The following is a 230,686-nucleotide window of genomic DNA, read 5'->3' as shown; positions in this document are numbered from 1 at the left end:
CGATCTGTACCGCTATGACGGCAACGTGCTGGGCAAAGTTGATCGGAGTATCAACATCAATGCCAACGGAGCGCCCAATGCCGTTGTGTTCAACGGCGAGTTGCACCTGTTTTTTCCGTCCGCCTGATCTCAACTCTCGAAGAGGAATCGATCATGCCGGTCGACCAACAAATTCGTCGCGATATCCATCAGTTGAGACGTCCGATTGCTCAGGTGGATTTTCGGACACGCCTTGAATCGCTATTGCGGCGATTGTTCGAGGTACTTCAAACAGCGCCGGACGATGCCCCGGCTTCGGCTGCCTATATAAGCTATCACTTGTCCTCGGAATTCATGCGCAGCAGCAATCTGTCGGAGCAGGCTTTGATCGCCGAGGAAATCAGAGCGCTGCTGGCCAGTCTCTACAATGAACCGGCGTTGATCGCCATCCTGCAGGCCGCGCCCCGTGAGTACAGCCTGGGCATGGTGGTTCGTCTGTACAACATACATCACGCGTTGATCATGTCGGGGCTGCGGGCTGATAACGGGCCGGCGCTGCTTGATGCCTACGACGCCCTGCGCATGCTGCGTATCGCCGTTCAGGCCTGGGCGCCTTGGCGCGCCAGCGTCGAGCTGACCGGCAGCGTTGCCAGTTACCATCGGGTGCGCCTCCATGACCCAGGTGGCGGCGTGCAGGTTCAGATTGGCTGGCAGCGCCCCGTCGGTGCCCGTGTAGACCTTCGGGTGGTGACCCTGAACATGCAGGGAGTTGCGGCCGACAGTACCGACAAGTTCCGCACCATCGTGCAACCCATGGTTCGCCAGCATCATGTCGTTGTCTTGCAGGAGGCCGGTGTATGGCCGACTTCCGCGCGCCCCGTTGCCGATCACCGAATCGCGGACCAGTTCGGCGCACTGCATGATGTCCATGAGCGAGTCTGGGAGGTGGGCACCTCCAGTCGGCCAGAGCCTTTCAGGATGTATTACCTGGAGGTGGGGCGGCTGCGGGTGAGGCTGGGCATGGTACTGGCCGAAACCGTGACGGTACTGGGTATCACGGTCATTGCAGACGGTGTCGCCTCGCCATCCGGCGGTTATGCCCCAAGGCCGATACTGGGGTTGCGGATCCGTATCCCCGGGCTGCGCGAAGCGATAACCGTATATACCTTCCATGCAATCTCCAACGGTGGGAGCAACAGCCCTCGGATGCTGCGTGAAACGGTCTGGCACAGCGATACCGCCTTCGTGATGCTGGGGGACTTCAACCGGGACCCTCGCGAACCGGGCCCTTCTCATCCCAATAGCAGCAACTGGGTATCGCCTCCTGAAATCGCCGATCTGGTGCTGGCCGACGGTCCGACGCACCCAAGCAGCGGGCCGGTGAACATGCTCGACTACGCGTTTGCCTATGGCTTGGCTGCATTGCCGGCTGCCGGGCGCGTGCTGCTGCCGGTGGACTCGGACCACCGTCCGGTTTCCTACACCTTCGTCTTCAGCGGTTGATTGACGTCGCTTTCTGTCTGGGTGAGGCTTGGGCCTTTCCCAGGCAGGAACGGACCATGCTGATCGACGCCTCTCGGGCCACATTGCTGGTGGTCGACATCCAGGAAAAACTCATCGGCGCCATGAGCGACCCCGAGGGCACGCGTGCCCGGGCGCGCTGGTTGCTGGCGGCCAGCGCGGAGCTGGAATTGCCCACGGTGATTTCCGAGCAATACCCCAAGGGGCTGGGCCATACCCTGGCCGAACTCAAGGCCGCGTCACCTGCCGCCGAGGTGGTCGAAAAGCTGCATTTTTCCTGCGTCGCCGCTGAATGCCTGCCGGCCAGCCTGCTGGCGCGTGAACAGGTGATTGTCTGCGGCATGGAGACCCATGTCTGCGTGCTGCAGACGGTGCTGGGCCTGCTGGCGATAGGCAAGCAGGTATTCGTCGTAGAGGATGCCTGCGACAGTCGCACGCCCGCCAGCAAGGCGGCGGGGCTGGCGAGGATGCGCGATGCGGGGGCGCAGGTCGTCACCCGCGAGATGGTGTTGTTCGAACTGCTGGGCAGCGCCAGTCATCCGTTGTTCCGCCATATCAGCAAGACCTACCTGGTCGGTGAACAGCCCTGAACGGGCGTCTGCTGGCGACCGGGCTGCTGTGCCTGGGGCTGCTGCTGGGATGTGCCGGGCGCCGTGAGGAGGCGCCTGAAAGCAACCCGGCCAAGGTGCGCGCACAGCTTGTGCGCCTGCTGCCGGCCCAGGTCAAGGACCGCCAGGGTTGGGCCGAGGACATCCAGGTAGCCCTGCAGGCCCAGGGCATCGCCCCGAGCAAGGGCAACCTGTGCGCCGTGCTGGCGGTGACCGAACAGGAGTCGACGTTCAATGCCGACCCACAGGTGCCGAACCTGGGGCGCATCGCCCGCGAGGAGATCGATCGGCGCGCGGCGCGCCTGCACATTCCAGGCTTGCTGGTCGACAGCGCGTTGCGCACGCCCTCGAGCAACGGCCAGAGCTACCAGCAACGCCTGCTGGCGGTGCGCAGCGAGAAACAGCTCAGCGCCCTGTATGACGAAGTCATCGACCGTCTGCCACTGGGGCGCACCCTGCTGGATGGGTTGAACCCGGTGCACACCGGCGGGCCGATGCAGGTCAGCATCGATTTCGCCGAGCAGCATGCCAAGGGCTACCCCTATACCTACAAAGGCACTGTTCGTCAGGAGGTGTTCAGCCGTCGGGGCGGGATGTACTTCGGTATCACCCACCTGCTGGGGTATCCGACCCATTACGAGCGGGCGCTGTACCGCTTCGCCGATTTCAATGCCGGTTGGTACGCCAGCCGCAACGCAGCGTTCCAGGCGGCGTTGAGCCGGGCGACCGGTGTTTCACTAGCGCTGGATGGCGACCTGATTGCACCGGGGGCGATCATGCCGGGCAGCACCGAGCAGGCGGCCCGCAAACTGGGGGTGAAGCTGGGGCTGCGCAATCCGCAGATCCGCGCGCAGTTGGAGCGGGAAAACAATCTCGATTTCGAGGACACCAAACTGTATCGCCAGGTGTTCGCCCTGGCCGAGGCGAAAGCCGGCAAGGCGCTGCCAAGGGCGGTGCTGCTTGGCATTGAGCTGAAGAGCCCGAAGATCACTCGTAAGTTGACCACCGCGTGGTTTGCCGGGCGGGTGGATGAGCGCTACCAGCGCTGCATGCAGCGTTGAGGTGTTCGCGGTTTGGTAGCCTTGCAGTGTTGTTGAGATCGAGCGCCGCGCAGGCGGCGCTTGTCCTCATGGGCGCCGCAAGCCCTTTTCACTTCTCCCGCAACGTCCGCTCGATGACCTCCACGAATGCCCGCACCAGCGGGCTGCGTTCATGCCTGCGGGTCAGCACCAGCAGCGGCACCGTGGCGCCGGGCTCGTCCAGCGGCAGGTAGGTCACGCCACTGCGTACCAATGTGCGCGTGCACTGCGGCACCACCGCCACACCCCGGCCAGCGGCGACCAGGGCGATGATCGAGGTGATCTGCTTGCCGGTCGGCGCTGGCCGCGGCGTCAGCCCGTTGCGCCGGTACAGGGTCTGGATGATCTCGTTCAGCCCCGAACCATAATCGGTCGGAAACGCAATCAGCGGATAGGCGCTCAGCTCGGCCAGGGTCACCTGAGATTGGCGGGCGAGGGGGCTGTCGCTGGCGATCGCCGCCACCAGCGGCTCGTTGCCCAGGCAGATGGCCTGCACCTGTGTGTCATCGCCCGGCGGTTGCATGCGGCTCATGCCGATGTCCAGGCGGCCCTCGACGATCTGCGACCACTGGGTGCTCGAGGCGCCTTCCTCGACAGTCAGTTGCACATCCGGATAGGCCGAGCAGAACGCCTGGATGGTGTGGCTGAACACATCCGACAGGGCGATGGAGCTGGCATAGCCGACGGCCAGATGGCCCGCCGAGCCCGCCGCCAGCTTGCCGGTGATGGCGGCCGTCAGGTCGACCTGCTCCAGCACTGCCCGCGCATACGGCAGGAAATGCAGGCCTTCGGAGGTGAGGGTGACATTGCGGGTACTGCGGTCGAACAGGCGGAAACCCAGCTCCGCCTCCAGCGCCGAGATCTGCCGGGTCAGCGGCGGTTGGGCGATGTGCAGGCGCGAAGCGGCGCGGCCAAAGTGCAGCTCGTCGGCGACAGCCAGGAAATAGCGCAGGCGGCGGAGGTCGATCATCTTCGTCCTTGAGTATCAATCGGTCGGAATTCGGTATTGGATCCAAACGGTCCCCTATCTTATAAAACCTGCAAATTTTCACGAGTGCTGTCATGGGTTTTCCTGCGAAATTCCCTCGAATCGCGTTGTTTCTTGCAGGATGCGCCGCGTTTCTCAACCTCTATGCGACCCAAGGGCTGCTGGGTGAGTTGTCGGGCACCTTCCCGATCACGCTGCACCAGGCCAGCTGGAGCATCACCGCCACCATCCTCGCCGTGGCCATCACTGCGCCCTTCGTCGGTTGGCTGACCGCCCGCCGCGCACAACACCGGGTGATTGCCGGGGCCGCGCTGCTGCTCGCGTTGCCTGCCGTGCTGGCGGCCTGGGCGGGGAGTTTTGGCGAGTTCCTGCTCTGGCGCGGGGTACAGGGCCTGTTCATTCCCGTGGTGTTCGCCACCAGCGTTGCCTATATCGGTGTGCACTGGGAGGGGAGCGCGGTGACCGAGGTAACGAGTATCTATGTGGCAGGCACGGTGCTCGGTGGTTTCTGTGGGCGTTTCCTGACCGGGCTGGTCACCGAATTCTACGATTGGCGCATGGCCCTGAGCGTGTTGGGTGGCCTGAGCCTGGCCATCGGCGTGGCAATCGCCGTGCTGTTGCCGCGCGCTGCTCCCACGGCGGCGTATCAACAGCGAGCCCCGCGTGGCGAGCTGTTCGGCAAGCCGCTGCTGGGTGCCTATGCGGTCGGCTTCTGCGTGCTGTTCGCCCAGGTCGCGACCTTCACCTACGTTGGCCTGCACCTGGGCCAGGCACCGTTCAACCTGGGCACCGCGGCGCTCGGCTCGATCTATGCGGTGTTCCTGCTGGCCCTGGTGGTGGTGCCGGTGGCCGGACGGCTGACCAAGGCGCGGCCCCAAGGTGACCTGATACGGGTCGCGGGCTGCCTGGGTATCACCGGCTCGGCCCTGGCCCTGTCGCCCTCGCTGTGGCTGATCGTGATCGGCCTGGCACTCAGCTCGACCGGCGTGTTTCTGGCCCAGGCGGCCGCCAATGCCTTCATTACCGCCAATGCCAGGCAGCACAAGGCCGCCGCGGTGGGGCTGTACCTGGCCTGCTACTACCTGGGCGGCAGCTTTGGCGCCTTCGTCCCTGGCGCGCTGTGGGAGCAGTGGGGCTGGCCGGGCTGTATCGCATTGATCGTGATGTTCCAACTGATGCCGTTGCTGATTGCCCGGGGCAACTGGCGATCCGCGCCAGCCCCCGGTCGTTCCCACCGGCAATTGCAATGAGCCCTCTTTCTTTAGCGCTCGATTCATCATCCAACAAGGAAAACAGCGAGATGACCGTAAGTAACGTGCCGACGACCCACAGCCAGTTGCTGAGTGTGATTGAACCGGTGCTGCAGCAGATGGCGCCGGGCGTGCTGAAGCAGGCGTTGCTGGCCGAGTTCGGCAACCAGGAAGCGGCGCTGGTGGAGATCGAAGAGGCATTCCGCACCCTGACCGCTCGCCGCCATGGTGCCGCGCAGCTGCGTCGGTTCTTCGCCAGCTGGTCGAAGACCAACAACTCGGCGGCCAGCGTCTCGGGCCTGGCCAACCGCCTGACCCTGCTGGCCCGCTCGGAGCAGGGCAGCGCGGCGGCGCAGCAGATCTACCAGGTCTGCGGCAGCCTGCAGCGAATCACCGACGAAGACCTGGGTGCCCTGGGCAATACCCTGCACAGCGACCTGTTCTACAACATGGCCACGCCCATCTGCGGCGATGACCAGTGGTTGCTCAAGGAGAACTGCCTGCCATCGGCGCAGGCTTTCAAGGATTGGACCGACGCTCGCCGCCTGCGCGATCGCGACCTGCTGCAGGGCTTGCTGACCACCCTGGTGCACGAGGTGTACACCCACGGTGAGGTGGAGTTCATCCACCCGCTGTTCAAGCAGTGGTTCGAGCGCGACATGGGGGTGCCGGCGGACAGCGTGCGCAAGACCGTCGCCTGGGTCACCGTGCACACCGGCGGCACCGAGAGCAACCACTTCGCCCATGCGGTCGAGGCTGTCGAAGGCTTCGTCAAGGCCATGGGTATCGAGGTCGACCAGACCGCCGCCCAGGCGATCTTCGCCCAGTACCTGCAACGCAAGGCCGAGGTCATGCGCGATTGCGCGGCGAGCCTGGGCTGATACCGCTGTTGCCGCCTGTCATGCCCGCCCGGGCATGGCAGGGGCCTGTCCGACACTCGAGCGTGCAAGGAACAGCGCATGCAACTCATCGTTTTCTGCCCACCCAACGTCATCTTCCAGCACAGCGCCGCGAACTGGGCCAGCGCTATTGGCCCAGGTGGCATGCTGGTGAGCAGCGACACCCAGGCCGAGGAAATCGCTGCGCACCTGGGTGGCAAGGTCGAGTACCGGTTGTTCGAGCATTACCAGGACAACCCCCTGGTCGAGGTGGATGTCTGCGCACTGGTGTGGGAACTCGAAGCTCCGTTGTGCGTGGCCCTGGACGAGGCTGATGTGCTGCGCGTGGCGCGGATCAACGACCGCCTCGGTGTCAGCATGGGCGCCGAGGGGCGCGCCATGTTCTATCGCGACACGTTCTTCATGAAGCAGCGCGCCAGGAACTGCGGGCTGGCCGTCGCCGACATGGCGCCGCTGGCCAATGCCACCGAAGCGCTGCGCTTCAGCGAGCAGTTCGGTTTTCCGGTGGTGATCAAGCCACGCCATGGTCGCGGCTGGATCGGCGTCGAGGTGATTGAGGACATGGCCGGGCTGCGCCATTGGCTGTCGCAGCGAACCGCCAGCACCTTTCACAACCTGATGATCGAGAGCCATGTGCGTGGCGATCACTACCTGGTCGACGGCCTGTACATCGAGGGGCGCCCGATCCTGCTGTCACCGGCCCGGGTGATCGCTACCTCGCGGGACTGTCGCGCCGGCAAGCCGTGCAGCCTGTACATGCTCGATGCCGGCAACCCGGTGCGCGATGAGCTGCTGCGCTATGCGCGGGCGCTGGTCGAGGAGGTGCTGCCCTCCGAACCGACCCTGCTGTTCCAGTTGGAGGTGCGGGTGACCGAGGACGGTGAAATCGCCCTGTGCCAGATCGCGATGCACCAGGGCGATGCATTCACCCACCTCGAGCTGGAGCAGGCCTGGGGCCTGGACCTGCGCATGACGTACCTGCGTGCGCTGCGTGATGCGGCCTATCGCCCGCAAGCTGTGCCCACGCCACGGTTGCGGGTCGGTCATTTGAGCATTGCGTCGCGTGTGGGCCTGCTGCCAGAGGTGCCGGGCGAGTGCCCGCTGGAGGGTGTGCTGGCCTGGCGTGTTCCGGCTCGGCGGATGATCTGTTCAGGGGAGGACGAGGTGTTCAGTGCCACCGTCAGCGGGCCGGACGAGGGCATCCTGCGGGCCAGGCTGGAACAGGTCGGGCACTGGTTCGACCAGCACTGCGGGTCGATGAATCGGTGAAGCCCTGTTCGCCTGTAGGAGCGGCTTCAGCCGCGATGCAGGCAACGCGGTGCCTGGCCACCCGCTTCGCGGGTGATCGCGGCTGAAGCCGCTCCTACAGTGAATGGGCCGGTACAGTGACGATGAATCCACTATTGCAATGCCTGATACCCCTCCCCATTGCCGCCCTGGGCGCCTGGGCTGGCTACCTGAGCGGCCTGCCACTGGGCGCGCTGATCGGCGCGGTCTGCACCGTCACGCTGGCCGGCAAGCTGGGCCTGAACATGCGCATGCCGTTGCCGTTCGTGGCCACGGTGCAGTTGCTGCTCGGCCTCAGCGTCGGCTCGACGGTGACGGCATCAATGCTGGGCGAGCTGACCGATTTCAGCATCCTGGCCGGGTTGCTGGTGTGCATGGGCCTGCAGATCCTGGTGGGTTACAGCTGGTTGCGCCGTCGCGAGCGCTGGAGCCACCTTGAGAGCCTGCTGGGCGCCATGCCGGGGGCGATGGCCGCGGTCATGACGGTGTCTGGGGCGCAAGGGTCGTCCTCCGGGCGTATCGCCTTCGTGCATATCGTCAGGCTGCTTGCCCTGTTGCTGGTGGTCACGCTGATCGCTGGCGGGCAGGGGAGTGGGCCAGCAGCGAGCAACGGCAACCTGGACGACTACCTGCGGCTCTTTCCACCTGCGCTGATGGCCGTGATCGCCGGGTATCTGCTGGAGCGCCTGGATATACCCGCGCCCTACATGCTCACCGGCCTGATGTGCGCTGCAGCAGTGAACATCGGTTATCCCGGGGCAAGCCTGCAGGTGCCGGCCCCCGTGGCGACCACCGCGCTCATTCTGTTGGGAGGACTGATCGGCATCCGCCTGCGCGATATCACCTTGCGCGATGTGCTGCGTCATGTGCGCGCGGGTCTTGTGGTCACCACCCTGACGCTCTGCTGTACCGTGCTGGTGGCCCTGGCGGCCAGCGGGTTGACGGGCAGGCCGTTCCTCGCCCTGTTCATGTCCTGGGTGCCGGGCGGGGTGGAAGTGATGACGGCGGCGGCATTGCTGCTGAAACTCGATCCGGCGTTCGTGATGCTCAATCATGTGCTGCGGATGACGCTCATCCACGTGGCGCCGGCTGTACTGCCCAGACGATTGCTGCGTGAGCAGCCGAGCCGCTGACCATCAGCCGCGAATCGACGGATGTGCTCCGGCGGTCTGGCTGACGCGCTCCGCTTGATCGGCACGCAGGATGGCCAGTCGGCGTTGTTCGTATTCGGCTTGGGAAAGGCCCTGGCGTTGCAGGGCTTCCAATTGCAGCTGCCGGGTCTCCTCGGCGGTATAGGGGCGCAGTTCCGGGTGGTTGGCACAACCGCCGAGCATGGCCAGGCCGAGCACGAAGAGGGCAGTGGACAGACGACGGGAGAAGGCGTTCATCGGGCGGTTCCAGGTTCCGGGGATTCGCGGTGCCGAATCGATGGAACAAGGGTATGGGGCGCGCCCGACGAAGAGAAATTGCCAGGCTCGATAGTGACTATCGAGCCTGGCTATCCCGCGTGGCGAGGGAGGGTCAGAACCTGTAGTTCACGCTCGCTTCGAGGGTACGTGGCGCGCCAGGGGTGACCAGGTCCACCGAGCCGTGGGCCGAGGCGTAGTAGTCGCGGTCGAAGGTGTTCTTCAGGCGCAGGGCCATGTCCCAGTGCTGCTCGTTGTACAGCAGCGCGGCGTCGAAGGTGGTGTAGGCGGGCATCACCACGTTGTTGTCCAGCGCCGTGTAGCGGTCGTCGACATAGTTGGCGCCCGCGGCGACGCGCCAGTGCGGGGTGAGGGTGCGCACCAGCCACACGTTGGCGCTGTTGCGCGGTGTCAGGGTGGGCACCTGGCCTTCGTTGGCGACACCGTTGGTCTTGCTGTTGGACTTGGTGATCTCGGCGTCCAGGTAGGCGTAGCCGGCGTAGACCTGCCACTTGTCGCTCAACTGGCCGCTGAGGGTGGCCTCGAAACCGTCGGTGCGCTGCTCGCCCGCCAGGATGGTCAGGTTGGGGTTGCTCGGGTCGGCGGTCTTCATGTTGGTGCGCTCGAGGCGGAATACCGCCGCGGTCAGCGACAGGCGGCTGTCGAGCAGGTCCCACTTGGCCCCCACCTCGTAGTTGGTGGTCTCTTCCGGTTCCAGCCCGGCATTGGTCGGCGAGACCGCGAACACTTCACCCGAAGGCTGGTAGCTGCGGCTGACCGACACGTAGTAGGACTGGATCTGGTCGGGCTGGAACACCAGGCCGGCACGCGGGCTCCAGGTCTTGTCGGTGCGGTCGAGGTCGACGTTCTGCACCCGGGCGTCGTTGTATTCCTGGCCGAAGATGTCGTAGCGCACGCCCAGCAGCGCCTTCCACTGCGAGGTCAGCTCGATCAGGTCCTGCACGTAGAAGCCCGTGGTCTGCTGGTAGTTGCTGCCATCGGACGACAAGCTGGAGGCATGGTCTGGCACCGCCACCAGCGCATCGCGGAACACCGGCACACGGGCCACGTTGTTCTGGCTGTAGACACGCTGGTACTTGTCCTGGAAACCGACCTCCACGCCATACAGCAGGTTGTGCTGCATGCCGGCCAGCTGCGCCTGCTGCTTGAGCTCGGTCTGGTTGAACACGCCGGACTCGTCGCGGGCCACGTTGCCGCGGTTGAGCTTGACCAGTAGCTCGCCATTGGGGGCGGTGACGAAGCGGGTCGGGCTGCTGTCGGCCAGGGTGTTGTTGCGGTCCAGGTCGTAGCGGTAGTAGCGGCTGGTGTTGGTCAGGGTGAAATCGTCGTTGATCCGGTAGTCGAGGCTGGCGGTGAACGAGAACACCTCGCTGCGCGCATAGTCCTGGGAGGCATTGCCCGAGCCGAAGCGCTTGCCGCGGTCAACGTCCACCGGGCGGTTGCCCAGGGCCGGGATGCCGAAGTCGATCAGGCGCTTGTCGTACAGGTAGGTGGCGCCCAGGTTCAGTTCCAGGTCGTCGGAGAGCTTGAAGTAGGCCGATGGCGCGATGGCCTTGCGGTCGATGTAGCCGTCGTCGCGGAAGGTGTCGCTGTCCTCGTAGGCACCGGTGATGCGGTAGGCCTGGTTGCCCTGCGGGTCGGCCCAGCCGCTGTCGAACTGGGTGCGGCGTTTGCCCTCGGTGTCGAGGGTCATGCCCACTTCCTGCTTGGGCGCGAAGCCGGGTTTCTTGCTGATGCTATTGATCAGGCCACCGGAGGAGCCGCGACCATAAAGTACGGCGGCGGGGCCCTTGATCACCTCGACCCGCTCGATGTTGGACAGGTCGCGGAAGTACAGGGCGTCGTCGCGCACGCCGTCGATGTACATGTCGCCAATGGCGCTGAAGCCGCGGATGGTCACCTGGTCGCGCTGGCCGTCGCCGTTGGACAGGCCGACGCCGGGCACGTTCTTGAGCACGTCCTCCATGGACTGGGCGCCCTGGTCCTTGATCACGCTCTCGGGTACCACGTTGACGGTCTGCGGGATGTCGCGCAGCGGCGCGTCGATCTTCAGCGCGCTCTTGCTCTCGCTGGCCTTGTAGCTCTGCTGCTCGTAGGCGCTGGTCACCGAGGTCGCCGGCAGGGCGAGCGGGTCCTTGCTTTCAGCGTGCAGGGCAGGGGTGACCAACAGGCCCAGCATCGACAGGGACACCGGGGCGACGGACTTTCTTGCCATTGAATGCGACTCATTTGTTGTTGTGAGGTCGCAAATGGTAGTGATTCGCAAATGTAAAGCAAGTGTAAAGGTGAAATATTCAGAAAAATATTTTCATTATTATCAAGATATTCATTTGAGCGTATCAAGGTGCGGCGGCTGCAGCGCATCCTCGGCCGTCCGGCATGCCCTGCGATATCCATGGCCTTGCCAGCCGTGCCCACTCGCCGACAGGGTCGGCGCCTTGTCCGATGGCGGCCCCCTTGTTGGCCGCCATTGCCCTGAGCAGCGCATCCCCCCCGCCTTACCGTTACCCCCACCTACAACAAGAAATCGCCGTGCCCCGGCACGGTGGAACAGGGGAGCACCATGCCGTCATCCACGTCACTGCTGTCAGCCGCCGCGCTGACCACCTTCGCCTTGCTGCTCGGCGGCTGCCGGGACGAGCCGGAACCCGTCGTGCCGGCTGGCGCAATGACGCCCGCCGACCCGGCCCTGGCCACGCTCTACGCCAACACCTGCAAGACCTGCCACGCCAACCCGGCCTCCGGTGCGCCATTGGCGGGTGATGCGGCGGCCTGGTCACCCCGGCTCGCGCAGGGCGTGGACAGCCTGCTGGACCACAGCATCAACGGCTACAAGGGCATGCCGCCCATGGGCTTGTGCATGCAGTGTTCCGAGGCGCAGTTCCTGGCCCTGATCGGTTTCATGTCCGGCCAGTCCGTCCACTGAGCACAAGGGGTTCCCATGGCGATTCAACTTTCCCGACGCCGCTGGCTGCAACAGGCCACTGCGGCCTGCGCCTTCATGGCGCTTTCCGGTAACCCGGTGCTGGCGCAGATGCTGCGCGCGCCGCGCCTGATCCCATGGCGCAACTGGTCGGGCGGGCAGAGCTGCCTGCCCTTGGCGCGCTTGGCGCCGCAGAGCCTGGACGAACTGGCGCAGGTGCTGCGCGATGCCCCTGGCAAGGTGCGCCCGGTCGGCTCGGGGCACTCCTTCAGTGGCCTGGTGCCCACCGACGGCACGCTGGTTTCGCTCAGCTATTTCAATGGCTTGCTGGGGCATGACCCCGCCACCCTGCAGGCCGAGTTCGCCGCCGGCACGCCCATGTCGTCGATGGGCGCGGCGCTCAAGGCGGTCGGCCAGGCGCTGCCGAACATGGCCGATATCGACTACCAGACCCTGGCCGGCGCGCTCGCCACCTCGACCCATGGCACCGGCGTCGGGTTCGGCTCGTATGCTTCGCGGGTCACCGGCCTGCAACTGGTCACGGCGACCGGGGAAGTGCTCGACTGCGACAGCCAGCGGCATCCGGAAGTGTTCGACGCCGCGCGGGTGTCCCTGGGCGCCCTTGGCGTGGCGACCAAGGTGCGCCTGCAGAACCGTGAGGCCTTCCGCCTGCGCGAGCGTCAATGGATCGCCCGCACCGAGGAGTTGCTGGAGGACGTGCACATGCACACCCGCGAGAACCAGCACTGGGAAATGCTGGTGATCACCCATTCCGATTACGCGTTGGCCGTTGCCCTCAATGAAACCAGCGATCCGGCCACCCCCGCGCAGGATCCGGCCAAGGAGGGCGGCAACGAATTCGTCACCCTGATCGAGAAACTCGACAAGTACGGCAGCGACTTTCCCGCCGCGCGCCGGGCGCTGCTCAACAGCCTGCGCCACATCGCCAGCTTCGACGAGCGGGTCGGTGATTCCCATGAGATCTTCGCCAATGTGCGCACTGTGCGCTTCAACGAGATGGAGTACTCCGTGCCCGCCGAGCACGGCCCGGCCTGCCTGCGGGAAATCCTTGCGCTGATCCGCGAGCGCGACCTGCGCACCTGGTTCCCCATCGAGTACCGCTACGTGAAGGCCGACGACATCCCGCTGAGCATGTTCGAAGGGCGCGACAGCTGTTCGATCTCCGTGCACCAGCACTACAGCATGGACCACCACAACTTCTTCGCCGCCATCGAGCCGATCTTCTGGAAGTACGCCGGTCGGCCGCACTGGGGCAAGCTGCACACGCTCAATGCGCGCACCCTGCAACCGCTGTATCCGCGCTGGAAGGCCTTCACCGAGGTGCGCCAGGCGCTGGACCCGCAGGGCAAGTTCCTCAACGCGCACCTGGCCTCGATCCTGGGCGTGGCCTGAACACAAGGAGGTGTCATGAACAGACGCAAGTTTCTGGCGGGCGCGGCGGGGGCCGGCGTGTTGCTGGCGGGTGCCGGCGCCTGGCTGCGGCCGAGCGCCCAGGGAGCCCCGCACAACGACTACTTCGCCCGGCTCGAACGCGAACTGCGCGAGCACGGGCCCATGCGCCCGGTGATGCTGATCGACCTCGACCGGCTGGACCACAACATCGACGTGGTGACCCAGTCGGTGCACCGCGCCGGCAAGCACCTGCGCCTGGTGGAGAAGTCATTGCCGGCACCACAGATGCTCGAGTACATCGGCCAGCGCGCCGACACACGGCGGCTGATGGCGTTTCACCAACCCTTTCTCAATCACGATGCGGTGCGTTTTCCCGAGGCCGATATCCTGCTCGGCAAACCCTTGCCAGTGCGTTCGGCGCAACTGTTCTACGAACAGCACCGAGGGCCGTTCGATCCGGCCAGGCAGTTGCAGTGGTTGCTGGACACGCCTGAACGCCTGGGGCAATACCTGGCGCTGGCGCAAGGCTTGGGGACCCGGTTGCGGATCAACATCGAACTGGATGTCGGCCTGCACCGTGGGGGCGTGAAGGATCATGCCGGCCTTGAGCAGATGCTCGCGCTGATTGCCGCCAACCCCCGGCACCTGACCTTTGCCGGCTTCATGGGCTACGACCCCTTTGTCGGCATGGACCTGCCCGGGATCCTCGGCTCGCCGGACGAACTGTTCGCCAAGGTCATGGCGCTGTACGACGGTTTCGTCGATTACGCCCGCACGCGCTACCCCGCGCTGTGGCAGGCGGACCTGACCCTGAACACCGCTGGCAGCCCGAGTTACCGGATACACGAGCGCGAACGCACCAGCAGCGAGGTGTCGGTGGGCTCGGCGCTGCTCAAGCCGAGCCATTTCGACCTGCCGTCACTGGCGGATCATCAGCCCGCCGCCTACATCGCCACGCCGGTGCTCAAGCGCACGGGCGCGGTGGAAATCCCGGCGCTGGATGGCAAGTCGAAGCTACTGAGCGGGTGGGACCCGAACCTGCGCGAGACGTTCTTCATCTACGGCGGCAACTGGCTGGCCGAGCCGGTGTCGCCGGGCGGGTTGCGCTTCAACGGCGTGTTCGGGCGCAGTTCCAACCAGGAGATGGTCAATGGCTCATCGGCGGTGGGGCTGAAGGTCGACGACCAGGTGTTCCTGCGGCCGACCCAGTCCGAGGCGATACTGCTGCAGTTCGGTGACCTGCTGGCGGTACGCGGCGGGCGCATCGTCGAGCGCTGGCCGGTCTACACCTAGCGGATCGCCAGCAAGCCGGCTCCCGTGTGCAGGAGCCGGCTTGCCGGCGAACCGCGTCCTCACAGGCTGAAGGGCAGGTTCAGCTTGACCCACAGCATCTCGCCCTCCGGGCGGTTCTCCACGGCGAACTCCTTGGCCCAACGCGCCTCGATGCTGGCGTACTTGAGAAAGGTGTAATGCACGGCGGGGCCGATGGCGAACACCTGGCCGCGCACGCCATCGTCCACGTCCTCGCCCATGAAGCTCACGGTCCGGCCGAACTGCTTGTCGTCGGTGGTCTGCTTCAGGTAATAGCCGTTCACCCCCAGGCGCAGGTTGTCGGTCACCCGGTAGCTGGCCGAGTAGTCGAAGTGGAACAACTGCCCGGAGCGGTAGTCGGTATCGGGGTTCTCCTTGTTGAAGCTGTAGGTGGCCTTGACCGAGAGTTCCGTGCGCTCGCTGGGCAGCCAGGTCGCCGACACCAATGGCTTGTAGGTGTAGAAGTTGTTGCTGGTGTTGGCCATGCGCGCGGCGTCGTAGTCACCGGTGGGCAGGGTGATCTCCAGGGCCGTGGCGAGGGTGAGGTCCGGGCCCAGGTCCCAGAGGATGATCGGCGCGAGGGTGACGTCGCCCTGGCTCTCGCGGCGGCTGTGCTGGCCGAACATCGCCACCTGCTGGCGCATGTAGGGCTGCGCCACATAGCCGCCGAGGCGCCCGCCGAACACACGCAGCGTGCTGAGGTAGTCCAGCCGCGGGATGATCGCGTCGGAGGTGATCTTCACCTGGGGCACCTTGCCGCCGAGGGAGCTGATGTCCAGCTTCCGCGCCTGGTAGTGGTTGTAGTAGAGGTTGAAGGCGAACATATGGTCCGGCAGTTGGTCGACGCCCAGCGGCAGGACGAAGAAGCCGTCGGTGCCGGGGCCGATGTTGTCCACGCCGTTTTCGGTGGCGTGGGCCGGGAGTGCGAGCAGCGACGCCAGGGTGCAGGCGCAGGTGAGGCGGGTCGGGTTCATGGTTGGGCTCGTTCTTGTTGTTATGGGTGCGCGGCGGTGTGCCGCCCCATACAAATAAGCGCTCGCGAGCCGAGGGCGCAGGGCAATGCCGGACAGGCGAGGGGGCTTTGGCGGACATGCTGCAATATTTTGTTACTCTCATCCCGAGGGCCTTCGACGGCGCGATATGATGGCGGCACCACGCGCGCGGCCCGCAGAACAACAATCCAGACGCCGTGGCCCGGGAGCCGCCTGCCATGCCCAGTACCACCCTCGACCCGCAACTCGATCTCGCCCTGGCTTCACCCTTCATGCTGCAGACCTTGACCCAGGTCGCCAGTGACCGGGGTGTCAGCAGCGAGCGCCTGTGCCGCGGGCTTGGATTCACGCCGCAAGAGTTGCAGGATCCCGCCCAGCGCATCGCTTGCCGCCAGGCGGTGACGCTGATCCAGCGTGCGCTCGAAGCCTTGCCGGAGCAGGGGTTGGGCCTGTGGGTCGGCCATCGCAACGTGTTGGGTACCCTCGGCCTGCTCGGCCATGTGCTGTCGCTGTGCAAGACCCTGCGTGACGCCTTCGAGATCGGCGTGCGCTACCAGCACACCAGCGGTGGCATGGCGGTCTACAGCCTGGAGGAGGGCGCTACGGAGTCGGTCATCCAGGTCGAGTGCCGGTTGCCCGCCGCCGACATCCAGGTGTTCGCGGTGGAAGAGTTTCTCGCCAGCCTGATGGTCTATGGCCGTGCCTTGCTCGGTGGCGAGTTCCAGCCGCTGCGTTTCGAGTTCACCCATGGCGCACCGCGTTACCTGGAGACGTACACGCGCCTGCTGGGGCCCAATGTCGCCTTCGGTTGCCTGCACAACCGCATGGTGATCGCCAGCCACTGGCTGGAGCAGCCGCTGCCGGGGCACCAGCCCGTCGCCTTGCGCCAGGCGCTCAAGCTGCTGGAGCTCGAATGTGCCCCGGTGCAGGAGAAGGCGAGCCTGCTGCAGGCTGTGGAACGTGCCATTGCCCGCGACCTGCAGGCGGGGTGTCGCATCGACAAGGTCGCCAGCGACTTGAACATGAGCAGCCGCACCTTGCGCCGGCATCTGGTCGAGCACGGCATCACTTTCGACGCGTTGCAGGAACAAGCAAGGCAGGCCCGGGCCACCAGCTTGCTGGGCAACCCGCGGATGCCCATCGAGCGCGTCGCCGAGGTGTTGGGCTACAGCGACGTGCGCGGGTTTCGCCGGGCGTTCAAGCGCTGGACCGGGTTGAGCCCATCAGCGTGGCGGGATCACGCACAGGGGGGCATGTAGGAGCCGGCTTGCCGGCGAAGGGGGCACCGCGGTGCCTGGCACCGGCTCTGCCGGTGTTCGCCGGCAAGCCGGCTCCTACGAAAGCAACCTGCGTTCAGGAGACTGCCGAGAACACCGAGCCGGTCATGCGCTCGCTCAGCAGCTCCAGCGCCCGCAACCCGGCCAGCGAGTTGCCCGAGGCGTTCAGCGCTGGCGACCACACGCAGATGCTGTAGCGCCCCGGCACCACCGCGACGATGCCGCCGCCCACGCCGCTCTTGCCCGGCAGGCCCACGCGGTAGGCGAAGTTGCCGGCTTCGTCGTACAACCCGCTGGTGGCCATGATCGCGTTCACCTGCTGCGCCTGGCGTCGGCTCAGTACTTGCTCGCCACTGTGCGGACAGTGGCCACCGTTGGCCAGGAAGGCGAAGCCACGGGCCACGTCGGCGCAGCTCATTGACAGCGCGCAATGGTGGAAGTAGCTGCGCAGCACCGCGTCGACATCGTTGTGGAAGTTGCCGAAGGCCTGCATCAGGTAGGCCATGGCGGCATTGCGCGCCCGGTGCTGGTATTCGGACTCGGCCACCACCGCGTCGCTGACGATGCGCGGGTTGGCGGACAGGCGGCGGACGAAGTCGCGCATCGACAGGGTCGGGGTGGCGTAGCGCGACTGGTTGATGTCGCAGATCACCAGGGCGCCGGCATTGATGAACGGGTTGCGCGGGCGACCCTTCTCCACCTCCAGCTGCACCAGCGAGTTGAAGGCCTGCCCGGATGGTTCGTAGCCCAGCCGCGACCAGATGTCCTCGCCACTGTGGTTGATCGCCTGCACCAGGCTGAACACCTTGGAGATGCTCTGGATCGAGAACGGCGTGTGCGCGTCTCCGGCGCAGTGCAACTGGCCATCCAGGCTCTGCACGGCGATGCCCAACTGGTTGGGGGCCACCTGGGCGAGGGCGGGGATGTATTGCGCCACCTGGCCCTGGGCGAGCAGGGGGCGGACGTGGTCGAGGATCTCTTGCAGTAATGCGTGCATGGGGGCCTGGCGTGGGTGGAAGGCGGATCGCTTGCCAGTCGGACGAACGCCGCCGCGACCGCGACACAGGGTAGCCGAAAGGTGGTGGTGAAAGAATGAAGGATCGTGAACCAGAGACGACCTCTGTAGGAGCGGCTTCAGCCGCGATCACCCGCGCAGCGGGTGCCAGGTACTGCGCAGCCCGCATCGCGGCTGAAGCCGCTCCTACACGGCAGGGAGGTTGTGAGGTCAGCCGCTGACGGCGACCACCTTGCCCTTGGTGTTGGCGAACTTGCCGGTGGGCGCCAGCGACAAGGCCGCGCGGTCATGCCCGAGCAGCGTGCACAGCGCATCGATGATGGCCTGGTGGTCCTGGCGCTCCGGCAGGCCGGAAACCGCCACGCTGCCGATCACCCCCGCGCCTTTGACCGTGATCGGGAAACCCCCGCCGGCGCTTGCGTAGTCCACAGGCGACAGGTTGTAGCGTTGGGCGATATCCTTCTGGTCGATGGCCAGTTGGTGACCGATCCGGTAGGAACTGCACAGGAAGCGCTGCACCGTGTTGCACTTGCGCCGGATCCAGTCATGATTGTGCGGTGTCACCCCGGGCCTGGCGGCGAGGAACAACGGGCGCTCGAAGCGCCGGATGTCGATCACCACCAGCCAGCCTTCGGCCTCGGCCCGCCGTTGCAGGAGGGCGCCCAGTTGCCAGGCCACGTCTTCGTCGAAGTGCTTGAACTGAAGCACCTCTTCCTGGCGGACCAGCAGCGCCAGATCTTCGGCCAGTGCCATGTGAAGCTCCTTCCTGTCGGGGCTGATGAAGCCTCCATGCGAGGTGCGCCTGGGCGACCGTGCCTTGCGCTACTGCTGTCAAATGAAACCTTTTTCATGTTGTCAGAAGCGTAGCAGCATTCCGCCATGTCTTCGGGGCTGCCAGCGGAGCCAAGGCTTCAAGTCCATCCCATACCGGGGCGGCAGCCTTGTGCTAGAGCGGGCTCGGCGTTATTTCCCAGACAAATGGTATGAATCCCACCCCCGACCTTTCGTCGCCTGCCCTGCGCACAAACGATTGCGCATTCGCTGGCATGCGCGTGCGGCGCTTCACTTTATAAAACGGCCCAGGTGTTTTTCATCGATGAGCAAGGTCGACACGGCAATGAACGAGCAAGCGGCACCCCCAACCCAAGGCGTCACGGTGGAACTGTTGGCAACGGTCGACCTGGGGCCCGAGATCGAAGGCATGGCCGGGCGCCAGTTGCGCATGCGCAAGGTCACGCTCGCACCCGGCGCGGTGTTCGGGCCTTTGCACGACCATGTCGACCGCCCCGGCACCGTGTACATCCTGCGCGGCATCATCACCGACCACCGCAAAGGCGTCGCCACCGACTACGGGCCGGGCGTGGGTTGGCCTGAGGACCACGATACCCTGCACTGGCTGGAGAACCGCGGCACGGTGGAGGCGGTGGAAATCTCGGTGGATATCGTCAGGCTGGGCTGACGGTGCACTCAGCCCCTACAGGCTTGCACGAGAATACCGCCATGGAGGGTGCATGGCGGCATTTGGGGCTGAATCAATTCATATACGTTGGCATGCTCCAACCACCAAACTGGAAGCCGCGACAACGGTTGTAGCCAGCCCGGTAGGTCATCACGAAGCGCTTGCCGTCCCAACGCCAGAAGGTACGCAACATGCAATCCCCTTGCTCACGGAAGTTCTGCCAGGCGCCGATCTGGGCATGGTTTCGGTCGAACAGGTTGGCTGCGGGCGTGACCAGGCTGGACAAATAAGGGGGCTTGTCCTCGGTCACCCAGAAGCCTTTCACGGTGTTGAACGTGCTTGTCGCGCAGCGTGTGCTGACCAGCAGCCGATGGTCGTCGAGCCGCTGGATGTCGAGCGGTTGAGGATCGTCGCCGGATGTCAGATCCGGACAGGCAAGCGGGTCGTCAAGGGCCTTGTCGAGCGCTTTGCGCAGGGCGGGATCCAGCGCAAGATCCCGGTCGCCAGGACGGGTGTCCACCAGCGGTGGGCTCTCGATGATCGGGGGGCGAGGGCGAGGCCCGGGCACCAGGTCGTCATCTTCGTTACCTTTCCTGATCGCTGCACTGGGTGTCCCGAGGCGCTCCTGGAGCTCGTCCATCTTGATCAGCACGGCGGCGGCGCCTGCGTCGGACAAACTCCATGACTGGCCCTTGGCGTCGATGAACTGGATATGGGTGCTGCCGGCCAGCGCGGTGACCAGCCGATCGGCCTGATTGTCCTTGAGCGTGAAGCTTTTCGGTTCGCTCTGGTTCAACTCGCCGACGATGTTGCCGTCGATGAGCAACCTGACCGGCACGGTGGGCGGCTCGCCACCAAGGTCGGCGAACAGCAACCAGCCAATGAAGGGGGTGCGGGGGCCGGCTTCACGCTTCAGGGCCAGGCTGACACCATCGATGCCGTCGCCCGGCGAGTAGCCAATGGCGAAGCACTCGTCAGTTCTGTTGCACGCCAAGTCCCAGTCTTTGTGGCTGAACTCGACGCCTTGGTCGGGGACCTGGGCGTGGGCCAGGGTGCCCATGGCCATAAGTGCCACGAGCGGATAGTGAAGCTTCATCTACGTCCTTTGTAATCAGTCGCGGTGATCGCACAGCGGCAGCAGCAGTCGGCGGCGGTGGAACCGTACAACAGCAGAGTGCGCGGCTCAAGGAGGGCTGGCACGGGGTGAGGCAGGGGCTTTGGTGAGCAGTGAAAGGCCGAGGTCGGGCAGAGCGTTCGACATGGAAGCTCCCGTTCAGAGTGTGCCGATCCGGTCCAGCTCACGCTTGAGCTGGTCACGGTCGAGGCTGGCGAAGGGCAGGGCGAACAACGCCCGGCAACGCTGCTCGATGTGTGCCAGGGTGACGTCGAATGCATTGCTCATGGCCTGCTCGTCGCCCACCACCTCGGAAGGGTCCTCCAAACCCCAATGAGCTTTGAGCGCGGGGCCGAAGTACACCGGGCAAGGTTCGCCGGCTGCTTTGTCGCACACGGTGATGACAATGTCCGGTGGGTCTTGCTCGAATGCGTCATTGCCTTTGCTGTACAACCCGTCGATGGCGATGCCGGCCCGCTGCAATATGCTCAGGCTGCGCGGCAGCACCTGCCCCTTGGGGAAGCTGCCGGCGCTCACCGCTTCGAACCCGGGCGGGGCCAAGTGGTTGAACAGTGCTTCGGACAGGATGCTGCGACAGCTGTTGGCCGTGCACATGAACAGGACTCGCATGGGAACTCCTCGTCAGAGGCTCAGGCGCAGGGCCAGGGCCGAAAGGGTGAGCAACAGGACCGGCAGGGTCAGCAGCAGGCCGACCTTGAAGTAGTAACCCCAGGTGATGCGCATGCCCTTGCGCTCCAGCACATGCAGCCAGAGCAGGGTGGCGAGGCTGCCGATGGGGGTGATCTTGGGGCCGAGGTCGCAGCCGATGACGTTGGCGTAGATCATCGCCTCGCGCACCATGCCCTCGGCAGCGCTGGCCTGGATCGACAGGGCGCCGACCAGCACGCTGGGCATATTGTTCATCACCGATGACAACAGTGCCGCAATCAGGCCGGTACCCAGGGTGGCACTCCACAGGCCCTGTGCCGCCAGGCGATCAAGCAGTTGGGTGAGCAGGTCGGTGAGGCCGGCGTTCTTCAGGCCATAGACCACCAGGTACATCCCCAGCGAGAAGACCACCACCTGCCAGGGTGCTTCGCGCAGCACGCGCCGGGTGGAAATGCGATGGCCGCGGGCGGCGACCACGAACAGCATCGCCGCGCACACCGCCGCCACGGCGCTGACCGGGATGCCCAGCGGCTCCAGGGCGAACAGCCCGACCAGCAGTACCAGCAGGCTCCAGCCGCCGACCATGAAGGTGGCGCGATCATGGATCGCCGCCTCGGGGGCCTTCAGTGCATCGAGTGCGTAGTGCCGCGGCAGGTCACGGCGGAAGAACAGCCACAACACCACCAGGGTGGCGGCGACGCTGGCCAGGTTTACCGGCACCATCACCGAGGCGTACTCGGCGAAGCCCAGGCCGAAATAGTCCGCCGAAACGATGTTCACCAGGTTGGAGACCACCAGCGGCAGGCTGGCGGTGTCGGCGATGAAGCCGGCAGCCATGACGAAGGCCAGGGTGGCGGCGGGGGAGAAGCGCAGGGCCAGCAGCATCGACATGACGATGGGGGTGAGGATCAGCGCGGCGCCGTCGTTGGCGAACAGTGCCGACACCGCCGCGCCCAGCAGCACGCAGAAGGCGAACAGGCGGTGGCCGCTGCCATTGGCCCAGCGCGCCACATGCAGGGCCGCCCATTCGAAGAAGCCGGCTTCGTCCAGCAGCAAGCTGATGATGATCACTGCTATGAAGGTGGTCGTGGCGTTCCAGACGATGGCCCAAGCGGTCGGGATATCTTGCAGGGACACTGCGCCGACGGCCAGGGCGATCAGTGCGCCAAGGGCCGCGCTCCAACCCACGCCCAGGCCCTTTGGCTGCCAGATCACCAGCACCAGGGTGAAGACGAATACCGCGATTGCGATCAGCATGGAGGATCTTCCAGGTAGTCAGCAGCAACTGGCGGCGCGCACCGGGCGGCCGTCCATGTGCTGCAGGCGGGTGGCGTTGTCGTGCAGCCAGGCCTGGTTGGCCTGGAGGGTCAGTTGCAGCAGGTCGTGCACCCAGCCGGGGAGCTGCGGGTCGAGGCGGTAGTAGACCCACTGGCCCTGGCGGCGATCCTTGAGCAGGCCGCAGTTGCGCAGTTGAGCGAGGTGGCGGCTGACCTTGGGTTGGCTATCGTCGAGGGCGCACACCAGCTCGCACACGCACAGCTCGCCGAGCTGGGCGATGAGCAGGGTGGCGCGGGCGCGGGTTTCGTCGGCGAGGCACTTGAAGACGTCGGGGGGCGTGAGCATGGTGGTGATTCTTGATATGGAAATTCGAATATACGGATTTCCATATACTTTGAGCAAGAGGCTGCCGCGATGCATTGCTCTGGCACGACGCCTGTAGGAGCGGCTTCAGCCGCGATCATCCGCAACGCGGATGACATGCACCGCGCCGTCTGCATCGCGGCTGAAGCCGCTCCTACAAAGGGGGTGTCGCGGTGGGCAACCTGGCGAGAAAACTGTTGATCTGCCGTTTACCCCGCAGGTGCACGGTGGGCACCTGCGGGGCCGTTTTCAGGCGTACAGCTTCGATACCTTGACGGTAGCCATGGTCGAATTGCCAGACGAACTTGAGAAAACCCAGGAATGCCTTGTCGAGCTTCTCGCTGCAACCTGAGGGCAGGTCGGGGCGGGGACGGTTCATCAGGCTGCGCAGGATCACCCGGCACAGGCACGTCAGGCGCGGCGTGTCGAGCCAGATGACCAGGTCCGCGCGGGGCAGGCGCAGATCGAACGTGCGTCGGGCATAGTTGCCTTCGCAGACCCAGGCCTGTGGGGTGATGGCTTCGCGCACCCGGTCACGGAACCGCCCAGCGTCAGGTTCGACCCAGCCGGGCTCCCAGAACAAGGTGTCCAGATGCACCACCGGCAGGCCGAGCCGGTTGCCCAGATCACGGGCCAGGGTCGACTTGCCGCTGCCGGAATTGCCCAGAATCACGATCCGCTGCATCGAAGACGTCCTGTCGCGCAAGAAAAAGGACGGCGATTTTGCGGGATTTGCGAAGGCTGTCAACGGCCATCACCCTGCGGCTTTCACCGACGGTAGTAGCGATGGTCGTCCTCGTAGCGATGACGTAGCGCGCGATCGTGATGGCGTTCCCAGTAACGCTGGCGTTCGATTTCCCGGCGGTGCTGCTCGCGGCGCCATTGCTCACGGCGCCACTGCTCCCTGTGCCAATCATTGTGGCGGTCATAGCCTCGCCCATCGCGCCAGCCCCGGTCATCATGGGCCAGCACCGGACCGCTTTGCGTACCGGCGAGGTTGGCCGTGGTCTGCCAAGGGTTGCCGGTGGCATGGCCGGGCGCCGGAGCGGCCGCGACTTCAGGTGTGAAACCAGGGGCTGGAGTCTTCATTGGCGAGGCCGACGCCGAACCCGCCGCCGCGAGCGCGAACAAGCCAAGGAGCAGCATCCGTGGGGCATGTAGTTTCATGGAGAAGACAACCTCTGAATGGCAGTGGATCGTGGCCGCCTGGCGGCACCGCACGGCCATGCCGTGCGTACCCACATAGACCGGAAACGCGCAAAAAGTTCTGGCCCACCCTTAGATAAATAGTCTGCGAACTCAATGCGTTGCGCGTTGTCGCGACGACCGTGGCGCCAACCGTCGGACGGCTGCTGGCGTGCCGTGCCGGCGTGCACTAGCGTTCAGGCTTATAGCCCTCGGCCATCATCGCACCGGGCTGCCGGGCAGGGATGTCAGTCACGCATCGTCGCTGCGGGGTCAACGCCCATCATGCCGCACCCACTCCCAGACCCGACCCGGCGCCTGGCGTACCAGGCCAGTGCCCCGATCTTCCAGGCTTTCGTGCAACAGGCGCAGTGTTGGCCAGAGGCCACGGCGATCACGACCCAAGGCTTCGCCTGCAACTACCGGCAGCTCGAACGCATCAGCCATGGCATCGCCGCGCACCTGCTGGCGCTCGGGGGAACGGTGGCCGATCGGGTCGTGATCGTCTCCAGCCGTAGCGCGGGCCTGGTCTATGGGCTGCTTGGCGCCTCCCGCGCCGGGTTGACGTTCACCGTGGCCGACGCGGCTTATCCGTCTGGGCGCATCGAGCAGATCATCGACCTGCTCCGGCCAGCCTTCGTCCTGGTGTGCGGCAGCGCGCAAGTCGCTCTCGACCCACAAGGTCCGCACATCATCAGGGTGCCGGAAGCCCCGGACATGGCGTTGCGGCAGTTTGGCAATGCTGCGGTGAACCTGCCCGAGGTCGACCCGGCACGCCCGGCCTACATCACGTTCACCTCGGGCAGCACGGGCGAGCCGAAGGGCATCGTCACCGATCATGCGCCGTTGGTGCACTTCGTTCGCTGGCATGTCGAGCACCACGGCTTCACCCGCGACGAACGTTTTTCCATGGTGTCGGGGCTGGGGCACGACCCGGTGTACCGGGATGTGTTCACGCCGTTGTCGATCGGCGCGCGGATCGCCTGCCCGTCCCAGGCGACCCTCACCGACCCCCTGGCCCTGGCAACCTGGGTACACGGCGAAGGCATCACGGTCATGCACCTCACACCACCGCTGGGCAGGTTGATCGAAGCCGGCGCCACGCTCGCGGGCCTGACGCTGGAGCGCCTGCGCTACTTGTTCTGGGGCGGTGACGCGCTGAGCCCGGCGTTGTATCAGCAGATTCGCACCATCGCTCCCCAGGCCGCCAGCGTCAACTTCTATGGCACCACTGAAACACCACAGGCCATGGCGTTCCACTCGATCGAGGCCGCGCCGGCAGCAGGTCGCATCCCATTGGGCAAAGGTATCGACGACGCACAGTTGCTGGTGCTGAACGAGGCCGGGCAGTTGGCGGGCGAGGGTGAAGTGGGGGAGATCCTGATCCGCAGCCCCTACCTGTCGCTGGGCTACTGGGGGGACGTGGCGCTGACCGGCGAAAAGTTCGTGGTCAACCCGTTTACCGGTGACGCCAGGGATATCTGCTATCGCACCGGCGACCGGGGCACCTACCTGCCCGATGGCAGTGTCGACTTTCTGGGTCGCGCCGACAGCCAGGTGAAGATCCGCGGTCACCGTATCGAGCTGGCTGAGATCGAGAACGCCGTTGCGCGCCATCCGCAGATCCGCCAGTGCGTGGTGCTGGCCTTGAATGAGCATGGCGCGACAAAGCTGGTGGCCTGTTGCGTGACGCGCCAGGCGGTGTCGAGCGCCGAGCTGCGCGATGCGCTGGGCGGCCAGTTGCCGGACTACATGGTGCCGGCGCAGTGGTTGTTCCTGGAGTCGGTGCCGCTCACGCCCAATGGCAAGGTCGACCGGCGCGCGCTGGCCAAGCGCTTCGACACTGCGGGAGCAACACCCGCCCAACCATTGACACCCCTGGCACAGCAATTGAGCGAAGCCTGGGCACGCATACTCCAGGTCCCGAGCCTCGACAGCAATCTCACCTTCGTCGAGCTGGGCGGTGATTCGCTGACCTTTGTCCAGGCCTCGATGGCCTTGCAGAAGCTGATCGGCCAGTTGCCGGAGCGCTGGGAGATGATCCCGGTGCGGGAGCTGGCGACGCTGGCGGTTGCGCCTGGAGCTGCGCGCCGGGCAACGCGGGCCATGGAGGTACCGGTCCTGTTGCGCATGTTGGCGATCATCCTGATCGTCGCCGGGCATTTCGGGCTGTTCGGCGGTTGGATGGTGACCGGCGACACGGCGACGCTGTTCCTGATTTCCGGCCTTAGCCTGGCGCGGTTCCAGCTCCAGGCCATCGAGGAACGGGGTGATGCTCGCGCCTTGCTCCGGTCGGTGGCCGCCATCGCGGTGCCGACCGTGCTGTACACCGTGCTGATCCAATGCGTGTTTGACCGCCTGCACTGGCAGTCGCTGCTGCTGGTGTCCAACTGGTTCGCCCCTGAGCAGGTTGGGGTCTTCAACTATTGGTACATCGAAGTGCTGGTGCAGATGATCCTGCTCATCGGCCTGGTGCTATCGATCGGGCGGGTGCGCAGGGCGATCCTGGCCGACCCGTTCCGTAGCCTGGCGCTGGCGGCCTGTGCGTTGCTGGTGGCCGATGTGTTGATCACGCTGTTCGTCTACGACGCCAGCCCGTTGTACAACCGGGTGCCGCAGCACTACCTGGCGATCACCGTGTTGGGCATGGCGGTGCACTACGCCGATTCGGCGGCGCGCAAATGGGTGGCCAGTGCCCTGGCGGTGCTGGTGATCGGTGAACTCGATCTGTTCACCCTGGCCGGCTATGGGTGGGAGGCTACGATGATCAGGATGCCCATCGATATTGCCCTGCCGGCGGTGCTTGCGCTGATCTGGGTGCGTGCCGTGCCGGTGCCGGCGCTGTTGGCGCGGGTCGGGACCCTGATCGCCTCGTCGACCCTGTTCATCTACCTTACCCATTACCAGTTCAAGTCCGTTGCACAGCGTGTCCTGGACCAGCCGGTGTTCGCATTGCTGCTCTGCCTGGTGGGGGGCGTGGTGGTGGGGTACTGCTGGAACAGGGGCGTGCGCTGGGTGATGACGCGCTGGGGGAGGGGGCGCGGGAAGCGTCCGGTCGACACGGTGGAATCCGCGGTCTGAGGTGTGGGCGAATGCCTGTTCCACAGCTCGGTGGTTAACCTGACCCAAACCTTCTGGCAGACTCAGGGCCCCGTTCAGGAATGGATACCGCACGCCTCATGTCCCGTTTGTCCGATTACACCGATGCCGACATCCTCAAGATCATCACGGACGAAGAATACGTAAGAATCAGCGGCTCGCACCGCAACGGCGCTTCGGTGCACGAGCTCAAGCACAAGTGCGGCATGGTGAGCCTGAAGACCTCCAAGACGCTGCTCAGCGACAAACGCGGTTGCGGGTTCAGCCCCTGCCACCCACGAGGCGCGCTGAGCCTCCTGTTTCTGCGCTCGATCGCCAAGGCAAATGGCATCGATGACGTGCGTCATGAGCGCCAGGACGAGATGCCGCTGGACCGTCTGGTGATCTCGGCCAAGGACCCGTTGAGCTGGCACAAGGGCGACGAGGTCATGAGCCAAAGCTGGCAGACCGTCCGGGCAAGGGCTTTTTCAGCCAAGGGCGGTACGTTCTTCCAGGCGGACACCACCCGACGCCGCCCACCCGCCAAGACGCTTGAGCAAACCCAGCTTGCCCAGCTCTGTGCTGCCAGGGGGTTCGTCCCTCCGACACAAGTGCCGGCGCGACGCAGTGCCAAGGCAACTTATGTGCACATCGCATGTGGCGAGGATGTCCCCCTGCGCTTCAATGAGCTGTTGGATTGGCAAGACGACAAGTGCCGGCACTGCCACCCCCCGCAAGACACCTTGCTGGCCTCCTTCAGGACGTTCCTCGGCGATATGCAGATGGCGTTCCCCGGTTCGCTCAAGCTGATGCCTGGCAGGGAGCAGGTGGACCGTAACCAGAAGGTCGCGATCTGCTGCCAGCGGTGTGGCGGGCAGAACATGGCGAGGTCCTATGACCATGTGCGTTATCGGGGTTTCATCTACTGCGACAACGCCAGTTGCGACAACAGTTTTCCGACGCAAGACATCACGGACCAGGATGAGACGTACTACATCCGTCTGTTGCAGGACGCCGGCGTCGCCAGCCTCGCGCAGGCCCAGAGCCGCTTTCCGCGGGCGATGCATCATCTCAGGGCGGCGTCGATGCGCAAGGGCAACGAAAGCGCCAAGTACAAGTACCAGGCCGTCTGCCAGGCGCTGGCGTTCACCTCCAATGCGCGCCCGACGGAACACACCGAAGTTGAGCTCGCCGCCGCGTTCGAAGCGGCGATCAGCGCAGGGGCCGGCAACATCGGTCACATCAGGGCTGCCTTGCCTGCGAGCATCAATAATTTCATTACCCGCCGCATGGCGGCCGGGGACGCGGTTCATCATCGGGTGCTCGAGCGCATCGGCTTTTCGTTCAAGCGCGATCACGACATCCAGACGCTGGACGATGCCATCACCTTTATCCGCGACAAAGGCTGTGCCAGCTGGAGTGAGTTTGTGTCCCGTTTCCCTGGCGCGGCTGAAAGCACGATCAACGCTGGCCTCAAGGATGGCGTGATGGCCGAGTTCGGCTGGGAGGCGCTGATCAATCACTCACGGCTCGGCGATGAAGCGTTGCTGGAGCGAGTGGCCACGCTATGCCAGGACGACGCGATCCTCAGCCTGAGCCAGCTCGAGCGTGCCCATGGCAGCCTGGTCAGCAACATCCGCCTACGCAACCTCACCGACAAGGTGTGCGCACAGCAGGGGTTCGAGCAGGTGTCCAACTGGCAGGGGATGCGCTTCGGAGAATTGCTTACGTTCCTGCGAGATCGCGCCTTCACCTCTTCCAGCGACTGGCACGGGGCCTCCTCGGGGTCGTACAAATATGCCGTGGCACAGGACTGGCTCCAGGACCTCTCCACGCAGATGGGCTGGGGCAAGTACAAGTCGCTGAGCGGTTCGCGCTACGACTCGCTGCCTGAAACGGTCGTGGCCAATCTGCTGCACCTGTTCGACTACCGGTACCGCGCCCACCCGGCAATCCATCAGTTCCCCGGGTTTGGCGGAGGGCGGTCTGCCGGTGATTTCCGGTTGGAGAACCCTCTTCTTTGGGTGGAAGTGTGGGCGTATGGGGTGGATGAGACTGCCCCTGGCGGGAAGTTCGTGGACTACCCGCGCCGGCGCCGCTACAAAGAGGCCAAGTACCACGAGCACAACATGCCGCTGTGCAGCATCGAGGGCGGGCTTTTCTATCGCAACGGTTGCATCCCGGGTGCCCCGTATCCGCGTGGAATGAGCGGGTTCGTGCGGCATGTCTGTGATTGCCTGACCCGCCATGGTTACCCCATCACTTACAGTACCGAATTGGTTGACACGTTGAGGAAGTCCGTCTCCGGCCTGAGCGATTCACTTGCAATCGAACTTTAGCGAGGCACCAGGCCAAAGCTTGCTGGTCGAGGTATGATGCGCCCCCTGCTTCTGGAGCCGCCTCATGGCCAAAGACATCGACAACCCCTGCGTCTCGCTGTGCCAGCTCAACAGCGAGTTGTGCGTGAGCTGTGGCCGCACCCGGGACGAGATCCGCAAGTGGCGGGGCATGAAACGCCCGGAAAAAATGGCGACCGTGCAGCGGGCGGCCACGCGGATGAAGGCCATCGCCAAGAAGAACGCCAAGCGTCAAGCCTGACGCGTCAGAGGGCGCTGAAGGGAAAGCCCGAGGGGTCGAACCTGTCGTGGGTGTCCATGCGGATATCGCGCAGCTTCAGCGTTTGCAGGTGGGACGTGTACAGGCCCTGCGCGCTGTAGTTGGCCAGCAGCGAGCGACGGCGGGCGCCACTGGTGTTGAGGCTGGCCGCGTGCACCAGGTCGACGTCGAACACCAGGATGTCACCGGCCAGACCCGACACGTGCACGGCGCGGGACTCGTCGCCGAAGTCGAAGGGCGGCTCGCCCGGCAGCAGGCGATGGCTGCCCGGGACGATGCGGGTCGCGCCGTTGGCGGGGCCATAATCATCCAGGTAAACCAGGGCAGCCGCCATGTCGCCCGGGCGTTGCGCGCTCAGGTCGCGGTGCAGTTGCTGATGACCGCCGCCAACGAGGGGCTCGCGCCCCTCCACCTGGGCGAGGAAGAAACGCTCTGCGATCAGCTCGCCAGCCGCCGCCAGCACGCACGGTAGCCGGCACACCGCCTGGATCAGCGGGTCGCAGTCCAGCTGCGAATGACGCCAGTCCTGGCCACGTGGCACTGGCCAGTGCGCCGAGGGTTTCACCCCGGCATCGAACACGGCGCGCAAACCTTCCAGCCAGGCCGCCGGAATCGCGCCGCGAAGCAGGGCATAGCCGTCTCGGTGCAGCCGTTCGCGTTCGTTCATCGCGTTTCGCAATCCTTGTCATCCATGCGCCGGGCAATGGTAGTGACTGGGGCGTGCTTTTGCGAGTGAAACCAGGCAACACCAATCGCTTCTAGACTTGCGCTGATGACGGGCACTCATTGGGGGAGCGGCGAATGCGCAGACTGTGGCGAAAGTACCTCGACCTGCTGGAAGCGGACCTGAGCACCAAGGTCTTCGACAACTTCAAGAACCTGCTGGTGTGCGCCTTGCTGTTCGCGGCGGGCACCGAGGCCATTCATGGCGACCAGCAGATCCTGCTGGGGCTATGGGTCTCCAGCTTTAGCGGTTGGGGCTTGATCCTGGTCTCGGCGTTGTTGTTGCTGCTCAATGTCAGCGATACCCTGCACCGCTTGGCCAAGCTGCCGTACCACACCGTGCTGCAGGTGCTGCTGTGCCTGCTCTACCTGATCCTGGCCTCGCGGGTGGTGGAGATCGTCTGGAGCTTCCGCGCGGACTAGAAGAGCGCCCTGGGCATGAACACCAGCCTGATCGGCACGTCGTGCTTGTAGGTGGCCGCCGCAGGGCCGGCGTCGGCCGTGAAATCCGGGTGCCAGGCGCGCAGTTCATGGTCGGACAGCCATTCGAGTTGCAGTTGGTTCTCCGGTGCCGGCGTATCGAACTGCACCAGCGGGTTGACCGCCGACTGGCATTCGGCCGACTGGCCAGGCTCGAGCACCGAGACCTGGAGCTTTTCGCTCCAGGTGAGCGCGCCGTTCTGCGGGCACTTGCGCACTTCGACGTGGTAGCGCCCGTTTGGCGAGGGCAGGTCGGCGACGATCTGGTCGGGGCCACAGGCGGCCAGCAGGATGGAAGACAACAGCAGGGGCAGGGCGGTCTTGTTCATTGCGGCACTCCGTGCGCCTTGGCGCCCGACCGGCGGTATGCCGGGCAGGCATCGTCGTGATCGAAGGAAACCATAGACCAGGGAAGGTGGTCGTGGGGCGTATTGGCCCGGCCTTGCCGGGCATCGCCAGCAAGGCTGGCTCCTACAGGTGAATCACTGGCCGCTGTCGGATGGCAGTGTGTGGCCAACACTTCCCGGCAAAAATCCCGGATAATGCCCGCCATTCATTTGTTCCCGCCCGCTTTCTGGTACCCCCGCGCATGGAAATCAAGGTCAATTTTCTCGACAACCTCCGTCTCGAAGCCAAGTTCGACGACTTCACGGTGATCGCCGACCAGCCGATCCGCTACAAGGGCGATGGTTCGGCCCCGGGGCCGTTCGACTACTTCCTGGCGTCGTCGGCCCTGTGCGCGGCGTACTTCGTCAAGCTGTACTGCCAGACCCGCGACATCCCCACGGAAAACATCCGCCTGTCGCAGAACAACATCGTCGACCCCGAGAACCGCTACAACCAAATCTTCAAGATCCAGGTCGAGCTGCCCGAGGACATCTCCGAGAAGGACCGCCAGGGCATCCTGCGCTCCATCGACCGCTGCACCGTCAAGAAGGTGGTGCAGACCGGCCCCGAGTTCATCATCGAGGAGGTAGACAACCTCGACGCCGACGCCCAGGCGCTGCTGATGCCGGTGTCGGACAGCACCACCTACATCCCGGGCAAGGACCTGCCGCTGGAGCAGACCATCGCCAACATGTCGGCGATCCTGGCCGGGCTTGGGATGAAGATCGAGATCGCCTCGTGGCGCAACATCGTGCCCAACGTCTGGTCGCTGCACGTGCGCGACGCGCAGTCGCCGATGTGCTTTACCAACGGCAAGGGCGCTACCAAGGAAGCCGCGCTGGCCTCGGCGCTGGGCGAGTTCATCGAGCGGTTGAACTGCAATTTCTTCTACAACGACCAGTTCTGGGGCGAGGACATCGCCAACGCGCCGTTCGTGCACTACCCCAACGAGCAGTGGTTCAAGCCCGGGCCCAAGGATGCGCTGCCGGCCGAAATCCTCGACGAATACTGCCTGGAAGTCTTCAACCCGGACGGCGAGCTGCGCGGCTCGCACCTGTACGACACCAACTCGGGCAACAAGGAGCGCGGCATCTGCTCGCTGCCGTTCGTGCGCCAGTCCGACGGCGAGACGGTGTACTTCCCGTCCAACCTGATCGAGAACCTGTACCTGAGCAACGGTATGAGCGCCGGCAACACCCTGGCCGAGGCGCAGGTGCAGTGCCTGTCGGAAATCTTCGAGCGGGCGGTCAAGCGCGAAATCCTGGAAGGCGAGCTGTGCCTGCCGGATGTGCCTCAAGAGGTGCTGGCCAAGTACCCGGGTATCGTCGCCGGCATCCAGGGGCTGGAGGAGCAGGGCTTCCCGGTGCTGGTCAAGGATGCGTCGCTGGGCGGCGAGTTCCCGGTGATGTGCGTGACCTTGATGAACCCGCGCACCGGTGGCGTGTTCGCCTCGTTCGGCGCCCACCCAAGCTTCGAGGTGGCGCTGGAGCGCAGCCTCACCGAACTGTTGCAGGGGCGCAGCTTCGAAGGCCTGAACGACCTGCCGCAACCCACCTTCGAAAGCCACGCGCTGACCGAGCCGAACAACTTCGTCGAGCACTTCATCGACTCCAGCGGCGTGGTGTCGTGGCGCTTCTTCAGCGCCAAGGCCGACTTCGAGTTCGTCGAGTGGGACTTCAGCGGCCATGGCGAAGATTCCAACGTGCAGGAGGCGCAGACCCTGTTCGGCATCCTCGAGGGCCTGGGCAAGGAGGTGTACATGGCCGTGTACGACGACCTCGGCGCCACCGCCTGCCGCATCCTGGTGCCGGGCTATTCGGAGATCTATCCGGTCGAGGACCTGATCTGGGACAACACCAATCGGGCGCTGGGTTTCCGTTCCGACATCCTCAACCTGCACACCCTCGACAACCGTTCGCTGAAGCTGCTGCTCAAGCGCCTGGACAATGCCGAGGTGGACGACTACACCACCATCACCACGCTGATCGGCGTCGAGTTCGACGACAACACGGTGTGGGGCCAACTCACCATCCTCGAGCTGAAGTTGCTGATTCACCTGGTGCTGCAGCGTTTCGAGGAGGCCAAGGAACTGGTCGAGATGTTCCTGCAGTTCAACGACAACACCGTCGAGCGCGGGCTGTTCTACCAGGCGCTCAACGTGGTGCTGGAGGTGGTGCTGGACGATGAACTGGAGATGGCCGACTACGAAGCCAACTTCCGCCGCATGTTCGGCAACGAGCGGATGGACGCGGTGCTGGGGTCGGTGGACGGCAGCGTGCGTTTCCATGGGCTGACGCCGACCAGCATGAAGCTGGAAGGGCTGGACCGGCACCTGCGCCTGGTCGAGAGCTACAAGAAGCTGCATGCGGCGCGGGCGCGCGCGGCCGGGTTGGTTTGAGGTAGTTGGGGGTTTCAAGGCGTTTGGCGGTAGGGCGCGCAGCGCGTTTGAGATCGAGCGCCGCTCGTGCGGCGCATCGCGGATAAATCCGCTCCTACACCCGCCGGAAACCGTGTCCCGCCCAGGCATAACGGGCCCTGGTAGGAGCGGATTCATCCGCGATGCGCCGCGTAAGCGGCGCTCGATCCCCAGTGCACTGCAAAGCCGCCAAGCACCTGCTCGCCATCACGCGATCAAAACCATCCAAATGAGCGCGACACTGCGCCACGCTTGCCAGGCCGACCTCAAGGTCACATGCTGACGCCCACGTCACCGTGCGTAACACGGATCGTTTTCGATGTTTCGACCAAGGAGGTCAAGGTGAAACGAAAACTGCTGGCAGCGTCGGCGCTGCTGTGGATGTTCTCGCTGAATGCACAGGCGGACTGTGCCGTATTGGGGCCTTGGGAAGACCCGTGCTCGGGCGCGGTGCTCGGGCCAACGGTTTGCGTGTGCGAGCGTTGATCCCCGCTTTTCTGAAGACAAGGAGGTTATCAATGAAAAAAGTGATGCTGGCTGTGTTGTTGACGTGTGGTGTCTCGCTGACCGCCCAGGCATCCTGTCCGGTGTTCGGACCGTCCAAGGACCCTTGTGCGGGGCCGGTGTTCGGGCCGTCGACCTGTGTATGCCCTTGAGCTGATCGAGGGGTATGAAGAGGGCCGCTTTGCGGCCCTTTTTCGTTTCATTCGCGGGCATCGAAGGCATCGTGGTACTGCACCGTGCCTTGCGCCGGGGAACCTGCGAAGGCCAGCGCCTGGAAGTACTCGGCCGGTACGCCAGGCAGTGTCAGCCCTGGCTGGACGGCAAAGCCGAACCGGGCATAGTAGCCCGGGTCTCCCAATACGACGCATCCGGCGGCACCCATGTGTCGCAGCTGCGCCAGTGCAGCCTCCATCAATGCCGCGCCGATGCCTTTGCCCTGGCGAGCCGGCAGCACCGATATCGGCCCCAGCCCGTACCAGCCTCCCACGCCCGACGACAGGGTGACCGGGGAAATGGCGACATGACCGACCAGGATGTCGTCCTCGATCGCCACCCGCGAGACGGTGAGCTGATGCGCCCGGCGCAGGGCGTTGACGATGTGCTGTTCGGTATGGCTGGAGTGTTCTGCGTTGGCAAAGGCCGCCTCGGTCAGACGGGTGATGTTGTCGATGTCTTCAAGGTGTTCGTCGCGGAGCGTGATGTTCATATCCAATCGCTTCTGAGGGGTTTCACGGTAGTTTCTGCAGGATGAACAGGTGATAGCCGTATTCGCCGAGGTGGCGCGTGTGGATCTCCAGTTCGCGGGTGATGTCGGCCAATGCCTGGGAGGTGAAGGCCGCGCTGTCCAGCGTGGCCAGGCGTTCGCGCAGCGGGACGAGGTAGTTGTCCCAGGCCTGGCGGCCCATGGGGAAGTGCTGCAGTGTCCGGTACCCCTGCTTGGCAATGGTCTCCAGGCGTGTTTCCACGCTTTGCAGGTCAGGGTAGCTGGCCTGCCAGAATGCACCGGCCTCGTCGGACAGCACATCGGTCACTCGGACCAGGTCGTTGACCACCAACAGGCCCTGGGGTGCGAGAAACGCTTGCCAGTACTTCAGGGCCTGGGCGAAGCCCATGATGTAGGCGCAACCCTCGGCCCAGATCGTGTCGAACTGCCCATGCGCGAATGGTAGTTCGGTCATGCTGGCGCACACCCGGCGAACACGATGTTGCAGCCCTTTGGCCGTGAGCGTGTCGCCCAGGCGAGCGAGGCTGTATTCATCATTGTCCAGCGCGGTAACGGTGGCACGGCTGTGTTCTGCCAGCAGCGTGGTGGTGGCGCCACGACCGCAGCCGATCTCCAGCACCATGCGTGGCGCGAAGGGCAGGGCCTGCAAGGCTGCCAGGGTGTCTTCGGACGAGCCGGGGCCCAAGCGTTGAAGGCCTTCGAACAGGTGCTCGAAGTCGGCCATGTAGCGTTCGTGTTCGTTCATGTCTTTGGATAGCCATTTCAGGCGCAGCGCCTGTTTTTCGCTGAAGCCCTGCTTGCGCAGCCAGGCCAGATGGGCGCCCGGTGCCTGGTGTTCGAGGGCCTGGTGCCAGGGGCGCATGGACGAAAGGCCCAGCATCGCGGCCAGCAGGTCCCGCGATTGCTGGCGGGCGGCGATCTCTTCATCCAGCGTGCGCAGGCGGGCGAGCAGGGCGGGCCTGTCGATGCGTGCCTCAAGGCAGGCCTGGCATTCCTTCAGGGTCAGGCCGCCGGCCTGCAACTGCTGCAACAAGCGCAGTTGTTGCAGGTCTGCATCGCTATAGCGGCGATAGCCGTTGGCTTCGCGCCGTGAGGTGATGAGCCCGATCTTTTCGTAGTAGAGCAGTGTGGAACGGCTCAGGCCCACCAGAGCCGCCAGTTCGGAAATGCGATACATCAGCCTTCACCTCGTGCAGTGGGGAGTGACCTTAAACTATGAAGTTATAGACAGGTAAAGCGGGAAACGAGGGCGTTTGCCGGGAGCGGTATGGCGCCCATGAGATCGAGCGCCGCAGGGCGGCGCCCGATCGTGAGAGCACTGCAAGGCTATCGACTAGGCTGTGCTATCACTACAAGGTCGCACATGGAGGCTTGGGGGCTTGCGATGAATCGCCTGATCTACGCGTTACTGGTAGCGTTTACTCTGTTCCCCCTGATGGGACTCGGCAACGAACCGCAAGCAAACACCACCGACGGCGTACCCGGCGAACCTGCCGAATTGCGTATCGCCAACCGCGACATCTTCACCTTCCATGCCACCTTGCTGGGCGAGACGCCTGCCGCGCGAGCACAGCGTGCCACCCTGGTGATCGATGACGCCTTGCGCGGCACCGACGAGCTCACGGTCAGCGTCGACCCCATCCAGCACAGCCACCTGGTCCTGCTGGGCGGGCGGCGCGCGTTCATCGTATCGCCCCATGACCTCGAGGCCGGTGGCGATACCCGGGCGGCCGCCGAGCAGGCGGCAGCCGTCCTGCGCCAGGTGGTCCAGGAAACGGGCGAGGCGCGCAGCCTGCATTTCCTGCTCAAGGCACTGGGCTATTCGGCGCTGGCCACGGTGATCTACCTGGTACTGATCAAGGCCGCCAACCTGGCCCGGCGCAAGTTGCGCGGCAGCCTGCCGCAACTGATGCGCCAGCGCGCCTACCAGTTACGGGTCGGGCAGTTGCCTTTGTTCGACATGCAGTACGTGTACTGGCTGATCGACCGCATGCTGCGTCTGCTGTACTGGGGCGTGGTGTTGTTGCTGAGCTACCAGTGGTTGAGTTTCGTACTGTCGCAGTTCCCCTACACACGGCCATGGGGCGAAAGCCTCAACGTGCACCTGCTCGACCTGCTGCGCTACCTGCTCGACGGCATATTGCAAGCGATCCCCGGTATCGCCGTGGCCGTGCTGATCTTCTTCATCGCCCGTGGCATCAGTGGGTTCAGCCGTCGTCTGCTCGAGCGCATGGCGCGCCCTGGCACGCTCAACTGGCTGACCGAGGAGACCCTGCAACCGACCACGCGCCTGACCTCGCTGGCGATCTGGCTGTTCGCCCTGGTGATGGCCTACCCGTACCTGCCGGGCTCGGGGACCGATGCCTTCAAAGGCTTGTCGGTACTGCTTGGCCTGATGATCTCCCTGGGGGCCTCCAGCGTGGTCGGGCAGGCGGCGGCCGGGCTGATCCTCACCTACTCTCGCACACTGAAGGCCGGGGAGTACGTGCGCGTGGGCGACAACGAAGGCACGGTGACCGAGGTGGGCATGTTCAACACCACGATCCGCACCGGGCTTGGCGAGGTGCTGACCTTGCCCAACTCGATGATCACCGGCTCCGTGACGCGCAACTATTCGCGGGTGGTCCAGGGCCAGGGCTACATCGTCGACACCGTGGTCACCATCGGCTACGACACACCTTGGCGCCAGGTCGAGGCCATGCTGATCGAGGCCGCGGCGCGCACCGAGGGGATCGTCGCCACGCCCAAACCGCAGGTGTTCCAGACCGGGCTGTCGGATTTCTACCCCGAGTACCGCCTGGTGGCCCAGGCGATCCCCAGCGAGCCGCGGCCCCGGGCGGAGCTGCTGAGCCTGCTGCACGCCAATATTCAGGATGTGTTCAACGAACATGGCGTGCAGATCATGTCGCCGCACTACCTGGGCGACCCGGCGCAGGCGAAGTGGGTGCCACGGGACAAGTGGTTCTCGGCGCCTGCCCGGGATCCTGGCGAGGGCCGCGAGAAGAACTGACCCGTCGTGCACTCACACGCTGCGCGTCAACCCGCCATCGACCTTGATGTTCTGCCCGGTGATGTAGGCGGCGCCGTCGCTGGCCAGGAAGGCGATGGTGGCGGCGATCTCCTCGCTGGTGCCGTAGCGCTTGAGCGGCACGCTGTCGCGGCGTTGCTCGGTGGCCGGCAGGCTGTCGATCCAGCCGGGCAGGACGTTGTTGATGCGCACGTTGTCGCCGGCGAACTCGTCGGCGAATATCTTGGTGAACGCCGCCAGCCCCGAACGAAACACTGCGGAGGTGGGGAACAGGGCGCTGGGTTCGAAGGCCCAGGCGGTGGAAATGTTGATGATCACCCCGGCCTTCTGCCGTTGCATGATCGGCGTCACCAGGCGGGCCGGGCGGATGACGTTGAGCAGGTAGGTGTCCATGCCCTTGTGCCAGTCCTCGTCGCTGATCTCGAGGATCGGCGCGCGCGGGCCGTGGCCGGCGCTGTTGACCAGCACGTCGATGCGCCCCCACTTGGCCATGACGGTGTCGACCAGGTGCCGCAGGTCTTCCACCGACTGGTTGCTGCCGGTGACGCCCACGCCGCCCAGTTCATCGGCCAGGGCCTCGCCCTTGCCCGACGACGACAGGATCCCGACCTTGTAGCCGTCGGCGGCCAGGCGACGCGCCGCGGCCGCTCCCATGCCACTGCCACCGGCGGTGATGATCGCTACTTTTTCGACTGACATGCTGCCTCCAGGTAAATGCCTTGACTGAGGTTGTAACCCTAGCAGCATGACGTGGGGCGAGGGAGGCAGGCGGGCTTTGCCGAGCCAGTAGCTCAGCTATCGGCTACCTGTTCCAGCAACCAGGCCTTGACCCGCTGCAAGGTCGCCGGCTGTCGGGGCTTGCGTGGCCAAACCAGGTAGAACGCCTTGTCCAGGCGCAACTGTTGGGGGAAGACCTGCACCAGCCTGCCTGCGGTGAGGTCGGCCGCGACGAAGGCATGGCTGGCCAGGCAGATGCCCTGGCCGTTGACGGCAGCCTCGATGGCCAGGGCGGTCTGGTTGAAGCGCATGTGCCTGGCGCTGGCCGGGGCGTGCCCAGGGAAGAGGGTGGCGGTGAACTGGGGCCAGAAACCGTGGGCGTCATGCAGCCAGACGAAGCTTTGCAGGGCCTCGAAACTGTCTGGCAGGCCCTTGTCCGCAATCAACTGCGGGCTGGCCACTGCGACGATACGCTGCTCGAGCAGCAGCTCGGCGTTCAGCCCGGCGCCGAAGGGCAGCTGGCCCTGGCGCACGGCGAGGTCGACCCCGTCGGTGTGGAAGTGCGACAGCCGGTCGGTGGCGAGCAGGCGCAGGTCGATCTGCGGGTTGTCCTCGGCGAACGCCCCCAGCCGGGGGATCAGCCATTTCGACGCGAAGGTAGGGGTGACGCTGACCGTCAGATGCGTCGGCGCTGGCTTGAGCAGGCGGGTGGCCTCATCGATCATCGCCAGGGCATCGCGCACGCTGGCACTGTAGGCCAGGCCCGCGTCGGTCAGCCCCAGGCCGCGTGGCAGGCGCTCGAACAGGCGGATCTCGAGGCTGGCCTCCAGGCCGCGGATCTGCTGGGCCACTGCGGCCTGGGTCAGCCCCAGTTCCTCGGCGGCCAGGCGGAAGTTCAGGTGCCGGGCCACCACCTCGAACATGCGCAGGGCGTTGAGTGACGGCAGTGATGGGAAACCGGCGGGCATGGTGATGGCTGTTCCAGTGTTGGGGCGTGTGCCGAGGCTAGCCCCGATGCCCGGGGAAAGGAACCCATGCCAGTAGAAAAACCATCATCCAGGTCGCTTAGATGGCGTACTGGGCGATGCCATTGCCGAACGACCAGTTCTCCTTGCGCACTTCCACCAGATTGATGAACACATCCTCCGGGCGTACGCCTGCCTCTGCGTTCAACCCTTCGGCGATGGCCTGGAAGAGGGATTGCTTCTGCTCGACCGTACGCCCCTCACTGATGGTGAGCTGGATGAACACCTGGCCGTCGGTGCGCGCGATACCCAGGTATTCGCGGTCGTTCACCAGGCGGTCGTCGTCGTGCTCGGTGAGCACCTGGAAGTTGTCGTGCTCCGGCACATTGATCGTGCGTTTCATGGCCGCGAACACTACCTGCCCCAGCTTTTGCAGGTGCGTGCGGTCGGGGTGGCGGCGGATGTCGATGCGTACGAGAGGCATGTGCAGCTCCTTGTCAGAAGGCAGGTCGCCGGCAACAGCATAGAAGGTTACCGCTTGGTTGCTTTGCCACCCGGCACATGCAGGTACGACATCACGCTCTCGGTCAGCTCGGTCGCCAGTTTCACTGCTTCTTTATTACGCGCCATGACCCCGGCCACCAATCCTTCGATCAGCGCCAGCACGGCGATGTTGGAGCTGGTCAGCACCGGATGATCGGCGGGCGCATACAGCACATGGCGGGCGATCGGTGCCAGGGGCGAGGCCGGCGAGTCGGTGATCGCCAGCACGGTGGCTTTGCGCTCATGGGCGAAGCGCGACAATTGCAGGGTGTCCTGGGAATAGCGCGGCAGGGCGATGGCCAGCAGCACATCCTGTTCGGTGATCGCGGCCAGGCGGTAGGCGGCGTTCTCGTTGCCGCCTTCCATGCTGATGGCGCAGGCATCCTGGCAGAACGGCACCAGGGTCGACGCCGCCAGCCCGGCCAGGTACACACTGTTGCCGAAACCGAGCACATACACCTTGCGCGCGCCGACCAGGCTGCTGATGAACGCTTCGAAGGCCTCGGCCTGGTTGTTGCTGGCGGTGGTCGCCAGGTTGCTGGTGGCGCTCTGGATCTGCTCGTGCAGGCCAAAGTCGCCACCCGGGCGCTGGGCCAGTTCGTTGCGCAGCTTGTCCACCGGCGAGACCATCTGCTGCAGGGTCGTGACCAGTTCGCTCTTCATGCCGCTGTAGCCGCCGAGGTCGAGGGCCTTGGCCAGGCGATTGACCGCCGCCGGCGAGGTGGCGGTGGCCTGGGCCATTTCCTCGATGGTCAGGGTCGCGGCTTTCAGGGGATGGCGCAGGATGTAGTCGGCGACCTTGCGCAGCGAGGGCGGCAGTTCGGCCAGGCCCTGCGACAGCTTGCGCAGGACCGGCGAGGCATAGACGGTGGTGTTCTTCGAGTGGCTGGTCATCCGCGGCGAGGCTCCTGTAAGCGTGGCCGTAGTGTATCCCAAGGCACTTCCCGGCGCGGAGCCGGGAAGCGTGAGGGGTTACTTGAGGCTACCGGCGAGGAACTGGCGCAGGCGCTCGGATTGCGGCCGCGCCAGCACCTCGCGCGGGTCGCCGCATTCCTCGGCCAGGCCCTTGTGCAGGAACAGCAGCTGGTTGGACACCTCGCGGGCGAAGCCCATCTCATGGGTGACCACGACCATGGTCCGGCCTTCCTGGGCCAGGTCCTGCATGACCTTCAGCACTTCGCCCACCAGCTCCGGGTCGAGCGCCGAGGTGGGTTCGTCGAACAGCATCACCTCCGGCTCCATGGCCAGTGCGCGGGCGATCGCCACCCGTTGCTGCTCGCCGCCGGACATGTGCGCCGGGTAGGCGTCGCGCCGGTGGCTGACGCCGACCTTGTGCAGGTAGTGCTCGGCCTTTTCACGCGCCTCCTTGCGGGCCACGCCCAGCACCTGTACCGGGGCTTCCATGACGTTCTCCAGGGCGCTCATGTGCGACCACAGGTTGAAATGCTGGAAGACCATGCTCAGCCGCGAACGCAGCCGTTGCAGCTGGCGCGGGTCGGCGGCGCGCAGGCCGCCACGCGGGCAATTGCGCAGTTTGAGTTGCTCACCGTTGACCAGGATCTGCCCGGCGTTGGGCTGTTCGAGCAGGTTGATGCAGCGCAGGAAGGTGCTCTTGCCCGAGCCGCTGGAGCCGATGATGCTGATCACGTCGCCGGCGTTGGCCTGCAGGGAGACGCCGCGCAGCACCTGGTGGTCGCCGTAGCTTTTGTGCAGTTGCTGGATGTCCAGTTTGTTCATGAGTCGATTCCCCGTGGTGTCAGTCGCTGAGCAGGCGACCCTGGCGGATGGGTGTGCTGCCGGCGACCTTGGCCAGCCACAGGCCGGGTTGGGCGAAACGCAGGCGTTCGCGGGCATAGAGGATGCCGTCGGTGCTGGCGCGGACCACACTGTGGCGGTCGTTGAGCGGGTCGATCACTTCGAACAGCGGATCACCGACCCGCACCTTGGCTCCCAGCGGTTGCAGGAAGCTGACCACGCCTGGGTGCTCGGCGTAGGCGTACTGGGCGCCGGCGAACGGCGTGGCCGGGCAGTGGTGATCGGGCGCGGCGGGCCACGGGCCGTCGATCAGGCCCTGGTCGGCGAGGTAGCCGAGAATCTGCTCGGCGCTGGCCTGGCACTGTTCGCGGCCGGTGTCGGCCATGCCGCGCAGTTCGATGGTGGTGGCCACGCAGGCCAGGGGGATGTCGGCTTCGGGGAAGTACTCGCGCAGGCGCAGCCAGGGCGCCGCGCAGGCTTCATCGAACGCGTCGCCGCCGGCGCCTTCGGCCAGCAGCGCCGTCTCGGCGCCCAGGCGTGCGGCCAGTGAATGCAGCTGCGGCCAGTGCTGGGGCATGGCGTAGAGCAGCATCACCGACTCGAAATCGCAGTGCAGGTCCAGCACCAGGTCGGCGTCGCAGGCATGTTGCAGCAGCAGGCGGCGCAGGCCGTCAAGTTCGGATCTGGCCGGTGGCAGGTCGGCGAGCAGGTCAAGCATCGCTTGGCGAATGGTTGCCACGTTGATGTCGCCATCGCTGCCAAGCTGGCCCTTCAGGTGCGCCGCCAGCGCTTCGGTCAACGCCGGGAAGTCGCGGTTGAAGTTCTTGCCGCTGTCGAACTCGAAACGGCCCTGGTGGGTGGCCTGGAACATCTGGCCGATGCCGATCGGGTTGGCCAGCGGCACCAGTTCGATCACCCCGCTGAGCCGGCCCTGGGCCTCGAGCTCGAGCAACCGGCGCTTGAGCTCGACCGCCACGCGCATGCCCGGCAGCTCGTCGGCGTGCAGCGAGGCCTGGATGTAGGCCTTGCGCGGGCCACTGCCGAAGCGCAACACGCGCAGGCTGCGCTGGGTGCCGCAGGCGCTCCAGGGCAGGGTATGGTCAATGTGCTGCATGGGAAGCTCCTTAGTGCTTGCGCGGGGCCAGGTAGGCCAGCCAGCGGCGTTCGGCCAGCTTGAACAGGCGCACCAGCATGAAAGTCAGGACCAGGTAGATCAGCCCGGCGGTGATGAACGCCTCGAAGGGCAGGTAATAACGGGCGTTGAAGGTCTTCGCCGCCCCGGTGATGTCGACCAGGGTGACGATCGAAGCCAGGCTGGTGGTCTGCAGCATCATCAGTACCTCGTTGCTGTACTGCGGCAGCGCCCGGCGCAGGGCCGACGGCAGCAGGATGCGCCGGTACAGGGTCAGGCGCGACATGCCCATGGCGCGGGCGGCCTCCAGTTCGCCACGGGGCGTGGCCCTGAGGCTGCCGGCCAGCAACTCGGCGCTGTAGGCGCTGGTGTTGATGGCGAACGCCAGGCAGGTGCAGAAGGTGGCGCTGGACAGGTACGGCCACAGCGGGCTTTGCCGCACCGCCTCGAACTGCGCCAGGCCGTAGTAGATCAGGAACAGCTGCACCAGCATCGGCGTGCCGCGGATCACGTAGGTGTAGAGCCAGGCCGGAACGCGCAGCAGGCAGGAACGCGAGACGCGCATCAGTGCCAGCGGGATCGCCAGCGCCAGGCCGCAGGCCAGGGAAATCAGCAATACTTTCAGGGTCAGCGCGATGCCACCCAGGTACAGCGGCAGGTTCTGCCAGATCAGTGGATAGTCGAGCATCATCGAAGGCGTCCTCTCACAGCTCGGCGGCTTTGACACCGACCGAATAGCGCTTCTCCACGCCGCGCAACAGCACCAGCGAGACGCTGGTCAGCAGCAGGTACAAGCCGGCCACGGCGAGGAAGAAGGTGAAGGGTTGGTGGGTGGCGTCGGCGGCGTTCTTGGCCTTGAACATCATGTCCTGCAGGCCGATCACCGAAATCAGCGCGGTGGACTTGGTCAGCACCAGCCAGTTGTTGGTGAAGCCCGGCAGGGCCAGGCGCACCATCTGCGGCACGCTGATCCGCCAGAACACCTGCAGGCCGCTCATGCCATAGGCCGCGCCCGCTTCGGCCTGGCCGCGGGGGATGGCCAGGAAGGCGCCGCGAAAGGTCTCCGACAGGTACGCCCCGAAGATGAAGCCCATGTTGCAGACCCCGGCAATGAACGGGTTGATGTCGATGTACTGCTCGTAGCCCAGCGCCATCGCCAGCCGGTTGACCAGGTCCTGGCCGCCGTAGAACACCAGCAGGATCAGCACCAGGTCGGGAATGCCGCGCACCACCGTGGTGTAGACATCGCCCAGGGTCGCCAGCCATTTCAGCGGTGACAGGCGGCAGGCCGCGCCGATCAGGCCCAGGGTGATGGCCAGGGCCATCGCCAGCAGGGCCAGGCTGACGCTCAGCCACGCGCCGTCGAGAATGCTCGAGGCATAGCCGTGAAGCATGATGGAAGTCCTCGTGGGCCCGGGTTATTGGCCGTAGATGTCGAACGGGAAGTACTTGCCCTGCACCTGCTGGTAGGTGCCGTTGGCGCGGATCGCGGCGATGGCGGCGTTGAGCCGGGCCAGGTTGGCGCTGTCGCCCTTGCGCACGGCGATGCCGGCGCCGCGGCCGAAGTATTTCGGGTCGCTGATGTCCGGGCCGACCAGGGCGAAGCCTTGGCCCGCCGGGGTCTTGATGAAGCTTTCCTCGGTGTTGACGATGTCGGCGAGGGTGGCGTCCAGGCGGCCGGCTACCAGGTCCAGGAAGGCTTCGTTCTGCGAGGCGTAGCGCACCACTTCGACGCCGGCGGGTTCCAGTTGCTCGGTGGCGTAGCGGTCGTAGGTGGAGGCGCGTTGCACCCCGACCTTGCGGCCCTTGAGGTCGGCGACCGGGTCGTTGAGGGTGCTGCCGGCCTTCATCGCGAACTTGCCGGGGGTGTGGTAGTACTTGTCGGTGAAATCGACCGATTTCAGGCGGTCCTCGGTGATCGACATGGACGACAGCACGGCGTCGATCTTGCGCACCTTCAAGGACGGAATCATTCCGTCGAACTCCTGGATGACCCACTGGCATTTCACCTGCATCTGCGCGCACAGGGCGTTGCCGATGTCGTAGTCGAAGCCGGCCAGCTCACCTGCGGGGGTGCGGTAGGAGAACGGCGGGTAGGCGGCTTCGATGCCGATGCGCAGGCTGCCTTCGTCGGCATGGGTGAGTGCGCTGCAGGCACAAAGTGCCAATGCGCCGAGAAGTCCGGTCTTGTTCATATTCTTGACTCCGGTGGGTGGGGCGGTGCCTGCCATGGCCCGTTGCGGGTGATGGATCAGGTGAGTCAGAAAATGACATGAATAATTTCACAAATCAATATCGTGAAAATATTTGTGTCAACCAGGCGACTGGCGGCCATCCGGATTCGGTTCGCACACATGGGTCAGCGTTTTCCCGCTGGTCTTGCGGGAGGCCGCAGGCTTGGTATTTTGTCCGGGGGTATGGCATAAAGCGCCATATCGCCCATGCCTGAGGATTCTCCATGGCTACCCACAACGTGATCGTCCCCAACCCGCTCGAGCAGTCCATCGATGATCTTGTGAAAGCGGGTCGATACCAGAATTTCAGCGAGGTCGTGCGTGCCGGCCTGCGCATGCTGCTTGCCCATGAGGCTGCAGAGTCGGCCAGGCTTGAAGCGCTGCGCACAGCCACTTCCGCCGGGATCATGCAACTTGAATCCGGCGAGTATGACGAGGTCGATCCGGCGGACCTCGAGGCCTACCTCGACGACCTGGGCAGATTGGCGAGCGGAACAAAGTGACGAGGCCGGTGGTACGTGTCTCGTATCACGCCCGCAGCGATATCGTGGATATCCTGCGCTACACGGAAGTGAAGTTCGGTGCGGCTGCCAGGCTTCGTTATCAGAGTCTGCTGCAGGCAGCGTTTCACTCCCTGGCGTGTGAGCCTGGGCGCATGGGGAGTGCGGCGCGGGATGAGCTGTCGCCGGGGCTCAGGAGCCTGCACCTGTTCTTCTGCAGGCTGGAGGTCGCATCGCAGAGGGTTGCCAGGCCGCGGCATATCGTTTTCTACCGCGCCGTGGCGGGCGAAATCATCGAGATCGTCCGCATCCTTCACGACGCGATGGAGGTCTCCTCGCATCTGGAGCACCTCCATCAGTAGCTGCGGCACGAAAATGGCGGGTGTCAGCGCAAGCGCAGCACCCGATCCAGCGACCATCTCCCGCCACCCCGGGCAACCAGCAACAGGAGCAGGCCAGCCCAGGACAGATGGGTGGGCCAGGCATCGGGGTAGACGAAGATCTCGATCACCGTGGTCATCCCCAGCAGGGCCAGCGCCGACAGGCGGGTGAACAGGCCGAGCACCAGCAGCAGCGGGAACAGGTGCTCGGCATAGGTCGCCAGGTGGGCCGCCAGCCAGGGTGACACCAGCGGCAGGGCATAGTCGCTCTGGAACAGTTCGTAGGTGCCGGGGGTGATGGTGAGCAGCCCTTCGACCTTGGTGCGCCCGGACAGGAAGAAGATCGAGGCGATGCCCAGGCGAGCGACCAGGCACAGCAGGCTGTCGCTCAATAGCCGTTGCAGCCAGTCGGCAAGGCGGTTCCAGTGGTGGCGCAAGCCATGGGCTGACGTGCTGGCGTGGGTGATGTCCATGACGGCTTCCTCAAGCGAAGGTGAGTGGGCGAAAGACTCGGGCTTGCAACAACCGGCCGAGCAGGTCGTTGAAGTCCAGGTCGGGCTGGGCCTGTTCGGCGTGCAGCGACGCCTGTTCCAGTGACAGGCCGGCGGCGCAGGCATCGAGGAAGGCGCAGCCGCCGTGGTTGATGGTCTGGTGGCTCACGCCTTCGCGGTCAGCGCTGAACAGGGCGCCTTCGGCAACCCAGGGTTGGCTCTCGGGCCAGGTCAGATGCTCGCGGCTGTGTTGCCAGAGGCTGTAGGCCGGGTGCGAGCCGAACCACCGCCAGCGCACAGTGGCACGTGGTTGCAGGTGGCTACGGGCGAGGTCGCTCGCGGTCATGCCGGCCAGCTCGGCCAGTTGCAGGCACGGATCGTCAGGCGCGATGAAGGCTTCGGTCCAGGCAAAGTCCAGGCGTGCGACATCCGCCAGGTAAACCAGGCCATGATGGGCCAGATGGTCATCGAGAAAGGCCGGGAACGCCGCGCCATAGTGGATCAGGCGAGCGTCACACGGCGGTGACTGCTGGGCGTAGGCCGTGGCGGCGGCGTGCATCCATTCAGGCCCTACGAGTGTCTCGACACTGGGGAAGTTGGCGCGCAGCGCATCGACGCAGCCGGCCAGCACGGTGTTGCGGTACACCGCGAACGCCGCTTGCCCGGTGAGTGCCGCCAACTCCGGGGCAGGGCGCAGGTACAGGGCGTCGACGAACGCGGTCTGGAACTGGCCAAGGCTGAGGTTCATGGCAGGTCTCCGGTCAGTATCGCCTGGGCAATGGCGCGCTCGGCCAGCAAGTCGTCGAAGGTGGGGATGTTGCCGTCGCGTTCGATCAGGGTCGGCCGTGGGCCGATCCGCTGGATCAGTTGCCGGTACAACGTCCACACTGGCTCGGCGATGCGGGCGTCATGGGAGTCGATCAGCAGGGTGCCCTGGTCGTCATGGCTGTGGCCGGCCAGGTGCACTTCGGTGATGGCTTGGGCGGGAAAGCGCGCAAGGTAGTCCGGCGCGCTGAAGCCGAGGTTGTGGGCACTGACGTGGACGTTGTTGACGTCCAGCAGCAGGCCGCAGCCGGTGCGGCGAACCAGCTCGCCGAGAAAATCGATTTCATCCCAGTCATGGCCGTCCAGGTGCAGGTAGTGGCTGGGGTTCTCGATGGAAATGGCGCGCCCCAATGCCTCCTGGGTGCGCTGGATGTTCGCGCTGATGCGGGCCAGCGCTTCGTGGCTGCGAGGAAAGGGCAGCAGGTCGGGATGGTACTGGCCACGCCAGGTCGACCAGGCCAGGTGCTCCGACACCAGTGCCGGGCGTACCTGTTCGACCAGCAGACGCAGGCGGCGCAGGTGCTCGGCATCCGGTTCGGTGTCCGCCGCCAGTGACAGCGCGACACCGTGCAGCGACAGCGGATGACGCTCGGCCATCCGCTGCAGCCAGGCAAGGCGTGGGCCGCCGACCATGTAGTTCTCCGGGTGGACTTCGAACCACAGCCCGTCGGCGCGGCAGGCCCAGGCCTGGGCATAGTGCTCGGCCTTGAGCCCGAGCCCGGCGCCCATCGTCGTGATCCCGTTCATGGTCGGCGGCCTCTGTTCAGGACTTGATCGGGGTGAGCGAGCCCATCCCGTTGGGGGTCTGGATCGACGTGCAGGTGCCGGTGGGGACGTTCTTCCAGTGCATGCCGTCGTAGTCTTTCTTGGCGCTGCCGGCGCAGGTGGTGCCGGCACCCGCCTTGCAATCGTTCTTGCCGGCCATGGCGACGCCGTAGCATTTCTCCATGGTGGCGCCGGTGCCGGCCGGCTTGGTGTCGTCGGCCATGACGGTGCCGGCCAGTGCGGCGAGGGCGAGGGCGGCAGAGGCGAGGGCGAGGGTTTTCATGGTGGTGTCTCCAGGGGAAGTGGCCGAGGCGGTTTACCGGCGGCTCATGGAGTAGTTCGTGGTGGGGGTGGATCGGGTTACAGGCTCAGGAAAATTTATTTTTTTGCCTTGAGATTGTCTGTGTCCATGAGATCGAGCGCCGCGCGCGGCGCATCGCGGATGAATCCGCTCCTACCTTGGCCGTGATTGTTCGCCTTGCGGTATTTCGGCTGGCGCTCCAGGTGCGGCATGTGCAACCGCTGTAGGAACGGATTCATCCGCGATACGCGCACCACCCCATGACCTGGGACGGGCACCTGGAAGCCTTCACCGTTCATCCGCCACTTGCGCCCGGCACGCTGGCAATGCTTGGATGAAAAGAAACCCACTGACGGTGTAACCCTGGCGGCCGATGCAACGAACTAACTCACAGGACGTGCTCAGCACTCGCGAATCGCAGTTGCAGGCCCTGTTGCTGCAAGGGCTGGCAGGTGACGCCGTCGCCTATCGCCAGTTCCTCTCGGCGTTGGCAGCCCATGTCCGCGGTTTTCTGCGGCGGCGCTTGCCGCAGCACCCGGCCGAGGTCGAGGACCTGCTGCAGGAGGTGCTGCTGGCGGTACACAATGCGCGCCACACCTACCAGGCGCAGCAGCCGCTCACCGCCTGGGTGCAGGCGATCGCCCGCTACAAGCTGGCCGACCACCTGCGCAGCCACGCCCGTCGCGAGGCGCGGCACGATGCGCTGGACGACGACAGCGAACTGTTCGCCCTCAGCGACGAAGAACCCGCCCAGGCCAGTCGCGACCTGGGCAAGCTGCTCGGGCAGTTGCCGGACCGCCAGCGCCTGCCCATCGTGCACGTCAAGCTGGAGGGCCTGTCGGTGGAGGAGACCGCGCGTATCACCGGGCTTTCCAGTTCGGCGGTGAAGGTGGGCATACACCGAGGCCTCAAGGCCCTGGGCAAGTTGATTCGAGGTAAAGGCCATGATGAAGACCGATGAACTGATCAGCCTGCTGGCCACCGCAGAGGGGCCGGTGGACCGCCACGCACTGGCGCGGCGCCTGGGGCTCGCGCTGCTCGCCGGCATGCTGGGCGCGCTGCTGCTGACCGTGGCGCTCTACGGGGTGCGCAGCGACCTGGCCGAGGTGGCGCGCACGCCGCTGTTCTGGGCCAAGGTGGCGTTGCCCACCAGCCTGGCGTTGCTGGGCCTGTGGCTGACCCAGCGACTGGCCCGGCCAGGTGTCAGGGGCGGCGCGCTGTGGGGACTGCTGGGCGTGCCGTTGCTGCTGGTGTGGCTGGGCGCGGCCATCAGCCTGTTCGGTGCTCCGCCGGAGGCGCGGGCCGACCTGATCTTTGGCCGCACCTGGCGTACCTGCGCATTGAACATCACCTTGCTCTCGACACCCGTCTTCATCGGCGTGTTCTGGGCCCTGCGCGGCTTGGCGCCAACCCGTTTGCGCCAGGCGGGTGCCGCCGGCGGGCTGCTTGCCGGTTCCACCGCGACACTGGTGTACTGCCTGCATTGCCCGGAGATGGGCGTGCCGTTCTGGGGGCTCTGGTACCTGCTGGGGATGCTGGTGCCCACAGTGCTTGGCGCAGCGTTGGGGCCGCGCCTGTTGCGCTGGTGATCCGGACGGTTCAGCCCACCCGGGCGCGGTGCCGCTTCTTGCGGTACATGTCGCCGTCCGCATGGCTGAGCAGGGTGTCGGCATCTGCCCCGTCCTCCGGGTAGAACGCCAGGCCGATACTGCAGGACGGCATCCGGACCTCACCGAACTCCGTGCCCAGCGGCTCGGCCATGGCCGAGGCAATCTGTTCCACTTTCTCGTGCACGGCGGCATCCGACGGGATATCCGTCAACAGCACGATGAACTCGTCCCCACCCATTCGCGCCACCGTGTCCGCCTCGCGCACACAGGCCTGCAACCGGTGGGCGATCGTGCAGAGCACGCGATCGCCCACCGCGTGTCCATGGCCATCATTTATGCCTTTGAAGTCATTGATATCCAGGAACAGCAGCGCCAACCTGCGCTGGTGGCGATGTGCTATGCGCAAGGCTGAGGTCAACCGGTCATTGAACAGCGAGCGGTTGGTCAGTTGGGTCAGCGGATCATGGTGGGCAAGGAAACGCAGTTCGTGTTCCGCCTGAGCAAGGGCGGTGATGTTGCGCGCGACCCCGATGCGCGCGCCCACCTCGTCGGACCAGAACGCCGCCCAGAGAATGTGCACCACGCCGCCATCCTTGCGCAGGTAACGGTTGCGGAAATCGAAGTGGGGCGTGCCGTTCATGACCTTGACGATCGAAGCGCGGGTGGCCTCCAGGTCGTCGGGGTGCATGTAGCGGGTGATCGGCGTGCCGGTCAGCTCATCGGCACGGTAACCAAGCAGCGCCTCGCAGGCATTGCTGACGAACACGATGGTGTCGTCCTGGTCGACCACGAACACGGTGTCCAGCATCAGGTGGATCAGCTTGGGGTAGAGCGCTTGCAAGTCAACGGGCATAGGGCGGGGCGTCCGTCACAAAGTGCTCGATCATGGCCCGATCGCGTGGGTGGCTTGAGCGCTCCTGCAGGCCAGCCCGGGATTCCGTTCGCCGCGCGGGGGACAGCATACACAGGGTGGTGCCCGGGCCACCACAGCGGCCCGGATAAAAATGCGCCACCGACAGCGGGCGCCAGGCCCGGCAACTTCCGCGCTACGGTAACGATACTTATAGGTTACTGCGCGCCCCGTTAACCTGTCAGGCACCGCTGGAAGTTGTGTGGATTTCGCGGTCGTCGGAACTTATCGAATATAAAAATTGCACCGGTGTTTATAAATAACGCTGTGTGGCGAGTGCAGTGCTGCCCAGGGATGTATCGAACCAAACCACTCGGCATACAGGCAACTTTTCCATGTAAGGACGCAAAGGAAATTCATGCCATGGCTGAAGTGCAGGGCAAACTAGAAGGTCAGGACCTTGTGGCAGCAGATGAAGTCAGGTCCGCGAAAGACGCGCTGCTGGCGAGCGCGACTTTCAGAAAGTCGCCACGCATGAGTCGGCTGCTGGATTACCTGGTGGAGCAGGCGCTCAAGGAATGCGCCCGGGACACCAGCGAGTATGCGATCGGTATCGGGGTGTTCGACCGCGACCCCCGGTACTACAGCCCGGGAGAGGATCCGGTGGTCCGTGTCCAGGTGGGTCGGCTGCGGGCCAAGCTCAAGCACTACTACGCCGTGGGGGACAACACCGCTTCGCTCGAGATCGTCGTGCCGCTGGGTTGCTACATGCCCGTGTTCCGGCGCCTGCGCCCGGTCACTTGCGGCTTTGAGCAAGGTAGTGCCTTTTCCATCTGCCCCTTCAGGTGCGTGGCGCAAGCCGCCGAGTGGGAGTGTTTCGCCCTGGGGTTGCATGAGGAGCTGACGCACCTGCTGTACAAGAACCTGGGCCGGCGGATCATCGTCGAGCCCGTTGGCACGGCACCGCAACCCATGGTGGGTGGGCATCGCCTGGAAGGCAGTGTGCACGTCGATGCGCAACGCGTGCGTACCAGCGTTCGCCTTATCGAAACGGCCACCGGTTGCGTGACCTGGTCGGAGCAGTTCAACGGTGAGGCCTATCTGGAAATCACTCATCAGGAAGCCTTGGCGTCCTCCATCTGCCAGGCGCTACAAGCATTTCTCGGTGCTTCGCAGCAGCAGCGGATGTGCTTGAGGTTGTAACTAAGACGGCGTTGTTAGTTACGGTAACGCTACTTATTTGATTGCCAGGAGATGCTTACGCTCCTCCCTGAGTCACAAGGAAAGCCAAGGATAGAAAGTTGCTCTTCAGTGACTCAGGTCGTTAGCCGGGAACATAAACGGCTGACATACATCAAAGCGTTAAGGAATGACAGGTGAAACCATGACCACGTTCTCCATGGATTTTGATTTTACTACGGCCGACCAGAAGGCGGTGCTCGGTGCGTTGCAAGCCCAGGGCTACAGCCTGATGGCCTACAAGGGCGCGGTAGGGCCAAACCAGCTTACCGCCGGTGTGCCCACCTGGTTCTCCGTGCCGTTCGGCTCGATGTTCGGGCTGGTCGACATCGAGTACAACCCTCAATACAAGATCTATGTCACCACCCAGGGCAATATCGCTGCCAATACCACGATCCAGATGCAGTCCATTTCCGCGGAGATGTCGCTGGGCAGCGCGCAGACCTTCAACCCCGACGGCAGCTTCGTGTCGGGCGGCGTGTCGGGGGTGCCTGCCGACAGCCTGGGGCTGTTCAACAACCGGCCGGCCGGAACGCCACCGTTGACCGTGGGCCTTGCGGGGCTGGTCACTACACCGAACGGTACCCAGTACCTGCCATTCTGCGCCTTCACCCTGAACCCACAAGGTTCGATCATGATGAAGCCACTGGACAACATCCTGATGGTGGCGGCGCAGCAGAGCCTGCAGTCGGGTAACGTGCAGGCCAGCGTGTCGGCGCCGGGCTGCACCTTCTCCTTCAATGCCAGCACCATCGAATACGACTTGCAGGTGCTGGCAAGTACCTTCGCGATCACCAACCTGCCCGGTACGCCAGCGGTACAGCCGGTAAGCTCTGGCTCGACGATCGGCACCATCGTCAACTCAGGCAGCTGAATGCGCATCGGTTGATGCCATGACACCCGTATCCGCCCTTGGTGGATACGGGTGTTTTCACTTGGGAGAAGCCAATGAATCGCTCCGGATTGAGGGGCTTGGCCTTCGCTTGGCTGCTGGCGGCGCTGCCCTGCAGCGCAGGGACGCAGCTGTTGAACCTCAATGTCGACCTTCAGGCCAGGCAGTTCCTGGTTGCCAACAACCAGTACATCGTCGTGGTGCTGCCCGACCCGGTTTCCGAGGGTGACAATGTCGTGGTGGCCTGCATTCTGCAGCCGATCGCCGACCAGACCACGCTGGTGTTCGACACCACCCTCACGGTCTATGTGTCCCCTGGCGCGGTGGCGTACCCGGGCACACTGACCCTGGGGCCCTGGTCCAAGGCGCAGGCGGGCAATACCTACAGCTTCGATGGCGTGCAGGTGAACGGCGATGGCAGTGGTTTGGCGGGGTACATCGGCATGTATTACGACGCGCCGCAAAATGCCCAGCCTGTCGTCACTGGCGTGGCGAGTTTCATCTACCAGAGCGGTGACCCGCCACCCGATAACCCCGTGCCCGTCAATTACGACAGCCTCAACCCTTTCCAGACGCGATACACCCAGGTACCCGCGCCGACGGTCTGGGTGTTCGTCGCCAGCAATGTCCCCGTTGGCAGCGTGTTGCCCTTGAGCGTGCTGCGGCCGGTGGCGCCCCAGACGATGAGCAGGTCGGCGCGGCCGTCGGCCAGCGCCACGCTGCAGATAGGTCGCTATACCGCGGTGACCCTGAGCGCCTCGAGCCCGCAAAGCGTCTATTTCAATGTGTCGCTCAATGCCTTCGTGCCAGGCAACTATCCCACGCAACCTTGAGTGGCCGAGGTTACGGTATCGATACTTACTTAGGTTTAGCGGGCCAATTACTGTCAGGGCGTGGGTAGCGGTACAGGCTGCACCGCCACCTGCATCCATCAATGAGACAGGGAAGGAAACCAACATGACCGATGTCTATAGCGCCTCGCTGAACGCAGTGGTTGCAACCGGTGGTGCCTACACGGGCGGCAACCAGAACTATGCGGTACCCAACTGCGTGAACGCGCCAGGACAGACCCTCGTGGTCGACGATCGCTACACCTTGAGAGACGGCAATCGCCCGCAGATTTCCGTCAAGTGCCTCACCTTGGGCGGTGGGGCGGGCGGCGCGGCCGCCACGTTCCAGGAAGTGTGACCCTGTGCAGGCGCCGCCCTCGCGGGCGGCGCCCGTACTCAGCGCGCGTAGATCCGTTTTCCGGCGAACCAGGTCTGCAGCACCTGGGTGTCGCGCAATGCTTCGGGCTCGACCGTCAGCACATCGCGGTCGAGCACGATCATGTCGGCCTGCTTGCCTGGCGCGAGCGAACCGACCTGCCGTTCCAGGCGCATGGCCCGGGCGGCATTGAGGGTGTAGGCCTGGAACATGGCCTGGCGGTCGAGGGCTTCATCGGCGTTGAGCACACCCTTCGGGCCTTTGCGGCTGATGGCCTGGTAGATCGCCTGCCAGGGATCGGGGGTACTGATCGGCCAGTCGCTGGCGCCGGCGATGGTCGCACCTTGCTTGAGCAGCGAACGGGCCGGAAAGGTGTGCAGGAAGGCCATGGCGTTCACATACGGCTTGACCAGGTCGAGGTTGGCCGCGTCGGCGCTGGCCCAGTACAGCTGCATCGAGGCGATCACGTCGAGCTGCCTGAAGCGCGGGTACTCCCTGGGGTTGACCATCTGCAGGTGGGTGATGGAGTGGGGGATGCCGCTGCTGCGGTCGCGGCGAGCCTGGGCCACGCCGTCGAGGGCCACGCGCACGGCGCGGTCGCCGATGGCATGCACATGCACCAGCCAGCCTCGGGCATCGGCGGCGCTGACCAGCGCGCCGAAGCGTGCAGGGTCAAGCAGCAGTTCACCGCGCTGCCCTGAGTTCTTGTAGGGCTCGAGCATGGCCGCGCTTTGTGCTGGCATCTCCGCGACGCCGTCGGCGAACACCTTGATGCCGGGCAGGGTGAGGTTACGCACATCGAGAAACTGTTGGCGCACCTTGTCCAGCTGGTCGAGGTCGGCCGGGCTGGCCTTGGAATCAGCCATCAGCAGGGCGGCGACATGGGCGGTCAGTTCGCCGCTTTCAGACAGCGCCTTGTACACCGGCAGCACGCCCAGGGAGTCGTTGTTCACGTCGGCGCCCGGCAGCTCGTTGGCCAGCGGGTCCATCCAGCCGGTGACGCCGAGTTGCTTGTAACGGTCCAGGGCCAGGCGCCCGGCGTTCATCAGGGTGTCGTGGGTGAGGGCTGGCAGCAGGTCGGTGACCGGGTACAGGCTGGCATCGACCAGAAAGCCGTTGGGGCTGCCGTCCGGGTGCCGGCCGATGGTGTTGCGGGCTTCGGCCGGCAGTGCGGCGAGGGTGCTGGCGTCGATCCCGGCGCGGGCGAGCATGGCCTGGTTGGCCCAGCCGGTGTGCATGTCGTTGGCGGCGAACAGAATGGGTTGGGTGGCCCACTCGCCGTGGTTGAAGCGTTGCTCCAGGGCGGCAATGTCGTCCCAGTAGGTGGGGGGCAGGCCGCCGACGCTGAGGAACTCGCCACGCCGGGCCTTGCCGTCGTCGCGCCACTGGCGCAGGCGCTGTTCCAGTTCGTCGAGGGGAACCTGCACGCCGGCCAGGTCGGCCAGCGCCAGTTGCAGGCCGCCCTTGATGGCGTGGGAATGGGAGTCGAGCAGGCCGGGCATCAGCACCTTGCCGCCGAGGTCGATGAGCTGGGTGCCCGTGGTCTTCAGGCGCAGCATGGCCGTGTCGCTGCCGACCGCGACGATTTTCTCGCCCTCCACCGCCACTGCCTGCTGCAGTGGCTGGCCGGGCTCGGCGGTGTAGACCTTGGCGTTGTGCAGGATCAGGTCCACCGCCGCCATACCGGGCAGGGCGGTGCAGGCCAGGCCGGCGCCGAGGGCTATCTTCAGGAGCTGCTTCATTGGCTGCCTCGTGCTGTGTGGTGATGAGGCGGCAGGCTAGCCCGGTGGGTGCAGGCATTAAACGAGCGAACAGGCAAAACTTTTTTCCCATCCGGGAAACAATCGTACGCTTACCTTGTGGTGCGGTCTTGAGATCGAGCGCCGCCCGCGCGGCGCATCGCGGATGAATCCGCTCCTACAGCTGTTGCAACGTGGCCATGACCGATAGGCCATGGTTTTTCGGCTGGCGCTGCCGCCGCCCCGCCTGCCTGTAGGAGCGGATTCATCCGCGATGCGCCGCACAGGCGGCGCTCGATCCCAAAGGCGCTGAAAGGCTGTCGCCGAACACCCTCAATGCCATGAATTGCCGTCAATCCAGTTCTCCATGGATACTGCCCCGCGCCCCACGCGTGCAGAACAGGAAACAACCATGGACAAAATGACGGCCCTGACCATTTTCGTCGCCGCCGCCGAACACGGCAGCTTCAGCCGCGCCGCCGAGCAACTGGGCAAGACCCCCTCGGCCATCACCAAGGCCGTCGCCCACCTGGAAAGCGAGCTCGGCGTGCGCCTGTTCGAGCGCACCACCCGGCGCATGGCCCTGACCGAGGCCGGCACGCTGTACCTCGAAGGCGCGCGCCAGGCGCTGATGCACCTGCAGCGGGTCACCGAGGAAGTGGAACAACTGCAACACGAACTGCGCGGCACCCTGCGCATCACCGCGCCACCGTCGTTCGGCCCGGCATTCCTCAACCAGGTGTGCTGCCGGTTCATGGACGAACACCCGCAGGTGCGCCTGGAGGTGAACCTCAACGACGCCAACGACGACCTGATCGACGGCGGCTACGACCTGTCGCTGCGCGACGGCCCCACCGACCAGCCCGAGCTGATCGCCCAGCCGCTGATCGAGAACCGCGTGATCCTCTGCGCCAGCCCCGACTACCTGGCCCGCCGGGGTAGCGCCATCACCCTGGACAACTACGCCCAGCACGACTGGCTGCTGCTGCGCCACCCGCTGCTCAACCGTAGCTTCTGGTGGATCGAGCACGAGGGCCAGACGCTACGGGTGCGCCAGCCCACGCCGAAGCTGGTGAGCGACAGCTTCGATTTCCTGCTGGCCTGCCTGCTCGATGGGCAGGGCCTGCAGTTCGTGCCCACCTGGAGCGCGGCGCCGTACCTGGCGCGTGGCGAGCTGGTGGAGGTGATGCCTGACTACTGGCGTTCCCTCAGTGCCTTCGGCCCCTGGGTACACGTGCTGTACCTGCCGCACCGGCGCAACACGCGCAAGGTGCAGGCCTTCATCGCGCTGCTGCACGCGCACTTGAAGACGCAGGGATTGCGCGGCTGAGTTTTTCCAGCCAGGCACAAAAGTTGTGCGGGGCGGGGCGATGATCAAGGAGGGGGCACGCCGCTAGGCTGGCGCAGTTCCCACAGGAGTTTCCCCGTCGTGAAGATCCACACGTTCGTCAGCGATATCCGTGACCCTTCGGCACGCGGCCGGCAGATCGGCGAAGCCTTCGCCGAGCAGATCCGCCACACCACCCGGCTGTACCTGGGCTTCTTCCCACGCGTCGGCGTAGCGCCGCAGGAAGCCCAGCGCATCGGCGAGAACAGCCTGGCCGCGCTGGAAGCCTGGAGCCCGGCGCTTGCTGCGGAAATCGCCGGCATGGCTACAGGTGCCGGATTGCCCCTGTGGCAGTTGGCGAGCCTGAACGCCCGCACCGAGGTGCTGGCGGCGCGCACCCGCCACAGCGAATGCTCGACCACTGTGCACGCGCCGCGCGGTCCGCGCGCACCGCAAACCCTGCAGACCTGGGACTGGCACGACAGCCTCTGCCCCCACGGCCTGATGCTGGCGCTGGACACCGAGCGTGGCCTGCGGGTCAAGCTGTTCTGCGAGTTCGGCATGCTGGCCAAGCTTGGGGTCAACAGTGCGGGCCTGGGCCTGCACTTCAACATCCTCCACCACGCCAGCGACAACGCTCACGGCGGCGTGCCGGTGCATGCCATTGCCCGGCGCCTGCTGGAAGAGGCCACCCGCGTCGACGAGGCCATCGAGCTGGCGCGTTCGGCGCGGGTCAGCGCGTCCACCGTGCTCACCGTGTTCTCCCGCGAGGACAACAGCCCCCGCGCCGTGAGCATCGAACTCAGCCCCGAGCGCACCGCGCTGGTGCTGCCGCGCGAGGATGGCTGGCTGCTGCACACCAACCATTTTCTCGACCCGCACCTGAGCGAAGGCGAGCAGGTCGCCGACCGTGCCGACACCGAAGGCCGCCTGGCCCACCTGCGCCAGGTGATCGGCCAGATGGACAGCGCCGACCTGCGTGCCCGGGCCGAAGCGATGTGCGGCGTGGCCGGCGATGCCGCACCCATCTGCTTCCACCCTGACCTGGCGTTGCCTGATACCGAACGCTGGGAAACGCTGCTCAGCGTCGGCATCGATACCGAACAGTGCGCGCTCGACTATGTGGCCGGCACGCCGCTGCAACTGGCCAAGGCCGGCTTCCAGCGCTTCTGAGACCTTCCGCCGCCGTGCCGACCGGTACGGCCCAGCACAATGAGAACAATAACAATGCATGCCCACCCTGCGTCTTCCCGCTCCGCCTTGCGGACCTTCTGTGTCTCCGGCCTTGGCACCGCGCTGGAGTTCTACGACTTCATCATCTACGGCACCGCCGCCGCGCTGGTCTTCCCCCAGGTGTTCTTCCCAGGGCTCGATCACCTGACCGCCACCTTGGTGGCGTTCAGTGCCTTCGGTGCCGGGTTCTTCGCCCGGCCCTTGGGTGGCCTGGTGTTCGGCCACTTCGGTGACCGCGTCGGCAGGCAGAAGGTACTGGTCACCACGCTGCTGTTGATGGGCTTGAGCACTTTCCTGATCGGCTGCCTGCCCAGCCATGCCAGCATCGGCGCGGCAGCCCCGGTGCTGCTGGTGCTGCTGCGCCTGGTCCAGGGCTTTGCCGCCGGCGGCGAGTGGGGCGGGGCGGCGCTGTTTGGCATCGAGTCGGCACCGCCGGGGCGGCGCGGGTTGTGGGGCAGCTTCACGAGCATGGGCATCGGTGTCGGCGGCATTCTCGGCGCGGCGGTGTTCGCCCTGGTCAGCGCCGCGGCAGATGGCAACCTGGTGGATTTCGCCTGGCGCATCCCGTTCTGGCTGGGCGGCACTCTGGTGCTGATCGGCCTGTATGCCCGGCTCAAGGCGCCAGCCGCCATACCCGCGCAGGCACCGGCCCGGGCGCCGCTGGCCGAGGCGTTGCGCCAGCGCCCACGGCAGTTGCTGCTGTGCACCGGGATCGCCTTTGGTTACTGCACCATCGCCTACATCGGCAGCACGTTCTTCCTCACCTACGCCACCCAGGCCGGCTTCGGCAGCACCGAGGCGCTGATGTTCGACCTGACCCTGTCGGTGGCCATCGTGCTGTCGGCGCCGCTGTTCGGGCACCTGTCCGACCGCCTGGGGCGGCGCACGGTGATGGTGTTCGGCGCCTTGGTGATGGCGCTGGGGCTGTTCGTGTTCTTCGCCCTGGTCGACTTGCACAGCTTTGCCATCGCGCTGTTCGCCTATGGCCTGACCGGCGCGCTGATGGGGGCGACCCAGGGGCCGATCCCGGCATTTCTCGGCGAGCAGTTCCCGCGCAGCATGCGCTACTCGGGGATCTCGGCCAGCTACCAGGTCGGCGCGGCGCTGGGGGGCGGCACGGCGTCGAGCATCGCCACGGCGATCCTGATCCTCACCGACCACAATCCCTGGGGGGTGGCCCTCTACGGCGCTGCGGCGCTGCTGCTTGTCGCCGTGTGCTCGCTGATGCTCAAGGAAACGGCGCGCTTGAGCATGGCGCAGATTGATGAGCCCTGGCCGGCCTGTGCGGACCGTGCCGTGGTGACCGGGCTGTAGCGCGGGATCAGAGGTTGGCCAGCACTTCGGCGGCGGTGGTCACCTGGCCGAAGTGGTGCTTCCACAGGTCGATGCCCAGTTGCCCGGAGCGGTCCAGCGAGGAGCCCGAGGTGAGGTCGGTCACCAGGGTCGGGTTGAGCCCGGCATCGAACAGGGCGAAACCGGCCGCCAGCACGCAGGTTTCGGTCTGCAGGCCGCACACCAGCACGCGGTCGACGTTCAGGCTCTTGATGTAGGCGAGGGTTTCGGCGGTTTGCCCGTAGCCGTGCTTGACGAACACCTTGTCGGCCTCGACCAGGGCTACGTCCTCGGCGGCCGGGTGCCAGCCGAGCTGGCGCTGGAACGGGGTGACCTGCTCGTCGTGCAATTCGATGGAGGCAACGGTGGGGATGGTCGCCGACAGCCGGCGAATGCCGTCCACCAGTCGCTCGGACGGGCTGAAGGTGGATTGCACGTCTACGATGAGCAGTACTTGCCGCATTGATATTTACCGATCCAGGTACGAAGGGCGCCGAGTATAGCGCCGAGCGCCTCGTGGGGGGCGTTCGTCCTGGGTCTGAACGTGGTGGATACGCCGCAGCGAAGGGGCGCTCATGCAACGGATCGTGATTCTGGGCAACGCGGGCAGCGGCAAGTCGACCTTGGCCAGGGCGATTGGCGCGCGGTTGGGGCTGCCGGTGGTGCACCTGGACCGGTTGTACTGGGAGCCTGGCTGGGAGGAGGCGGACGACGAGGTGTTTCGCGAGCGGGTGGTGCAGGCGCTCGCGGGTGGCAGTTGGGTGACCGATGGTAATTATTCGCGGCGTACCTTCGATTTGCGCCTGCCCCACGCCGACCTGGTGATCTGGCTGGACACGCCGCGGCTGACTTGCCTGAGGCGGGTTATTCAGCGTTCGTTGCTCAAGCCTCCGAGGCCTGACCTGCCGCAGGGGTGCAATGAGAAACCGAACAAGGATTTTCTCGAATTTCTCAAGTTCGTCTGGCATTTCGACCGGGTCAGTCGATTGGGGATCGAGGCGTTGCGCCTGGCCATCGGGGCGCAGGTGCCCGTGGTGCACCTGGGCAATGCGCGGGAGGTGGCAGCGTTTGTGGGCGGATTGTCTGGGGTGGTGTCTGGCGAGGGGGAGGCAGTGATCTCGAGATCGAGCGCCGCCCGCGCGGCGCATCGCGGATGAATCCGCTCCTACATTTGCTGCAACGTGCCGCACCTGCAAGGCCATGGTTGCCAGCCTTGGCGCATGGTTTGAGTCAGGCGGGGCGGCGGTAGCGCCAGCCGACAATCCGCGTCGGACAAACAAGGCGAACAACCATGGCCTATCGGTCATGGTCACGTTGCAACAGATGTAGGAGCGGATTCATCCGCGATGCGCCGCGCGGGCGGCGCTCGATTTCATGGGCGCCACCACACGCTCGTCAAACACCTCGAAAGCACTCACCCTCAAGCCGCCAACCGCCCGCTGGCGATGGCCTCCGACGCCGCCAGCATCGCCCGCAGCAACACCGCGCAACCCGCCGCCAGGTCCTGCGGCGTGGCGTTCTCGATCTCGTTGTGGCTGATCCCGCCTTCACACGGCACGAAGATCATCCCCGCCGGCCCCAGTTCGGCGAGGAAGATCGCGTCATGCCCGGCACCGCTGACGATGTCCATGTGCGGCAAACCCAGGCTGCGCGCCGAGTCGCGCACGGCATCGACGCAGCCACGGTCGAAGTACAGCGCTGGGAAGTCGGCGGTCGGGGTCAGCTCGAAACTCAGGCCGTGCTTGGCGCAGGTGGCGTCGATCACTGCGCGCACCTCGCTGATCATCGCGTTCAACTGCTCACCCTCGAGGTGACGGAAATCCAGGGTCATGCGCACTTCGCCGGGGATCACGTTGCGCGAGCCCGGGTAGGCCTGCAGGCAACCGACCGTGCCGCAGGCATGGGGTTGGTGGGCGAGGGCGGTGCGGTTGACCGCCTCGACCACGGCGGCGGCGCCGACCAGGGCGTCCTTGCGCAGGTGCATGGGGGTTGGGCCGGCGTGGGCCTCTACGCCGCGCAGGGTGAGGTCGAACCACTTCTGGCCGAGGGCCCCGAGCACCACGCCGATGGTCTTGCGCTGGTCCTCGAGGATCGGGCCTTGCTCGATATGCGCCTCGAAGTAGGCACCCACCGGGTGGCCGAGCACCGCGCGCGGGCCGGCGTAGCCGATGGCGTTCAGCGCCTCGCCGACGCTCACGCCCTGGGCGTCGCGCTTGGCCAGGGTCTCTTCGAGGGTGAATTTGCCGGCGAACACCCCTGAACCCATCATGCACGGGGCGAAGCGCGAGCCTTCTTCGTTGGTCCACACCACCACTTCCAGTGGCGCCTCGGTTTCCACGCCGAGGTCGTTGAGGGTGCGGAGCACTTCCAGGCCGGCCATGACCCCGAAGCAGCCGTCGAACTTGCCGCCGGTGGGCTGGGTGTCGATATGGCTGCCGGTCATCACCGGGGGCAGTTTGGCGTTGCGCCCGGGGCGGCGGGCGAAGATGTTGCCGACAGCGTCGATGCTGACGCTGCAGCCGGCGGCCTGGGTCCATTGCACGAACAGGTCGCGGGCCTGGCGGTCGAGGTCGGTCAGGGCCAGGCGGCAGACGCCGCCTTTCTGGGTGGCGCCGAGGCAGGCGAGGTCCATCAGCGATTGCCACAGGCGGGCGCTGTCGACGTGGTGCTCGGTGGATTGCAGGACTTCCGTGGCGAGGGTGGTCATGGGTGTCTCCTCAGGGCTTTGTTGTTCTTGGGGGCGGTTCGCCGGCAAGCCGGCTCCTACAGGGAAAGCACACGTGTAGGAGCCGGCTTGCCGGCGAACCCTGGCTCATGGCAACGGCTTGGCCAGGCGCGCCGGGCCGCGCAGCGCCAGGCCGCCCAGGGCGTAGTAGAGCCCGCCACCGAGCAAGGATCCGGTGAACCAGCCGTAGTCGTAGAACCAGCTGAAGCTACTGTTGCCGATGGCCATCACGGTCAGCGCCACCGGCACGGCGAAGGCGGCGAAGCCGGCCCAGTTCCACGCCGGGTACACGTCGTCGCGGTACAGCCCGGCCAGGTCCAGCTGCTGGCGGCGCACCAGGAAGTAGTCCACCACCATGATCCCGGCGATCGGCCCGAGCAGGCTGGAATAACCCAGCAGCCAGTTGGAGTAGACACTCTCCAGGCTCAGGTCGGAAACGATCCAGCCCAGCTTCTTGAGCAGTTCGTGGCCCATCAGCGCCAAACCGATGAACCCGGTCAGCCACACCGCCCGGCTGCGCCCGATCAACCGTGGGGCGATGTTCTGGAAGTCGTTGGTCGGCGAGACGATGTTCGCCGCGGTGTTGGTCGACAGGGTGGCGATGATGATCAGCGCCATGGCCAGGGCCACCCAGCCCGGGCTCTGGATATGGCCGATCAGGCTCACCGGGTCGGACACCGTCTGGCCCACCAGCGAGGCCGAGGCGGCGGTCATGATCACCCCCAGCGCGGCGAACAGGAACATGGTCAGCGGCAGGCCGAAGATCTGCCCGAGGATCTGGTCCTTCTGGCTTTTCGCGTAGCGGCTGAAGTCGGGGATGTTCAGCGACAGGGTGGCCCAGAACCCGACCATGGCCGTGAGCCCGGCGCAGAAGTAGCTGACCACGCTGGCCCCTTCAGGGCGTTTCGGTGGTTGCGCCAGCAACTCGGTCATCGACATGTGCGGCAGCGCCCAGAACAGCAGGCCGACCCCGACCGCCACCAGCAGCGGCGCCGACAGCGTTTCCAGCCACTTGATCGACTCCGCCCCGCGCAGCACCACCCACAGGTTCAGCGACCAGAACAGCATGAAGCCGATCACTTCGCCGGTGCCGCCCAGGGCCTTCCACTCGGGGAACAGCGAGCCGAGGAACAGGTGGATGGCCAGGCCGCCGAACAGGGTCTGGATACCGAACCAGCCGCACGCCACCACGGCGCGGATCAGGCACGGCACGTTGGAGCCGAAGATACCGAACGATGAACGCAGCAGCACTGGGAAGGGGATGCCGTACTTGGTGCCAGGGAAGGCGTTGAGCGTAAGCGGAATCAGCACGATCAGGTTGGCCAGCAGGATCGCCAGCAGCGCCTCGCCCACGCTCAGGCCGAAGTAGGCGGTGAGCACGCCGCCGAGAGTGTAGGTGGGCACGCAGATGGACATGCCCACCCACAGCGCGGTGATGTGCCACTTGTTCCAGGTGCGCTGGTGCACCTTGGTGGGGGCGATGTCGTGGTTGTAGCGGGGGCTGTCGAGGACGTCGTTGCCGGCGTCGAGCTCGTACAGGCCGTGCTGCTCGACCACTTGCGATCTGCTCTGTTGCATGGGGCTCTCCAGGTTCTTCTTGTCGTTGTTCGCTCATCGGGCTAAGGCGATGGCCGGAGTACACGCAAACATCCATTACCGCACCTGCGGCCCGGCCAGGCGGTTGTGGCCTGCGTCTTCAACAAACGTGCCGGGTCGGCCAGCGCCTTCCCGGCGGGCCGCCGCCGACCGGAGGTAACTCACTGAGTTGCAACAGCATTCAGCAGCACTGTGGGCGATCACTCGCCAGGCGGTGCGTTGGTGAGTCCACAGGCACCGTGATTCAACGCGGTGCAGCCTGGAATTTCGCTGGCGCGGCCTGCGCCTTCCCACCCGGTTTCAAGCAGCTGAATTTGCATAAAAAATCTTGACCAATTTGGCTTCCTGTCAAGTGCGTCAAAATGGTGAAGGGGTGTTCCGTTTTGGTGATTCCAATTAAATAAATATAAAAATCAGTAAGTTACTGGTTTGGAAATTTGGATATATTTTTTCTTGATGAATATTCGATCAGCAACTAGCCTCGATTCTTGTCAGGCCTGACAGGATTGATCCGAGCCCGCAGGCACTGGCCCAAAAAAATTCCAAGAACCGGCCAGAAGACCGGTCAGCCTGCGAGGAAAACGGCATGTCCCTGTTGATCCGTGGCGCCACCGTAGTCACCCACGAAGAGCATTACCCCGCCGATGTCCTGTGCGCCGATGGCCTGATCCGCGCCATCGGGCAAAACCTCGAAGCCCCCACCGACTGCGAGATCCTCGACGGCAGCGGCCAGTACCTGATGCCCGGCGGCATCGACCCGCACACCCACATGCAACTGCCGTTCATGGGCACCGTGGCCAGCGAGGACTTCTTCAGCGGCACCGCCGCAGGCCTGGCCGGGGGCACCACCTCGATCATCGACTTCGTCATCCCCAACCCGCAGCAATCGCTGCTCGACGCCTTCCACACCTGGCGCGGCTGGGCGCAGAAGAGCGCCAGCGACTACGGCTTTCACGTCGCCATCACCTGGTGGAGCGAGCAGGTCGCCGAAGAGATGGGCGAGCTGGTGGCCAAGCATGGGGTGAACAGCTTCAAGCACTTCATGGCTTACAAGAACGCGATCATGGCCGCCGACGACACCCTGGTCGCCAGTTTCGAGCGTTGCTTGCAACTGGGCGCGGTGCCCACCGTGCACGCCGAGAACGGCGAGCTGGTCTATCACCTGCAGCGCAAGCTGCTGGCCCAGGGGCTGACCGGGCCGGAGGCGCACCCGCTGTCGCGCCCCTCTCAGGTCGAAGGCGAGGCCGCCAGCCGCGCCATTCGCATCGCCGAGACGCTGGGCACGCCGCTGTACCTGGTGCATGTGTCCAGCCGCGAGGCGCTGGACGAGATCAGCTATGCCCGGGCCAAGGGCCAGCCGGTGTACGGCGAGGTGCTGCCCGGCCACTTGCTGCTCGACGACAGCGTGTACCGTGATCCGGACTGGGCCACCGCCGCCGGCTACGTGATGAGCCCGCCGTTCCGCCCGCGCGAGCACCAGGAGGCGCTGTGGCGCGGCTTGCAGTCGGGCAACCTGCACACCACCGCCACCGACCACTGCTGCTTCTGCGCCGAGCAGAAAGCCATGGGCCGCGATGACTTCAGCCGCATCCCCAACGGCACCGCCGGCATTGAGGACCGCATGGCAGTGCTGTGGGACGCCGGGGTGAACAGCGGGCGCCTGTCGATGCACGAGTTCGTCGCGCTGACCTCCACCAACACCGCGAAGATCTTCAACCTGTTCCCACGCAAGGGCGCCATCCGCGTCGGCGCCGACGCCGACCTGGTGCTGTGGGACCCGCAGGGCACGCGGACCATCTCGGCCCAGACCCACCACCAGCGGGTCGACTTCAACATCTTCGAAGGCCGCACCGTGCGCGGCATCCCCAGCCACACCATCAGCCAGGGCAAGGTGCTCTGGGCCGATGGCGACCTGCGCGCCGAGCCGGGGGCGGGGCGCTATGTGGAGCGGCCGGCGTATCCCTCGGTGTACGAGGTGCTGGAGCGCCGGGCCGAACACCAGCGGCCGACGCCGGTCCAGCGCTGAGGCCCTGGGGCTGCTTCGCAGCCCTTTCGCGGCACAAGGCCGCTCCTACAGCAGAACGCGGCCCCCTGTAGGAGCGGCCTTGTGCCGCGAAAGGGGCGCAAGGCGCCCCCAGAAAACAACGCAAGATGCTCCTGTTGACCGCCATTCCCTGAAGCAGCCAGGCGCATGACCACCGCCTGAGCCCATAAAAACAGAGAGGCTACCCACCGTGATCGACGCCCTGAACCATTTGCCGCGCCCCCGTGCCGGCGCCGACCAGCTGGCCGAGCGCTTCACCGACCTCGCGCCCCCGCTCACCGCCCGCCAGGCCGCCCTCGAAAGCGCGCGCTGCCTGTACTGCTATGACGCGCCCTGCGTCAACGCTTGCCCCAGCGACATCGACATCCCCTCGTTCATCCACCGCATCAGCGACGAGAACCTGCAAGGCGCCGCCGAGCGCATCCTCTCGGCCAACATCCTCGGCGGCAGTTGCGCCCGGGTGTGCCCGACCGAGATCCTCTGCCAGCAAGCCTGCGTGCGCAACAATGCCCAGGAGTGCGCGCCGGTGCTGATCGGCCAACTGCAACGCTACGCCTTGGACAACGCCCAGTTCAGCGAACACCCCTTCAAGCGCGCGCCCGCCACCGGCAAGCGCATCGCCGTGGTCGGCGCCGGGCCTGCGGGGCTGTCCTGCGCCCACCGCCTGGCCATGCATGGCCATGACGTGGTGGTGTTCGAGGCGCGGGAGAAGGCGGGTGGCCTCAACGAATACGGCATCGCCCGCTACAAGCTGGTGGACGACTACGCCCAGCGCGAAGTCGAGTTCCTGCTGGGCATCGGCGGCATCGAAATCCGCCATGGCCAGCGCCTGGGCGACAACCTCGCGCTGGGCGAGCTGCACAGTCAGTACGACGCCGTGTTCCTCGGCATTGGCCTGAACGCGGTGCGGCAACTGGGGTTGCCGGACGAGGAGGCCCCCGGCCTGCTGGCCGCCACCGAATACATCCGCGAACTGCGCCAGGCCGATGACCTGAGCCAGCTGCCATTGGCCGACCGCTGCCTGGTGATCGGCGCCGGCAACACCGCCATCGACATGGCCGTGCAGATGAGCCGCCTGGGCGCCCGCGACGTCAACCTGGTGTACCGACGTGGCGAGGTCGACATGGGCGCCACCGGCCACGAGCAGGAGATTGCCAAGCACAACCAGGTGCGCCTGCACACCTGGGCGCGCCCCGATGCCGTGCTGCTCGATGACCAGGGCCGCGTGCGCGGCATGCGTTTTGTGCGCACGCAACGGGTCGATGGCCGCCTGAAGGATACGGACGAGGCTTTCGAGTTGGCCGCCGACGCGATCTTCAAGGCCATCGGCCAACGCTTCGACGACGCAAGCCTCGGCGACCCGCTGGCCGCGCAACTGGCCCGCGACGGCGAGCGCATTCGCGTCGATGAACAGATGCGCACCAGCCTGCCGGGCATCTACGCCGGTGGCGACTGCACCGCCCTGGGCCAGGACCTCACCGTCCAGGCCGTGCAACATGGCAAGCTGGCCGCCGAAGCCATCCATGCCCAACTCATGCTCAATGTGGAGGCTGCGTAAATGGCCGACCTGTCTATCGTGTTTGCCGGCATCAAGGCGCCCAACCCGTTCTGGCTGGCCTCCGCGCCGCCCACCGACAAGGCCTACAACGTGGTCCGCGCCTTCGAGGCCGGGTGGGGCGGGGTGGTCTGGAAAACCCTGGGCGAGGACCCGGCGGCAGTCAACGTGTCGTCGCGCTACTCAGCGCACTACGGCGCCAACCGCCAGGTGCAGGGCATCAACAACATCGAGCTGATCACCGACCGTTCACTGGAGATCAACCTGCGCGAGATCACCCAGGTGAAGAAGGACTGGCCCGACCGTGCGCTGATCGTGTCGCTGATGGTGCCGTGCGTGGAGGAATCCTGGAAGTTCATCCTGCCGCTGGTGGAGGCCACCGGCGCCGACGGCATCGAGCTCAACTTCGGTTGCCCCCACGGCATGCCCGAGCGCGGCATGGGCGCCGCGGTCGGCCAGGTGCCGGAGTATGTGGAGATGGTCACCCGCTGGTGCAAGGCCCACTGTTCGCTGCCGGTGATCGTCAAGCTCACCCCCAACATCACCGATATCCGCCAGTCGGCGCGCGCCGCCCATCGCGGCGGGGCCGACGCGGTGTCGCTGATCAACACCATCAACTCGATCACCAGCGTCGACCTGGACCGCATGGTCGCCCACCCCATCGTCGGCGACCAGAGCACCCACGGCGGCTACTGCGGGTCGGCGGTCAAACCCATCGCCCTGAACATGGTCGCCGAGATCGCCCGCGACCCCGAGACCCGTGGCCTGCCCATCTGCGGCATTGGCGGCATCGGCACCTGGCGCGACGCGGCGGAGTTCATCGCCCTGGGCAGTGGCGCGGTGCAGGTGTGCACGGCGGCGATGCTGCATGGCTTCCGTATCGTCGACGACATGAAGGACGGCCTGGCGCGCTGGATGGACCAGCACGGGCACGCCAACCTCGACGCCTTCCGTGGCCAGGCCGTGGGCCACACCACCGACTGGAAGTACCTGGACATGAACTACAAGTCGGTGGCGCAGATCGACCAGGCCGCGTGCATCGGTTGCGGGCGTTGCCATATCGCCTGCGAGGACACCTCGCACCAGGCTATCGCCAGTACCCTCAAGGATGACGGCACTCATGTCTACAGCGTGATCGAGGAGGAATGCGTGGGCTGCAACCTGTGCCAGATCACCTGCCCGGTGGAAAGCTGCATCGAGATGGTCGCGCAGGACACCGGCAAGCCGTACCTGAACTGGACCCAGGATCCGCGCAATCCCTATCGTGAGGCGGGTTGAGCAGGAGGGGATCGGTACCTGGCAATTCTGTCAGTAGACGCTCCACGGGAATGCAATCAGTCTGCTTGCGTGGGGCGTCGAAGGGGCTCCGGAGGACTCTCCAATGGAAGTGGCTCCGGTGTCACAGGCAGTGCGCTCCTTTGGTTACAGCCACAAGCGAGGAGCGTCATGATGGGCAACGATCTAGAGGCAAGCTTCCAGGAAGCCAAGCGCAAGATGAACCAACTTCGCACGAGCCCACCGTTAGAAACTCGGGTGATGCTCTGGAAGCTTTATAAACAGGCAACTTATGGTGACTACAGTGATGCCAAGGTGGGTGATCATGAGTTCGCAGGTCGCAATAGCAATGAGGAGGAAATCAAGAGGGGGGGCTGGGGGGATCTGAAAGGAACGCCTAAGGATGCTGCGATGAGGTTGTACCTTCACCTGGCCGACACGATTCGAGATTGACCTGCATGGCGATGTCGTGGACGCGTGGTGCCTGGCACCGGCCTTGCCGGTGTTCGCCGGCAAAGCCGGCTCCTACAGGAGGCGCCAGGTCAGTGTGGTATTGCTGTTTCGTGCAGGCAGTGCCAGGTCACGGCTTGATCGCTGCACTCGATGATCGCCAATGACCAGCGGGCCTGCTCCACCCCCAGCAAACGATGGGTCTCCTTGTAGCGCACGGCCACATTGTTCCCCGCCTGCCAGACCACCCGCACATCGCCGACGACGATCTCAAGCCCCGGCCGGGCACCGGCCACGCGGTGGAACAACTGCTCCACCTGCTGGCGATCAAACACGCTGCCCGCCGTGCCGACCATGCTGAAGTCATCGGCAAACACTGCCATCAACGCTTCAAGCGTTGCCTGGGTCTCGGCAGCCGGGCGGGTGAAGACTTCCTGGATCAGCACGTGGACGTGATGGACGCTGTGTGCTGCACGGGCAAGGGTGTTATCGGACATCTTGGATAGGCTCCTGGGGTAATGTGCGTAGTCGTGTGAGGGGCAGCAGCCCGAGCAGTGCAGCCAGGGCGAAGGTCAGGTGGTAGGCACTTGCAGGCGGCAGCAGGTTGAAGGTCATCAGCAACAGCGCCGCGCCGAGGCTGAACACCATCTGCCGGTTGAGATTCCACAGCACGCTCGCCTGGTGGGTCCGCTCGCCAGTGAAATCGATCAGTGCGGTGGCCTGCGCGGTGTTGGCGCCAAGGCCGCCGCCGATGCCCATCAGGCCATAGGCAGCGATCAGCAGGGGGGTATCGGTGGTGCTGTCGACCAAGACGAGCAGGGCGACACCCAGGCTGTGCAGGAGCATCCCGAGCAGCAACAAGCGCCGCGCCCCGACCTGGTTGTAGACACGACCGACCAGCAGCATGGCGGCGAGGGCGCCAACGGCGTAGACGATCATGAACATCCCGGTGGCCCGGGCACTCAGGCCCAACACTTCCTGCAAATAGAAGATGTTCAGCAGGTTCACCCCGGTGAACACGCCTGGGATCGCGTGGTAGACCAGCATCGATACCTGCAACCGTGCGTTGGCCAGCAGCTTCAGTTCGACGATGCCGTGCCGCGAGCGCTGGTAGTGGCGCTGGTACAACAACGCACACGACAATCCCGCCGCCAGGCATGCCAGCGCCACCCAGGCCGGATGACCGGCACCGTACAGCGACAGGCCCAGCAGCAGGCAGGCGAGGGCGCCGCTGACCAGCAGTAGCCCGTTGAAGTCGGGGCGTGGTACCGCTGTGCCGGGCGCCTGGCGAATCCACCACCAGGCCAGCCCGGCCGTCAGCAGCGCGAGGGGGATGTTCGCCTGGAATACCCAGGGCCAGTTGCCGCCATCGACGATCAGCCCACCCAAGGTGGGCGACAGCGCCGGTGCGATCAGCGCCACCGCCATCACCAGCGTCGAAACGCGGGCGCGCTGCGGGCCCTGGAACAGGTTGAAGGTCAGTGCCTGGCCCACCGGGATCAGCAGGCCGCCCGCCAAGCCCTGGGCGAAGCGCCAGGCAACCAACGCCGAGAACGAATCGGCCTGGCCACAGCCCCAGGCGGCCACGGCGAACGCCAGCATCGACAGCGCCAACAAGCGCCGCGCACCCCAGCGGCTCGCCAGCCAGGTGCTGACCGGCATCACCAGCGTCAGCCCGAGGATGTAGGCGTTGCCCACCCAGGCACTGTTGGCGCTGGCGATGGCGAATTCGGCCGTGATCCGTGGCAGGGCCACGGCCGGCATGAAGATATTGATGCAGTCGATGAAGAACCCCATCAGGAAAACAGTCGCCACGCGGTATCGGTAGGTCATCGCCACTCCTTGTTCGGCGCGCAGCCTAGGTGGCATGGACGCTCTCCGTCGATGTCGCTACCCTTGAAACTCTGTTTGATGGAACTGAACAATGCCGCGCACGGCCCTTCACACCCAGCTCAACCGGGTGCAGACATTCCTCGCCGTGGTTGATGCCGGCTCGTTCACCAAGGCCGCCGACACCCTGGGCATCAGCAAGGCCATGGTCAGCCAGCACATCAAGGCATTGGAACAAGCGCTGGCGGTGACCCTGCTGCTGCGCAGCACCCGCGCCATCGCCCTGACCGAGTCCGGCCAGGCGTTCTACGACGACTTCAAGGTGATCGTCAGCGATGTCGAAAGCGCCTTCGACAACGTCATGCAGCGGCACAACGGCGTGGCGGGGCGCCTGCGCATCAGCACCACCGCCGAATATGGCGAGCGCTTCATCCTGCCGCTGCTGCCGGCGTTCGCCGCGCGTTACCCGGCGCTGTCGCTCAGCTATGAAACCGACTCCTCCCTCAGCGACCTGATCGCAGAACGGCTCGACCTGGTGGTGCGCCTCGGCACGCTGCCGGACTCGAACCTGCGCAGCCGCACGCTGGGTGACTACGCCATCGTGCTGGTCGCCTCGCCGGACTTTCTCGCCCGGCACACGCTCAGCCAACCCGATGACCTGGCGGGCGTGCCCTGGATCGCCAACAGCAACCTGCACACCCCGACGCGCTGGACGCTGCAGTCGGTCGACGGCGAAAACGTGAGTGTGGGGGGCGTTGCGGCCTACCAGTCCAACGCCGCGCAGGGCGTCCGGGCAATGGCCCTGGCCTCCCTGGGTGTCGCCGTGCTGCCGGCCTGGTTGATCGAGCAGGACCTGGCCACTGGCAGCTTGCAGCGGGTGCTGCCCGACTACAGCCTGCCGAAGCAGCCGATCAGCGTGGTGTACCCGAATGGCAGCCACTTGCCACAGCGCACGCGGGTGTTCATCGATTTTCTCTGCGAGCACCTGGGTTGCTGAGCGGGCGGTTCAGGGCTCCAGCCCGATCCCGCGCAGGATGACACCGGTCACCGTCTGCACCGCGCTTTCGAACGCCGCATCCGACAGCGCTTCGCCGCCGTTGAGCAACGTCACCTGGTAGCCGAAGTCGGCATAGTGCTGGGTCGAGGCCCAGATCATGTAGAGCAACGCCGAAGGTTCGATCGGCAGGATGCGCTGGTCTTCAACCCAGGCACGGATCTTCGATTCCTTTAGCTTGGCCCAGGGCACCAGCGATTCATCCAGGCTTGCTCCCAGCAGCGGCGCACCGTGCAGCATTTCTTCGGCCCAGATCTTCGAGCCCAGCGGCCGCGAGCGCGAGTGGCCCATCTTGGCGCGGATGTAGCTGGTCAGCACCACGCGCGGGTCGTCGAAGCGCTCGAAGCACAGCGCGTCCTGCTTCCACACGTCCAGCAGGTCCTGCAGCACCGCGCGGTACAGCTCGTCCTTGGTGCTGAAGTAGTAATGCAGGTTGGAGCGCGGCAGTTGCGCCAGCTCCGCGATATCGCCCATGGACGTGCCGCCATAGCCTTTTTCGGCGAACACCTGCTCGGCGGCAAGCAGGATCTTCTCGATGTTGCGGCGGCGGATCTCGATCTTGTGGTTGGCCATGGGCAGTCCGAAGCGGCAGGGACCGCCCAAGGCTATCAGCTTTGCAGGTGGATACCGAGCCCTTGCTTGCCGGGGGCGAGGTCTTCGCGCAGGGTCAGCGCCGGGATCAGGTAGTCGCCGCCGTTCTGCCGGCGGAACGGGATCGGGGCGTCGTGCCACAAGCCGTCCAGGCGCTGCTCCAGTGCCGTGCACGCGGCGGCGAAGGCGGTGGCGTCGACGCGGCCGGCGCGGTGGATGACGAAGGGTGGCAGCACCTCGAAGCCGGGGTAGAACAAGATGCCGTGCTGGATGGGGAAGAGGATGTCGTCCAGCGGGCCGTTGATGCCCCTTGGCGCATAGTGCGAGGCCCAGCCGCCGGTGGTGACCATCAGCATGGCGCGCTTGCCGGCGAAGCTGCCCTCGCCGTAGCGGTCGCCCCAGTGCTGGTCGGAGTGCTCGCCCACGCCATAGGCGAACCCATAGGCGTACACCCGCTCGACCCAGCCCTTGAGGATCGCCGGCAGGCCGAACCACCACAGTGGGAACTGCAGGATCAGCACGTCGGCCCAACGCAGCTTTTCCTGCTCGAGGGTGATATCGGCGCTCTGCGTACCGTTGGCGAAGGCCTGGCGCGAATGCTCCGAAGGCTGGAACGCCTCGCCCGCTGGCAAGGCGGTGTTGTCGGCGGCGTCGAGCACGGCCTTGAAACCCATGGCGTGCAGGTCGGAGACTTGGACACTGTGGCCCTGGCGTTGCAGGTAGCGCACCGCATGGTCCTTGAGGGCGCCGTTGAGGGAGCGGGGTTCGGGGTGGGCGTGGACAATCAGCACATTCATGGTGAGGCTCCGTTGAAGGGGGATGGCCGCATCATGGGCTGCATCGAGGTATAGTTGAAATGAATGTCTGATATGCCAGGTATTGCCATGCACAATGATCTGCGGCGCCTTGATCTCAACCTGTTGGTCACCCTCGACGCCTTGCTCACCGAACACAATGTGACCCGTGCTGCCGAGCGCCTGCACCTGGCGCAGCCGACGGTGAGCGTGCAGCTGGCGCGCCTGCGCGAGCTGCTTGACGACCCGTTGCTGCTGCCCGGCCCACGCGGCATGCGGCCCACGGCCCGTGCCGAAGCCCTGCGCGCGCCGCTGCGCCAGGCGCTGGAGGCGCTGCACCAGGCCATCGCGCCAGCCACACCGTTCGACCCGGCCCAGGCCCGCCAGACCTGGCGCGTGGCCGCTACCGACTACAGCGCCTCGACCTTGCTGCAACCGGCCTTGGCCACCTTGCGCAGCGAGGCGCCGGGCACGCGCCTGGCGGTGCTCGACCTGGTGCCCGGCACCTTGTTGCGCCAGGCCGAGCAGGGCGAGATCGACCTGGCCTTTCATATCGCCGAGCAGGCACCGGCCGGGTTGCGCAAGCGTTCGTTGTTCCGTGAACGCTATGTGTTGGCCGGGCGTGTCGATCACCCGCGTTTGAAGCGCCGGCCAAGCGTGGCGCAGTTCTGCGCGCTGGAACAGGTGATCGTTTCGCCCGATGGTGGTGGGTTTGCCGGGCCGACCGATGCGGCGCTGGCCGAGCAGGGGCTGGCGCGCAAGGTGGTGCTGTCGGTGCCGCATTTCATGCTGCTGGCTTCGATACTGGCGGGCAGCGACCTGGTGGCGATGGTGCCTGAGCGCCTGGTGGCCGGTGATGCCCGGCTCAAGGTGGTCGAGGCGCCGCTGGCGGTCGCGGGGTTCGAGATGCTGATGCTGTGGCCGGAGCGGGTGCATCGTGATCCGGGGCACCGTTGGTTGCGTGAGCTGATTGGGCGGTGTGGCCAGGTGTTCGCGGGGGAGTTGTAGCGCCTTTGAGATCGAGCGCCGCTGGCGCGGCGCATCGCGGATGAATCCGCTCCTACAGGCGGACACCGCCTCTGTTACTGGAGTAAATCGCCCGAAACAGATGTAGGAGCGGCCTTGCGGCGCTCGATCTGATAGACGCTGCAACTCTTCCGGCGAACCTGCTAACGTTCACCATCCCCCAGCCGAGGCCACCCCGCCATGCCCTTCGCCGACAACCTGGTCGCCTTCACCCTGGCTGCGACCCTGCTCACCATCACCCCGGGCCTGGACACCGCGCTGATCCTGCGCACCGCCGCCGTGGAAAATCGCCGGCAAGCCCTGCGCGCAGCGCTCGGTATCAATGCCGGCTGCCTGCTGTGGGGCGCGGCGGTGGCCTTCGGGCTGGGGGCATTGATCGCGGTATCGACGCTGGCCTATGACGTACTCAAGTACTGCGGCGCCGCCTACCTGGCGTACCTGGGCCTGAACATGCTGCTGCGCCCGCGCCAGTCGGTGGCCAGCGCCGATGCCCAGGGCAAGCCGGGCGCCAACGGGTTCGTCAAGGGCCTGCTGGGCAACCTGCTCAACCCCAAGGTGGGGATCTTCTACGTGTCGTTCCTGCCGCAGTTCATTCCCCAGGGGCAGGCGCTGGTGCCGTGGACCTTTGGCCTGGTCGGCATCCATGTGCTGCTCGGGTTGCTCTGGGCGGTGGCGCTGATCGCCGCGACCCAGCCGTTGGCCGCAGCGCTGCGCCAGGGGCGGGTGGTGAAGTGGATGGATCGGGTGACCGGGGTGGTGTTCGTGTTGTTTGCCGTGCGCCTGGCCTTCAGTCGGCGGTAGGGCGGTTCGCCGGCAAGCCGGCTCCTACCTGGATCGAGGTAGGAGCCGGCTTGCCGGCGAATGGGCCGGTGCAATCAGCCCTGCACCAACGCCTGGATCACCTGTTCGACACTGGCCTTGAGCCCCGCCACGGTATCTTCCGGATCGCTCTCGACCACCACCAGCTTCACTCCGGCCGCCTGGATCGCCTCGGCCACCTTGGCGTCCGGCTGGCGGTGGTGCAGCACCAGCGCCACATCCTGGGCCTTGAGGTTGTCACTCAACGCCTTGAGCGCCGCATCATCCCAGCGGTCGTCCGCCGGCAACGGCTGCTCGACCACGTCGAGGTTCAACCCGCTGGCCAGGTAGCCCAGCCGCTCGGACAGGCTGACCACGCTGAGGTTGTCCACCTCGGCCAGGCGCGCCTGGCTGCTGGCGGTCAGTTCCAGCATCTGCCGCTTGAGGCCGGCCAGGTTGGCCTGGATCTTCGCCTTGTCGGCGGGCGCCAGGCGCTCCAGGTCGTTGGCCACCACGTCGGCCATGCGCCCGAGGTTGGTCGGGTTGAGCCAGGGGTAGGCGCCGAACGCCTCCTCGCCCTTGACCGCGATACCGGGCAGCGCGCCGTCCACCGGCCGCGCCGCGTCGATCTCGACGATGCGGATATTGCTGCGCCGGGCCATCGGGTAGAGCGGGTCGTCGCGCCAGATCGAGCGCACGCCGATCACCGCGTCGGCCTGTTGCGCGGCCTTGTGCAGGCTGGCGCCGCCACGGCCGCTGAAGTACGACGGCTGGCGGCTGGCAGGCAGGCTGGCCGGCGCGGCGCGTTCGAGTTTCACTGCGGTGCCATCGAGCAGGCTGAGTGCCAGGCTGTGGGTCACCGGCAGGGTGGTCAGCACCTGGGTGGCGCTGGACAGGGTGGGCAGGCCGGCCAGAAGCGCGGCCAGGGTCAGGTGCTTGAGGGTCATGCCGGGTTTCCTTGCAGGCGGGGGACGAGGGCACGGGCCAGGGCGGCGAGGGCGAAGCAGATCCCGGCCACCAGGATGATCGCCGCGCCCGAGGGCACCGGCAGGTCGAAGACCATCGGCAGCAGGATACCCAGCAGCGTGCTCAGGGTGGCGATAAGCACCGAGACGAAGAAGAACCCCTTCAGCGACTGGCTGACCAGCCGCGCCGCGGCGGCCGGGATCACCAGCAGGGCACCCACCAGGATCGCCCCGATCACCTTCACCGAGGCCACGGTCACCAGGGTCACCAGCACCACGAACAGGTAGTCCAGGGTCTTCACCGCCACCCCGCGCACTGCCGCCAACTGCGGGTTGAAACTGGCCAGCATGATGCGGTTGTACAGCGGCAGGGCCAGGGCCAGCACCAGCACCGCGACGATGCCCAGCACCAGCAGGTCGTGGCCGCTGACGGTGAGCACCGAGCCGAACAGCACGTTCTCGAGGATGTGCACATTGATCTTGCCGGCCAGCATCAGCAGCAGGCTCGCGCCCAGCGCCAGGGACACCGAGAGGAACACGCCGATCAGCGTATCCGGCGACAGCCCGGTGCGGTTGCGCAGGAAGTTGAGCAGGATGCCGAACAGCAGGCAGTAGCCGAACAGGCTGCCATACGGGCCGGTGTAGGGTTCACCCAGCAGGATGCCGATGGCCACGCCCGTGAGCGCGGCATGGCCCACCGCCTCGGAGAAGAAGGCGAAGCGCTTGACCACCACCAGGGTGCCCAGCCCGCCGAGCACCGGGCCGATCATCAGGCCGGCGAGCAGGGCGTTGACCACGAAGCCGTAGGCCAGCGCCTCCGGCAGGTAGCCTGCGCTGGCCCATGCCTGGACCGTTTCGCGGAAGGTGTCGAAACTCATCGGGCAAGGCCCTCGCTGCGCGGGTGGACGGAGAACAGCCCGAGTAGACGCTCGGGCGTCAGGGCCTGGGCCGGTGGGGCGTCGAACAGCACCTGGCGGTTCAGCCCGGTGACCCGGTCGGCCAGGCGCAGCACCGCTTCCAGGTCGTGCTCGATCCACAGCACGGTGGTGCCGGCCTGGCGCCAGGCGTGCAGCAGTTGCTCGAACACCTGGATGCCGGCCTCGTCGAGGGCCGACATCGGTTCATCGAGCACCAGCAACTGCGGCTCAGGGATCAGCCCCTGGGCCAGCAGCACCCGCTGGCGCTCGCCGCCGGACAGGGCGCCCATGCGCCGCTTGCGTTTGTCGAGCATGCCCACCCGCGCCAGCGCCGCGTCGATGGCCGGCCGTACGCGCCGGGACAGGCCGAGGAACGCCGGGCGCCGCTGGCACATGGCGGCCATGAAGTCATCGACGGTCATTGGCAGGCCACGGTCGAACTCCAGGGCCTGGGGCACGTAGCCGATCACCTCGCGTTCACCCGGCCAGTGCAGGGTCAGCTGGCCCTGGTGCGGCATCTGCCCGAGCAGGGTCTTGATCAACGAACTCTTGCCGCCGCCGTTGGGGCCGACGATGGCGTGCACGCTGCCGGACGCGACGCTGAAACGCACCTGGTCGAGGATGCGCGTGCGGCCGAGGGTGAGGTCGATGCCGGCGAAGTCGATGCGCGGCCCGCTGGCGGCCGTGAGGTGGGCGGCGGCGGTCACGCGCGGTTCTCCTGGATGGCCTGGACCACGGTGTCGAGGTTGCGCTTCATCTCCACCTCGTACTTCTCCTTGGTGTACTCGCCATAGGAGATATGCGTGAGCGGGTAGATGCGCACACCGGACTCACGGTGGATGGTGTCGACGTAGGCGGACGGGAAGTCCATCTCCGAGAAGATCACCTTCACGTCCAGCGCCTTGAGCTGGTCGATGGTCTTCTTCAACTGCGCCGGGCTGGGTTCGATGCCGTGGGCCGGTTCCACCACCGCAGTGACTTCCAGGCCGAAGTCACGCACCAGGTAGTCATAGGCGGCGTGGATGGTGGCGACGCGGAAGGTCGCGTCCGGCGCCTGGGTGACCTTGGCCAGGGCCTCTGCACGCAGGGCGCGCAGGCGCTTGGCGTAGGCGCGGGCGTTCTGGGTGTAGAACTTGGCGTTGTCCGGGTCGAGCTTGCCCAGTTCGCGGGCGATGTTGTTGACCTGGGCGATGGTGGCGCTGATCGACAGGAAGGTGTGCGGGTTGACCACCTTGCCGGCGCCGCGGGCGGCGATGCCGGTGGCGGCCAGCAGCGGCACGTTGGCGTTGGACTCGATGGTCTTGATGTCGGGCTTCTCGCTGGCGGCGATCATGCGGTCGGCGAAGTCGTCGTGGCCCACGCCGTTGAGCACGATCACGTCCAGGCTGCCGATGCGCTTGATGTCCTCGGCGCGCGGCTCGTAGGCGTGGGGGTTGAAGCCGGCCGGGATCAGCGGCACCACCTCGGCCTTGTCGCCGACGATATTGCTCACGTAGCTGTAGTACGGGTGCAGGGTGATACCGATGCGCAGGGGCTTGCCGTTGTCGGCAAGGGCCAGGGCCGGCAGGGCGCAAGCTAGCAGCGCCAGGGCGCGGAGGGCGGAGCGGAGCATGGGCGAGTCCTTCGGTTCAGTGACGGTGTTGGCGGGTGACCCCGGCGTCGTAGTGGGTGACGACCTGCTGCCAGCCAGCGGCGATCAGGGCGTCGCGGCCCAGGTCGTCGGGGGCCAGGGCACTGCTGTCGCGGCGCAGCCAGATATCGGGCTGGGCGCCTTCGGCCTGCGCCGGGATCAGCAGGAAACTGCCGGCCACCTGGGCGTCCTGGCTGCGGCCGAGGTAGGCGCCGCTGTCGAGCTTCGACCACTGGTGCTGGCCACGGCTCTGCTGGCTGGCGTCGGCGATGAAGGGCGGCAGGCCTTCTTCGGCCAGCGCCTCGACGGAGGGCGCGGTGCCGGCTTCCTCGCTCAACAGGCGGATCTCCTCGACGGCCACCCACAGGTCGGTGTGGATGCCCTGTTCGGCGGCGTTGAGGTCGCGCCGGGCATCGAGCTGGTGGGCGGCGATGGCCACTTCGTCCTCGCGTTCGCCGCGCAGGCTCACCACCGTGGCGGCGACGATCAGGATCAGCGCGGCGGCCAGCAGCACATACAGGGTTTCATGCCCGGCGCCGGCCGGGCGCACCACCTGGGCGCGGCTCATGGCGCACCGATGTCGGCGTGGTCGACTTCCACCACGTGGCCGGGGCCGGCGTCGAACAGCACATAGAACTCGCCGTCGGGGCGCTTGAAGGTCAGGGTGGAGTCGTCGCCCAGCTTGCTGGCCACCAGCACCTGCTCGTCGTAGCCGATCACGTCGAGGGTCACCCCGGGCGCGCCGCTGCCATCGGAGAAGCCGCCTTTGCAGGTGATCTGTTCGCCGGTTTCGGTGCATTCGCACATCGGGTTGTGCGCCAGGGCCGGCAGCGCGGTGCCCAGCAGCAGCGGCAGGGCGAGCCTGCGCATCAGGTGTTTCATGGTTTGCCTCCTTGTTTCTCGAGCCAGGCCGCGGTGGCCGGCGATGCCTTGGCCAAGGCCACCGAGCCCTGGTGCATGCTGCCGTCCCAGCCTTCGATGGTGATCCAGATCTGCGCGTCGGCCGGGGTGCGCGGCGGAATCGGCAGCGAGGTGCCCATGCGATACGGCGCGCCGAAGAACAGCGTGCCGGCGGCGCGCAGGCTGCGCGGCTTGCCGATACGCAGGTAGACGGCCTTGACCGGGCCGATGCAGGCCTTGCACAAGGCCGCGTTGAACACCTTGAAGTGGCCGGCCGGGCCATCGGCGCGCGGGGCCTCGTCGCGCAGCTCGGCCAGGTCCAGGCTGTAGGGGCCGACCTGGATGGCATCGACCTGGTTCGCGCCCAGGCCGCTGTCGCCGCGGATCAGCCTGGCGTCGGCGAAGTACTTGGGCATGAAACCCAGGGGGATGAGCAGCAGCAGGATGTTCAAGTGGAAGCGCCACTTCAGCCAGAAGCGCTTGAGTGGGCTGGGCGGTAGTGCCTGGGCCTGGTTCATGGCTTGACCTCCAATACGCTGGCCGCGCGCGCCTTGCGCGGGCGCTCCTCACGCTTGAGCGCCGCGGCGGTGGCCTGGGCGGTGCGCTTGGTCCAGATCAGCAGGCCGCTGAACACCATCAGCGACAGCAGCAAGCCGAAGAACGCCCAGATCAGCTTGATCGGCAGGCCGCCGAAGTCGCCGGTGTGCAGCGGGCGCATGGATTCGGTGACGAACTCCAGGGCCGAACGGTCGCCGAGCAGGAACTGGCTGTCGACGGCTCGGGTGTAGGGGTTGACCGCGGCGGTCTGGATCATCAGCGGGTACCAGCTGCGCCCACCGAGGCTGACATGGCTGTAGGCGGTGGCTGGCACCGAGATGAAGCTCACCTCGAGGCCTGGGATGTTGCCCTGGGCGATGCGCGTGGCCTCGTCCAGGTCGATGCGCGGGGCCGGCGAGCCGTCCGCGGTGAGCGGCACCTGCTCGCGGGCGATGACCGGCACCACGGGCTCGGTGGTAATGCTGATGTGGTTGTCCTTCAGCACCGCCTGGATCAGGAACCAGGTGCCGGTGATCGAGATGGTGGCGACGAACCAGATCGACCACACGCCCACCAGGCGGTGCAGGTCGCCCCAGAAGATGCGCGGGCCGTGGCTGCGCCGGGGCAGCTTGAAGAAGCCCTTCCAGAACTTCTTGTACACCACCAGCCCGGTCACCAGCGAGGCCAGCAGCGGCAGGCCCAGCAGCGAGACCAGGTACCAGCCCCAGCTGTAGCCGTTGGTGAAGGGCACCAGCCACCAGCCGTGCAGGGCGCGGGTGAAGGCCTCGAAGTTGAAGTTCGGGCTCTTGCCCTGGATGGCGCCGGTGTAGGGGTTGACGTACAGCGTCGGCGAGCTGCCGTCGGGGAAGGTTACCCCGGCGTTGAGGGCGAAGTGCGAGCCGTCGGGCTGGTTGAGAAAGCGCACGGCCATGTCCGGCTCGGCCTTGTGCAGGGCGTCGAGCACCTGCTGGAAGCTCAGGCGTTCGGCCGTGTCGTCGGGCTTGCTGGCGCGCACGTCGGGGTTGGCGAGCCAGACGATCTCCTGGCTGACCACCGCGAGCATGCCGGTGAAACAGACGATCAGGACGAAGAACCAGATCGGCAGGGCAAGCCAGCTGTGCACCAGGAACCACAGTTTGGACTTGGATTTTTTCGGTTGTCGGGCCATCGGTCGTTCTGCTGGGAATAGTGGGGTCGAGTCACGGCTCAACCTGGAGGGCTGCATTAGATAGGACGGATGAGAATGAGAAACCCGTCTGTTTAAATGAAAGAAAATGTTTCAAGGCGACCGGCGGGCCGCGCCGGCGCTGGTTAATTTTCCCTCCTTGCCATCCGTTTCCCATGCACGACCGAGCTGTCCCGCTCGTTGCCCCTCTTTACGGATGACCGCCGATGAATGCACAAGACGCCCGCAACCTTGCCCGCCGATTCCTTGAATTGCCGCCGCAAAAGCGCAGGATCTTCTTGCAGGCACTGGCCCGGGAGCAGGTCGATTTCGCCCAGTTCCCCCTTGTCGCCGACGTGCAGGCGCCCGAGCGCGGCCTGCCGTCCTATGCCCAGCAGCGCATGTGGTTCCTCTGGCAACTGGAGCCCGAGGGCGCGGCCTACAACTTGCCGGGCGCGGTGGCGCTGGACGGGCCGCTGGACCGCGCGGCCATGGAGCGGGCCCTGACGTGCCTGGGCGAGCGCCACCAGACACTGTCCAGCGCGTTCCATCTGGATGGCGAACGCGGGTTGCAGCAGGTGCCGGCGACACAACCCATGCAAGTGGTGTTCGAGGACTTGCGCGGGCTCAACGCTGAAGTCCGCGATGCCACCGTCCGCGAGCGCGCCCAGGCCCAGGCGCGCGAGCCGTTCGACCTGCAGCAGGGGCCGCTGTGGCGGGTGCGCCTGTTGCAACTGGAGGCGCAGCGCCATGTGCTGCTGCTGACCTTGCACCACATCGTCTCCGATGGCTGGTCGATGAACGTGCTGATCGACGAGTTCATCCGCTGCTACGACGCCTTTGCCCGTCGCCAGGCCATGCCGCTGGCGCCGCTGCCGTTGCAGTACGCCGACTACGCGCTGTGGCAGCGCGCCTGGCTCGAGGCCGGCGAGCAGGAGCGCCAGCTGGAATACTGGCAGGCGGCCCTGGGCGACGAGCACCCGGTGCTGGAGCTGCCCATCGACTTCCCGCGCCCGGCCACACCGAGCCATCGCGGCACGCGCCATGGCTTCGCCATCGACCCGGCACTGGCCGAGCAACTGCGCAGCTTCGCCCAGCAGCACCAGGCCAGCCTGTTCATGGTCCTGCTGGCGGCGTTCGACGCCTTGCTGCACCGCTACAGCGGCCAGGCCGACCTGCGCGTCGGCGTGCCCATCGCCAACCGCAACCGCGCCGAGGTCGAAGGGTTGATCGGCTTCTTCGTCAACACCCAGGTGCTGCGCTGCCAGCTGGACGCGGACACCACCGTCGCGCAGTTGATCGCCCAGGTGCGCGACACCGCCCTGGGCGCCCAGGCGCACCAGGAACTGCCGTTCGAACGCCTGGTCGAGGCGCTGAAGCTTGAGCGCAGCCTGGCGCACAACCCGCTGTTCCAGGTGATGTACAACCACCAGCCGCTGGTCACCGACCTGACGGCCCTGCAGACCGAGTCCGGCATTCGCTTCGGGGTGATCGAGTGGGAAGGGCGCACCACCCAGTTCGACCTGAGCCTGGACACCTGGGAGAAGGGCGGCCGGCTGCATGCGGCGTTGACCTACGCCGACGAACTGTTCGCCCCCGAGACCATTGCGCGCATGGCCGAGCACTGGCTCAACCTGCTGCGGGCGATGGTCGCCGACCCGAGCCAGGCCGTGTCGCGGCTGCCGATGCTGGGCGAGGCGGAACTTGCGCGTCAGTTGCACGCGTGGAACCCGGCAGGTGACGGCTACGACAGCCTGTCGCGCATCGACCAGTGCATCGCCCAGCAGGCCCAGGCACGGCCTGAGGCCCTGGCGCTGGTGCACGGTGAGCGCCGCTACAGCCATGCCGAGCTCGACCGTTGGGCCAACCGCCTGGCCCAGCGCCTGGTCGCCGCCGGCGTGGGGCCGGAGGTGCGGGTCGGGGTAGCGCTGCCGCGCACGCCGCAGCTGGTGGTGGCACTGCTGGCGGTGTTCAAGGCCGGTGGCGCCTATGTGCCGCTGGACCCGGATTACCCCGCCGAGCGAGTCGCCTACATGCTCGAGGACAGTGCCGCGCGCCTGGTACTCAGTGATGGCGAAGTCGCCGAGCGCCTGGGGTTGCAGGCCTGTTGCCAGGTGTTGCTGGTGGACGGCGACGAGCAGGCCCTTGAAGCCTGGCCGGCCGAGCCGCCGGTCAACCGCGCCTCGGCGCAGAACCTGGCCTATGTGATCTACACCTCCGGCTCCACCGGCCGCCCGAAAGGCGTGGCCATCGCCCACCGCAACGTCCTGGCCTTGCTGCACTGGTCGCGCCAGGTGTACCGCGACGAGGATATCCAGGGCGTGCTGGCGTCCACCTCGATCTGCTTCGACCTGTCGGTGTGGGAGCTGTTCGTCACCCTGGCGGCGGGTGGCTACATCGTCCTGGCGCGCAACGCCCTGGAACTCCCCGAGCTGCCGGCGCGCGACCTGGTGCGCCTGGTCAACACCGTGCCGTCGGCGATCGCCGCGCTGCTGCGTGGCGGGCAACTGCCCGTCAGCGTGCGCATCGTCAACCTGGCCGGCGAGCCGCTCAAGCAGCGCCTGGTCGATGAGCTTTACGCGCTGCCGGGGCTTGAGCATGTCTACGACCTGTATGGCCCCTCCGAGGACACCACCTATTCGACCTGGACCCGCCGCCAGGCCGGGGGGCGCGCCAGCATCGGCCGTCCGCTGCCGCACACTGCCGCCTACCTGCTGGACAGCCAGTTGCAACCGCTGCCCCAGGGTTGCGGCGCCGAGTTGTACCTGGCCGGCGCCGGCATCACCCGTGGCTACCTGGGGCGCCCGGCGCTGACCGCCGAGCGCTTCGTGCCCGACCCGTTCGCCGGCGACGGTGGCCGCCTGTACCGCACGGGCGACCTGGTGCGCTACCGCGAGGGCGGCGAGCTGGAGTACATCGGCCGCATCGACCACCAGGTCAAGGTGCGTGGTTTCCGTATCGAACTGGGCGAGATCGAGGCGCGCTTGCAGGCGCAGGCGAGTGTGCATGAGGTCGCGGTACTGGCCCCGGACGGGCCCAGTGGCCGTCAGTTGGTGGCCTACGTGGTGCCGGTCGACGCCCAACTGGCCGAGGATGCCGCCGCGCAGGACGCCCTGCGTGGCACGTTACGCGCAGCCCTGGGCGAGCACCTGCCCGACTACATGGTGCCGGCCGCGATGCTGTTCCTCGCGCGCCTGCCGCTGACCCCCAACGGCAAGCTCGACCGCAAGGCCCTGCCGGCGCCGGACGCGGTGCAGGCGCAGCGTGAGCACGTGCCACCCAGTGGCGCGCGCGAGCAGGCCCTGGCGCAGATCTGGCAGGCGCTGCTGGGGCTGGAGCAAGTGGGCGCGCTGGACAACTTCTTCGAGCTGGGCGGCGACTCGATCGTCTCCATGCAGGTGGTTAGCCGCGCCCGCGAGGCGGGCCTGGCGCTGACCCCCAAGGATATCTTCCAGTTCCAGACCATCCGTGGCCTGGCCCAGGTCGCCGGGCAGGCCCAGGTGCGGGTGGAGCAAGGGCCGGCCAGCGGCGAGGTGCCGTTGACGCCGATCCAGCACTGGTTCTTCGACCAGGCGATTCCGGCCCGTGGGCATTGGAACCAATCGTTGCTGCTCGACGCCCAGGCACCGTTGGACGCCGAGCTGCTGGCCAGGGCGCTGGAGCACTTGCTGGAATACCATGACAGCCTGCGCCTGCGCTTCGTCGAAGGCGCGCACGGCTGGCGCCAGCACTACGCCGAACAGGCCGGCGAGGTGCTCTGGCTGCGCCAGGCGCAGGACGACGTCGAAGCCCTGGCCCACTGCGAGGCGGCCCAGCGCAGCCTCGATCTCGCAGCCGGCCCGCTGTTGCGGGTGATGGTGCTGACCTTGCCCGAGGGCCGCCAACAGTTGCTGCTGGTGCTGCATCACCTGGTGGTCGACGGTGTGTCCTGGCGCGTACTGCTCGACGACTTGCAGCAGCTGTACCGCCAACTGCTGGCCGGCCAGCCGGCGCGCCTGCCGCTGCGCGGCAGCAGCTACCAGGCCTGGGCCCGCCAGTTGCACGAGGCACTGCCGCGTTTCAGCGAGCAACTGCCGTGGTGGCAGGCACAGTTGCAGGCCGCGCCAGTGGACGAGCTGCCCTGCGACAACCGCGCCGGTGCCCTGGAGAACCGCCACGAACAGAAGATCGAGAGCCGTTTCGACGCACAGCTCACCCGTGAACTGCTGCAGGTGGCCCCGGCAGCTTACCGGACCCAGGTCAACGACCTGCTGCTGACCGCCCTGGCCCGGGTGCTGTGCCGCTGGACGGCGGCACCCGGCGCGCTGATCGAGCTGGAGGGCCATGGCCGCGAGGACCTGTTCGACGGCCTCGACCTGTCGCGCAGCATCGGTTGGTTCACCAGCCTGCACCCCTTGCTGCTGGTACCGGGCGACGATCCGGGCGCGGCGATCGTCGCGGTCAAGGAGCAGCTGCGCGCGGTGCCGGACAAAGGCCTTGGCCACGGCCTGCTGCGTCACCTGGGCGATGCCGCGACGCGCCAGGCCCTGGCGGCGCTGCCGCAGCCCCGGGTCACCTTCAACTACCTGGGCCAGTTCGACCGCCAGTTCGACGCGCAGGCGCTGTTGCGGCCCGCCACCGCCAGTGGCGGCCAGGCCCAGGACCCACGGGCGCCGCTGGCCAACTGGCTGACGGTCGAAGGGCAGGTGTACGGCGGCGAGCTGGCCCTGCGCTGGGGCTTCAGCCGCGAGATGTTCGCGCCGGCACGTATCCAGGCCCTGGCCGACGATTTCAGTGCCGAACTGCGCGCCCTGGTGGCGCACTGCTGTGCCCAGGAGCCGGGCCAGGCCAGTGCCTCGGACTTCCCCCTGGCTGGCCTTGACAGCGCAGGCCTGGCCGGGCTGCCGCTGCCGGTCACCCGGCTGGAGGACCTCTACCCGCTGTCGCCGATGCAGCAGGGCATGCTGTTCCACGGGCTCTACGAATCCGCCGGTGGCGACTACATCAACCAGATGCGCGTGGACGTCGACGGCCTGCAACCGCAGCGCCTGCGCCAGGCCTGGCAACAGGCAGTGGACGCCCATGCCATCCTGCGCACCGGTTTCGCCTGGCAGGGCGAGCTGCCGCGCCCCTTGCAGATGGTGGTGCGCCAGGCCGAGCTGCCCTGGCGCGAGCTGGACTGGAGCGGCCACGACGACCTCGACCAGGCCCTGGCGCAGCTGGCCCGGGAAGACCGTGCCGCAGGCTTCGACCTGCATTGCCCGCCGCTGTTGCGCCTGACCCTGGTACGTACCGGCCCGGATCGGCACCACCTGATCCAGACCTGCCACCACCTGCTGCTCGACGGCTGGAGCAATTCGCGCCTGCTGGGCGAGGTGCTGCAGCGCTATGCCGGGCAAACGCCAGCGCCGGCCCAGGGGCGTTACCGCGACTACATCCAGTGGCTGCAAGGCCAGGACCTGGCGCTCAGCGAGGCGTTCTGGCGTGGCCAGCTGGCGCCGCTGGAAACCCCGACCCGGCTCGCCCATGCCTGGCCCGCGCCACAGGCCGAAGCCGGCCATGGTGACCACTACCAGCGCTTCACTCCAGCCTTCAGCGAGCGCCTGGGCACCTTCGCCCGGCAGCAGAAGGTCACGGTCAATACCCTGGTGCAGGCCGCCTGGCTGCTGCTGTTGCAGCGCTGCACCGGCCAGGACTGCGTGGCATTCGGCGCCACCGTGGCGGGGCGCCCGGCGCAGTTGCCGGGCATCGAGCAGCAGATCGGCCTGTTCATCAACACCCTGCCGGTAATCGCCCGGCCCGGCCTGGCCCAGCGCCTGGGCGACTGGCTGCAGCAGGTGCAGGGCATCAACCTGGCCCTGCGCGAGCACGAGCACACGCCGCTGTACGAGGTCCAGCGCTGGTCGGGGCAGGGCAGCGATGCGCTGTTCGACACCCTGCTGGTGTTCGAGAACTACCCACTGTCCGCCGCGCTGGCCGAGTCCGCCCAGGCCGGCGTGCGCTTCGGCAATGTCGGCAACCTCGAGCGCACCAACTACCCGCTGACCCTGGCGGTGACCCTGGGCGAACGCCTGGAAGTGCACTACAGCTACCTGCGTGCGGCCTTCACCGGCCAGTCCGTGGAAGCCCTGGCGGCCCAGCTCGAATGCCTGCTGGCGCAGTTCATCGAAGGTGACGCGCAGGTGCTGGCAGCGCTGGAAGCGGTGCCGAGCGCTGCGCGCCAGGCCTTGCTGGCGATGCCGCCGGCTATCACTGGCATGGAGCAATCGCCCTGGCTTCATCAGCTGATCGAAACCCAGGCCCAGCGCACGCCCGATGCTATTGCCCTGATCGCCGACGGGCAGTCGCTGAGCTACGCCTGGCTGAACGGTCGGGCCAACCAGCTGGCGCACCGGCTGGTGGCTGAAGGCGTCGGCCCCGATGTGCTGGTCGGTATCGCCCTGCCGCGTGGCGCCGAGCTGATCGTCGGCCTGCTGGCGATCCTCAAGGCCGGTGGCGCCTATGTGCCGCTGGACCCTGAATACCCCGCCGAGCGCCTGGGCTATATGCTCGACGACAGCGGCGTGGCCCTGGTGCTGGGCGACGCCCGTGGCGAGGCGCTGCTCGCCGGGCGTCACGCGCGGTTGCTGCGGGTCGACCAGTTGGCCTTCGCAGGCGATGACCAAGGCGCGCCGCAAGTGGCGCTCGACGGCCACAACCTGCTGTGCCTGCTGTACACCTCCGGTTCGACCGGGCGCCCCAAGGGCGTGGCGCTCGAACACGGTGCGCTGCTGCGCCACCTGCTGACCATGCAGCGCTTCTACCGCATCGACAGCGCCGACCGCTTCCTACACTTCGCCTCGCTGAACTTCGACTGGGGCACCGAGCAGTGGCTGTTGCCGCTGATCAGCGGCGCCCGCTGCATCCTGCGCGGCGAGGGGCTGTGGAGCACCGAGCAGGCCCTGGAAGTCATCGAGCGCGAGCAGGCCAGCCTGGTCTACTTCCCCACCCAGTACGCCTGCCAGATGGCCGCGCTGGCCGCAGGCCAGGGGCGGGCGTCGTCGGTGCGTTCGTTCAACGTGGCCGGCGAGGCCTTCCCGCGTGAAGGTTTCGAGCAAATCCAGGCGGTACTGCGGCCGCGCTACATCGTCAACGGCTACGGCCCCACCGAGACGGTGATCACGCCGTTCCTGTGGGAGGCCGAAGGCGGCACCCGCTTCACCTCGGCCTACGCGCCGATCGGCCGGCCGGTGGCCGGGCGCAGCGCCTACCTGCTGGCCGAAGGCCTGGCGCTGCAAGGGGATGGCCTGGTGGGCGAACTCTATATCGGCGGTTGCGCCCTGGCCCGTGGCTACCACGCCCGGCCTTCGATGACCGCCGAACGCTTCGTGCCCGACCCGTTCGCCAGCACGCCGGGCGCGCGCCTGTACCGCAGTGGCGACCTGGTGCGGCGCCTGGCCGACGGCCAGATGGAGTACATCGGCCGGGTCGATCACCAGGTCAAGATCCGTGGTTTCCGGGTCGAGACCGGCGAGATCGAGGCGCGCCTGCTGGCCCGGGACGAGGTCGCCGAGGCGGCGGTGGTCGCGGTGCCGGGGCCATCTGGCCAGCAACTGGTGGCCTACGTGGTGCCACGCCAGGGGCCGCTGGCCGAGCGCGAGGCCCAGGCCCAGCTGTGCGAAGGGCTGCGTGCGGCGTTGGCCGACGACCTGCCGGACTACATGCAGCCGGCCCACTGGCAGGTGCTGGCGGCGTTGCCGCTGACGCCCAACGGCAAGCTCGACCGCAAGGCCTTGCCGCAGCCCGACACCCGCCTGCTGCAACAGGCCCATGTGGCCCCGCGCAGCGAGCTGGAGTGCCTGCTGGCGCGCCTGTGGTGCGAGGTGCTGGAACTGCCGGAAGTTGGCTTGCAGGACAACTTCTTCGACCTCGGCGGCCACTCGTTGCTGGCCACCCAGGTGATCAGCCGGGTGCGCCACGCCCTGGGGCTCGACCTGCCGCTGCGGGTGCTGTTCGAGGCCCGCGACCTGGCGCAGTTCGCCGCCGCCGTCGAGCGCGCCGAGGCGCCGGGGCAGGGCGCGCCGGCCCCTGTGCTGCAAGCGCTCGACCCGCGCCAGCGCCAGCCGTTGTCGTTCGCCCAGCAGCGCCTGTGGTTCCTCTGGCAATTGGAACCGCACAGCTCGATGTACAACATTCCGCGAGCCTTGCAGCTCGATGGCGAGCTGGATGCCGAGGCCGTACGCCAGGCCTTCCAGGCCCTGCTGGCGCGTCATTCGGTGCTGCGCACCACTTACGTCCAGGAGGGCGGCGACAGCTGGCAGCAGGTGCAGCCGGACATGACGCTGCCGTTCGCCCTGCATGACCTGCGCGAACTGCCCGAGGCGCAGCGCGAAGCCGCCGTGGCCGAGGCCCTGGACCGCGAGGCCCGCGCGCCGTTCGACCTGGTCAACGGCCCGCTGCTGCGCGTGGCCCTGCTGCGTCAGGCCGACCGCCAGCACCTGCTGCTGGTGACCTTGCACCATATCGTCGCCGACCACTGGTCGTTCGGCATCCTGCTGCGCGAGTTCGTCGCCCTCTACGACGCCGCCGTTACCGCCACGCCAGCGCGCCTGCCGGCGCCGGGCCTGGCTTATCTCGACTTCGCCGTGTGGCAGCGGCAATGGCTGGAAGCCGGGCAGCTGCGCCGGCAGCTGGACTACTGGCAGCGCACCCTGGGCGACGACCATCGCCTCACGCGCCTGCCGGGCACGGCCCAGCCGGGCGTTGCCGGTGGCACCTGCCAGGTGCACGCCTTCGACTTCCCGGCGCCCCTGGCCGAGGCCCTGCGCGCCTGCGCCAAGGCCCGCGGCCTGACCCTGTACATGCTGTTGCTGGCGGGCTTCTCGCTGGTGCTGGCGCAGCGTTGCGACAGCCGCCGCCTGCGCCTGGGCACCGACGTGGCCAACCGCAACCACGCCGGGGTTGAAGAAATGGTCGGCTTCTTCGTTAACCAACTGGTACTGCAGCTCGAGCTGGACGAGCAGGCCAGTGGCGCGCAGTGGCTGGAACGCTGCCGCGACGTGGTGATCGGCGCGTCCGATCACCAGGACCTGCCCTTCGACCGTTTGGTCGAGGCCTTGCGTTTGCCGCGCCAGGCCGGGCGTTCGCCGTTGTTCGCGATCAAGTTCATCTACCAGGAAGGCAGCCTGCCGATGCAGGCGCCGCAAGGCCTGCAGGTGACCAGCCGGGAAGCCGGGCAGGGCGCCACGGAGCTGGACCTGATCGCCGAGTTCGTCAACGGCGCCGACCGCCTCACCGCGGCCTTCAAGTGCGACGCCAGCCTGTTCGCCGCCAGCGACATGGCCGACCTGTTCGCCCAGCTGCAAGGGGTGTTTGAGCGCTTGCTGGCCCAGCCCGAGGCGCCGCTGGCCGAGTTGCTGGCCCACGCCGCGCAGGTCCAGGCCACGGCCACCCAGGCGCGCACCGAGGCGCGCCAGGCGCAGCTCAAGGCCCAGCACCCGATGCGCCGGCGCGCACGCGGGGTCGAGCTGCAGTAGCCACAGTCATCGTCGGCGGCCTGCCTGGCCGCCGACTTCACCGAACGGGAGAGGGAAATGTCCAAGAGCGAGGCGCAAGCCATACCGATGCTGGCCAAGGGGCGGCGCAAGAGTCTGAGCGTGGACCAGGACAGCCTGGTGGAATTCTCGCCGATGTTCGAAGGCAGCAGCCTGCCGCTGCTGTGCACGCCGAGGGTGCCGGGCGTGGGCCTGGCGCAGTGGGCCGGGCAGAACCGCGAACTGATCGAGCGCAAGCTCGACCAGCACGCCACCATCCTGTTCCGGGGCTTCGCGGTGCAGGACATCAACGAGTTCAACCAGTGCGTCGACGCGATCTCCGGCGGTGCCCTGGAATACCTGTTCCGCGCCTCGCCACGGACCCAGATCACCCGTTCGCTGAATGTCTACAGCTCCACCGACTACCCGGCCGTCGAGCGGATCTTCCCGCACAACGAGCACTCCTACTCGCCGGTGTTCCCGCTGCACCTGTACTTCTACTGCGACCTGCCGTCGCCCACCGGTGGCGAGACGCCGTTCGGCGACACCCGGCTGATCCTGCCGCGCATCGACCCTGAAGTGCGCGAGGCGTTCGAGCGCAAGGGCGGGGTGCTCTACGTGCGCAACTACGGCGACGGCATGGGCCTGCCGTGGCAGACGGTGTTCCAGACCGAGGACCGCGCCGAGGTCGAGGCCTACTGCGCGAAGATCGGCATCACCCCGGAGTGGAAGCCCGGCAACCGCCTGCGCACCCGGCAGAAAGGCCCGGCCATGGTGCGCCACCCGCGCACCGGCGAAGTGGTGTGGTTCAACCATGCCACCTTCTTCAACGCCCTGACCCTGCCGGAAAGCATCCGCGACAGCCTGCGCGCCGAGTTCGCCGACGACGACCTGCCGCAGAACACCTTCTACGGCGACGGCAGCCCGATCCCCGAGGCGCACATTCGCCACCTGCAGCAGATCTACCGCGACGTCATGGTCGAGTTCCCCTGGCAGAAGGGCGACGTGGTGATCCTCGACAACATCCTCACCATCCACGCGCGCAACGGTTACACCGGGCCGCGAAAAATCCTCACCGCCATGGCCATTCCGTTGAAGAGCCATGAAGTGGCACTGGGCCAAGGAGTCCAAGCATGACCGCCAGCAACCCCGCAGAAATCTTCCAGGCCTCGGCGCAACAGGTGCTGGTGCTCCAGGCCGGGCAGGGCCAGCCACTGGCCGCCAGGCTGCTGATGGAAACCCCCGCCGGGCTCAACCTGCTGGCCCTGGAGCAGGCCCTGCGCACCCTGTGCGAGCGCCACGAGGTGCTGCGTACCCGCTATGTGCAGGTGCCCGGCCTGAAATTGCCGGCCCAGGAAATCCACCCGCAGGCCAGCCTGCAGGTGCTGGCGGTCGATAGCCTGGAACTGGCCCGCGATCGGGTGGCCCAGGGCCTGGCGCAATACCCGCTGGTCGCTGCGCTGTGCCCCGGTCAGCTGCTGCTTGGCGTGGCCCTGGCCAGTGCCGACGAACAGGCCCTGCGGCAACTGGCCGATGAGCTTGGGCAGCTGTTGCGCGGCGCCTCTCTGGAACCCTTCGATGCCTTGCAGTACGCCGACTATGCCGCCTGGCAGGGTGACCTCGCGCAGGAGGCCATCGGCCTGGAAGGCCGGGCCTTCTGGCGCAACCTGCTGAGCAATGCGGCGCACCCGTTGCCGCTGCCGTTCGAGCGTCGCCAGGCGAGCGCGCAGGTGCCGGTGGCCGAGCAGTCCGGCAATGGCGTGGCAGCCGCCCTGGACGCGCTGGTCGCGGCCGCGCAGGTCGAGCGCGAAGACGCCCTGGCCCTGCTGTGGGGCGCGTTCCTCGCCGAGCTGGGGCAGCAACCTGGGCTGGTGCTGGGGCTGGAGGTCGATGGCCGTAACGAACAGCTCGAACAGACCCTGGGGCATTTCGCCCGGCAACTGCCGCTGGTGCTGAATTTCGACAGCACCCGTGGCCTGGGCGAGCAATTGCCTGGCCTGGCTGGTCAACTGAGCCAGGCCCGCGCCTGGCTGGATTGCCTCGACGAGGCCGACCTTGGCGAGGCCGCCGTGCCGGCCTATGCCTGCGGTCTGCGCCACCCGGCGCCGGACAGCCGTGTGCAGCTGGAACTGGATTGCCCGCGCGCGCAGAAACTGCTGCTGCGGGTCGATGGGCAGCTGTTGCGCCTGTCCAGCCCGGCCGGCCGCTATGCCGTCGAGCAACTGGCGGCCTGGCTGGCGCAGTTCGACACCTTCGCCGGTGCATTGGCCAAGGACCTCGACCAACCCCTGGCGCGCCTGGCCACGGTCGACGCCGCCCAGCAAGCGCAACTGCTCGCGCGCTTCGACCGCACCGACGCGCTGGATGCCGTGCCGGGCCAGACCCTGCACGGCCTGTTCGAGCAGGCAGCGGCCGGGCAGCCGCAGCACATCGCCCTGCACGTGGGCGAGCAGACCCTCGACTACGTCACCCTCGACCAGCGCGCCAACGGCCTGGCCGCCGTGCTGCGCCAGCGCGGCGTCGGCGCCGACAGCGTGGTGGCGGTGTATGGCGAGCGTTCGGTGGAGATCGTCGTCACCCTGCTGGCGATCCTCAAGGCCGGCGGCGCCTACCTGCCGCTGGACCCCAGCTACCCGGCCGATCGCCTGTCGTTCATGCTCCATGACGCCAAGGCCCACAGCCTGATCACCCTGCGGCCGCTGGCCGAAGGCATCGAAGTGGCCGACGGCGTCGAGCGCCTGGCCCTGGAAGGCGGCCTGCCGCCAGTTCAGGCCGAGGCGCCGCAGGCACCCATCAGCGCCGACAACCTGGCCTACGTGATCTACACCTCCGGCTCCACCGGCAAGCCCAAGGGCGTGATGATCAGCCATGCCAACGCCTGCGCCTCGACCCGCGCCCGCGCGGCGTTCTACCAGGCGCCGCTGCGTCGCTTCCTGATGCTGTCGTCGTTCTCCTTTGACAGTTCCGTGGCCGGGATCTTCTGGACCCTGGGGCAGGGCGGCACGCTGTACCTGCCCGAAGAGCAGGCGCACAAGGACCCGGCGCGTCTTGCCGCACTGGTCGAAGGCGAGGCGATCAGCCACTTCCTGGCCCTGCCGTCGTTCTACGCGCAGATCCTCGAACACCTGCGCCAGCCTGAACTGGCCTGCGTGATCGTGGCCGGCGAGGCCTGCCCGGTGGACCTGCCGGCCGCCCATTACCTGCGCTTGCCGCAGACCTTGCTGGTCAACGAGTACGGGCCGTCGGAAAGCGCGGTGTGGTGCTCGGCCCATGCCGTGGAGCAGCAACCGCCCCACGAACGCATCTCGATCGGCGGCGCCATCGCCGGTGCGCGCCTGCGGGTGCTGGACCGCGATGGCGAGCTGGTCGGCTTTGGCCGTGAAGGCGAGCTGTTCGTCGGTGGTCCGGGCCTGGCCCGGGGCTACTTGCAACGTCCCAGCCTGACCGCCAGCCGCTTCGTGCCCGACCCGTTCGCCCGTACGCCGGGCGAGCGCCTGTACCGCACCGGCGACCGGGTCAGCCCGGGCACCGACGCGACCCTGGACTACCTCGGGCGCCTGGACTTCCAGCTCAAGCTGCGCGGTTTCCGCGTCGAACTGGGCGAGATCGAGGCGCGCCTGGCGCAGTTGCCGGATGTGCGCGAGGCGGCAGTCGTCGTGCGCGAGACCGGTGGCGGCGCCCAGCTGGCGGCGTTCGTGGTGCTGGCCGAAACCGCCGCGGGCGGCGTGGAAATCCAGCTGCTGGAGCGTCTGCGCGAACAGCTGCCGGAATACATGGTGCCGGCCTACCTGCGGGCGCTCGAGCGCTTGCCGCTGACCCCCAACGGCAAGCTCGACCGCAACGCGCTGGCCGCCGTTCAGGCCGAGAGCTGCGAATACCAGGCGCCGCGCAACGAACTGGAAGCGACCCTGGCGCAGATCTGGCAGGAGGCCCTGCAACTGGAGCGGGTCGGTGTGCACGACAACTTCTTCGCCCTGGGCGGCCACTCGCTGCTGGCCACGCGCATCCGCTCGCACGTGCAGGCCCAGTTGAACCTGGACCTGCCGCTGCGGGTGTTCTTCGAGGGCGAGACCGTGGCCTTGCTGGCCGAGCAGGTCGAGCGACACCGTGGTTCCGGCGCCAGCGATGCCAAGGCCGACGCCCTGGAAGCGCTGTTCGATGCGGTGGAGGACGTATGACCCAGCTGTCCGACCGCATGCAGGCCCTGGCCAGGCGCTTCGCCGCCCTGGCCCCGCAGGAGCAGAAAGCGCTGCAAGGGCGCATGCGTGAACAGGGGTTGTCGTTCGACTTGCTGCCGATTCCGGCGCGCGAGGACGACCAGCCGGTGCAGGCGTCGTTCGCCCAGCAACGCCTGTGGCTGCTGTGGCAACTCGACCCGCAGTCCAGCGCCTACAACCAGCCAGCGCTGCTGCGGGTGCGTGGTGACTTCGACCGCGAGCGCCTGGTGCGCAGCCTGCAAGCCCTGGTGGCGCGCCACGAAGCGTTGCGCACCAACTTCCGCCAGGACGAGCAGCGCGTGCTGCAGGTGATCCATGGCCCGCGCGAAATCACGGTGGAGGAGCAGGACCTGCGCCAGGCCGGTGCGCAACAGTTGCAGGACGCCGTTGCCGAGCGCTCGGCGCGGCCGTTCGACCTGGAGCACGACCTGTTGCTGCGCGCCAGCCTGTTGCGTACCGGCGAGGCGGAGTGGGTGCTGGTGTTCTGCACCCACCACATCGTCACCGATGCCTGGTCGATGCCGATCCTGGTCAACGAGGTACTGAGCCACTACCAGTCCCAGGCTGACGTCGCGCCGCTGGTCATCCAGTACGCCGACCACGCCCGCTGGCAGCGCCTGTGGCTGGAGGCCGGCGAAGCCGAGCGCCAGCTGGGCTACTGGCGCGAGCGGCTGGGCGCGGCGGACGACGAGCTGGAGCTGCCGTTCGATCATCCACGCCCCGCTCGCCGTGGGCAGCAGGGGGCGCGGGTGGCCGTGGCCTTGCCCGATGGCCTGGGCGCGTCGCTGCGCCGGGTCGCCGCCGAGCATGGTTGCACGCCGTTCATGGTGCTGCTGGCCAGCCTGCAGGTGCTGCTGTTCCGCTACAGCGGCAGCGAGGTGGTGCGGGTCGGCACGCCAGTGGCCAACCGCACCCGCGCCGAAGTCGAGGCGCTGATCGGCTTCTTCGTCAACACCCAGGTGCTGCAGGTCGAGCTGGACGGCCGCCAGCCCTTCAGTGCGGTGCTGGCCCAGGTGCGCCAGCGGGTGATGGAGGCCCAGGCCAACCAGGACCTGCCGTTCGAACACCTGGTCTATGCCTTGCAACCGCAACGCAGCCTCGATCGCACGCCGCTGTTCCAAGTGCTGTTCAATCACCAGGCAAGCCGTGGCGAGGCGGTGAGCTGGCAGTTGCCGGGCGTCGAACTGGCGCCGCTGGAAATGACCACCGAGTTCGCCCGTTTCGACCTGACCCTGAGCACCGAGGAGCAGGGTGAACAGCTCAAGGCATCGTGGCTGTACGCCTGCGACCTGTTCGAGGCCGCTACCGTCGAGCGCCTTGGCCAGCACTGGGCGCGGCTGCTGGAGCAGGCCCTGGCCGAACCCGGCCAGGCCATCGAGGCGCTGCGCCTGGAAGCGCCGACTGCGCCCGTTCGGGCCGAAGCGGCAACGGCAGCCAGCACCTGGCTGCACCAGCGTTTCGCGGCCCAGGCCGCGGCGCATCCCGAGCGCCTGGCACTGGTCGACGGCTCGCGCTCGCTGAGCTATGCCGCCCTCGACGCCCGTGCCAATCACCTGGCCGCGCGCCTGATCGAACGCGGCGTCACGCCCCGGTCGCTGGTGGCGTTGAGCGCCGAGCGCCGCCTGGAAACCCTGGTCGGCCTGCTCGCCGTACTCAAGGCCGGCGCCTGCTACGTGGCCCTCGACCCACAGTTCCCGCGCGAACGCCTGGGCCAGATGCTTGAAGACAGCGGCGCGCAAGTGGTCCTGACACCCGCCGACCAGCTCGAACGCTTCAGCGGTTTCGACGGTGTCGCCACCTGCCTGCTGGAAGACGCCCTGCAAGCCCCGGAACACGCCGAGGCCGCCCCGGCCATCGACGTGTTCGGCGACGACCTGGCCTATGTGATCTTCACCTCCGGTTCCACCGGGCGGCCCAAGGCCGTGGGCGTGGGCCATGGGGCCCTGGCCAACTACCTCGACGGTATCGAGCAACGGCTGCCGCTGGCCGAAGTGCGCAGCATGGCGCTGGTCTCGACCCTGGCCGCCGACCTCGGCCACACCGCGCTGTTCGGCGCCCTGGCGGCGGGCCGCACCCTGCACCTGGTGGACGCCGACACGGCGGTCGACGGGCAGGCGTTCGCCGCCTACATGAGCGAGCATGCCGTCGACGCGTTGAAGATCGTGCCCTCGCACCTGGGCGCACTGCTGGCCGGCGACAATGCCGGCGTGCTGCCGCGCCGCTGCCTGGTGCTCGGCGGCGAAGCCAGCCCGCCCGCCTTGCTGCAACGTATCCAGGCCATGGCGCCGCAGTGCCGCCTGGCCAACCATTACGGCCCGACCGAAACCACGGTCGGCGCCTTCACCTGTCAGCTTGACGATGTCAACGCCGTGCCGCCTCTGGGCGCACCGTTGCCCAACCTGCGTGCCCATGTGCTCGATGCCGCCTTGCAGGCGGCGCCGCTCGGTGGCCAGGGCGAGCTGTACATTGGTGGCGCCGGCCTGGCGCGGGGTTACCTGGGCCAGCCGGGACTGACCGCAGAGCGTTTCGTGCCCGACCCGTTCGGCGAGACCGGGCAACGCCTGTACCGCACCGGCGACCGCGTGCGCCAGTATGCCGACGGTGCCCTGCGCTACCAGGGCCGCGCCGACCAGCAACTGAAGATTCGCGGCTACCGGGTCGAGCCCGGCGAAATCGAACGCCAACTGCTCGCGCATCCCGCGGTGGGTGAGTGCGTGGTGGTCGGCCAGCCCGGTGCCAATGGCCTGCAACTGGTCGCCTATGTGGTGGCCAAGGGCACCGAGGCGGTGGCTGCCGATGTACTCAAGACGTTCCTGCGTGAACGCGTCTCGGCGCACCAAGTGCCGGCCCATGTGCTGGCGCTGGCGGCGCTGCCGCTGACCGCCAACGGCAAGCTCGACCGCCGCGCCTTGCCCTTGCCGCAGGCGAGCGGCGCCAAGGCGGCCGACCAGGCGCCGCGCGATACGCTGCAAGCGGGCCTGTTGGCGGTCTGGCGGCAGGTGCTGGGGCGCGATGACATTGGCGTCGACGACAACTTCTTCGAACTGGGCGGCGACTCGATCATCGCCATCCAGATGGTCAGCCGGGCGCGCAAGGCGGGCCTGAACCTGGCCGCCCGCGATGTGTTCGCCCACCAGAGCATCACCACCTTGGCGCTGGTCACGCGCGAACAGGCGCACCAGGTCATCGACCAGGGGCCGGTGCAGGGTGAGGTGCCGCTGACGCCGATCCAGCACGGTTTCTTCGAAGGGCGGATCCCCCAGCAGCACCACTGGAACCAGGCCGTGCTGTTGCAGCCCGAACGGCGGCTCGAAGCGCGGTTGCTGGAAGGCGCGTTGCAGCGCCTGGTTCGTCACCATGACGCCCTGCGCCTGCGGTTTGCCGCCGAGGGCGAGGGCTGGCGCCAGTGGCACGGCCCTCTCGACGAGCAACCGCTGCTATGGCAGCGCGACGTGGCGAACGACGAGCAGTTGCAGGCCTGTTGCGAACAGGCCCAGGCCAGTCTCGACCTTGCCGAAGGGCCGCTGTTGCGCGCCGTGCTGGCCACGTTGGCCGATGGCACTCAACGCCTGTTGCTGGTGATCCACCACCTGGTGGTCGACGGCGTCTCCTGGCGGATCCTGCTGGAGGACCTGCAGCAGGTCTACGCAGCGTTGGTCGAGGGCCGCGAACCCGCGTTGCCGGCCAAGACCAGCGCCTGGCGCGACTGGGCCACGCGCCTGGCCGGCCATGCCGCCAGCGAGGCCGTCGAGGGCGAGCTGGCGGGTTGGCTGGCGCGCCTGCAAGGCGCCGATGCCGCGCTGCCGTGCGACAACCCGGCGGGCTCGCTGGAGCAGCGCCACGCCCAGGTGGTCAATGGGCAACTGCCCCAGGAGCGGACTCGCGAATTGCTGCAGGGCGCCGGCAGCGCCTACCGCACCCAGATCAACGACCTGCTGCTGGCCGCGCTGGCCCAGGCCGTAAACCGTTGGAGCGGACGCCCCGATGTGCTGGTGCGCCTGGAAGGGCATGGTCGCGAGGACTTGTTCGAAGACATCGACTTGTCGCGCACCGTGGGCTGGTTCACCAGCCTCTATCCGGTGCGCCTGACGCCGCATATGGCGCCGGGTGACTGCATCAAGGCGGTCAAGGAGCAGTTGCGCGCCATTCCCGGCAATGGCCTGGGGTTCGGCCTGCTGCGCCATCTCGCGTCGGCTGAGAAACGCCAGGCGCTGGCGGCCCTGCCGGCGCCACGCATCACCTTCAACTACCTCGGCCAGCTCGACCAGGGCTTCGATGCCGACGCCTGGCTGCGCCCCTGCGCCGGCCCCAGCGGCGACACCCGCGCCGCCGCCGCGCCCCTGGGTAACTGGCTGACGCTCAACGCCCAGGTCTACCAGGGGTGCCTGGGACTGAGCTGGACCTTCAGCGGGCAGATGTTCGCCCGTGAACGGATCGAGCAACTCAACGACCTCTACCTCGAAGCCTTGCAGAGCCTGATCCAGCATTGCTGCGTCGACGGCGGCGAAGGTGTCACGCCTTCGGACTTCCCCCTGGCCGGCCTGTCCCAGGCGCAGCTCGATGCCTTGCCGGTGGCGCCTTCGGCCATTGCCGACGTGCTGCCCCTGACGCCGATGCAGCAGGGCATGCTGTTCCACAGCCTGTACCAGCCGGCCGGCAGCGCCTACCTCAACCAGATGCGCCTGCAGGTGCAGGGGCTGGATGTCGAGCGCTTCGTCCAGGCCTGGCAGGCCTGCGTCGACCGGCATGACGTGCTGCGCGCCAGCTTCCACTGGCAGCACGGGCTGGAGCAGCCGCTGCAGGTGGTGCACAAGCATCTGGTGATTCCCTGCGAGCGGCACGACTGGCGCGGCCGCGATGATCTGGCCAGTGCCCTGGACGCACTGGCGGCCAGCGACCTGGCGCGCGCCTTCGAACTCGACCAGGCGCCGTTGTTGCGTCTTGTCGTGGTGCGCACCGGCGAGGACGACTGGCACCTGATCCAGACCACCCACCATATCCTGCTGGACGGCTGGAGCAGCTCGCGCTTGCTGGGCGAAGTGCTGCAACGCTATGCCGGGCAGGACTGCGCCACGCCTGCCAGTGGCTACCGCCCGTACCTGGGGTGGCTGGCGAACCAGCCGGTGGACGCCAGCGAGACATTCTGGAAAACCCGCCTGGCCCAGTTGGCGGAGCCTACCCGGCTGGCCGACGCGCTGGCCGATGGCAGCGAACGAGAGGCCGCGCCGGGCAATTTCGCCGAGCGCGTCAGCCGCCTCGGCGTGGCCGACACCGCCCGCCTGAAAGCCTTCGCCAGGCAGCAGAAGGTCACCGCCAACACCGTATTGCAGGCCGCCTGGCTGCTGTTGCTGCGCCGCTACACCCAGCAGGACTGCGTGGCCTTCGGTGCCACCGTGTCGGGGCGCCCGGCGGAGCTGCCGGGCATCGAGGAGCAGTTGGGGTTGTTCATCAACACCTTGCCGGTGATCGCCCAACCCGCGGCGCAACTGACCGTGGGGCAGTGGGTGCGCCAGGTGCAGGACCTCAACCTGGCCATGCGCGACCACGAGCACACGCCGTTGTACGAGATCCAGCGCTGGGCCGGGCAGGGGGGTGGTGCCTTGTTCGATCACATCCTGATCTTCGAGAACTACCCGGTTTCGGCGGCGCTGGAGCAGGGCGCGCCGGCCGGCCTGCGTTTCAGCGATTCGAGCAAGCGCGAACGCACCAGCTATGCCTTGACCCTGTCGGCAGGTTTGGAAGAGGACTTGGTGCTGCAGTACAGCCATGCCTGCGACGTTTATGGCCATGCGGCCATCGAGCAACTGGACCGCCACCTGCAAGGCCTGTTGCGGGCGTTCTGCGAGGATGACCAACGCTGCCTGGGCAGCCTTGGCCTGCTGGCGGCGCACGAGCAGGCGCAGGTCGTCGAAGCGTGGAACGCCACGGCGGTGCCCTTCGCCGACGACCAGTGCCTGCACCAACTGATCGAGGCCAGCGCCGCGCGCACGCCAACGGCCCCCGCCCTGAGCGTGGCCGGCGAAACCCTTGACTACGCCACCCTCAACCGCCGCGCCAACCGCCTGGCCCGGCGCTTGCGTGCGATGGGCGTGGGCCCGGACGTGCTGGTGGGCATCGCCGTGGAGCGCGGCATGGAGCTGGTGGTGGGGCTGCTGGCAATTCTCAAGGCCGGCGGCGCCTACGTGCCGATGGACCCGGAATACCCGGCCGAGCGCCTGGCGCACATGGTCGAGGACAGCGGCGCGCAACTGGTGCTGACCCAGGCCCACCTGCGCGGCGCGCTGGCACTGCCGGCCGGTGTCGAGGCGCTGGAGCTGCAAGCCGGCGAGGACTGGCTGGCCGAGTTTGACGGCAGCAACCTGGACAACCTGGCCGCGCCGAGCAACCTGGCCTACGTGATCTACACCTCCGGTTCCACCGGCAAGCCCAAGGGCGTGGGCGTGCGCCACGACGGCGTGCTGAACTTCCTGGCCAGCATGCTCAAGCAGCCGGGCATCGCCGCGCACGATCGGGTGTTGTCGCTGACCTCGCTGTCGTTCGATATCGCCGGCCTGGAGCTGTACGGCAGCCTGCTGGCCGGCGCCTGCATCGTGCTGGTGGAGCGGGCCACGGCCCGCGACCCGCAAGCCCTGCTGGCGGCGATCGCGGCCGAGCGGGTCAGCGTGGTGCAAGCCACCCCATCGACCTGGCGGATGCTGCTGGACAGCCCGCAGGCGGCGAGCCTGGCCGGGTGCAAGGCGCTGTGCGGCGGCGAGGCGCTGGCGCCGGACCTGGCGGCACGGCTGATCGAGCGCTGCGGCCATGTGTGGAACCTGTACGGCCCGACCGAGACCACCATCTGGTCGGCGCTGCACTACCTGGACGCGGCCAGCCCGCAGGTGCTGCTGGGCCGGCCGCTGGACAACACGGCGCTGCTGGTGCTGGACGCCGACCTGCAACCGGTGCCGGTGGGCGTGGCCGGCGAACTGTACATCGGCGGCGCGGGCCTGGCGCGGGGCTATCACCAGCGCCCGGGGCTGACCGCCGAGCGCTTCCTGGCCAGCCCGTTCGCCGACGGCGAGCGCATCTACCGCACCGGCGACCTGGCGCGTTTCGACGGCCAGGGTCGCCTGGAATACATCGGCCGCGCCGACCACCAGGTGAAGATCCGTGGGTTCCGCATCGAGCTGGGCGAGATCGAGGCGCAGTTGCTGGCCCGGGCCGAAGTGCGCGAAGCGGCGGTGGTGGCCCGCGACAGCGGCCTGGGCACGCAGCTGGTGGGTTACCTGGTGCCGACGGACGCAGCGCTGGTGGAAGCGGGCGAGGCCCAGCAGGCGCTGCGCGAGACCCTGCGCGCGGCGCTGGGCGAGGCGCTGCCGGAATTCATGGTGCCGGCGCAGCTCATGCTGCTGGCGCGCATGCCGCTGACCCCCAACGGCAAGCTGGACCGCAAGGCGCTGCCGGCGCCGGACGCCAGCCTCGCCCAGGCGCGCTACCAGGCACCGCGCAGCGAGCTGGAATGCCAGCTGGCGCAGATCTGGGCCGAGGTACTGAAACTGGAGAAGGTCGGCCTGGCCGACAACTTCTTCGAACTGGGGGGCCATTCGCTGCTGGCCACCCAGGCCACCGCCAGGGCGCAGCAGGTGCTGCGCGCCAGCGTGCCGCTGGATGCCATGTTCAGGGCTAAATCGCTCGAGGACTACGCCGTCTGTATAGCACCACACCTCAATACAGACTTCGAAGAAAACCTGAGTGACATGCACGACTTCCTGACTGAACTGGAGCTGGAATGACAATGGCCGCACATGACAGCGCCGCACTGGTGCAACGTTTTATCAGGTTGCCCCTGGCCCAGCGCCAGGCCTTCCTGGAAAAGCTTGCGAGCAAGGGGATGAGCCTGGCGCAGCTGCCGATACCCGGTGGCTGCGTCGAAGGCGAGACGGCACCGATGTCCTACGCCCAGGAGCGCCAGTGGTTTCTCTGGCAGTTCGACCCGGCGGGCGCGGCCTACAACATTCCCCTGGTGCTGCGTCTGCGTGGCGAACTGCAACGGGAGGCACTGCAGCGTAGCCTGGCGGCGCTGGTCGAGCGCCAGGCCAGCCTGCGCACGGTGTTCACCGAGCAGGGCGAGGGTGAGCGTTTGCAGCGGGTGTGCCCGCCTTTCGTGCCTGAGCTGACGGAGCGCAGTGTCGAGCCTGCGCAGCTGCTGGCCATGATTGAAAGCGAGACGCAACAGCCTTTCGATCTGCGTAAAGGCCCATTGCTGCGTTGTGCCTTGTTCAAGGTCGACCACCAGGAGCGCGTGCTGGTGCTGACCTTGCACCACGCCATCGCCGATGGCTGGTCGCTGCAGGTGCTGCTCAAGGAACTGCTGGCCGGTTATGCGGCATTCAGCCAGGGGCGCGAGCCGGCCCTGGCGCCGCTGCCGATCCAGTACCGCGACTATGCGCTGTGGCAGCGTTGCTGGATGGAAGCCGGCGAGCAGGCGCGCCAGCTGGACTACTGGACGCGGCAGCTGGGCGGCGAGCAACCGTTGCTGGAATTGCCGCTGGATCGCCCGCGGCCGATGGTCCAGAGCCTGCGTGGCGCGCGCCTGCAGGTGGCCTTGCCCGCCACCCTGGCCGAAGGCTTGCGCCAGCTGGCGCAGCGCGAGCAGGCGACCTTGTTCATGGTGTTGCTGGCGTCCTTCCAGGTGTTGCTGCACCGCTACAGTGGCCAGTCCGACATCCGTGTCGGCGTGCCGGTGGCCAACCGCAACCGTGTCGAGACCGAAGGGCTGGTGGGCTTCTTCGTCAACACCCAGGTGCTCAAGGCCGAGATCGATCCGCAGGCCAGCTTCCAGGCGCTGTTGCTGCAGGTGCGCGGCACGGCGCTGGAGGCCCAGGCTCACCAGGACCTGCCATTCGAGCAACTGGTCCAGGCCTTGCAGCCGAGCCGCAGCCTGAGCCATTCGCCGCTGTTCCAGGTGATGTACAACCACCAGGGCGGCGCGGCCCAGGGCGATGAGGGGCCGGCGTTGCCGGGCCTGAGCATCGACGGGCTCGAGGCGCAGGGGCAGGCGGCCAAGTTCGACCTGACCCTGGATACCCATGAAGCGGGGCAGGCGCTGTCGGCGACCCTGACCTATGCCACCGACCTGTTCGATGCCACGACCATCGAGACCATGGCCGGGCATTGGCTGAACCTGTTGCAGGGGATCGTCGAGGCGCCCGCTCAGCGGGTTGGCCAGTTGCCGTTGCTGGCAGCGCACGAACAACAGCAGATGGTCGAGGCATGGAACGCCACGGCGGTGCCATTCGCCGACGACCAGTGCCTGCACCAACTGATCGAGGCCAGCGCCGCGCGCACGCCAACGGCCCCCGCCCTGAGCGTAGCCGGCGAAACCCTCGACTACGCCACCCTCAACCGCCGCGCCAACCGTCTGGCCCGGCGCTTGCGTGCGATGGGCGTGGGCCCGGACGTGCTGGTGGGCATCGCCGTGGAGCGCGGCGTGGCGCTGGTGGTGGGCCTGCTGGCGATCCTCAAGGCCGGCGGCGCCTACGTGCCGATGGACCCGGAATACCCGGCCGAGCGCCTGGCGCACATGGTCGAAGACAGCGGCGCGCAACTGGTGCTGACCCAGGCCCACCTGCGCGGCGCGCTGGCACTGCCGGCCGGTGTCGAGGCGCTGGAGCTGCAAGCCGGCGAGGACTGGCTGGCCGAGTTTGACGGCAGCAACCTGGACAACCTGGCCGCGCCGAGCAACCTGGCCTACGTGATCTACACCTCCGGTTCCACCGGCAAGCCCAAGGGCGTGGGCGTGCGCCACGACGGCGTGCTGAACTTCCTGGCCAGCATGCTCAAGCAGCCGGGCATCGCCGCGCACGATCGGGTGTTGTCGCTGACCTCGCTGTCGTTCGATATCGCCGGCCTGGAGCTGTACGGCAGCCTGCTGGCCGGCGCCTGCATCGTGCTGGTGGAGCGGGCCACGGCCCGCGACCCGCAAGCCCTGCTGGCGGCGATCGCGGCCGAGCGGGTCAGCGTGGTGCAAGCCACCCCATCGACCTGGCGGATGCTGCTGGACAGCCCACGGGCGGCGAGCCTGGCCGGGTGCAAGGCGCTGTGCGGCGGCGAGGCGCTGGCGCCGGACCTGGCGGCGCGGCTGATCGAGCGCTGCGGCCATGTGTGGAACCTGTACGGCCCGACCGAGACCACCATCTGGTCGGCATTGCACTACCTGGACGCGGGCAACACGCAGGTGCTGCTGGGCCGGCCGCTGGACAACACGGCGCTGCTGGTGCTGGACGCCGACCTGCAACCGGTGCCGGTGGGCGTGGCCGGCGAACTGTACATCGGCGGTGCGGGCCTGGCGCGCGGTTATCACCAGCGCCCGGGGCTGACCGCCGAGCGCTTCCTGGCCAGCCCGTTCGCCGACGGCGAGCGCATCTACCGCACTGGCGACCTGGCACGCTTCGATGGCCAGGGCCGCCTGGAATACATCGGTCGCGCCGACCACCAGGTGAAGATCCGCGGTTTCCGCATCGAGCTGGGCGAGATCGAGGCACAGTTGCTGGCCCGGGCCGAAGTGCGCGAAGCGGCGGTGGTGGCCCGCGACAGCGGCCTGGGCACGCAGCTGGTGGGTTACCTGGTGCCGACGGACGCAGCGCTGGTGGAAGCGGGCGAGGCCCAGCAGGCGCTGCGCGAGACCCTGCGCGCGGCGCTGGGCGAGGCGCTGCCGGAGTTCATGGTGCCGGCGCAGCTGATGCTGCTGGCGCGCATGCCGCTGACCCCCAACGGCAAGCTCGACCGCAAGGCGTTGCCGGCGCCGGACGCAAGCCTCGCCCAGGCGCGCTACCAGGCACCGCGCAGCGAGCTGGAATGCCAGCTGGCGCAGATCTGGGCCGAGGTGCTGAAACTGGAGAAGGTCGGCCTGGCCGACAACTTCTTCGAACTGGGCGGCCACTCGTTGCTGGCCACCCAGGTCATTTCCCGCGTGGCCCAGGGCCTGGCGATCGACGTGCCGCTGCGCACGCTGTTCGAGCACGCCACCCTGGGTGGGTTCGCCCAGGCGGTTGGCCGGGTGGCCAGCAAGCCCGTCGCGGCGATTACCCGCGTCGCCCGCGACCAGGACTTGCCACTGTCGTTTGCCCAGCAACGCCAGTGGCTGCTCTGGCAGTTCGCCCCGGACAGTACGGCTTACACCATTCCCGCCGTGCTGCGCCTGCGCGGTGTCCTGGACGTCGCGGCACTGGAGCGCAGCTTCGCCGCGCTGGTCGAGCGCCACGAGAGCCTGCGCACTACCTTCCGTCAGACGGCCGAAGGCCCGCTGCAAGTGATTCATGACGCTGTGTCCGTGGCGATGCCCGTGCGTACGCTGCAAGGCGCGACCGAGGCGCAGGTCGAGGCGCAGATCAAACAGTTGCTGCAACGCCCGTTCGACTTGGCAACGGGGCCGTTGCTGCGTGTCGAACTGCTGCGTCTGGCCGAACAGGAACATGTGCTGGTGATGACCCAGCACCATATCGTCTCCGATGGTTGGTCGATGCAACGCCTGGTGGAAGAACTGGTGGCGCTGTACGACGCCTTCAGCCAGGGCCAGGCGGCGCCGCTGCCGGCCCTGCCGATCCAGTACCTGGACTACGCCGTGTGGCAGCGCCAGTGGCTGGCCGAAGGCGAGCAGGCCCGCCAGCTGGCCTACTGGACCGCCCAACTGGGCGGCGAACAGCCGGTGCTGGAACTGCCCACCGACCGCCCACGCCCCGCAGCGCAGAGCTACCGGGGCGCGCGCCACGCGCTGCACCTGGCCCCCGCGCTGGCCGACGGCCTGCGCCAGCTGGCCCAGCGCGAGCAGGTGACCCTGTTCATGCTGCTGCTGGCTTCGTTCCAGGCGCTGCTGCACCGCTACAGCGGCCAGGCCGACATCCGCGTCGGCGTGCCGATCGCCAACCGCACGCGCCTGGAAACCGAGGGCGTGGTGGGCTTCTTCGTCAACACCCAGGTGCTCAAGGCCGAGGTCGATGGCCAGGCCAGCTTCCAGGCCCTGTTGCAGCAGGTGCGCAACGCCGCCCTGGAGGCCCAGGCGCACCAGGACCTGCCGTTCGAGCAACTGGTCGAGGCGTTGCAGCCGGAGCGCAGCCTGAGCCACAGCCCGCTGTTCCAGGTGATGTTCAACCACCAGCGGGTGGCGACGGCGATGGCCGCCCCGCACGGGTTACAGGTCGAGGCGCTGGGCTGGGACAGCCACAGCACGCAGTTCGACCTGAGCCTGAACACCTTCGAGGGCGAGCAGGGCCTTTCGGCGTCGCTGGTGTACGCCACCGACCTGTTCGACGCGGCGAGCATCGAGCGCCTGGGCGCGCACTGGCAGCAGCTGCTGCAAGGCCTGGTGGCGGATGTGCAGGCGCCGCTGGGGCAACTGGCGCTGCTGGCGCCGGCCGAGCGTGAGCAGGCGCTGCACGGCTGGAACGCCACCGGCCGTGATTACGACCTGGCCCTGAGCGTGCCGCAACGCTTCGAGGCGCAGGTGGCGGCGACCCCGCAGGCGCCGGCGCTGGCCTTCGCCGGCGAGCAACTGAGCTACGCCGAACTCAACGCGCGGGCCAACCGCCTGGCCCGCGAGCTGGTGGCCCAGGGGGCGACGGCCGATGCGCTGGTGGGGATCGCCGTGGAGCGCAGCGTGGAGATGGTGGTGGGCCTGCTGGCGATCCTCAAGGCCGGCGCGGCCTACGTGCCGCTGGACCCGGAGTACCCACGCGAACGCCTGGCGTACATGATCGAGGACAGCGGCATCGAACTGCTGCTGACCCAGGCGCACCTGCTGGCCGAGCTGCCGCTGGGCGAGGGCGTGCGCAGCCTGGTGCTGGACCCGCCGGACGCTTGGCTGGCCGACCACGGCGCCGACAACCTGGGCCTCGTACCGGCGCCGCAGCAACTGGCGTACGTGATCTACACCTCCGGCTCCACCGGCAAGCCCAAGGGCGCTGGCAACCGCCACGACGCGCTGGTCAACCGCCTGTGCTGGATGCAGGAGGCCTACGGGCTGACAGCGGCGGACAACGTGTTGCAGAAAACCCCGTTCAGCTTCGACGTGTCGGTGTGGGAGTTCTTCTGGCCGCTGATCACCGGCGCACGCCTGGTGCTGGCGGCGCCGGGGGCGCACCGCGACCCGGGGCAGCTGATCGCGCTGATCGAGGCCGAGCAGGTGAGCACGCTGCACTTCGTGCCGTCGATGCTGCAAGCGTTCCTGCAAGACCCGCACGTGACCCGCTGCACCTCGCTGCGGCGGATCGTCTGCAGTGGCGAGGCGCTGCCGGTGGACGCGCAGCAGCAGGTACTGGCGCGGTTGCCGTGGAGCGGGCTGTACAACCTGTACGGGCCGACCGAGGCGGCGATCGACGTGACCCACTGGACCTGCCGCGAGGAGGGGCGCGACAGCGTGCCGATCGGCGTACCGATCGCCAACCTGGCGACCTACATCCTCGACGCCGAACGGGCGCCGGTGCCGGTGGGCGTGGCAGGCGAGCTGTACCTGGGCGGCGTGGGCCTGGCGCGGGGTTACCACCGCCGCCCGGCGTTGACGGCGGAGCGTTTCGTCGCCAGCCCGTTCGGCGGCGGCGAGCGCCTGTACCGCACCGGTGACCTGGCGCGCTACCGCGCCGACGGGGTGATCGAATACGCCGGGCGCATCGACCACCAGGTGAAGATTCGCGGCCTGCGCATCGAACTGGGCGAGATCGAGGCACGCCTGCTGGAGCAGCCCGGCATCCGCGAAGCCGTGGTGCTGGCCATCGACACCCCGGCCGGCAAGCAGCTGGCCGGCTACCTGGTGCCCGAGGACGCCGCCGTGCTGCAAGCCCCGGCCCAGATGCAGGCGCAACTGGCCGAGCAGGTGCGTGGCCAGCTGCGCCAGGCGCTGCCGGCGTACATGGTGCCCGGGCCGCTCATGCTCCTGGCGCAACTGCCCTTGAGCCCCAATGGCAAGCTCGACCGCAAGGCCTTGCCAGCCCTCGAGGCCAGCAGCGCGCGGCCAGCGTTCAGCCCGCCCGTCACCGAGTTGCAGTGCCAGGTCGCGGCGATCTGGCAGGGCGTGCTGGGCTGCGCGCGGGTGGGCCTTGCCGACAGTTTCTTCGAGCTCGGCGGCCACTCGCTGGCCGTGGTCAATGTGGTCTCCCGCATCCAGCTGGAGCTGGGCCTGGCGCCCGGCCCGCAAGCGTTGTTCCAACACCCGACCCTGGAGGCCTTCGTGGCGCACCTGGAACAGTCGGGCAAGCAGGTCGACACGGTAAAACTGAACAAGCTGGAAGCCCTGCTTGATGAAATGGAGGAAGTCTGATGGACACGAGTGTTGCTTCGAGGATCGCCAAGCGCTTTATCACTCTGCCCCTGGACAAACGCAAGCTGTACCTGGAAAAGATGAGCGAGGAAGGGGTGTCGGTGGCCAACCTGCCGATCCCCAGGGTGCGTGACGCCTTCGGCCGCATCCCGCTGTCCTACGCCCAGGAGCGTCAGTGGTTCCTCTGGCAGCTGGAGCCGGACAGCGCCGCCTACAACATTCCCACCGCCCTGCGCCTGCGCGGCGAACTGGACGTGCAGGCCCTGCGCCGCAGCTTCGCGGCCCTGGTGGCGCGCCATGACGTGCTGCGCACGCGCTTCGTCGACCAAGGCGAGGGCCTGGCCCAGGTGATCGACCACGACACGGTGCTGGACGTGCCGCTGGACCTGCTGCCCGACGGGCTGGCGGGGGAGGCACGCGATACCTGGATCGAACATTACATCCACGAGCACGGCGCGGCGCTGTTCGACCTGGCCGCCGGCAACCTGCTGCGGGTGCGCCTGCTGCGCCTCGACGCGCAGGACCATGTGCTGGTGATGGTGCTGCATCACATCGTCTCCGACGGCTGGTCGAGCCGGGTGATGGTCGATGAGCTGGTGCAGGCCTACGGCGCCTACAGCCAGGGGCGTGAGCCACAAGCCACGGCCCTGGAGGTGCAGTACGCCGACTACGCGATCTGGCAGCGCCACTGGATGGAGGCCGGCGAGCGCGAACGGCAACTGCAATACTGGACCGCCCGCCTGGGCGATGAGCATCCGGTGCTGGAGCTGCCAGGCGACTGGCCGCGCCCGGCGCGGCGCAGCTACCAGGGCGGGCGGCTGCGCATCGACCTGCCGCAGCCGCTGGTCGAGGGCCTCAAGGCTTTGGCTCGCCAAGAAGGCGTGACCTTGTTCATGCTGTTGCTGGCCGCCTACCAGACCCTGTTGCACCGCTACAGTGGCCAGGCCGATATCCGCGTCGGCGTGCCGGTGGCCAACCGCAACCGCGTCGAGACCGAAGGGCTGATCGGCTTCTTCGTCAACACCCAGGTGCTCAAGGCCGAAGTCGATTCGCAGGCGAGTTTCCTCGCCTTGCTCGCGCAGGTGCGGGGGGCCGCGCTGGAAGCCCAGGCCCACCAGGACCTGCCGTTCGAGCAACTGGTCGAAGCCCTGCACCCGCAACGCAATGCCGGGCACAGCCCGCTGTTCCAGGTGGTCTACAACCACCAGAACACCGCCAAGGGCGATGGCCAGGCCGCCGCCAACCTTGGCGCGCTGGCCATCGAGGGTATCCAGACGCAGCGCCATACCGCGCAGTTCGACCTGACCCTGGACACCTACGAAACCGAGCAGGGCGTGTGGGCGACCCTGAGCTACGCCAGCGACCTGTTCAGCGAAGGCAGCGCCCAGCGCATCGCCGGGCATTGGCTCAACCTGCTCGCCGGGATCGTCGCCGAGCCGGGCCAGCGCATCGGCGAGCTGCCGCTGCTGGGCGCCGACGAGCGTCGCGCCAGCCTGGCGGCACTGAACCCGTCACCCCAGCACTTCCCACCCCGCGGCTGCGCCCATCACTTGATCGAGGCCCAGGCCGCGCGTGCGCCCGAGGCCATTGCCCTGACCTTCGAAGGCCGGCACCTGAGCTACGGCGCGCTCAACGAGCAGGCCAACCGCCTTGCCCACCAGTTGATCGGCGCGGGCGTCGGCCCGGATGCCCGGGTTGGCCTGGCCTGTCACCGTGGGCCGGACATGCTGGTCGGCCTGCTGGCCATCCTCAAGGCCGGTGGCGCCTACGTGCCGCTGGACCCGGCCTATCCGCGCGAGCGGCTGGCCTACATGATCGACGACAGCGGCATCCGCCTGCTGCTGGCCGACCCGGAGGCGGCCCGGCAGCTGGATGTCCCGGCAAATGTCAGCGTGCTGCCGCTGACCGTGCCCGGCGCCGACCTGCCGGCCCACAACCCCAAGGTTGCGCTGGGGCCGGACAACCTGGCCTATGTGATCTACACCTCCGGTTCCACCGGCAACCCCAAGGGCGTGCTGTTGCCCCACGGCAACATCCTGCGCCTGTTCGAGGCCACCGCCGAGTGGTTCGATTTCGGCGCCGACGATGTCTGGTCGTTGTTCCATTCCTATGCCTTCGACTTCTCGGTGTGGGAGATCTTCGGCGCCCTGATGCACGGCGGCCGCCTGCTGATCGTGCCCCAGGACGTGACCCGCAGCGCCGAGGACTTCCACGCGCTGCTGTGCGACGAAGGGGTGACGGTGCTCAACCAGACACCGTCGGCCTTCAAGCAACTGATGCAGGTGGCCTGCCAGGCGCCCGACTCGCGCCGGCATGCCCTGCGCTACGTGGTGTTCGGCGGCGAGGCCCTGGAGGTCAAGGGGCTGCGCCCGTGGTTCGAGCGTTTTGGCGACCAGCCGACCCGGCTGATCAACATGTACGGCATCACCGAGACCACCGTGCACGTGACCTACCGACCGTTGAGCCTGGCGGACCTGGACAATGGCGTCGGCAGCCCGATTGGCGTGCCGATCGCCGACCTGTCCTGGTACGTGCTCGATGGCCAGCTCAACCCGGTGGCCGCCGGCTGCGTGGGGGAGCTGTATGTCGGCGGCGCGGGCCTGGCTCGCGGCTACCACCGCCGTGGCGGCTTGAGCGCCGAACGCTTCCTGGCCGACCCGTTCGGCCCGGCCGGCGCGCGCCTGTACCGCACTGGTGACCTGGCGCGCCATACGGTCTCGGGTGAGATCGAATACATCGGCCGTATGGACCACCAGGTGAAGATCCGCGGGTTCCGCATCGAGCTGGGCGAGATCGAGGCCTGCCTGCTGGCCCAGCCCGGCGTGCGCCAGGCGGCGGTGCTGGCATTGCCGGGCATCGGTGGCGCGCAACTGGTGGCCTATGTGGTCATGGCCGAGGGCGGCGAGCCGCAGGCCCGCCGCGATGCGCTGCGCCAGGGGCTGCGCCAGGACCTGCCGGACTACATGGTCCCGGCACACTTCCTGCTGCTCGATGCCTTGCCGCTGACCACCAATGGCAAACTCGACCGCAAGGCCCTGCCAAGCCCGGATACCAGCCAACCCCAGGCGGCGTTCCGCGCCCCGGCCAGCGAGCTGGAACAACACGTGGCCGCGGTGTGGGAAAGCGTACTGGATGTCGCCCAGGTCGGCCTGGACGACGATTTCTTCGCCCTGGGCGGCCACTCGCTGCTGGCCACCCAGGTGATCTCGCGGGTACGCCAGGTGCTTGGCCGCCAGGTGGCGCTGCGCACGTTGTTCGAACACACCACCCTGGGCGCGTTCACCCAGGCCCTGGCGCCGCAGGACGACATGCGCCTGAGCGAGATCCCGCGCGTGCAGCGTGGCGCCAGCCAGCCGCTGTCGTTCGCCCAGGAGCGTCAGTGGTTCCTCTGGCAACTGGAACCGGGCAGCGCGGCCTACCACATCCCGATGGCCCTGCGCCTGCGTGGCACGCTGGACATCGCGGCGTTGGAGCGTAGTTTCGCGACCCTGGTCGAGCGCCATGAAAGCCTTCGCACCCGCTTCGTGACCGAGGATGGCCAGGTTCGCCAGGTGATCGATGTCGCATCGCTGCCGACCCTGCCGGTAGACCTGAGTTTGCAGGGCAACCCGGACGAGCAGGCCTTGCGCGCCGTGGTCGAGGAGGAAACCCGCCAGCTGTTCGACCTGGAGCAAGGGCCGTTGCTGCGCCTGCGTCTCCTGCGCCTGGCCGAGCAGGAACATGTGCTGGTGATGACCCAGCACCACATCGTCTCCGATGGCTGGTCGATGCAGCGTCTGGTGGAGGAGCTGGTGGCGCTGTACGACGCCTTCAGCCAGGGCCAGGCGGCGCAATTGCCTGAGTTGCCGATCCAGTACCTGGACTACGCCGTGTGGCAACGCCAGTGGCTGGCCGAGGGCGAGCAGGCCCGCCAGCTGGCCTACTGGACCGCCCAACTGGGCGGCGAACAGCCGGTGCTGGAACTGCCCACCGACCGCCCACGCCCCGCGGCGCAGAGCTACCGGGGCGCCCGCCACGCGCTGCACCTGGCCCCCGCGCTGGCCGACGGCCTGCGCCAGCTGGCCCAGCGCGAGCAGGTGACCCTGTTCATGCTGCTGCTGGCTTCGTTCCAGGCGCTGCTGCACCGCTACAGCGGCCAGGCCGACATCCGCGTCGGCGTGCCGATCGCCAACCGCACGCGCCTGGAAACCGAGGGCGTGGTGGGCTTCTTCGTCAACACCCAGGTGCTCAAGGCCGAGGTCGATGGCCAGGCCAGCTTCCAGGCCCTGTTGCAGCAGGTGCGCAACGCCGCCCTGGAGGCCCAGGCGCACCAGGACCTGCCGTTCGAGCAACTGGTCGAGGCGTTGCAGCCGGAGCGCAGCCTGAGCCACAGCCCGCTGTTCCAGGTGATGTTCAACCACCAGCGGGTGGCGACGGCGATGGCCGCCCCGCACGGGTTACAGGTCGAGGCGCTGGGCTGGGACAGCCACAGCACGCAGTTCGACCTGAGCCTGAACACCTTCGAGGGCGAGCAGGGCCTTTCGGCGTCGCTGGTGTACGCCACCGACCTGTTCGACGCGGCGAGCATCGAGCGCCTGGGCGCGCACTGGCAGCAGCTGCTGCAAGGCCTGGTGGCGGATGTGCAGGCGCCGCTGGGGCAACTGGCGCTGCTGGCGCCGGCCGAGCGTGAGCAGGCGCTGCACGGCTGGAACGCCACCGGCCGTGATTACGACCTGGCCCTGAGCGTGCCGCAACGCTTCGAGGCGCAGGTGGCGGCGACCCCGCAGGCCCCGGCGCTGGCCTTCGCCGGCCAGCAACTGAGCTACGCCGAACTCAACGCCCGGGCCAACCGCCTGGCCCGCGAACTGGTGGCCCAGGGCGTGACCGCCGATGCGCTGGTGGGCATCGCCGTGGAGCGCAGCGTGGAGATGGTGGTGGGCCTGCTGGCGATTCTCAAGGCCGGCGCGGCCTACGTGCCGCTGGACCCGGAGTACCCACGCGAACGCCTGGCGTACATGATCGAGGACAGCGGCATCGAACTGCTGCTGACCCAGGCGCACCTGCTGGCCGAGCTGCCGCTGGGCGAGGGCGTGCGCTGCCTGGTGCTGGACCAGCCAGGCGATTGGCTGGCCGACCACGGCGCCGACAACCTGGGCCTCGTACCGGCGCCGCAGCAACTGGCGTACGTGATCTACACCTCCGGCTCCACCGGCAAGCCCAAGGGCGCTGGCAACCGCCACGACGCGCTGGTCAACCGCCTGTGCTGGATGCAGGAGGCCTACGGGCTGACGGCGGCGGACAGCGTGTTGCAGAAAACCCCGTTCAGCTTCGACGTGTCGGTGTGGGAGTTCTTCTGGCCGCTGATCACCGGCGCGCGGCTGGTGCTGGCGGCGCCGGGGGCGCACCGCGACCCGGGGCAGCTGATCGCGCTGATCGAGGCCGAGCAGGTGAGCACGCTGCACTTCGTGCCGTCGATGCTGCAAGCGTTCCTGCAAGACCCGCACGTGACCCGCTGCACCTCGCTGCGGCGGATCGTCTGCAGTGGCGAGGCGCTGCCGGTGGACGCGCAGCAGCAGGTGCTGGCGCGGTTGCCGTGGAGCGGGCTGTACAACCTGTACGGGCCGACCGAGGCGGCGATCGACGTGACCCACTGGACCTGCCGCGAGGAGGGGCGCGACAGCGTGCCGATCGGTGTGCCGATCGCCAACCTGGCGACCTACATCCTCGACGCCGAACTGGCGCCGGTGCCGGTGGGCGTGGCAGGCGAGCTGTACCTGGGCGGCGTGGGCCTGGCGCGGGGTTACCACCGCCGCCCGGCGCTGACCGCCGAGCGTTTCGTCGCCAGCCCGTTCGGCGGTGAGCGGCTGTACCGCACCGGTGACCTGGCGCGCTACCGCGCCGACGGGGTGATCGAATACGCCGGGCGCATCGACCACCAGGTGAAGATCCGCGGCCTGCGCATCGAGCTGGGCGAGATCGAGGCACGCCTGCTGGAGCAAGGCCAACTGCGCGAGGCGGTGGTGATCGCCTGCGACGGACGCAACGGCAAGCAACTGGTGGCCTACGTGGTGCCGGCCGGCAGTGAAGTGCCAAGCGCCAGCCAACTGGGCGCGCACCTGCTCGAACAGTTGCCGGACTACATGGTCCCGGCGCAGTTCATCGTGCTCGAACGCATGCCGTTGAGCCCTAACGGCAAGCTTGACCGCAAGGCCTTGCCCGCGCCCGAGCCGGTGGCGCCGAGCACTGACTACGAGGCGCCCGCCACGGCCGCCGAACAGGTGCTGGCGACCATCTGGCAGGGCTTGCTGGGCCTGGAGCAGGTCGGCCGCCAGGACAACTTCTTTGGCCTGGGCGGCGATTCGATCGTCTCCATCCAGATGGTCGGGCGTGCGCGTCAGCAGGGCTTGAACCTGACCCCACGCGATGTTTTCAAGCATCAGACCATCGCTGCCCTGGCCGCGGTGGCCAGCACCCAGCAGGCGCTGTCGATCGACCAGGGCCCGGTGACCGGCGACAGTGCGCTGGTGCCAATCCAGGCTGAATTCTTCACCCTGGACATTGCCGAGCGCCAGCACTGGAACCAGTCGGTGCTGCTGGAACTGCGCGAGCCGCTGGTGCCTGAGCTGCTTGAGCGCGCCTTGCGTGCGCTGGTCATGCAACATGACGCCTTGCGCCTGCGCTTTGTCAGCGCAGGCGGGCAGATGCAAGCCAGCCATGTTCCGCTGGCAGCCCTTGAAGCGCATTGGCAGCAGGCGCCGCTGCTCTGGCAAGCGCCTGTGCAAACAGTGGAGCAGAACCGGGCGCTGGCCCTGCAAGCGCAACGCAGCCTGGACCTGCAGCATGGGCAGTTGCTGCGGGCCGTCCTGCTGCCGAACGGCGAAGGCGGGCAGCAGTTGCTGCTGGTGATCCACCACCTGGTGGTCGACGGCGTGTCGTGGCGCCTTCTGCTCGAAGACCTGCAGACCGCTTGCCGCCAGCTCCAGGGCGGCGCGTCGGTCAAGCTGCCGGCCAAGACCAGCGCCGTGCGCGACTGGGCCGCCTTCCTCGCATCCCATGCCGGCACCCTTGAACAGGCTGGCGAGGCGGATTACTGGTCGGCCCAGTTGCAGGACGCCCCGCGTGATCTGCCGTGCGAACGCCCGGCCGGCAGCCTGGCCAACCGCCATCGCGCCAGCGTCAATACCCACCTCGACGCCGAGCTGACCCGCAAGCTGCTGCAGCAGGCGCCGCAAGCCTACCGCACCCAGGTCAACGACCTGTTGCTGGCCGCCCTGGCGCGCACGCTGGTGAACTGGAGCGGCCAGCGCCATGCGCTGATCCAGCTCGAAGGCCATGGCCGCGAGGACCTGTCGCCGGCGGTGGACCTGAGCCGCACCGTGGGCTGGTTCTCCAGCCTCTATCCGTTGCGCCTGAGCCCGGACCCGCAGTGGGCCGCCACGATCAAGACCATCAAGGAGCAGCTGCGCGGCGTGCCGGACAAGGGCATCGGCTTCGGCATCCTGCGCCACCTGGGCAGCCCGGCGGCACGCGAGCGCCTGGCGGCACTGCCTGAGCCCCGAGTCACGTTCAACTACCTGGGGCAGTTCGACGGCAGCTTCGCGACGGCCGACGACGCCTTGTTCGTGCCCCGTGGCGAACGCCTGGCCGCCGACCAGGACGAAGCCGCGCCACTGAACAACTGGCTGTCGATCAATGGCCAGGTCTACGGCGGCGAGCTCAACCTGGCCTGGACCTTCAGCCAGGCGATGTTCGACAGGGCCACCGTGCAGGCCCTGGCCGACGACTACGCCCAGCAGCTGCGCGCGCTGATCGAGCACTGCCTGGTACCAGGGCAGCGTGGCGTCACCCCTTCGGACTTCCCCCTGGCGCAGGTCAGCCAGGCCCAGCTCGATCGCCTGCCCGTGGCGCTCGAGCAGGTCGAAGACCTCTACCCGTTGTCGCCGATGCAACAGGGCATGCTGTTCCACACCCAGGAAGCCGGTGGCGACGACCTGTACATCAACCAGACCAGCGTGGCCGTGGACGGCCTGGACGCGGAGGCGTTCGTGCGGGCCTGGGAGCAGGTGATCGGCCGCCACGAGATCCTGCGCACCGGTTTCTGGAGCGATGCCGCGCTGGGCGAGCCGCTGCAACTGGTCCATCGCCAGGCGCGCCTGGCGGTACAGCGCCTGGATTGGCGCCAGCGTACGGTCAGCGAGCAGGACCTGCAGGCGCTGGCCGCGGCGGATTGCGCCGAGGGCTTCGACCTGCTGGCCGCGCCGCTGATGCGCCTGACCCTGGTGCGCCTGGGCGAGGATCGCCACCAACTGATCTGGACCAGCCACCATATCCTCATGGACGGCTGGAGCAAGTCGCGCCTGCTTGGTGAGGTGTTCCAGGTTTACGGCGGCCAGGCCCCGGCGCCGCGCCGTGGCCATTATCGTGACTACATCGCCTGGTTGCAGGCCCAGCCGGCCGCTGCCCAGGAGGCGTTCTGGAAGGCGCGCCTGCAAGCTGTTGAGGGCATCACCAGCCTGGCCGCCAGCCTGCCGGCGCCGCCACCGGGGCTCAGTGGCCATGCCGCGCTGTACCTGAAATGGGACGCCAGCCGCACTGCGCGCCTGCGTGAGCAGGCCCGTGCCCTGCGCGTCACGCCCAACACCCTGGTGCAAGGTGCCTGGTCACTGCTGTTGCAACGCTTCACCGGCCAGCAGAGCGTGTGCTTCGGCGCCATCGTCGCCGGTCGTCCGGCGCAGCTGGACGGTGCCGACGAGATGCTCGGGCTGTTCATCAACACCTTGCCGATCATCCAGGCGCCGCGCCCGGAGCAGGTCGCCGCGCAGTGGCTGCAAGCCTTGCAGACCCACAACCTGGAGGCACGCGACCACGAGCACACCGCGCTGGCGGATATCCAGCGCTGGTCGGGGCAGGGCGCCCAGGGGTTGTTCGACAGCATCATCGTGTTCGAGAACTACCCGATCGACGAGCGCCTCAAGGAAACCGGCGACAGCACCCTGCAATTCGGTGCCGTGACCGGGCGTGACGTCACCAACTACGCCATGGACCTCGCGGTCCACCTGAACAACACCTTGAGCATCGAGTTCCTCTACCTGCGCAACCGCTTCAGTGAAGCGTCCTGCGCCCAGGTCATGGCGAGCTTCGAGGTGTTGCTGCAGGCGTTGATCGACACGCCGCAGGCCACGCTGGGCAGCCTGGCGACCCTCGACGCCGCGCAGCAACGCCAGCTGGCGCTGGACAACCGACTGACGGCGACGGCGGGCCAAGGTGAGTTGCTGGCTGAGCTGATCGCCCGCCATGTGGCCCAGCAACCGCAGGCGCCGGCGCTGGTCTGTGGCGACCGGCAGCTGAGCTACGCCGAACTCGAAGTGCGCGCCAATCGCCTGGCCCACCGGCTGATCGCCGAAGGGGTTGGCCCGGAGATGTTCGTGGGCGTCGCTCTGGAACGTTCGGTCGAGGTGATCGTGGCTTTCTACGCGGTGATGAAGACCGGCGCGGCCTATGTGCCGCTGGATGTCGACTACCCGCGCGAACGCTTCAACTGGATCGTCGAAGACTCGGCCATGAGCGTGCTGCTGAGCGAACAGCGGGTGCTCGAACGCCTGGGCCAGCCGGCTTCTGGCCGAGTGCTGGCGCTGGACGACCTGGACCTGTCCGGCGAACCTGAGCACTGCCCGGCGCCACGCGCCCAGGCCGACAACCTGGCCTACCTGATCTACACCTCGGGCTCCACCGGCAAGCCCAAGGGCGTGGCGGTGGCCCACGGGCCGATCCGCATGCACTGCCAGGCCATCGCCGAACGCTATGAGATGAGCGCGCGTACCCGCGAGCTGCTGTTCATGTCGTTCGCCTTCGACGGTGCCCAGGAACGCTGGCTGTCGACCCTGCTCTGCGGCGGCTGCCTGGTGATCCGTGACAACCGCCTGTGGACCCCGGAGGAAACCTGGCAGGCCCTGCACGCGCAGCGCATCAGCATTGCCTGCTTCCCACCGGCCTACCTGCAGCAACTGGCCGAGTTCGGCGAGGGGCGCGAGGCGCCGCCGGTGGACATCTACTGCTTTGGCGGCGACGCAGTGGCCGAGGCCAACTTCGAGCGGGTCAAGCGCGTGCTCAAGCCGCGCTGCCTGACCAATGGCTACGGGCCGACCGAGACGGTGGTCACGCCGCTGTTGTGGAAGGTGAATGTCGACCAGCGCTGCGAGGCGGTGTACGCGCCGATTGGCGTGCGGGTCGGCGAGCGCACCCTGTATGTGCTGGACAACCAGCTCAACCCGGTGCCGGTCGGCGTGGCGGGCGAGCTGTACATCGGTGGCGAGGGGCTGGCCCGGGGTTACCACCAGCGCCCAGGCCTGAGCGCCGAGCGCTTCGTCGCCGACCCGTTCGGCAATGGCGGGCGGCTGTACCGTTCCGGTGACTTGGTGCGCCAGCGCCCGGATGGCGTGATCGACTACCTCGGGCGCCTGGACCATCAGGTCAAGGTGCGCGGTTTCCGCATTGAACTGGGCGAAATCGAGGCGCGCCTGCGCGCCATGGCGCCGGTACGCGACGCGGTGGTGGTGGCCCGTGATACCCAGGGCGGCAAGCAACTGGTCGGCTATGTGGTCGCCGACGCCCAGCAGGGGCTGGCCGAGCAACTGCGCAGCGACCTGCAGGCCGAGCTGCCCGACTACATGGTGCCGAGCCAACTGCTGGTGCTCGAGGCGTTGCCACTGAACCCCAACGGCAAGGTCGACCGCAAGGCCCTGCCGGACCCGGACTTCAAGCGCCGCGAGTACCTGGCGCCGCGCAATGCCGTGGAAGCGGCCCTGGCGGTGATCTGGCAGGACGTGCTGGAAGTACCGCAGGTGGGGGTGACCGACAACTTCTTCGAACTCGGTGGCGACTCGCTGCGCATCCTCAAGGTGCTGACCAAGGTGCGCGCCAGCGGCCTGGGGCTGGACCTGAAGCTGCGCGACCTGATGGCCCGGCCGACCATCGCCGAGCTGTCGGGCTACAGTGCCAACGACCTGGCGCTGGACCCGGTGCTGTCGCTCAACCGGCGAATCGCCGATGTGCCGGCGCTGTTCTGCCTGCACGCCGGCTTCGGCACGGTGTTCGACTACGAGCCGCTAGCCCGCCTGCTGGAGGGCAAGCGCAGCGTCTTTGGCCTGCAATGCCGCATGCTGCTCGACCGTGGCTGGCAGGATGAGTCGCTGGAAGCGATGGCCATCGACTATGCCCAGTACATTCGCCAGAAACAGGCCGATGGCCCTTACCATCTGCTGGGCTGGTCGCTGGGCGGCAGCCTCGCGGTGCTGGTGGCCGAGGAACTGCGCCGCCAGGGCCAGGAGGTGGCCATGGTCGGTCTGGTGGACAGCTACCTGCCAGGTGAGGGAGGGGACGCGCCCCAGGATTATCGTGAAGACCTGCTGGCGTTCATCGGTGTCGTCTGTGGCCATCGGCCGCAGGCGCTGCCGGGGCTCGAGGCGGCCGCAATGCCGGACGAGCCGGTGTTGACGCAGGCCATCCGGACGTGCCTGGCCCAGGCGCCCACGCAGCCACGTTTCGACGCCCAGGAGCTGGCCCATGTGTTCCAGGTGGCCATGCGCCTGAAAGCCCTCAGCCTGCGCCTGGCGCCTCTGCCGGCGCTGGACTGCGAGACGCACTGCTGGTGGGCGGCGAGTGTGGCATTGTCCGCGCGGCAGGGCTTCGAGGCGGGCTTCGGCGCGCTGGCCGCCAGCCACACGGTCCAGGCCGGCCACTTCGAGCTGTTGCGCGATCCGGGCCTGCTGGCCCAGCTGACCCAACTGCTCGGCGAACCCGAGCCTGTCGTCAGTTGATCTTCTCGGGCCCTGGCGACGGGGCCCGCACTTTTTGCGTAAGGAACCAACATGTCTTTGCATCCCGACCTTGCCGGCTTTCTCGAACTGGTGGAAATGGGGCGATTGATGGGCAACAGCCAGCCGATGCACCAGTTGAGCGTCGAGCAGGCCCGCCGCGAATTCGCCAGCAGCTCGGCCATTCTCGACCCGAGCCCGCCCGCGGCGCTCGACGTGACCGAACTGAGTATCGTCGCGCGCGATGGCGCCGCGCTGGCGGCGCGCCTGTACCGCGGCGAAGGCCCGCGCCCGGCGGCGCAGCCGACCATTCTCTACCTGCATGGCGGTGGTTATGTCGTCGGCAGCCTGGACTCCCATGACTCGGTGTGCCGCCGCCTGGCGGCCGATGGCCGTTTCGCGGTGCTGGCGGCGGACTACCGCCTGGCGCCCGAGCAGCGTTTCCCCACGGCCAGCAATGATGTGCTGGATGTGGCTGACTGGTTGGCCGCCCAGGCCGCGACGCTGGGCCTTGACGCCGCGCGGGTGGCGGTGGCCGGCGACAGCGTCGGCGCCACCTTGGCCACGGTATTGGCGTTGGCGGCCCAGAAGGGGGAAACGCGTCTGGCGCCCGTCGCCCAGTTGCTGTTCTACCCGGTGACCGACACCAGCCGCGAGCGTGACTCCCATGTCCGCTACGCCGAGGGTTACCTGCTGGAAAGCGCGACCCTGCGCTGGTTCTACGACCTGTACCTGGCTGAGCCCCGGCAGCGCCTGGACTGGCGGGCTTCGCCGTTGTTGATCGAGCAGTTGCCGGCGCAGGTGCCCAGTTTCGTCAGCCTGGCCGGGCATGATCCGCTGTACGACGAGGGGCTGGCCTGGGCCGAGCGGCTGCGGGCCAGCGGGACCGAGGTGACCCTCGATTTGCAGCCGCAGCTGACCCATGATTTCCTGCGCATGTCCGGCATGGTGCCGGAGGTGCAGGGGATTTATGAGCGGGCGTTGGAGTGGCTTTTCCAGCGTTGTTGATGGCGAGCGCATCGCGGATGAATCCGCTCCTACAACAGCGCCTGCCTGTAGGAGCGGATTCATCCGCGATGCGGCGCGCAAGCGGCGCCCTATCAACACCTAAACCCAGACCGCATCCCAATGCGGGTATCTACCTACCTTCTCCACCAATCCCGCCCTCAGCGGATTGGCGACGATGTACCTCGCGACCATCACCACATCGTCCTCCCGGCGCAACGCGCGGTCGTGAAAACCGGCCTGCCTGATGGGTACCGTACTGACTCCAGCCTTGCGCAACGCATGGCTTGATCGCGCCTTGAAGTAACGCATCAATGTGCTCAGCGACGCCTTCTTCAATTCGATCAGCCAATGAACGTGATCGGGCATCACGACCCAGGCCAGTGATCGGCAGTGGCCATCCTGGTCAGCCTGACGCAGGAATCGGATGGCCGCTCGAGCGTGGTGGAGGTCGAGGAACAGGGGCTGGCGGTGGTGGGTGACGGTGGTCAGTACGTAGAGCCGGCCGGGCTCCGAATACCTGCCGCGGCGCAGCTGACTGCCTTGGGGAGTGGGCATGAGGGGCGTCCATGAGTGGAGGTTGATGGTCCAGCCTAGCGGTGCTGTCCTGGGGGAGATGGGGGGAACATTTTCAGGGTTTGTCGGGCGCCGCTTTGCGGCGCATCGCGGATGAATCCGCTCCTACAGGCGCATCGCGGAGGTACAGGCGCAGCGATATCGACGGCCTGTGTAGGAGCGGATTCATCCGCGATGCGTCGTGCACATCCCACGAAAAAGCCCCTTTGCCAACGACTGGCAAAGGGGCTTTTTCACATCCAGGGCACTAGACCCCAGGCACACCGATCACCACTTGTAGGTGAGGTCCGCAGTCACGGTACGCTCGGCACCCAGCAGGCACCCAACCGTGGCGAAGCAGCCCGCCACGTAGTACTTGTCGGTGAGGTTCTTCACGTTGACCGACGCCTTCAGGCCTTCCAGGCTGCGGTCGGCCTTGCCGAAGTCGTAGCTGACCATGGCGTCGACCAGGGTGTAGTCCGGCACCTTGAAGGTGTTCTGCGCGTCGCCGTAGGTCGAGCCGGTGTAGCGCGCGCCGACGCCGAAGCCCAGGCCGGCCAGCGGGCCACCCTGCAGGGTGTAGTCGACCCACAGCGAAGCCAGGTGCTTGGGAATGCGCACCGGGGTCTTGCCTTTGTTGCTGATGCCGGCAAAGTTCGGGTTGTCCTTGGTCACTTCGACATCGGTCACCGAGTAGGAGGAGATCACGTTCAGGCCTTCGACCGGCTTGAACACGCCTTCGAGCTCGACACCACGCGAGGTGACTTCACCCTCCTGGACACTGAACGACGGGTTGCTCACGTCGGTGGTCAGCACGTTCTGCCGGCGCAGGTCGAACGCCGACAGGGTCACGTAGCTCTGCGAGCCGTTGGGCTGGTACTTCACGCCGATCTCGTACTGCTTGGCGGTCTCGGGCTCGAACTGCGAGCCACTGGCGGTGGTGCCGCTGGTGGGCAGGAACGACTCGGTGTAGCTGATGTAGGGGAACAGCCCGAAGTCGAACAGGTAGCCCAGGCCGACACGGCCGGTGAAGTCTTCGGCGTCGGTGCTCTGCTTGGTGTTCTGCAGGCGGTTGCGGGTGTCCAGGCTGGCCCAGTCGTAACGGCCGCCCAGCGAGGCGATCCAGTTGCCGAACTTGATCTGGTCCTGCAGGTAGACACCGAGCTGGCGGTTCTTCTCCGAGGTGCTGAGCAGGCTGGTGTAGCGCGAGGTGTCGATGACCACGCTGCGATCAGGGTTGTAGATGTTGATCGACGGCGCATTGCCGGTCTGGGTGAAGGCGCTGCGCTTGCCGTGCTGGTAGTCGGTGCCCATCAGCAAGGTGTGCTCGAGCTCGCCGGTGGCGAATTTGCCGACCAACTGGTTGTCGATGGCGTAGTTGTCGTTCTCGTAGTCGCGCAGTTGGTAGTAGCGGTTGATGGTGTTGCCGTTGATCACGCCACTGTTGCGGTACAGCTGGTGCTCGTAGCCGGTGAAGTGGGTGTAACGGAAGTTCTGCTTGAAGGTCCAGCTGTCGGTGAGGTTGTGTGTCAGCTCGTAGCCCACGCTGGTCTGCTCGGCCTTCTCGGCGTCGAAGCCGGGCTCGTTCAGCGAACGGTGGCGCGGCAGCTTGCCGTTGGGGTTGGAACCGTCGAACAGCGAGTAGGGCAGGTTGCTGGTGAACAGGTTCTTGTTGCGCTGGTAGGAGGTCAGCAGGGTGAGGCTGGTGTCTTCGTTCGGCGCCCAGGTCAGGCTGGGGGCGATGTAGACCCGGTCGTCCTTGATGTAGTCGATGCTGCTGTTGGCGTCGCGGCCGAGGGCGACCAGGCGGTAGCTGAGGGTCTTCTGCTCGTCCAGCACGTCGCCGATGTCCATGTAGGCCTGGGCGCGGTCGTTGCTGCCGCCGGAAATGCCCACCTCATGGTGCGGGCTGAAAGTCGGGCGCTTCGACACGAAGTTCAGCGTGCCGCCTGGCGAGCCCTGGCCGTACATCACCGACGCCGGGCCCTTGAGCACTTCGATGCGCTCCATGCCGTAGGTCTCCGGCGAGTAGTAGCCGACCTGGTTGTTGCGCAGGCCGTCGGTGTAGGCGTTGGCGTTGATCTGCTGGAAGCCGCGCACCATGATGGTGTTGTCGGTCGGGTTGTTGCCGGCGACGTTGGAATAGACACCCGCGGTGTAGGCCAGGCTGTCGCTGACGGTCTGCGCGCCCTGGGCAGTCATGCGGTCGCGGGTGATCACCGAAATCGACTGCGGGGTTTCCATCAGCGAGGTGTCGGTCTTGGTGGCGGTGGTCGAGCGGGTGGCGATGTAGCCTTCCACCGGGCCGTAGGGGTTCTCCTGGCCCTTGGCGTTGATCACGCTCGGGTCGAGGGTCACGGCGGCGCTGCTGTCGTTGCTTTGCAAGGTCAGGGTGTTGCCGTCCAGGCTGTAGCGCACCCCGGTGCCGCGCAGCAGGCCAGCGGCGGCGGCCTGGGCCGACAGGTGGCCACGTACCGCGCTGCTGCGCACGCCCTGGACATCATCCGGGCTGTACAGCACCTGCAGGTTGGTCTGGTCGGCCAGTTGCTTGAGCGCGCCCGGCAGGCTCTGGGCGGCGATATCGACATCGTATTCCTGGGCCTGGGCCAGGCCTGCCATGGGCAAGCCCAAGGTGATACCCATCAGGGCGACGGGCAGGGTGCGACGCAAGGAGTGGCGCAACAGCAGGGCTTTTGCCAGGGGCGTGAAGTCACTGAGAGTCGACATCGTTATAGCTCTTGGAATGTGTTAAGTGGGAATTATTAGCATTGGCTTTAAGTGAGACGTTGCAGTGCCGTGAAACCGGATGGCATTTGCGAAATATTTTTATTTAGGCGCGAGCGCCAGCCGCCTGGTCAGGCGGGCTGGGGCTCGCAGATGACGCGGCCGTTTTCCATGCGCACGATCTGGTCGGCGACATCGAAGTAGCGGTCATCGTGGGAGATGACGATCAGGGTGCGGCCCTGGCGTTTGAGGTCCGGCAGGATCTCGGTGTAGAACACGCGGCGGAACGCCGGGTCCTGGTCGGCCGCCCATTCGTCGAACACCAGCACCGGGCGCCCCTCGATCCACGCACTGACCAGGGCCAGGCGCTTGCGTTGCCCGGTGGACAGATCGGTGGTGGTGAAGGCGCCGTCGCGGATCGACACCTTGTGGTCGATTTCCAGGCGTTCGAGATACTGCACGGCATTGGCCGGCACTGCGGGGCCATCGTTGACCAGGTCGTCGAACAGGTAGTAGTCGGCGAAGATGGTGGTGAACAGCTGGCGATAGTCGTCCCGCTCGCGGTCGCCGACCACCTCGCCGTTGAGCAGCACCTGCCCCTGCTGCGGCGGGTACAGGCCCAGCAACAGCTTGATCAGGGTGGTCTTGCCGCCGCCGTTCTCACCGACGATGAACACGATGTCGCCCTGGGCGATGTCGAGGTTCACCGGCCCCAGCTTGAACGGCGCACCGCCATCGGCCACCGGGTAGCTGTGGTGCACATCGACCAGTTGCAGGCGCTCGACCTGCGTCCTGGGCGCCTCGCGGTCGGTCAGCAGCAGGTGAGGTTCCGGTGAGGAGAACTGCTCGGACAATTCGGCGATGCGGCGAAAGGCGATCTGCGCCCGGCTGACGATCGGCAGGGTGCTGACCAGGTGCTCCAGCGGGCCTTTCATGTACAGCAGTACCAGCACGAACCCGCTCATGACCGCCTTGTCGCTGCTCGGCCACAATGACTGCAAGGCCAGGGCCAGGCCGATCACCACGAAGAACAGCATCGAGCCCAGGCTCTTGGCCACCACGAAGGTGTTGACCGAGCGCACCTGCTTGTCGCGGATCCGCTCGGCGGTCGCCTGGATGCCGTCGACGAACATGCGTTGGCGGCGCGCGCGGTGGATGCGCAGCTCCTTGGCGCCCTCGGCGATGGCCTGGTAGTGCTTCTGCAACTCGTCCTCGGCTTCGCGGGCATCGATGAAGCCCTGGATGCCGCGGGCGCGGGCGATGTACTGGACCACGGTGCCGACACCGATAGCCACCAGCATCAGCAGGAACATCGGCAGCGACAGCAGCGCCAGGTAGGCCATGCAGCCAAGCACCACCGTGACCGAGATGGCCAGCGGCGCGAAGGCGAAGGCGAACGAGCTGATGGTGTCGATGTCGTGGGTCAGCACCGGGATCAGGCGATGGCTGCGGTAGCGTTCGATCTGCGCGATGGGGGCGCTGAGCACCTTCTCGCCCAGGCTGCGGCGCAGGTTGGCGATGATCTGCTGGCCGACCCGGTTGCTGCCGATATCGGAGAAAATCGAGCCCAGCAAGGCCAGCACGCACAGCCCGGCGAACGCCCCGACCAGGGCCAGGCTCAGGCCGTCTTCGCTATGCAGGCCACGGTTGATGGTGGCCAGCAGCACCGTGACGCTGAAGCCGCCGAGGATGCCCAGCAGGATCGACGCCGTCACCTGCGGCCAGAACGGCCGCAGCAGGGCCAGCAGTTCGCGGGTGGCGCCGCGAGAGGGGGTTTTCATGGCGTGATCCTTCAGGCGCTGATGGCAAGGCTGCCGGTGCCGCTCAGGCGTGCCTGGCCCAGGGCCTGGTACAGCGACTCGCCGATTTCCGCCGCGCGGTTGGGCAGCACCGACAGCAGGGTGTCGCTCAGGCCGTGGCTGTTCTCGCAGAAGCCTTGCAGGTACACCGCCGCCTGCAGGTCCGGGCTGGCCAGGGCGCGGTAGTCGCGGGCGACGTCGAAGTCCTGAAGGTAGCCCTGCAGCGGCGCCAGCAGGTCGCGGTGGGAGCGGCGCTCGTAGCCGGTGGCGAGGATCACCGCGTCGTAGCGGTGGGTCTGCGACTGGTGGGTGGCCAGGTCCTGCAAGGTCAGCTCGATGCCGTCGGCGGTGGCGACGGCGGCCTGCACCTGGCGGCGGCAGAGCACGGCGTGGCGGTATTGATGGGCGACTTTCTGGCGGTAGAGGATGCCGTAGATGCGCTCGAGCAGGTCGATGTCGACCACCGAGTAGTTGGTGTTGTGGTACTCGGCGATCAGTTTCTGCCGCTCGTGCTGCTCCTGGTTGAACACCAGGTCGGTGTAGTCGGGGGCGAAGATCTCGTTGACGAACGGGCTGTCGTCGGCCGGCTTGAGGGCGCTGGCGCGCACGATCATGTCGACCTTGACCGACGGGTAGCTGTCGTTGAGGTCGATGAACGCCTCGGCGGCGCTCTGCCCGGAACCGACGATGGCGATGCGCATGGGCTTGCCTTCGGTGCAGGGCAGGGTGGCCAGGCTGCTCAGGTAGCGGGAGTGGTGGAACACCCGCGGGTCGTCCTTGAACGCGGCGAAGCTGGCCGGCACCTTGGGCGTGCCGCCGCTGCCGACCACCACCGCGCGGCTCAGGCGCGTGTGTTCATGGCCCTGGCCGTTGCGCGAGACCACGCGCAGGTGGCGCACCTGGCCGTTGTCCAGCACCGGTTCGATGCGGGTCACCTCTTCACCGTAGCGGGCCTGGGTGGCGAAGTGCTCGGCGGCCCAGCGCAGGTAGTCGTTGTACTCCAGGCGGCAGGGGTAGAAGGTGCCCAGGTTGATGAAGTCGGCCAGGCGCTGTTTCTGGTGCAGGTAGTTGACGAAGCTGTAGGGGCTGGTGGGGTTGCGCAGCGACACCAGGTCCTTGAGGAAGGAGATCTGCAGCTCGCTCTGGGTGGCCAGGGTGTTGCCGTGCCAGCGGTAGTCGTTCTGCTTGTCGATGAACAGCGCGTCGAGGGCGTGGCCGTGGGTTTCGGCGAGTTCTTCCAGGGCGATGGCCAGGGCCAGGTTGGAAGGGCCGAAGCCCACGCCGATGAGGTCGTGGACCTGCTGGGAGGTATGGGGCTGGCTCATGCTATCGGTTCCTTGAAGTGGCGGGGGGCGCCGACGGCGGCCACCCCGAGCTGCGGGAGTACATCGATAGGACGAGGAGCGGGTGGGACAATTTAGCGGGACGCGGGGCCTTCAGAGCTCACGCACTACCCGCAAGCCAAGCCAGTCGCCCGGGCGCGCCGGGGTCATCGCATTGCGGTTGCCGGAGCGCGAGAAGATCGGCGCCTCGCCCCAGTCGTTGCCGCGGATCTGCACCACCTTGCAGCTGTCCGCCTGGCGGGTAGAACGGCCCCAGGCGCTGCCGTCGGTCGGCGCGCCGACGTAACTGTCGTGCAGGCAGTCGGCGACCCATTCGTAGACATTGCCGTGCATGTCGTACAGGCCGAAGGCGTTGGGCGGGAAACTGCCCACGGGGGAGGTGTAGCTGTAGCCGTCCTTGGGGCCGTAGACGTTCGCGTGGCGGCTGATCTCGTACTCGGCGTCCGGGTCGAGCGGGAACGGGAACGGGCCGGTGCTGCCGGCACGGGCGGCATATTCACGTTCGGACTCGCTGACCATGCGGTAGGTCTTGCCGGTCTTCTTCGACAACCATTCCACGTAGTCCTGCACGTCGAAGTAGGTCATGCACACGGCGGGCTGACGCGGGCCTTGCTTGTACATGGGCTTGCTGGCGGTGCAGTGGCGGCCGGGGCGCACGTCGCCATCGACGACTTTCGCGCCGCTTTGCTTGAGGTAGGTGTCCCACTCCCCGGCGGTCACCTGGAAGCGGCTCATGGCGAAGGGCTTGGCGAAGGTTACCTGATGCAACGGGCCTTCGTCGTCCTGGCGGCCGGGCTCGTCGTCGGGCGTGCCCATCATGAAGCTGCCGGCCGGCAGCACGACCATTTCCGGGCAGACGCCGGCGCAGTCACGGAACACCGTGCCGGGGGGCGTGGTGGTGTCGGCGGCCAGCGCCGGCAGGCCGAGGGTGGCGAGCAGGGCGGCCAGGGAGAGGCGAGGCAGGATAGCGTTCATGGGGAACCTTGGTCAGAGTTGCTGGGTGACCAGGCGCACGACCCGGTCGATCTGCTGCTCATCGTTGAGCAGGCTGGGGGCCAGGCGGATCACCGGGCCGACGTCGCGGTACACGGCGTCGCTCATCACCTTGTTCTGCACCAGGTGGGCGGCGACGGCATCGGGGTTCTTGCCGGGAATCCGGAAGAAGGTGAACCCGGCCGAGAATTCCGCACTGCGGGGTGTCACCAGCTCGATCTGGCGGTGTTCGGCGAGGCGCTCCTTGAGCAGGCTGTTGAGCTGGTGGATGCGCGCCTGGACATCGGCCTTGCCCAGTTGCAGGTGCAGCTTGAAGGCCTCGCCCAGCGACCAGCGGTACTCGAAGGCGTGGTAGCCGCCCGGGGTCATGATGGTGGCGAAGTCCTCCTCCTGGGAGAAGGACGCGACGCTGGGGGTGAGGTTGCCCATGGCGGTGGAGGCGGCGCAGATGATGCCGGTGCCACGTGGCCCGAACATCCACTTGTGGCCACCGGCGATGAAGTAGTCGCAGTTGAAGTCGGCGAAGCGTGCGTTCTCCACGCCGAAACCATGCACGCCATCGACCACGTAGAGGATGCGGTCGGCCTCGCTGCGCTCGCGGTTGTGCTTGCGCACCAGTTCACCGATCTCGCCCACCGGCAGCTTGGCGCCGCTGCTCGAGTGCACCCAGGTCATGCCCAGCACGCGGGTTTCGGGGCGGGTGTTCTGGTCGATGGTGCTGAGAATCTGGTCGGAGGAGATTTCCCAGGGTTTGTCGAACAGGCGGATCTTGCGTACCTGGGTGCCCTGGCGAAGGGTGCGGAATTCGAGGGTCTTGTGGGCGGAGTAGTGTTCGTGGACGGTGGTCAGGATCTCCTGGTCGGGCCTGACCTGCAGGCCACCATAGATCAGCGCCAGGCCCTCGGTGGTGCTGCCGGTCAGGGCGATCTGCCGGGGGCCGACCTCCAGGTAGCGCGCTGCCCAGTCCCGCACCTCGCCTTCGCGCTTCCATTCGTACTGGCTTTCCCAGTCCATCAGCGCGGCGGGGTTGCGGTCGAGGTCGGCGCGGTGGCGGTCGATGGCCTCCTGCACCGGGCGCGGGTGGGCGGTGACCAGGAAGTTGGCGAAGTGCGCCACCTCCGGGTCGAGCGGGAACAGTGCGCGCAGGTTGCGCCATTTGTCCGGGCCGCTCAGCGCTGCGGTGGCGGGCGCGGCCGCCAGGGCATCGGGCAGCAGGGGCAGGGTGGCGGCGACCAGGCCGGCGTGCTTGAGGAAGGTGCGACGGTTGTTCATGCGGGGCGGGCCTTGTTCAGCGAGTAGTAGCGACGGGATGGCCGGCTTTCTGCACCTGGTCCCAGATGCGCAGGAAGTTGCCGGCCCAGAGCTTGGCGATGTCCGTCTCGCTGTAGCCACGGGTGAGCAGTTCGGCGGTGACGTTGCGGATCTCGCTGACATCCTTCCAGCCGACCAGGCCGCCGCCTTCGTTGAAGTCGGAGCTGATGCCGACATGGTCGATGCCGACCTTCTTCACCGTGTAGTCGATGGCGTCGACGTAGGCCTTCAGCGTTGCCTTGGGCTCTTCGTCGAGGATGCCGTACAGGCCGCTGGCGTATTCGCCGAAGCGCTGCTCGGGCCAGATGGTGATCGCCGGGTCGCCCGGCATCAGGGCGTAGTTCAGGTCTTGCAGCGGCCCCAGGTCGAAGCGCGCGCGCAAGGCGTCGAGCTTGTCCAGGGTCGGCTTGCCCAGGGGCTTGAGGTAGCCGCTGAAGCCGACCACCTGGATCAGGCCGCCGCTGTCCTTGATCAGCTTCATTTCCTTGTCGCCGAGGTTGCGGCGGATGTCCACCAGCCCGCGCGGCGCCGAGTGCGAGGCGACGATCGGCGCGCGGCTCAGGCGTGCCACGTCTTCCAGGGCCAAGGTCGACATCTGCGAGACGTCGATGATCACCCCGAGGTCGTTGAGCCGGGCCACGGCTTTCTCGCCAGTCGGCGACAGTCCGCCGAGGGCGTCGGCGGTGTCGTTGAAGAACGGCATCGGCCGCGAGGAGTCGGCCCAGTCGTTGTTGCCGATGTAGCTGAAGCCGAACATGCGCATGCCGCGCTTGGCCCACAGGTCGAGCTGCGACAGGTCGTCGCCCAGCGGGTAGGCGTTGAGCAGGCTGATGAACACGGCGAACTTGCCTTCGCCGTTGAGGCGGCGGAAGTCGTCGGGGGTGTAGGCGATGCCGACCTGGTTGGGGAAGTCGCGCACCATGTTGGCGATGATCTGGTAGCGCGTTTCCTGCTGGTGACGGGCCTCGTCGACAAAGCCCGGGGTGGGTTTGTGCGGGGCGTTGGGGCCGTTCCACATCTCTGGCCAGGCGAGGATGGTCAGCGCCGCGCCCGACAGGCGCCCCTTGCCGGCCTTGACCAGGTCGAACTGGTGCGGGCCGTCCTTGTCCACTTCCTGGCCGTGGGCGCCGAAGGTCAGCGGCACGGTGACATGGCCGTCGAACGAGAGCATGTGTTCGTGCATGCCCTTGGCCTGCTCGACGATCTTCAGCGGGTAGCCGGCGTTCTGGCCTTGCCAGTAGAAATAGCCGGCGGCGCTGCCCAGGGCGACCGCCAGGGCCAGGGGCAGGCCGATGTACAGGGCTTTGCGGGAACGGGTCTTGGTCATTGCCATCTCGTTGCAGGGCTGATCGGATCGGCCTGCCGGCGGGCGTGCTCGCCGGGGCAGGGCTCGGGTATCAGGTGGACGAATGGCGGCGGGGCAAATTTATCGCTGGGCGGTCATCAAGTTTTGCCCGTGGCGGCCGATAGGCAGGGCATCGAAAGGACCCACCGAAGAGGATCAGGGACATGGTAGGTATCACCGGTATGAGCATCAACAGCGCGACGCCGCTGACCACAGGCCTGCAAGTGGCCGAGCAGGTTCGCGCCGCCGAGGCGGGCAACACGGACAAGACCGAGGAAAGCGGCAAGGCAGCCGATGGGGTGAAAGCCGAAGGCGCGCCTGGCCAGGCCGAGGCCGCGGGACAAGAGCCAAGCGAGCCAGGGCACATCACGCAATTGCGCGAGATGATCAAGCAGTTGCAGAAGCAAATGGCCGAAGAGCAGAAACAACTGGCCATGCTCATGGCCCAGAAAATGGACGAGACCACCAAGCTGTCGATGGTCATGGCCAAGCAGGCCAGCATCGCCACGATCAGTGGGCAGATCCAGGCGGCCACCGCGCAGTTGCTCAAGGCCTTGACCGAGGCCGGTGGCAGCAGTGCCGGTGGGATGGTCAGCACCCAGGCCTGAGAGCGCTGGAAGGCTCTGTAGGAGCGGCTTCAGCCGCGATCACCCGTGAAACGGGTGCCAGGCATGCGTTGCCTGCATCGCGGCTGAAGCCGCTCCTACAGAGGTTGCCCAGGCAAATGAACAGACGCCCCGCTTCATGCGGGGCGTCGTCGTTTTCAGTCCTGGGCCACGCGCGCCCGGCCCTGGCGCTCGCTCTTGTACTGCATGGCCACCGCCGGTGCCGGCTTGGTGCTGCCGGTCTCCAGCCACTGGCGCATGCGGCTGGCGTCGGCGAAGTGGGTGTACTTGCCGTAGGCGTCGAGGATGACCATGGCCACCGGGCGGTTGTCCATTTTGGTCAGCAGCACCAGGCAATGCCCCGCCTCATTGGTGAAGCCGGTCTTGGTCAGCTTGATGTCCCAGTTGCTCTTGTTCACCAGGTGGTCGGTGTTACGGAAGCCCAGGGTGTAGTTGGGCTTGCGGAACGCCACGGTCTTCTCGCGGGTGGTCGACAGCTCGCTCAGCATCGGGTACTTGCGCGAGGCCATCAGCAGCTTGGCCAGGTCCTGGGCGGTGGAGACGTTGAGCGTGGACAGGCCGGTGGGTTCGACATAGCGGGTGTGGCTCATGCCAAGGCTGCGCGCCTTGGCATTCATCGCCTTGATAAACGCGCCGTAGCCGCCGGGGTAGTGGTTGGCCAGCGAGTTCGCCGCGCGGTTCTCCGACGACATCAGGGTGATCAGCAACGTTTCGCGGCGGTTCAGCTCACTGCCCAGCCGCACCCGCGAATACACGCCTTTCATCTCGGGGTTGTTGGCGATGGTCATGCTGAGCATCTCGTCCATGGGCAGCTTGGCGTCGAGCACGACCATCGCGGTCATCAGCTTGGTGACCGAGGCGATGGGGCGCACGCGATCGGCGTGGCTGGAATACAGCTCCTGGTTGGTGTTGAGGTCGATCAACAGGGCGCTGCCAGAGGCCAGGTGCAGCTTGCTTGGATCTCGTTGCATCTGGGCCGGGGGTTGTGCAGCAGCGGTCGACGGGAGGGTCGCGGTTCCTGTGAGCAACAGCAGCAGGCTGAGGATGGACAGGGAAGTTTTCACGTTGAGGCTCACTAAATGTTGGTATGTCGTTGGCTGTGCAAGGGTTTCCCCCAGAAACCGCTGCATTCTGGAGTATGGTTCAGCGGCTGTCGAATGCCTTATATCCAAAGGGCGCAAGGTGAACGAAATTTAATCCGACTGCATTTTTCAACGATGCCATCTGCTAGTGTTCGACGCTTTCACAGTCACAGGACGACGTGTGCCATGACCACCCATTTCGAGTTCACGCTGGATGCCACGCCCGAGCAGCGCGATGCCATTCTCGCGCCGCTGCGCGCCTACAACCTCGCTCAGGTCGGCGACCCGCTGTTGCAGACCTTTGCCTGGTCGTTGCGTGAAACACCCGGTGGTGCGGTCATTGGCGGCCTGTACGGCAGGATCGCCGCAGGTTGGATGTTCATCGAGCTGCTCAGCGTGCCAGAGGCGATGCGCGGCAAGGGCCATGGGCGCCAGCTGATGGAGCAGGCCGAGGCGCTGGCGCGGGAACGTGAGTGCATTGGCATCTGGCTGGACACCTTCAGTTTCCAGGCGCCCGAGTTCTATCGCCGGTTAGGGTTCGTGGTCTTTGGCGAGATCAACGACTATCCACCGGGGCACAGCCGCTACTTTCTGCAGAAGCGCCTTTAACATCGCAGGCAAAAAAAGCCCGCCGAAAAGGGCGGGCAACAAGAGGCGTAGGGAGCAACGCACAACAACAAATTCGGGTCAGGCGATGAAGCTTGAATCGTGCAACCGGTCGGCCAGGGCCTGCGCCGAGGAGCGCGTGGTCAGCGGGCCGCTGATGGCCTCGCCGTTGCGCATCAGGTACCAGCAGGCCAGCAGGCCCTGCTGACGCAGGTTGTTCGGGACGGCGCTACCGACGACGGACATGATCTGGATAGGGGCCATGGGGGCATCTCCTGTAAACATGGCCCTACCTTACGCAGACGCCCTCGGGGTTTGAAATCAATGTCCTCGATAGTGGTCATTGCTTTTATCAACTATGCCGCTCACCAGCGCGGTGGCCCGTAGTACACCGGTGGCGGGCCGTAGTAGCGGCGGTAGACCGGCGGTGGCGGGGCAGGTACGTAGCGCTCCACGACATAGGGCTGGTAATAGACCGGCGGTGGTGGCGGTGGCGCCTGCACATAGACTGGCGCAGGTGCGTAGACCGGCTGCTGCTGCACGTACACGGTACGGTCATGGCCGCCGGAAATCGCCGCGCCAACCACCACGCCCGCCACTGCCGCGCCGAGCACCGGGCCCGGGCCATACCAGCCGCCACCATGGGCGGATGCCTGCCCGCTGATGGCCAGCGCGCCGACCAGCAGGGCGATTCCGGGGATGAAACGGTTCATGGCCAATCCTCGCAAGACAACCCCAGGCTCGGGGCTTGATTACTATGACCCCGGTAACCGTCAAGTGCGCGCAGGGGGATGGTAAAGGTTGTGTAAGGGGCGACCAGTGGCCGTGTCTGGTACGCTGGCGCAATCGTTTCAGTCGACACGCGGAGAAACAGGCCATGAGCACACCACCCAGCAGGGATACCGTCCTGTGCATTTCCCTGGCCGGGCGCCCAGGCACGTTCGGTGTTCGCTTTCACAACCACCTCTACCAGCAGTTGGGCCTGGACTACTACTACAAGGCCATGACCACCCAGGACCTGCCGGCCGCGGTGGCGGGCATCCGTGCCCTGGGTATCCGCGGGTGTGGGGTGTCGATGCCGTACAAGGAGGCCTGCATGGCCCTGGTGGACGAGATCGACCCGTCCGCCGCGGCCATTGCGTCGGTGAACACCTTGGTCAACACCCAGGGGCACCTGAAGGCCTACAACACCGACTACCTGGCGGTGCGCCAATTGCTGGCGCGGCACCAAGTCGACCCGGCCACCGCCTTTGCCTTGCGCGGCAGTGGTGGCATGGCCAAGGCGGTGGCCAGCGCGCTGCGCGATGCAGGGTTTCGCGACGGGATCATCGTGGCGCGCAATGAGCAGGCCGGGCGGCAGCTGGCGCAGGCCTGTGGTTACCGCTGGTTGCCGGAACTGGGTGAGCAATGCCCGTCGATGCTGGTCAATGTCACGCCGATCGGTATGGCGGGCGGCGCGGAGGCCGACCAGCTGGCGTTCAGCGAAACCGCGATCGCGGCGGCCGAGCGGGTGTTCGATGTGGTTGCCATGCCGGCGCGTACACCGTTGATCCGGCAGGCCGAGGCGCTGGGCAAACCGGTGATCACCGGGCTGGAAGTCATCGCCTTGCAAGCGCTGGAACAGTTCGTGCTGTATACCGGGGTGCGGCCCAGTGACGAGCAGGTCGCGGCGGCGGTGGCGTTTGCCAGGCAGGCGTGATCGCGTTGGCTTCGCCTTTTCCTGTAGGAGCGGGTTTACCCGCGATCACCCGCGAGGCGGGTGCCAGGCACCGCGGTGTCTGCTTCGCGGCTGAAGCCGCTCCTACAGGGGGTTACCGTCAATGTTCGGTTCAGAAACTGTCATGCCCCCCGTCCAGTTGCTGATCGACCAGCGCCCGGCCATGGGCCAGGGACACGTGCTGGGCGTTGTCCAGGTCGGAGAAGAACTTCATCGGCATCGACAGGCGTCGGCTGGTGTGGCCTTGCGGGTCGGTAATCAGGCACCCGGCGGCATAGGGCAGGGGAGAGTCGGGGTGGGGCATCACGCTGGCGGTGATGATGTGCTTGCGGTATTCACAGTGAAGGGTTTGCATCGTCCTGACCTCGCTGTGGCATGGAAGAAGCGTCTCCTTCATATACCACAGCAAGGGGGCGGGCGTTCCCCGCCCGACGAGCGCGACAGCTGAAGGTCAGTCCTTCAGGTCGGTCGGCTGGATCACCTCGACCCAGTAGCCGTCCGGGTCCTTGACGAAGGCCAGGTGCTGCATGCGGCCGTCGCTCAGGCGCTTCTGGAAGGGCACGTCCAGCGCCTCGAAGCGCTCGCAGGCGACGCGCACGTCCGGCACCGAGATGCAGATGTGGCCGAACCCGCGCGGGTCGGTGTTGCCGTTGTGGTAGGCGAACTCGGGGTCGTTTTCGGTGCCGTGGTTGTGGGTCAGTTCGAGCACGCCCGGGATCGACTTCATCCACTGGTGGCGCGCGGCGTCATCCTCGGGGATATCCTTCTTGTCGACCAGGGCCAGGAAGTACAGGCTGAAGGCCGCTTCCGGGAAGTCGCGCTTGTCCACCAGGCTGAAGCCCAGCACGCGGGTGTAGAAGTCCAGGGACTTCTGGATATCCTTGACCCGCAGCATGGTGTGGTTGAAGACGAATTGGGCGGTGGCGGTGTCCGGCTGGGCAGTGACGCCGGGCAGTTGTTGCAGGTCGTGCAGGCTCATGGGTACTCCAGGATCGAGGCCTAAAACAGATGGGCCATGATACGGCAGTCCGCCGGCAGCGCAAACGAAAGCGCCCTGCACGGTGGCAGGGCGCTGGAATTAGAGGCCCGCATGTGCGGGCGCGTGATGGGGTCGCTAATCCTTTAGCTGGTTCGATACTGCGCCGGCATAAGTGAAAAAAGTGTGAAGCGCGCGTTGACGTTTCATCAGCGAACCCAGCTTTCCACCGTCTGTGCGCCGTACTGTTCCTTCCAGGCCTTCAGCCCACGGTGATTGCCGCCCTTGGTTTCGATCAGTTCGCCGGTGTGCGGGTTCTCGTAGACTTTTACCACCCGTGGGCGGCGTTGCTGTTTGACGGGTGTGGACGGGGCCTTGCTCACGCCTTTGGGGTCGAGGATCGCGATGATGTCGCGCAGGCCCTTGTCATAGCTCTTCATCAGGCCGACTAGTTTCTGCTCGAATTCGATTTCGCGTTTGAGGCCGGCATCCTTTTTCAGCGCTTCCAATTGTGCCATCTGTTCCTGAAGCGCTTTTTCGGCAGCACGAAACTCTGCAAGTCTGGACACTGTCATCACTCCTGTTAAGTCTGCCGTGGCATGACGTGACGAACATGAAGATTGTATTGAACGTTGGCCACGCGGGGGGGACTGCTGTTCGCTGTCAGTGAGTGTAGTAGTGCCGGACGGGGTGGTAAACAGCAAACTTTCAATCAATTAGCCGGGAACTTTGCCGGTTTCCTGCACGTTATTCGAAAATGCCCGGACCCGCCCCGCCAGGCCGTTCTAGACCATGGTCCAATGGCCTGCCCTAGAGGCGTTGGTGCAAAATCCAAGATGATGGTCGAAGTCTGTTCGGTCGTCCCGTAGTGCCGATGCAGGTGACTGCTCGGATTGTTTTCTGCCCCTCTTTTGGATGTTCCCTCGCATGTTTGCCCCCTTTCCCCTCGCCCCTGGGCGCCGAGTTGCCGGCCTGTTCTTCCTGTGTGCCGGTGTCAACGCCCAGGCCGCCGGTTTCATTGAAGACAGCAGTGCCAAGGTCGAAGCACGCAATGTCTATTTCAACCGGGATTTCCGTGACGGCCACAGCAGTTCCAGCCAGGGCGCGTCAAAGCGTGAGGAGTGGGCGCAGGGGTTCATCCTCAATGTCCAGTCCGGTTATACCCAGGGCCCGGTAGGTTTCGGCGTGGATGCGCTGGGGATGCTCGGTTACAAGTTGGACTCGAGCCCGGCCGACAGTAACAGCGGTTTGTTGCCGTCCTCCGGCCATAACCCCCGTCATTCCGTCGACCAGTACGCCAAGATGGGTATCGCCGGCAAGGTGAAGTATTCGCAGACCGTGTTCAAGTACGGTTCGATGATGCCCGATGTGCCGCTGCTCAAGTACAACGACGGCCGCCTGTTGCCGACCATGTTCCATGGCGCCTGGTTGACCTCCGAGGAAGTGCGCGACCTGAAGTTCACCCTGGCGCGCCTGAACCAGTACACCGCGCGGGATTCCACCGACCGCCAGGATATCCGCGTCCATTGCAAGAACAAGCGCTACGCCTGTGATATCGAGGCCGACCACTTCGACCTCGCCGGTGTCGACTACCGCTTCAATGACCGTGTCAGCGCCCAGTACCAGGTGTCGAAGCTGGAGAACATCTATCGCCAGCACTTCCTCGGCCTGGTCGCCAGCCAGCCGCTGGATGTCGGCACCTTGTCGGCCGACCTGCGGGTGATCAAGAGCGATGACATCGGCAATGCCCGTGCCGGGCATATCGACCACCGTGCGTTCAGCGGCATGCTGGGCTACAGCCTGGGTGGGCACAAGATCAGCGCCGGCTGGCAGCGCATGTTCGGCGACAGCGCCATGCCGTACCTCGACGGCACCAACCCGTACCTGGTCAACTACGCCCAGGTCAACGATTTCGCCGCCGCCCAGGAACGTTCCTGGCAACTGCGCTACGACTATGACTTCAAGGCCCTGGGTGTGCCTGGCCTGACCTTCTTCACCCGCTACATCAACGGCGACAACATCAAGGTCCCGGGCAGCCAGGCCGAAGGCAAGGAATGGGAACGCGACAGCGAACTCAAGTACCAGGTGCAAAGCGGCACGTTCAAGGATGTCAGTGTGCGCCTGCGCAACTCCACCTACCGCAGCAACTACGAGAAGTGGGCGCGTGACATGGACGAGACTCGCGTTATCGTCAGCTACAACTTCTCGATCTTCTAACGCCAGCTTTGCCAAATACCGGTGGCCGGCCGACAATGGCTGCCGGCATTCAGGCAGGGCAGGCGATGAAACAGTTGCTACTGATCGGCATCGGGCCGGGCGATCCTCGCCAGGTCACCTTCGAAGCCGTGGAGGCGCTGCAGCGCGCCACGGTGTTCTTCGTGCTCGACAAGGGCGCCGACAAGGGGGCCTTGCTGCAACTGCGCAAGGCCATCCTCGAGCGCTACCTGCCCGAGGGGGGCTATCGCCTGGTACAGGTCGAGGATCCCCGGCGTGACGGGCAGGCCGCCGACTATGTCGGTGCCGTGCAGGATTGGCACGCCGAGCGCGCGGCGCTGTATGCCCGGCTGATCGAAGACGAGTTGGGCGCCGATGACATCGGCGCCTTCCTGCTCTGGGGCGAGCCTGGCTTGTATGACAGCACCTTGCGCATCCTCGACCTGGTCCGTCAGCGTGGCGTGGCGCTCAATCTCCAGGTCATTCCTGGCATCAGCAGCGTGCAGGCCCTGGCGGCCCGGCACCAAATTCCTCTCAACCGAATCGGCGAGCCGTTGACCGTGCTGCCAGGACGGCGCCTGGGCGAACAGCCAACGATCGACAATGTGGTGGTGATGCTCGACGGGGCGTGCGCGTTTGCCGCGCTGGAGGATCCGCAACTGGTGATCTACTGGGGCGCCTACCTGGGCACGGCGGACGAGGTTCTGGTGGCGGGGCCCTTGCAGAAGGTCAAGGCGCGCATCCTCGAAGTGCGCGAGGCGGCGCGGCGGCGCAAGGGCTGGATCATGGATACCTACCTGCTGCGGCGGGAGCTGTGAGCGGTGTTTTTTCGGCGGTGGCCCATTCGCCGGCAAGCCGACTCCTACAGGGCCGGCGCAGTATCTGTAGGAGCCGGCTTGCCGGCGAACTGGGCAGCCATGGATGGCTCAAGCAGCCCCCAGTATCTCCACTACCTTGTCCCGCAACTGGTCGATGCTGAACGGCTTGCCGATCAGGTGCATGCCCTCGGGCACCTGGACGCTTTCGGCATAGCCACTGGCGAACAGCACTGGCAGCAATGGCCGAACCTGGCGTGCCTTGCCAGCCAGTTCCTCGCCGCGCATGTCTGGCAGGCCGACATCGGTCATCAGCAGCGCCAGGGGCTGGCCCGGGTCTTCGAGAATCGTCAAGGCCGCGGCGGCGCAATCCGCCTCGATCGCCTTGTAGCCCAGCTCGTCGAGCACTTCGACTATCAGCATGCGTACGATGTCGTCGTCTTCGACTACCAGAAGGTGCATGGCGTGGATCCTGTTTCGATGGATTGTCTCTACTCTGTGCCCACGGCAACGGCAGAAGTTCCCAAGCTTACCGACCTGCGTAAATAGATGGAACGATTGGCGAACAGCGCCTTCAAATACTGGCTAAATGCCCTGCCAGATCCGCCAAAGCTGGTTAGACTCGCTGTATCAACCCGGTCGGTGTAGCGCAGGGCAAGCCATACATGACGTCGCCGCCACACTGTTCAATGGACTTTCTCGCTCGGGCACACTCAGATGATTCAAGCAGCCTCGATGGACCAACGCAGCTTTCGCAAGTTGTTGAGCCGTAATGTCGGCCTGCCCCTGGGCGTGGGGCTTCTGGGTGCCGTGGCCTTTGTCGCGGTGATCAACTACCTGCTCTCGGCCATGCAATGGGTCGAGCACACCGACCGGGTGATCGGCAACGCCAACGAAACGGTCAAGCTGTCGATCGACATGGAAACCGGCATGCGCGGTTATCTGCTGTCGGGCGAGGAGCGCTTCCTCGACCCGTACGAGGTGGCCAAACCGCGTATTTTCGGCAGCCTCGAAGGCTTGAAGGCGATGGTGGCGGACAACCCCCAGCAGGTCGACCGTATCGATCGCATTGCTGCCTTACAGCGCGAATGGAACAATTTCGGCAGCGAAATGATCAACCTGCGCCGCAGCCAGGGTGACTATCAGGGCTTGATCGGCCGGGGCCGTGGCAAACGTATTACCGACGAAATCCGCAAGGAGTTCGACGCCTTCATCGGCACCGAACAGCAACTGCGCATGGCGCGCAACGAGAAGGTCAGCAGCGTCACGGTAACCGCCATCTCGGCGTTCGTGCTGTTCATCGTCGCGCTCAGCGCCTTGCTTGCCTACCTGGGGCGGCGTGACCTGTTGGCGCTCTCATCGAGTTATGTCGAAAACCTGCAAGGCCAGCAGCGTGCGGCGGAGCGCCTGGAACACCAGGCCTGGCTGCGTGCCGGCCAGACCCAACTGGCTGAACAGGTGCTTGGCCAGCTCACCCTGCCGATGCTCGGCGACAACATCCTGCGCTTCTTCGCCAGCTACCTCGGCAGCGTGGTCGGCGCCGTGTATGTGCGTGACGAGCACGGCAAACTGGTACGGGTGGCCTGTTATGGCCTGGACGCCGATCAGCAAGCCCGCGATCAGGTGCTGGGCGAGCACGCCGGCCTGTTGGCCCAGGCCCTGCGCCAGGGGCGCCTGTTGCGCCTGGACGACCTGCCCGAGGACTACTACCGATTGAGCTCCGGCCTGGGTAGCGGCCTGCCGCGCAGCGGCGTGCTGATGCCTGCCTTCGATGATGGACAGATCAATGGCGTGCTGGAACTGGGCTTCCTGCGCCCGCTGCAGGAGCGCGACCAGGAGTTGCTGGAGCGTATTGGCAGCAACCTCGGCATCTCCATCGAAAGCGCCCGTTACCGCCAGCGCCTGCAGGAGGTGCTGGCCGAAACGCAGCAACTCAACGAAGAGCTGCAGGTCCAGCAGGAAGAGCTCAAGACCGCCAACGAAGAGCTGGAAGAGCAGTCCCGCGTGCTCAAGGAGTCCCAGGCCCACCTGGAGACCCAGCAGGCGGAACTGGAGCAGACCAACGAGCAATTGGCCGAGCGCACCGAGGCCCTGGACCGCAAGAACGGCGAGCTGAACCAGGCCCAGGTCGAATTGCAGGCCCGCGCCGACGACCTGCAGCGTTCGAGCAAGTACAAGTCCGAATTCCTCGCCAACATGTCCCACGAGCTGCGCACGCCGCTCAACAGTTCGCTGATCCTGGCCAAGCTGCTGTCCGAGAACGCCGAGGGCAACCTCAGCGACGACCAGGTCAAGTTCGCCGAATCGATCTATTCGGCCGGCAACGACCTGCTCAACCTGATCAACGACATCCTCGACATCGCCAAGGTCGAGGCCGGCAAGCTTGAGGTGCGCCCCGAGAGCACCTCGCTGGAGCGCCTGGCCGAAGGCCTGCAGGGCATGTTCCAGCCCCTGGCCCAGGACAAGGGCCTGGACTTCGAAGTGCGCCTGGAGGCACCCCTGCCGCCGGCGGTGCACACCGATCGCCAGCGCCTGGAGCAGGTACTGAAGAACCTGTTGTCCAACGCCATCAAGTTCACCGAGCGCGGCAAGGTGAGCCTGGGTATCAGCCACCAGGCGGGGCTGGGCATCGTCTTCGCCGTGCGCGACACCGGCATCGGTATCGCCGCCGACCAGCAGCAGGCGATCTTCGGCGCCTTCCACCAGGTCGACGGCACCAGCAACCGCAAGTACGGCGGCACCGGCCTGGGCCTGTCGATCTCCCGCGACCTGGCGCACTTGCTCGGCGGCCAGATCAGCGTCGACAGCAGCCCGGGGCAGGGCAGCGTGTTCAGCCTGATCCTGCCGGTGCATTTCGAACCGAGCGTGGAGCACAGCAATGAGGTCCACAGCCTGCGTTCGACGGTCGATGCGCTGCCGCCGGCGCCCCAGGCCCCGGCCCCGGCCAGGACCGAGCGGCCAGCCCCGGCCTTCGCCGACGACCGCGCGCGCGCGCCGTTCGGCAATCGCTGCATCCTGGTGATCGAGGACGAACCGAACTTCGCCCGCATCCTCTACGACCTGGCCCACGAGCTGGGCTACAGCTGCCTGGTGGCCCAGGCCGCCGACGAAGGCTTCGAGCTGGCCGCCCAGTACATGCCCGACGCGATCCTGCTGGACATGCGCCTGCCCGACCACTCCGGGCTCACGGTGCTGCAGCGCCTCAAGGAGCAGGCCAGCACCCGGCATATCCCGGTGCACATCATTTCGGTGGAGGACCGCGTCGAGGCGGCCATGCACATGGGCGCGGTGGGCTACGCGGTCAAGCCCACCAGCCGCGAGGAACTCAAGGCGGTGTTCGCCCGCCTGGAGGCGAAGCTGACGCAGAAGCTCAAGCACATCCTGCTGGTGGAGGACGATGACCTGCAGCGCGACAGCATCGCCCGCCTGATCGGCGACGACGATGTCGAGATCACCGCCGTGGCCATGGCCCAGGACGCCCTGGCGCTGCTGCGCGAGAACATCTACGACTGCATGATCATCGACCTCAAGTTGCCCGACATGCTCGGCAACGAGCTGCTCAAGCGCATGACCGCCGAGGATATCCGCAGCTTCCCGCCGGTGATCGTCTACACCGGGCGCAACCTCACCCGCGAGGAGGAGGCCGACCTGCTCAAGTACTCGCGCTCGATCATCATCAAGGGCGCGCGCTCGCCGGAGCGCCTGCTCGACGAAGTCACGCTGTTCCTGCACAAGGTCGAGTCGCAGCTGTCCAACGAACGCCAGCGTATGCTCAAGACCGCGCGCAGCCGTGACAAGGTGTTCGAGGGGCGCAAGATCCTGCTGGTGGACGACGACGTGCGCAATATCTTCGCCCTCACCAGCGCCCTGGAGCACAAGGGCGCCATCGTCGAGATCGGCCGCAACGGCCGCGAGGCGCTGGAGTGCCTGGAGGCCAACGACGACATCGACCTGGTGCTGATGGACGTGATGATGCCGGAGATGGACGGCTACGAGGCCACCCGGCTGATCCGCCAGCAGCCGCGCTGGCGCAAGCTGCCGATCATCGCCGTGACCGCCAAGGCGATGAAGGACGACCAGCAGCGTTGCCTGCAGGCTGGGGCCAACGACTACCTGGCCAAACCGATCGACCTGGACCGCCTGTTCTCGCTGATCCGGGTCTGGCTGCCGCAATTGGAGCGAATCTGAAATCTTGACCAGTGAACGCAACACCGATATCGAGATCCGGCTGCTGATCGAGGCGATCTACCTCAAGTACAGCTACGATTTTCGCGATTATTCCGGCGCTTCGATCAAGCGCCGGATCCTCCACGCCGTGCGCCAGTTCGACTGCCGCACGGTGTCGGCGCTGCAGGAGCGGGTGCTGCACGACCCGGGCATGTTCATGGAGCTGCTGCAGTACCTGACGATTCCGGTCAGCGAGATGTTCCGCGACCCAGGGCATTTTCTCGCCCTGCGCCAAGAGGTGGTGCCGCTGCTGCGCACCTGGCCGTCGCTGAAGCTCTGGATCGCCGGTTGCAGCACGGGCGAGGAGGTGTACTCCATGGCCATCCTGCTGCGCGAGGAAGGGCTGCTGGAGCGCACGATCATCTACGCCACCGACATCAACCCGCATTCGCTGGAACGCGCCAAGCAGGGCATCTACTCGATGCAGAGCATGCACGAGTATGCGCAGAACTACCGCAAGGCGGGTGGGCGCCGGGACTTTTCCGAGTACTACACCGCCGCCTACGGCAACGCCATCATGGACAGCAGCCTGCGCGACAATGTGACCTTCGCCGACCACAGCCTGGCCACCGACAGCGTGTTTTCCGAGACGCAACTGGTGTCGTGCCGCAATGTGCTGATCTATTTCAACAAGGGCCTGCAGGACCGCGCCCTGGGGCTGTTCCACGACTCGCTGTGCCATCGCGGTTTCCTGGTGCTGGGCAGCAAGGAGTCGGTGGATTTCTCCGCCTATGGCGAACGTTTCGAGCCGTTGGTGCGGCCCGAACGGATCTATCGCAAGTCATGAGTGGCGTGCGCGCGGTGGTCATCGGCGCCTCGGCGGGCGGCGTCACGGCGTTGTTCAGCGTGCTCGGCGCGTTGCCGGACAGCTTCGCCATCCCGGTGTTGTGCGTGCTGCACCTGCCGGACGACCGCCACAGCCAGTTGGCGGAAGTGCTGCAGCGGCGCCTGCGTCGGCCGGTGCGCGAAGCCGTCGACAAGGCCATCATCGAGGCCGGTTTCATCTATGTGGCCGGGCCGGGCTATCACCTGTCGGTGGAGCGCGATTTCACCCTGTCGCTCAGCCAGGAGGAGCCGGTGCATTTCTCGCGACCGGCGATCGACTACCTGTTCGAGTCGGCGGCGGACGCCTACGGCCCGGGCCTGCTCGGCGTGCTGCTCACCGGGGCCAATGAAGATGGTGCCCGGGGGCTGTTGCGCATCAGACAAAGCGGTGGCCGGACCGTGGTCCAGGACCCCCGCGACGCACAGGTCGCGCTGATGCCGGAGGCCGCCCTGGCCCTGCAGCAGCCCGACCATATACTTTCCCTGAGTGGTATCGGGCAGTTGCTCGCGACCCTGGAACCCAGCGCATGCTAAGCCATATCACCGCGAAACTGCTGATCGTCGACGACCTGCCGGAGAACCTGCTGGCCCTCGACGCCCTGATCCAGGGCGCGGACCGCGAGGTGCACCAGGCGCAGTCTGCCGAGCAGGCATTGTCGCTGCTGCTCGAGCATGAGTTCGCCCTGGCGATACTCGACGTGCAGATGCCGGGCATGAATGGCTTCGAACTGGCCGAGCTGATGCGCGGCATGGAAAAGACCCGCAGCATCCCCATCGTGTTCGTCAGCGCCGCCGGGCGCGAGATGAACTACGCCTTCAAGGGTTATGAGAGCGGGGCGGTGGACTTCCTGCACAAGCCCCTCGACACCCTGGCGGTGAAGAGCAAGGTCTCGGTGTTCGTCGACCTGTTCCGCCAGCGCAAGGCCCTCGACCGCCAGCTCCAGGCGCTGGAGCGCAGTCGTGAGGAGCAGGCGCAGTTGCTGGCGCAGTTGCAGGTGGCGCGTGGTGAACTGGAGCGGGCGGTGCGCATGCGCGATGACTTCATGTCGATCGTCTCCCATGAAGTGCGCACACCGCTCAATGGTTTGATTCTCGAGACCCAGCTGCGGCGCATGCACCTTTCCCGGGGCAACCTGGGGGCGTTCAGCGAGGAGAAACTCGCAGCGATGGTCGAGCGCGACGAGCGGCAGATCAACAGCCTGATCCGGTTGGTGGAGGACATGCTCGATGTGTCGCGGATCCGCACCGGCAAGCTGTCGATCCGGCCCAAGGCTTTCGATCTTGGGCAACTGGTGCAGGGCTTGGTCGAGAACTTCGCTGCACAGGCCGGGGCCTTGGAGACGCATATCGAACTGGAGCGTTGCCAGGCTTTGCAGGGGGAGTGGGACGAGTTCCGTATCGAGCAGGTGCTGGCCAACCTGCTGTCCAACGCCCTGCGCTATGGCGAGCGTAAGCCGGTGCGGGTGCGGGTGTACGAAGAGGGCGCGATGGCCTGTGTGCAAGTGCAGGATGCGGGCATTGGCATCAGTGCGCAGCACCAGCAGCGGATCTTCCAGCAGTTCGAGCGGGTGGCGGCGCAGCAGGCCACCGGCGGGCTGGGGCTGGGGCTGTATATCTCCGAGCAGATCGTGCTGGCCCATGGCGGGCGGATCCAGGTCGATAGCGAGGAGGGGCACGGGGCTACGTTCAGTGTCTATCTGCCGCTGCCGGCGGTGCAGTGCCAAAGCGACCAGACGCAGGCAACCTCTGCGTAGGGTTGGGGTCTGATGGCTATCGTGCTGAATGCGAAGGCGTTGTCATGAGTGAAGATGCGCAAGACGTGGTGTTGGTGGTCGAGGATGAGCCGGCGATTCGCATGATCCTGCGGGATTACCTGGCGGGCGAGGGGTATCACGTGCTGGTGGCCGAGGATGGCGAACAGGCATTCGCGATCCTGGCGAGCAAGCCGCACCTGGACCTGATGGTGACCGACTTTAGGTTGCCTGGGGGGATATCGGGGGTGGAGATTGCCGAGCCGGCGGTGAAGTTGAGGCCTGATCTGAAGGTGATTTTCATCAGTGGGTATCCGGCGGAGATTCTTGAATCGGGGAGCCCGATTGCGCGGCGGGCGCCGATTCTGGCCAAGCCGTTTGACCTGGATACGTTGCGGGAGGAGATTCAGGGGTTGTTGCGGTAGGGCGTGTTTTTGTGAATTGTGGTGTTGGTTAGTTGGTTAGTTGGTTTTTGAATTGTGGACATATCCATTTGCTATGTAGACGCTGATTCACCATTCCGCCCTTACGGCGGGTTACTTTGGTCTTAACTCGCCGTCCGCGGCCAAAGTAACCAAAGCCGCTCGCTCCATCATACGGCCCCTACGCTTCGCTTCGGGGTCCCTTCGCTCCGGCGCCTTCCAGGCCCGCGCGGCCTACGACTTGCTGCGCAAGTCTACATCTCGCGCCTTCGGCTACGCCGAAGGGTGCTGCGCACCTGGCCCTCCAGACGCCTGCGCTCAGCCTCCTGAAGTCGCGAAGTTACGGGCGGCGCCTGGGCTGGCGCAGCTGTCGCTAGCTGCTAATTCGTGGCCTGGAGCACGCATTCGCCGGCAAAGCCGGCTCCTACCGAATGGTGTACGCCGCACCATTGTAGGAGCCGGCTTTGCCGGCGAACCAATCGCACAAACGACACGTTCATCACGGCATTACATAGCTATAAAACTTTCCGCTCTTTGCTCTTTGCTCTTTGCTTCTGCGAGCGCGCAGCGCCTCGCCCGGCTTTTGATCTTGATGCGCGATAGTTCAGGCGCCGCCCATTGCGACTTCAGGAGGCCGAGCGGAGTTCTTGCGTAGTGGGGCGACGGCCATGGATGGCCGTCGAGCGCTGCGCCCCAGGATGGGGCGTTCAGCGCGGTACCCACGGGAGCAAGAACGGAGCGAGGGAACCCCGGAGCGAAGCGCAGGGGCCGGATGATGGAGCCGACGGCTTTGGTTACTTTGGCCACGACCAAAGTAACCCGCCGTAAGGGCGGAAAGGTGAGTCAGCGTCACCATCGCCAATGGATATGCCCACCACACCCAAAACCCACACTCTGAAAGCCGAAGCCGAAGCCTACCCCAACGTCCGCTCCACAGCCCCCACCACCAGACTCTCCATCAACCCAACCCCTTCAGCTTCGCCCAGCCCTTTCCCCCGCAACATCCCAGGCAACTGGTTCAACAACGTCGCCAGCACATGCCCGGTCGCCGTAAGCGCATCCCCGGCCAACCGCGCCTGTGGCGCAATCAACCGCAAGAGCCCGGCCTCATAGCGCTCCCGCAACCCGACCAGCCGCATCTGCTGCACCTCACTCAAACAGCAGAAATCCCGCTCCGCCAGGCGAAACTGCAACGGCCGTTCCCCATGCAACTGCCAGTGCGCGCTGATCAGGCAGCCGAGCACCGGCTTGCCCCGGGCCAGTGCCCGCCGGCCCTGGTCGAGGGTCGCCTGCAACTCCTCGTACAACTCCTCGATCAGGTCGTACAGCAGGTCCTGCTTGCTCGGGAAATGGTGATACAGCGACCCCGCGGTCAACCCCACGTGCGCCGCCAGCTCGCGCATGCTGACCTGGCCGAAGCCTTTCTCGGCGAACAACGCCATCGCCTTGTCACGCCGCTCCTCAAAGTTGGCGCAGCGCATCGCCGCATTGACCGGGGGCATAGCGTACGCGCCTCAGTAGGTGAAGAAGCCGCGGCCGCTCTTGCGCCCGAGGTAACCGGCCGCAACCATCTCCTTGAGCAACGGGGCGGGGCGGTACTTGCTGTCGTTGAAGCCCTCGTGGAAGGCCTCCATGATCGCCAGCAGGGTGTCCAGGCCGACCAGGTCGGCCAGGGCCAGCGGGCCGATCGGCTGGTTGCAGCCCAGGCGCATGCCGGTGTCGATGTCCTCGGCGCTGGCCAGCCCCTCCTGGCGCACGAAGATCGCTTCATTGATCATCGGCACCAGGATGCGGTTGACCACGAAGCCCGGGCGGTTGCCCGCGGTGATCGGGCTCTTGCCGAGCTTTTCGGTGACCAGCAGCGCCTGGGCGTAAGTGGCGTCGCTGGTCTGCAGGCCGCGGATAATCTCCACCAGCGCCATCATCGGCACCGGGTTGAAGAAGTGCACACCGATGAACCGCTGCGGGTGCTCGATGCTCGCCGCCAGCTGGGTGACCGACAGCGACGAGGTGTTGGTGGCGATCAGGCACTCGGCACTGACATTGGCCGCCACCTGCTGGAGAATCCGCTGCTTGAGCGGCAGGTTCTCGGTGGCCGCCTCGATCACCAGTTGCGCGCCGGCGAGCTGGGCGTAGTCGGTGCTGGTGCGGATACGTGCCTTGGCTGCCTCGGCCTTGGCTGCCTCGACGGTACCCTTGCTGACCTGGCGCTCGAGGTTCTTCCCGAGCGTGCTCACGCCACGCTCCAGCGCGGCGTCGGAAACGTCCACCAGCAACACCTGGTAGCCTGCCAGCGCGCACACCTGGGCAATACCGTTGCCCATGGTCCCGGCGCCGATCACGGCGATCTGTTCAATGTTCACGTTGCGGGCTCCTGTCACACGCGTTCGAAGACGATGGCGATGCCTTGGCCGCCACCGATGCACATGGTGGCCAGGGCGTAGCGGCCCTGGACACGCTGCAGTTCATGGATCGCCTTGGTGGCGATGATCGCGCCGGTGGCGCCCACCGGGTGGCCGAGGGAAATGCCCGAGCCGTTGGGGTTGACCTTCTCCGGGTCGAAGCCAAGGGCGCGGGACACGGCGCAGGCCTGGGAGGCGAAGGCCTCGTTCGACTCGATCACGTCGAGGTCGGACACTTTCAGGCCGGCCTTCTGCAGCACCTTTTGCGTGGCCGGGATCGGGCCCAGGCCCATCAGCTCAGGCTCCACGCCGGCATGGGCATAGGCCACCAGGCGCGCCAGGGGCTTGAGGCCCAGGCGGCGCACAGCGTCGCCAGTGGCCAGCACCAGGCCGGCGGCGCCGTCGTTGATGCTGCTGGCGTTGCCGGCGGTGACGCTGCCATCCTTCTTGAACACCGGCTTCATGCCGGCCAGTTGCTCGGCGGTCACCTCGCCGCGCACGTTCTCGTCGACGGCGAACTGCACGGGGCCTTTGCGGGTCTTGATCTCGATCGGCACGATCTGCCCGGCGAAACGGCCCTCGGCGATGGCACGGGCGGCACGGCGCTGGCTGGTCAGCGCGACTTCGTCCTGCATCTCGCGGGTGATGCCTTCGGCGGCGGCGACGTTTTCGGCGGTGATGCCCATGTGGAAGTGCTCGAACGGATCCTGCAACACGCCAACCAGGTAGTCGACGCCTTGCAGGTCACCCATGCGCGCGCCCCAGCGGGCCTGGGGCAGCAGGTACGGGCTGCGGCTCATGTTCTCGGCACCGGCGGCCAGGGCGATGTCGCTGTCGCCCAGCAGCAGGCCCTGGGCGGCCGAGACGATGGCCTGCAGGCCCGAACCGCACAGGCGGTTGACGTTGAAGGCCGGGACTTCCTTGGGTACCCCGGCGTTCATCGAGGCGACCCGGCCCAGGTAGGCGTCGCGGGGCTCGGTGGGGATCACCGTACCCATCACCACATGGCCGATCTGCTCGGCGCTCACGCCCGAGCGCTCGATGGCGGCGCGGCTCACCTGGGTGGCGAGGTCGGCCAGGGGCAGGTCCTTGAGCGAACCGCCAAAGCTGCCAATGGCCGAACGTACCGCGCTGACGACGTAGATTTCTGTGCTGCTCATGCTGGCTCCGTATGCGAAGGCGTGGCGGGGCCGGGGCGGCTCTGCGAGAATGGCGGCCCAACACCCGGGGTGGATCGAGTCTAGGCAAAGGCCTTCAGGCGGCCTATGCCGGATCTGTTCAGTCAACCTGGCATTTTTTGCCACTCAGCATAGACAGCGGATGCCTGCCATGCGCGATAGCGATTCGGTCGCGGTGTACTTCCTCAATGCCATGGTCCACGCCCTGCGCGACCGCCCGCAGGCGCGCGACGCCCACCTGCGGGCGGTGGGCATCGACCCGGCGGTGCTGGCGCAGCCCCAGGCACGGGTGCCGGCCAAGGCCTTCGCCCAGTTGTGGTTGGCGCTGATCGATGAGTTGCACGACGAGTTCTTCCGCCTCGACAGCCATGGCATGCCCCTGGGCAGCTTCGCCCTGATCTGCCGCGGGCTGATCCAGGAACCGAACCTGGAGAAAGCCCTGCGCCAATGCCTGGGCAATTTCGCCCTGTTCCTGCGCGACCTGCAGGGCACGCTCACGGTGCGCGGCGCGCGCGCGGTGATCAGCGTGCACGCGAGCATCGACGACCCGCTGACGCGCAGCTACGCCGAAGAGACCTTCCTGGTACTGGTGGTGGGCCTGTTGTGCTGGCTGGCCGGGCGGCGTATCGCCATCGACCGCACCGAACTCGCCTTGGCCCGGCCGGCCCAGGACGACGATGCCTTGCTGTGGGGGCCGGACCTGCGCCTGGGCAGTGGCCGCACCGAGGTGGAGTTCGACAGCGCCTGGCTGCGCTTGCCGGTGATGCAGGACCTGGCGGCCCTGAAGACCTTCCTGCGCAGTGCGCCGCAAGGGTTGGTGATCCGCTTTCGCAACCAGAACGGCCTGGTCGCCGAGGTGTATCGCCACTTGCGTGCCCGGCATTACGGGCAGTGGCCGACGCTCGACGCCATGGCCGAACGCCAGCGGCTCAGCGCCAGCAGTTTCCGCCGGCAGTTGGAAAGGGAAGGGCGTTCGTACCAGCAGATCAAGGACGAGGTGCGCCGGGCCATGGCCTTCGAGCTGCTGCGCGAAGGCTGCCTGAGCATTGCCGAGATCGCCGAGCAGACCGGGTTCCAGGAACCCAGCGCGTTTCACCGGGCGTTCAAGAAGTGGACCGGGCAAAGCCCGGGGAGCTACCGGGCGAAGCTCAAACCGGCCTGACCCGTTCCTGTAGGCGCGGCTTTAGCCGCGATGCGGGCGACGCGCTGCCTGGCACCCGCTTGGCGGGTGATCGCGGCTGAAGCCGCTCCTACAGAGGTCGCACCCGATCAACGGGGCACGATCAGGCCGGAACCATCGCAAAGCCCACGCCGAAGCGGTTCCAGGCGTTGATGGTGGCGATGGCCAGGGTCAGGTTGGCGATCTCCTTGGGCTCGAAATGCGCCAGCAATGCCTCGTACTCAGGCTGCGGCGCGCCACGCTCGGGCAGGCGGGTCAGGCTTTCCAGCCAGGCCAGCGCGGCACGCTCGCGTGGGGTGAAGTAGCGGGTCTCCCGCCATACGCTCAGGGTTTGCAGGCGGGCTTCGGTCTCGCCGGCCTTGCGCGCATCGTTGGCATGCAGGTTGACGCAGTAGGCGCAGCCGTTGATCTGCGAGGCGCGCAGGCGCACCAGCTCAAGCAGCGAGTGTTCCAGGCCCGAATTGATCAGCGCCTGTTCGAGGCCGACCATGGCTTTGTAGGCTTCGGGGGCGTGCTTGGCCCATTCGATACGGTCGTGCATGGCGTTTCTCCAAGTGTGTAGGGATGGCGCTACCTTAACGCCACCGCAGGCAGCGCCGAATAGCCAATCCCGCGCTTTGCCAGGAGGCCAATGCGCACATTCAGGTGGCCACTGACCGGCATCCAATCTCTTCATTTCAGCCCGCGCGCCGCAGCCGGGATAATGCCCGGGTCTTTACCGGAGAACCGATTCATGTCCGCAGAAACCTACATGCGCGAGGCCCTCGACCTGGCCCGTGCCAATATCCAGGCCGGCGGCCGCCCCTTCGGCGCCGTGCTGGTGCATCAAGGCCAGGTGATCGCCCGCGCCGTCAACGAGATCCACAGCACCCAGGACCCGACCAACCACGCCGAGATGCAGGCCATCCGCCAGGCGTCCCAGGTGCTGGGGCGAGCGCGCCTGGACGGCGCTGAAATCTATGCCAGCGGCCACCCGTGCCCGATGTGCCTGGCGGCGATGCACCTGTGCGGCATCGAGCGGGCCTGGTTCGCCTACGACAACGAGGAGGGCGAGCCCTACGGGCTGTCCACCGCCGCAATCTACGCGCAGATGGCGCGCCCGCCACAGCAGCAGAGCCTGCCGCTGCGACCACTCAAGCCGGCAGGCGAAGCGGACCTGTACCTTGAATGGAAGCAGGCTGGCCAGGTATGAGGGCAGCACTGAACCTGATGCTGGTCATGCTGCTGGCGCTGAACCTGCGACCGATCCTCACCAGCATCGGCCCGTTGCTCGAACCCATGCGCCAGGGCACTGGCCTGGGCTACCAGCAGGCGGCGCTGCTGACCGCGCTGCCGGTGCTGTGCATGGGCTTGGTGCCCCTGCTGCAACCCTGGTTGCGGCGCTGGTTGAGCGAGCATGGTGGCATGCTCGCGGGCCTCGCGGCCATCACCGTCGCCTGCCTGTGGCGCCTGCAACTGGACAGCGCCTGGGCGCTGATCGCCAGCGCCGTGGTCGCCGGCCTGGGCGTGGCGGTGGTGCAGGGCATGATGCCGGGCCTGGTGAACCGCTGGTTCCCCACCCGTCTGGCGGCGACCATGGGCCTGTATTCGGCGGCGTTGATGAGCGGTGGCGGCCTGGCAGCGGTGCTTGGCCCAGGGATCAGCGCGCATTTCGGGCACTGGCAGGCCGGCCTGGGTGTCTGGGCATTGCCCGCTGTACTGGCGCTGCTCGCCTGGAGCGCACTGCGCCCCCGCCAGGAGGCTCCCGCGCTGGCCGGTGCTGGTGGCGGGCACTGGTTCGGCAACCGCCGTGCCTGGCTGCTGGCGCTGTACTTCGGCCTGATCAACGGTGGCTACACCAGCATGGTGGCCTGGTTGCCGGCCTATCACCTGGAACATGGCGGCACGGCCCAGGGCGGCGGTGAACTGGTGGGGTTGATGACCATTTTCCAGGTCGCCGGCGCGCTTGGTTTGCCTTTGGCGCTGCGCCGCCTGGTCGATCGCCGGCCCGGGCTTTGGCTGGCACTGACGATCCAGTTGTGTGGCTTCCTCGGGCTGTTGCTGGCCCCCGCCAGCGCCATGGGCCTGTGGGTGGCGATGATCGGCCTGGGCCTGGGGGCGTGCTTCAGCCTCAGCCTCACGCTGACCCTGGAGCACCTGCGAACCCCGGCCGAAGCCGGCAGCCTGGCGGCCTTCGTGCAGGGCGTGGGGTTCATCGTCACCGGCATCGTGCCGTACATCACCGGTTGGCTGCGGGACATCAGTGGCGACTTCCAGGCGTCCTGGACCCTGCTCACCTGCACCGTGCTGGCCATGCTGCTGGTGACCGCGTGCTTCGCCCCGCGTGGTTACGCCAGGGCCATCGCTCGCGCTGAAGGGGCGGGCGCGGTGACTGCGGTCAACTGAGGCGCTGCAAGGTGTCGCGCACCCGGTCCAGCGCCGGGTCAATGTCCAGCAGTTCGATGGCGCCAAAGCCCAGCAGCAGCCCCGGGCGCACCGGGGCTTGGCTGAAGAACGGCGCCAGCGAGTAGATCCCCACTTCCACCTTGCGCGCCAGGTTGACCAGCAGTTCGACGTCCACGCCGGGGCTGGCCAGGGCGCTCAAGTGAAAGCCGGCGCTGGCCGGCACCGCGCTGAACCACGGCGCCAGGTCGTCGCCCAGGCGGTCGAGGATGCGCTCGCGGCGGGCGCTGTAGATCTCGTGGCAGCGGCGGATGTGCTTGTTCAGGTGGCCCTCGCCGATGAACCGGGCCAGGGCCCACTGCTGTAGGCTCGGGCTGTGCCAGTCGGTCAGGTGCTTGGCCACGCAGGCGGCCTGTAGCACGGCGGGCGGCAGCACGGCATAACCCAGGCGCAGCTCGGGCAGCAGGGTCTTGGAGAAGGTGCCGACATAGGCCACCAGGCCGTGCCGATCCATGCGTTGCAAGGCTTCGGCGGCCGGGCCCTGGTAGCGGAACTCGCAGTCGTAGTCGTCCTCGATGATGAGTGCGCCCAGTTCGGCGGCCCGGGCCAGCAAAGCCTGGCGCCGTTGTTCACCCATGGGCATGCCCAGCGGGAACTGGTGCGACGGGGTGACGTAGATCAATTGCGTGCCATCCTCGATCTGCTCGACGCACAAGCCTTCATCATCCACCGGCACCGACTGCAGGCGGGCGCCGAGGGCCAGGAACAGCTGGCGCGCCGGCGGGTAGCCCGGGTCCTCCATCGCCACCTTGCAGCCAGGCTCCACCAGCACCCGGGCGATCAGGTCCAGGGCCTGCTGGGCGCCATTGCACACCATCACGTCGGCGGCGCTGCACTGCACGCCGCGAGCGAAGGCGATGTGGTGGGCGATGGCCTCGCGCAGCTCAGGCAGCCCTTGAGGTGTGAAGTGGCGTTCGGTATGGCGTTGGCTGCGGCGCAGGGCGTACTGCATGCAGCTGCGCCACTGGTCGTAGGGGAACTGTGCCTTGCTCGATGCACCGCCGACGAAGTCGTAGCGCGACGGTGCCTCCAGTGCCCGGCGGCCCAGCACCGTGGCGCGCTGGCGCCAGCGCTCGAGCGAGCCTGCGGCCGCCAGGGGCACGGCTTCTGTGTCGCTTGGGCGGATGGGCTGGCGCGGGGTGATGAAGGTGCCGCGGCCGACCACGCCGCTGAGCAGGTTGTCGTAGGTCAGCCGTGAATAGGCTTCGGCCACGGTCTTGCGCGAGACACCCAGTTGCTCGGCCAGCAGGCGCGTGGGCGGCAGCTGCGTGCCGGCGGCCAGGTGGCCACTGTCGATGCCGGCACGCAGTTGCTGGTAAAGCTGGTCGGCAAGGCCTTTGCGGCCTTCGAGGCGGATATGCAGTTCCATCGGGGGTAGGTCCGAAGCGCGGGGATGTCCAAGCTTCGGGGTTCACGGCGCAAGCCGCAAGAGGGCCGGGTGTTCAGAACCTGGCGGCGCTGACGGTGATGTAGCCCTTCTGTGGCAGGGCGATGCGGATCACCGTTTCGTCGGCGGGCGCCTTGCGCTTCTGCCTGATGCACACGCCATCGATCGCGGCGTCGCGCATGCGCGCCGGGATGGCGCGGCCATGAGGGTCGAAGAAGGCCTCGCTGGCCAGCAGTTCGACGCGCTCGATCAGTTGCCGGGTGTGTTCATCGGTGGCGCAGAAGAAGCGCACACCGGACAGGTGCGGGTTGTCATCGGGGTTGCTGACTTCGTGGGCCATGAGCTGGCGTAGGGTGTGGCGCAGTTCGCGGGTGGGCTGGTCGTGTCTGGGCATGGTCTGGCCTCGTCTGGAAAGGGCTGGCCGTCGAGTGGCCGTAACGTCTCCAGGTCGGATGATGGTGTCGCCCATGGGGGGCGGCAATTACGAAGCGTCCGTGATCGCAGTAGGAAGTTTCCTAAATTACAAGCAGGCCTGTGCTCGACGCCTTGATCCGCGTCAGCTCGGCACGACGCTGGTGGCCAGGTGCGGGCGTGCTGCACAATCGCACTTTCGCTGTTGCTCATTGCCGAGGTCAGCCCCATGAACAGCCACTTCCAGCCCGTCGACCTGAAAAAGGCCTACCGCTTGCTCAACCATGGGCCGACCGTGCTGGTCTCGGCCAGCCACGGCGGTGTCGACAACGTCATGGCCGCCGCCTGGGCCTGCGCCCTGGATTTCGATCCGCCCAAGGTGACCGTGGTCCTCGACAAGGCCACCCGCACCCGCCAACTGGTGGAGGGCAGTGGCTGGTTCGTGTTGCAGGTGCCCAATGCCGCCCAGGCCCGGCTCACGCACCAGGTGGGCAACCACAGCCTGCTCGACCAGCCTGACAAGCTGGCGCGCCTGGGTGTCGGGCTGGCCCGGGTCGACGGCTACCCGGCGCCGTTGGTGAACGGTTGCTCGGCCTGGCTGATGTGCCGAGTGATCGATGAGCCGCACAACCAGCAGGTGTACGACCTGTTCATTGGCGAGGTGGTCGCGGCCTGGGCCGACGACCGCGTGTTCCGTGATGGGCACTGGGCCTATGAGCATGCCGACCCCGAGTGGCGCAGCCTGCATTACGTGGCGGGTGGGCATTTCTATGCCATTGGTGAGCCACTGGTGATCGACCAGGGGGAATGAGTGTCATGGTCGGCTGGCTTGGCGCGACCTCTGTAGGAGCGGCTTTAGCCGCGATGCAGGCGATGCAGGTACCAGGCACCGCGTCGCCTGCATCGCGGCTGAAGCCGCTCCTACAGGCCTCCTTACAGTACCTTCGGGGCGAGGGCGGCCTCGACGATTTCGATCCAGTGCCGCACGGGCGTGCGCCCGGCACCGTCCAGGTGCAGTTGGCAGCCGATATTGGCAGTGGCGATGACCTCGGGGTTGCCGCTTTCCAGGGCATTGAGGCGGTTGTCGCGCAGTTGGCGTGACAGCACCGGCTGGGTCAGCGAATAGGTGCCCGCCGAACCGCAGCACAGGTGGCCGTCGGGCACGGGCGTGAGGTGGAAACCGAGGCGGGTCAACAGGCTTTCTACCGCGCCACCCAGCTTGAGGGCGTGCTGCAGGGTGCAAGGGCAGTGGAAGGCCAGGCGCTGTTCGGCGCACAGGCCCAGGCGCTCCAGTGGCTCGGCCTGCAGCAGTTGCACCAGGTCGCGAGACAGCGCGCTGACACGCGCCGCCTTGGCGGCATAACGCGGGTCCCTCTCCAGCAGGTGCCCGTAGTCGCGCACAAAGGCGCCGCAGCCGCTGGCGGTCTGCACGATGGCTTCGGCGCCGGCTTCGATGGCGGGCCACCAGGCGTCGATATTGTCCCGGGCGCGTTGCAAACCCTGTGCCTGGGCGTCCAGGTGATAGTCCACCGCACCGCAGCAACCGGCCTCGCGGGCGGGCTCTACGCTGATGCCCAAGCGGTCGAGCAGGCGCGCGGCGGCAGCGTTGGTGTTGGGCGACAGGGCCTGCTGGACGCAGCCTTCGAGCAGCAGCACGCGGCGGCTGTGGCGCAAGAGTGGGCGTTGCCTTGGCGCATCGATCACGGCGGGCAGCTTGGCCTTGAGCTCGGCTGGCAGTAGCGGGCGCAAGGCCTGGCCGGCGCGCACCAGCACCTTGAGCGCGGCCGGGCGAGGCACCACTGCGCGCAGCGCGCCACGTAACAGGCGCTGGCCGATGGGGCGTGGCACCTGCTGGTCGACCACGGCGCGGCCGATATCGAGCAGGTCGTGGTACTTCACTCCGGACGGGCAGGTCGTCTCGCAGTTGCGGCAGCTCAGGCAGCGATCCAGGTGCAGCTGCGTGCTGGCGGTGACCGGCTCGCCTTCGAGCACCTGCTTGATCAGGTAGATGCGCCCACGCGGCCCGTCCAGCTCGTCGCCGAGCAACTGATAGGTGGGGCAGGTGGCCGTGCAGAAGCCGCAGTGCACGCAGCTGCGCAGGATGCTTTCGGCTTCTTCGCCACGGGGCAGTTGCCGGGCGGCGTCGCTCAGGTGGGTTTGCATGGCGCGGCCTCACAGGTCCGGGTACAGGCGCCCAGGGTTGAAGAGCCCCCGGGGGTCGAGTTGCCGTTTCAGCGCCTGGTGGTAGCGCATCAATGCCGCGGGCAGCGGGGCGGCACTGTCGTCACCGGGGGTGTAGGCGGTGGCATGGCCGCCGAACCGCGCTACCTGAGCGCGAATGAACGCCGCCGGCGCATCCGACGTCAACCAGCGCTGGGCGCCGGCCCAGTCGAGCAGTTGCGGCCCGGGCAGCTCGAATTCGGGCGTGGCGTTGGGCAGCGACAGCCGCCAGAGCGGTGCCGAGTCCTGGAAGAATGCCAGGCGTTGTTCGCGCAGGTCGCTCCAGAAACCATTGTTCACCTCATCGCCGCCCAGGCGCTCACGGGCCGAGCGCACCGAACCTTCGCCACCTTCCAGGCGCAGGTAGAGCGCCTCGCCATCATGGCAGGCAGCGCTGATCGGCAATGGCTGCTGACCCCATTCGGCCAGTTCTGTCAAGGCCTGAGGCACGGGCATTTCCAGGCGCAGGCTGAGGCATTGTCGAGGGCGGGGCAGCACCTTCAGCGACACTTCGGTGATCAGCCCGAGGCAGCCGAAACTGCCGGCCATCAGGCGCGAGACATCGAAGCCTGCGACGTTCTTCATCACCTCGCCGCCAAAACGCAGCAGCTTGCCGTGGCCAGTGATCAGGCGCGTGCCCAGTACGTGGTCGCGTACCGCGCCGGCCCAGGGGCGCCGAGGCCCCGACAGGCCCGCCGCGAGCATGCCGCCGAGGGTGGCGTGGGGCCCCAGGTGCGGGGGTTCGCAGGGCAGCATCTGCCCGGCCGCCTGCAAGGTGGCCTCGATGTCTTGCAGCGGCGTGCCGGCACGGGCGGTCAGCACCAGCTCGGTTGGGTCATAGCTGACGATGCCACGGTGGTTGCGGGTATCGATCACTTCGCCGTCGACCGGGCGACCGAGCCTGGATTTGCTGTTGCCCCCCTGGATGCGCAGCGCGGTGCCCTGGCTCAGTGCCTGGTTGACCTGCGCCAGCAGGTCCTGGCTGATGTCGCGGTCCCTGCTCATCAAAACCGCTCCAGGTCGGGGAAGGGCAGTTGCCCGTGGTGCACGTGCAGGGCGCCGAACTCGGCGCAGCGGTGCAGGGTGGGGATGTTCTTGCCGGGGTTGAGCAGGCCACGGGGGTCGAAGGCCGCCTTGACCCCCTGGAACAGGGTGATTTCATCGGCGTTGAACTGTGCGCACATCTGGTTGATCTTCTCGCGGCCCACGCCATGCTCGCCGGTGATGCTGCCGCCCACCGCCACGCACAGTTCAAGGATCCGGCCACCGAGGGCCTCAGCCCGCTCCAGCTCGCCGGGCAGGTTGGCGTCGAACAGGATCAGCGGGTGCATGTTGCCGTCGCCGGCGTGGAACACGTTGGCCACCCGCAACCCATATTCGCTGGAGAGCGCGGCGATGCCTTGCAGCACCTTGGGCAGTTCGCGGCGCGGGATGGTGCCGTCCATGCAGTAATAGTCCGGCGAAATCCGGCCCACCGCGGGGAAGGCGTTCTTGCGCCCGGCCCAGAAGCGCACGCGTTCGGCTTCGTCGCAGGCCAGGCGCACCTCGCGGGCGCCGGCGGCGCGCAGCACGGCGTCGACCCGGGCACAGTCGTCCTGCACGTCGGCCTCGACGCCGTCCAGCTCGCACAGCAGGATTGCCGCGGCGTCCACCGGGTAGCCGGCGTGGATGAAGTCTTCGGCGGCGCGGATCGCCAGGTTGTCCATCATCTCCAGGCCACCGGGGATGATCCCGGCGCCGATGATTTCGGCTACCGCCCGGCCGGCCTGGCCGACATCGTCGAAACTGGCCAGCAGCACCCGCGCTACCTGCGGCCTGGGCAGCAGCTTGACGGTCACTTCGGTGACGATGCCGAGCAGGCCTTCTGAACCGGTGAACAGCGCCAGCAGGTCGAAACCCGGGCTGTCCAGGGTGTCGCCGCCGAGCACCAGGCGCTCGCCTTCGACCGTGAGGATCTCGACCTTGAGCAGGTTGTGCACGGTCAGGCCGTACTTCAGGCAGTGCACGCCCCCGGCGTTTTCCGCCACATTGCCGCCGATCGAACAGGCGATCTGCGAGGACGGGTCGGGGGCGTAGTACAGCCCGAACGGCGCCGCCGCCTGGGAGATCGCCAGGTTGCGCACGCCCGGCTGGAGGCGGGCGAAGCGGCCCTGGGGGTTGATTTCGAGAATGCGGTTGAAGCGCGCCATCACCAGCAGGATGCCCTGGCTCAGGGGCAGCGCGCCACCGGACAGGCCAGTGCCGGCGCCGCGTGCCACCACCGGCACGCCGCGCTGGTGGCACAGGCGCAATAGGGCCTGCACCTGGTCGAGGCGTTCGGGTAGCGCCACCAGCAGCGGCAGCGTGCGGTAGGCCGAGAGGCCGTCGCACTCGTAGGGCTTGAGGTCTTCGACGCGGTGGAGGATGTCCAGGTCGGGCAGGGCGGTGCGCAGGGCGGCCAGTAGCGCGGCCTTGTCCACGCTGGGCATTGGCCCGTCGATGCGCTCGTCGTAGAGGATGTTCATGGGGTCGCTCGGTGGCTTCTTGTTGTTGTCCAGCATCCCAGCAGCCTGGGCGCGAAAAGCGATTTCGTCGAGTCTTGAATCCATTAGCACGTACGGGCCCTGTAGGAGCCAGCTTTGCTGGCGAAAGGCGCTACGCGGTGTTGGCAGGCAAGGCTACGCCTTGCATTCGCCAGCAAGGCTGGCTCCTACAGGTAGCGATCAGGCCGCCCGTTCCAGCACATCCAGCAATTCGACGAACGCCTGCGCCAGCCGGTGCCGAGGCGCCAGGTGCACCAGCGGCGTCGCCGCTTCGTGGGACTCGCGCATCTTGATCGAACTGCTCAGGTACACCGGCAGTACCGGCAGCCCTTCGCCGCGCAGCTGTTCCACCAGGGTGTGATGCAGCGCGGTGCGCGCGGCGAACTGGTTGACCACGATACCCTCGACTTCGAGCGTGGCATCGTGGTCATGGCGCAGCGCCTCCACCTCGGCCATCACCGCGTGCAGGGCCTGGCGCGAGAAGCTGTCGCAGTCGTAGGGGATCAGCAGGCGTTCGGCGGCCATCAGGGCGCTGATGGTGTAGAAGTTCAGCGCGGGTGGGGTGTCGATATAGATCCGTTCGTAGTCCGCCGACAACGTCACCAGCAGCTTGCGCAGCCTGTTGATCTTGAATTTGCTTTCCAGCTTGCCCAGCAGGCCGGCCAGCTCCGGGCTGGCGGTGACCAGGTGCAGGTTGTCGTAGCGGGTTTCGGTGATGGCCACGCGGTGCTTCTTGCCGGTGGCGGGGTCTGGGGCGAGGGTCTGGCGGAAGAAGTCGGCAATGCCGGCGGGGATGGCGTCGAGCGCGAGGCCGGTCAGGTAGCAGGTGGCGTTGGCCTGCGGGTCAAGGTCCACCAGCAAGGTGCGGTAGCCTTCGGCGGCACTGGCGGCGGCGAGGTTGCAGGCGATGCTGGACTTGCCGACTCCGCCTTTCTGGTTGAACACGACGCGGCGCATGGTGGGTCATCCTTGAAGGGAAATGTCAGTTCGTGGTCAATCCTATGACCATGACATGACAGTTTTAAGACAAATACTGTTACATGTCTAACCTCAAGCCTTGCGCGAACCTGTAGGAGCGGCCTTGTGCCGCGAAAGGGCTGCGTAGCGGCCCCTGAGCTTGAGAATCGAGCAAGATTGCCGGGGGGCCGCCTTGTGGCCCTTTCGCGGCTGAAGCCGCTCCTACAGGGTTAGGCGTAGGGCCCGATCAGCTGTACCCAAAGGGGCTCAGCGTTCGGCCTGAAGGCTGCAAACCCGATTGCGACCTGTGCGCTTGGCCTGGTACAGCGCACGGTCCGCGGCTTTGAGGGTGGCGCCAGGCTCACTGTCGGGCGCAGCCTGCCAGCGCGCCACCCCCAGCGAGACGGTGACGCCGCCCACCGGTGCAATGGCGGTGTTCTGCACCGCCAGCCGCAGGCGCTCGGCCACGGCCACGGCCGCCTCCAGGCTGGCGCCCGGCAGCAGCATCAGGAACTCCTCGCCCCCGGTCCGGCACAACACATCCCCTTCGCGACAAGCCCCGCGCATCATTTCGGCCAGGCGGCGCAGCACCGCGTCTCCGACTTCATGGCCATGGCCATCGTTGACCCGCTTGAAATGATCCACATCGAGCACGATGGCAGAAAAATCGCGGCCTTCGGCCTGCAGCAGCGACAAGGCGAAGTCCAGCCCGCGGCGGTTGACCAGCCCGGTCAGCGGATCGGTCTGGGCATCGCGGTTGAGCCGGCCGATGCGCTCCTGCAGCAGGTTGAGGCCGAACAGCAGGGCGCGCTTGAGCTCGGCGGCCTCGAAGTACCAGGCACGCACCCGGTGAATGCGCTCGGCGGTGCCGGAGCGGTCCAGGCCTCGGGCCGCCGCGGCCAGTTGCCACAGCGGGCGCACGATGACCAGCGCCAACCACCACAGCAACAGGCAACCGAGCAATGCCAGCGGCGCGGAAGTACCGACCACGCTGAGTACCAGGTGGCGTAGCGGGGCAACCGTCGCCGTCAGTGGCTGCTGCGCCACCACGCCCCAGCCGGTGCTGGGCACCGTGGCGAAGCCGGCGAGCATTTCCACGCCCTGGCTGTTGACCACCCGGCGCGTGCCTGCGTGCAATTCGCCCAACTGGTCGATCAGCGTGTTGCCGGTCACCTGCGTGCCCACGCGCCCTGTCTCGGGGTGATACAGCAGGCGACGATTGCGGTCGACCACATAGAGGTAGGAGCCATCCTGGTAGTAGTGCTCGCCCAGCAGGCTGGTGAGGATGTTGTGCTCGCGCAGGTACAGGCTGCCACCGACATAGCCCTGGTACTGGCCGTTGGCATCGTAGATGGGCTGCGACAGCACCACCACCAGGTTGTTGGCGGCTGACAGAAAGGCCGTCGACACCAGCGTGCGGCGTTCGCGCAGCGCCTCCTGGGCGCCGGGCGAGGTGGACAGGGTGCCGACGAGATGGCGCAGCGGGGCCGGCGAGATCGCCCGCAGGGTGCCCTGGGCATCGATCAGGAACGTGGAGTTGAAGGCGTTGCTCTGGTGCAGCACGCGTTCGGTCTCTGCTTGCAGGGCGGCGCGGTCTTCCAGTTGGCGGCCCTGCACGTCGGCGCTGAAGGCCAGCTGCTGCAAGGCGTTGCCCAGGAACGTCTCGGTGATCGCGGCCAGTTTGGCGGCATACACGCGGTTGGCTTCCAGCGAGTGGTCGATCAGCAACTGGCGCTGCACCCGGTAGCTGGCGAAATAGCTGGTCAACAGCATCACCAAGGCGGTGAGGGCGCAGAGAACGAAAATGAGCGTGCGCAGGTCCAGGCGCAGCCCGTGCTTGGCGTGTGGCAATCCTGGTCTCACTGGCGGGCGAAAAGGTGATCAACCTTACGCGTAATGGTGGTATTCGGCCATGGGAATCATCGGCTACGCGATGCAGGAAGAGGCGGATGTGCCGCCTCAAGGCCTGGGTGGGGTCAAGGTGCCTGTTCCAGGGACTTCAGTTCGTCCTCCACCTGTTGCATGCGCTCCTCGGCGACTGCCTGCACCTTGGGGTCGTTGGCGCTTTCTCGCATCAAATCGGTCAGCTTGTCGCTCAGGCGCTTGCCTTCGTCGGTCTCGGCCAACGCCTTGGCCTTGGCCGGGTCGCGGGTCACTTCGACGATGCGGTCGAACTCGGCGTCGCTGAAATGCGCTTCGCTGTAGAGCTTGAACAGGTCCTGGCGTTGGTCCTCGACGGTCAGGTGCTTGCGCAGGACTTCCTTGATCTTGTCCTGCGGTACCTGGCCGTGGGTCGTGGCCAGCAGTTCGGCCATGCGGCTGATGTTGTGATCGTAGGCTTCCTGAAGCGGCAGGCTGGCGAGGATTTTTTCCTCGCGGGACGGTTTCTGGTCGCAGGCGCCAAGGGCGGCAAGCAACAGCACAGGGAGCAGGAGTCTGGGCAGGCGAGGCATGGTCTAGCCCTTTGCCGGGTTGCGCAGGCGTACCCAGACAATCGCCGGCAGGCTCATCAACAGCCATTTCAGGTACTGGTTCACGCCGTAGTGCTCACATGCCACGCCGATGAGCGTGCATGCCACGACCACCGCCACGAACTGGATCATTCGCTGCATCTTCAAGGTTCCTTTCGCCACTTCGTTCGGTGCCGGACCACCGGTTCGCACAAGGTGGCGATGGTAAACGATTTTCGCCTCGCACTGTGCGCCTGCCGACCTCCCGAGTCCCGCGGCGCGATCCTCTGGAGGCGGCACTCCCGGTGTGCCTGCGCTTGCTTGAAACACCCCGTAAAACAGCCGCTCATAAGCCTCGCAGTCCCGAGAAAAACCTCGCCGAACTCCCGATGTTTTTTCCTTTCCCTGTCACCACAAACTGCGAATGTTGGCGCCGTGGACAGGTCTTGAGCCCCTCTGGATCGGGGTGTGCGGCCTGTGGCCATGCAATGCGCGACCCACTCAACGTATGAACACGACGATAGGAGATTGCTTCATGTTTAAGCGTACTGTGATCGCCGCCTCCCTGGTGGCTGCTACCCTGGCTTCGGCCCAATCCATGGCCGCTGTTGTCGGTGGCGGTGCCACCTTGCCTGAGCCGCTGTACAACGGCAAAGGCGCCCTGGCCGGCATCCTGCCCGCCGGTTTCACTTATGTCGGTGTCGGCAGCGGCGGTGGCAAGACCGCCTTCCTGTTCAACAACGGTGGCGCGGTCAACCAGGCTGGCGCCAACGTCGAATACGCCGGCAGCGACTCGGTGCTCAGCGCTACCGAGATCAACGACTACAACGCTGACGCCTTGCGCGGTGGTGCCTGGGGCAAACTGATCCAGATCCCATCCGTGGGCACCTCGGTGACCATCCCCTACAAGAAAGCCGGCAACACCACCCTGCAGCTGAGCGGTGCCCAGCTGTGCGCCGCGTTCTCGGGTTCGGCCACCACCTGGGGCCAGCTGCTCAACACCGCTGACAACACCCCGATCACCATCGTCTATCGCTCCGGCAGCAGCGGCACCACCGAGTTGCTGACCCGCTTCCTGAACGACTCCTGCCCGACCCAGTTCAAGGTCAGCAGCACCTTCTCCAGCGCCAAGCTCAGCGCCGTGCCTGCCACCTGGAAAGGCGTCAACGGCAGCGGTGACGTCATGACCCAGGTCAACGCCACCGACGGCAGCATCGGCTACATCAGCCCTGACTACGTCAACCCAGGCAACAACGCCGTGGTTGCCCGCGTCAGCAAGAACCCGCTGGCCGCCGGCACCGCGCCGCTGCCGACCGCCGCCAACGCCCAGACCGCCCTCGGCACCGCCGTGGCCCCGGGCACGTTTGCCGACCGTGTGCAGCCGAGCAAGTGGGTGCCGACCTTCGGCTCCGCCGCGGGTGACCGCCCGGTACCACTCTCGGGCTACCCGATCGTGGGCTACACCAACCTGCTGGTTGGCCAGTGCTACAAGGATGCCGCCGACGCCACTGCCGTGCGTGGCTTCCTGAACGACCTGTACAGCGGCAGCAAGTCGACCCTGATCACCGCCCACACCTTCGTTAATCTGCCGGCCACCTATGCCGCCGAGATCAAGAAGGTGTTCCTGGACAACGCCTATGGTGATGGCCTGGACATCAACAACAGCGCGGTGTGCAACGGTATCGGCCGCCTGTAATCCGGGTAGCTGAAACCGCCCGTCGGTCTTGAGCCGGCAGTGGCCTGTAGGGCACTGCCGGTTTTTGTGTTGGCCTTGCGAGGTGTTTGGCGGGGGGCTTGCAGCGCCCTGGAGATCGAGCGCCGCGCCTGCGGCGCCCGATCTGATAGGCGCCAAACCCTCCCGCCGACCACCTCGAAATCCCCCCTACCGCAAGCAAATGAACTTTGCATGACAAACCTTCGGTCCCTCACCGCCCCAAGCGCCTTATGGCAAAGCGGCATCACCGCCGCCATCACCCAGCACAAGGAACCGAAGCGATGTCGCGCGGCATGCCCCAGCCAGCCTCCCCAGCCCCAGCCGTGCAACCGCGTGGCAAGTCGTGCGGCGAACCCCTGCTGCTCAAGCCCCTGGCCCAGGCCATTGCCTTGTTCCTGTTGGCGGGTAGCGCCCAGGCGGGCCAGGCGTTCAGCGCGGCCTGGTTCGCCGCCAAGGGCGCCTCGACCGCGCCGGCTGCAGCTTCCGGCGGTGCCGCTGGCCTGCCGCAGCCGGGCTCGCCACCGCCCCTGGCCCAGCAGCAACGGATCAACCAGCAGTTCCAGCACTCGGTCAGCAACCTCAACAACACGGTCGCCGCCATCGCCGCGCAGCAGGCGGCCCAGGCCAACGGACGAACCCTGGCCCAGGTGCAGCCACAGGTGGTGCCCAATGGCTTGGGCGAGGGCGGCCTGAAAGTCGACGAAAACCCGCTGACCCAAGGCTGGCTCAACGCCAAGGCGCCGCAGCAGGCCCAGAACGGCGGCAAGACCCAGGTGCGTATCGAGCAGACTGCGGACAAAGCCATCCTCAACTGGGAGACATTCAACGTCGGCCGCGACACCACCGTGACCTTCGACCAGCAGGCGCAGTGGGCCGTGCTCAACCGGGTCAACGACCCCAATGCCCGGCCCAGCCAGATTCACGGCCAGATCGAAGCCGCCGGCACGGTGATGCTGGTCAACCGTAACGGCGTGGTGTTCAACGGCGCCAGCCAGGTCAACGTGCGCAACCTGGTGGCTGCTGCAGCCCAGATCAACGACGAGCAGTTCAGCCAGCGCGGGCTGTATGTCGACAACAGCGCCAGCCTGGCCACCTTCGTCAATGCAGGTGGCAAGGTGGTGGTCGAGCGCGGCGCGCAGATCCACACTCGGGAGCCGGCGACCTCCACCGCAGGTGGCGGCTATGTGCTGCTGCTGGGCAGCGAGGTCCGTAACGACGGCCAGATTGCCAGCCCCAAGGGCCAGACGACCCTGGCGGCGGGCGATGACTTCTATATCCGTCGGGGGCGGGGCACCGAGGTCAATCAGTTCTCGACCACCCGTGGCAACGAAGTGGCCAGCAGCCTGCGCGGCGACAGCGGCGCAGGCACGGTCGTCAACAGTGGCCTGATCCAGGCCGCAGGCGGCGATATCACCCTGACCGGCCACCAGGTGCGCCAGGAGGGCGTGGCCCTGGCCAGTACCGCCGTGGACCGCCGTGGCAGTATCCACCTGCTCAACGCGGCCAGCGACAGCACAGGCAGCGTGACCTTCGGCCAGGGCAGCGTGACCGCCGTGCTGCTCGACGACAGCAGTGCCCTGGACAGCCAGCGTGAGGCTTCGCGGGCGTTGGTCAATGGCAGTACCGGCAACCTGGCCACGGGCCGTTTCGACAACCTCAGCACGGTCGTCGACCGCCCCGAACAATCGCGGGTGGAGGCGGTGAGCGGCGGCACCGTGCACTTCCAGGAAGGGTCGCTGACCCTCGCCACGGGCGGGCAGGTGGCGGTCAGCGCGGGCCGCCGCAGCCTGGTGGCGGATGGCGCGGGCATCGACGTGGCCGGCGCCCTGGGCGTCAAGGTGGCGATGGAAAGCAACCTCATCAAGATCAATGTGCAGGGCAACGAACAGCGCGATGCGGCCGGCAATCGCGACAAGGGCGGCCTGATCAACAGCGATGTCTGGGTCGATGTGCGTGAGCTGGTGCATGTCGCCGCCGGAGTCAACGGCTATGCCAGCGAGCGCTGGTACACGGCGGGGGGCTTGCTGGAGGTTGGCGGCTACCTGGGCACGCGCAACCACAGCGTCGGCGAATGGATGGCCCAGGGCGGCACGGTGACCTTCACCGGCCAGGACCTGGTGACCCGCGCGGGGGCCCGGTTCAACCTGTCCGGCGGCACCCTGGCCGTGCAGGACGGCGTCATCCGTCAGAGCTGGCTGCGCGGCGAGGATGGTCATCTGTACGAGCTGTCCCGTGCGCCGGGCGACCTGTTGTACACCGGTGTCCACCAGGGTTTCGAGCAGACCAGCGCGCGCTGGAGCCAGACCCGCCTGTTCCACAACCCGCTGATCGCCCCGGGGCAGCGTTTCGAACAGGGCTACACCGTGGGCCGCGATGCCGGCAGCCTGGTGGTCGCCACCCAGGCCGCGCTGCTCGATGGCCAGCTGATCGGCGAGACCTGGCGCGACCAGCGCCAGCAGCAGGCCCCCGTGGCCGGGTTGGATGGCTACCAGCAGGCACATACCGCCCAGGCCCGTGGCGCGCAGTTGGTCGTTGGCCAGCAGGTGCCGTTGTACCAGGCGTCGAGCAAGGAGCTGGTCCATGGCCTGTACCCGGTGCTGCGCCAGGTATTGCTGCGTGACGGTGCCCGGGGCGACAGCGCGGGCGTGACCTTGCAAGCGCCGTTGGACGAGGCACGGCGTGGTCGCCTGGTGCTGGACACCGGCTTGCTCAACGGTTTCGCCCTGGGTGGCCTGAGCGTGGCCGCCAGCGAACGGGTCGAGGTTGCCGATGGGCTGCGCCTGGCCGATGGCGGGCAACTGGCGTTGCATGGCACCCAGGTGCAAGTCGATGCCGACCTGGTCGCCCGGGGCGGCACGCTGCGCCTGGGCAACGTGCTTGGCCAGCTCAATGCCGGCGCGGTGGTCGACCAGGCACTGGCAACGCCGGCGGGGCTGCGGGCGCAGGTGGTCATCGCGCCGGGCGTACGCCTGGATGCCAGTGGCGTGCGCAGCGACCACGGCGACGCGAGTGAACGCGCCTGGCGCAATGGCGGCAACCTGGTGCTGCGCAGCACCGGTGACCTGGTGCTGGGCCAGGGCAGCCTGCTCGATGTCTCGGGTGGCGTGGTACGCGGTGATACCAATCGGCTGCTCGGCGGCAGCGGCGGCAATCTCAGCTTGCAGACGGCGTATTTCGACAGCACCGGGAGCAGTGATGGCAACAGCCGATTGCAGCTCGGTGGCGAGCTGCGAGGGTATGGCAGCACGGGGGCCGGCACCCTCGACATCCGCGGTGGCAATGTGCAGATCGGCGGACCGCGCGGCGACACCGCCGGTGTCTATCTCCCCGAGGGTTTCTTCGCGCTGGGCTTTGCCCAGTACAACGTGCGGGCCAGTGGCAGCCTGAAAGTGGAAGAGGGCAGCCAGGTACAGGTGACCCGGCCGGTGGAACTGCTGGATGCCGGTGACGCGGTGCTCGACCAGCCCAGGCTGTGGCTGCCTCCGCTGTTGCAGGAAGATGCTGTCAAAGGCCGTTTGGGCCAGCGCGGCGGTGCCAGCCTGAGCCTGGCGGCGGGTGATGTGATGCTGGGCCTGGCCAAGCGCGAAGCGGCGGCGCTGGTGGTGGGCCGGGGCGCCGCGATCAGTGTCGACCCGCTGCAATCGATCGCCTTGCGCAGCACTGCGCAACTGACGCTGGGCGGCAGCCTGCAAGCACCGGGCGGCGCGGTGAGCCTGTTGCAGGAGCGCCCGCCGCTGGCGGCTTCCGGTATTACCGAGGCGCCCCATCAGCGTTCGATCCACCTGGGGGGCGAGGCGCTGATCGACGCCGGCGGTCGCGCCTATACCGCCTTGGACAGCCAAGGGCGGCGCTATGGCCGGGTGGATGCCGGCGGCAGCATCGTCATCGGCGGCAACCTCGACCAGGCCAAGGGCGTCAGTGAGGCGGCCGACCTGTTCGTGGTGCTCGAGCCGGGCTCGCGCCTGCGTGCCGACGGTGCCCAGGCGACCCTCGACATACGCGGCCAGGGGCCACTGCAGGTCGCCAGTGCGGGGGGCAGCATCAGCCTGGCGTCGAACAATGGCCTGCGCCTGGACGGCGAGCTCAGCGCTGCCTCCGGCGGCCAGGGCGCGGCGTCGGGCAGCCTGGCGGTGGCGCTGGACACCGGGCTGTACCTCAACCGGGCATTGCTGGATGGATTGGTCGCTCCCCGTGAACTGGTGCTCGAGCCGCACGCCGGCATGGCCGAGCAAGGGCCGTTGCGCTATGGCCAGGGGCGCTTGAGCGTCGAGCGCATCCAGGCCGGCGGTTTCGGCAGCTTGGCGCTGCTCAGCGACGGCGTGCTGGCGTTCGCCGGCGATGTCGACCTGGGAATGGCCCAGGACCTGCGCCTGTACGCCGGCTCCCTGGTGCTCGCCGAAGGCGCGGCCAGTGAAACCCGGGTACGTTTGCACGCGCCTTACGTGCGGCTGGCCGGCAGCACGCACCAGAGCAGCGACCTGGCCACCCGCCCCACAGTCAAGGGCGGGCAGTCGCAACGCGCCAGCGAGGCGCTGTTGCAGGTCGAGGCCAACCTGCTCGACCTGCGTGACGAGGTCAGCCTGGGCGCCCATGGGCGCCTGAACCTGGCCGGTGGCCAGAGCCTGCAGTTCGACCGCCGCGGTTTCGCCCTGGGGCACCTGCGCAGCGAAGGCGATATCCGTTTGCTGGGCAGTTCCAACCCGGTCGTTGATCGCGGGCGCTTCACCAGCAACGCCGACCTTGAACTGCTCGCCGCGCAGATCTATCCGGTCACGGGGGCGTTCGGCGCTGTCGCGGCGGGCCTGGATGCGACCCTGCGTATCGGCAGGGTCGGCACCGCCACGCCTGCGGTACCGCAGTCGGTATTCGGTCGCGTGCGCCTGGAGGGCGGCACCGTGGAGCAGGGCGGGGTGGTTCGCGCGCCGCTCGGTGAAGTCGCCCTGGGTACCGAGGCACGCAGCGCGGCAGGTGATGTGCAATTGCTGCGCCTGCTGCCGGGCAGTATCACCTCGGTCAGCGCCGCCGGCCTGCTGATGCCTTACGGCGGCACCCTCGACGGGCTCAGCTATCTGTATGGCGGCAAGGCGGTGAGCCTGCTTGGCGCGGCGGGCGACACGTCGCACGGCGTCATGCTTGGGGCCAGGCAGGTGGATGTGCAGGCCGGGGCGCTGGTCGATCTGTCCGGTGGCGGCGAGCTCACCGGCGCGGGTTTCGTCTCGGGGCGCGGTGGCTCCACCGATGCGCGTTACCACCCGCTGGTGCAACTGGACGGCAATGGCCGGCTGCTGCTGCCGTCGCTGTCGAGCAACCCGGTCTACGCCATCGTGCCGGGGCTGGCGCAGGACTACGCGCCCCTGGCGGGTGCCTCCGGCGCGGCCGACCCGGCCATCGGCCAGCGGATCACCCTCGACCACGGTGTGCCAGGCCTCGCCGCCGGCACCTACACCTTGCTGCCGGCCAGCTATGCCCTGCTGCCGGGCGCTTATCGGGTTGAACTCAACGGCCTGGCCCAGGCGGGGGCGCAAGCCGGCAGCCTGGCGATGCGCAACGGTTCCTGGACCACTTCGGGGAGCCTGTCGGTGGCCAACACCACGGTCCGGCAACCGCTCGCCAGCCAGGTCATCCTCACCGCCGCCGACACCTTGCGGCGCTACGCCCAGTACAACGAGACCCCCTATGCCCGCTTCGTCGCCGCCGATGCCGCCGCCAAGGGCGTACCGCGCGCCGCGACCGAAGCCGATGGCAAATGGCTGACCCTGCGCCTGCGGGCTAACGACGACGCCGCCAGCACCCTGCGCTTTGCAGGGCAGGCCAACTTCGCCGCCGCCGAGGGCGGGCGCCCGGGCAGCGTGACCGTCATGGGCGCCGAGCACCTGGAGATCCTCGGCCCAGGGGCCGGCGGCCGGGCCGACACGGTTGACCTGACGCGGATCCTCGCCAGCGAGCTCAACGCCCTGAAGGCGCCACGCCTGAGCATCGGTGCCCGTCCGCAGGTGAACTATGGCCAGGGCGGCAACATGCTCAGCCTCACCGAAAACACCACGGCCATCCGCGTGCGCTCCGGCGCCGAGCTGCGGGCGGGCGAGGTGTTCCTCTCGACCAGCAGGAGCGGCGGCGCCATCGTCGTCGAGCAGGGCGCGGCCATCGACACCCTGGGCCAGGGCCGGGTGCCCTACGATGCCAATGACGGTTTCCTCATCGACCCCAGCCAGCATGGCCTGCTGGCGGTATCCAACGGGCGCCTCGATGTCCTGCCGGCGGTGGCCGGACAACTCTTCGCGCCAGGCAGCATCCTGATCGGCGACTGCCCCGGCGGGGCCTGCCAGGGCAGCACCCGGCTGTATTCGGAAGGTTCGCTGTTCGCCGCCACCGACAAGGCGTTCAGCCTGGATGAGCGGGTGCGCTTCGGTACCCGGCACCTGGGGCTGGCGGTGGGCCGGATCAACGTCGGTTCCGCCGAGGCCCTGGCGGCTGCGAAGGCGGCGGGCACCCTGGGTGACGGGCTGACCCTGAACCAGAGCGTGCTCGACCGCCTGCTGCGTGGCGACACCCAGGCCGGCGTACCGGCCCTGGAGACCCTGAGCCTGTCGGCCGCCGACTCGCTGAATTTCTTCGGCACCACCGCCCTGGACACCTACGACCGCCAGACCGGCCGCAATCGCCTGCACGACCTGATCCTCGGCACCTCGGCGATCTACGGCCATGGCAGTGTCAGCGACCGGGCCACCCTGCGCACCGACAGCCTGATCTGGAACGGCGCACGCCACCTGCCGGGCACCCCCATCGCCGGGGGCGCCGGCAGTGGCGACGGGGTGCTGGATATCCAGGTCGGCAGCCTGGCGTTTGGCTATGGCCCCAACAGCCAGCCCCAGGGCAGCGACGACATGGCGCGCCAGGTGCTGGGTTTCACCCGCGTCACCCTGCAGGCCAGCCGCCAGATCAGTGCCAACCACAAGGGCAGCCTGCGTGTGCATCACCAGCGCGGCGCGTTCGTCGGCGACAGTTTCCAGTTCAGCGGCGGCGACCTGCTGGTGAGCACCCCGCTTTGGACCGGCAGTGCCGGTTCGGTCAACCGCATCGTCGCGGGTGGCCAGCTGACCGTGCAGGGCGGTGGCACGGCCCTGGCCAGCGGTCGTGACAGCCTGGGTGCGGAGCTGGCCTTGAGCGGCCAGCGCCTGTTCGTCGATGGCACCTTCAGCCTACCCAGTGGCAAGCTGACCCTCGAGGCCAACGGCGACCTGACCCTGGGCGACCACGCGCGGATCGACCTGGCGGGCCGTGCCCTGACGTTCAACGACGTGACCCGCTACAGCTGGGGCGGCGACCTGGCGCTGCGCAGCCGCGACGGTGATATTCGCCAGGCTGCTGGCGCGTGGGTCGACCTCAGCGCCAGCAACAACCGCGCCGGGCGCCTGAGCGCAATCGCCCTGGGCGAGCGGAGCGGGTGCGTCGAACTGCTCGGGCAGAACCTTGGCGCCGCCAGTGGCCGCTACAACGCCGGCGGCACCCTGGTGCCCTACGCCCAGGGCGTGGTGGATATCCGCGCCCGGCAACTGGACGACTTTGCCGGCCTCAACCAGCGCCTGAACCGTGACCAGGTGTTCGGCGGCCGAGCGTTCCAGATCCGGCAGGGCGACCTGGTGATCGGCAACGAGCTCAAGGCCCATGACATCAGCGTTTCCCTCGACAACGGCCAACTGACCGTCGCCGGCCGGGTCGATGCCAGCGGCGAGCAGGTCGGCAGCATCCGCCTGGCCGCCAAGCAGGGCCTGACCGTGATGGGCAGCGGCCAGCTGGACGCCCATGGCAGCGTGCTGCGGGTCGACAGCCGTGGCGCGATCATCGAGGCACCGAACCGGGCGTTGATCGAGCTCAGCAGTGGCAATGGGCAACTGACCCTGGCCAGCGGGGCGACCTTCGACCTGCGCCATGGCACCACGGCCAGTACCGGCAGCGGTCCGGGCCAGCATGACGGGCGTGCACTCGGTACCCTGCAACTGACCGCCCCGCGGTTGGTCAGCGATATCGCCGGCGACATCGCCATCGAGGCCCGCGGGCCGTTGAACATTCTCGGGGCGCGCAGCATCGCGGTGGTGGGCAGCCAGCGCTACACCGATGCGCCCAACGGCGGCATCGCGGCCAGCGGCAGGCCGTTCCAGGCCATCGACCAGGCCTATCTCGACGCCAAGCACCAGCGCAGCGAGTTGTTCATCAATGCCTTGCTGGGCAACCGCGACCTGCTCGACAACCGCCTGGCCGGCCTGAACAACAGCACCTACGCCCAGGCCCTGCACCTGCGCCCGGAGGTGGAGATCGCGACCGTCGACAAGGGCACCGACCTGATCGTCCAGGGCGACCTGGACCTGTCCGGCCATCGCTACGCCAGCCTCAACCCGGCCTTCCGGAAAACCTTGGCCTACGGCTCGGGCGAGGTCGGCAACCTGGTGCTGCGGGCCGGCGGCAACCTGGAGATCTACGGCAGCATCAACGACGGTTTCGCGCCGCCGGAGTTCGCCAGCGACGAGGCGCGCATGGATGGCCGTGGCTGGTTGCTGCTGCCGGGCAAGCAGCCCTTCGACAGCGACCTGGTGATCCCGCGCAGCGGCGTCGAACTGGCCGAAGGCACCCGCTACCCGGGGGGCAGCGTGCTCAACTTCGACCTGCCGTTCGCCGACACCACCTTGCCGGCCAACACCCGCCTGCCCAGTGCGTTGTACCTGGCGGCGGCGCTGAACCTGCCGGCCGGCACCGTGCTCGACTCGGCGGTGTACGACAAGGCGGGCAACCTGCTGTACGCGGCCGGCACCTTGCTCAAGGACGCGGTCACCCTGGCCCAGGGCAGCCGCCTGGAAGCCGGCAGCCGCCTGCCGGTGGCGGTGGCGGTGCAGGGCGGTACCTGGAACAAGGGCGTCGCCTTGCCCGAGGGCGGTCTCGGCCAGCGGGGCGCCTTGCCGCTGGCAGCCGGTTCCCGGCTGCCGGCCGGCACCGAGGTGAAACTGGCCGAAGGCGTCGACCTGATCGAACTGCGCCCCAGGGTCAATGGCCAGCAGGGCCGCAACTGGGCCCTGGCGCAGATGTTGCCGCAAGGCTCGCAGTCGTGGTCCATGCGCCTGGTGGCCGGTGCCGACCTGGACGCCGCCGACAGTCGCCTGACCCGTCCGGAGCCGGATGCCGGCCTGCTGCGCCTGGCCGACCAGCATTACATCGCCGGCCAGGTCAAGACCGGTGGCGGCGGCCCCGCGCCGGGCACCGGCATGGTCTGGGCGCCGGACAATGGCGCGGGCTTCCCGGCGGGTGAGCCGGTGGCCGAGGACCAGCTGATGTTCTGCGAGCTGGTGCCCGACTGGTGCGTGCCGGCGACCGCGCCCAAGCCGGGCCTGGTCTGGGCCCCGGACAACGGTGCGGGCTTCCCCGCCGGCGACCCGGTGGCCGAGGACCAACGGGTGTTCTGCGAACTGGTACCCGACTGGTGCGTGGCCGCGCCGCCGAAGAAGCTCATCGTCTGGGCGCCGGACAACGGCGCGGGCTTCCCGGCCGGCGACCCGGTGACCGAAGACCAGCTGGTGTTCTGCCAACTGGTGCCCGACTGGTGCCGCGAAATCGACGACCCCGGCCAGCCGAAGCCCGAGCCCGAACGCATCGTGGTCACGCCGACCACCCAGTTGTTCAGCGTGCTGCGTACCGGCACCGGCGACCTGGACCTGATCAGTGCCGGCGACTGGCGCATGGATTCGCTGTTCGGCGTCTACACCGCCGGCACCCAGGCCCCGGCGATGCTCGTCGACGGCCGCGACCCGCACGTGATCACCCGTGGCCAGCAAGCCGACGGTTCATTGCTGGGCGCGCCCGGCGCCACCTATGAAGCGGTGACCGCACAGAATTTCCGCGCCTGGTACCCGGAGCAGGGCGGTAACGTGCGCATCGAGGCCGGCGGCAACCTGACCGGCAACCTGATGGTCGGCAAGCAGGAGGCGGGCGGCGTCCGTCCACAGCAGGCCACGGCTGCCGTCGGCAACTGGCTGTGGCGCCAGGGGCAGCGCGAGGCTGGCACGCCGGCCGCCTGGGGCATCAACTTCGGCACCTATGCGCAGAAGCCTGGCGCAGACCCCGTCGACCCCTGGCTGGTCGGCTTCACCGGCATCGGTACCTTGGGCGGCGGCAACCTGGCCGTCTCGGTGGGCGGGGATGCGGGTTTGCTGCAGGCCAGCGGCGCGCAGTTGGCCGACATCGAGCGCAGCCAGGGCCTTGACCTGGTAGTGGCCAGCAGCGGCCGGGTTGCCGCCGATGGTCAGGTGGTACAGACCGGTGGCGGCGACCTGGACCTGCGCGTGGCGGGCGGCCTCAACCCGGGGCTCGGTGCAGTCGCGGCCGCCAAGGCCAATACGGACCTGGCCGGCACCTTGGTCAACCTGCGCGGCGCCCTGGGCGTCGAGGCGGCGAGCGTCGGGGTGGTCCAGCAGCAATACGGCAGCTACAACAACTTCCACGATACCCACGAGTCCCGCGCCTACGACCCTTACACCGCCACCCGTGCCAGGGCGCTGGGTGGGTTGGTACTGACGCCGGGCGACAGCGCGGTGCGCCTGCAGGCGCGCGGCGATGTGGTGGTGCAAGGTGTCGGCGATGCCGGCCGGGTGGCGCAGTACAACACGTTGCCGTTCACGGGCGACGATGGCCGGGCCTACAAGGCCGATGGCTTCAGCTGGTTCTCGTTGTGGCGTGCGGACACCGCGGTCGACCTGCTCAGCGCGGGAGGCAACCTGGTGCCGGTGGTGGCGCCCCACGAACGCAGCAGCGCCAGCGCCAACCTGTCGCTCGATGGCGGGCGCCTGTTCTATCCGACTGCCCTGCGCGCGGTCGCGGCCAATGGCAGCCTTTACTACGGCAGCTCCGCCGCCGACATTGGCATTTTCCAGAGTTCAGCCTACTCATTGATGACCGCGCCGTCGGCCAACACCGAACTGCAACTGCTGGCCGGCAACTCGATCTACGCCGGTGGCTACGTGATCAGCCAGGCCGGCACCGACAGCAGGCCGCTCGCCACACCGGAGCGCCCGGCGTTCCTGGGCCGCTTGACCAATGGCCAGACCAAGGCCGGCAACCTGCATGGTGACCTGGCCGTCGAGCGGGGCACCTACCCGTTGTACACCTATGGCCTGAACACCTACTCGCTCGAGGGGGCGGATCCGCGCGCGCCTTCGCGCTTCTACGCGTTGCAGGGCGATATCGTTGGCCTGAACACCGGTGAGCTGATCACCTTCAGCGGCAGCGGCCTGAAGCTGTACCAGGGCGCAGGGCCGACGCGGATCATGGCCGGGCGCGACATCGTCAATGCCGGCGTACCCCTGGAGGGGCGGCGTGACGCACCGAGTGAACTGGCCCATTCGCGGTTCAGCAACCAGGGCACGGTGCAGTCTACCGGCAACCTGATCATCCACGGCGACCGCAACGACGTGTCGCTGGTCAGTGCGGGGCGCGATATTCGCCTGAGCACCTTCAGCGTCGCAGGCCCCGGCCTGCTGGAAGTGGTGGCCGGGCGCAACCTGTTCCAGTCGGGGCAGGGCGTTGGTTCGGCCTATCAGGAAGCGGCGATCAACAGCATCGGCCGGGTCGGCGGCGGCGGCAGCGATGGTGCCTCCATCGCGCTGATCGTCGGTGCCGGCGAACATGGGCCGGACTACAGTGGCCTGTTGCGCCGCTACCTCGACCCAGCACGCCTGGCCGACCCGTCGCAGCCACTGAGCGGGCAACCGGACAAGGTCGTGAAGGTCTACGAACACGCGTTGCAGGCCTGGTTGCGCGAGCGCTACGCCTTCGAAGGTGACGGCGAAGCGGCCCGCGCCTTGTTCGCCACGCTGCCCGCCGAACAGCAGCGCATCTTCGCCCGCCAGGTGTACTTCGCCGAACTGCGCGAGGGCGGGCGCGAGTACAACGACCTCGATGGCCCACGCACCGGCAGCTACCTGCGCGGGCGCCAGGCCATCGCCGCGCTGTTCCCCGAGCAGGACGTGGCCGGCAACCTGATCCGCTACAGCGGCAACGCCACGTTCTACGGTGGCTCCGGCATTCACACCGACTTCGGTGGCGATATCCAGGTGCTGACCCCGGGCGGCCAGCAGGTGTTCGGCATAGAGGGCGCGGCGCCACCGTCCAGCGCCGGGGTGATCACCCAAGGCAGTGGCGATATCCAGCTGTATGCCCAGGGCAGCATCCTGCTTGGCCAGAGCCGCATCATGACCACCTTTGGGGGCTCGATTCTCGGTTGGTCGGCCGCTGGCGACATCAACGCCGGCCGTGGCTCGAAGACCACCGTGGTCTACACCCCGCCCAAGCGCACCTACGACCTGTGGGGCAACGTCGGCCTGGCGCCGAGCGTGCCTAGCACCGGTGCCGGTATCGCCACGCTCAACCCGATTGCCGAGGTGCCACCGGGTGACATCGACCTGATCGCGCCGTTGGGCACCATCGATGCCGGCGAAGCCGGGATCCGCGTGTCGGGCAACGTCAATATCGCCGCGTTGCAGGTGGTCAACGCCGCCAACATCCAGGTGCAGGGCGACGCCAAGGGCATGCCGGTGGTGGCGTCGGTGAACACCGGGGCGATCGCCTCGGCCAGCGCGGCGGCCTCGTCGGCCACCCAGGCGGCGGAGGAGGCTGGCCGGCAGCAGCAGTCGGCGGCCCGGGCGCGGCAGCCGTCGGTGATCACCGTACAGGTGCTGGGCTTTGGGGGGGAAAGGTTGGTGCCGGGGCAGGACGGGGCGAGCCTGAATCCGCAGTACAACCGCCAGAGCCCGGTGCAGGTGTTGGGCGCCGGGGCGTTGGACGATCAGACGAAAGCCCAGTTGACCGAGGAGGAACGGGGCAACCTGCTGCTCTGAGGGGCGCCTCCACCGGCAAAGCCGCCCCCTGTAGGAGCCGGCTTTGCCGGCGAACCGCCGTTACGCCGTTCTACCGGTCGAACACTCCTCGAACAGGTGACTACCTGGTCGTCATGGGCTACGTCCCTAGCATTTTTGTCAGTTTCGCCTGCAAGACAAGCCTATTAGTGTCTTCGGAAGAATGTGCAGACGCACGCCGGAGATCGTCATGACCAAACGTGAAGCCCCTCAAGCGCCAGCTCCGTCCCCAGCCCCCAGGGCGGCTGCTTCGCCTTTGCGTCTGGTCGTGCGTTCACCGGAGAAAGAGATTCTCCAGGATAGGCCGCCCTTCCTGCTGTGCCACGGTGCCGAACATCGCCTGGAGGTCAAGGCACCCGATGGCAGTAGCTGGGCTGGGCAACCGCTCAGTCTGCTCTGGATGACCAGCAACGAAGGTTTGCCAGGCAGACACGGCTTGAGTACTGAACCCCCTTTGCACATGGACAATGGCGACGAGACAGACCGCTACCAGATCTTGTCCGCCAGCGGTGCAGACTGGCAGCTGGATGCGGCGATTACCGATGACATGCTGTCCGGTGACGTAACGCTGGGCCTGGGCAGTTACTGGCAGGCGCCCAAGTACGAGATCAAGGCACAGCTGGGGCATTTTCACTACAGCGTCACCGAACTGGCATGGGATGGCGTCGTGCCCATTTCCGAAGAGGAGATCAGTACCACCCTCACCGCGACGGTGACGAACCCCTTTTTCAAGGCTCACGCCATGCAGGGTGTGGAAGTGGTGTGGCAGCTCAACGGCAGGGAGTATAAACGCCTCAGGACTGACGGGCGTGGGCAGTCAAAGTTGACGTACACCGTTGCGAGGGGGGACCTGGACGACGGCAACCGCGTGACACTCAGCGCAACGTGCACAGACGAACTGGAGCAGGCAAGCGTGAAAGCGCAAACGCTGCCGGCGTTCTATGGCAATCCCTGGCCTGACGAGCTGACGATGGAAATCCAGGAAATGGATGGCAAGCCCATCGAGCCAACGCCGCAGGGCATGCGCTTGACCCGGGGCGGCCGCTACAAGCTGGTTCTGAAGCCCAAACGTGACGATAGCTACTTCATCGACCAGCCGATCACGTTGCGCTGGTTGGAGGGGAGTAAGCAACTGGGCATTGATTTCACCCCCAAGGCCGCGCAGACGATGTCCAAGTCCGGGATCAGCTGGGAGATTACTGGTGGCGCCGAAAGTGGAGTGTTCAATCTGGAGGCGACGGTTCCTGGGCTTGATGTGGCATTTCTGCTGAGTGGGGTACAGATGTCGGCCAACCTGGCATTTGAAGCCGACCTGTCGTACGACCCTTATGTGCCTGGGTTACCACCGATTTTCCAACGTGGTGTACCCAAGGCGGTGTGGATAACACCGAAACCAGGCAGCCCGTTGGGCGTTATGGCACTGCGCGCCACGTTGAAGTTTGTTTCGCTCGAAGACGATGACCTGACGTCAGGGCAGGTGCCTGCAACGCCAAGGTACGGTGAACCCAGCGAGGTCGTCGGAGAACCAGGGGTTGCCTGGAGTCTCAAGGCCAGTGGTAGTGGTATCGGTGGTCGGTTCGGCCTGGAAATCGAGATGCCCGGTTTCAAGTACCCTCTCGAAGTGCGGGAGGCGTTCATGATGTCGAGTGGTCTAGGGAACGAAGCGAAAGTGTTCGTCGATGGTCTGGAGTTAAGCAACCAGCCATTGGTTCTGCGCCGGAAAAAGCAGCATGTAGTCACGCTGGTACCAAGAGAAAGCAAGAACAGCCCGCTGGGGAAAACAGGGCTGCGCGGCCAGCTCAACTTTACCCACGGAAGCCTCACCGAAGCCGACTTGGTCGCCGTCCCGCCGTATAAGGCTTGGCAAACCATCAGTGAAGAGGGCCTGGGCTGGACACTGACAGGGCAGGAGATCAGCGGTACGTGTAACTTGGAGATCAAGGTCGAAGGTTTCGCGACGTCGGTGGTACTGGAGAATGTATTGGTGCTTTCGGAAACCTTGAGTGACGAAGCAGAGGTCAAAATCGACGGTGAAGCAGGCTCCACGCTGATGCTGCGTCGCAAGGTTCCTCGTACCGTCAGCATCGTGCCCAAGGCTGGGAGCCCATTGGGGCTGAAGGGTTACCTTTGCAGCATGTCCTTTCGCAAGGGGTCGTTGGAGCAAGACAGTGTGGCCACATCCACGCCTTATGGCGATGAGCGAAATTTGGAAGTGGGCGGCCTGGATTGGATTTTGACAGGGGAGGAGGTCAGCGGCACTTTTAGTTTGGACATTGATGTGAAGAAGGGGTTCGGGGCCCCGCTGAAACTGGCGGATGCGATCTTGTTGTCGGAGGATCTGAACGATGAAGCAGACCTGGAGATCGCACTCAGCGCGCCAGACGTGGCGCCCATCTTCCAGGCAGGCGTGGAGAAGACAGTGCGTATCGTGCCGAAGGACGGCAGCCCGCTGGCGCTGGCCAATCTTGCCGCCACGCTGCACTTCGAGCAACGCGAGGATCAGCTGACTGCCGCACAGCTGACCCCCAAAAATCTGGCTTACGAAAAGGCGAGCCCGCCCCTGACAAGCGAAGGTTTCACCTGGACGATCGGACCGAACGATGCCCGCGGCGAATTCGGCTTGCATGTGACTGTATCCAACTTCTCGACGGTCTTGAATATGGAGAAGGGCTACTTGATGTCGAGCCATCTCCGAAACGACGTCCGGGTGTACCTCGACGATATCGAGTTGGGCGCCGAGGGGGCTGTTCTGCGGCGCAAGAAACGCCATACCCTCAAGATGGTCCCCAGAGACACCAGGCATACGCCGATAGGGCGTACGGGGCTCAAGGGCTGGATTGAATTCACCCCCGGAAGCCTCTCCAAGGACAAGGTGACCGCCACACCGGGTTACGAGGACAAACGTACCGTGACCCCAACCGGTTTGAGCTGGACCCTGGAAGGCAAGGACCTCAGTGGTACTTGTGCGCTGGACATTCTGGTGGAGGGGTTTGCGACACCCCGGAAAATCGAGTTGGTGAGGTTGCTGTCGGAGCAGCTCAGCGATGAGGTGGATGTGAAGTTTGACAATGCTGCCATCAAGCCGCCATTGGTGCTGCGTCGAAAACAGGGCCACAAGATAAAGGTCGTGCCCAAGGCCGGCAGTCCGTTGGCGCAGATGACCGACCGATGCGGGATATCCTTCGAAGAAAACGGTAGCTTGAAAGCGGGCCAGGTGCCGGCGTCTCCGCCATACACCGACCGACCTCCAATGAACCCGGGCGGGTTGGAGTGGACGTTGACCGGTCAGGAGGTCAGTGGCACGTTTGGCTTGAACTTTAATTTTCCGGGTTTTCCACCACTGGACCTCGGCGAGGCGATGTTGTTGTCTTCGAAACTGGGGGATGAGGTTGAAATGACGCTCGGTGGAAAATTAGAGCAAGAGAAGCCAGTGTTGTGGCGGGAGAAGGAGGCGAAGGTGGTACTCCGGCTCAAAGAAGGCAGTCCTTTGAACGGCAACATGACCGCGCGGTTGATGTTCTTGAAGAAGGGGGGGTTGGAACAGTCGCAAGTGCCCGCGAATCCATCCTATGGCGAGAACAACGTCAAGCCTGTTGACTCACTGAGTTGGACGCTTACAGGACCGGCTGATAAAAGTGGGCTTTTTGGGCTTGAGGTTTACGCCGAAGGCTTTACCCACCCGGCCCGCTGGGAGAAGGCGATAGTGCTTTCGACGTATCTCTTCCATGAGGTGAACGTCATCCCCGATAGAATAACGGTTCCAGTTTCTTCCAAAGGGGGGGCAAGCATAGTGGCAGCAGAAAATAGCCCTATTTATGAGGCGGGGCTGGATGTGCATGTGAGATTCAACAGAAATGGCACGGAAGTGAGCCTGCGAGGCGTGCCCCCTTTCGATTCAAGGCGAATATTTGACCAGTCACGTGCTTGGGAGCTGCATTGGCAGGCAGGTATCGGGACGGTTGGATTGGATTTTCATGTGGGTGATGGTGGTGTTTATAGCGTATCTCGTTATGTCTATGTTGGTACCGGGACTGAACCGAGTGAGTCGTGTGAGCGTGGTAGCCACACTGGACTTCGAACCGATAGAGATACCCCGCAAGGTGACGACAGTCTGCTCGATACAGCGCCCGAGGAGTGACATGACCGGGTGACGTTCTGTAGGAGCGGCTTTAGCCGCGATCACCCGCGAAGCGGGTGCCAGACACCGGGGTGCCCGCATCGCGGCTGAAGCCGCTCCTACAGAGGATTGTGTTCCCTGCGCTACAGCGTGGGCGTAGTGTCAGACCACCACACCCTGACTACGCAGGTAGTCGTCATATGTCCCGCTGAAGTCCACCACCCCATCAGGCGTCAGCTCGATGATGCGGGTGGCCAGCGACGACACGAACTCCCGGTCATGGCTGACGAACAGCAGGGTGCCCGGGTAGTTCTCCAGCGCCAGGTTCAGCGCCTCGATCGACTCCATGTCCAGGTGGTTGGTCGGTTCGTCCATCACCAGCACGTTGGGCTTCTGCAGGATCAGCTTGCCGAACAGCATGCGGCCTTGCTCGCCACCGGAAATCACCTTCACCGACTTGAGGATCTCGTCGTTGGAGAACAGCATGCGCCCGAGGGTGCCGCGGATCACCTGCTCGCCGCTGGTCCACTGGCCCATCCAGTCGAACAGGGTGACGTCGTCCTCGAAGTCGTGGGCGTGGTCCTGGGCGTAGTAGCCCACTTCGGCGCTGTCGGTCCACTTCACTTCGCCCTTGTCCGGGGTCATCTCACCGACCAGGGTGCGCAGCAGGGTGGTCTTGCCGATGCCGTTGGGGCCGATGATGGCGACGCGCTCGCCGGCTTCGATGGTGAAGCTGAAGTCCTTGAACAGCACCTTGTCGTCGAAGGCCTTGGCCATCTTGTCGACGATCACCGCCTGGCGGTGCAGTTTCTTGGTCTGCTCGAAGCGGATGAACGGGCTGACCCGGCTCGACGGCTTGACCTCGGCCAGCTGGATCTTGTCGATCTGCTTGGCCCGGGAGGTGGCCTGCTTGGCCTTGGAGGCGTTGGCCGAGAAGCGGCTGACGAAGGTCTGCAGCTCGGCGATCTGGGCTTTCTTCTTGGCGTTGTCCGACAGCAGCTGCTCGCGGGACTGGGTCGCGGCGGTCATGTACTCGTCGTAGTTGCCCGGGAACAGGCGCAGCTCACCGTAGTCCAGGTCGGCCATGTGGGTGCAGACGCTGTTGAGGAAGTGACGGTCGTGGGAAATGATGATCATGGTGCTGTTACGCGCCGTGAGGATCGTTTCCAGCCAGCGGATGGTGTTGATGTCCAGGTGGTTGGTCGGCTCGTCGAGCAGCAGCACGTCCGGATCGGAGAACAACGCCTGGGCCAGCAGCACGCGCAGTTTCCAGCCCGGGGCCACTTCGCTCATCGGGCCGAAGTGCTGTTCCAGCGGAATGCCCAGGCCCAGCAGCAGTTCACCGGCGCGGGATTCGGCGGTGTAGCCGTCCATCTCGGCGAACTCGGTTTCCAGCTCGGCGACGGCCATGCCGTCTTCCTCGGTCATTTCCGGCAGCGAGTAGATGCGGTCGCGCTCGGCCTTGACCTTCCACAACTGCTCGTGGCCCATGATCACGGTGTCGATCACGGTGAACTCTTCGTAGGCGAACTGATCCTGGCGCAGCTTGCCAAGGCGGGTGTTCGGCTCGAGCATCACCTGGCCGCCGGACGGCTCAAGGTCGCCGCCGAGGATCTTCATGAAGGTCGACTTGCCGCAGCCGTTGGCGCCGATCAGGCCGTAGCGGTTGCCGTTGTTGAATTTGACCGAGACGTTCTCGAACAGCGGCTTGGAGCCGAACTGCATCGTGATATTAGCAGTGGAGATCAATGCGCTTACCTATCAATAACTTACGTGGCGTCTTAGCAGCTACGGACCAATCTGGAGCGTTTCGTGCTCCTGCCAGTCGTTGGACGAGTTGTTCCAGCGTGCATACGCCGATGAGCGCACTTGCACGCAGTGCCCGAGCTGTTGGGCGAAAAATGCGGGGGTTGAGGCCGAACATTGCGCGCATTGTCGCATAGGTACGAGGACAGTTGTATGGGGACTGACGGCTGATCCCATGCGCTTTCATCACAGGCATCGACCACTTGCGCAGACCGGATGACTGCTCGGGATGTTTATCAGGTTGCAGGCAGATTGCTATCGGCCTGCAACCAACGGTGCGCTTATTTGCCCTTGCCCGAAGCGTCCTGCTCGACCACCAGGTCCAGCACATAGACGTGCGATGGCGCGTCGGCGGGTGGGTTCTTCCATTCGTATTGCTTCACCCGCAGCACGGTGCGCACGCCGTCATGGTGCTCATAGCCCTCGATGGACTGGTACAGCGGATGCCAGGTGTCCTGGGTAGGCAATTGCAGGCCGGCGTCGTCATAACGGCGCTCGCGCACTTGCAGGCACTGGTAGTTCGGGATCAGCGGGTGGCTGCATTTGACGGGCTTGGCGGCCACCTCCAGGAACTTGACCTCGCCCTTGCTGCCGTAGCGGGTCTCTGGGGTGGCTTCACCCTGGAACTTCAGCACCGAGCCGTCCTGGGTAGTCAGCTGCAGCACCGGCTCCGGGCCGGTCGTGGTGATGACCGTGCGCAGGTCGCCCTTGAACAGACGGCCGACCTGGGCATCCTGGTCCATCAGGCGTTTGTCGCAGGCCATCAGGGTCGAGGCGAGTGGCTGCACCTTCAGTACTCCGTCCTGATAGCTGTAGCCGCCGAACTGAGTATTGCAGCCGCCGCTGATGTTCAGTTTCTTGTCGAAAAAGTTCAGCCGAAGCTTGCGTTTGATGCCTTTGTCCAGGCCGGCGATGGGATTGCCGGAAGCATCACTGGCCGCTACCAGGTTCCAGTAGTAGGCCGAGAGTGCTGGCTGGGCTGCGACAGACGAGGAGGTGGCGGGCATGGAAGGCGACCCTTCATCGAAAGTGGAAGCCGGGGTGCACGCTTGAAGCAGGGCTGCACAGACGGCAACAAGGAGAATGTTGTGTTTCATGGTTCGCTCTTTCAGCCTTGATGAGTGGTGGCGGCGCCCTCTGCGCAGAGGGGGCGCGCGCGGGTAGACCGGGAAATCGAGGCCGTTATGGAAGGGGCCCTTGACGAGGATCCTACCCAGCCTGCACGTCGAGCCGGGCGACCTCAGCCGTTACCGATGGCAAACAGACAGCATCTGTTACGTTCAGTTTCAGCGACCTGGCAATCTGACCACCTGGGAGTGTTGCCAAATTTTACAGGATGGGCCTCAAGCGCACGTTGCAAGTCGTTGAATCAAATGAGGACGGGCCGTGCACTTACGCGCGTTGGCGCCAATCACTGCTCCGGCGACGCGGTAAATCGGCCTTGAGCATCCTGTGCAACCTTCGATACTTCGCAGCGCCATTTGGCACTTTGAACCCATTCAATGAGGGAAGGACGATGACGATCAAGGAAGAGCTGGGCCAGCCTCAAAGCCATTCGATCGAACTTGACGAGGTGAGCAAGGGGGCTGTAAGTGCGCGCGCCGCGTTGACTTCCAACCTGTCTGGCAGCTTCGACCAGTACCCGACCAAGAAGGGTGACTTTGCAATCGATGGCTATCTGCTGGACTACAGTTCACCCAAGCAAGGTTGCTGGGTGGACGGTATCACCGTCTATGGCGATATCTACATCGGCAAGCAGAACTGGGGGACCTATACCCGCCCGGTGTTTGCCTACCTACAGTATGTGGATACCATCTCCATTCCACAGAATGTGACGACCACCCTCAGCTATCAGTTGACCAAGGGTCATACCCGGTCCTTCGAGACCACTGTCAACGCCAAGTACAGCGTTGGCGCCAATATCGATATCGTCAACGTGGGGTCGGAGATTTCCACCGGGTTTACCCGCAGCGAGTCCTGGTCCACCACGCAGACCTTTACCGATACCACCGAGATGAAGGGGCCAGGGACGTTCGTCATTTACCAGGTCGTGCTGGTGTATGCGCACAACGCCACCTCGGCAGGGCGGCAGAATGCGAATGCCTTCGCCTACAGCAAAACCCAGGGAGTGGACTCGCGGGTGGACTTGTACTACTTGTCGGCCATTACCCAGCGCAAGCGGGTCATCGTTCCGTCGAGCAATGCCGTCACGCCGCTGGACTGGGATACGGTGCAACGCAACGTGCTGATGGAAAACTACAACCCAGGCAGTAACAGCGGGCACTTCAGGTTCGACTGGAGTGCCTACAACGATCCTCATCGCCGTTATTGAGCCTGGTCCATCGCTTTTCATGAAGCGCTTCATGAAAGCGTAGGCCATGCCTGAACCTCCTGTCTGCGCGGGGTCAAACCTGAGCAAGGCCTGACTTTGTCAGGCAGGAGGTATTCAGATGAAACGAACGACCGCGTGGGCCGTGGTGGTGTGTGGTGTGTTGCTGCTCAGTGGCTGCTGGCCTTACTGGCACGATGGCGGGCATCACCGGCATTACTACGATGGCGATCATCGTGGCCAGGATTACCGTCGGTACTGACCCCGAAAGGGCTCAGAATGCCGTCGCTATCGCGAGGGCCAGTTGATCATCCGTCAGGGGCGCAGGGTCGTAGGCTGCGTGATAGTAGCGAACAGCCTGCTCGAACTGCGCCCCTCGGATCTCGCCTGCTGAGCCAATGAAGGTGAGCGCATCGGCCTTTGCGGGCTTGAAGTTGTCCTTCGCCATTTCGGAAAGTCCGGTGGTGGCTGTGAAGGGTGTGAAAGGGAGAATTGTGATCAGCAACATGACCCCTTCGTATGTGCCCTTTTTTTCATCCGCAAAACCGTGTTCGCTGATCATTGCCAGGAAGGCAATGACCAGGGTTTTCCATATCGCCATGCGTGCTGCTTCCGTGCTGCCAGGGTCAGGGGCGCTACGATAGCAAGCCTGGGGTACTTGCTGACAACAAAGTATCTGCCGGCACCCTGTTCAGGTTTGTACCGCGGCCGTGCCTTTTACCTTCCGAGTGGCTATTGTCGCGGTGTGCAGGCTGTCCCTGACGTTCAATCGAGGGTCGAGCGCTGCACGTGCACGTTTTCCATCCATGACCTTGCGACCTTCCTGCGCCGGGGCACTGCGTGCCGACATGGCCCAGCCTTCGTCTGGGGCCGATTGCAATCCGCTGGGCGACATATGGACATGCAATTGTCGACGACGTTGCTGTACCAACTTATGGAGGTGTTTCATGGGCGTGCACCTCGGGGGTGTCTTCTTGGTCGTGTCACAGGGACTGCCCCTCAGTAGACGCCTGTTTCGCTATCCCGAGTGGCATGGCGGACCAGCGGTCCGGCGCATGTGGACGAAGGGGCAGACACGCGGGCTTGACAGTCGCTGCCATGCCTTCGAACCCATCAAGCCACTCGATGGCTATAGCGAACCCGCATAGCGTGTCGACCAGGCGCGGCTAAAATAGTTAGCTAGCGTAGCATCTGGGTGTGTAGCGCGATTTCATAACTAAAAAGGGCCGGTCCACAGCTTTCCAACGTTTCTCGGTGGGGGATCGGAAGGTGTTGCATGAAATGCTCAATCAAGCGGTCGAAGACGACTTTCACGGTGCTGGCGCTGGCCAGCCTGTTGCTAGGCGGTTGTGCGAACAACACGGATGTTCGCGCGGGGCATGACTATACGTCCGGCATGACGGCAAAGAACCCGCCGCAATACCTGGGCTGTGTGCAAGGTGAACTTCAAAGCGGCACGAAGACATACATGTTGCAAAGCAACAATGCGGTCGAGCTGTTCGTTGACAGTACCGACCCCCAAAAGGCTTCTGGCCTGGTCGAGATGCGCAATGAAGGGGGGCAATACAAGTTCCTCGCCTATCAGCGTGATGCCTGGTACGACAAGGGGCGCCTGCTCGACGCCGCGCTGATGTGTTCACGGGCCTAGCCCACGCCAGGGTGCCTGGGCCGGCGTGCGGCCCAGGCCGGCAAGAAAGCGGATGCACGGCCGTCAGCGGATGCGTAGAGTGGGCCATCGTTTTCAACGGCAGGAGCCCGCCATGTCGAATGCCTTCACGCTGCAAACTTCTCCCGTCGGCACCCTGACCCTGGTGGCGCGTGGCGAATGCCTGGCTGCCGTGCTCTGGGAGCACGAGCGCGAAAACCGCGTGCGGCTGGGTGAGTTGCACCGTGATGATCATCACCCCGTGCTGCGCGAAACCGCCCGCCAGCTGGGCGAGTACTTCGCTGGCACGCGGCAGCACTTCGAGCTGGACCTGGATTTTGCCGGCACCGAATTCCAGCGCCAGGTCTGGGCGGCGCTGCTGACCATCCCCTTCGGTGAGACCCGCAGCTACAGCGACATCGCCCGGCAGATCGGCAACCCCGACGCGGTGCGGGCGGTTGGCGCGGCCAACGGGCGCAACCCGATCTCGATCATCGCCCCGTGCCACCGGGTGATCGGCGCGTCCGGCAGCCTCACCGGCTTCGCGGGCGGGTTGCCGGCCAAGCAGTTTCTGCTGGCGCTGGAGGGGCGGCAGAGCCTGGCGCTGGATTTCTGAAGGTTCAACCGAGCCAGGCGCAGAGCAACCCCAGCACGACGGCAAGCAGCGTCCCCGCGAACAGGCCGTAGTGGCGATGGGCGCGGCGGGCGTGGGCCTGGACATCATGCAGATACTGGCCAGGAGGCGGGCCTTCAGGGCGATGGCGCAGGCCTTCGACGATGTCCGCCAGGCGCCCGCGGATCAGCAGCCCCACCAGGTAGTAGCTGGAGGCATAGCTGCCCAGGGCCAGCATCAGGTACTTCATGTCGCCTCCATCCTTGGCGAAGGTTCGTGCACGAAGCATACAATCGAGCCGTTCGCCCTCACCAGCCATAAGGCGTGATTTCATCGGCGCAGACAACGATGGGCCGCATGCGAGTGACATTCAAGACGGTGGCAACTGGGCGAAGCGCTGGCGGAACCAGTCGCTGAGCATGGCCTTCTCGGCGAACAGGCGATCACCGCTGGCCTGGCGGCCGGGGCGGCTGAGGTACATCTTGTCGCTCAGGTGTTCCTGCGCCTGAACGGCGGGGTGGCCGGGTTGGGTCAGGGTATAGACCAGGTCGATGCTGGGCCAGGTGATGTCGCGCATGAAGCGCACCTCGTAGGCCTGGCTGTGCCAGGGCTCGAAACGCCCCGCCAGGTCGATGTCGCGGATATCGATGACCAGTTGCTGGCCGGGTTTCAGGTAGCGTTGGCCGAGCTTCTGCAAGTGCGCGGTGAGGGCCTGCATCACCTGCGTCTCGGCGCCTCGCTCGTAGCCTGCGCTGTCGAGGCTGGCATCGCGGAAGTGTTCCGGGTGTTCGAATTGCACCTCGACCTGTGCGGCCGGGGTGCCCTGTGCCATGCTGTCAAATGCCAGCACCATCAGTACGGCACAGGCCAGGGGGGTACGCATGCTGCACCTCAGGGTGTGGATGGTCTGCCTGCCCATTTTACGCCTGTGCCGGGGACGCCGCAGAGGATGATGCAATGAACCGTTATCGGCGGATAGCCGCCAACACCCGCGGGCGCGACCTGGCCGTGGGGGATATCCACGGGCATTTCCAGCGCTTGCAAGCCTGCCTGGAGGACGTGGGTTTCGATCCGCGGGTCGATCGCCTGTTCAGCGTGGGCGACCTGGTCGACCGTGGGCCGGACAGCGAGAAAGCCCTGGAATGGCTGGCCGAGCCTTGGTTCCATGCGGTGCAAGGCAACCACGAGACACTGGCGATCAATCACCTGTGCGGCGGGCGGGTTGACCTGGACATGTACCGTGCGGCGGGGGGCGGTTGGTTCATCGACCTGCCGGAGCATGAGCAGGAGCCTTTCGTGGAAGCTTTCCTGACGATGCCCATCGCGCTGGAAGTCGAAACCTTCTACGGGCCGGTCGGCCTGCTGCATGCGGACAGCCCGTTCAGTGATTGGGCGGCGCTCAGGGAGAGCCTGCAGAACGAAGACGACCCTGAGGTGCGGGAAATCTGCCAATGGTCGCGACGGCGCCTGAGGGAAGGCGACGAACATCGGGTCGAAGGCCTGCGTGCCTTGGTGGTTGGGCATACGCCGTTGCTCAGGATGAAAGTGCTCGGTAATGTCTGGCACCTCGATACCGGTGGTTGGGGCAGCGGCCACTTCAGCTTGCTCGACCTCGCATCGCTGTCACTGATCAACCCCATGCCAAGTGAATGAGCACGCCACCTGCCAGCAGGATCAGCATCACCCCTGAAGCCCGTTCCAGCCACGGCAGCAACCGGGCAAACCGCTGCAGTACCCGCGGGTTGCCGATGGCCAGGGCGACCAGCAGATCCCAGGCCAGGACGATGCTGAACATCCAGAGACCGTAGCCAGCCTTTATCCAGGCCCCTTCGCTGGCGACCAGGCTTGCCAGGCTGGCATAGAACAGCGCGTTCTTCGGGTTGAGAATGCCCGAGGCGAAGCCCATGCCCAGGCTGGCAAGCCAATCACCGGGTGATCCCGCGCCAGTGCTTTGCGCACCGGCCAGGCTGCCATGCCCGGCATGCCTCAGGAACAGCTGCCCGATGTAGAGCAAATAACCGCAGCCTGCCAGTTGCAGGGCCATGAACAGCACGCTGCCGTCGTGCAGGATGGACACCCCGGTGAAGGCGATGCAGATGAACAGGCCATTGGCCAGGGCGATGCCCAGGCAGGTACCGCTGGCCACGCGCCAGCCGGCGTTGACCGAAGTGCGGGCGACCAGGAAAAAGTCCGGGCCGGGGGAGAGCAGGGCGAGGAAGTGGGCGGTGGCGATGAGCAGGAACTGTTCCATAGGGCGGTTTTCGTGCGTGGGGAAAACCGTAGTCTGTCGATAGCCTTTCACGGGGTATTGAAGAAAATTGCACCCGCCCGCGCCCTGTAGGAGCCAGCTTGCTGGCGAAGGACATAGCAGGGGGTGGCAGGCAAGGCTGCGCCTTGCGTTCGCCGGCAAGCCGGCTCCTACATCAGGGCGCGCCGGTAGGTGCCGGGCGTCACACCCGCGTGGGCCTTGAACACCCTTTGGAAATGACTCTGGTCAGCGAAGCCCAGCCGGTAGGCGACCTCCGCCAACCCATGCCCCTGGCGCAACAGCTGGCGCGCCTTGTTCACCCGGGTATTGAGCAGATAGGCGTGGGGTGTCATGCCGGTGGCAGCGTTGAATGCGCGGATCAGTTGATAACGCCCCAGCTGCGCCTGTTGTGCCAGGCGGTCAAGGCTCAATGTCGCCAGGTCGTTGTCATCGACGCGCGCGACCAGTTCCTGCAGGATCGAGGGCGGTAGCGGCGGGGCTGGCTGTAGAGCAGGATGCCCGGAGAAATCGTGGTCGCCGATGAACGTCACCAACGCCGCGTCCTTCTCGATTGGCGTGGCGGGTGAAAACAGCAGTGCATTGAGCGCGCAGAACTGCCGATACAGCGCCTTCGAACGACTGATCCGCGCCGGTGCCCCAGGCTCGCCAGCGATGATCCCCGACTCCAGGCGCAGGCCGCGCAGCCAGTCGGCGTCCAGGTGCAGCATCTGGTAGCTCCAGGCCTGGCCTGATTCTGGATTGCAAGCATGCACCCGCTGCACAGGAACAAATACCAAGGTGCCGGGCTTAAGGCGCACTTTACCTTCGCCCGCGCCGGTAAAACGGCTGAAACCAGCATCCACCGCGCCGATGGAAAAGGTCGGATGGCTGTGGGCCTTGTAGCAGGCGCGGCTGTGGCAGGCGCGTCGGCTCTCGACATGGGGCAGGGCCGGGTCGTGCCAGATTTCACTGCTCGAAGAAGGCATGGCAGGGGCCAGGGGTATCCGGAGACGGCAGCAGTGTAATCGCTGGCGACTGTTGCGGTCATTCGCCGGGCGACTGTGCTTGACGCAAGCACTGGACGGGCGCGACGCTGCGGTGGTCCTGGAAGGAGAAGAAGAATGGACCTGTCGAGCCTGTTGCTGTTCATCCCTGCCTGCTTTGCCCTGAACATGGCCCCGGGGCCGAACAACCTGCTGTCGCTGCACAACGCCAGCCGTTATGGCCTGCGCACCGCCTGCGTGGCCGGTGGCGGGCGCCTGTTGGCGTTCAGCGGCATGATCGCCCTGGCCGCCATGGGCCTGGCGGTGGTGTTGCATACCAGCGAGTACCTGTTCCTGGCGGTCAAGGTGCTGGGCGCGGGCTACCTGTTCTACATCGCCTGGCAGCTGTGGCGGGCGCCGGTGGGCGAGGCAGAGTTGACGGGGGAGCAGCCACGCGGCACATGGAAGCTGGCGCGCCAGGAGTTCTGGGTGGCGGCCGGCAACCCGAAGGCGATCCTGATTTTCACCGCCTTCCTGCCACAGTTCGTCAGCGTGGGGGGCAGCACCCCGGTCAGCGAGCAGTTCCTGCAGTTGGGCGTGCTGTTCCTGTTGCTGGAGTGGGCGGCCATTGCAATCTACGCCGGGCTGGGGGCCTACCTGCAGCGCTGGTTCGAGCGCCCAGGGCCGCGGCGGGTGTTCAACCGGGTCAGCGCTTCGCTACTGGGCGCCGCAGGACTGGGGCTGTTGGCTGCCCGTCGCTAGTGTCCAGTCTCGGAAACAAGCTGTTCACTTTTGGCGGCGTCTTGGGCGCCCGGCCGGCGTTGCCACTCCTCGCCATAGCCCTGCTATGACGCGTCGCGGCGCCTTGGCCGAACACCCAAGCCACTCGCCGAAAGAGAACGTATTTCCAAGACAGGACACTAGAACTGCCAGCGTACCCCCAGGTTCACGCCGCTGGTTTCCTGCTGCCTGCTGTCGAGATTGCCGCTGTACAGCACGCCGCCGTGCACGCTCAGCGCATCGCTGAGCTGGGCCACCAGGCCAGCTTCCACCTGCAAGGACGTGTAGCGATAGTCGGTCTTGATCTCATCCGCCTGGTCGAAGGTCAGGGTGTCGCGGCCACCATCCCCATGCCACAGGTCGAGCTGGGCATAGGGTTGCAGCAGGCGCCCCCCCAGGTGGTCGTAGGCGCCCTCCAGGCGCACGCCCAGGCGACCGGTCAACTCGACCTGGGCATCGTGGCTGACCCGCGAGACGCTGTCGCTGGCACTGTCCAGTGCAGTCTTCTGGACGATCAGTTGGGCTTGTGGCTCCAGCGTCCAATGGTGTGACAAGGCGATGGGGTAGCCCGTTTCGACCGAGGCGGTCCAGGCATGGCCATCGACATCGAGCTTGTCACCGCGCTCGGAGCGGGCACGACCATCGAAACGGGTGTACTGCAGCACGCTGTCGAGGTACCCGCGCTGTGGCCCGACCAGGGTCCAATAGGCGCCGATGCTGTCGCCATCGAGCTTCAGGTCACCGACACGGCGATCCTTCAGCGCCAGGGCGAAACCCTTGACGTCGGCATCCAGCCGGCTGTGGCCGAGGTACAGGCCCATGTGCTGGCGATAGCCGCTGTCATCGGCATGGGCATAGACGTCCTGGCCCACTTTGAATCCATACAGGTTGCCATTCAAGCTCGGGCTGACCGTGCCGCTCCACTGTTGGCGCAGATTGCCACCGTAGGCTTGGCCCCAACTTGCGGGTAGCGCGCCATGCCCGGCAAGCAGGCGTTGGTCACCTTGGCGTTGGTGGAAGGTACCCAGTGCCTGTCGAGCGATGATCGCCGCGCCCCTGGCTGCCGTGGCGTAGACCGGCACCTCGGGGCGATACAAGGGAAGGTTCTGGCCTGGGGGCGGCGAGGGCAGCATGGCCTGGCCGGGGGCTGGCGCGGCCACCGGGACTGGAACGGGTGGTTCACCTGCACTGGGAGCCGGTGGCGTCACCAGGGTGGAGCGCAGGTACCAGCTGTTCTCGCTGCCAGCGGTCACGCCGCCCTTGAACAGACGATAGTCGTAGGCGCCAGCCGAAAGCGTCTGGGTCTGGACGAATGCCGTATCGCTGCTGGTGGCGCCCTCGCGTGCCTCCACCACCTGGATGCCGTTGCCAGCCGTGGCTGCGCCTGTGCCGCCGAGGTTGTTGACCTGCAGCCTTGTGCTGCCGGTAATGTTACCCAGGCCCACCACCAGCCGGTCGGAGGCCGCATCGTCACTCGCCAGCACGCTGTTGAGCCGCAGCGTGCCGTTGTCGCCCAGGTAGTCGCCGTTCAAGGTGAGACGCCCCTGGGCATCGTTGCCGGTGCTCAGGTCGATCAACCCGGCGTTGCGTACTGTTGCTTTCTGGCCTGCGGTGAACGCCGTCACCGTGCCTTGGCGTGAGGAAAGCGAACTGCTGGTATCGATGGCCAGAAGCCCGGTTGTGCTGGTGGCATCACCCAGGGTCAGCGTGTCATCGAGGCTAAGTTGGCTGCGGTCGGTGAGCCCGATCGCTTCCCAGTTCAGGTAGCGGGCGCCTGTGTTGACCCGGCTGCCTTGGAACACCAGGCTGTCATTGCCTGCACCCCCGTCGAGGGGAATGACCAGGGTTTCGGTGTTGAGGCCGCTGATGGTCGCATGATCATTGCCCGACCCCATGTCGACCCTGCCGCCGATGCTACCGCCAGACCAACTGAAAATATCGTCGCCCGCGCTGGCAAGCACATTGCCGGCGAGGTGACCGCCGCTGATGGTGATGTCATCCTCGCCGCCACTGGTACTGATGTTGCCGCCAATGGTGCCGCCACGAAGGATGATCGTGTCGTCGTCAAAGCCACTTACCAGATTGCCATCGATACGGGTTTCAACTGCCGTGTCCTGGGACATCTTGAAGACATTGTCCGCGAGCTTGAGGTCTACCCGGCCAATCCTGCCGCCTTCGAAGGTCGCCGAGTCGCCATCCTCGAAGGCGCCGATAATGCGGCCGGCGGTCATTTTGAAGGTGTCGTAGCCTTCGTTCTGGCTGAGTGCCTGGACGGTCCCGCCCGTCATGGTGAAATTGTCGACTGCGTCGGTCTGTACCACTGCACCCAGGTTATCGCCCGGTGAAACCGTCAGGGTCTGGGCATGAACAAACAGAGGTAGAACAAGCAGGGGCAGGGCGACAGGTACAAGCAGGCGTGGACAACGCATCGGCAGGTCTCCGTCGTCATTGGGGACGGACCACTACGCGCAGTCGCATGGGGATGCGGCTGCGATCCTGCCTGAGTTGTAGATAAACGTCTGCTACGGGACAACTGGCAGAAATGCCAGGTGGCGAGTTGCGATCAGTCGCGGTAGAACGTCTGCACCAGGTGGTAGCCGAACTTGCTCTTGATCGGCCCGTGCACCACGCGCAGGGGTTTCTTGAAGATCACCTGGTCGATGGCGCCGACCATCTGGCCCGGGCGTACTTCGCCCAGGTCGCCGCCACGCTTGCCGGAGGGGCAGGTGGAGAATTTCTTCGCCAGCACGTCGAAGGCCTCGCCATTGGCGATGCGCTGCTTGAGCTTCTCGGCTTCGTCAGCGGTCTTGACCAGGATGTGGCGGGCTTGGGCTTTCATGGGGAGGTACCTGTACTTCGAACGGCAGATGGAAGCCGCCATTATGCCTGATGATGGCCACTGTAGGAGCGGCTTCAGCCGCGATCACCCGCGAGGCGGGTGCCAGGCACCGCGGTACCTGCATCGCGGCTGAAGCCGCTCCTACAGTGGGCTCACGCCTTGAGCTCTGCACGGTCACGAAACTGTTCCAGCGCCTCGGGGTTGGCCAGGGCGTCGGTGTTCTTCACCGGCAGGCCGTGCACCACGTTGCGGATCGCCAGCTCTACCAACTTGCCGCTGAGGGTGCGCGGGATGTCCGTGACCTGGGCGATCACCGCCGGTACATGGCGCGGCGTGGCGTACTGGCGAATCACCTGGCGGATGTGCTGGCGCAGGGCATCGTCCAGTTGCAGGCCGTCGCGCAGGCGCACGAACAGCACCACGCGCACGTCGTTGCCCCAGTCCTGGCCGATGGCCACGCTTTCCACCACCTCCTCGACCTTTTCCACCTGGCGGTAGATCTCCGCCGTGCCAATGCGCACCCCGCCGGGGTTGAGCACGGCATCCGAGCGGCCATGGATCACCAGGCCACCGCCGGGATGCTCCTCGGCGTAGTCACCCTGGCACCAGACATTTTCGAACTGGCTGAAATAGGCGTCGTGGTAGCGGCTGCCACCGGTGTCGCCCCAGAAACCCAGTGGCATCGACGGGAACGGCTGGGTGCAGACCAGCTCGCCTTTCTCGCCGATCACCGGCTTGCCGTGTTCGTTCCACACGTCGACCGCCATGCCCAGCGCCTTGCCGGCGATTTCGCCGCGGCGCACCGGTAGCAGCGGGTTGCCCGCCACGAAACAGGCGACGATATCCGTGCCGCCGGACATGGACGCCAGGCACACGTCGGGTTTGACCCGGGTATACACGTAGTCGTAGCTGTGCGGTGACAGTGGCGAGCCAGTGCTGAGCAGCAGGCGCAGGCTGTCGAGGCGATGGGACTTCGCCGGCTCCACCCCGGCCTGCTCCAGCGCCGCCAGGTACTTGGCGCTGGTGCCGAAAGCCTGGATGCCTTCGGCGTCGATCAGGTCGAGCAGCCGCTCGGGACCCGGGTGGAAGGGGGAGCCGTCGTACAGCACCACGGTGGCCCCGACCGCCAGCCCGCTCACCAACCAGTTCCACATCATCCAACCGCAGGTGGTGTAGTAGAACAGCACATCATCCGCATTGAGGTCGTTGTGCAGGCCGTGTTCCTTGAGGTGCTGCAGCAGTACGCCACCGGCACGATGGACAATGCACTTGGGCACGCCCGTGGTGCCGCTGGAGTAGAGGATGTACAGCGGGTGGTCGAAGGGCAATGCGGTGAAGATCGGTGTGCCACCGGATTGGAAATAATCGCACCATAGCCAGGTATTGGTGTGCGTGAACTCACTGGCCTGGGTGTTCGAACGCGTGTAGGGCACGACGAGCAACGTTTCCAGGCTTGGTAGTTGCGTGACGACCTGGTTGATCTTCTCCACCAGGTCGATGGATTTCCCCGCGTACTCGTAGCCGGCACAAGTGATCAGCAATCGAGGGGCGATCTGCCCGAAGCGGTCGATGATGCCGTGGGTGCCGAACTCGGGCGAGCAGCTTGACCAGACCGCGCCCAGGCTGGTGGCGGCGAGCATGGCCACCAGGGTTTCCCAGGTGTTGGGCATCACCGCGGCAATGCGGTCGCCGGGCTGGATGCCGGCTTGTTGGAACGCCCGCTGCAACCCGGCCACCTGGGCGACAAGTTCGTTGTGAGTGAGCTGCCGACGATTGCCATCCTCACGCACGGCGATCACGGCAGGGCGATCGTCGCGCCGTTTTAACAGGTGTTCTGCAACGTTGAGGGTGGCGTCGGTGAACCAGCGGGCATCGGGCATGCGTGGGCCTTCTTCCAGCACATGAGTGTGCGGTTTGTGCCAACGGACGTGGAAGTAATCGCTGAGGGTCTGCCAGAACTGTGCACGGTGTTCGATGCTCCAGCGGTGCAGGGCGGCGTAGTCGTCCAACTGGAGGTTGAAGCGCAGGTTGACCCGGCGGCGGAAGGCGTCCATCCGGCTGGCTTCGATCCGTGACGTACTGGGGCGCCAGAGCACATCGTTCATGGGAACCTCCGCTGCATAGGGGATCAAGCCGCACGGCCCACCCTCACTGGGCGAGCCAGCCACCGTCGACGTTCCAGGCGGCGCCGCGGACCTGGCTGCCGGCCTCGCTGCACAGGAACAATACCAGCTCGCCGAGGTGGCGGGGCGTCACGAAGGCCAGGGAAGGCTGCTTCTCGGCCAGCAGGTCGTGTTGCGCCTGCAGCGGGTCGCCACCCTTGGCCGCACGATCGTCGATCTGCTTCTGCACCAGCGGGGTCAGTACCCAGCCCGGGCAGATGGCATTGCAGGTGACATTGCTGGTGGCGGTCTCCAGCCCGATCACCTTGGTCAGGCCGACCACGCCATGCTTGGCGGCCACATAGGCGGCCTTGCCGGTCGACCCCACCAAACCGTGCACCGAAGCGATATTGACGATGCGCCCCCAGCCCCGTGCGCGCATGCCCGGCAGCGCCAGGCGGCTGCCATGGAACACCGCCGACAGGTTGAGGGCGATGATCTTGTCCCAGGCCTCGACCGGGAACTGCTCGACCGGCGCCACGTGCTGGATGCCGGCGTTGTTGACGAGGATATCCAGCGCGCCGAACTCGCGCTTGGCCAGGGCGAACAACTGCTCGATCTGCGCCACGTCGGACAGGTCGGCGGGGTGATGGGCGACTTTCACGCCGTGGCGACCGATCTCGGCGATGGCCGGTGCCGGGTCGCCAAAACCGTTGAGCAGGATGTTCGCGCCGGCCTCGGCCAATACCTGGGCGATACCCAGCCCGATGCCGCTGGTGGAACCGGTGACCAGTGCGGTCTTGCCTTTGAGCGTCATGCCGTTCTCCTTAAACGATGCCGGTGGCGTAGAACGTGGCGATGACCACGAACACGGCCAGGGTCTTGATCAGGGTAATACCAAAAATATCCTTGTACGCCTCGCGGTGGGTCAGCCCGGTCACCGCCAGCAGGGTAATCACCGCGCCGTTGTGCGGCAGGGTGTCCATGCCGCCGCTGGCCATGGCCGCGACCCGGTGCAGCACCTCGAGGGGAATGTGCGCGGCGTTGGCGGCGGCAATGAAGCTGTCGCTCATGGCGGCGAGGGCGATGCTCATGCCGCCGGAGGCAGAGCCGGTGATGCCGGCCAGCAGGGTCACGGTGATGGCTTCGTTGACCAGCGGGTTGGGGATGCCGCGCAGGGCGTCGGCCAACACCAGGAAGCCTGGCAACGAGGCGATCACCGCACCGAAGCCATACTCCGAGGCGGTGTTCATCGCCGCCAGCAGGGCACCACCCACCGCACTCTTGGTGCCTTCGGCCAGGCGTTGGCGAAGGGTGCCGAAGGCGCACACGAGCACCATCAGGATGCCCACCAGCAGCGCCGCCTGCACCGCCCAGATCGCCGTGAGCTTGGCCACGTCGCTCTGCACCGGCGCGGCCATGCCGGGCAGTTGCAGGGTGTGGCTGGCGCCGTACCACTGCGGGATCCAGTGGGTGAACAGCAGGTTCATCACCCCCACCAGGATCAGCGGCGCCAGGGCCATCCAGGGGTTGGGCAGGGCAATGTCGTCGGCGGTTTCCGGCTCGTTGCGCAGGTCGCTGCCATAGCCTTCGCCACGGCGCTGGGCCTTGTTGCGCTGGCGTTGCAGGTAGAGCATGCCGGTGCAGAACACGAACAGCGTGCCGATCAGCCCCAGCCAGGGCGCGGCCCAGGCGGTGGTGTTGAAGAAGGTGCTGGGGATGATGTTCTGGATCTGCGGGGTGCCGGGCAGGGCGTCCATGGTGAAGGAGAACGCGCCCAGGGCGATGGTCGCCGGGATCAGCCGCTTGGGGATATCACTCTGGCGGAACATCTCGGCGGCGAACGGGTAGACGGCGAACACCACCACGAACAGCGACACGCCACCGTAGGTGAGCAGGGCGCACACCAGCACGATCACCAGCATGGCCTGGCGGGTGCCGAGCAGGCGGATGGCGGCGGCGACGATCGAGCGCGAGAAGCCGGACAGCTCGATCAGCTTGCCGAACACGGCGCCGAGCAGGAACACCGGGAAGTACAGCTTGATGAAGCCGACCATCTTCTCCATGAACACCCCGGTGAACGCGGGGGCCACGGCGGCCGGGTCGGTGAGCAGGACGGCGCCGAGGGCGGCGATGGGGGCGAACAGGATGACGCTGTAGCCACGGTAGGCGGCGAGCATCAGCAGGGCGAGGGCAGCCAGGGCGATGAGCACGGTCATCGAGGGGGTCTCCAGGGTATTGTTTTTATGGTTGCCGGGGAGATAGCGGGAATCGTGCCAATTGTTAAGCTGTTGATTTTATTGGGCAATATTAAAGCATAAGTGGATTTTGTCTCGAATTTGAGACTTTTTTGGCCAGGCAACAGCTTTGCTGCGCGTTCAAGATCGAGCGCCGCCCGTGCGGCGCATCGCGGATAAATCCGCTCCTACGTTTGTTGCAACGTGCCGCACCGGTGAGGGAATGGTTGCCCGCGTCGCGCAAACCGGGCGGATTACCCTGGCTTTTCGGGCGCCTGTAGGAGCGGATTTATCCGCGATGCGCCGCTTTGGCGGCGCCCGATTTCAAACACGCTGCAGCTCTCCAGGTAAATATCTCAAATTAGAAACAAAAATCTCATTATTGAGAGTGAATGCCCAGCGCCACCATCTTCTTGTACAACGTCGACCGCCCCAATCCCAAGGCCTGTGCGGCCTCCGGCACATTTCCCGCATGCCGCGCCAAGGCATCCACGATCAACCCACGTTCGAACCGTGCACACGCCTCACGATAGTCCAGCTGATTGGCCTCGACCGCCACCGGGCTCAACGGCCCCAGGGCATTTTTCAGCTCCTGTACCCCCAGACGCGGCTGGTCCGCCAGCAACGTCGCGCGCTCCAGCACATTGCGCAGCTCACGAATGTTCCCCGGCCAGGCATGCCGCCCCAGCAGCGCCTGGGCCTCGGCGTCCAGCTCATACTGGCTGCCCAGTTCGGCGAGGATCGCCTCGCACAGCGCCGGCAGGTCTTCCAACCGCTCACGCAACGGCGGCACCTCGATCGGCAATACATTCAACCGGTAATACAGGTCTGCCCTGAACGCCCCACGGGCCATGGCCGCCTGCAGGTCGATGGAGGTGGCGGCGATGATGCGCACGTCGCTGCGCAGCATCTGGTTGGAGCCCACCGGTTCGTATTCCTTTTCTTGCAGCACCCGCAGCAGCTTGCTCTGCAACGCCAGGGGCATGTCGCCGATTTCATCGAGGAACAGCGTGCCGCCTTCGGCCAGTTGCAGCTTGCCGCTGCGGCCCTTGCGCTCGGCGCCGGTGAAGGCGCCGGGGGCGGTGCCGAAGAACTCGGCTTCAAGCAGTGTTTCGGGGATCGCCGCGCTGTTGATACTGACGAACGCCTTGTGCGCCCGGGGCGAGGCAGCGTGGATGGCGTGGGCCAGCAGCTCCTTGCCGGTGCCGGTCTCGCCGAGCAGCAGCACCGGCGAGTCGCTGCTCGCGCCACGGCGTGCGCGGCGCTTGGCTTCGAGGCACGCGGCGCTGGTGCCGACGAACTGGGCGAAGCTGTAGCGAGCCTGGCGGGCGCGCAGTTGCGAGCGGGTCGAGGCCAGCTCCTGCTGCATGCTCGAGTAGCGCTTGAGTAGGGGGGACAGGCTGCGCAGCTCGTCGAACAGGGCGAAGCCGATGGCGCCGATCAGTGTGTCCTGGTCGTCGTGGATCGGCAGGCGCATCACCACCAGCGGTTCATTGGGGGTGTCGAGCATGTCCAGCAGGATGGGCTTGCCGTTGTTCACCACCTCGCGCATCAGGCTGCCGGGGATCACCGCCTCGCAGGGCTGGCCGATGGCGCTGGCGGCGTCGGCCAGGCCGAAGCGCCGGGCGTAACGTTCATTCATCCAGACGATGCGCGCCTGGCGGTCGACGATCACCGTGCCCTCGCTGGACTGCTCGATGATCTCGAACAGCGAGCGGATCGCCAGTTGGCGGACCTGGGGGTAGTCCTTGAGGTTGTCGTGCATGGTAGTACCTTTTTGTGTCGCCCTGGCTGGCCCTTTCGCCGGCAAGCCGGCTCCTACAGGGGATTGCACCAGACCTGTAGGAGCCGGCTTGCCGGCGAATGGGCCCGCGCAGGCGACCTACCTTCGTGGATCGAACGCCTCGCGCAACGCATCGCCGATGAATACCAGCAACGACAGGATCAGCGCCAGGGCAAAGAACGCGGTGAAGCCCAGCCACGGCGCTTCCAGGTGCTGCTTGCCCTGGGTCACCAGCTCGCCCAGCGAGGCGCTGCCAGCCGGCATGCCGAAACCGAGGAAGTCCAGCGCGGTAAGGGTGGTGATCGCCCCGGTGAGCATGAAGGGGATGTAGGTCAGCGTCGCGTTCATCGCATTGGGCAGGATATGTCGCAGCATCACCTGGCTGTCCGGCAGCCCCAGTGCCCGCGCAGCCTTCACGTACTCCAGGTTGCGCCCGCGGAGAAACTCGGCGCGCACCACATCGACCAGGGCAAGCCACGAGAACAGCGCCATGATCCCCAGCAGCCACCAGAAATCCGGCTCGACGAAACCGGACAGGATGATCAGCAGGTACAGCACCGGCAGCCCCGACCACACCTCCAGCAAACGTTGCCCGAGCAGGTCGACCCAACCGCCGTGGTAACCCTGCAAGGCGCCGGCGGTCACGCCGATCAGCACGCTGAGCACGGTCAGGGCGAAGGCGAACAGCAGCGACACCCGGGCGCCATACAACACCCGGGCCAGTACATCGCGGCCCTGGTCGTCGGTGCCCAGCCAGTTGCTGGTGCTGGGGGGGCTTGGGGTAGGCACCTGCAAGTCGTAGTTGGGGGTGTCGGCGCTGAATGGGATCGGCGCGAACAGCATCCAGCCGCCCTGGCCCTCGATCAGCTGGCGCACGTACTGGCTGCGGTAATCGGGCTGGAACGGCAACTGGCCACCGAACTGCTGCTCGGTGTAGCGCTTGAGCGTGGGGGTGTACAACTCGCCCTGGTACGAAAGCAGCAGCGGCTTGTCGTTGGCCACCAGCTCGGCGCCGAGGCTCAGCAACAAGAGGCCGGCGAACAGCCACAGCGAGATCCAGCCCCGGCGATTGGCGCGAAAGCGCCGCAGGCGGCGCAGGGAGACGGGGGAGAGCATCAGTGCGCCCTCGCGTCAAAGTCGATGCGTGGGTCGAGCGCGGTATAGCACAGGTCACCAAGCAAGCGAATCAGCAACCCGGCGAGGGTGAAGATGAACAACGTGCCGAACACCACTGGGTAGTCCCGCGACACCGCCGCCTCGTAGCTCATGCGCCCGAGCCCGTCGAGGGAGAAGATCACCTCGATCAGCAGGGAGCCGGCGAAGAATACCGTGATCAGCGCCTGGGGCAGGCCGGCCACCACCAGCAGCATGGCGTTGCGCAGCACATGGCCGTACAGCACCCGGCGTTCGCTCAGCCCCTTGGCCCGGGCGGTGACCACGTACTGGCGGGCGATCTCGTCGAGGAAGGCGTTCTTGGTCAGCAGGGTCAGTGTGGCGAAGCCGCCGATCACCAGGGCCCCTACCGGCAGCACCAGGTGCCAGAAGTAGTCGGCGAGCTTGCCCAACAGGCTGAGCTGGTCGAAGTCGTCCGACACCAGCCCGCGCACCGGGAACCAGTTCAGCGAGGTGCCGCCGGCGAACAGCACGATCAGCAGCAGGGCGAACAGGAACGAGGGCAGGGCGTAGCCGATCACGATCAGCGCGCTGCTCCAGGCGTCGAAGCGGCTGCCATGGCGCACCGCCTTGCGGATGCCCAGCGGGATCGACACCAGGTAGGTGATCAACGTCGCCCAGAAACCCAGCGACAAGGTCACCGGCAGTTTCTCGACGATCAGGTCGGTGACCTTGGCGCCGCGAAAGAAACTCTGGCCGAAGTCCAGCCGCGCATATTGGCCGAGCATCAGCCACAGGCGCTCGGGGGCGGACTTGTCGAAACCGTACTGGCGCTTGATCTCCTCGATCAGCTTCGGGTCCAGGCCGCGGGTGGCACGGGACTCGCTGTGCACGGCCTCCACCCGGGCGCCCGGCGCGCCGCCGCCGATGCCTTGCAGGCGCGCCACCGCTTGTTCCACCGGGCCGCCCGGCGCGGCCTGGACGATGGCGAAATTGACCAGCAGGATCGCCAGCAGCGTGGGGATGATCAGCAGCAGGCGGCGCAGGATGTAGGCGGTCATGGCGAGGTTTTCCGCAGCGCGTCCATCTGTGCGTTGGTCAGCGCCGTGGGGCTGACCTCCCACCAGGTGTCCAGGCCTTCGTCGTAGGTGGCCTGCACCTTGGGCAGGCCGAAGCGGTTCCACCACACGGTTGAGCTGCCGGGCGGGTAGTAGTTGGGGATCCAGTAGTAGTTCCATTGCAGCACCCGGTCCAGGGCATGGGCGTGGCGCAGCATGTCGGCCTGGGTGTTGGCGCGCACCAGCCCGTCGATCAGGTGGTCCACGGCCGGGTCCTTGAGCACCATCTGGTTGTTCGAGCCCGGGTCGTTGGCCGCCGCCGAACCGAAGTAGTTGTACAGCTCGCTGCCCGGCGACAGGGTCACCGGGTAGCCGGTGACGATCATGTCGTAGTCGCGGGCCATCAGCCGGTTGACGTACTGCGCCGAATCGACATTGCGGATGTTCAGCTCGATGCCGATCTGCGCCAGGTTGCGTTTCCACGGCAGCAGCAGGCGTTCCATGCCCGACTGGCCGTTGAGGAAGGTGAAGCTCAGCGGTTCGCCCTGGGCGTTGGCCAGGCGGTCGCCCTCCGGGTGCCAGCCCGCGGCCTGGAGCAGGGCAAGGGCTTGCAGTTGCTGCGGGCGGATGATGCCCGAACCGTCGGTAACCGGTGCCGTGAATACCTTGTCGAATACTTCGTCCGGCACTTGGCCGCGCAACGGCGCGAGCAGCTTGAGCTCGTCCGCGTCGGGCAGCGCGCGCGCCGCCAGCGGAGTGTTGGAGAACAGGCTCTGCTGGCGGATGTACAAATTGCGCATCATCTGCCGGTTGCTCCATTCGAAGTCCCAGAGCAAGGCCAGGGCCTGGCGCACGCGGCGGTCCTTGAACTGCGGCTTGTCCAGGTTGAACACGAAACCCTGGGCAACCTGGGGCTTGGCCGGGCCGAGCTGGGCGCGTTGCAGGCGCCCGTCATCGAGTGCCGCGCCGTTGTAGCCGAGGGTGTAGGCGGTGGCGGAGAACTCGCGGTTGTAGTCGTAGCCGCCGCCCTTGAGCACCTGCCGCGCCACTTCGGTATCGCCGAAGTATTCGATGCGCAGGTGCTCGAAGTTGTACAGGCCACGGGTGGCTGGCAGATCTTTTGCCCACCACTTCGGGTCGCGGGCGAAGGTGATGCTGCGGCCGTTGTCGATGTGCTCGATGCGATAGGGGCCGCTGCCTACCGGCTTGTCGAAGCCGGCGCCGTTGGTGAAGTCGCGCTGCTGCCAGTCGTGCTCGGGCAGCACCGGCAGGCTGGCCAGGTCGAGCGGCAGGGTGCGGCCGTGGGGCTGCTTCAAGTCAAAGCGCACGCGCAGGGGGCCTTCGACGGTCACACCGGCCACTTCGGCGAACTGGGTGCGGTACTTGAGGCTGCCTTGGCTCATCAACAGTTCGAAGGTGAAGCGCACGTCCTCGGCGCGCACCGGCTTGCCGTCGGCGAAGGTGGCGCGCGGGTCGATGTCGAAACGCAGCCAGGCATCGTCCGGGCCACGTTCCATGCGCCGGGCGATCAGGCCGTAGACGGTGTAGGGCTCGTCGAGCGAGCGCAGCGCCAGGGGCGCGTACAGCCAGCCATCGACCTGGCTGACGCCGATGCCTTTGTCGATGTAGGGCAGGATATGGTCGAACTGGCCGATCTCGAGGGCCGAGCGGCGCAGGCTGCCGCCCTTGGGGGCTTCGGGGTTGACGTAGGCGAAGTGCTGGAAGCGTTCGGGGTAGCGGGGGGCTTCACCGTAGACCGTGAGGGCGTGGGTCGGGGTGGCGTTGGCCATGCACGACAGTGCGAGCCCACACAACACCTGTAGGAGCGGATTCATCCGCGATAGCGCCCGATCAGGCAACGGCATTGCCTGTCCCGGCGCTATCGCGGATGAATCCGCTCCTACAGGGGCGGTCATCGTCGGCCATGACTTAGTCCTGACGGCTGGTCACTTCCAGCAGGTGGTAGCCGAACTGGGTCTTCACCGGACCCTGGACGACATTCAGCGGCGCGCTGAAGACCACGGTGTCGAACTCACGGACCATCTGGCCCGGGCCGAACGAGCCCAGGTCGCCGCCCTGGCGGCTGGAGGGGCAGGTGGAGTTGGCCTTGGCGATTTCGGCGAAGTCGGCGCCGGCTTCGATCTGGGCCTTGAGTTCGTTGCACTTGTCTTCGCTGCTGACGAGGATGTGGCGGGCGGTGGCGCGGGCCATGGAAATGCTCCTTGTGAGTAAAGGCGCAAGCCTAGCGCAAAGCGCACAGGGTTGTCTGTCTAAAGCATCTGCAAGCGACAGCCTGCTCTTGCCGCGCGAGGGCGCTACCTAGCATTTCTGCCAGTTGTGCGGTCGTGATGGCAGTTATTCAATCGGCCGACAACGTTCCCGTCGAACCCACCTCAGAAGGGGCTTCACCATGGCAGATGATGCGCAAGTCAATGACACCGTGGAGGGGCCTGCCGTGCTCTCTCTCAAGGAAATGATCGAGGCCTTCAACCAGCAATTGGCGCGAACATCGACAGGGATATTCGGCGCCAACCCCGCCGACGACGGAACGCTTGAGCGCATCTACATCCCCGGCGGCGTTATGCCGCTGCAGACCTCGGGGGCCCAGGTCGGGGTCAACTTCAGCATGGCCCATGCCAGCACGGGCGGGCTACTGATCATCGTCCAGCCTTACGACAACATGCGCGAAGGGGACTGGATCGAGGTGTTCTGGCGCGGCACCGAGAGGGCGGTGGCCTCCGACTCCGTCAAGCCCGGGCAAGCTGGGCAGCTGTTCGCCATGTACGTCGTGGCGGCGGAGGTGCCTGGCTTCGTCCGGCCTGCCAGCGAACCGACGCCGGAGCAAATCACGGGCGTGGTGTCTGATCTGTGGTTCAGGGTAACGCGGGCGGGTTCCGGCAACAGGGAAAACTCCAAGCGCCTGGGTGTGTTGAGTCGCCTGGTATTTCCAGGGGGCAACGATTCCGAACCTGATCGACCGGGGCATTACAACCTCTTGCCTCCGGTTGCGGCCGTGCCGGCGTCGGGGGTGATCGGTGAAACCGAGGCCAATGCCGGGGTCAAGGTGACCATAGAGGCCTACCCGCACATGCGCGCTTACGACAGCATTCGCCTGAGCTGGGGCGGGGTGTTCGTCGATCGCCAGGTACAGCCAGCAGAGGTGGGCAAGCCCGTGGTGATCACGGTCAGCCGTGAGATCATTGTCGCGGCGGGTGATAGCGACAGCCTGGTGCTGACCTACCGGTTGGTGGACGAGGTGCAGAACCAGTCCAGTGACTGGTCGTTGCGTGGGTTCGTTGAAGTGGCGCTCGAACAGGGTTTGTTCCCCGCACCGTTCATCATCAACCCTGACGAGAATGCCGATCCTGCTGATGTGATCGACCTGGTCAAGTTAAACGATGCGGACTTGGAAATTGAAGTAGATACAGCCAACAAGGATCCTGTGTTCCTGCTCAATGATGTCGTCCTGCTCACCTGGACAGGAACCACCGCAGCAGGGCAGACGATAAACTTTCAGCCGCCTTCGCAGAGGATCACCAGGGTTGGCAGGACCTTGACCTTCCTGGTACCCAACGAATACTTGATCGCACTCGGAATGGGGCGCGGGGTCGTTTCTTATCAGGTCTCCCGTGCAAATACCCAATTCCGGTCCAAGCGCTCATTCGCGTCCTTCATCGGCCAGGCCCGATTGTTGCTTCGGCCTGAGTTGCTTGAAGCGATAGACGACATGGTCGAAATCGATGTGCCTACGGCCACCGTGAGCATCCCGCAAGCTACCGGTCTGTTGGCAAACGACACACTGATCCTGACCTGGCTGGGTACCCGCGCCGATGGCACGCCGCTGCTCTACACGGAACGGCGGCGGATCAGTGCCGGGCAGGCGGGCAAGGAATATCGCTTCAGAGTCGACCCTGCGGTGAACCTGGTTCCGCTCGATGGCGGTACCTTGCTGCTGAGCTATCAGCTCTTGCGCCGTGGCCTGGATGTACCTCTGGACTCGGCGTCCACCCTGATCGGCGTGGGAGTTGCCTTGTCTGAACTGCCGGCCCCGTCGACCGTGCCGGTGTTCACCGATGGCAACATCAGTCCCGGTGATCACCCCAACGGGATCGAGGTCGTTATTCAGCCTTATCCCAACATGAACGCCAACCAGACCATCTACCTGAGTTGGGTCGGGGACGTTGGCGATCCGTTCCACGACAATGTGGACGCCGAGCCGGGGTTCCCTACCTACTTCTCCATCGACCAGGCGCAGTTGAGAAAGAACGAAAACGGCGAAGTACGGGTGTTCTACACCGTGTCCGAGCCCGACAAGCCAGATCGGCTGTCGGATGATCTGGTGCTGTACATTGGTGTGCGCCAGAGCAGGGATCTACCCCCGCCCCTGGTACTGGAAGCACCTGGAGCACCTGAAGAAGCGCTTGACCCCGCCAACGCACCCAACGGGGCAACCGTGCGCGTGCCGGCCACGGCCAACTTGCAGCTCGGCGATCTGTTGATCGTGCATTGGTCTGGCGACCAGGGCGATGCCAGCAAGACGGAAGTGGAGTGGACCGTGCTTCAGGGCGAACAAGGGCTGCACAAGGACCTGGTCATCGATTCTACGGTGGTGCGCGCCAGCAACAATGGCAACGTCAACCTGCAATACGAGGTCTACCGGGCCGCCACCGGCCTGCCTGACAACTCTGCGCCGCTGACCTTGCGCGTCCAAGGGGCGGCGTTGCCTTTGCCAACCTTCGTCGAGGCGGTCAATGGCAATCTCAACCCGGACGATGTGCCAGATGGCGCTACCGTGCTGATCGACGCTTCGGCGCGCTTGCGCGTCAATGACCTGGTGACGGTCAGCATCGCTTACCCAGGCGGCGCGAAAACTTTCCTAAAAACCGTTCAGGTTGGCGGCGCGGCACTGCGGGTGACCGTACCCGCCGCCGACGTCCAGGCGCTGGCCAACCAGACGGTCACCCTGACGTACACGGTGTTCCGCTCCCCCAACGGGCCCTCCGAGCCGTCCGGTGCGAGCACCTTCACCATCAATCGTGTCATCGGTGCCGGCACCTTGCGTATCTTCGGTGCGCGCTACAACGCCTCGACCTACCGCGCCTCGGGTGCTTCGCGGGTCATCAGCGCGTTCAATGCCAGGACCCTGCGGCCGATCCTCGCGCAATGGCGCTATGACGGCGACACCAACTGGCAGGCGGGCACGACCTGGCTGGACCGTGAACCCTGGCGCCTGCTGCGAGTGCGCAGCACCACCGACGCCGTGGTGCTCAACCCGACCAACGTCGTCGGCACCGGCAACGATGCCGTGGTCAACGGCACGGCAGCTTTCGCGTCGATGATCGAGAACAACCCGGTCACGCCAGGCCGTTACCAGTTGGTGACCTGGGGCATGACCGGTTGGGGTGGCAGGGGGCCGGGTATCACCCTGAACGACGTGATGGAGGTCAGCGCCACCCGCAGTGCCTGCGCGGCGCGGCTGAGCAATGGCAATCTGGTGTGCTGGGGTGGTGCCGCGGAGGGGGCCACGCTGCGCCCCGAAGATGTCGGTCAACCGTTCCTCGACGTGCGCAGCAACTCCACGGTGTTCATCGGTCGTCGCCAGGTTGCAGCGGGCAGCAAGCTCGGGAGGCTCACCGGCTGGGGGGTGCTGGCCAATGGCGCTGACATCCCGGCAAACCTGAGGGCCCTGACCGACATCGTCGAAGTCTATGGTGCCGGTACCGCCTTTACCGCGAAGCGCAGCAACAACACGCTGATCGCCTGGGGGCAGGCAGGCAACGGCGGCAGTGTGCCGGCCGTCATTGCCAACCGCACCGACAACATCTATGTCAAGGGCAACTTCGCCGCCTTCGTTGTCCGTCGTACGGACATGACCGTCGCTGCCTGGGGCAATGGTACATACGGCGGCGCCCCAGGCCAGGCGATCACCGGCCGTAATGACATCGCATCGCTGGAAGGTGCCACCGCCCAGGCGTTCTCGGTGCTCACCAGCAGCGGGCAGGTCCTGGCCTGGGGCGCGGCCAGCCATGGCGGTTCGGTGCCTGCAAACATCGCGGCGCTCAGCGACATCGTCGAGGTGACCAGCACCTGGCATGCGTTCTGCGCGCGGCTGCGCAACGGCCGTGTGGTGGCCTGGGGCAACGCCACCAACGGCGGCACGCTGCCGGCGAGCATTGCCGCGCTTACCGACATCGTGCAGGTCACTGGTAGCGCCTGGACCTTTGCCGCGTTGCGCAGCAATGGTCAGGTGGTGGTTTGGGGCGGCACCGCGGCTTCGGGCTTGAACATTGCGCCTGTGCAGGCCCAGCTGACCAATGTCCGGGCCATCTATGCCAACAGCAACGGATTCACCGCGTTGACCAGCGATGGCCGTGTGGTGACCTGGGGCACGGCCAGTGGTGGTGGCGACAGTTCGACGGTGCAGGCTCTGCTGCGCGGCCGCCTGCTGACCGGACGTACTGATACCACGCCGGGAGCCGTGGTGGCGCCTGACAATGAACTGCGTGGCAGTGTTTGAAGGCGAGGCATCTTCCACATAGGTTGCCTGCGGTGCGATTCGCGTCGCAGGCCGAGGAACATCGCAATGCGTACATTATCGAAACAATGTCTGTTGGCGGGGACATCTGACCGCCTGCGTCATGGGCTGGTCGCGCTGCTGTTGGCCATGTTCTCACCTGCTCAGGTATGGGCCGCCTTGCCGGACCCGGTGATGACGCCGGCGCCGCAGAACGGAGAACTCGACCCTGTCAACATACCTGAGAGCGGAGTCAAGGTCAGTACGGTTACCGGTGGTCCCACCTACAATGGCCAGCCCTTGACCCTGCTGCTGAGCTTGGCCAACGGCACCGTTGTGCACAAGGTGGAAACCCAGGTTGGGTTGGTGGCCAGGCCCGTCGTGCTGATCATCCCCAAGCAAGCGTTCGCCGGCGCCGAAGGCGAAGCGGTGCTGGTGCGTTACGAGGTCGGCACCCAGCCCCCCAGCCTGGCGCTATCCTTTCGGGTTGCCCAGGGCTTCGCTGGCACGCAGACACTGGATTTGACCGGCAAGCTGCGACTGGCGGTCTACCGCAACGGCATGATGGTGTTGCCAGAGGAGGGGCCAGCGCGTGCGCCGTTGACCTTCACTCGCCAGGCACCGGGTGCCAGGGCGTACTCGAGCCTTGATAACAGTGTCGCCACGGTCGATGCCAGCGGCAGGGTCACGGTGTTACGCAATGGCCAGACGACCATCACCGCACAATTGCCGACGGGGCCGCAGTCCTATGTGCTGACCGTTACCGGCTTGCGTGGCATCGAGGTGGTCGCCAACCAAGGCAGCTCCTGGAATGCGGCCAGCCAGCTATGCGCCAGCCTGGGAGCAGTACTGCCGACGAAAGTCGATTTCGAGGACCTCAAGGGTGACTACCCAGGCCGTATGCGTAGCTTCGGCTTGCCGGCCTATCCCATCTGGGGTGAAAGCCTTGGGGCGGGCACGTCCTTGACATTCGATCCTCGAACGGACGCCGTCAGCAGCGAGACGAGCGATGCAAACAACCTGCGTCAGGTGGCCTGCGTCAAGACTTGAGTATCCCTGCGGAGGACGGACAACGATGTGGCAATCAATGATGTCTTCGCCCGTTATCCAGGGCGATCACCCGTGCGTGGATCTCGACGGTATGGACCTATGAAGCAAATGTTCGGATCACTCATGTACAGCGTGTTGTCGTGCTGCCTGTTTGCCGTCAAGGCCTGGGCTTTGAGCGGGCCGGAAACCGTGCTGGTGTTGAATCAGCGTCTGGGGGCAACGGCGATTGGCTGCGTGGCCAACCAGCCGGAGTACGCTTGCAGCGGGGTGATGGCCAAGCCCATGGACGCACGACATCCGCCCAGGTTCTGGGAGCATGATCCCGCCAGTATCGCGAGCGGCAGCGAAGTTTTCATCTACTTGCGCAGCGACGTTGTCGTTGCCCCTCCGGCGCAGCCCACCGGATATGTGCTGATGAGCCAATTCGATGCATTGGCCCTGGGTAAACCTTATGAGATTGAATCGGAACAGACTGCAGGGGAGGTGCAGGTCCGCAACTGGGATGATTCACTGCCTGCCCGGCTGGCAGTCGAGGCCCTGTACTATGACCCGGCGCAACCAGGTGCGTTACTGAAGGGACAGCGTTCGCAACTTGAGTGGTACAACGCCACCAATACGTGGTTGCCCCTGCTACGGCTGGGTATGGGAGGCTTTGGATTCGATCAGCGCGAGCAACTGTACGACGGTGACCGGATCGCCAGCGAAATCAATGCGCGTTTCGCTGATACGTCACCTGCCTGTCCTGATGGCCGTGCCCGTTACCATTGCCAGGGTGTGTTGGTGCGTTCGACCAACGTAGGCGACTTCAAGGCGTGGAATCCCAGTCCGACTTCGCAAAGTAACCAAGCGGTGTCCTTCAGCTACTTCGCTGCGGATGCTGGTCTTTCGGTGACGGTATGGCCTCAGGGTTTCATCGTGTTTCCCCTGGGCTACCCGGTAAACGAGCCCTTGGCAGTGAGCTGTATCTACCCGTTCGATGGCGGTACCAGCCTCAACAACCAGCCGTGCACCAACCATGGGGTTTGTACCGGCATTACCGACAAACAGACTTGGCTGGCGCGTTACGCCGTGCCTACCCACCGCTCCTGTGCATTTCGTACTGACAGCCCGGATTTCCACGTGGCCGTGCAGGCGCACAGGTGGAGTCTCGAAGGAAAGGACGATACTCGGGGTTTTGGTTGGAACGAGCCAGTGGTCCGGACATGGGCACAGAACAAAGCAGCGGCACTCCCGCTTGAGGCGTTCTTCTACAACGCGGATGTTCATTTTCCCCCGACTGACGAGCCCGCCAGCGTCTATGGCCTGAGGAATGCCAGGCGCTTTCAGCAGGACTTCATCAGTGAGACACAGCGCTACCTGCCCATCTTGCGCCTGAATCCCAAGGCACCAGGTGGCGCGTTGGTGACTTATCACGTTGAGGATCAGTTGGCGCAGTGATTCGACTCGCCCCCCACGCTTTTTTGACGGGCCTGTTGAGACGCGCAACGGAATAACCGACTTCATGAAAAGGGCTGAAGCATGAGCGATGCAACCGACTTGGCAATCGAAGAGGATGAAACACTGGAGCAGGCACGCCAGTGTTTCAATGAGCGCTATCCATCCGCAGGTGGCATCCTGAACACCGTTGCCCTGCCGCGCATGTTCATTCCCGGGGCTCCGTTCCTGGCGCGACTGGCCGATGTCGGCGTCAACAGCTGTCTGTTGCAACCCGAGCCGCAGGGGCTTGTGGCGATGGTGCAGCGCTACCCGGACATGCGTGTCGGCGACCTGCTGGAAATGTTCTGGCACGCGCCTGGGTTGGAAGCGAAGCCGCTGTGCGCGGTCTATGTGGAGGCTGGCCAGTTGGGCAGCGACGTGCCTGTCTATCTGCCATCCGAGCAGGCGGTGGAGGGCATTGCCGACCTGTATTGCCGAGTAACTCGTCAAGGAGCCGAAGTAGGGCGTTCCACGCCTTTGTCGGTACTGTGCAAGCCGAGCTTGCCCGGTGGGCCGGACCCAAGCCCCGAGACCGCCTGGCATGGTGGGTTGGGTGCCCCCACCCTGGTGTCGCCAATCATCGCGGACGCTTCGGCGTGGGTGGAGGTACCGCCGTGGTTGTATATGCAGGCTGGAGGCATGCTGCAATTGGCCTGGGGCGATCAGTTGGTTGAGTATCGCTTCACGGATGAAGAAGTCGGCCAGCCATTGCGTATCGAGGTACCTGCCCGTCTCATTGGCGATGCGGGCAACAGCGCCCGGTTGCCGGTGCGTTACCGGATCATCGATGTGGTTGGCGATACCTCGGAAAAATGGTCGGCGATCACCTGGGTATCGGTCCTGCTGCAACCGGGCTTGGGTGATGCACCCCGCGTGCATGGCGCGACCGAGGTTCAACATGTCGATGCCACCACGAATCCGGTGCAGGTGCTGGTGTGGGCTTCGTGGCAGCAGATGGCAGCTTCGGATGAGGTCGAGTTGCTGGCGGGGGGCGTCGACTTCGCCGCGCGGCCATTCACCCTCAGTTCACGCAGGGTCATTGAGGAGGTTGGCAAGGGTTACCTGTTCGAGCTGCCGGGTAGTTGGTTGGCGCAATTGGCCGGAGGCATGCTGAGCCTGTCATACCGAGTCCGGCGCAATGGGCAGGTGGTGGCGCGCTCATGCACGCGCTACCTAGAGGTTTCCGGAGCCAAGGCAGAACTCCCTTACGCCGACCCGTCAGCCGATAGCGACGGTCGGCTCGACCCCGTGCAGTCGGGGCAGGCGGTGACGGTGCGTTACCCCGGGCTTGCTTATGGTGATCGAGTGAAACTGTGCTGGCATGGTTTGACCGCGCGCCGTCAGCCCTATGTCTGGGAAATGGCGCGTAGCGTGAGCCGGGCCGACGCCGGGCGCGGGCAACTGGTATTCCTGGTGGCGGCAGAGCATGTCCAGGCACTCGATCAAGGGAGTCTGCAGTTGTGTTACAGCGTGGCCAGGCCAGGCCCCTCGGCACCGTTGATGTCGCCACGGTTATGGTTGCAGGTCGGTGAACTTCCGGTCGAGCTGCCAGCACCGCAGGTAGCGGGGGTAGACAGTGAAGGTGATCTGCGTGTCAGCGCCGGGCAGACGGCCAAGGTGACGTTGCCGGATTATCCAGGGCGCCGTGACGACGACCTGGTCACCGTAAGCTGGTTGGGCGCGAACGCCGCCTCCAGCATTCGCCTGAGTGGCAACGGCCTTGAATGGAGCATTCCGGCGCAGGTACTGCTGGCCGGGATGGAGCGTCCGAGCGAAGTGCATTACCGCGTGACGCGTCATACCGACCAGCAGGTGCGCCTATCGTCATCCATACGCTTGACCGTTACAGCCGGTGTGCCTTTGCAGCTAGGGGCGCCCCAGGTGATGGAGGCGCTCAGCGATGGTGGCCTCGACCCCTCCCGGGTTCCACCACAGGGCGTGACGGTATTGTTCCAGGACCAGGCGATCGGTTTGCGGCCGGGTGACCAGGTGGTGTTGCAGGTGGCAGGGAAGGGCAGTTATGCAAGTGAGCCAATCCTCTACGACCCAGACCAACCACAGCACTTTCTGGTACCTGCACGGCTGATCACCGAGAGCCTTGGAGGGGCGCTGACGTTTGCCTACCGGATAACGCGCGGTGAGCGTGACAAAGGGCGTTCGGTCGCTGCAACGTTCCCCGTGCGCCATCGCCTGAGTGTGAGCAGTAGCTTGTTGACGCTCAATGGCCTGTCAGTGAAGTACCCGGCCTGGCGCCGTGTCGGCCCGGACTCGAACGGCAATACTGCGGTACGTGCCGCCACTGGTGGCAAGCCACCCTACAGTTATGCGTCGAGCAAGCCGAGCGTGGCCTCGGTGGACAGTAATGGCAAGGTCACTGGCAATGGCAATGGCGGGGCGACCATCACGGTCACCGACAGCCAGCGGACGTGCGTCAGCTACGAGGTGCAGGTGAGCAATGTATGGACCCTCAACCTGCGAGGCGATCGAAACTGGCGCTGGCCGCAAGCCGTTGCATGGATGAACACGCTCAAGGGCAGGCCCGCCACCACCGAGTTCATTGCCGACCTGCAGCGCGTTTATGGAGCGCCATTGCCAGTGGAACGCTATTTGTGGAACTGCAGGCAGGTGAACAAGGATGCTGGAGAGTTCTATCACCACAGCTACGCATTCTCCTGCTACTTCTGCATCGCCAATACACCCAACACCAACATCTTTGGTGGAATGTGCGTGACACCGCGCAATGGCTGAGGCCCGCACTTGAATTGACGATAGTTTCCACGATATGGAACAGGAGAGTGAGGCATGTACCTGACGAATCCCTCACGTCATTTTGTGTTGCTGCTGGTCTGTGCATTCTTCACCCCACTCGTGCTGGCGATGACCGGGCAGGAAACCGCTGTTGTGCTCAACCAGCGAGTGGCGGCAACAGTTGATCGATGCCTGGGAGACCAGGAAATAGAAGCGTGCAGCGGTGTGTTGATGCGCCCCATGCCTGATGCCCATCCGCGTGAGTTCTGGCGGCATGATGCGCAGGCGCAGGCTAGCGGTTACGAGCGTTTTTTCCTGCTGAGCGCAAACGGCATGCTGGTGAGTCAGCAGGAAACCAATGGCTACATCTTGCACGATGGTTTGACGGCGGCAGCCATCAGCAAGCCCTTGCAGGTAGTTGGCCGAGCCGGAAATGAGATCCGGTTGTGGTACTGGGATGATTCCAGGCCTGACCAGTTGCCTGTTCAGGCTATCTACTACCTGACTGGGCGCCCTGGCGCTCTGCTACGCGCCCAACGTAGCCAGTTGGCCTGGTTCCAGGCTACCGGCCAATGGATATCGGTGTTGCGCTTCAGCGTTGGCGAGGGTGACACCCGCTTCGGCTTTGATCAGCGCGAGCAGCTTTACAATGGTTACGAGGTGGCCAAGACGATCAACACGCGCTATGCCGAAACAGCACAGGCTTGTCCTGATGGGCGCCCTCGCTATTACTGCAAAGGCGTCTGGGTGCGCACTGTGGACAACGACCAGTACAAAGCCTGGAACCCAGTGCCGACCGACTTCACCAACCAACAAGGGGTGTCGTTCAGCTATTTCGCCCATGACACCGCCAACATCAGGACCTACAAGGCACAAGGGTTCATCCTGTTTGCGTCCGGTTATCCGGTGAACACGCCCATTCCACTGCTCTGTGCGTATCCGTTCGATGCCGGTACCCGGCTCAATCGCAATGTCTGTTCGTTCCGCTCTACCTGCGCATCGTTGGGTGTCAGCAGTGTTGCCAGTTGGCTGGCACGTTATCAAGGCACGCCACATACCTCGTGCTCCTTCGGCACCGACCAGCAAGCGTTCCAGGTGGCCGCCGATGTGCGCCGGCAGCCAGGTGTACGGGATGGCTATGGCTGGAATGAACTGATGCTCAGAGCCTGGCCGCAGAATGTCCCCGCGCAATTGCCTATGGAGGCTTTCATCTACAGTGACGCGGTATTGTCAGGGTCGAACGGGCTGGTCGGCGCCAAAAAGTTTCAACGCCAGTATGTCGATGAAACACAGCATTATCTGCCCGTGTTGCGTTTGAGCCCTGCCGCACCGGGTGGCGCGCTGGTGACATACCTGCCGCAGGATCAGGAAACGCCATGAAAGGGTGCCGGGAGAGCCTGGCACCTTTGCCGTTGCTCAGCAAAGTGCCTCAGTCGCTCGGCGCAGCAAGTGTTCGGTGCTGTCCCACCCCAAGCACCCATCGGTAATCGACACCCCATACTTCAACGCCCCCTTGCCCAGCGCCTGGCAGCCGTCGAACAGGTGACCTTCGAGCATCACCCCGACAATCGAGCGATCCCCGCCCAACCGCTGCGCCAGCACCTCCTCGAACACCGCCGGCTGGCGCGCCGGGTCCTTGCCGCTGTTGGCGTGGCTGCAATCGACCATGATCCGCGCCTGCAACCCGGCCTTGGCCAGCCCCTGGCGCGCCTGGGCGATGCTGGTGGCGTCGTAGTTCGGGCCCTGGTGGCCGCCGCGCAGCACCAAATGCGTGTCCGGGTTGCCCAGGGTCTCGATGATCGCCGGATGGCCCTGTGCGTCCATACCGAAATGCCGGTGCGGGTGGGCGGCGCTGCGCATGGCGTCGCAGGCGATGCCGATGCCGCCGTCGGTGCCGTTCTTGAAGCCCACGGGCAGTTCCAGGCCACTGACCATCTCGCGGTGGATCTGCGACTCGGTGGTGCGCGCGCCGATGGCGGCCCAGCCCAGCAGGTCGTCGAAGTAGCCGGCGGCCATCGGTTGCAGCAGCTCGGTGGCGATTGGCAGGCCGCGCTCGATCATGCTCAGCATCAGGCCGCGGGACAGGGCGATGCCGGCGTGCATGTCGTCGCTGCCGTCCAGGTGCGGGTCGTAGGCCAGGCCTTTCCAGCCCACGGTCGTGCGGGGCTTCTCGACGTAGGCGCGCATCACCAGCAGCAGTTTGTCGTCGACTTCGCGGCTGAGGGCGGCCAGGCGGTCGGCGTATTCCAGGGCCGAGCGCGGGTCGTGGATCGAGCACGGGCCGACCACCACCAGCAGGCGCTCGTCGCGGCCTTCGAGGATGGCGCGGATCGCTTGGCGGTGAGCCTGGACTTGCTGGGCGAGTTCGGTGGGCAGCGGCATCTGCTGCTTGAGCAGGTGCGGGCTGGGCAAGCGTTGGCTGACGGTGGTGTTGGCCGCTTGCGGTTGGGTCAGGGGCAGGGCGAGGTTGGTGGCTTGCATGGCGTGTGTTTCCCTGGGCGGACGGCGGGTTCTGGCCCGCGCGGTCGGCCCTATCGAGGTGTTCGACTGATCGTCAAATTGGGTTGTTGTGCGGCAATGCCACCGGAAATCGACCGAACGGAGGCGGCAGGCTGGCCCGAACGGGATTGGCTAAATCGCCAGGTGTAGGTGTTTGCGTAGCAGTAGTTGGCGTAGTTCATGAATCGGTCCTCAGTCTGAATCGGTGTTTTTCGTTGGCCTGGAGAAGCAAAACCCCCGGTCGGGGAGCCGACCGGGGGTTTGAGTATTCTCATGTTCGGCGGCCCCTCGAAGGTGGGCGCCGTGTGGTATCAGCGGCGCCTAGTGGCTAAACCAATACCCAAAATAAAAGCTGGCAACGGCGTTACGACCGGCAACGGCCAGCACAGGGCGCGCGGTGCGACCGGTGGTTTTGGCGTGGTTGCGGGTTTGTTTCGACATGTTGCTCTCCAGTGAATGTGCCCGAGCTTACTGCACCTTGGTATTGGCGTTCAATGGGTAATTGCTATCGCGGTGATTGCCTCTTGCACCGTGTCGCCTGATTCCCACCTCCCCGAGCCTTACGCGATCCCTGTAGGAGCGGCCTTGTGCCGCGAAAGGGCTGCGTAGCGGCCCCAGGATTTCAGTGTCGAGCACAGATCGCCGGGGCCGCTTTGCGGCCCTTTCGCGGCACAAGGCCGCTCCTACAGGGGCAGGCGTTAATTCCGAACAGATCGCGGTGGGCGATGACTGCACAAAACGGATAGCACTGTGCAGGAACCGGATATCGGCGTTGCACCCACGGACCTAACCTGACCCGGCCTGAACAATAACAATGGAGGCCCTGGCCATGTCCCTGGGATTCGACTATCTCAACGCCTTGCTCGAGGATGACCGGGAGAAGGGCGTCTATCGCTGCAAGCGGGAGATGTTCACCGACCCGCGCCTGTTCGACCTGGAGATGAAGCACATCTTCGAGGGCAACTGGATCTACCTGGCCCATGAAAGCCAGATCCCCGAGAACAACGACTTCCTCACCCTGACCATGGGGCGCCAGCCGATCTTCATCGCGCGCAACAAGGACGGGGTGCTCAATGCCTTCCTCAACGCCTGCAGCCACCGCGGCGCGATGCTCTGCCGGCACAAGCGCGGCAACCGCGCAAGCTACACCTGCCCGTTCCACGGCTGGACCTTCAACAACAGCGGCAAGCTGCTAAAGGTCAAGGACCCGAGCAACGCCGGCTACCCCGACAGCTTCAACTGCGACGGCTCCCACGACCTGACCAAGGTCGCCCGGTTCGAGTCGTACCGGGGCTTCCTGTTCGGCAGCCTCAACGCCGACGTAAAGCCTTTGATCGAACACCTGGGCGAGTCGGCGAAGATCATCGACATGATCGTCGACCAGTCCCCTGAAGGCCTTGAAGTGCTGCGCGGCGCAAGCTCCTACATCTACGAAGGCAACTGGAAGCTCACCGCCGAGAACGGCGCCGACGGCTACCACGTCAGCTCCGTGCACTGGAACTACGCCGCCACCCAGAACCAGCGCAAGCAGCGCGAGGCGGGCGACGAGATCAAGACCATGAGCGCCGGTGGCTGGGCCAAGCAGGGCGGCGGCTTCTACTCCTTCGACCACGGCCACCTGCTGCTGTGGACCCGCTGGGCCAACCCCGAGGACCGCCCGGCCTACGAGCACCGTGAGCAACTGGCCGCCGACTTCGGCCAGGCCCGCGCCGACTGGATGATCGAGAACTCGCGCAACCTGTGCCTGTACCCGAACGTGTACCTGATGGACCAGTTCAGTTCGCAGATCCGCATCGCCCGTCCAATCTCGGTGAACAAGACCGAGATCACCATCTACTGCATCGCGCCCAAGGGCGAGAGCCCAGAGGCCCGGGCCAGCCGTATCCGCCAGTACGAGGACTTCTTCAACGTCAGCGGCATGGCCACCCCGGACGACCTGGAGGAGTTCCGCTCGTGCCAGACCGGCTATGGCGCGGGCGCCGGCTGGAACGACATGTCCCGGGGCGCGCAGCACTGGATCGAGGGCGCCGACGAGGCGGCCCGCGAGATCGAGCTCAAGCCGCTGCTGTCGGGCGTGCGCACCGAGGACGAAGGGCTGTTCGTGCTGCAGCACAAGTACTGGCAGGACACCCTGCTCAAGGCCCTGGAACAGGAAACCCGACTGATCCCCGTGGAGGCCGTGCAATGAGCCTGCATGACACCGTGCGCGATTTCCTCTACCGCGAGGCGCGCTACCTGGACGACGCCCAGTGGGACCAGTGGCTGGAGCTGTACGCCAGCGACGCGACCTTCTGGATGCCGTCCTGGGCTGATGACGACCGCTTGACCGAGGACCCGCAGAGCGAGATCTCGCTGATCTGGTACGGCAACCGTGGCGGCCTGGAAGACCGGGTGTTCCGCATCAAGACCGAGCGCTCCAGCGCCACCGTGCCGGACACCCGCACCTCGCACAACCTCAGCAACATCGAGGTCGTCGAGGTGGGCGAGGGCACGTGCCAGGTGCGCTTCAACTGGCACACCCTGAGCTTTCGCTACAAGACCACCGACAGCTACTTCGGCACCAGTTTCTACACCCTCGACCTGCGCGGCGAGCAGCCGTTGATCAAGGCGAAGAAGGTGGTGCTGAAGAACGACTACGTGCGCCAGGTCATCGACATCTACCACATCTGATCCAAGGCCGAGCCTGTGTCGGCGTGCCCTGCGGCGCGCCGCGGGCAGGCTCGCCCGCGAGGTGCAACATGAGCTTCCAGATCGCACTGAATTTCGAAGACGGGGTCACCCGCTTCATCGACGCCGACGGCCATGAGACCGTGGCCGACGCCGCCTACCGCCAGGGCATCAACATCCCGCTGGACTGTCGCGACGGCGCCTGCGGCACCTGCAAGTGCAAGGCCGAGTCGGGCCGCTACGACCTGGGCGACAACTTCATCGAGGACGCCCTGAGCGAGGACGAGATCGCCGAGGGCTACGTGCTGACCTGCCAGATGCGCGCCGAGTCGGACTGCGTGGTGCGCATCCCGGCGTCGTCGCAGGTGTGCAAGACCGAACAGGCCAGCTTCGAGGCGGCCATCAGCGACGTGCGCCAGCTGTCGGCGAGCACCATTGCCCTGTCGATCAAGGGCGAGGCACTGAGCCGCCTGGCGTTCCTGCCGGGCCAGTACGTCAACCTAAAGGTGCCGGGTAGCGAGCAGAGCCGCGCCTATTCGTTCAGCTCGTTGCAGAAGGATGGCGAGGTCAGCTTCCTGATCCGCAATGTGCCAGGGGGACTGATGAGCAGCTTCCTGACCGGCCTGGCCAAGGCCGGCGACAACATGACCCTGGCCGGCCCCCTGGGCAGCTTCTACCTGCGCCCGATCCAGCGCCCGCTGTTGCTGCTGGCCGGCGGCACCGGCCTGGCACCGTTCACCGCGATGCTGGAGAAGATCGCCGAGCAGGGCAGCGCGCACCCGCTGCACCTGATCTACGGCGTCACCAACGACTTCGACCTGGTCGAGCTGGACCGCCTGCAGGCCCTGGCCGCGCGGATTGCCAACTTCACCTTCAGCGCCTGCGTGGCCAACCCCGACAGCCAGTACCCGCAGAAGGGTTACGTGACCCAGCACATCGCGCCGGGCCACCTCAACGACGGGGATGTGGACGTGTACTTGTGCGGGCCGCCGCCGATGGTCGAGGCGGTCAGCCAGTACCTGCGCGAGCAGGGCATCAGCCCGGTCAACTTCTACTTCGAGAAGTTCGCCGCGGCGGCCTGAGGTTTTCACGGGGCTGCCCGCATCGTGCGGGTGAGGGTGGCCTCTTTTTTCTCATGCAACAACGCCACGGTCTTGCGTTGACTGCACGGGCCCACTCGCCGGCAAAGCCGGCTCCTGCAGGTACCGGGCTGGCGCGGACCTTGTAGGAGCGGATTCATCCGCGAAGAGGCCAGCAGGTTCAACAGTGTGGCGATGGAGAACGACATATGAATCCAAGATTCCAAGGCAAGGTCGCCCTGGTCACCGGCGCCGCCCAGGGCATCGGCCGCGCCGTATGCTGGCGGCTCAAGGCCGAAGGCGCGCAGGTGGTGGCGGTGGACCGCTCCGAGCTGGTCCACGAACTGGCGGGCGAGGGCGTACTGACCCTCACCGCAAATCTTGAGCGCCACGACGACTGCGCCCGGGTCATGGCCGACGCCGTGGACACCTTCGGCCGCCTCGACATCCTGATCAACAACGTCGGCGGCACGATCTGGGCCAAGCCCTTCGAGCACTATGAGGTCGAGCAAATCGAGGCCGAAGTGCGCCGCTCGCTGTTCCCCACCCTGTGGTGCTGCCACGCCGCGCTGCCGTACATGCTCGAACGCGGCAGCGGCGCCATCGTCAACGTTTCGTCCATCGCCACCCGGGGTGTCAACCGCGTGCCCTACGGCGCGGCCAAGGGCGGCGTCAATGCGCTCACCGCGTGCCTGGCGTTCGAGACCGCCGGGCGCGGCATCCGGGTCAATGCCACCGCCCCCGGCGGCACCGAGGCGCCACCCCGGCGCATCCCGCGTAACGAAGCCCAGCAGAGCGAGCAGGAGCAGGCCTGGTACCAGCAGATCGTCGACCAGACCGTGGCCAGCAGCCTGATGAAACGCTACGGCAGCCTCGACGAACAGGTCGGCGCGATCCTCTTCCTGGCCTCCGACGAGGCCTCGTACATCACCGGCGTGACCCTGCCGGTGGGCGGCGGCGACCTCGGCTGAAGGCCGCCCCGGCAAGCTTTGCTCATCACACAACAAAAACAAATGAGACAGATGCCATGCGAACACTCGACGTCCACCCGATCATCGACAATGCCCGCTTCTCCCCCTTCCACTGGATGGTCATGGCCTGGTGCGGCCTGCTGCTGATCTTCGACGGCTATGACCTGTTCATCTACGGCGTGGTGCTGCCGGTGATCATGAAGGAATGGGGGCTGACGCCATTGCAGGCCGGCGCCCTGGGCAGCTACGCGCTGTTCGGCATGATGTTCGGCGCCCTGGTGTTCGGCAGCCTGGCCGACCGCATCGGGCGCAAGAAGGGCATCGCCATCTGCTTCGCGCTGTTCTCCGGGGCCACCATCCTCAATGGCTTTGCCAGCAGCCCCAGCGAGTTCGGCATCTACCGCTTCTTCGCCGGCTTGGGCTGCGGCGGGCTGATGCCCAACGCTGTGGCGCTGATGAACGAGTACGCGCCCAAGCGCCTGCGCAGCACCCTGGTGGCGATCATGTTCAGCGGCTATTCGCTGGGCGGCATGCTCTCGGCGGGCGTCGGTATTTTCCTGCTGCCGCGTTTCGGCTGGGAGTCGATGTTCTTCGCCGCCGCCGTACCCTTGCTGCTGCTCCCGGTGATTCTCTATTACCTGCCTGAGTCCATCGGTTTCCTGGTGCGCCAGGGTCGCCAGCAAGAGGCTCGCACGCTGCTCAAGCGCCTCAATCCGACCTGCGACGTGCAAGCCGACGACCAGCTTCTGGCGCAGGACAGGAAAGGCCAGGGCACCTCGGTGCTGGAACTGTTCCGCGATGGCCTGGCGGTGCGCACCCTGGCCCTGTGGCTGGCGTTCTTCTGCTGCTTGTTGATGGTCTACGCGCTGAGCTCGTGGCTGCCCAAGCTGATGGCCAACGCCGGCTACAGCCTGGGCTCGAGCCTGTCGTTCCTGCTGGTGCTGAATTTCGGCGGCATGGCCGGGGCGATCTTCGGCGGCTGGCTGGGCGACCGCTACAACCTGGTCAAGGTCAAGGTGGCGTTCTTCCTCGCCGCCGCGCTGTCGATCAGCCTGCTGGGGGTGAACAGCCCGATGCCGGTGCTGTACCTGCTGATCTTCGTGGCCGGGGCCACCACCATCGGCACGCAGATCCTGCTGTATGCCGGCGCGGCCCAGCTTTATGGCCTTTCGGTGCGCTCCACCGGCCTCGGCTGGGCCTCCGGCATCGGCCGCAACGGCGCCATCGTCGGCCCGCTGCTCGGTGGCGCGCTGATGGGCATCAACCTGCCGCTGCAACTGAACTTCATCGCCTTCGCCATCCCCGGCGCGGTCGCCGCGCTGGCCATGGCCGTGCACCTGGCCAGCGGCCGGCGCAACGCCTTGGCTGCTGCGGCCTGAATCGAACATTGACTGAACTGGAGCCTGGCATGACAAGCCCGACCATCGACCGGCTGGAGGCGATCATCGTCAACCTGCCGACCATTCGCCCGCACAAGCTGGCCATGCACACGATGCAGCAGCAGACCCTGGTGATCATCCGCCTGCGCTGCAGCGACGGCATCGAGGGCATTGGCGAGGCCACCACCATCGGTGGCCTGGCCTACGGCTACGAAAGCCCGGAAGGGATCAAGGCCAACATCGACGCCTACCTGGCGCCGGCGCTGGTCGGCTTGCCAGCAGGCAATATCAACGCAGCCATGCTCACGCTGGACAAGCTGGCCAAGGGCAACACCTTCGCCAAGTCCGGCATCGAGAGCGCGCTGCTCGATGCCCAGGGCAAGCGCCTGGGGCTGCCGGTCAGCGAGTTGCTGGGCGGGCGGGTGCGCGACTGCCTGGAGGTGGCCTGGACCTTGGCCAGTGGCGACACCGCGCGGGACATCGCCGAGGCCGAGCACATGCTCGAAGTGCGTCGCCACCGCGTGTTCAAGCTGAAGATCGGCGCCAACCCGCTGGAGCAGGACCTCAGGCATGTGCTGGCGATCAAGCGTGAACTCGGTGAGCGCGCCAGTGTGCGGGTGGACGTCAACCAGTACTGGGACGAGTCCCAGGCCATCCGCGCCTGCCAGGTGCTCGGCGACAACGGTATCGACCTGGTCGAGCAGCCGATCTCGCGGATCAACCGCGCCGGCCAGGTTCGCCTGAACCAGCGCAGCCCGGCGCCGATCATGGCGGATGAGTCCATCGAAAGCATCGAGGACGCCTTCAGCCTGGCCGCCATTGGTGCGGCAAGCATCTTCGCCCTGAAGATCGCCAAGAACGGCGGCCCCCGCGCCGTGCTGCGCACCGCGCAGATCGCCGAGGCTGCCGGCATCGCCCTGTACGGCGGGACCATGCTCGAAGGTTCGGTCGGTACCCTGGCCTCGGCCCACGCCTTCCTCACCCTGCGCCAGCTGACCTGGGGCACCGAGCTGTTCGGGCCGCTGCTGCTGACCGAAGAGATTGTCTGCGAACCGCCGCAGTATCGCGATTTCCAGCTGCATGTACCGACCACGCCCGGCCTGGGCCTGACCCTGGACGAAGCGCAATTGAAGCGCTTCGCCCGCGGTTGTTGACCCCCTTGCAGGAGCGGCTTCAGCCGCGATGCAGACGACGCGGTGGATGGTACCGGCCGCGCCGGTGTTCGCGGCTGAAGCCGCTCCTACAGGGTCCCCAGCCAAATCAACGTCATACGCAAGGAGAGACACATGCTGTTCCACGTGAAGATGACCGTGAAGTTGCCCCCGGACATGGACCCGGCCAAGGCCGCGCAACTGAAGGCCGACGAGAAAACACTGGCCCAGCGCCTGCAACAGGAGGGCACCTGGCGCCACCTGTGGCGCATCGCCGGGCACTACGCCAACTACAGCGTGTTCGACGTGCCCAGCGTCGAGGCGCTGCACGACACCCTGATGCAGTTGCCGCTGTTCCCGTACATGGATATCGAGGTCGACGGCCTGTGCCGTCACCCCTCGTCGATCCACGCCGACGACCGCTGAACCCCATACGACAAGAACAACACGAGGTACCTGATCATGACCGTGAAGATTTCCCACACCCCCGACATCCAGAAATTCTTCGAAGGGGCCGCAGGCTTCGGCAATGACAACGGCAATCCGCGCCTCAAGCGCATCGTCCAGCGCGTGCTGCAGGACACCGCGCGGCTGATCGAGGACCTGGAAATCAGCGAGGACGAGTTCTGGCATGCCGTCGACTACCTCAACCGCCTGGGCGGGCGCGGCGAGGCCGGGTTGCTGGTGGCGGGGCTGGGCATCGAGCATTTCCTCGACCTGCTGCAGGACGCCAAGGACGAGCAGGCTGGTCTCACCGGTGGCACGCCGCGCACCATCGAAGGCCCGTTGTACGTGGCCGGGGCGCCGATCGCCCTGGGCCAGGCGCGCATGGACGATGGCAGCGAGGAGGGCGTGGCCACGGTGATGTTCCTCGAAGGTCAGGTGCTCGACCCCAGCGGCCAGCCGGTGCCAGGCGCCACCGTCGACCTGTGGCATGCCAACACCCGTGGCACCTACTCGTTCTTCGACCAGAGCCAGTCCGAATACAACCTGCGTCGTCGCATCGTCACCGACGAGGACGGCCGCTACCGCGCACGCACCATCGTGCCGTCGGGGTATGGCTGCGATCCGCAGGGGCCGACCCAGGAATGCCTGGACTTGCTCGGCCGCCACGGCCAGCGCCCGGCGCATATCCACTTCTTCATCTCGGCGCCGGGGCATCGGCACCTGACCACCCAGATCAACCTGTCCGGCGACCAGTACCTGTGGGACGACTTCGCCTATGCCACCCGTGACGAGCTGGTGGGGGAGGTGGTGTTTCGTGACGGCGAGCAGGGGCGTGTTGCCGAGCTCAAGTTCGACTTCCAGTTGCAGAAGGCGCAGGGCTGCGAGGCCGAGCAGCGTAGTGGGCGGCCGCGGGCTCTGCAACAGGCTTGAGGTGGGTTCGCCGGCAAGCCGGCTCCTACAGGGTTTCGTGTAGGGGCCGGCTTGCCGGCGAACAAGGAATCCTGCTCATTCAATCGAGAAGCGAGCTGCCATGAAAACCCTGTTCAAGGACTGCTCCCTGTCCGCCGTGGTCGCCGGTTGCATCGCCACGCTGATCTCCTACGCTGGCCCCTTGGTGATCATCTTCCATGCCGCCGAAGCTGGCGGCCTCTCTCACGCCCAACTGTCCTCGTGGGTCTGGGCGGTGTCGCTGGGCAGTGGCGCGCTCGGCCTGCTGCTCAGCCTGCGCTACCGGGCCCCCGTGGTGATCGCCTGGTCGATCCCGGGGTCGGCGTTGCTGGTCACCGCCTTGCCGCAATTGGGCCTGGCGCAGGCGGTGGGCGCTTATCTGGTGGCCAACCTGATACTGCTGCTGATCGGCCTCAGCGGTGCGTTCGACCGCCTGGTCGCCCGGCTGCCGGGCTCCATCGCCGCCGGCTTGCAGGCCGGGATCCTGTTCAGCTTTGGCTCCGAGGTGTTTCGCGCGTTGCCGGTGCAGCCGCTGTTGGTGCTGGCGATGTTCGTCACCTATGTGCTGGTGCGTCGCGCGCAACCGCGCTATGCGGTGGCGGCGGTGCTGGCGGTCGGCGCGCTGGTGACCCTGGCCAGTGGCGAGTTTCGTGGCGGCGAACTGGTACTGGCCCTGGCCTCGCCGCAATGGATCGCGCCGCAGTTCAGCCTGCTGGCGACGCTCAACCTGGCCTTGCCCCTGGTGCTGGTGGCGCTCACCGGCCAGTTCATGCCGGGCATGGCAGTGCTGCGCAACGCCGGCTACGGCACGCCGGCCAGCCCCTTGATCAGTGCCAGCGCGGTGGTGGGCGCCTTGCTTGCGCCGTTCGGCTGCCATGGGCTGAACCTGGCGGCCGTCACCGCCAGCCTGTGCACGGGGCACGAGTCCCATGAAGATCCGCGCCGCCGCTATGTGGCCGCGGTGGCGGGCAGCGTGCTGTACCTGGTGCTGGGCATCGCCGGCGCCACGCTGATTTCACTGTTCGCGGCGTTCCCCACCGCGCTGGTGGCCACGCTCGCCGGCCTTGCGCTGTATGGCGCGATCAGCGAGGCCCTGGCACGCAGCCTGGCCAACCCCGACGAACGCGACGCCGGGTTGTTCACCTTCCTGGTCACGGCCTCGGGCGTGGCCTTCCTCGGCTTGTCGGCGGCGTTCTGGGGGCTGTTGTTCGGGCTGCTGGCCCATGCCTTGGGCAGCCCGCGTCGCCCTCAACCACAGGCCGCAACCGCCAAGTAAGGAGGCCCACTTCGGCATCACCCCACGGTTCAGCGCTTCATCACATAACAACAAGATCAGAGAGCTTCGGAATGAACCACACCCCTTGTGTCGCCATCGGCCTGAGCCTGCTCAGCCAACCTTTGCTGGCCGCCGACGGCGGCTTTTTCGAGGACGCCAAGGCCAGCCTCAGCGCCCGCAACTATTACTTCAGCCGGGATTTCTCGGATATCGTCGGCACCAACCGGCAATCGAAGGCCGAGGAGTGGGCCCAGGGCTTTATCCTCGACTTCAAGTCCGGCTATACCCCTGGCACCGTCGGTTTTGGCGTGGATGCGTTGGGCCTGCTGGGGATCAGGCTCGACAGCAGCCCGGACCGGGTAAACACCGGGCTGCTGCCGGTGCATGGCGATGGCCGCGCCGCCGGCGAGTACAGCCGCCTGGCGCCGACGTTCAAGGCGCGGCTGTCGAAAACCGAGTTGCGTGTCGGCGAACTGCAACCCAACCTGCCGGTGCTGACCTTCAGCGATATCCGCCTGCTGCCGCCCACCTACCAGGGCGTGAGCCTGAGTTCCGCTGAACTCGATGGCCTGACCCTGCAAACCGGTCACCTGAGTTCCAGCCACCTGCGCAACGAAGCGGGCGACGGCAAGCTCAACGCCATGCTCGGCCATGTGCCCCAGCGCCAGGTCGCCAGCGATGCCTTCAACTATGTGGGCGGCGACTACGCCTTCAACGCCAACCAGAGCAGCTTGAGCCTGTGGTACGGCCAGCTGGAGGATATCTACCAGCAGGGTTTTGTCGGCTTCAAGCACAGCAAACCGGTGGGCGACTGGGTACTGGGCGCCAACCTCGGTTACTTCAGCGCCCGTGAAGACGGCGACGCGCTGCTGGGCAACATCGATAACCAGGCGTTCTTCTCGATGTTCACCGCCCGGCTTGGCGGCCACAGCTTCGGCGCCGGCTACCAGGCCATGTACGGCGATAGCCCGTTTCCCCGGGTGTTCGCCAACATCACCCCGCTGGGCAACGAGGTGCCGACCTACGAGTTCGCCTACACCGACGAGCGCTCTTATCAGTTGC

Annotated in this window: 178 protein-coding genes (2 of these 178 only partly in view); 85 read left to right on the top strand and 93 right to left on the bottom strand. The window is 66.1% G+C overall.

Features of this window, described 5'->3' with window-relative positions:
* The 4 genes in view from NGM28_RS06455 to NGM28_RS06440 are tightly spaced (at most 56 nt apart) and all read left to right on the top strand, a layout consistent with a single transcriptional unit that may run on beyond the window.
* On the top strand, positions 1 to 127 hold the end of the coding sequence (locus NGM28_RS06455; RefSeq protein WP_252089242.1) for a hypothetical protein. 824 nt of this gene lie to the left of the window's left edge; 127 of the gene's 951 nt are visible here — the last part of the coding sequence; the start codon falls outside the window, past its left edge; its stop codon occupies positions 125 to 127.
* 26 nt (positions 128 to 153) lie between these two features.
* The gene (locus NGM28_RS06450) at positions 154 to 1,482 is read left to right on the top strand and encodes an endonuclease/exonuclease/phosphatase family protein (RefSeq protein WP_252089240.1); all 1,329 of its coding nucleotides are present in this window, start codon (positions 154 to 156) and stop codon (positions 1,480 to 1,482) included.
* 56 nt (positions 1,483 to 1,538) lie between these two features.
* Complete coding sequence (locus NGM28_RS06445; RefSeq protein ID WP_252089238.1) at positions 1,539 to 2,090, top strand: hydrolase; 552 nt, start codon at positions 1,539 to 1,541, stop codon at positions 2,088 to 2,090.
* Positions 2,087 to 3,169, top strand: coding sequence for a DUF1615 domain-containing protein (locus NGM28_RS06440; protein ID WP_502943834.1), 1,083 nt, complete (start codon positions 2,087 to 2,089; stop codon positions 3,167 to 3,169). Before NGM28_RS06445 ends, NGM28_RS06440 begins: the two co-directional genes overlap by 4 nt.
* An 88-nt stretch (positions 3,170 to 3,257) precedes the next feature.
* On the opposite strand, the gene NGM28_RS06435 is transcribed toward NGM28_RS06440, so the two are convergent.
* Positions 3,258 to 4,157: a LysR family transcriptional regulator gene (locus NGM28_RS06435; RefSeq protein ID WP_252089236.1), complete on the bottom strand. Its 900-nt coding sequence runs from the start codon at positions 4,155 to 4,157 to the stop codon at positions 3,258 to 3,260.
* 92 nt (positions 4,158 to 4,249) lie between these two features.
* Between NGM28_RS06435 and NGM28_RS06430 the strand changes: the two genes are divergently transcribed.
* The 4 genes from NGM28_RS06430 to NGM28_RS06415 all read left to right on the top strand — a co-directional run bounded on the left by NGM28_RS06430 (position 4,250) and on the right by NGM28_RS06415 (position 8,744).
* Complete coding sequence (locus tag NGM28_RS06430; RefSeq protein WP_252089234.1) at positions 4,250 to 5,425, top strand: MFS transporter; 1,176 nt, start codon at positions 4,250 to 4,252, stop codon at positions 5,423 to 5,425.
* 50 nt (positions 5,426 to 5,475) lie between these two features.
* Positions 5,476 to 6,306, top strand: coding sequence for a hypothetical protein (locus tag NGM28_RS06425; RefSeq protein WP_240064454.1), 831 nt, complete (start codon positions 5,476 to 5,478; stop codon positions 6,304 to 6,306).
* A gap of 78 nt (positions 6,307 to 6,384) precedes the next feature.
* Positions 6,385 to 7,593 (top strand): ATP-grasp domain-containing protein, encoded by a 1,209-nt coding sequence (locus NGM28_RS06420; RefSeq protein WP_252089233.1) that lies wholly within the window; start codon positions 6,385 to 6,387, stop codon positions 7,591 to 7,593.
* A gap of 122 nt (positions 7,594 to 7,715) precedes the next feature.
* A complete protein-coding gene (locus NGM28_RS06415; protein ID WP_252089232.1) occupies positions 7,716 to 8,744 on the top strand; it encodes an AbrB family transcriptional regulator in 1,029 nt (342 codons plus the stop codon).
* 3 nt (positions 8,745 to 8,747) lie between these two features.
* Here NGM28_RS06415 and NGM28_RS06410 read toward each other — a convergent pair whose 3' ends face one another.
* Both NGM28_RS06410 and NGM28_RS06405 read right to left on the bottom strand, forming a co-directional pair.
* Positions 8,748 to 8,999, bottom strand: coding sequence for a hypothetical protein (locus tag NGM28_RS06410; RefSeq protein WP_252089231.1), 252 nt, complete (start codon positions 8,997 to 8,999; stop codon positions 8,748 to 8,750).
* Positions 9,000 to 9,132: 133 nt separating this feature from the next.
* On the bottom strand, positions 9,133 to 11,253 hold the full coding sequence (locus tag NGM28_RS06405; protein ID WP_252089230.1) for a TonB-dependent receptor: 2,121 nt from the start codon (positions 11,251 to 11,253) through the stop codon (positions 9,133 to 9,135).
* Positions 11,254 to 11,601: 348 nt separating this feature from the next.
* Between NGM28_RS06405 and NGM28_RS06400 the strand changes: the two genes are divergently transcribed.
* From NGM28_RS06400 to NGM28_RS06390, 3 genes are all read left to right on the top strand, one after another.
* Entirely contained in the window at positions 11,602 to 11,964 is a 363-nt protein-coding gene (locus NGM28_RS06400; RefSeq protein WP_252089229.1) for a c-type cytochrome, read from the top strand.
* A gap of 75 nt (positions 11,965 to 12,039) precedes the next feature.
* A complete protein-coding gene (locus NGM28_RS06395) occupies positions 12,040 to 13,374 on the top strand; it encodes a D-arabinono-1,4-lactone oxidase (protein ID WP_252089375.1) in 1,335 nt (444 codons plus the stop codon).
* A 15-nt stretch (positions 13,375 to 13,389) separates the two neighbouring features.
* A complete protein-coding gene (locus tag NGM28_RS06390) occupies positions 13,390 to 14,667 on the top strand; it encodes a DSD1 family PLP-dependent enzyme (protein ID WP_502943830.1) in 1,278 nt (425 codons plus the stop codon).
* 59 nt (positions 14,668 to 14,726) lie between these two features.
* On the opposite strand, the gene NGM28_RS06385 is transcribed toward NGM28_RS06390, so the two are convergent.
* Positions 14,727 to 15,659, bottom strand: a complete 933-nt coding sequence (locus NGM28_RS06385) for a SphA family protein (RefSeq protein ID WP_252089228.1) — start codon at positions 15,657 to 15,659, stop codon at positions 14,727 to 14,729.
* A 236-nt stretch (positions 15,660 to 15,895) separates the two neighbouring features.
* On the opposite strand from NGM28_RS06385, the gene NGM28_RS06380 reads away from it, so the two are divergent.
* Positions 15,896 to 16,936, top strand: coding sequence for an AraC family transcriptional regulator (locus NGM28_RS06380; RefSeq protein WP_252089227.1), 1,041 nt, complete (start codon positions 15,896 to 15,898; stop codon positions 16,934 to 16,936).
* 94 nt (positions 16,937 to 17,030) lie between these two features.
* On the opposite strand, the gene glsB is transcribed toward NGM28_RS06380, so the two are convergent.
* Positions 17,031 to 17,951 carry a glutaminase B gene (gene glsB / locus NGM28_RS06375; RefSeq protein ID WP_240064462.1) on the bottom strand — a complete coding sequence of 307 codons (921 nt, stop codon included), beginning with the start codon at positions 17,949 to 17,951 and terminating at the stop codon, positions 17,031 to 17,033.
* Positions 17,952 to 18,179: 228 nt separating this feature from the next.
* Entirely contained in the window at positions 18,180 to 18,722 is a 543-nt protein-coding gene (locus NGM28_RS06370) for a heme-degrading domain-containing protein (protein ID WP_240064463.1), read from the bottom strand.
* Between the two features lie 343 nt (positions 18,723 to 19,065).
* Between NGM28_RS06370 and NGM28_RS06365 the strand changes: the two genes are divergently transcribed.
* Positions 19,066 to 19,428, top strand: a complete 363-nt coding sequence (locus NGM28_RS06365) for a cupin domain-containing protein (RefSeq protein WP_240064464.1) — start codon at positions 19,066 to 19,068, stop codon at positions 19,426 to 19,428.
* A 73-nt stretch (positions 19,429 to 19,501) separates the two neighbouring features.
* Here the strand turns inward: NGM28_RS06365 and NGM28_RS06360 are convergent, their stop codons facing one another.
* The 6 genes from NGM28_RS06360 to NGM28_RS06335 all read right to left on the bottom strand — a co-directional run bounded on the left by NGM28_RS06360 (position 19,502) and on the right by NGM28_RS06335 (position 24,019).
* Positions 19,502 to 20,524, bottom strand: coding sequence for a DUF1176 domain-containing protein (locus NGM28_RS06360; protein ID WP_240064465.1), 1,023 nt, complete (start codon positions 20,522 to 20,524; stop codon positions 19,502 to 19,504).
* 177 nt (positions 20,525 to 20,701) lie between these two features.
* Complete coding sequence (locus tag NGM28_RS06355) at positions 20,702 to 21,172, bottom strand: arsenate reductase ArsC (RefSeq protein WP_252089226.1); 471 nt, start codon at positions 21,170 to 21,172, stop codon at positions 20,702 to 20,704.
* Positions 21,173 to 21,184: 12 nt separating this feature from the next.
* Positions 21,185 to 22,468, bottom strand: a complete 1,284-nt coding sequence (locus NGM28_RS06350) for an arsenic transporter (RefSeq protein WP_252089223.1) — start codon at positions 22,466 to 22,468, stop codon at positions 21,185 to 21,187.
* A gap of 18 nt (positions 22,469 to 22,486) precedes the next feature.
* A complete protein-coding gene (locus NGM28_RS06345; protein WP_252089221.1) occupies positions 22,487 to 22,834 on the bottom strand; it encodes a metalloregulator ArsR/SmtB family transcription factor in 348 nt (115 codons plus the stop codon).
* Between the two features lie 172 nt (positions 22,835 to 23,006).
* A complete protein-coding gene (locus NGM28_RS06340) occupies positions 23,007 to 23,537 on the bottom strand; it encodes a P-loop NTPase family protein (protein ID WP_252089219.1) in 531 nt (176 codons plus the stop codon).
* Positions 23,538 to 23,620: 83 nt separating this feature from the next.
* A complete protein-coding gene (locus tag NGM28_RS06335) occupies positions 23,621 to 24,019 on the bottom strand; it encodes a hypothetical protein (RefSeq protein WP_252089217.1) in 399 nt (132 codons plus the stop codon).
* Positions 24,020 to 24,322: 303 nt separating this feature from the next.
* On the opposite strand from NGM28_RS06335, the gene NGM28_RS06330 reads away from it, so the two are divergent.
* The 3 genes from NGM28_RS06330 (at position 24,323) to NGM28_RS06320 (ending at position 29,713) form a co-directional block, all read left to right on the top strand.
* Positions 24,323 to 27,118, top strand: a complete 2,796-nt coding sequence (locus NGM28_RS06330) for an amino acid adenylation domain-containing protein (protein ID WP_252089215.1) — start codon at positions 24,323 to 24,325, stop codon at positions 27,116 to 27,118.
* Positions 27,119 to 27,216: 98 nt separating this feature from the next.
* Positions 27,217 to 29,454, top strand: coding sequence for a hypothetical protein (locus tag NGM28_RS06325; RefSeq protein ID WP_252089213.1), 2,238 nt, complete (start codon positions 27,217 to 27,219; stop codon positions 29,452 to 29,454).
* 64 nt (positions 29,455 to 29,518) lie between these two features.
* Entirely contained in the window at positions 29,519 to 29,713 is a 195-nt protein-coding gene (locus NGM28_RS06320; RefSeq protein ID WP_213657328.1) for a DUF1289 domain-containing protein, read from the top strand.
* A 4-nt stretch (positions 29,714 to 29,717) separates the two neighbouring features.
* On the opposite strand, the gene NGM28_RS06315 is transcribed toward NGM28_RS06320, so the two are convergent.
* Positions 29,718 to 30,398 carry a phytanoyl-CoA dioxygenase family protein gene (locus NGM28_RS06315; RefSeq protein ID WP_252089211.1) on the bottom strand — a complete coding sequence of 227 codons (681 nt, stop codon included), beginning with the start codon at positions 30,396 to 30,398 and terminating at the stop codon, positions 29,718 to 29,720.
* A gap of 134 nt (positions 30,399 to 30,532) precedes the next feature.
* Between NGM28_RS06315 and NGM28_RS06310 the strand changes: the two genes are divergently transcribed.
* Positions 30,533 to 30,877, top strand: a complete 345-nt coding sequence (locus NGM28_RS06310; protein ID WP_240064474.1) for a hypothetical protein — start codon at positions 30,533 to 30,535, stop codon at positions 30,875 to 30,877.
* On the opposite strand, the gene NGM28_RS06305 is transcribed toward NGM28_RS06310, so the two are convergent.
* Positions 30,874 to 31,263: a hypothetical protein gene (locus tag NGM28_RS06305; RefSeq protein WP_252089209.1), complete on the bottom strand. Its 390-nt coding sequence runs from the start codon at positions 31,261 to 31,263 to the stop codon at positions 30,874 to 30,876. The two genes, NGM28_RS06310 and NGM28_RS06305, sit on opposite strands and share 4 nt — an antisense overlap.
* A 260-nt stretch (positions 31,264 to 31,523) precedes the next feature.
* Here NGM28_RS06305 and NGM28_RS06300 point away from each other — a divergent pair, with 260 nt between their 5' ends.
* The 3 genes from NGM28_RS06300 (at position 31,524) to NGM28_RS06290 (ending at position 34,393) form a co-directional block, all read left to right on the top strand.
* Positions 31,524 to 33,719: an OsmC domain/YcaO domain-containing protein gene (locus NGM28_RS06300; protein ID WP_252089207.1), complete on the top strand. Its 2,196-nt coding sequence runs from the start codon at positions 31,524 to 31,526 to the stop codon at positions 33,717 to 33,719.
* A 360-nt stretch (positions 33,720 to 34,079) separates the two neighbouring features.
* Complete coding sequence (locus tag NGM28_RS06295; protein ID WP_086009444.1) at positions 34,080 to 34,223, top strand: PA0050 family protein; 144 nt, start codon at positions 34,080 to 34,082, stop codon at positions 34,221 to 34,223.
* Between the two features lie 32 nt (positions 34,224 to 34,255).
* Positions 34,256 to 34,393 (top strand): PA0050 family protein, encoded by a 138-nt coding sequence (locus NGM28_RS06290; protein WP_213657324.1) that lies wholly within the window; start codon positions 34,256 to 34,258, stop codon positions 34,391 to 34,393.
* A 47-nt stretch (positions 34,394 to 34,440) separates the two neighbouring features.
* Here NGM28_RS06290 and NGM28_RS06285 read toward each other — a convergent pair whose 3' ends face one another.
* Both NGM28_RS06285 and NGM28_RS06280 read right to left on the bottom strand, forming a co-directional pair.
* Positions 34,441 to 34,947 (bottom strand): GNAT family N-acetyltransferase, encoded by a 507-nt coding sequence (locus NGM28_RS06285; protein WP_252089205.1) that lies wholly within the window; start codon positions 34,945 to 34,947, stop codon positions 34,441 to 34,443.
* Between the two features lie 22 nt (positions 34,948 to 34,969).
* The gene (locus NGM28_RS06280) at positions 34,970 to 36,142 is read right to left on the bottom strand and encodes a MerR family transcriptional regulator (RefSeq protein WP_240064478.1); all 1,173 of its coding nucleotides are present in this window, start codon (positions 36,140 to 36,142) and stop codon (positions 34,970 to 34,972) included.
* Between the two features lie 207 nt (positions 36,143 to 36,349).
* On the opposite strand from NGM28_RS06280, the gene NGM28_RS06275 reads away from it, so the two are divergent.
* Complete coding sequence (locus tag NGM28_RS06275) at positions 36,350 to 37,975, top strand: mechanosensitive ion channel family protein (RefSeq protein WP_240064479.1); 1,626 nt, start codon at positions 36,350 to 36,352, stop codon at positions 37,973 to 37,975.
* 12 nt (positions 37,976 to 37,987) lie between these two features.
* On the opposite strand, the gene NGM28_RS06270 is transcribed toward NGM28_RS06275, so the two are convergent.
* From NGM28_RS06270 to aotJ, 9 genes are all read right to left on the bottom strand, one after another.
* Positions 37,988 to 38,692 carry an SDR family oxidoreductase gene (locus NGM28_RS06270; RefSeq protein WP_252089203.1) on the bottom strand — a complete coding sequence of 235 codons (705 nt, stop codon included), beginning with the start codon at positions 38,690 to 38,692 and terminating at the stop codon, positions 37,988 to 37,990.
* Positions 38,693 to 38,784: 92 nt separating this feature from the next.
* Complete coding sequence (locus tag NGM28_RS06265) at positions 38,785 to 39,678, bottom strand: LysR substrate-binding domain-containing protein (protein ID WP_252089200.1); 894 nt, start codon at positions 39,676 to 39,678, stop codon at positions 38,785 to 38,787.
* Between the two features lie 97 nt (positions 39,679 to 39,775).
* A complete protein-coding gene (locus tag NGM28_RS06260) occupies positions 39,776 to 40,159 on the bottom strand; it encodes a tautomerase family protein (RefSeq protein ID WP_252089198.1) in 384 nt (127 codons plus the stop codon).
* 47 nt (positions 40,160 to 40,206) lie between these two features.
* Positions 40,207 to 41,112, bottom strand: coding sequence for a MurR/RpiR family transcriptional regulator (locus NGM28_RS06255; protein WP_252089196.1), 906 nt, complete (start codon positions 41,110 to 41,112; stop codon positions 40,207 to 40,209).
* 78 nt (positions 41,113 to 41,190) lie between these two features.
* Positions 41,191 to 41,955 carry an ABC transporter ATP-binding protein gene (locus NGM28_RS06250; protein ID WP_213657317.1) on the bottom strand — a complete coding sequence of 255 codons (765 nt, stop codon included), beginning with the start codon at positions 41,953 to 41,955 and terminating at the stop codon, positions 41,191 to 41,193.
* Between the two features lie 19 nt (positions 41,956 to 41,974).
* Positions 41,975 to 43,087: a succinylglutamate desuccinylase/aspartoacylase family protein gene (locus NGM28_RS06245; protein WP_252089194.1), complete on the bottom strand. Its 1,113-nt coding sequence runs from the start codon at positions 43,085 to 43,087 to the stop codon at positions 41,975 to 41,977.
* A 10-nt stretch (positions 43,088 to 43,097) separates the two neighbouring features.
* Positions 43,098 to 43,796: an ABC transporter permease gene (locus NGM28_RS06240; RefSeq protein WP_240064491.1), complete on the bottom strand. Its 699-nt coding sequence runs from the start codon at positions 43,794 to 43,796 to the stop codon at positions 43,098 to 43,100.
* 13 nt (positions 43,797 to 43,809) lie between these two features.
* Positions 43,810 to 44,499, bottom strand: a complete 690-nt coding sequence (locus NGM28_RS06235) for an ABC transporter permease (protein WP_252089193.1) — start codon at positions 44,497 to 44,499, stop codon at positions 43,810 to 43,812.
* A gap of 24 nt (positions 44,500 to 44,523) precedes the next feature.
* Positions 44,524 to 45,300 (bottom strand): L-arginine-binding protein AotJ, encoded by a 777-nt coding sequence (gene aotJ, locus NGM28_RS06230; RefSeq protein WP_252089192.1) that lies wholly within the window; start codon positions 45,298 to 45,300, stop codon positions 44,524 to 44,526.
* A 263-nt stretch (positions 45,301 to 45,563) separates the two neighbouring features.
* Here aotJ and NGM28_RS06225 point away from each other — a divergent pair, with 263 nt between their 5' ends.
* Entirely contained in the window at positions 45,564 to 45,842 is a 279-nt protein-coding gene (locus tag NGM28_RS06225; protein ID WP_252089191.1) for a type II toxin-antitoxin system ParD family antitoxin, read from the top strand.
* A gap of 8 nt (positions 45,843 to 45,850) precedes the next feature.
* Positions 45,851 to 46,201 (top strand): type II toxin-antitoxin system RelE/ParE family toxin, encoded by a 351-nt coding sequence (locus NGM28_RS06220; RefSeq protein WP_353620513.1) that lies wholly within the window; start codon positions 45,851 to 45,853, stop codon positions 46,199 to 46,201.
* Between the two features lie 23 nt (positions 46,202 to 46,224).
* Here NGM28_RS06220 and NGM28_RS06215 read toward each other — a convergent pair whose 3' ends face one another.
* From NGM28_RS06215 to NGM28_RS06195, 5 genes are all read right to left on the bottom strand, one after another.
* Complete coding sequence (locus tag NGM28_RS06215; protein WP_213657311.1) at positions 46,225 to 46,692, bottom strand: DoxX family protein; 468 nt, start codon at positions 46,690 to 46,692, stop codon at positions 46,225 to 46,227.
* Between the two features lie 10 nt (positions 46,693 to 46,702).
* Positions 46,703 to 47,458 carry an HvfC/BufC N-terminal domain-containing protein gene (locus tag NGM28_RS06210; RefSeq protein ID WP_252089189.1) on the bottom strand — a complete coding sequence of 252 codons (756 nt, stop codon included), beginning with the start codon at positions 47,456 to 47,458 and terminating at the stop codon, positions 46,703 to 46,705.
* Positions 47,455 to 48,282 carry an MNIO family bufferin maturase gene (gene bufB, locus NGM28_RS06205; RefSeq protein ID WP_430624198.1) on the bottom strand — a complete coding sequence of 276 codons (828 nt, stop codon included), beginning with the start codon at positions 48,280 to 48,282 and terminating at the stop codon, positions 47,455 to 47,457. The genes NGM28_RS06210 and bufB overlap by 4 nt, the downstream gene beginning before the upstream one ends.
* A gap of 16 nt (positions 48,283 to 48,298) precedes the next feature.
* On the bottom strand, positions 48,299 to 48,583 hold the full coding sequence (locus NGM28_RS06200) for a BufA1 family periplasmic bufferin-type metallophore (RefSeq protein WP_240064497.1): 285 nt from the start codon (positions 48,581 to 48,583) through the stop codon (positions 48,299 to 48,301).
* Between the two features lie 95 nt (positions 48,584 to 48,678).
* Positions 48,679 to 48,900, bottom strand: a complete 222-nt coding sequence (locus NGM28_RS06195; protein WP_252089188.1) for a hypothetical protein — start codon at positions 48,898 to 48,900, stop codon at positions 48,679 to 48,681.
* 74 nt (positions 48,901 to 48,974) lie between these two features.
* Here NGM28_RS06195 and NGM28_RS06190 point away from each other — a divergent pair, with 74 nt between their 5' ends.
* On the top strand, positions 48,975 to 49,562 hold the full coding sequence (locus NGM28_RS06190; RefSeq protein WP_252089187.1) for a sigma-70 family RNA polymerase sigma factor: 588 nt from the start codon (positions 48,975 to 48,977) through the stop codon (positions 49,560 to 49,562).
* Positions 49,549 to 50,190 carry a DUF1109 domain-containing protein gene (locus NGM28_RS06185; protein ID WP_252089371.1) on the top strand — a complete coding sequence of 214 codons (642 nt, stop codon included), beginning with the start codon at positions 49,549 to 49,551 and terminating at the stop codon, positions 50,188 to 50,190. Before NGM28_RS06190 ends, NGM28_RS06185 begins: the two co-directional genes overlap by 14 nt.
* Before the next feature lie 10 nt (positions 50,191 to 50,200).
* On the opposite strand, the gene NGM28_RS06180 is transcribed toward NGM28_RS06185, so the two are convergent.
* Entirely contained in the window at positions 50,201 to 51,064 is an 864-nt protein-coding gene (locus NGM28_RS06180; RefSeq protein WP_240064500.1) for a sensor domain-containing diguanylate cyclase, read from the bottom strand.
* Between the two features lie 531 nt (positions 51,065 to 51,595).
* Between NGM28_RS06180 and NGM28_RS06175 the strand changes: the two genes are divergently transcribed.
* From NGM28_RS06175 to NGM28_RS06160, 4 genes are all read left to right on the top strand, one after another.
* Positions 51,596 to 52,264 (top strand): hypothetical protein, encoded by a 669-nt coding sequence (locus NGM28_RS06175; RefSeq protein ID WP_240064501.1) that lies wholly within the window; start codon positions 51,596 to 51,598, stop codon positions 52,262 to 52,264.
* A 181-nt stretch (positions 52,265 to 52,445) separates the two neighbouring features.
* Positions 52,446 to 53,174 (top strand): hypothetical protein, encoded by a 729-nt coding sequence (locus tag NGM28_RS06170; protein ID WP_252089185.1) that lies wholly within the window; start codon positions 52,446 to 52,448, stop codon positions 53,172 to 53,174.
* A 98-nt stretch (positions 53,175 to 53,272) separates the two neighbouring features.
* Positions 53,273 to 54,025: a hypothetical protein gene (locus tag NGM28_RS06165; RefSeq protein WP_252089183.1), complete on the top strand. Its 753-nt coding sequence runs from the start codon at positions 53,273 to 53,275 to the stop codon at positions 54,023 to 54,025.
* 124 nt (positions 54,026 to 54,149) lie between these two features.
* The gene (locus NGM28_RS06160) at positions 54,150 to 54,380 is read left to right on the top strand and encodes a hypothetical protein (RefSeq protein WP_240064504.1); all 231 of its coding nucleotides are present in this window, start codon (positions 54,150 to 54,152) and stop codon (positions 54,378 to 54,380) included.
* A gap of 38 nt (positions 54,381 to 54,418) precedes the next feature.
* Here NGM28_RS06160 and NGM28_RS06155 read toward each other — a convergent pair whose 3' ends face one another.
* Complete coding sequence (locus NGM28_RS06155; protein ID WP_252089182.1) at positions 54,419 to 56,140, bottom strand: amidohydrolase; 1,722 nt, start codon at positions 56,138 to 56,140, stop codon at positions 54,419 to 54,421.
* A gap of 409 nt (positions 56,141 to 56,549) precedes the next feature.
* On the opposite strand from NGM28_RS06155, the gene NGM28_RS06150 reads away from it, so the two are divergent.
* The 3 genes from NGM28_RS06150 (at position 56,550) to NGM28_RS06140 (ending at position 60,011) form a co-directional block, all read left to right on the top strand.
* Positions 56,550 to 57,467, top strand: coding sequence for a LysR family transcriptional regulator (locus NGM28_RS06150; protein ID WP_240064506.1), 918 nt, complete (start codon positions 56,550 to 56,552; stop codon positions 57,465 to 57,467).
* Positions 57,468 to 57,566: 99 nt separating this feature from the next.
* Positions 57,567 to 58,637, top strand: coding sequence for a C45 family autoproteolytic acyltransferase/hydrolase (locus tag NGM28_RS06145; protein WP_252089181.1), 1,071 nt, complete (start codon positions 57,567 to 57,569; stop codon positions 58,635 to 58,637).
* Between the two features lie 54 nt (positions 58,638 to 58,691).
* Positions 58,692 to 60,011 (top strand): MFS transporter, encoded by a 1,320-nt coding sequence (locus tag NGM28_RS06140; RefSeq protein ID WP_252089177.1) that lies wholly within the window; start codon positions 58,692 to 58,694, stop codon positions 60,009 to 60,011.
* A 7-nt stretch (positions 60,012 to 60,018) separates the two neighbouring features.
* Here the strand turns inward: NGM28_RS06140 and NGM28_RS06135 are convergent, their stop codons facing one another.
* A complete protein-coding gene (locus tag NGM28_RS06135) occupies positions 60,019 to 60,492 on the bottom strand; it encodes an isochorismatase family protein (RefSeq protein ID WP_252089175.1) in 474 nt (157 codons plus the stop codon).
* Between the two features lie 112 nt (positions 60,493 to 60,604).
* On the opposite strand from NGM28_RS06135, the gene NGM28_RS06130 reads away from it, so the two are divergent.
* Complete coding sequence (locus tag NGM28_RS06130) at positions 60,605 to 61,186, top strand: P-loop NTPase family protein (protein WP_252089173.1); 582 nt, start codon at positions 60,605 to 60,607, stop codon at positions 61,184 to 61,186.
* A 263-nt stretch (positions 61,187 to 61,449) separates the two neighbouring features.
* Here the strand turns inward: NGM28_RS06130 and NGM28_RS06125 are convergent, their stop codons facing one another.
* Both NGM28_RS06125 and NGM28_RS06120 read right to left on the bottom strand, forming a co-directional pair.
* Positions 61,450 to 62,736, bottom strand: coding sequence for a Zn-dependent hydrolase (locus tag NGM28_RS06125; protein ID WP_252089171.1), 1,287 nt, complete (start codon positions 62,734 to 62,736; stop codon positions 61,450 to 61,452).
* Positions 62,737 to 62,841: 105 nt separating this feature from the next.
* Positions 62,842 to 64,332, bottom strand: coding sequence for an NCS1 family nucleobase:cation symporter-1 (locus NGM28_RS06120; protein WP_252089169.1), 1,491 nt, complete (start codon positions 64,330 to 64,332; stop codon positions 62,842 to 62,844).
* A gap of 604 nt (positions 64,333 to 64,936) precedes the next feature.
* Between NGM28_RS06120 and hydA the strand changes: the two genes are divergently transcribed.
* From hydA to NGM28_RS06100, 4 genes are all read left to right on the top strand, one after another.
* Positions 64,937 to 66,376: a dihydropyrimidinase gene (hydA, locus tag NGM28_RS06115; RefSeq protein WP_252089167.1), complete on the top strand. Its 1,440-nt coding sequence runs from the start codon at positions 64,937 to 64,939 to the stop codon at positions 66,374 to 66,376.
* A gap of 208 nt (positions 66,377 to 66,584) precedes the next feature.
* Positions 66,585 to 67,952, top strand: coding sequence for an NAD(P)-dependent oxidoreductase (locus tag NGM28_RS06110; protein WP_252089165.1), 1,368 nt, complete (start codon positions 66,585 to 66,587; stop codon positions 67,950 to 67,952).
* The gene (preA, locus tag NGM28_RS06105; protein ID WP_252089163.1) at positions 67,953 to 69,227 is read left to right on the top strand and encodes an NAD-dependent dihydropyrimidine dehydrogenase subunit PreA; all 1,275 of its coding nucleotides are present in this window, start codon (positions 67,953 to 67,955) and stop codon (positions 69,225 to 69,227) included. It begins immediately after the preceding gene.
* Positions 69,228 to 69,398: 171 nt separating this feature from the next.
* Positions 69,399 to 69,677: an acyl-CoA-binding protein gene (locus NGM28_RS06100; RefSeq protein ID WP_240067039.1), complete on the top strand. Its 279-nt coding sequence runs from the start codon at positions 69,399 to 69,401 to the stop codon at positions 69,675 to 69,677.
* A gap of 89 nt (positions 69,678 to 69,766) precedes the next feature.
* Here the strand turns inward: NGM28_RS06100 and NGM28_RS06095 are convergent, their stop codons facing one another.
* A complete protein-coding gene (locus tag NGM28_RS06095) occupies positions 69,767 to 70,171 on the bottom strand; it encodes a nuclear transport factor 2 family protein (RefSeq protein ID WP_252089161.1) in 405 nt (134 codons plus the stop codon).
* Positions 70,161 to 71,507, bottom strand: a complete 1,347-nt coding sequence (locus NGM28_RS06090; protein ID WP_252089159.1) for an MFS transporter — start codon at positions 71,505 to 71,507, stop codon at positions 70,161 to 70,163. The genes NGM28_RS06095 and NGM28_RS06090 overlap by 11 nt, the downstream gene beginning before the upstream one ends.
* A 91-nt stretch (positions 71,508 to 71,598) precedes the next feature.
* Between NGM28_RS06090 and NGM28_RS06085 the strand changes: the two genes are divergently transcribed.
* Positions 71,599 to 72,501 (top strand): LysR family transcriptional regulator, encoded by a 903-nt coding sequence (locus NGM28_RS06085; protein WP_252089158.1) that lies wholly within the window; start codon positions 71,599 to 71,601, stop codon positions 72,499 to 72,501.
* A 9-nt stretch (positions 72,502 to 72,510) separates the two neighbouring features.
* On the opposite strand, the gene NGM28_RS06080 is transcribed toward NGM28_RS06085, so the two are convergent.
* Both NGM28_RS06080 and NGM28_RS06075 read right to left on the bottom strand, forming a co-directional pair.
* Entirely contained in the window at positions 72,511 to 73,131 is a 621-nt protein-coding gene (locus tag NGM28_RS06080; protein ID WP_240067043.1) for a TetR/AcrR family transcriptional regulator, read from the bottom strand.
* Positions 73,132 to 73,166: 35 nt separating this feature from the next.
* The gene (locus tag NGM28_RS06075) at positions 73,167 to 73,946 is read right to left on the bottom strand and encodes an NAD(P)H-dependent oxidoreductase (RefSeq protein WP_252089157.1); all 780 of its coding nucleotides are present in this window, start codon (positions 73,944 to 73,946) and stop codon (positions 73,167 to 73,169) included.
* An 87-nt stretch (positions 73,947 to 74,033) separates the two neighbouring features.
* Here NGM28_RS06075 and NGM28_RS06070 point away from each other — a divergent pair, with 87 nt between their 5' ends.
* Entirely contained in the window at positions 74,034 to 74,951 is a 918-nt protein-coding gene (locus NGM28_RS06070) for a LysR family transcriptional regulator (protein ID WP_252089156.1), read from the top strand.
* A gap of 198 nt (positions 74,952 to 75,149) precedes the next feature.
* The gene (locus NGM28_RS06065) at positions 75,150 to 75,770 is read left to right on the top strand and encodes a LysE family translocator (protein WP_252089154.1); all 621 of its coding nucleotides are present in this window, start codon (positions 75,150 to 75,152) and stop codon (positions 75,768 to 75,770) included.
* 74 nt (positions 75,771 to 75,844) lie between these two features.
* On the opposite strand, the gene NGM28_RS06060 is transcribed toward NGM28_RS06065, so the two are convergent.
* From NGM28_RS06060 to NGM28_RS06025, 8 genes are read right to left on the bottom strand one after another with little or no spacing between them, the layout of a single operon-like run.
* A complete protein-coding gene (locus NGM28_RS06060; protein WP_252089152.1) occupies positions 75,845 to 76,714 on the bottom strand; it encodes a metal ABC transporter solute-binding protein, Zn/Mn family in 870 nt (289 codons plus the stop codon).
* Positions 76,711 to 77,610: a metal ABC transporter permease gene (locus NGM28_RS06055; protein WP_252089150.1), complete on the bottom strand. Its 900-nt coding sequence runs from the start codon at positions 77,608 to 77,610 to the stop codon at positions 76,711 to 76,713. Before NGM28_RS06055 ends, NGM28_RS06060 begins: the two co-directional genes overlap by 4 nt.
* The gene (locus tag NGM28_RS06050) at positions 77,607 to 78,356 is read right to left on the bottom strand and encodes a metal ABC transporter ATP-binding protein (RefSeq protein ID WP_252089149.1); all 750 of its coding nucleotides are present in this window, start codon (positions 78,354 to 78,356) and stop codon (positions 77,607 to 77,609) included. The genes NGM28_RS06055 and NGM28_RS06050 overlap by 4 nt, the downstream gene beginning before the upstream one ends.
* A complete protein-coding gene (locus NGM28_RS06045) occupies positions 78,353 to 79,261 on the bottom strand; it encodes a metal ABC transporter substrate-binding protein (protein WP_240067050.1) in 909 nt (302 codons plus the stop codon). The genes NGM28_RS06050 and NGM28_RS06045 overlap by 4 nt, the downstream gene beginning before the upstream one ends.
* A gap of 16 nt (positions 79,262 to 79,277) precedes the next feature.
* Complete coding sequence (locus tag NGM28_RS06040) at positions 79,278 to 79,847, bottom strand: DUF6162 family protein (RefSeq protein ID WP_240067051.1); 570 nt, start codon at positions 79,845 to 79,847, stop codon at positions 79,278 to 79,280.
* Complete coding sequence (locus NGM28_RS06035) at positions 79,844 to 80,161, bottom strand: hypothetical protein (RefSeq protein ID WP_252089146.1); 318 nt, start codon at positions 80,159 to 80,161, stop codon at positions 79,844 to 79,846. The genes NGM28_RS06040 and NGM28_RS06035 overlap by 4 nt, the downstream gene beginning before the upstream one ends.
* Positions 80,158 to 80,697: a PA2404 family protein gene (locus tag NGM28_RS06030; protein ID WP_252089144.1), complete on the bottom strand. Its 540-nt coding sequence runs from the start codon at positions 80,695 to 80,697 to the stop codon at positions 80,158 to 80,160. Before NGM28_RS06030 ends, NGM28_RS06035 begins: the two co-directional genes overlap by 4 nt.
* Positions 80,694 to 81,884, bottom strand: a complete 1,191-nt coding sequence (locus NGM28_RS06025) for a PepSY-associated TM helix domain-containing protein (protein ID WP_252089140.1) — start codon at positions 81,882 to 81,884, stop codon at positions 80,694 to 80,696. Before NGM28_RS06025 ends, NGM28_RS06030 begins: the two co-directional genes overlap by 4 nt.
* A gap of 224 nt (positions 81,885 to 82,108) precedes the next feature.
* On the opposite strand from NGM28_RS06025, the gene NGM28_RS06020 reads away from it, so the two are divergent.
* The 7 genes from NGM28_RS06020 to NGM28_RS05990 are packed head-to-tail and all read left to right on the top strand — an operon-like array spanning position 82,109 to position 122,679.
* Entirely contained in the window at positions 82,109 to 91,375 is a 9,267-nt protein-coding gene (locus NGM28_RS06020; RefSeq protein ID WP_252089138.1) for a non-ribosomal peptide synthetase, read from the top strand.
* 57 nt (positions 91,376 to 91,432) lie between these two features.
* Entirely contained in the window at positions 91,433 to 92,509 is a 1,077-nt protein-coding gene (locus NGM28_RS06015) for a TauD/TfdA family dioxygenase (protein WP_252089137.1), read from the top strand.
* A complete protein-coding gene (locus tag NGM28_RS06010; RefSeq protein WP_252089134.1) occupies positions 92,506 to 95,550 on the top strand; it encodes a non-ribosomal peptide synthetase in 3,045 nt (1,014 codons plus the stop codon). The genes NGM28_RS06015 and NGM28_RS06010 overlap by 4 nt, the downstream gene beginning before the upstream one ends.
* Positions 95,547 to 103,361: a non-ribosomal peptide synthetase gene (locus NGM28_RS06005; RefSeq protein WP_252089133.1), complete on the top strand. Its 7,815-nt coding sequence runs from the start codon at positions 95,547 to 95,549 to the stop codon at positions 103,359 to 103,361. The genes NGM28_RS06010 and NGM28_RS06005 overlap by 4 nt, the downstream gene beginning before the upstream one ends.
* A 2-nt stretch (positions 103,362 to 103,363) precedes the next feature.
* Positions 103,364 to 109,879 carry an amino acid adenylation domain-containing protein gene (locus NGM28_RS06000; RefSeq protein WP_502943833.1) on the top strand — a complete coding sequence of 2,172 codons (6,516 nt, stop codon included), beginning with the start codon at positions 103,364 to 103,366 and terminating at the stop codon, positions 109,877 to 109,879.
* Positions 109,879 to 121,674, top strand: coding sequence for a non-ribosomal peptide synthetase (locus NGM28_RS05995; RefSeq protein WP_252089131.1), 11,796 nt, complete (start codon positions 109,879 to 109,881; stop codon positions 121,672 to 121,674). Before NGM28_RS06000 ends, NGM28_RS05995 begins: the two co-directional genes overlap by 1 nt.
* Before the next feature lie 51 nt (positions 121,675 to 121,725).
* Positions 121,726 to 122,679, top strand: a complete 954-nt coding sequence (locus NGM28_RS05990) for an alpha/beta hydrolase (RefSeq protein ID WP_252089129.1) — start codon at positions 121,726 to 121,728, stop codon at positions 122,677 to 122,679.
* A gap of 99 nt (positions 122,680 to 122,778) precedes the next feature.
* Here the strand turns inward: NGM28_RS05990 and NGM28_RS05985 are convergent, their stop codons facing one another.
* The 7 genes from NGM28_RS05985 to pvdM form a co-directional block, all read right to left on the bottom strand.
* Positions 122,779 to 123,234, bottom strand: a complete 456-nt coding sequence (locus NGM28_RS05985; RefSeq protein ID WP_252089127.1) for an REP-associated tyrosine transposase — start codon at positions 123,232 to 123,234, stop codon at positions 122,779 to 122,781.
* Positions 123,235 to 123,519: 285 nt separating this feature from the next.
* Complete coding sequence (locus NGM28_RS05980; protein ID WP_252089125.1) at positions 123,520 to 125,958, bottom strand: TonB-dependent siderophore receptor; 2,439 nt, start codon at positions 125,956 to 125,958, stop codon at positions 123,520 to 123,522.
* Positions 125,959 to 126,086: 128 nt separating this feature from the next.
* Positions 126,087 to 127,736 (bottom strand): cyclic peptide export ABC transporter, encoded by a 1,650-nt coding sequence (locus NGM28_RS05975; RefSeq protein WP_252089122.1) that lies wholly within the window; start codon positions 127,734 to 127,736, stop codon positions 126,087 to 126,089.
* Positions 127,737 to 127,747: 11 nt separating this feature from the next.
* Complete coding sequence (locus tag NGM28_RS05970) at positions 127,748 to 129,079, bottom strand: lysine N(6)-hydroxylase/L-ornithine N(5)-oxygenase family protein (RefSeq protein ID WP_252089120.1); 1,332 nt, start codon at positions 129,077 to 129,079, stop codon at positions 127,748 to 127,750.
* A gap of 111 nt (positions 129,080 to 129,190) precedes the next feature.
* Complete coding sequence (gene pvdO / locus NGM28_RS05965) at positions 129,191 to 130,072, bottom strand: dihydropyoverdine dehydrogenase (protein ID WP_240067064.1); 882 nt, start codon at positions 130,070 to 130,072, stop codon at positions 129,191 to 129,193.
* Positions 130,073 to 130,084: 12 nt separating this feature from the next.
* The gene (gene pvdN, locus NGM28_RS05960; protein ID WP_252089118.1) at positions 130,085 to 131,362 is read right to left on the bottom strand and encodes a pyoverdine-tailoring periplasmic protein PvdN; all 1,278 of its coding nucleotides are present in this window, start codon (positions 131,360 to 131,362) and stop codon (positions 130,085 to 130,087) included.
* A gap of 16 nt (positions 131,363 to 131,378) precedes the next feature.
* Positions 131,379 to 132,728, bottom strand: a complete 1,350-nt coding sequence (gene pvdM, locus NGM28_RS05955) for a pyoverdine-tailoring dipeptidase-like protein PvdM (protein ID WP_252089116.1) — start codon at positions 132,726 to 132,728, stop codon at positions 131,379 to 131,381.
* Positions 132,729 to 132,910: 182 nt separating this feature from the next.
* Here pvdM and NGM28_RS05950 point away from each other — a divergent pair, with 182 nt between their 5' ends.
* A complete protein-coding gene (locus NGM28_RS05950; protein WP_252089115.1) occupies positions 132,911 to 133,354 on the top strand; it encodes a hypothetical protein in 444 nt (147 codons plus the stop codon).
* A 155-nt stretch (positions 133,355 to 133,509) separates the two neighbouring features.
* Here the strand turns inward: NGM28_RS05950 and pbpG are convergent, their stop codons facing one another.
* Complete coding sequence (gene pbpG, locus NGM28_RS05945) at positions 133,510 to 134,436, bottom strand: D-alanyl-D-alanine endopeptidase (protein WP_252089114.1); 927 nt, start codon at positions 134,434 to 134,436, stop codon at positions 133,510 to 133,512.
* A gap of 204 nt (positions 134,437 to 134,640) precedes the next feature.
* Between pbpG and NGM28_RS05940 the strand changes: the two genes are divergently transcribed.
* Entirely contained in the window at positions 134,641 to 135,063 is a 423-nt protein-coding gene (locus NGM28_RS05940; protein ID WP_252089113.1) for a GNAT family N-acetyltransferase, read from the top strand.
* A gap of 78 nt (positions 135,064 to 135,141) precedes the next feature.
* Here NGM28_RS05940 and NGM28_RS05935 read toward each other — a convergent pair whose 3' ends face one another.
* Together NGM28_RS05935 and NGM28_RS05930 are read right to left on the bottom strand one after the other, a co-directional pair.
* Entirely contained in the window at positions 135,142 to 135,324 is a 183-nt protein-coding gene (locus NGM28_RS05935; RefSeq protein ID WP_011534362.1) for a hypothetical protein, read from the bottom strand.
* Between the two features lie 101 nt (positions 135,325 to 135,425).
* On the bottom strand, positions 135,426 to 135,773 hold the full coding sequence (locus tag NGM28_RS05930; RefSeq protein WP_044488202.1) for a hypothetical protein: 348 nt from the start codon (positions 135,771 to 135,773) through the stop codon (positions 135,426 to 135,428).
* A 164-nt stretch (positions 135,774 to 135,937) separates the two neighbouring features.
* Between NGM28_RS05930 and NGM28_RS05925 the strand changes: the two genes are divergently transcribed.
* Positions 135,938 to 136,759 (top strand): shikimate 5-dehydrogenase, encoded by an 822-nt coding sequence (locus NGM28_RS05925; protein ID WP_252089112.1) that lies wholly within the window; start codon positions 135,938 to 135,940, stop codon positions 136,757 to 136,759.
* Between the two features lie 130 nt (positions 136,760 to 136,889).
* Here NGM28_RS05925 and NGM28_RS05920 read toward each other — a convergent pair whose 3' ends face one another.
* From NGM28_RS05920 to NGM28_RS05910, 3 genes are all read right to left on the bottom strand, one after another.
* A complete protein-coding gene (locus NGM28_RS05920) occupies positions 136,890 to 137,132 on the bottom strand; it encodes a hypothetical protein (RefSeq protein WP_240067070.1) in 243 nt (80 codons plus the stop codon).
* A gap of 96 nt (positions 137,133 to 137,228) precedes the next feature.
* Complete coding sequence (gene gloA / locus NGM28_RS05915; RefSeq protein WP_252089110.1) at positions 137,229 to 137,756, bottom strand: lactoylglutathione lyase; 528 nt, start codon at positions 137,754 to 137,756, stop codon at positions 137,229 to 137,231.
* A gap of 206 nt (positions 137,757 to 137,962) precedes the next feature.
* Positions 137,963 to 138,322 (bottom strand): histone-like nucleoid-structuring protein, MvaT/MvaU family, encoded by a 360-nt coding sequence (locus NGM28_RS05910; RefSeq protein WP_252089108.1) that lies wholly within the window; start codon positions 138,320 to 138,322, stop codon positions 137,963 to 137,965.
* A 358-nt stretch (positions 138,323 to 138,680) separates the two neighbouring features.
* Between NGM28_RS05910 and NGM28_RS05905 the strand changes: the two genes are divergently transcribed.
* Positions 138,681 to 139,970 (top strand): OprD family porin, encoded by a 1,290-nt coding sequence (locus NGM28_RS05905; protein WP_252089106.1) that lies wholly within the window; start codon positions 138,681 to 138,683, stop codon positions 139,968 to 139,970.
* Positions 139,971 to 140,035: 65 nt separating this feature from the next.
* Positions 140,036 to 140,785, top strand: a complete 750-nt coding sequence (gene cobF / locus NGM28_RS05900; RefSeq protein WP_252089104.1) for a precorrin-6A synthase (deacetylating) — start codon at positions 140,036 to 140,038, stop codon at positions 140,783 to 140,785.
* A gap of 108 nt (positions 140,786 to 140,893) precedes the next feature.
* Here cobF and NGM28_RS05895 read toward each other — a convergent pair whose 3' ends face one another.
* Entirely contained in the window at positions 140,894 to 141,244 is a 351-nt protein-coding gene (locus tag NGM28_RS05895) for a response regulator (protein WP_240067075.1), read from the bottom strand.
* Positions 141,245 to 141,499: 255 nt separating this feature from the next.
* On the opposite strand from NGM28_RS05895, the gene NGM28_RS05890 reads away from it, so the two are divergent.
* From NGM28_RS05890 to NGM28_RS05870, 5 genes are read left to right on the top strand one after another with little or no spacing between them, the layout of a single operon-like run.
* The gene (locus NGM28_RS05890) at positions 141,500 to 144,970 is read left to right on the top strand and encodes a response regulator (RefSeq protein WP_252089103.1); all 3,471 of its coding nucleotides are present in this window, start codon (positions 141,500 to 141,502) and stop codon (positions 144,968 to 144,970) included.
* A gap of 4 nt (positions 144,971 to 144,974) precedes the next feature.
* Positions 144,975 to 145,796 carry a CheR family methyltransferase gene (locus NGM28_RS05885; RefSeq protein ID WP_213657252.1) on the top strand — a complete coding sequence of 274 codons (822 nt, stop codon included), beginning with the start codon at positions 144,975 to 144,977 and terminating at the stop codon, positions 145,794 to 145,796.
* Positions 145,793 to 146,368: a chemotaxis protein CheB gene (locus NGM28_RS05880; protein WP_240067077.1), complete on the top strand. Its 576-nt coding sequence runs from the start codon at positions 145,793 to 145,795 to the stop codon at positions 146,366 to 146,368. The genes NGM28_RS05885 and NGM28_RS05880 overlap by 4 nt, the downstream gene beginning before the upstream one ends.
* On the top strand, positions 146,362 to 147,588 hold the full coding sequence (locus NGM28_RS05875; RefSeq protein ID WP_240067078.1) for a hybrid sensor histidine kinase/response regulator: 1,227 nt from the start codon (positions 146,362 to 146,364) through the stop codon (positions 147,586 to 147,588). The genes NGM28_RS05880 and NGM28_RS05875 overlap by 7 nt, the downstream gene beginning before the upstream one ends.
* 44 nt (positions 147,589 to 147,632) lie before the next feature.
* Positions 147,633 to 148,010, top strand: a complete 378-nt coding sequence (locus NGM28_RS05870; RefSeq protein WP_213657249.1) for a response regulator — start codon at positions 147,633 to 147,635, stop codon at positions 148,008 to 148,010.
* Positions 148,011 to 148,921: 911 nt separating this feature from the next.
* Here NGM28_RS05870 and NGM28_RS05865 read toward each other — a convergent pair.
* From NGM28_RS05865 to NGM28_RS05855, 3 genes are read right to left on the bottom strand one after another with little or no spacing between them, the layout of a single operon-like run.
* Positions 148,922 to 149,509, bottom strand: a complete 588-nt coding sequence (locus NGM28_RS05865; protein ID WP_252089101.1) for a TetR/AcrR family transcriptional regulator — start codon at positions 149,507 to 149,509, stop codon at positions 148,922 to 148,924.
* A gap of 12 nt (positions 149,510 to 149,521) precedes the next feature.
* On the bottom strand, positions 149,522 to 150,370 hold the full coding sequence (locus NGM28_RS05860) for a 3-hydroxybutyryl-CoA dehydrogenase (protein ID WP_252089100.1): 849 nt from the start codon (positions 150,368 to 150,370) through the stop codon (positions 149,522 to 149,524).
* Positions 150,371 to 150,384: 14 nt separating this feature from the next.
* A complete protein-coding gene (locus NGM28_RS05855; protein WP_252089099.1) occupies positions 150,385 to 151,569 on the bottom strand; it encodes an acetyl-CoA C-acyltransferase family protein in 1,185 nt (394 codons plus the stop codon).
* Positions 151,570 to 151,738: 169 nt separating this feature from the next.
* Here NGM28_RS05855 and NGM28_RS05850 point away from each other — a divergent pair, with 169 nt between their 5' ends.
* Positions 151,739 to 152,749 carry an AraC family transcriptional regulator gene (locus NGM28_RS05850; RefSeq protein ID WP_240065780.1) on the top strand — a complete coding sequence of 337 codons (1,011 nt, stop codon included), beginning with the start codon at positions 151,739 to 151,741 and terminating at the stop codon, positions 152,747 to 152,749.
* A gap of 121 nt (positions 152,750 to 152,870) precedes the next feature.
* On the opposite strand, the gene NGM28_RS05845 is transcribed toward NGM28_RS05850, so the two are convergent.
* Positions 152,871 to 153,308: a carboxymuconolactone decarboxylase family protein gene (locus tag NGM28_RS05845; protein WP_240065779.1), complete on the bottom strand. Its 438-nt coding sequence runs from the start codon at positions 153,306 to 153,308 to the stop codon at positions 152,871 to 152,873.
* A gap of 192 nt (positions 153,309 to 153,500) precedes the next feature.
* Between NGM28_RS05845 and NGM28_RS05840 the strand changes: the two genes are divergently transcribed.
* Both NGM28_RS05840 and NGM28_RS05835 read left to right on the top strand, forming a co-directional pair.
* A complete protein-coding gene (locus tag NGM28_RS05840; protein WP_252089098.1) occupies positions 153,501 to 153,959 on the top strand; it encodes a nucleoside deaminase in 459 nt (152 codons plus the stop codon).
* Positions 153,956 to 155,152, top strand: a complete 1,197-nt coding sequence (locus NGM28_RS05835; RefSeq protein ID WP_252089097.1) for a CynX/NimT family MFS transporter — start codon at positions 153,956 to 153,958, stop codon at positions 155,150 to 155,152. The genes NGM28_RS05840 and NGM28_RS05835 overlap by 4 nt, the downstream gene beginning before the upstream one ends.
* Here the strand turns inward: NGM28_RS05835 and pdxR are convergent.
* Positions 155,145 to 156,578, bottom strand: coding sequence for a MocR-like pyridoxine biosynthesis transcription factor PdxR (gene pdxR / locus NGM28_RS05830; RefSeq protein ID WP_252089096.1), 1,434 nt, complete (start codon positions 156,576 to 156,578; stop codon positions 155,145 to 155,147). The genes NGM28_RS05835 and pdxR overlap by 8 nt on opposite strands.
* Positions 156,579 to 156,651: 73 nt before the next feature.
* Positions 156,652 to 156,990: a hypothetical protein gene (locus NGM28_RS05825; protein ID WP_240065775.1), complete on the bottom strand. Its 339-nt coding sequence runs from the start codon at positions 156,988 to 156,990 to the stop codon at positions 156,652 to 156,654.
* 246 nt (positions 156,991 to 157,236) lie between these two features.
* Here NGM28_RS05825 and NGM28_RS05820 point away from each other — a divergent pair, with 246 nt between their 5' ends.
* Positions 157,237 to 157,818 carry a flavin reductase family protein gene (locus tag NGM28_RS05820; RefSeq protein ID WP_240065774.1) on the top strand — a complete coding sequence of 194 codons (582 nt, stop codon included), beginning with the start codon at positions 157,237 to 157,239 and terminating at the stop codon, positions 157,816 to 157,818.
* Between the two features lie 122 nt (positions 157,819 to 157,940).
* Here the strand turns inward: NGM28_RS05820 and glcF are convergent, their stop codons facing one another.
* The 7 genes from glcF to NGM28_RS05785 all read right to left on the bottom strand — a co-directional run bounded on the left by glcF (position 157,941) and on the right by NGM28_RS05785 (position 165,318).
* On the bottom strand, positions 157,941 to 159,170 hold the full coding sequence (gene glcF / locus NGM28_RS05815) for a glycolate oxidase subunit GlcF (protein ID WP_252089095.1): 1,230 nt from the start codon (positions 159,168 to 159,170) through the stop codon (positions 157,941 to 157,943).
* 9 nt (positions 159,171 to 159,179) lie between these two features.
* Positions 159,180 to 160,232, bottom strand: coding sequence for a glycolate oxidase subunit GlcE (glcE, locus tag NGM28_RS05810; RefSeq protein ID WP_252089093.1), 1,053 nt, complete (start codon positions 160,230 to 160,232; stop codon positions 159,180 to 159,182).
* Entirely contained in the window at positions 160,232 to 161,731 is a 1,500-nt protein-coding gene (glcD, locus tag NGM28_RS05805) for a glycolate oxidase subunit GlcD (protein ID WP_252089369.1), read from the bottom strand. The genes glcE and glcD overlap by 1 nt, the downstream gene beginning before the upstream one ends.
* A 198-nt stretch (positions 161,732 to 161,929) precedes the next feature.
* Positions 161,930 to 162,706, bottom strand: a complete 777-nt coding sequence (locus tag NGM28_RS05800; protein WP_252089091.1) for a ParA family protein — start codon at positions 162,704 to 162,706, stop codon at positions 161,930 to 161,932.
* A 267-nt stretch (positions 162,707 to 162,973) separates the two neighbouring features.
* Positions 162,974 to 164,557, bottom strand: a complete 1,584-nt coding sequence (locus NGM28_RS05795) for a GGDEF domain-containing protein (protein ID WP_252089089.1) — start codon at positions 164,555 to 164,557, stop codon at positions 162,974 to 162,976.
* Between the two features lie 125 nt (positions 164,558 to 164,682).
* A complete protein-coding gene (locus NGM28_RS05790; RefSeq protein WP_252089088.1) occupies positions 164,683 to 165,159 on the bottom strand; it encodes a DUF2059 domain-containing protein in 477 nt (158 codons plus the stop codon).
* A 3-nt stretch (positions 165,160 to 165,162) separates the two neighbouring features.
* Positions 165,163 to 165,318, bottom strand: a complete 156-nt coding sequence (locus NGM28_RS05785) for a hypothetical protein (protein ID WP_213657233.1) — start codon at positions 165,316 to 165,318, stop codon at positions 165,163 to 165,165.
* Between the two features lie 373 nt (positions 165,319 to 165,691).
* On the opposite strand from NGM28_RS05785, the gene NGM28_RS05780 reads away from it, so the two are divergent.
* The 3 genes from NGM28_RS05780 to NGM28_RS05770 all read left to right on the top strand — a co-directional run bounded on the left by NGM28_RS05780 (position 165,692) and on the right by NGM28_RS05770 (position 183,904).
* Complete coding sequence (locus NGM28_RS05780) at positions 165,692 to 166,852, top strand: substrate-binding domain-containing protein (RefSeq protein ID WP_252089087.1); 1,161 nt, start codon at positions 165,692 to 165,694, stop codon at positions 166,850 to 166,852.
* 299 nt (positions 166,853 to 167,151) lie between these two features.
* Entirely contained in the window at positions 167,152 to 179,748 is a 12,597-nt protein-coding gene (locus NGM28_RS05775) for a filamentous hemagglutinin family protein (RefSeq protein WP_252089086.1), read from the top strand.
* Between the two features lie 208 nt (positions 179,749 to 179,956).
* Positions 179,957 to 183,904 carry a hypothetical protein gene (locus NGM28_RS05770; protein WP_252089085.1) on the top strand — a complete coding sequence of 1,316 codons (3,948 nt, stop codon included), beginning with the start codon at positions 179,957 to 179,959 and terminating at the stop codon, positions 183,902 to 183,904.
* Positions 183,905 to 184,045: 141 nt separating this feature from the next.
* On the opposite strand, the gene NGM28_RS05765 is transcribed toward NGM28_RS05770, so the two are convergent.
* Both NGM28_RS05765 and NGM28_RS05760 read right to left on the bottom strand, forming a co-directional pair.
* Positions 184,046 to 185,632 carry an ABC-F family ATPase gene (locus tag NGM28_RS05765; protein WP_252089084.1) on the bottom strand — a complete coding sequence of 529 codons (1,587 nt, stop codon included), beginning with the start codon at positions 185,630 to 185,632 and terminating at the stop codon, positions 184,046 to 184,048.
* A gap of 338 nt (positions 185,633 to 185,970) precedes the next feature.
* A complete protein-coding gene (locus NGM28_RS05760; protein ID WP_252089083.1) occupies positions 185,971 to 186,696 on the bottom strand; it encodes an META and DUF4377 domain-containing protein in 726 nt (241 codons plus the stop codon).
* Between the two features lie 509 nt (positions 186,697 to 187,205).
* On the opposite strand from NGM28_RS05760, the gene NGM28_RS05755 reads away from it, so the two are divergent.
* Positions 187,206 to 188,021: a beta-barrel pore-forming toxin monalysin gene (locus tag NGM28_RS05755; RefSeq protein WP_252089082.1), complete on the top strand. Its 816-nt coding sequence runs from the start codon at positions 187,206 to 187,208 to the stop codon at positions 188,019 to 188,021.
* A 118-nt stretch (positions 188,022 to 188,139) separates the two neighbouring features.
* A complete protein-coding gene (locus NGM28_RS05750; RefSeq protein WP_240065759.1) occupies positions 188,140 to 188,280 on the top strand; it encodes a hypothetical protein in 141 nt (46 codons plus the stop codon).
* A gap of 12 nt (positions 188,281 to 188,292) precedes the next feature.
* On the opposite strand, the gene NGM28_RS05745 is transcribed toward NGM28_RS05750, so the two are convergent.
* Positions 188,293 to 188,619 (bottom strand): DUF2388 domain-containing protein, encoded by a 327-nt coding sequence (locus NGM28_RS05745; protein WP_252089081.1) that lies wholly within the window; start codon positions 188,617 to 188,619, stop codon positions 188,293 to 188,295.
* A 90-nt stretch (positions 188,620 to 188,709) separates the two neighbouring features.
* Positions 188,710 to 188,967, bottom strand: a complete 258-nt coding sequence (locus NGM28_RS05740; RefSeq protein WP_240065757.1) for a hypothetical protein — start codon at positions 188,965 to 188,967, stop codon at positions 188,710 to 188,712.
* Positions 188,968 to 189,294: 327 nt separating this feature from the next.
* On the opposite strand from NGM28_RS05740, the gene NGM28_RS05735 reads away from it, so the two are divergent.
* Both NGM28_RS05735 and NGM28_RS05730 read left to right on the top strand, forming a co-directional pair.
* Positions 189,295 to 189,666, top strand: a complete 372-nt coding sequence (locus NGM28_RS05735) for a hypothetical protein (protein ID WP_252089080.1) — start codon at positions 189,295 to 189,297, stop codon at positions 189,664 to 189,666.
* A gap of 112 nt (positions 189,667 to 189,778) precedes the next feature.
* Complete coding sequence (locus NGM28_RS05730) at positions 189,779 to 190,279, top strand: methylated-DNA--[protein]-cysteine S-methyltransferase (RefSeq protein WP_240065755.1); 501 nt, start codon at positions 189,779 to 189,781, stop codon at positions 190,277 to 190,279.
* 4 nt (positions 190,280 to 190,283) lie between these two features.
* Here NGM28_RS05730 and NGM28_RS05725 read toward each other — a convergent pair whose 3' ends face one another.
* Both NGM28_RS05725 and NGM28_RS05720 read right to left on the bottom strand, forming a co-directional pair.
* Positions 190,284 to 190,526 carry a hypothetical protein gene (locus NGM28_RS05725; RefSeq protein ID WP_252089078.1) on the bottom strand — a complete coding sequence of 81 codons (243 nt, stop codon included), beginning with the start codon at positions 190,524 to 190,526 and terminating at the stop codon, positions 190,284 to 190,286.
* Positions 190,527 to 190,646: 120 nt separating this feature from the next.
* The gene (locus NGM28_RS05720) at positions 190,647 to 191,159 is read right to left on the bottom strand and encodes a DUF3016 domain-containing protein (protein WP_252089076.1); all 513 of its coding nucleotides are present in this window, start codon (positions 191,157 to 191,159) and stop codon (positions 190,647 to 190,649) included.
* 74 nt (positions 191,160 to 191,233) lie between these two features.
* On the opposite strand from NGM28_RS05720, the gene NGM28_RS05715 reads away from it, so the two are divergent.
* Positions 191,234 to 191,929, top strand: coding sequence for a metallophosphoesterase (locus tag NGM28_RS05715; protein ID WP_252089074.1), 696 nt, complete (start codon positions 191,234 to 191,236; stop codon positions 191,927 to 191,929).
* On the opposite strand, the gene NGM28_RS05710 is transcribed toward NGM28_RS05715, so the two are convergent.
* Positions 191,907 to 192,527 (bottom strand): LysE family translocator, encoded by a 621-nt coding sequence (locus NGM28_RS05710; RefSeq protein WP_252089072.1) that lies wholly within the window; start codon positions 192,525 to 192,527, stop codon positions 191,907 to 191,909. The two genes, NGM28_RS05715 and NGM28_RS05710, sit on opposite strands and share 23 nt — an antisense overlap.
* Positions 192,528 to 192,694: 167 nt before the next feature.
* On the bottom strand, positions 192,695 to 193,510 hold the full coding sequence (locus NGM28_RS05705) for an AraC family transcriptional regulator (RefSeq protein ID WP_252089069.1): 816 nt from the start codon (positions 193,508 to 193,510) through the stop codon (positions 192,695 to 192,697).
* A gap of 135 nt (positions 193,511 to 193,645) precedes the next feature.
* On the opposite strand from NGM28_RS05705, the gene NGM28_RS05700 reads away from it, so the two are divergent.
* On the top strand, positions 193,646 to 194,269 hold the full coding sequence (locus NGM28_RS05700) for a LysE family translocator (RefSeq protein WP_240065749.1): 624 nt from the start codon (positions 193,646 to 193,648) through the stop codon (positions 194,267 to 194,269).
* 158 nt (positions 194,270 to 194,427) lie between these two features.
* On the opposite strand, the gene NGM28_RS05695 is transcribed toward NGM28_RS05700, so the two are convergent.
* The 10 genes from NGM28_RS05695 to NGM28_RS05650 form a co-directional block, all read right to left on the bottom strand.
* Positions 194,428 to 196,716, bottom strand: a complete 2,289-nt coding sequence (locus NGM28_RS05695; RefSeq protein ID WP_252089066.1) for an autotransporter family protein — start codon at positions 196,714 to 196,716, stop codon at positions 194,428 to 194,430.
* Between the two features lie 134 nt (positions 196,717 to 196,850).
* Entirely contained in the window at positions 196,851 to 197,126 is a 276-nt protein-coding gene (locus NGM28_RS05690; protein ID WP_009686637.1) for a peptidylprolyl isomerase, read from the bottom strand.
* 152 nt (positions 197,127 to 197,278) lie between these two features.
* Positions 197,279 to 199,231 carry an acetoacetate--CoA ligase gene (locus NGM28_RS05685; RefSeq protein WP_252089063.1) on the bottom strand — a complete coding sequence of 651 codons (1,953 nt, stop codon included), beginning with the start codon at positions 199,229 to 199,231 and terminating at the stop codon, positions 197,279 to 197,281.
* 43 nt (positions 199,232 to 199,274) lie between these two features.
* Positions 199,275 to 200,045: a 3-hydroxybutyrate dehydrogenase gene (gene hbdH, locus NGM28_RS05680; protein ID WP_252089061.1), complete on the bottom strand. Its 771-nt coding sequence runs from the start codon at positions 200,043 to 200,045 to the stop codon at positions 199,275 to 199,277.
* A 10-nt stretch (positions 200,046 to 200,055) separates the two neighbouring features.
* Complete coding sequence (locus tag NGM28_RS05675; RefSeq protein ID WP_252089059.1) at positions 200,056 to 201,447, bottom strand: GntP family permease; 1,392 nt, start codon at positions 201,445 to 201,447, stop codon at positions 200,056 to 200,058.
* Between the two features lie 397 nt (positions 201,448 to 201,844).
* Positions 201,845 to 203,230: a sigma-54 interaction domain-containing protein gene (locus NGM28_RS05670; protein WP_252089057.1), complete on the bottom strand. Its 1,386-nt coding sequence runs from the start codon at positions 203,228 to 203,230 to the stop codon at positions 201,845 to 201,847.
* A gap of 117 nt (positions 203,231 to 203,347) precedes the next feature.
* A complete protein-coding gene (locus NGM28_RS05665; RefSeq protein WP_252089055.1) occupies positions 203,348 to 204,364 on the bottom strand; it encodes an ABC transporter permease in 1,017 nt (338 codons plus the stop codon).
* Positions 204,364 to 205,422: a microcin C ABC transporter permease YejB gene (locus tag NGM28_RS05660; RefSeq protein WP_252089053.1), complete on the bottom strand. Its 1,059-nt coding sequence runs from the start codon at positions 205,420 to 205,422 to the stop codon at positions 204,364 to 204,366. The genes NGM28_RS05665 and NGM28_RS05660 overlap by 1 nt, the downstream gene beginning before the upstream one ends.
* On the bottom strand, positions 205,419 to 207,335 hold the full coding sequence (locus NGM28_RS05655) for an extracellular solute-binding protein (protein WP_502943829.1): 1,917 nt from the start codon (positions 207,333 to 207,335) through the stop codon (positions 205,419 to 205,421). Before NGM28_RS05655 ends, NGM28_RS05660 begins: the two co-directional genes overlap by 4 nt.
* 13 nt (positions 207,336 to 207,348) lie before the next feature.
* Positions 207,349 to 207,630, bottom strand: coding sequence for a peptidylprolyl isomerase (locus NGM28_RS05650; RefSeq protein ID WP_252089050.1), 282 nt, complete (start codon positions 207,628 to 207,630; stop codon positions 207,349 to 207,351).
* Positions 207,631 to 207,829: 199 nt separating this feature from the next.
* Here NGM28_RS05650 and NGM28_RS05645 point away from each other — a divergent pair, with 199 nt between their 5' ends.
* From NGM28_RS05645 to NGM28_RS05625, 5 genes are all read left to right on the top strand, one after another.
* A complete protein-coding gene (locus NGM28_RS05645; RefSeq protein ID WP_252089048.1) occupies positions 207,830 to 211,936 on the top strand; it encodes an RCC1 domain-containing protein in 4,107 nt (1,368 codons plus the stop codon).
* A gap of 66 nt (positions 211,937 to 212,002) precedes the next feature.
* On the top strand, positions 212,003 to 212,983 hold the full coding sequence (locus tag NGM28_RS05640; RefSeq protein WP_252089046.1) for an immunoglobulin-like domain-containing protein: 981 nt from the start codon (positions 212,003 to 212,005) through the stop codon (positions 212,981 to 212,983).
* 99 nt (positions 212,984 to 213,082) lie between these two features.
* On the top strand, positions 213,083 to 214,420 hold the full coding sequence (locus NGM28_RS05635) for a hypothetical protein (protein WP_252089041.1): 1,338 nt from the start codon (positions 213,083 to 213,085) through the stop codon (positions 214,418 to 214,420).
* 81 nt (positions 214,421 to 214,501) lie between these two features.
* Positions 214,502 to 217,207 carry an Ig-like domain-containing protein gene (locus NGM28_RS05630; RefSeq protein ID WP_252089040.1) on the top strand — a complete coding sequence of 902 codons (2,706 nt, stop codon included), beginning with the start codon at positions 214,502 to 214,504 and terminating at the stop codon, positions 217,205 to 217,207.
* Positions 217,208 to 217,261: 54 nt separating this feature from the next.
* On the top strand, positions 217,262 to 218,587 hold the full coding sequence (locus NGM28_RS05625; RefSeq protein ID WP_252089037.1) for a hypothetical protein: 1,326 nt from the start codon (positions 217,262 to 217,264) through the stop codon (positions 218,585 to 218,587).
* A gap of 36 nt (positions 218,588 to 218,623) precedes the next feature.
* Here NGM28_RS05625 and NGM28_RS05620 read toward each other — a convergent pair whose 3' ends face one another.
* Positions 218,624 to 219,688 carry a 3-deoxy-7-phosphoheptulonate synthase gene (locus NGM28_RS05620; protein WP_252089035.1) on the bottom strand — a complete coding sequence of 355 codons (1,065 nt, stop codon included), beginning with the start codon at positions 219,686 to 219,688 and terminating at the stop codon, positions 218,624 to 218,626.
* Between the two features lie 847 nt (positions 219,689 to 220,535).
* Between NGM28_RS05620 and benA the strand changes: the two genes are divergently transcribed.
* From benA to NGM28_RS05570, 10 genes are all read left to right on the top strand, one after another.
* The gene (benA, locus tag NGM28_RS05615) at positions 220,536 to 221,894 is read left to right on the top strand and encodes a benzoate 1,2-dioxygenase large subunit (RefSeq protein WP_252089033.1); all 1,359 of its coding nucleotides are present in this window, start codon (positions 220,536 to 220,538) and stop codon (positions 221,892 to 221,894) included.
* Positions 221,891 to 222,376 (top strand): benzoate 1,2-dioxygenase small subunit, encoded by a 486-nt coding sequence (gene benB, locus NGM28_RS05610; RefSeq protein WP_240065736.1) that lies wholly within the window; start codon positions 221,891 to 221,893, stop codon positions 222,374 to 222,376. The genes benA and benB overlap by 4 nt, the downstream gene beginning before the upstream one ends.
* A 68-nt stretch (positions 222,377 to 222,444) precedes the next feature.
* On the top strand, positions 222,445 to 223,455 hold the full coding sequence (gene benC, locus NGM28_RS05605; RefSeq protein WP_252089030.1) for a benzoate 1,2-dioxygenase electron transfer component BenC: 1,011 nt from the start codon (positions 222,445 to 222,447) through the stop codon (positions 223,453 to 223,455).
* A 206-nt stretch (positions 223,456 to 223,661) separates the two neighbouring features.
* Entirely contained in the window at positions 223,662 to 224,423 is a 762-nt protein-coding gene (locus NGM28_RS05600; RefSeq protein WP_252089028.1) for a 1,6-dihydroxycyclohexa-2,4-diene-1-carboxylate dehydrogenase, read from the top strand.
* Positions 224,424 to 224,479: 56 nt separating this feature from the next.
* The gene (locus tag NGM28_RS05595; protein WP_252089027.1) at positions 224,480 to 225,802 is read left to right on the top strand and encodes an MFS transporter; all 1,323 of its coding nucleotides are present in this window, start codon (positions 224,480 to 224,482) and stop codon (positions 225,800 to 225,802) included.
* Between the two features lie 29 nt (positions 225,803 to 225,831).
* Positions 225,832 to 226,956, top strand: coding sequence for a muconate cycloisomerase family protein (locus NGM28_RS05590; RefSeq protein WP_252089026.1), 1,125 nt, complete (start codon positions 225,832 to 225,834; stop codon positions 226,954 to 226,956).
* A 132-nt stretch (positions 226,957 to 227,088) separates the two neighbouring features.
* Positions 227,089 to 227,379 (top strand): muconolactone Delta-isomerase, encoded by a 291-nt coding sequence (catC, locus tag NGM28_RS05585; protein WP_252089025.1) that lies wholly within the window; start codon positions 227,089 to 227,091, stop codon positions 227,377 to 227,379.
* Between the two features lie 36 nt (positions 227,380 to 227,415).
* On the top strand, positions 227,416 to 228,330 hold the full coding sequence (gene catA / locus NGM28_RS05580; protein ID WP_252089024.1) for a catechol 1,2-dioxygenase: 915 nt from the start codon (positions 227,416 to 227,418) through the stop codon (positions 228,328 to 228,330).
* A gap of 100 nt (positions 228,331 to 228,430) precedes the next feature.
* The gene (locus NGM28_RS05575) at positions 228,431 to 229,624 is read left to right on the top strand and encodes a benzoate/H(+) symporter BenE family transporter (protein WP_252089023.1); all 1,194 of its coding nucleotides are present in this window, start codon (positions 228,431 to 228,433) and stop codon (positions 229,622 to 229,624) included.
* Positions 229,625 to 229,695: 71 nt separating this feature from the next.
* Positions 229,696 to 230,686, top strand: the 5' portion of a protein-coding gene (locus NGM28_RS05570; protein WP_252089021.1) for an OprD family porin. 260 nt of this gene lie beyond the right edge of the window; the window shows 991 of its 1,251 coding nt (coding positions 1-991); its start codon is at positions 229,696 to 229,698; the stop codon falls past the right edge of the window.

Source organism: Pseudomonas sp. MWU13-3659 (genome assembly GCF_023757525.1).
In the GTDB taxonomy this organism is placed as follows: Bacteria; Pseudomonadota; Gammaproteobacteria; order Pseudomonadales; family Pseudomonadaceae; genus Aquipseudomonas; species Aquipseudomonas entomophila_E.
This window is presented reverse-complemented; position numbering and strand designations above follow the sequence as displayed.

Excerpts from the sequence above, each read along its gene's own strand:
- NGM28_RS06450 (WP_252089240.1), top strand. The coding sequence starts at position 154 with ATGCCGGTCGACCAACAAATTCGTCGCGATATCCATCAGTTGAGACGT.
- NGM28_RS06445 (WP_252089238.1), top strand. The coding sequence starts at position 1,539 with ATGCTGATCGACGCCTCTCGGGCCACATTGCTGGTGGTCGACATCCAG.
- NGM28_RS06435 (WP_252089236.1), bottom strand. The coding sequence starts at position 4,157 with ATGATCGACCTCCGCCGCCTGCGCTATTTCCTGGCTGTCGCCGACGAG.
- NGM28_RS06430 (WP_252089234.1), top strand. The coding sequence starts at position 4,250 with ATGGGTTTTCCTGCGAAATTCCCTCGAATCGCGTTGTTTCTTGCAGGA.
- NGM28_RS06425 (WP_240064454.1), top strand. The coding sequence starts at position 5,476 with ATGACCGTAAGTAACGTGCCGACGACCCACAGCCAGTTGCTGAGTGTG.
- NGM28_RS06420 (WP_252089233.1), top strand. The coding sequence starts at position 6,385 with ATGCAACTCATCGTTTTCTGCCCACCCAACGTCATCTTCCAGCACAGC.
- NGM28_RS06415 (WP_252089232.1), top strand. The coding sequence starts at position 7,716 with ATGAATCCACTATTGCAATGCCTGATACCCCTCCCCATTGCCGCCCTG.
- NGM28_RS06410 (WP_252089231.1), bottom strand. The coding sequence starts at position 8,999 with ATGAACGCCTTCTCCCGTCGTCTGTCCACTGCCCTCTTCGTGCTCGGC.
- NGM28_RS06405 (WP_252089230.1), bottom strand. The coding sequence starts at position 11,253 with ATGGCAAGAAAGTCCGTCGCCCCGGTGTCCCTGTCGATGCTGGGCCTG.
- NGM28_RS06400 (WP_252089229.1), top strand. The coding sequence starts at position 11,602 with ATGCCGTCATCCACGTCACTGCTGTCAGCCGCCGCGCTGACCACCTTC.
- NGM28_RS06395 (WP_252089375.1), top strand. The coding sequence starts at position 12,040 with ATGGCGCTTTCCGGTAACCCGGTGCTGGCGCAGATGCTGCGCGCGCCG.
- NGM28_RS06390 (WP_502943830.1), top strand. The coding sequence starts at position 13,390 with ATGAACAGACGCAAGTTTCTGGCGGGCGCGGCGGGGGCCGGCGTGTTG.
- NGM28_RS06385 (WP_252089228.1), bottom strand. The coding sequence starts at position 15,659 with ATGAACCCGACCCGCCTCACCTGCGCCTGCACCCTGGCGTCGCTGCTC.
- NGM28_RS06380 (WP_252089227.1), top strand. The coding sequence starts at position 15,896 with ATGCCCAGTACCACCCTCGACCCGCAACTCGATCTCGCCCTGGCTTCA.
- glsB (WP_240064462.1), bottom strand. The coding sequence starts at position 17,951 with ATGCACGCATTACTGCAAGAGATCCTCGACCACGTCCGCCCCCTGCTC.
- NGM28_RS06370 (WP_240064463.1), bottom strand. The coding sequence starts at position 18,722 with ATGGCACTGGCCGAAGATCTGGCGCTGCTGGTCCGCCAGGAAGAGGTG.
- NGM28_RS06365 (WP_240064464.1), top strand. The coding sequence starts at position 19,066 with ATGAGCAAGGTCGACACGGCAATGAACGAGCAAGCGGCACCCCCAACC.
- NGM28_RS06360 (WP_240064465.1), bottom strand. The coding sequence starts at position 20,524 with ATGAAGCTTCACTATCCGCTCGTGGCACTTATGGCCATGGGCACCCTG.
- NGM28_RS06355 (WP_252089226.1), bottom strand. The coding sequence starts at position 21,172 with ATGCGAGTCCTGTTCATGTGCACGGCCAACAGCTGTCGCAGCATCCTG.
- NGM28_RS06350 (WP_252089223.1), bottom strand. The coding sequence starts at position 22,468 with ATGCTGATCGCAATCGCGGTATTCGTCTTCACCCTGGTGCTGGTGATC.
- NGM28_RS06345 (WP_252089221.1), bottom strand. The coding sequence starts at position 22,834 with ATGCTCACGCCCCCCGACGTCTTCAAGTGCCTCGCCGACGAAACCCGC.
- NGM28_RS06340 (WP_252089219.1), bottom strand. The coding sequence starts at position 23,537 with ATGCAGCGGATCGTGATTCTGGGCAATTCCGGCAGCGGCAAGTCGACC.
- NGM28_RS06335 (WP_252089217.1), bottom strand. The coding sequence starts at position 24,019 with ATGAAACTACATGCCCCACGGATGCTGCTCCTTGGCTTGTTCGCGCTC.
- NGM28_RS06330 (WP_252089215.1), top strand. The coding sequence starts at position 24,323 with ATGCCGCACCCACTCCCAGACCCGACCCGGCGCCTGGCGTACCAGGCC.
- NGM28_RS06325 (WP_252089213.1), top strand. The coding sequence starts at position 27,217 with ATGTCCCGTTTGTCCGATTACACCGATGCCGACATCCTCAAGATCATC.
- NGM28_RS06320 (WP_213657328.1), top strand. The coding sequence starts at position 29,519 with ATGGCCAAAGACATCGACAACCCCTGCGTCTCGCTGTGCCAGCTCAAC.
- NGM28_RS06315 (WP_252089211.1), bottom strand. The coding sequence starts at position 30,398 with ATGAACGAACGCGAACGGCTGCACCGAGACGGCTATGCCCTGCTTCGC.
- NGM28_RS06310 (WP_240064474.1), top strand. The coding sequence starts at position 30,533 with ATGCGCAGACTGTGGCGAAAGTACCTCGACCTGCTGGAAGCGGACCTG.
- NGM28_RS06305 (WP_252089209.1), bottom strand. The coding sequence starts at position 31,263 with ATGAACAAGACCGCCCTGCCCCTGCTGTTGTCTTCCATCCTGCTGGCC.
- NGM28_RS06300 (WP_252089207.1), top strand. The coding sequence starts at position 31,524 with ATGGAAATCAAGGTCAATTTTCTCGACAACCTCCGTCTCGAAGCCAAG.
- NGM28_RS06290 (WP_213657324.1), top strand. The coding sequence starts at position 34,256 with ATGAAAAAAGTGATGCTGGCTGTGTTGTTGACGTGTGGTGTCTCGCTG.
- NGM28_RS06285 (WP_252089205.1), bottom strand. The coding sequence starts at position 34,947 with ATGAACATCACGCTCCGCGACGAACACCTTGAAGACATCGACAACATC.
- NGM28_RS06280 (WP_240064478.1), bottom strand. The coding sequence starts at position 36,142 with ATGTATCGCATTTCCGAACTGGCGGCTCTGGTGGGCCTGAGCCGTTCC.
- NGM28_RS06275 (WP_240064479.1), top strand. The coding sequence starts at position 36,350 with ATGAATCGCCTGATCTACGCGTTACTGGTAGCGTTTACTCTGTTCCCC.
- NGM28_RS06270 (WP_252089203.1), bottom strand. The coding sequence starts at position 38,692 with ATGTCAGTCGAAAAAGTAGCGATCATCACCGCCGGTGGCAGTGGCATG.
- NGM28_RS06265 (WP_252089200.1), bottom strand. The coding sequence starts at position 39,678 with ATGCCCGCCGGTTTCCCATCACTGCCGTCACTCAACGCCCTGCGCATG.
- NGM28_RS06260 (WP_252089198.1), bottom strand. The coding sequence starts at position 40,159 with ATGCCTCTCGTACGCATCGACATCCGCCGCCACCCCGACCGCACGCAC.
- NGM28_RS06255 (WP_252089196.1), bottom strand. The coding sequence starts at position 41,112 with ATGACCAGCCACTCGAAGAACACCACCGTCTATGCCTCGCCGGTCCTG.
- NGM28_RS06250 (WP_213657317.1), bottom strand. The coding sequence starts at position 41,955 with ATGAACAAACTGGACATCCAGCAACTGCACAAAAGCTACGGCGACCAC.
- NGM28_RS06245 (WP_252089194.1), bottom strand. The coding sequence starts at position 43,087 with ATGCAGCACATTGACCATACCCTGCCCTGGAGCGCCTGCGGCACCCAG.
- NGM28_RS06240 (WP_240064491.1), bottom strand. The coding sequence starts at position 43,796 with ATGATGCTCGACTATCCACTGATCTGGCAGAACCTGCCGCTGTACCTG.
- NGM28_RS06235 (WP_252089193.1), bottom strand. The coding sequence starts at position 44,499 with ATGCTTCACGGCTATGCCTCGAGCATTCTCGACGGCGCGTGGCTGAGC.
- aotJ (WP_252089192.1), bottom strand. The coding sequence starts at position 45,300 with ATGAACAAGACCGGACTTCTCGGCGCATTGGCACTTTGTGCCTGCAGC.
- NGM28_RS06225 (WP_252089191.1), top strand. The coding sequence starts at position 45,564 with ATGGCTACCCACAACGTGATCGTCCCCAACCCGCTCGAGCAGTCCATC.
- NGM28_RS06215 (WP_213657311.1), bottom strand. The coding sequence starts at position 46,692 with ATGGACATCACCCACGCCAGCACGTCAGCCCATGGCTTGCGCCACCAC.
- NGM28_RS06210 (WP_252089189.1), bottom strand. The coding sequence starts at position 47,458 with ATGAACCTCAGCCTTGGCCAGTTCCAGACCGCGTTCGTCGACGCCCTG.
- bufB (WP_430624198.1), bottom strand. The coding sequence starts at position 48,282 with ATGAACGGGATCACGACGATGGGCGCCGGGCTCGGGCTCAAGGCCGAG.
- NGM28_RS06200 (WP_240064497.1), bottom strand. The coding sequence starts at position 48,583 with ATGAAAACCCTCGCCCTCGCCTCTGCCGCCCTCGCCCTCGCCGCACTG.
- NGM28_RS06195 (WP_252089188.1), bottom strand. The coding sequence starts at position 48,900 with ATGAACGGTGAAGGCTTCCAGGTGCCCGTCCCAGGTCATGGGGTGGTG.
- NGM28_RS06190 (WP_252089187.1), top strand. The coding sequence starts at position 48,975 with ATGCAACGAACTAACTCACAGGACGTGCTCAGCACTCGCGAATCGCAG.
- NGM28_RS06185 (WP_252089371.1), top strand. The coding sequence starts at position 49,549 with ATGAAGACCGATGAACTGATCAGCCTGCTGGCCACCGCAGAGGGGCCG.
- NGM28_RS06180 (WP_240064500.1), bottom strand. The coding sequence starts at position 51,064 with ATGCCCGTTGACTTGCAAGCGCTCTACCCCAAGCTGATCCACCTGATG.
- NGM28_RS06175 (WP_240064501.1), top strand. The coding sequence starts at position 51,596 with ATGAGTCGGCTGCTGGATTACCTGGTGGAGCAGGCGCTCAAGGAATGC.
- NGM28_RS06170 (WP_252089185.1), top strand. The coding sequence starts at position 52,446 with ATGACCACGTTCTCCATGGATTTTGATTTTACTACGGCCGACCAGAAG.
- NGM28_RS06160 (WP_240064504.1), top strand. The coding sequence starts at position 54,150 with ATGACCGATGTCTATAGCGCCTCGCTGAACGCAGTGGTTGCAACCGGT.
- NGM28_RS06155 (WP_252089182.1), bottom strand. The coding sequence starts at position 56,140 with ATGAAGCAGCTCCTGAAGATAGCCCTCGGCGCCGGCCTGGCCTGCACC.
- NGM28_RS06150 (WP_240064506.1), top strand. The coding sequence starts at position 56,550 with ATGGACAAAATGACGGCCCTGACCATTTTCGTCGCCGCCGCCGAACAC.
- NGM28_RS06140 (WP_252089177.1), top strand. The coding sequence starts at position 58,692 with ATGCATGCCCACCCTGCGTCTTCCCGCTCCGCCTTGCGGACCTTCTGT.
- NGM28_RS06135 (WP_252089175.1), bottom strand. The coding sequence starts at position 60,492 with ATGCGGCAAGTACTGCTCATCGTAGACGTGCAATCCACCTTCAGCCCG.
- NGM28_RS06130 (WP_252089173.1), top strand. The coding sequence starts at position 60,605 with ATGCAACGGATCGTGATTCTGGGCAACGCGGGCAGCGGCAAGTCGACC.
- NGM28_RS06125 (WP_252089171.1), bottom strand. The coding sequence starts at position 62,736 with ATGACCACCCTCGCCACGGAAGTCCTGCAATCCACCGAGCACCACGTC.
- NGM28_RS06120 (WP_252089169.1), bottom strand. The coding sequence starts at position 64,332 with ATGCAACAGAGCAGATCGCAAGTGGTCGAGCAGCACGGCCTGTACGAG.
- hydA (WP_252089167.1), top strand. The coding sequence starts at position 64,937 with ATGTCCCTGTTGATCCGTGGCGCCACCGTAGTCACCCACGAAGAGCAT.
- preA (WP_252089163.1), top strand. The coding sequence starts at position 67,953 with ATGGCCGACCTGTCTATCGTGTTTGCCGGCATCAAGGCGCCCAACCCG.
- NGM28_RS06100 (WP_240067039.1), top strand. The coding sequence starts at position 69,399 with ATGGGCAACGATCTAGAGGCAAGCTTCCAGGAAGCCAAGCGCAAGATG.
- NGM28_RS06095 (WP_252089161.1), bottom strand. The coding sequence starts at position 70,171 with ATGTCCGATAACACCCTTGCCCGTGCAGCACACAGCGTCCATCACGTC.
- NGM28_RS06090 (WP_252089159.1), bottom strand. The coding sequence starts at position 71,507 with ATGACCTACCGATACCGCGTGGCGACTGTTTTCCTGATGGGGTTCTTC.
- NGM28_RS06085 (WP_252089158.1), top strand. The coding sequence starts at position 71,599 with ATGCCGCGCACGGCCCTTCACACCCAGCTCAACCGGGTGCAGACATTC.
- NGM28_RS06080 (WP_240067043.1), bottom strand. The coding sequence starts at position 73,131 with ATGGCCAACCACAAGATCGAGATCCGCCGCCGCAACATCGAGAAGATC.
- NGM28_RS06075 (WP_252089157.1), bottom strand. The coding sequence starts at position 73,946 with ATGAATGTGCTGATTGTCCACGCCCACCCCGAACCCCGCTCCCTCAAC.
- NGM28_RS06070 (WP_252089156.1), top strand. The coding sequence starts at position 74,034 with ATGCACAATGATCTGCGGCGCCTTGATCTCAACCTGTTGGTCACCCTC.
- NGM28_RS06065 (WP_252089154.1), top strand. The coding sequence starts at position 75,150 with ATGCCCTTCGCCGACAACCTGGTCGCCTTCACCCTGGCTGCGACCCTG.
- NGM28_RS06060 (WP_252089152.1), bottom strand. The coding sequence starts at position 76,714 with ATGACCCTCAAGCACCTGACCCTGGCCGCGCTTCTGGCCGGCCTGCCC.
- NGM28_RS06055 (WP_252089150.1), bottom strand. The coding sequence starts at position 77,610 with ATGAGTTTCGACACCTTCCGCGAAACGGTCCAGGCATGGGCCAGCGCA.
- NGM28_RS06045 (WP_240067050.1), bottom strand. The coding sequence starts at position 79,261 with ATGCTCCGCTCCGCCCTCCGCGCCCTGGCGCTGCTAGCTTGCGCCCTG.
- NGM28_RS06040 (WP_240067051.1), bottom strand. The coding sequence starts at position 79,847 with ATGAGCCGCGCCCAGGTGGTGCGCCCGGCCGGCGCCGGGCATGAAACC.
- NGM28_RS06035 (WP_252089146.1), bottom strand. The coding sequence starts at position 80,161 with ATGAAACACCTGATGCGCAGGCTCGCCCTGCCGCTGCTGCTGGGCACC.
- NGM28_RS06030 (WP_252089144.1), bottom strand. The coding sequence starts at position 80,697 with ATGAACCAGGCCCAGGCACTACCGCCCAGCCCACTCAAGCGCTTCTGG.
- NGM28_RS06025 (WP_252089140.1), bottom strand. The coding sequence starts at position 81,884 with ATGGCCCGACAACCGAAAAAATCCAAGTCCAAACTGTGGTTCCTGGTG.
- NGM28_RS06020 (WP_252089138.1), top strand. The coding sequence starts at position 82,109 with ATGAATGCACAAGACGCCCGCAACCTTGCCCGCCGATTCCTTGAATTG.
- NGM28_RS06015 (WP_252089137.1), top strand. The coding sequence starts at position 91,433 with ATGTCCAAGAGCGAGGCGCAAGCCATACCGATGCTGGCCAAGGGGCGG.
- NGM28_RS06010 (WP_252089134.1), top strand. The coding sequence starts at position 92,506 with ATGACCGCCAGCAACCCCGCAGAAATCTTCCAGGCCTCGGCGCAACAG.
- NGM28_RS06005 (WP_252089133.1), top strand. The coding sequence starts at position 95,547 with ATGACCCAGCTGTCCGACCGCATGCAGGCCCTGGCCAGGCGCTTCGCC.
- NGM28_RS06000 (WP_502943833.1), top strand. The coding sequence starts at position 103,364 with ATGGCCGCACATGACAGCGCCGCACTGGTGCAACGTTTTATCAGGTTG.
- NGM28_RS05995 (WP_252089131.1), top strand. The coding sequence starts at position 109,879 with ATGGACACGAGTGTTGCTTCGAGGATCGCCAAGCGCTTTATCACTCTG.
- NGM28_RS05990 (WP_252089129.1), top strand. The coding sequence starts at position 121,726 with ATGTCTTTGCATCCCGACCTTGCCGGCTTTCTCGAACTGGTGGAAATG.
- NGM28_RS05985 (WP_252089127.1), bottom strand. The coding sequence starts at position 123,234 with ATGCCCACTCCCCAAGGCAGTCAGCTGCGCCGCGGCAGGTATTCGGAG.
- NGM28_RS05980 (WP_252089125.1), bottom strand. The coding sequence starts at position 125,958 with ATGTCGACTCTCAGTGACTTCACGCCCCTGGCAAAAGCCCTGCTGTTG.
- NGM28_RS05975 (WP_252089122.1), bottom strand. The coding sequence starts at position 127,736 with ATGAAAACCCCCTCTCGCGGCGCCACCCGCGAACTGCTGGCCCTGCTG.
- NGM28_RS05970 (WP_252089120.1), bottom strand. The coding sequence starts at position 129,079 with ATGAGCCAGCCCCATACCTCCCAGCAGGTCCACGACCTCATCGGCGTG.
- pvdO (WP_240067064.1), bottom strand. The coding sequence starts at position 130,072 with ATGAACGCTATCCTGCCTCGCCTCTCCCTGGCCGCCCTGCTCGCCACC.
- pvdN (WP_252089118.1), bottom strand. The coding sequence starts at position 131,362 with ATGAACAACCGTCGCACCTTCCTCAAGCACGCCGGCCTGGTCGCCGCC.
- pvdM (WP_252089116.1), bottom strand. The coding sequence starts at position 132,728 with ATGACCAAGACCCGTTCCCGCAAAGCCCTGTACATCGGCCTGCCCCTG.
- NGM28_RS05950 (WP_252089115.1), top strand. The coding sequence starts at position 132,911 with ATGGTAGGTATCACCGGTATGAGCATCAACAGCGCGACGCCGCTGACC.
- NGM28_RS05940 (WP_252089113.1), top strand. The coding sequence starts at position 134,641 with ATGACCACCCATTTCGAGTTCACGCTGGATGCCACGCCCGAGCAGCGC.
- NGM28_RS05935 (WP_011534362.1), bottom strand. The coding sequence starts at position 135,324 with ATGGCCCCTATCCAGATCATGTCCGTCGTCGGTAGCGCCGTCCCGAAC.
- NGM28_RS05930 (WP_044488202.1), bottom strand. The coding sequence starts at position 135,773 with ATGAACCGTTTCATCCCCGGAATCGCCCTGCTGGTCGGCGCGCTGGCC.
- NGM28_RS05925 (WP_252089112.1), top strand. The coding sequence starts at position 135,938 with ATGAGCACACCACCCAGCAGGGATACCGTCCTGTGCATTTCCCTGGCC.
- NGM28_RS05920 (WP_240067070.1), bottom strand. The coding sequence starts at position 137,132 with ATGCAAACCCTTCACTGTGAATACCGCAAGCACATCATCACCGCCAGC.
- gloA (WP_252089110.1), bottom strand. The coding sequence starts at position 137,756 with ATGAGCCTGCACGACCTGCAACAACTGCCCGGCGTCACTGCCCAGCCG.
- NGM28_RS05905 (WP_252089106.1), top strand. The coding sequence starts at position 138,681 with ATGTTTGCCCCCTTTCCCCTCGCCCCTGGGCGCCGAGTTGCCGGCCTG.
- cobF (WP_252089104.1), top strand. The coding sequence starts at position 140,036 with ATGAAACAGTTGCTACTGATCGGCATCGGGCCGGGCGATCCTCGCCAG.
- NGM28_RS05895 (WP_240067075.1), bottom strand. The coding sequence starts at position 141,244 with ATGCACCTTCTGGTAGTCGAAGACGACGACATCGTACGCATGCTGATA.
- NGM28_RS05890 (WP_252089103.1), top strand. The coding sequence starts at position 141,500 with ATGATTCAAGCAGCCTCGATGGACCAACGCAGCTTTCGCAAGTTGTTG.
- NGM28_RS05880 (WP_240067077.1), top strand. The coding sequence starts at position 145,793 with ATGAGTGGCGTGCGCGCGGTGGTCATCGGCGCCTCGGCGGGCGGCGTC.
- NGM28_RS05875 (WP_240067078.1), top strand. The coding sequence starts at position 146,362 with ATGCTAAGCCATATCACCGCGAAACTGCTGATCGTCGACGACCTGCCG.
- NGM28_RS05870 (WP_213657249.1), top strand. The coding sequence starts at position 147,633 with ATGAGTGAAGATGCGCAAGACGTGGTGTTGGTGGTCGAGGATGAGCCG.
- NGM28_RS05865 (WP_252089101.1), bottom strand. The coding sequence starts at position 149,509 with ATGCCCCCGGTCAATGCGGCGATGCGCTGCGCCAACTTTGAGGAGCGG.
- NGM28_RS05855 (WP_252089099.1), bottom strand. The coding sequence starts at position 151,569 with ATGAGCAGCACAGAAATCTACGTCGTCAGCGCGGTACGTTCGGCCATT.
- NGM28_RS05850 (WP_240065780.1), top strand. The coding sequence starts at position 151,739 with ATGCGCGATAGCGATTCGGTCGCGGTGTACTTCCTCAATGCCATGGTC.
- NGM28_RS05845 (WP_240065779.1), bottom strand. The coding sequence starts at position 153,308 with ATGCACGACCGTATCGAATGGGCCAAGCACGCCCCCGAAGCCTACAAA.
- NGM28_RS05840 (WP_252089098.1), top strand. The coding sequence starts at position 153,501 with ATGTCCGCAGAAACCTACATGCGCGAGGCCCTCGACCTGGCCCGTGCC.
- NGM28_RS05835 (WP_252089097.1), top strand. The coding sequence starts at position 153,956 with ATGAGGGCAGCACTGAACCTGATGCTGGTCATGCTGCTGGCGCTGAAC.
- pdxR (WP_252089096.1), bottom strand. The coding sequence starts at position 156,578 with ATGGAACTGCATATCCGCCTCGAAGGCCGCAAAGGCCTTGCCGACCAG.
- NGM28_RS05825 (WP_240065775.1), bottom strand. The coding sequence starts at position 156,990 with ATGCCCAGACACGACCAGCCCACCCGCGAACTGCGCCACACCCTACGC.
- NGM28_RS05820 (WP_240065774.1), top strand. The coding sequence starts at position 157,237 with ATGAACAGCCACTTCCAGCCCGTCGACCTGAAAAAGGCCTACCGCTTG.
- glcF (WP_252089095.1), bottom strand. The coding sequence starts at position 159,170 with ATGCAAACCCACCTGAGCGACGCCGCCCGGCAACTGCCCCGTGGCGAA.
- glcE (WP_252089093.1), bottom strand. The coding sequence starts at position 160,232 with ATGAGCAGGGACCGCGACATCAGCCAGGACCTGCTGGCGCAGGTCAAC.
- glcD (WP_252089369.1), bottom strand. The coding sequence starts at position 161,731 with ATGAACATCCTCTACGACGAGCGCATCGACGGGCCAATGCCCAGCGTG.
- NGM28_RS05800 (WP_252089091.1), bottom strand. The coding sequence starts at position 162,706 with ATGCGCCGCGTCGTGTTCAACCAGAAAGGCGGAGTCGGCAAGTCCAGC.
- NGM28_RS05790 (WP_252089088.1), bottom strand. The coding sequence starts at position 165,159 with ATGCCTCGCCTGCCCAGACTCCTGCTCCCTGTGCTGTTGCTTGCCGCC.
- NGM28_RS05785 (WP_213657233.1), bottom strand. The coding sequence starts at position 165,318 with ATGCAGCGAATGATCCAGTTCGTGGCGGTGGTCGTGGCATGCACGCTC.
- NGM28_RS05780 (WP_252089087.1), top strand. The coding sequence starts at position 165,692 with ATGTTTAAGCGTACTGTGATCGCCGCCTCCCTGGTGGCTGCTACCCTG.
- NGM28_RS05775 (WP_252089086.1), top strand. The coding sequence starts at position 167,152 with ATGTCGCGCGGCATGCCCCAGCCAGCCTCCCCAGCCCCAGCCGTGCAA.
- NGM28_RS05770 (WP_252089085.1), top strand. The coding sequence starts at position 179,957 with ATGACCAAACGTGAAGCCCCTCAAGCGCCAGCTCCGTCCCCAGCCCCC.
- NGM28_RS05760 (WP_252089083.1), bottom strand. The coding sequence starts at position 186,696 with ATGCCCGCCACCTCCTCGTCTGTCGCAGCCCAGCCAGCACTCTCGGCC.
- NGM28_RS05755 (WP_252089082.1), top strand. The coding sequence starts at position 187,206 with ATGACGATCAAGGAAGAGCTGGGCCAGCCTCAAAGCCATTCGATCGAA.
- NGM28_RS05750 (WP_240065759.1), top strand. The coding sequence starts at position 188,140 with ATGAAACGAACGACCGCGTGGGCCGTGGTGGTGTGTGGTGTGTTGCTG.
- NGM28_RS05745 (WP_252089081.1), bottom strand. The coding sequence starts at position 188,619 with ATGGCGATATGGAAAACCCTGGTCATTGCCTTCCTGGCAATGATCAGC.
- NGM28_RS05740 (WP_240065757.1), bottom strand. The coding sequence starts at position 188,967 with ATGAAACACCTCCATAAGTTGGTACAGCAACGTCGTCGACAATTGCAT.
- NGM28_RS05735 (WP_252089080.1), top strand. The coding sequence starts at position 189,295 with ATGAAATGCTCAATCAAGCGGTCGAAGACGACTTTCACGGTGCTGGCG.
- NGM28_RS05730 (WP_240065755.1), top strand. The coding sequence starts at position 189,779 with ATGTCGAATGCCTTCACGCTGCAAACTTCTCCCGTCGGCACCCTGACC.
- NGM28_RS05725 (WP_252089078.1), bottom strand. The coding sequence starts at position 190,526 with ATGAAGTACCTGATGCTGGCCCTGGGCAGCTATGCCTCCAGCTACTAC.
- NGM28_RS05720 (WP_252089076.1), bottom strand. The coding sequence starts at position 191,159 with ATGCGTACCCCCCTGGCCTGTGCCGTACTGATGGTGCTGGCATTTGAC.
- NGM28_RS05715 (WP_252089074.1), top strand. The coding sequence starts at position 191,234 with ATGAACCGTTATCGGCGGATAGCCGCCAACACCCGCGGGCGCGACCTG.
- NGM28_RS05710 (WP_252089072.1), bottom strand. The coding sequence starts at position 192,527 with ATGGAACAGTTCCTGCTCATCGCCACCGCCCACTTCCTCGCCCTGCTC.
- NGM28_RS05705 (WP_252089069.1), bottom strand. The coding sequence starts at position 193,510 with ATGCCTTCTTCGAGCAGTGAAATCTGGCACGACCCGGCCCTGCCCCAT.
- NGM28_RS05700 (WP_240065749.1), top strand. The coding sequence starts at position 193,646 with ATGGACCTGTCGAGCCTGTTGCTGTTCATCCCTGCCTGCTTTGCCCTG.
- NGM28_RS05695 (WP_252089066.1), bottom strand. The coding sequence starts at position 196,716 with ATGCGTTGTCCACGCCTGCTTGTACCTGTCGCCCTGCCCCTGCTTGTT.
- NGM28_RS05690 (WP_009686637.1), bottom strand. The coding sequence starts at position 197,126 with ATGAAAGCCCAAGCCCGCCACATCCTGGTCAAGACCGCTGACGAAGCC.
- NGM28_RS05685 (WP_252089063.1), bottom strand. The coding sequence starts at position 199,231 with ATGAACGATGTGCTCTGGCGCCCCAGTACGTCACGGATCGAAGCCAGC.
- hbdH (WP_252089061.1), bottom strand. The coding sequence starts at position 200,045 with ATGACGCTCAAAGGCAAGACCGCACTGGTCACCGGTTCCACCAGCGGC.
- NGM28_RS05675 (WP_252089059.1), bottom strand. The coding sequence starts at position 201,447 with ATGACCGTGCTCATCGCCCTGGCTGCCCTCGCCCTGCTGATGCTCGCC.
- NGM28_RS05670 (WP_252089057.1), bottom strand. The coding sequence starts at position 203,230 with ATGCACGACAACCTCAAGGACTACCCCCAGGTCCGCCAACTGGCGATC.
- NGM28_RS05665 (WP_252089055.1), bottom strand. The coding sequence starts at position 204,364 with ATGCTCTCCCCCGTCTCCCTGCGCCGCCTGCGGCGCTTTCGCGCCAAT.
- NGM28_RS05660 (WP_252089053.1), bottom strand. The coding sequence starts at position 205,422 with ATGACCGCCTACATCCTGCGCCGCCTGCTGCTGATCATCCCCACGCTG.
- NGM28_RS05655 (WP_502943829.1), bottom strand. The coding sequence starts at position 207,335 with ATGACCGCCCCTGTAGGAGCGGATTCATCCGCGATAGCGCCGGGACAG.
- NGM28_RS05650 (WP_252089050.1), bottom strand. The coding sequence starts at position 207,630 with ATGGCCCGCGCCACCGCCCGCCACATCCTCGTCAGCAGCGAAGACAAG.
- NGM28_RS05645 (WP_252089048.1), top strand. The coding sequence starts at position 207,830 with ATGGCAGATGATGCGCAAGTCAATGACACCGTGGAGGGGCCTGCCGTG.
- NGM28_RS05640 (WP_252089046.1), top strand. The coding sequence starts at position 212,003 with ATGCGTACATTATCGAAACAATGTCTGTTGGCGGGGACATCTGACCGC.
- NGM28_RS05635 (WP_252089041.1), top strand. The coding sequence starts at position 213,083 with ATGAAGCAAATGTTCGGATCACTCATGTACAGCGTGTTGTCGTGCTGC.
- NGM28_RS05630 (WP_252089040.1), top strand. The coding sequence starts at position 214,502 with ATGAGCGATGCAACCGACTTGGCAATCGAAGAGGATGAAACACTGGAG.
- NGM28_RS05625 (WP_252089037.1), top strand. The coding sequence starts at position 217,262 with ATGTACCTGACGAATCCCTCACGTCATTTTGTGTTGCTGCTGGTCTGT.
- NGM28_RS05620 (WP_252089035.1), bottom strand. The coding sequence starts at position 219,688 with ATGCAAGCCACCAACCTCGCCCTGCCCCTGACCCAACCGCAAGCGGCC.
- benA (WP_252089033.1), top strand. The coding sequence starts at position 220,536 with ATGTCCCTGGGATTCGACTATCTCAACGCCTTGCTCGAGGATGACCGG.
- benB (WP_240065736.1), top strand. The coding sequence starts at position 221,891 with ATGAGCCTGCATGACACCGTGCGCGATTTCCTCTACCGCGAGGCGCGC.
- benC (WP_252089030.1), top strand. The coding sequence starts at position 222,445 with ATGAGCTTCCAGATCGCACTGAATTTCGAAGACGGGGTCACCCGCTTC.
- NGM28_RS05600 (WP_252089028.1), top strand. The coding sequence starts at position 223,662 with ATGAATCCAAGATTCCAAGGCAAGGTCGCCCTGGTCACCGGCGCCGCC.
- NGM28_RS05595 (WP_252089027.1), top strand. The coding sequence starts at position 224,480 with ATGCGAACACTCGACGTCCACCCGATCATCGACAATGCCCGCTTCTCC.
- NGM28_RS05590 (WP_252089026.1), top strand. The coding sequence starts at position 225,832 with ATGACAAGCCCGACCATCGACCGGCTGGAGGCGATCATCGTCAACCTG.
- catC (WP_252089025.1), top strand. The coding sequence starts at position 227,089 with ATGCTGTTCCACGTGAAGATGACCGTGAAGTTGCCCCCGGACATGGAC.
- catA (WP_252089024.1), top strand. The coding sequence starts at position 227,416 with ATGACCGTGAAGATTTCCCACACCCCCGACATCCAGAAATTCTTCGAA.
- NGM28_RS05575 (WP_252089023.1), top strand. The coding sequence starts at position 228,431 with ATGAAAACCCTGTTCAAGGACTGCTCCCTGTCCGCCGTGGTCGCCGGT.